Annotated in this window: 195 protein-coding genes, 4 tRNA genes, 2 rRNA genes and 6 pseudogenes (1 of these 207 cut by a window edge); 98 read left to right on the forward strand and 109 right to left on the reverse strand. The window is 51.6% G+C overall.

The window, feature by feature from the left end:
• Positions 1-704, forward strand: the 3' portion of a protein-coding gene (gene ulaG / locus J4617_RS12195; RefSeq protein ID WP_000049161.1) for an L-ascorbate 6-phosphate lactonase. The gene continues 361 nt to the left of window position 1, outside the view; 704 of the gene's 1065 nt are visible here — the last part of the coding sequence; its start codon lies beyond the left edge, outside the window; the stop codon is at positions 702-704.
• 104 nt (positions 705-808) lie between these two features.
• Positions 809-1564: an HTH-type transcriptional regulator UlaR gene (ulaR, locus tag J4617_RS12200; protein ID WP_000133618.1), complete on the forward strand. Its 756-nt coding sequence runs from the start codon at positions 809-811 to the stop codon at positions 1562-1564.
• On the opposite strand, the gene yjfP is transcribed toward ulaR, so the two are convergent.
• Positions 1561-2310 carry an esterase gene (gene yjfP, locus J4617_RS12205; protein ID WP_000560306.1) on the reverse strand — a complete coding sequence of 250 codons (750 nt, stop codon included), beginning with the start codon at positions 2308-2310 and terminating at the stop codon, positions 1561-1563. The two genes, ulaR and yjfP, sit on opposite strands and share 4 nt — an antisense overlap.
• Positions 2311-2493: 183 nt before the next feature.
• Here yjfP and bsmA point away from each other — a divergent pair, with 183 nt between their 5' ends.
• Both bsmA and yjfN read left to right on the forward strand, forming a co-directional pair.
• Positions 2494-2823 (forward strand): biofilm peroxide resistance protein BsmA, encoded by a 330-nt coding sequence (bsmA, locus tag J4617_RS12210; RefSeq protein ID WP_000586835.1) that lies wholly within the window; start codon positions 2494-2496, stop codon positions 2821-2823.
• Between the two features lie 130 nt (positions 2824-2953).
• Entirely contained in the window at positions 2954-3229 is a 276-nt protein-coding gene (gene yjfN, locus J4617_RS12215; protein ID WP_001518964.1) for a DUF1471 family protease activator YjfN, read from the forward strand.
• Positions 3230-3273: 44 nt separating this feature from the next.
• Here the strand turns inward: yjfN and J4617_RS12220 are convergent, their stop codons facing one another.
• The 22 genes from J4617_RS12220 to nnr form a co-directional block, all read right to left on the reverse strand.
• Positions 3274-4896 carry an isovaleryl-CoA dehydrogenase gene (locus tag J4617_RS12220; protein ID WP_000118972.1) on the reverse strand — a complete coding sequence of 541 codons (1623 nt, stop codon included), beginning with the start codon at positions 4894-4896 and terminating at the stop codon, positions 3274-3276.
• A gap of 84 nt (positions 4897-4980) precedes the next feature.
• Positions 4981-6144: a glutathionylspermidine synthase family protein gene (locus J4617_RS12225; protein ID WP_000943930.1), complete on the reverse strand. Its 1164-nt coding sequence runs from the start codon at positions 6142-6144 to the stop codon at positions 4981-4983.
• Between the two features lie 2 nt (positions 6145-6146).
• The gene (locus J4617_RS12230) at positions 6147-6785 is read right to left on the reverse strand and encodes a DUF1190 domain-containing protein (RefSeq protein ID WP_001085592.1); all 639 of its coding nucleotides are present in this window, start codon (positions 6783-6785) and stop codon (positions 6147-6149) included.
• Positions 6786-6794: 9 nt separating this feature from the next.
• Positions 6795-7193 (reverse strand): DUF350 domain-containing protein, encoded by a 399-nt coding sequence (locus J4617_RS12235; RefSeq protein WP_000547737.1) that lies wholly within the window; start codon positions 7191-7193, stop codon positions 6795-6797.
• Positions 7194-7210: 17 nt separating this feature from the next.
• Positions 7211-7894 carry a YjfK family protein gene (locus J4617_RS12240; protein ID WP_000090290.1) on the reverse strand — a complete coding sequence of 228 codons (684 nt, stop codon included), beginning with the start codon at positions 7892-7894 and terminating at the stop codon, positions 7211-7213.
• Entirely contained in the window at positions 7867-8937 is a 1071-nt protein-coding gene (locus J4617_RS12245) for an ion channel (RefSeq protein ID WP_000899675.1), read from the reverse strand. Before J4617_RS12245 ends, J4617_RS12240 begins: the two co-directional genes overlap by 28 nt.
• Positions 8937-9635: a PspA/IM30 family protein gene (locus J4617_RS12250; RefSeq protein ID WP_000511974.1), complete on the reverse strand. Its 699-nt coding sequence runs from the start codon at positions 9633-9635 to the stop codon at positions 8937-8939. Before J4617_RS12250 ends, J4617_RS12245 begins: the two co-directional genes overlap by 1 nt.
• 14 nt (positions 9636-9649) lie before the next feature.
• Positions 9650-10054, reverse strand: coding sequence for a DUF2170 family protein (locus tag J4617_RS12255; protein ID WP_000312605.1), 405 nt, complete (start codon positions 10052-10054; stop codon positions 9650-9652).
• Between the two features lie 132 nt (positions 10055-10186).
• Positions 10187-10918: a 23S rRNA (guanosine(2251)-2'-O)-methyltransferase RlmB gene (gene rlmB, locus J4617_RS12260; RefSeq protein ID WP_001293274.1), complete on the reverse strand. Its 732-nt coding sequence runs from the start codon at positions 10916-10918 to the stop codon at positions 10187-10189.
• A 90-nt stretch (positions 10919-11008) separates the two neighbouring features.
• Positions 11009-13447, reverse strand: a complete 2439-nt coding sequence (rnr, locus tag J4617_RS12265) for a ribonuclease R (protein ID WP_000076357.1) — start codon at positions 13445-13447, stop codon at positions 11009-11011.
• 37 nt (positions 13448-13484) lie between these two features.
• Complete coding sequence (gene nsrR, locus J4617_RS12270; protein ID WP_001177632.1) at positions 13485-13910, reverse strand: nitric oxide-sensing transcriptional repressor NsrR; 426 nt, start codon at positions 13908-13910, stop codon at positions 13485-13487.
• A 207-nt stretch (positions 13911-14117) separates the two neighbouring features.
• A complete protein-coding gene (purA, locus tag J4617_RS12275) occupies positions 14118-15416 on the reverse strand; it encodes an adenylosuccinate synthase (RefSeq protein WP_000527972.1) in 1299 nt (432 codons plus the stop codon).
• A gap of 102 nt (positions 15417-15518) precedes the next feature.
• A complete protein-coding gene (locus J4617_RS12280; RefSeq protein WP_001089290.1) occupies positions 15519-15716 on the reverse strand; it encodes a DUF2065 family protein in 198 nt (65 codons plus the stop codon).
• Positions 15717-15794: 78 nt separating this feature from the next.
• Complete coding sequence (hflC, locus tag J4617_RS12285) at positions 15795-16799, reverse strand: protease modulator HflC (RefSeq protein WP_001232417.1); 1005 nt, start codon at positions 16797-16799, stop codon at positions 15795-15797.
• 2 nt (positions 16800-16801) lie between these two features.
• Positions 16802-18061: an FtsH protease activity modulator HflK gene (gene hflK, locus J4617_RS12290; protein WP_000312505.1), complete on the reverse strand. Its 1260-nt coding sequence runs from the start codon at positions 18059-18061 to the stop codon at positions 16802-16804.
• A 214-nt stretch (positions 18062-18275) separates the two neighbouring features.
• On the reverse strand, positions 18276-19556 hold the full coding sequence (gene hflX / locus J4617_RS12295) for a ribosome rescue GTPase HflX (protein WP_000460338.1): 1281 nt from the start codon (positions 19554-19556) through the stop codon (positions 18276-18278).
• Between the two features lie 71 nt (positions 19557-19627).
• Entirely contained in the window at positions 19628-19936 is a 309-nt protein-coding gene (hfq, locus tag J4617_RS12300) for an RNA chaperone Hfq (RefSeq protein ID WP_001051875.1), read from the reverse strand.
• Positions 19937-20018: 82 nt separating this feature from the next.
• Positions 20019-20969 carry a tRNA (adenosine(37)-N6)-dimethylallyltransferase MiaA gene (gene miaA / locus J4617_RS12305; protein ID WP_001000736.1) on the reverse strand — a complete coding sequence of 317 codons (951 nt, stop codon included), beginning with the start codon at positions 20967-20969 and terminating at the stop codon, positions 20019-20021.
• A complete protein-coding gene (gene mutL, locus J4617_RS12310; RefSeq protein ID WP_001122540.1) occupies positions 20962-22818 on the reverse strand; it encodes a DNA mismatch repair endonuclease MutL in 1857 nt (618 codons plus the stop codon). Before mutL ends, miaA begins: the two co-directional genes overlap by 8 nt.
• A gap of 9 nt (positions 22819-22827) precedes the next feature.
• Positions 22828-24147: an N-acetylmuramoyl-L-alanine amidase AmiB gene (gene amiB / locus J4617_RS12315; protein ID WP_000640370.1), complete on the reverse strand. Its 1320-nt coding sequence runs from the start codon at positions 24145-24147 to the stop codon at positions 22828-22830.
• Between the two features lie 16 nt (positions 24148-24163).
• Entirely contained in the window at positions 24164-24625 is a 462-nt protein-coding gene (gene tsaE / locus J4617_RS12320) for a tRNA (adenosine(37)-N6)-threonylcarbamoyltransferase complex ATPase subunit type 1 TsaE (RefSeq protein WP_000981984.1), read from the reverse strand.
• Positions 24597-26144 carry a bifunctional ADP-dependent NAD(P)H-hydrate dehydratase/NAD(P)H-hydrate epimerase gene (gene nnr / locus J4617_RS12325; RefSeq protein ID WP_017465784.1) on the reverse strand — a complete coding sequence of 516 codons (1548 nt, stop codon included), beginning with the start codon at positions 26142-26144 and terminating at the stop codon, positions 24597-24599. Before nnr ends, tsaE begins: the two co-directional genes overlap by 29 nt.
• Here nnr and queG point away from each other — a divergent pair.
• Entirely contained in the window at positions 26143-27282 is a 1140-nt protein-coding gene (queG, locus tag J4617_RS12330; protein ID WP_001615111.1) for a tRNA epoxyqueuosine(34) reductase QueG, read from the forward strand. The two genes, nnr and queG, sit on opposite strands and share 2 nt — an antisense overlap.
• Positions 27283-27551: 269 nt before the next feature.
• Here queG and J4617_RS12335 read toward each other — a convergent pair.
• From J4617_RS12335 to J4617_RS12345, 3 genes are all read right to left on the reverse strand, one after another.
• Positions 27552-27627, reverse strand: a tRNA-Gly gene (locus J4617_RS12335).
• 156 nt (positions 27628-27783) lie between these two features.
• Positions 27784-27859 (reverse strand) — tRNA-Gly (locus J4617_RS12340).
• Between the two features lie 156 nt (positions 27860-28015).
• Positions 28016-28091 (reverse strand) — tRNA-Gly (locus J4617_RS12345).
• 275 nt (positions 28092-28366) lie between these two features.
• Between J4617_RS12345 and J4617_RS12350 the strand changes: the two genes are divergently transcribed.
• Positions 28367-29107 carry an arginine ABC transporter substrate-binding protein gene (locus tag J4617_RS12350; RefSeq protein WP_208290694.1) on the forward strand — a complete coding sequence of 247 codons (741 nt, stop codon included), beginning with the start codon at positions 28367-28369 and terminating at the stop codon, positions 29105-29107.
• A 61-nt stretch (positions 29108-29168) separates the two neighbouring features.
• Here the strand turns inward: J4617_RS12350 and orn are convergent, their stop codons facing one another.
• Entirely contained in the window at positions 29169-29714 is a 546-nt protein-coding gene (gene orn / locus J4617_RS12355; protein WP_001271546.1) for an oligoribonuclease, read from the reverse strand.
• Between the two features lie 106 nt (positions 29715-29820).
• Between orn and rsgA the strand changes: the two genes are divergently transcribed.
• The 3 genes from rsgA (at position 29821) to mscM (ending at position 35278) form a co-directional block, all read left to right on the forward strand.
• Positions 29821-30873, forward strand: coding sequence for a small ribosomal subunit biogenesis GTPase RsgA (gene rsgA / locus J4617_RS12360; RefSeq protein ID WP_000041945.1), 1053 nt, complete (start codon positions 29821-29823; stop codon positions 30871-30873).
• Between the two features lie 91 nt (positions 30874-30964).
• A complete protein-coding gene (gene asd, locus J4617_RS12365; RefSeq protein WP_000934949.1) occupies positions 30965-31933 on the forward strand; it encodes an archaetidylserine decarboxylase in 969 nt (322 codons plus the stop codon).
• A gap of 18 nt (positions 31934-31951) precedes the next feature.
• On the forward strand, positions 31952-35278 hold the full coding sequence (gene mscM, locus J4617_RS12370; RefSeq protein ID WP_001236755.1) for a miniconductance mechanosensitive channel MscM: 3327 nt from the start codon (positions 31952-31954) through the stop codon (positions 35276-35278).
• Positions 35279-35344: 66 nt separating this feature from the next.
• Here the strand turns inward: mscM and J4617_RS12375 are convergent, their stop codons facing one another.
• From J4617_RS12375 to epmA, 3 genes are all read right to left on the reverse strand, one after another.
• Positions 35345-35659 (reverse strand): YjeO family protein, encoded by a 315-nt coding sequence (locus J4617_RS12375; RefSeq protein ID WP_000074661.1) that lies wholly within the window; start codon positions 35657-35659, stop codon positions 35345-35347.
• A 51-nt stretch (positions 35660-35710) separates the two neighbouring features.
• Complete coding sequence (yjeM, locus tag J4617_RS12380; RefSeq protein ID WP_000149872.1) at positions 35711-37213, reverse strand: glutamate/gamma-aminobutyrate family transporter YjeM; 1503 nt, start codon at positions 37211-37213, stop codon at positions 35711-35713.
• A 225-nt stretch (positions 37214-37438) separates the two neighbouring features.
• Positions 37439-38416 carry an elongation factor P--(R)-beta-lysine ligase gene (gene epmA, locus J4617_RS12385; RefSeq protein WP_000004797.1) on the reverse strand — a complete coding sequence of 326 codons (978 nt, stop codon included), beginning with the start codon at positions 38414-38416 and terminating at the stop codon, positions 37439-37441.
• Between the two features lie 322 nt (positions 38417-38738).
• Here epmA and frdA point away from each other — a divergent pair, with 322 nt between their 5' ends.
• The 5 genes from frdA (at position 38739) to J4617_RS12410 (ending at position 42677) form a co-directional block, all read left to right on the forward strand.
• Positions 38739-40529: a fumarate reductase (quinol) flavoprotein subunit gene (gene frdA, locus J4617_RS12390; RefSeq protein WP_001192954.1), complete on the forward strand. Its 1791-nt coding sequence runs from the start codon at positions 38739-38741 to the stop codon at positions 40527-40529.
• Complete coding sequence (gene frdB / locus J4617_RS12395; protein WP_000829509.1) at positions 40522-41256, forward strand: fumarate reductase iron-sulfur protein; 735 nt, start codon at positions 40522-40524, stop codon at positions 41254-41256. The genes frdA and frdB overlap by 8 nt, the downstream gene beginning before the upstream one ends.
• A 10-nt stretch (positions 41257-41266) precedes the next feature.
• Positions 41267-41662: a fumarate reductase subunit FrdC gene (frdC, locus tag J4617_RS12400; RefSeq protein WP_000208749.1), complete on the forward strand. Its 396-nt coding sequence runs from the start codon at positions 41267-41269 to the stop codon at positions 41660-41662.
• A 10-nt stretch (positions 41663-41672) separates the two neighbouring features.
• The gene (gene frdD, locus J4617_RS12405) at positions 41673-42032 is read left to right on the forward strand and encodes a fumarate reductase subunit FrdD (protein WP_000609650.1); all 360 of its coding nucleotides are present in this window, start codon (positions 41673-41675) and stop codon (positions 42030-42032) included.
• A 111-nt stretch (positions 42033-42143) separates the two neighbouring features.
• Positions 42144-42677 (forward strand): lipocalin family protein, encoded by a 534-nt coding sequence (locus J4617_RS12410; protein WP_001238396.1) that lies wholly within the window; start codon positions 42144-42146, stop codon positions 42675-42677.
• A 16-nt stretch (positions 42678-42693) separates the two neighbouring features.
• On the opposite strand, the gene sugE is transcribed toward J4617_RS12410, so the two are convergent.
• Positions 42694-43011, reverse strand: a complete 318-nt coding sequence (gene sugE / locus J4617_RS12415) for a quaternary ammonium compound efflux SMR transporter SugE (protein ID WP_000118469.1) — start codon at positions 43009-43011, stop codon at positions 42694-42696.
• A gap of 256 nt (positions 43012-43267) precedes the next feature.
• Here sugE and J4617_RS12420 point away from each other — a divergent pair, with 256 nt between their 5' ends.
• Positions 43268-43855 carry a LuxR C-terminal-related transcriptional regulator gene (locus J4617_RS12420; protein WP_000912957.1) on the forward strand — a complete coding sequence of 196 codons (588 nt, stop codon included), beginning with the start codon at positions 43268-43270 and terminating at the stop codon, positions 43853-43855.
• Positions 43856-43885: 30 nt separating this feature from the next.
• Here J4617_RS12420 and ecnB read toward each other — a convergent pair whose 3' ends face one another.
• The 3 genes from ecnB to efp all read right to left on the reverse strand — a co-directional run bounded on the left by ecnB (position 43886) and on the right by efp (position 44901).
• The gene (ecnB, locus tag J4617_RS12425) at positions 43886-44032 is read right to left on the reverse strand and encodes a lipoprotein toxin entericidin B (protein ID WP_000239598.1); all 147 of its coding nucleotides are present in this window, start codon (positions 44030-44032) and stop codon (positions 43886-43888) included.
• Positions 44033-44139: 107 nt separating this feature from the next.
• Positions 44140-44274 carry an entericidin A/B family lipoprotein gene (locus tag J4617_RS12430; RefSeq protein WP_000977687.1) on the reverse strand — a complete coding sequence of 45 codons (135 nt, stop codon included), beginning with the start codon at positions 44272-44274 and terminating at the stop codon, positions 44140-44142.
• Positions 44275-44334: 60 nt separating this feature from the next.
• A complete protein-coding gene (gene efp, locus J4617_RS12435; RefSeq protein ID WP_000257282.1) occupies positions 44335-44901 on the reverse strand; it encodes an elongation factor P in 567 nt (188 codons plus the stop codon).
• Between the two features lie 40 nt (positions 44902-44941).
• Between efp and epmB the strand changes: the two genes are divergently transcribed.
• Positions 44942-45970 carry an EF-P beta-lysylation protein EpmB gene (gene epmB, locus J4617_RS12440; RefSeq protein WP_000940482.1) on the forward strand — a complete coding sequence of 343 codons (1029 nt, stop codon included), beginning with the start codon at positions 44942-44944 and terminating at the stop codon, positions 45968-45970.
• A 281-nt stretch (positions 45971-46251) separates the two neighbouring features.
• Positions 46252-47109 carry a YjeJ family protein gene (locus J4617_RS12445; RefSeq protein WP_001229227.1) on the forward strand — a complete coding sequence of 286 codons (858 nt, stop codon included), beginning with the start codon at positions 46252-46254 and terminating at the stop codon, positions 47107-47109.
• Positions 47110-47156: 47 nt separating this feature from the next.
• On the opposite strand, the gene J4617_RS12450 is transcribed toward J4617_RS12445, so the two are convergent.
• The 3 genes from J4617_RS12450 to J4617_RS12460 form a co-directional block, all read right to left on the reverse strand.
• On the reverse strand, positions 47157-47510 hold the full coding sequence (locus tag J4617_RS12450; protein ID WP_000558210.1) for a DUF4156 domain-containing protein: 354 nt from the start codon (positions 47508-47510) through the stop codon (positions 47157-47159).
• A 243-nt stretch (positions 47511-47753) separates the two neighbouring features.
• Complete coding sequence (gene groL, locus J4617_RS12455) at positions 47754-49400, reverse strand: chaperonin GroEL (protein ID WP_000729126.1); 1647 nt, start codon at positions 49398-49400, stop codon at positions 47754-47756.
• A 43-nt stretch (positions 49401-49443) separates the two neighbouring features.
• Positions 49444-49737 carry a co-chaperone GroES gene (locus tag J4617_RS12460; protein ID WP_000027827.1) on the reverse strand — a complete coding sequence of 98 codons (294 nt, stop codon included), beginning with the start codon at positions 49735-49737 and terminating at the stop codon, positions 49444-49446.
• 275 nt (positions 49738-50012) lie between these two features.
• Here J4617_RS12460 and yjeH point away from each other — a divergent pair, with 275 nt between their 5' ends.
• Complete coding sequence (gene yjeH / locus J4617_RS12465) at positions 50013-51254, forward strand: L-methionine/branched-chain amino acid transporter (protein WP_001670701.1); 1242 nt, start codon at positions 50013-50015, stop codon at positions 51252-51254.
• Between the two features lie 58 nt (positions 51255-51312).
• On the opposite strand, the gene J4617_RS12470 is transcribed toward yjeH, so the two are convergent.
• Positions 51313-51789 carry an FxsA family protein gene (locus J4617_RS12470; protein ID WP_001267291.1) on the reverse strand — a complete coding sequence of 159 codons (477 nt, stop codon included), beginning with the start codon at positions 51787-51789 and terminating at the stop codon, positions 51313-51315.
• A 340-nt stretch (positions 51790-52129) separates the two neighbouring features.
• Between J4617_RS12470 and aspA the strand changes: the two genes are divergently transcribed.
• The 6 genes from aspA to J4617_RS12500 all read left to right on the forward strand — a co-directional run bounded on the left by aspA (position 52130) and on the right by J4617_RS12500 (position 57932).
• Positions 52130-53566 carry an aspartate ammonia-lyase gene (gene aspA, locus J4617_RS12475; protein ID WP_000069440.1) on the forward strand — a complete coding sequence of 479 codons (1437 nt, stop codon included), beginning with the start codon at positions 52130-52132 and terminating at the stop codon, positions 53564-53566.
• Positions 53567-53680: 114 nt separating this feature from the next.
• Complete coding sequence (gene dcuA, locus J4617_RS12480) at positions 53681-54982, forward strand: anaerobic C4-dicarboxylate transporter DcuA (protein WP_000637595.1); 1302 nt, start codon at positions 53681-53683, stop codon at positions 54980-54982.
• Between the two features lie 120 nt (positions 54983-55102).
• A complete protein-coding gene (cutA, locus tag J4617_RS12485) occupies positions 55103-55450 on the forward strand; it encodes a divalent cation tolerance protein CutA (protein ID WP_000887832.1) in 348 nt (115 codons plus the stop codon).
• Complete coding sequence (locus J4617_RS12490; protein WP_017465786.1) at positions 55426-57129, forward strand: protein-disulfide reductase DsbD; 1704 nt, start codon at positions 55426-55428, stop codon at positions 57127-57129. The genes cutA and J4617_RS12490 overlap by 25 nt, the downstream gene beginning before the upstream one ends.
• Positions 57130-57165: 36 nt before the next feature.
• Positions 57166-57741 (forward strand): transcriptional regulator, encoded by a 576-nt coding sequence (locus J4617_RS12495; RefSeq protein WP_001188509.1) that lies wholly within the window; start codon positions 57166-57168, stop codon positions 57739-57741.
• A 115-nt stretch (positions 57742-57856) separates the two neighbouring features.
• Positions 57857-57932 (forward strand) — tRNA-Phe (locus J4617_RS12500).
• A gap of 79 nt (positions 57933-58011) precedes the next feature.
• Here the strand turns inward: J4617_RS12500 and J4617_RS12505 are convergent.
• The gene (locus tag J4617_RS12505; RefSeq protein ID WP_071527099.1) at positions 58012-58071 is read right to left on the reverse strand and encodes a helix-turn-helix domain-containing protein; all 60 of its coding nucleotides are present in this window, start codon (positions 58069-58071) and stop codon (positions 58012-58014) included.
• Between the two features lie 394 nt (positions 58072-58465).
• Between J4617_RS12505 and J4617_RS23010 the strand changes: the two are divergent.
• The 3 genes and pseudogenes from J4617_RS23010 to J4617_RS12515 all read left to right on the forward strand — a co-directional run.
• Positions 58466-58552 (forward strand): annotated as a pseudogene (locus J4617_RS23010) (porin family protein); the annotation flags it as partial.
• 90 nt (positions 58553-58642) lie between these two features.
• Positions 58643-59395 carry a non-specific acid phosphatase gene (locus J4617_RS12510; RefSeq protein ID WP_000842430.1) on the forward strand — a complete coding sequence of 251 codons (753 nt, stop codon included), beginning with the start codon at positions 58643-58645 and terminating at the stop codon, positions 59393-59395.
• Positions 59396-59537: 142 nt separating this feature from the next.
• Positions 59538-60583: pseudogene (locus J4617_RS12515) on the forward strand (IS256 family transposase).
• A gap of 88 nt (positions 60584-60671) precedes the next feature.
• Here J4617_RS12515 and J4617_RS12520 read toward each other — a convergent pair.
• Together J4617_RS12520 and J4617_RS12525 are read right to left on the reverse strand one after the other, a co-directional pair.
• A complete protein-coding gene (locus J4617_RS12520) occupies positions 60672-61673 on the reverse strand; it encodes a DUF1202 family protein (RefSeq protein ID WP_022544691.1) in 1002 nt (333 codons plus the stop codon).
• A gap of 337 nt (positions 61674-62010) precedes the next feature.
• Positions 62011-62892 (reverse strand): annotated as a pseudogene (locus tag J4617_RS12525) (IS3 family transposase).
• A 116-nt stretch (positions 62893-63008) separates the two neighbouring features.
• Between J4617_RS12525 and J4617_RS12530 the strand changes: the two are divergent.
• The 3 genes from J4617_RS12530 (at position 63009) to rtsB (ending at position 64655) form a co-directional block, all read left to right on the forward strand.
• Positions 63009-63230, forward strand: coding sequence for a hypothetical protein (locus J4617_RS12530; protein WP_001576552.1), 222 nt, complete (start codon positions 63009-63011; stop codon positions 63228-63230).
• A 265-nt stretch (positions 63231-63495) separates the two neighbouring features.
• Positions 63496-64371 carry an AraC family transcriptional regulator gene (locus tag J4617_RS12535; RefSeq protein ID WP_000921674.1) on the forward strand — a complete coding sequence of 292 codons (876 nt, stop codon included), beginning with the start codon at positions 63496-63498 and terminating at the stop codon, positions 64369-64371.
• The gene (rtsB, locus tag J4617_RS12540) at positions 64368-64655 is read left to right on the forward strand and encodes a transcriptional regulator RtsB (protein ID WP_001269916.1); all 288 of its coding nucleotides are present in this window, start codon (positions 64368-64370) and stop codon (positions 64653-64655) included. The genes J4617_RS12535 and rtsB overlap by 4 nt, the downstream gene beginning before the upstream one ends.
• Here rtsB and J4617_RS23020 read toward each other — a convergent pair.
• Positions 64648-64830, reverse strand: a complete 183-nt coding sequence (locus tag J4617_RS23020) for an ATP-binding cassette domain-containing protein (protein WP_024137289.1) — start codon at positions 64828-64830, stop codon at positions 64648-64650. The two genes, rtsB and J4617_RS23020, sit on opposite strands and share 8 nt — an antisense overlap.
• Before the next feature lie 19 nt (positions 64831-64849).
• On the opposite strand from J4617_RS23020, the pseudogene J4617_RS23025 reads away from it, so the two are divergent.
• Both J4617_RS23025 and J4617_RS23030 read left to right on the forward strand, forming a co-directional pair.
• A pseudogene (locus tag J4617_RS23025) lies at positions 64850-64948 on the forward strand (hypothetical protein); the annotation flags it as partial.
• Positions 64918-65148, forward strand: coding sequence for an Ig-like domain-containing protein (locus J4617_RS23030; RefSeq protein ID WP_071524070.1), 231 nt, complete (start codon positions 64918-64920; stop codon positions 65146-65148). The pseudogene J4617_RS23025 and the gene J4617_RS23030, both read left to right, overlap by 31 nt.
• Before the next feature lie 286 nt (positions 65149-65434).
• Here J4617_RS23030 and J4617_RS12550 read toward each other — a convergent pair whose 3' ends face one another.
• Positions 65435-66340, reverse strand: coding sequence for a YjiK family protein (locus tag J4617_RS12550; protein WP_208290695.1), 906 nt, complete (start codon positions 66338-66340; stop codon positions 65435-65437).
• A 303-nt stretch (positions 66341-66643) separates the two neighbouring features.
• Here J4617_RS12550 and J4617_RS12555 point away from each other — a divergent pair, with 303 nt between their 5' ends.
• A complete protein-coding gene (locus tag J4617_RS12555) occupies positions 66644-68044 on the forward strand; it encodes a DUF1996 domain-containing protein (protein ID WP_017466178.1) in 1401 nt (466 codons plus the stop codon).
• 83 nt (positions 68045-68127) lie between these two features.
• Here J4617_RS12555 and J4617_RS12560 read toward each other — a convergent pair whose 3' ends face one another.
• The 4 genes from J4617_RS12560 to J4617_RS12575 all read right to left on the reverse strand — a co-directional run bounded on the left by J4617_RS12560 (position 68128) and on the right by J4617_RS12575 (position 72631).
• Positions 68128-68721: a molecular chaperone gene (locus J4617_RS12560; protein WP_017466179.1), complete on the reverse strand. Its 594-nt coding sequence runs from the start codon at positions 68719-68721 to the stop codon at positions 68128-68130.
• A gap of 74 nt (positions 68722-68795) precedes the next feature.
• Positions 68796-69569, reverse strand: coding sequence for a DmsC/YnfH family molybdoenzyme membrane anchor subunit (locus J4617_RS12565; RefSeq protein WP_017466180.1), 774 nt, complete (start codon positions 69567-69569; stop codon positions 68796-68798).
• A complete protein-coding gene (locus tag J4617_RS12570) occupies positions 69562-70188 on the reverse strand; it encodes a DMSO/selenate family reductase complex B subunit (protein ID WP_000816143.1) in 627 nt (208 codons plus the stop codon). Before J4617_RS12570 ends, J4617_RS12565 begins: the two co-directional genes overlap by 8 nt.
• A 13-nt stretch (positions 70189-70201) precedes the next feature.
• Complete coding sequence (locus J4617_RS12575) at positions 70202-72631, reverse strand: DMSO/selenate family reductase complex A subunit (RefSeq protein WP_000403481.1); 2430 nt, start codon at positions 72629-72631, stop codon at positions 70202-70204.
• A 374-nt stretch (positions 72632-73005) separates the two neighbouring features.
• Between J4617_RS12575 and J4617_RS12580 the strand changes: the two genes are divergently transcribed.
• The 5 genes from J4617_RS12580 to fumA all read left to right on the forward strand — a co-directional run bounded on the left by J4617_RS12580 (position 73006) and on the right by fumA (position 79165).
• Positions 73006-74637 carry a sensor histidine kinase gene (locus J4617_RS12580; protein ID WP_017465945.1) on the forward strand — a complete coding sequence of 544 codons (1632 nt, stop codon included), beginning with the start codon at positions 73006-73008 and terminating at the stop codon, positions 74635-74637.
• Positions 74634-75353, forward strand: coding sequence for a two-component system response regulator DcuR (gene dcuR, locus J4617_RS12585; RefSeq protein WP_000611307.1), 720 nt, complete (start codon positions 74634-74636; stop codon positions 75351-75353). Before J4617_RS12580 ends, dcuR begins: the two co-directional genes overlap by 4 nt.
• 316 nt (positions 75354-75669) lie before the next feature.
• Positions 75670-75936: a hypothetical protein gene (locus tag J4617_RS12590; protein ID WP_001530565.1), complete on the forward strand. Its 267-nt coding sequence runs from the start codon at positions 75670-75672 to the stop codon at positions 75934-75936.
• Between the two features lie 146 nt (positions 75937-76082).
• A complete protein-coding gene (dcuB, locus tag J4617_RS12595) occupies positions 76083-77423 on the forward strand; it encodes an anaerobic C4-dicarboxylate transporter DcuB (RefSeq protein ID WP_000899149.1) in 1341 nt (446 codons plus the stop codon).
• Between the two features lie 95 nt (positions 77424-77518).
• Positions 77519-79165, forward strand: coding sequence for a class I fumarate hydratase FumA (gene fumA / locus J4617_RS12600; protein ID WP_000037190.1), 1647 nt, complete (start codon positions 77519-77521; stop codon positions 79163-79165).
• Positions 79166-79262: 97 nt separating this feature from the next.
• On the opposite strand, the gene melB is transcribed toward fumA, so the two are convergent.
• Entirely contained in the window at positions 79263-80693 is a 1431-nt protein-coding gene (melB, locus tag J4617_RS12605) for a melibiose:sodium transporter MelB (protein ID WP_017465944.1), read from the reverse strand.
• An 83-nt stretch (positions 80694-80776) separates the two neighbouring features.
• Complete coding sequence (gene melA / locus J4617_RS12610; RefSeq protein ID WP_001527488.1) at positions 80777-82132, reverse strand: alpha-galactosidase; 1356 nt, start codon at positions 82130-82132, stop codon at positions 80777-80779.
• A gap of 268 nt (positions 82133-82400) precedes the next feature.
• On the opposite strand from melA, the gene melR reads away from it, so the two are divergent.
• The 7 genes from melR (at position 82401) to pmrB (ending at position 91890) form a co-directional block, all read left to right on the forward strand.
• Positions 82401-83333: a transcriptional regulator MelR gene (gene melR / locus J4617_RS12615; RefSeq protein WP_000106992.1), complete on the forward strand. Its 933-nt coding sequence runs from the start codon at positions 82401-82403 to the stop codon at positions 83331-83333.
• A gap of 232 nt (positions 83334-83565) precedes the next feature.
• Positions 83566-85833, forward strand: coding sequence for an arginine decarboxylase (gene adiA, locus J4617_RS12620; RefSeq protein ID WP_001542850.1), 2268 nt, complete (start codon positions 83566-83568; stop codon positions 85831-85833).
• A 296-nt stretch (positions 85834-86129) separates the two neighbouring features.
• Entirely contained in the window at positions 86130-86891 is a 762-nt protein-coding gene (locus J4617_RS12625) for an AraC family transcriptional regulator (protein WP_001217075.1), read from the forward strand.
• A 139-nt stretch (positions 86892-87030) separates the two neighbouring features.
• On the forward strand, positions 87031-88368 hold the full coding sequence (adiC, locus tag J4617_RS12630) for an arginine/agmatine antiporter (protein ID WP_000093130.1): 1338 nt from the start codon (positions 87031-87033) through the stop codon (positions 88366-88368).
• Positions 88369-88501: 133 nt separating this feature from the next.
• Entirely contained in the window at positions 88502-90145 is a 1644-nt protein-coding gene (gene eptA, locus J4617_RS12635; RefSeq protein WP_000919290.1) for a phosphoethanolamine transferase EptA, read from the forward strand.
• Positions 90142-90810 carry a two-component system response regulator PmrA gene (gene pmrA / locus J4617_RS12640; protein WP_000697899.1) on the forward strand — a complete coding sequence of 223 codons (669 nt, stop codon included), beginning with the start codon at positions 90142-90144 and terminating at the stop codon, positions 90808-90810. Before eptA ends, pmrA begins: the two co-directional genes overlap by 4 nt.
• A gap of 9 nt (positions 90811-90819) precedes the next feature.
• Positions 90820-91890 carry a two-component system sensor histidine kinase PmrB gene (gene pmrB / locus J4617_RS12645; RefSeq protein WP_001212189.1) on the forward strand — a complete coding sequence of 357 codons (1071 nt, stop codon included), beginning with the start codon at positions 90820-90822 and terminating at the stop codon, positions 91888-91890.
• A 7-nt stretch (positions 91891-91897) separates the two neighbouring features.
• Here the strand turns inward: pmrB and pmrR are convergent, their stop codons facing one another.
• Complete coding sequence (pmrR, locus tag J4617_RS12650) at positions 91898-91987, reverse strand: LpxT activity modulator PmrR (protein ID WP_000844399.1); 90 nt, start codon at positions 91985-91987, stop codon at positions 91898-91900.
• 69 nt (positions 91988-92056) lie between these two features.
• A complete protein-coding gene (proP, locus tag J4617_RS12655) occupies positions 92057-93559 on the reverse strand; it encodes a glycine betaine/L-proline transporter ProP (RefSeq protein ID WP_000919711.1) in 1503 nt (500 codons plus the stop codon).
• Between the two features lie 467 nt (positions 93560-94026).
• On the opposite strand from proP, the gene J4617_RS12660 reads away from it, so the two are divergent.
• The 6 genes from J4617_RS12660 (at position 94027) to yjcO (ending at position 100045) form a co-directional block, all read left to right on the forward strand.
• Entirely contained in the window at positions 94027-94362 is a 336-nt protein-coding gene (locus J4617_RS12660; RefSeq protein ID WP_000056482.1) for a zinc ribbon domain-containing protein YjdM, read from the forward strand.
• Between the two features lie 119 nt (positions 94363-94481).
• On the forward strand, positions 94482-94925 hold the full coding sequence (gene yjdN, locus J4617_RS12665) for a VOC family metalloprotein YjdN (protein WP_017465942.1): 444 nt from the start codon (positions 94482-94484) through the stop codon (positions 94923-94925).
• A gap of 151 nt (positions 94926-95076) precedes the next feature.
• The gene (phnO, locus tag J4617_RS12670) at positions 95077-95511 is read left to right on the forward strand and encodes an aminoalkylphosphonate N-acetyltransferase (RefSeq protein ID WP_017465941.1); all 435 of its coding nucleotides are present in this window, start codon (positions 95077-95079) and stop codon (positions 95509-95511) included.
• Positions 95512-95768: 257 nt separating this feature from the next.
• Positions 95769-96677 carry a lipid A hydroxylase LpxO gene (gene lpxO / locus J4617_RS12675; protein WP_000457035.1) on the forward strand — a complete coding sequence of 303 codons (909 nt, stop codon included), beginning with the start codon at positions 95769-95771 and terminating at the stop codon, positions 96675-96677.
• Positions 96678-97031: 354 nt separating this feature from the next.
• Entirely contained in the window at positions 97032-99179 is a 2148-nt protein-coding gene (locus J4617_RS12680) for a formate dehydrogenase H subunit alpha, selenocysteine-containing (RefSeq protein WP_001575298.1), read from the forward strand.
• Between the two features lie 176 nt (positions 99180-99355).
• On the forward strand, positions 99356-100045 hold the full coding sequence (gene yjcO, locus J4617_RS12685) for a Sel1 family TPR-like repeat protein YjcO (RefSeq protein ID WP_000771454.1): 690 nt from the start codon (positions 99356-99358) through the stop codon (positions 100043-100045).
• A gap of 157 nt (positions 100046-100202) precedes the next feature.
• On the opposite strand, the gene gltP is transcribed toward yjcO, so the two are convergent.
• The 7 genes and pseudogenes from gltP to nrfA all read right to left on the reverse strand — a co-directional run bounded on the left by gltP (position 100203) and on the right by nrfA (position 108448).
• Positions 100203-101513 carry a glutamate/aspartate:proton symporter GltP gene (gene gltP, locus J4617_RS12690; RefSeq protein ID WP_000793278.1) on the reverse strand — a complete coding sequence of 437 codons (1311 nt, stop codon included), beginning with the start codon at positions 101511-101513 and terminating at the stop codon, positions 100203-100205.
• Between the two features lie 344 nt (positions 101514-101857).
• Positions 101858-102478 (reverse strand): heme lyase NrfEFG subunit NrfG, encoded by a 621-nt coding sequence (gene nrfG, locus J4617_RS12695; RefSeq protein WP_017465940.1) that lies wholly within the window; start codon positions 102476-102478, stop codon positions 101858-101860.
• Positions 102475-104704: pseudogene (nrfF, locus tag J4617_RS12705) on the reverse strand (heme lyase NrfEFG subunit NrfF). The gene nrfG and the pseudogene nrfF overlap by 4 nt, the downstream one beginning before the upstream one ends.
• Before the next feature lie 8 nt (positions 104705-104712).
• Complete coding sequence (gene nrfD, locus J4617_RS12710) at positions 104713-105669, reverse strand: cytochrome c nitrite reductase subunit NrfD (RefSeq protein WP_001661784.1); 957 nt, start codon at positions 105667-105669, stop codon at positions 104713-104715.
• Positions 105666-106337 carry a cytochrome c nitrite reductase Fe-S protein gene (nrfC, locus tag J4617_RS12715; protein ID WP_001278030.1) on the reverse strand — a complete coding sequence of 224 codons (672 nt, stop codon included), beginning with the start codon at positions 106335-106337 and terminating at the stop codon, positions 105666-105668. Before nrfC ends, nrfD begins: the two co-directional genes overlap by 4 nt.
• On the reverse strand, positions 106334-106900 hold the full coding sequence (gene nrfB, locus J4617_RS12720) for a cytochrome c nitrite reductase pentaheme subunit (RefSeq protein ID WP_000115065.1): 567 nt from the start codon (positions 106898-106900) through the stop codon (positions 106334-106336). The genes nrfC and nrfB overlap by 4 nt, the downstream gene beginning before the upstream one ends.
• A gap of 111 nt (positions 106901-107011) precedes the next feature.
• On the reverse strand, positions 107012-108448 hold the full coding sequence (nrfA, locus tag J4617_RS12725; protein WP_000101771.1) for an ammonia-forming nitrite reductase cytochrome c552 subunit: 1437 nt from the start codon (positions 108446-108448) through the stop codon (positions 107012-107014).
• Positions 108449-108879: 431 nt separating this feature from the next.
• On the opposite strand from nrfA, the gene acs reads away from it, so the two are divergent.
• The 3 genes from acs (at position 108880) to actP (ending at position 113038) form a co-directional block, all read left to right on the forward strand.
• Positions 108880-110838 carry an acetate--CoA ligase gene (gene acs, locus J4617_RS12730; protein ID WP_000083877.1) on the forward strand — a complete coding sequence of 653 codons (1959 nt, stop codon included), beginning with the start codon at positions 108880-108882 and terminating at the stop codon, positions 110836-110838.
• Positions 110839-111077: 239 nt separating this feature from the next.
• The gene (locus J4617_RS12735) at positions 111078-111392 is read left to right on the forward strand and encodes a DUF485 domain-containing protein (protein ID WP_000999620.1); all 315 of its coding nucleotides are present in this window, start codon (positions 111078-111080) and stop codon (positions 111390-111392) included.
• Positions 111389-113038 carry a cation/acetate symporter ActP gene (gene actP, locus J4617_RS12740; RefSeq protein ID WP_000832536.1) on the forward strand — a complete coding sequence of 550 codons (1650 nt, stop codon included), beginning with the start codon at positions 111389-111391 and terminating at the stop codon, positions 113036-113038. The genes J4617_RS12735 and actP overlap by 4 nt, the downstream gene beginning before the upstream one ends.
• A 38-nt stretch (positions 113039-113076) precedes the next feature.
• Here the strand turns inward: actP and J4617_RS12745 are convergent, their stop codons facing one another.
• The gene (locus J4617_RS12745; RefSeq protein WP_001067096.1) at positions 113077-113766 is read right to left on the reverse strand and encodes an LrgB family protein; all 690 of its coding nucleotides are present in this window, start codon (positions 113764-113766) and stop codon (positions 113077-113079) included.
• A complete protein-coding gene (locus J4617_RS12750; RefSeq protein ID WP_000257349.1) occupies positions 113759-114169 on the reverse strand; it encodes a CidA/LrgA family protein in 411 nt (136 codons plus the stop codon). The genes J4617_RS12745 and J4617_RS12750 overlap by 8 nt, the downstream gene beginning before the upstream one ends.
• A 103-nt stretch (positions 114170-114272) precedes the next feature.
• Between J4617_RS12750 and J4617_RS12755 the strand changes: the two genes are divergently transcribed.
• Positions 114273-115160 (forward strand): LysR family transcriptional regulator, encoded by an 888-nt coding sequence (locus J4617_RS12755; RefSeq protein WP_000354963.1) that lies wholly within the window; start codon positions 114273-114275, stop codon positions 115158-115160.
• Positions 115161-115254: 94 nt separating this feature from the next.
• On the opposite strand, the gene J4617_RS12760 is transcribed toward J4617_RS12755, so the two are convergent.
• From J4617_RS12760 to soxR, 4 genes are all read right to left on the reverse strand, one after another.
• Complete coding sequence (locus J4617_RS12760) at positions 115255-116901, reverse strand: Na+/H+ antiporter (RefSeq protein WP_001536604.1); 1647 nt, start codon at positions 116899-116901, stop codon at positions 115255-115257.
• A 149-nt stretch (positions 116902-117050) separates the two neighbouring features.
• Positions 117051-118400, reverse strand: a complete 1350-nt coding sequence (gene ghxP, locus J4617_RS12765; RefSeq protein WP_000106907.1) for a guanine/hypoxanthine transporter GhxP — start codon at positions 118398-118400, stop codon at positions 117051-117053.
• A gap of 346 nt (positions 118401-118746) precedes the next feature.
• Positions 118747-119415, reverse strand: a complete 669-nt coding sequence (locus tag J4617_RS12770) for a glutathione S-transferase (RefSeq protein WP_000958575.1) — start codon at positions 119413-119415, stop codon at positions 118747-118749.
• A gap of 292 nt (positions 119416-119707) precedes the next feature.
• A complete protein-coding gene (soxR, locus tag J4617_RS12775; protein WP_000412686.1) occupies positions 119708-120166 on the reverse strand; it encodes a redox-sensitive transcriptional activator SoxR in 459 nt (152 codons plus the stop codon).
• An 86-nt stretch (positions 120167-120252) separates the two neighbouring features.
• On the opposite strand from soxR, the gene soxS reads away from it, so the two are divergent.
• Entirely contained in the window at positions 120253-120576 is a 324-nt protein-coding gene (soxS, locus tag J4617_RS12780) for a superoxide response transcriptional regulator SoxS (protein ID WP_000019483.1), read from the forward strand.
• On the opposite strand, the gene J4617_RS12785 is transcribed toward soxS, so the two are convergent.
• Complete coding sequence (locus tag J4617_RS12785) at positions 120564-122165, reverse strand: EAL domain-containing protein (protein WP_017465937.1); 1602 nt, start codon at positions 122163-122165, stop codon at positions 120564-120566. The genes soxS and J4617_RS12785 overlap by 13 nt on opposite strands.
• Positions 122166-122727: 562 nt before the next feature.
• On the opposite strand from J4617_RS12785, the gene J4617_RS12790 reads away from it, so the two are divergent.
• Positions 122728-123009, forward strand: coding sequence for a YjcB family protein (locus J4617_RS12790; RefSeq protein ID WP_000719058.1), 282 nt, complete (start codon positions 122728-122730; stop codon positions 123007-123009).
• A 277-nt stretch (positions 123010-123286) separates the two neighbouring features.
• Here J4617_RS12790 and siiF read toward each other — a convergent pair whose 3' ends face one another.
• The 7 genes from siiF to ssb1 form a co-directional block, all read right to left on the reverse strand.
• Entirely contained in the window at positions 123287-125353 is a 2067-nt protein-coding gene (gene siiF, locus J4617_RS12795) for an SPI-4 type I secretion system protein SiiF (RefSeq protein WP_000358566.1), read from the reverse strand.
• Positions 125354-125392: 39 nt separating this feature from the next.
• On the reverse strand, positions 125393-142072 hold the full coding sequence (siiE, locus tag J4617_RS12800) for a non-fimbrial adhesin SiiE (protein WP_065680829.1): 16680 nt from the start codon (positions 142070-142072) through the stop codon (positions 125393-125395).
• Positions 142073-142088: 16 nt separating this feature from the next.
• Positions 142089-143366, reverse strand: coding sequence for an SPI-4 type I secretion system protein SiiD (gene siiD / locus J4617_RS12805; protein WP_001081935.1), 1278 nt, complete (start codon positions 143364-143366; stop codon positions 142089-142091).
• Positions 143363-144682 (reverse strand): SPI-4 type I secretion system protein SiiC, encoded by a 1320-nt coding sequence (gene siiC, locus J4617_RS12810; protein ID WP_001670706.1) that lies wholly within the window; start codon positions 144680-144682, stop codon positions 143363-143365. The genes siiD and siiC overlap by 4 nt, the downstream gene beginning before the upstream one ends.
• Positions 144672-146060: a MotA/TolQ/ExbB proton channel family protein gene (locus tag J4617_RS12815; RefSeq protein ID WP_000875192.1), complete on the reverse strand. Its 1389-nt coding sequence runs from the start codon at positions 146058-146060 to the stop codon at positions 144672-144674. The genes siiC and J4617_RS12815 overlap by 11 nt, the downstream gene beginning before the upstream one ends.
• Positions 146057-146689 (reverse strand): SPI-4 type I secretion system auxiliary protein SiiA, encoded by a 633-nt coding sequence (gene siiA, locus J4617_RS12820; protein ID WP_000389229.1) that lies wholly within the window; start codon positions 146687-146689, stop codon positions 146057-146059. The genes J4617_RS12815 and siiA overlap by 4 nt, the downstream gene beginning before the upstream one ends.
• Before the next feature lie 1040 nt (positions 146690-147729).
• The gene (gene ssb1 / locus J4617_RS12825) at positions 147730-148260 is read right to left on the reverse strand and encodes a single-stranded DNA-binding protein SSB1 (protein ID WP_000168322.1); all 531 of its coding nucleotides are present in this window, start codon (positions 148258-148260) and stop codon (positions 147730-147732) included.
• Between the two features lie 247 nt (positions 148261-148507).
• On the opposite strand from ssb1, the gene uvrA reads away from it, so the two are divergent.
• From uvrA to J4617_RS12840, 3 genes are all read left to right on the forward strand, one after another.
• Positions 148508-151333 (forward strand): excinuclease ABC subunit UvrA, encoded by a 2826-nt coding sequence (uvrA, locus tag J4617_RS12830; RefSeq protein WP_000357724.1) that lies wholly within the window; start codon positions 148508-148510, stop codon positions 151331-151333.
• 131 nt (positions 151334-151464) lie between these two features.
• Complete coding sequence (locus tag J4617_RS12835; protein WP_000432210.1) at positions 151465-151920, forward strand: hypothetical protein; 456 nt, start codon at positions 151465-151467, stop codon at positions 151918-151920.
• Positions 151907-152245, forward strand: coding sequence for a hypothetical protein (locus tag J4617_RS12840; protein ID WP_000146595.1), 339 nt, complete (start codon positions 151907-151909; stop codon positions 152243-152245). The genes J4617_RS12835 and J4617_RS12840 overlap by 14 nt, the downstream gene beginning before the upstream one ends.
• Here the strand turns inward: J4617_RS12840 and J4617_RS12845 are convergent, their stop codons facing one another.
• From J4617_RS12845 to dnaB, 6 genes are all read right to left on the reverse strand, one after another.
• Positions 152246-152602, reverse strand: coding sequence for an MmcQ/YjbR family DNA-binding protein (locus tag J4617_RS12845; RefSeq protein WP_000155665.1), 357 nt, complete (start codon positions 152600-152602; stop codon positions 152246-152248). It abuts the gene before it with no gap.
• A gap of 2 nt (positions 152603-152604) precedes the next feature.
• A complete protein-coding gene (locus tag J4617_RS12850) occupies positions 152605-153021 on the reverse strand; it encodes a secondary thiamine-phosphate synthase enzyme YjbQ (protein WP_000270393.1) in 417 nt (138 codons plus the stop codon).
• Positions 153022-153149: 128 nt separating this feature from the next.
• Positions 153150-153863: an acid phosphatase AphA gene (gene aphA, locus J4617_RS12855; protein ID WP_000724435.1), complete on the reverse strand. Its 714-nt coding sequence runs from the start codon at positions 153861-153863 to the stop codon at positions 153150-153152.
• A gap of 186 nt (positions 153864-154049) precedes the next feature.
• On the reverse strand, positions 154050-155243 hold the full coding sequence (gene tyrB, locus J4617_RS12860; protein WP_000486910.1) for an aromatic amino acid transaminase: 1194 nt from the start codon (positions 155241-155243) through the stop codon (positions 154050-154052).
• A 185-nt stretch (positions 155244-155428) separates the two neighbouring features.
• Complete coding sequence (alr, locus tag J4617_RS12865) at positions 155429-156508, reverse strand: alanine racemase (protein ID WP_001147297.1); 1080 nt, start codon at positions 156506-156508, stop codon at positions 155429-155431.
• 31 nt (positions 156509-156539) lie between these two features.
• On the reverse strand, positions 156540-157955 hold the full coding sequence (gene dnaB / locus J4617_RS12870; RefSeq protein WP_000918353.1) for a replicative DNA helicase: 1416 nt from the start codon (positions 157953-157955) through the stop codon (positions 156540-156542).
• Between the two features lie 64 nt (positions 157956-158019).
• Between dnaB and J4617_RS12875 the strand changes: the two genes are divergently transcribed.
• Entirely contained in the window at positions 158020-159003 is a 984-nt protein-coding gene (locus tag J4617_RS12875; RefSeq protein WP_000235550.1) for a quinone oxidoreductase, read from the forward strand.
• Between the two features lie 173 nt (positions 159004-159176).
• On the opposite strand, the gene pspG is transcribed toward J4617_RS12875, so the two are convergent.
• The 3 genes from pspG to J4617_RS12890 form a co-directional block, all read right to left on the reverse strand.
• Positions 159177-159419 carry an envelope stress response protein PspG gene (pspG, locus tag J4617_RS12880; RefSeq protein WP_000891414.1) on the reverse strand — a complete coding sequence of 81 codons (243 nt, stop codon included), beginning with the start codon at positions 159417-159419 and terminating at the stop codon, positions 159177-159179.
• Positions 159420-159586: 167 nt separating this feature from the next.
• Positions 159587-160585, reverse strand: a complete 999-nt coding sequence (gene dusA, locus J4617_RS12885) for a tRNA dihydrouridine(20/20a) synthase DusA (protein ID WP_017465897.1) — start codon at positions 160583-160585, stop codon at positions 159587-159589.
• Positions 160586-160672: 87 nt separating this feature from the next.
• Positions 160673-161983 (reverse strand): conjugal transfer protein TraF, encoded by a 1311-nt coding sequence (locus J4617_RS12890; RefSeq protein ID WP_001039337.1) that lies wholly within the window; start codon positions 161981-161983, stop codon positions 160673-160675.
• Positions 161984-162229: 246 nt separating this feature from the next.
• Between J4617_RS12890 and zur the strand changes: the two genes are divergently transcribed.
• A complete protein-coding gene (gene zur / locus J4617_RS12895) occupies positions 162230-162745 on the forward strand; it encodes a zinc uptake transcriptional repressor Zur (RefSeq protein ID WP_000416271.1) in 516 nt (171 codons plus the stop codon).
• Positions 162746-162844: 99 nt separating this feature from the next.
• Here zur and J4617_RS12900 read toward each other — a convergent pair whose 3' ends face one another.
• The 5 genes from J4617_RS12900 to J4617_RS12920 all read right to left on the reverse strand — a co-directional run bounded on the left by J4617_RS12900 (position 162845) and on the right by J4617_RS12920 (position 165775).
• On the reverse strand, positions 162845-163054 hold the full coding sequence (locus tag J4617_RS12900) for a CsbD family protein (protein WP_001030592.1): 210 nt from the start codon (positions 163052-163054) through the stop codon (positions 162845-162847).
• A gap of 21 nt (positions 163055-163075) precedes the next feature.
• A complete protein-coding gene (locus J4617_RS12905) occupies positions 163076-163189 on the reverse strand; it encodes a hypothetical protein (RefSeq protein ID WP_001575282.1) in 114 nt (37 codons plus the stop codon).
• Positions 163186-164511, reverse strand: coding sequence for an MATE family efflux transporter DinF (gene dinF, locus J4617_RS12910; protein ID WP_001128112.1), 1326 nt, complete (start codon positions 164509-164511; stop codon positions 163186-163188). Before dinF ends, J4617_RS12905 begins: the two co-directional genes overlap by 4 nt.
• 178 nt (positions 164512-164689) lie before the next feature.
• Positions 164690-165298, reverse strand: coding sequence for a transcriptional repressor LexA (gene lexA / locus J4617_RS12915; protein WP_000646079.1), 609 nt, complete (start codon positions 165296-165298; stop codon positions 164690-164692).
• Positions 165299-165406: 108 nt separating this feature from the next.
• Positions 165407-165775 carry a diacylglycerol kinase gene (locus J4617_RS12920; RefSeq protein ID WP_000002900.1) on the reverse strand — a complete coding sequence of 123 codons (369 nt, stop codon included), beginning with the start codon at positions 165773-165775 and terminating at the stop codon, positions 165407-165409.
• A 170-nt stretch (positions 165776-165945) separates the two neighbouring features.
• On the opposite strand from J4617_RS12920, the gene plsB reads away from it, so the two are divergent.
• Complete coding sequence (gene plsB / locus J4617_RS12925) at positions 165946-168366, forward strand: glycerol-3-phosphate 1-O-acyltransferase PlsB (protein WP_000017360.1); 2421 nt, start codon at positions 165946-165948, stop codon at positions 168364-168366.
• A gap of 98 nt (positions 168367-168464) precedes the next feature.
• Here plsB and ubiA read toward each other — a convergent pair whose 3' ends face one another.
• The 5 genes from ubiA to malK all read right to left on the reverse strand — a co-directional run bounded on the left by ubiA (position 168465) and on the right by malK (position 173667).
• Positions 168465-169337: a 4-hydroxybenzoate octaprenyltransferase gene (ubiA, locus tag J4617_RS12930; protein ID WP_000455249.1), complete on the reverse strand. Its 873-nt coding sequence runs from the start codon at positions 169335-169337 to the stop codon at positions 168465-168467.
• Between the two features lie 13 nt (positions 169338-169350).
• Positions 169351-169848 (reverse strand): chorismate lyase, encoded by a 498-nt coding sequence (gene ubiC, locus J4617_RS12935; RefSeq protein WP_000019230.1) that lies wholly within the window; start codon positions 169846-169848, stop codon positions 169351-169353.
• Between the two features lie 181 nt (positions 169849-170029).
• Positions 170030-170947 carry a maltose operon protein MalM gene (gene malM / locus J4617_RS12940; protein WP_000782497.1) on the reverse strand — a complete coding sequence of 306 codons (918 nt, stop codon included), beginning with the start codon at positions 170945-170947 and terminating at the stop codon, positions 170030-170032.
• Between the two features lie 163 nt (positions 170948-171110).
• Positions 171111-172469 carry a maltoporin LamB gene (locus J4617_RS12945; RefSeq protein WP_017465895.1) on the reverse strand — a complete coding sequence of 453 codons (1359 nt, stop codon included), beginning with the start codon at positions 172467-172469 and terminating at the stop codon, positions 171111-171113.
• A gap of 88 nt (positions 172470-172557) precedes the next feature.
• Positions 172558-173667 (reverse strand): maltose/maltodextrin ABC transporter ATP-binding protein MalK, encoded by a 1110-nt coding sequence (gene malK / locus J4617_RS12950; RefSeq protein ID WP_000179176.1) that lies wholly within the window; start codon positions 173665-173667, stop codon positions 172558-172560.
• Between the two features lie 361 nt (positions 173668-174028).
• On the opposite strand from malK, the gene malE reads away from it, so the two are divergent.
• From malE to malG, 3 genes are all read left to right on the forward strand, one after another.
• Positions 174029-175219, forward strand: coding sequence for a maltose/maltodextrin ABC transporter substrate-binding protein MalE (malE, locus tag J4617_RS12955; RefSeq protein WP_000695415.1), 1191 nt, complete (start codon positions 174029-174031; stop codon positions 175217-175219).
• 131 nt (positions 175220-175350) lie between these two features.
• Positions 175351-176895, forward strand: coding sequence for a maltose ABC transporter permease MalF (gene malF / locus J4617_RS12960; RefSeq protein ID WP_000382570.1), 1545 nt, complete (start codon positions 175351-175353; stop codon positions 176893-176895).
• A gap of 14 nt (positions 176896-176909) precedes the next feature.
• Positions 176910-177800: a maltose ABC transporter permease MalG gene (gene malG / locus J4617_RS12965; RefSeq protein ID WP_001252081.1), complete on the forward strand. Its 891-nt coding sequence runs from the start codon at positions 176910-176912 to the stop codon at positions 177798-177800.
• Between the two features lie 165 nt (positions 177801-177965).
• On the opposite strand, the gene psiE is transcribed toward malG, so the two are convergent.
• The 6 genes from psiE to pgi all read right to left on the reverse strand — a co-directional run bounded on the left by psiE (position 177966) and on the right by pgi (position 184386).
• Positions 177966-178376 (reverse strand): phosphate-starvation-inducible protein PsiE, encoded by a 411-nt coding sequence (gene psiE, locus J4617_RS12970; RefSeq protein WP_000982749.1) that lies wholly within the window; start codon positions 178374-178376, stop codon positions 177966-177968.
• Positions 178377-178518: 142 nt separating this feature from the next.
• Positions 178519-180615: a YjbH domain-containing protein gene (locus J4617_RS12975; RefSeq protein ID WP_000750810.1), complete on the reverse strand. Its 2097-nt coding sequence runs from the start codon at positions 180613-180615 to the stop codon at positions 178519-178521.
• The gene (locus J4617_RS12980; protein ID WP_000977968.1) at positions 180615-181352 is read right to left on the reverse strand and encodes a capsule biosynthesis GfcC family protein; all 738 of its coding nucleotides are present in this window, start codon (positions 181350-181352) and stop codon (positions 180615-180617) included. Before J4617_RS12980 ends, J4617_RS12975 begins: the two co-directional genes overlap by 1 nt.
• On the reverse strand, positions 181349-181987 hold the full coding sequence (locus tag J4617_RS12985) for a YjbF family lipoprotein (protein WP_017465894.1): 639 nt from the start codon (positions 181985-181987) through the stop codon (positions 181349-181351). Before J4617_RS12985 ends, J4617_RS12980 begins: the two co-directional genes overlap by 4 nt.
• 63 nt (positions 181988-182050) lie before the next feature.
• Positions 182051-182293, reverse strand: coding sequence for an exopolysaccharide production protein YjbE (gene yjbE, locus J4617_RS12990; RefSeq protein WP_001541297.1), 243 nt, complete (start codon positions 182291-182293; stop codon positions 182051-182053).
• A 443-nt stretch (positions 182294-182736) separates the two neighbouring features.
• Positions 182737-184386, reverse strand: a complete 1650-nt coding sequence (gene pgi, locus J4617_RS12995) for a glucose-6-phosphate isomerase (protein WP_000790028.1) — start codon at positions 184384-184386, stop codon at positions 182737-182739.
• Positions 184387-184730: 344 nt separating this feature from the next.
• Between pgi and lysC the strand changes: the two genes are divergently transcribed.
• Positions 184731-186080 carry a lysine-sensitive aspartokinase 3 gene (gene lysC, locus J4617_RS13000; protein ID WP_000136394.1) on the forward strand — a complete coding sequence of 450 codons (1350 nt, stop codon included), beginning with the start codon at positions 184731-184733 and terminating at the stop codon, positions 186078-186080.
• A 130-nt stretch (positions 186081-186210) separates the two neighbouring features.
• Here the strand turns inward: lysC and J4617_RS13005 are convergent, their stop codons facing one another.
• Positions 186211-186558 (reverse strand): Mor transcription activator family protein, encoded by a 348-nt coding sequence (locus J4617_RS13005; RefSeq protein ID WP_000615248.1) that lies wholly within the window; start codon positions 186556-186558, stop codon positions 186211-186213.
• A gap of 576 nt (positions 186559-187134) precedes the next feature.
• On the opposite strand from J4617_RS13005, the gene J4617_RS13010 reads away from it, so the two are divergent.
• From J4617_RS13010 to J4617_RS13140, 27 genes and pseudogenes are all read left to right on the forward strand, one after another.
• Entirely contained in the window at positions 187135-187422 is a 288-nt protein-coding gene (locus tag J4617_RS13010; protein ID WP_001226439.1) for a putative holin, read from the forward strand.
• A 2-nt stretch (positions 187423-187424) separates the two neighbouring features.
• A complete protein-coding gene (locus tag J4617_RS13015) occupies positions 187425-188030 on the forward strand; it encodes a lytic transglycosylase domain-containing protein (protein WP_017465893.1) in 606 nt (201 codons plus the stop codon).
• Between the two features lie 12 nt (positions 188031-188042).
• Positions 188043-188357 (forward strand): hypothetical protein, encoded by a 315-nt coding sequence (locus J4617_RS13020; protein ID WP_017465892.1) that lies wholly within the window; start codon positions 188043-188045, stop codon positions 188355-188357.
• A 160-nt stretch (positions 188358-188517) separates the two neighbouring features.
• Positions 188518-188973, forward strand: a complete 456-nt coding sequence (locus J4617_RS13025) for a Gp37 family protein (protein ID WP_000449433.1) — start codon at positions 188518-188520, stop codon at positions 188971-188973.
• Positions 188970-189167 carry a hypothetical protein gene (locus J4617_RS13030; protein ID WP_000875314.1) on the forward strand — a complete coding sequence of 66 codons (198 nt, stop codon included), beginning with the start codon at positions 188970-188972 and terminating at the stop codon, positions 189165-189167. The genes J4617_RS13025 and J4617_RS13030 overlap by 4 nt, the downstream gene beginning before the upstream one ends.
• On the forward strand, positions 189157-190584 hold the full coding sequence (locus J4617_RS13035) for a phage tail sheath family protein (protein WP_000729852.1): 1428 nt from the start codon (positions 189157-189159) through the stop codon (positions 190582-190584). Before J4617_RS13030 ends, J4617_RS13035 begins: the two co-directional genes overlap by 11 nt.
• Positions 190584-191108, forward strand: coding sequence for a phage major tail tube protein (locus J4617_RS13040; protein ID WP_000907494.1), 525 nt, complete (start codon positions 190584-190586; stop codon positions 191106-191108). The genes J4617_RS13035 and J4617_RS13040 overlap by 1 nt, the downstream gene beginning before the upstream one ends.
• Positions 191109-191159: 51 nt before the next feature.
• Positions 191160-191477, forward strand: coding sequence for a phage tail assembly protein (locus J4617_RS13045; RefSeq protein ID WP_001003639.1), 318 nt, complete (start codon positions 191160-191162; stop codon positions 191475-191477).
• Positions 191437-191565 carry a GpE family phage tail protein gene (locus J4617_RS13050; protein ID WP_001185654.1) on the forward strand — a complete coding sequence of 43 codons (129 nt, stop codon included), beginning with the start codon at positions 191437-191439 and terminating at the stop codon, positions 191563-191565. Before J4617_RS13045 ends, J4617_RS13050 begins: the two co-directional genes overlap by 41 nt.
• A gap of 96 nt (positions 191566-191661) precedes the next feature.
• Positions 191662-194016 (forward strand): phage tail tape measure protein, encoded by a 2355-nt coding sequence (locus J4617_RS13055; RefSeq protein WP_001262486.1) that lies wholly within the window; start codon positions 191662-191664, stop codon positions 194014-194016.
• Complete coding sequence (locus J4617_RS13060) at positions 194016-194969, forward strand: phage tail protein (protein ID WP_017465891.1); 954 nt, start codon at positions 194016-194018, stop codon at positions 194967-194969. The genes J4617_RS13055 and J4617_RS13060 overlap by 1 nt, the downstream gene beginning before the upstream one ends.
• On the forward strand, positions 194969-195178 hold the full coding sequence (locus J4617_RS13065; RefSeq protein WP_017465890.1) for a tail protein X: 210 nt from the start codon (positions 194969-194971) through the stop codon (positions 195176-195178). Before J4617_RS13060 ends, J4617_RS13065 begins: the two co-directional genes overlap by 1 nt.
• The gene (locus J4617_RS13070; protein ID WP_017465889.1) at positions 195166-196209 is read left to right on the forward strand and encodes a phage late control D family protein; all 1044 of its coding nucleotides are present in this window, start codon (positions 195166-195168) and stop codon (positions 196207-196209) included. Before J4617_RS13065 ends, J4617_RS13070 begins: the two co-directional genes overlap by 13 nt.
• Before the next feature lie 9 nt (positions 196210-196218).
• The gene (locus J4617_RS13075; RefSeq protein WP_017465888.1) at positions 196219-196941 is read left to right on the forward strand and encodes a phage baseplate assembly protein V; all 723 of its coding nucleotides are present in this window, start codon (positions 196219-196221) and stop codon (positions 196939-196941) included.
• Between the two features lie 327 nt (positions 196942-197268).
• A complete protein-coding gene (locus tag J4617_RS13080) occupies positions 197269-197631 on the forward strand; it encodes a GtrA family protein (protein ID WP_000593184.1) in 363 nt (120 codons plus the stop codon).
• Positions 197628-198557, forward strand: a complete 930-nt coding sequence (locus J4617_RS13085) for a glycosyltransferase family 2 protein (protein WP_000703628.1) — start codon at positions 197628-197630, stop codon at positions 198555-198557. Before J4617_RS13080 ends, J4617_RS13085 begins: the two co-directional genes overlap by 4 nt.
• The gene (locus tag J4617_RS13090; protein ID WP_001095011.1) at positions 198557-200104 is read left to right on the forward strand and encodes a DUF6056 family protein; all 1548 of its coding nucleotides are present in this window, start codon (positions 198557-198559) and stop codon (positions 200102-200104) included. Before J4617_RS13085 ends, J4617_RS13090 begins: the two co-directional genes overlap by 1 nt.
• 163 nt (positions 200105-200267) lie before the next feature.
• Positions 200268-200627, forward strand: a complete 360-nt coding sequence (locus J4617_RS13095; RefSeq protein WP_001093501.1) for a GPW/gp25 family protein — start codon at positions 200268-200270, stop codon at positions 200625-200627.
• Positions 200618-201733 (forward strand): baseplate J/gp47 family protein, encoded by a 1116-nt coding sequence (locus tag J4617_RS13100; RefSeq protein ID WP_208290696.1) that lies wholly within the window; start codon positions 200618-200620, stop codon positions 201731-201733. Before J4617_RS13095 ends, J4617_RS13100 begins: the two co-directional genes overlap by 10 nt.
• Positions 201726-202358, forward strand: a complete 633-nt coding sequence (locus tag J4617_RS13105; RefSeq protein ID WP_000359504.1) for a phage tail protein I — start codon at positions 201726-201728, stop codon at positions 202356-202358. The genes J4617_RS13100 and J4617_RS13105 overlap by 8 nt, the downstream gene beginning before the upstream one ends.
• A 2-nt stretch (positions 202359-202360) precedes the next feature.
• Positions 202361-204130 carry a tail fiber protein gene (locus tag J4617_RS13110; RefSeq protein ID WP_017465887.1) on the forward strand — a complete coding sequence of 590 codons (1770 nt, stop codon included), beginning with the start codon at positions 202361-202363 and terminating at the stop codon, positions 204128-204130.
• Between the two features lie 4 nt (positions 204131-204134).
• Complete coding sequence (locus tag J4617_RS13115; RefSeq protein ID WP_017465886.1) at positions 204135-204740, forward strand: DUF4376 domain-containing protein; 606 nt, start codon at positions 204135-204137, stop codon at positions 204738-204740.
• On the forward strand, positions 204737-205192 hold the full coding sequence (locus tag J4617_RS13120; protein WP_017465885.1) for a hypothetical protein: 456 nt from the start codon (positions 204737-204739) through the stop codon (positions 205190-205192). The genes J4617_RS13115 and J4617_RS13120 overlap by 4 nt, the downstream gene beginning before the upstream one ends.
• 252 nt (positions 205193-205444) lie before the next feature.
• Positions 205445-205734 (forward strand): annotated as a pseudogene (locus J4617_RS13125) (hypothetical protein).
• 196 nt (positions 205735-205930) lie between these two features.
• A complete protein-coding gene (locus tag J4617_RS13130; protein WP_022544687.1) occupies positions 205931-206659 on the forward strand; it encodes a hypothetical protein in 729 nt (242 codons plus the stop codon).
• A 261-nt stretch (positions 206660-206920) separates the two neighbouring features.
• Positions 206921-207862, forward strand: a complete 942-nt coding sequence (panS, locus tag J4617_RS13135) for a ketopantoate/pantoate/pantothenate transporter PanS (protein WP_000881647.1) — start codon at positions 206921-206923, stop codon at positions 207860-207862.
• Positions 207863-207959: 97 nt separating this feature from the next.
• On the forward strand, positions 207960-208232 hold the full coding sequence (locus tag J4617_RS13140; RefSeq protein ID WP_001207628.1) for a DUF3811 domain-containing protein: 273 nt from the start codon (positions 207960-207962) through the stop codon (positions 208230-208232).
• Here the strand turns inward: J4617_RS13140 and rluF are convergent.
• Genes rluF through J4617_RS13155 form a run of 3 tightly spaced genes read right to left on the reverse strand, consistent with a single transcriptional unit; the run spans position 208229 to position 209820 of the window.
• Positions 208229-209098, reverse strand: coding sequence for a 23S rRNA pseudouridine(2604) synthase RluF (gene rluF / locus J4617_RS13145; RefSeq protein WP_000954611.1), 870 nt, complete (start codon positions 209096-209098; stop codon positions 208229-208231). The genes J4617_RS13140 and rluF overlap by 4 nt on opposite strands.
• 46 nt (positions 209099-209144) lie before the next feature.
• Complete coding sequence (locus J4617_RS13150; protein WP_017466129.1) at positions 209145-209684, reverse strand: DUF2058 domain-containing protein; 540 nt, start codon at positions 209682-209684, stop codon at positions 209145-209147.
• A 34-nt stretch (positions 209685-209718) separates the two neighbouring features.
• On the reverse strand, positions 209719-209820 hold the full coding sequence (locus J4617_RS13155; RefSeq protein ID WP_031624748.1) for a hypothetical protein: 102 nt from the start codon (positions 209818-209820) through the stop codon (positions 209719-209721).
• Between the two features lie 71 nt (positions 209821-209891).
• On the opposite strand from J4617_RS13155, the gene pepE reads away from it, so the two are divergent.
• Positions 209892-210581: a dipeptidase PepE gene (gene pepE, locus J4617_RS13160; protein WP_000421783.1), complete on the forward strand. Its 690-nt coding sequence runs from the start codon at positions 209892-209894 to the stop codon at positions 210579-210581.
• 75 nt (positions 210582-210656) lie between these two features.
• On the opposite strand, the gene J4617_RS13165 is transcribed toward pepE, so the two are convergent.
• A complete protein-coding gene (locus tag J4617_RS13165) occupies positions 210657-212288 on the reverse strand; it encodes a Na/Pi cotransporter family protein (RefSeq protein WP_000956811.1) in 1632 nt (543 codons plus the stop codon).
• Between the two features lie 266 nt (positions 212289-212554).
• Positions 212555-216238, reverse strand: coding sequence for a methionine synthase (metH, locus tag J4617_RS13170; protein ID WP_017466128.1), 3684 nt, complete (start codon positions 216236-216238; stop codon positions 212555-212557).
• A 304-nt stretch (positions 216239-216542) separates the two neighbouring features.
• Here metH and iclR point away from each other — a divergent pair, with 304 nt between their 5' ends.
• Positions 216543-217367: a glyoxylate bypass operon transcriptional repressor IclR gene (gene iclR / locus J4617_RS13175; protein WP_001661721.1), complete on the forward strand. Its 825-nt coding sequence runs from the start codon at positions 216543-216545 to the stop codon at positions 217365-217367.
• A gap of 10 nt (positions 217368-217377) precedes the next feature.
• Positions 217378-217785, forward strand: a complete 408-nt coding sequence (locus J4617_RS13180; protein ID WP_010989091.1) for an ASCH domain-containing protein — start codon at positions 217378-217380, stop codon at positions 217783-217785.
• On the opposite strand, the gene aceK is transcribed toward J4617_RS13180, so the two are convergent.
• From aceK to metA, 4 genes are all read right to left on the reverse strand, one after another.
• On the reverse strand, positions 217749-219500 hold the full coding sequence (gene aceK / locus J4617_RS13185) for a bifunctional isocitrate dehydrogenase kinase/phosphatase (protein ID WP_001137268.1): 1752 nt from the start codon (positions 219498-219500) through the stop codon (positions 217749-217751). The genes J4617_RS13180 and aceK overlap by 37 nt on opposite strands.
• Positions 219501-219601: 101 nt before the next feature.
• Positions 219602-220906, reverse strand: a complete 1305-nt coding sequence (gene aceA / locus J4617_RS13190; RefSeq protein WP_000857884.1) for an isocitrate lyase — start codon at positions 220904-220906, stop codon at positions 219602-219604.
• Positions 220907-220937: 31 nt separating this feature from the next.
• On the reverse strand, positions 220938-222539 hold the full coding sequence (gene aceB, locus J4617_RS13195) for a malate synthase A (RefSeq protein ID WP_001069371.1): 1602 nt from the start codon (positions 222537-222539) through the stop codon (positions 220938-220940).
• A gap of 268 nt (positions 222540-222807) precedes the next feature.
• The gene (gene metA / locus J4617_RS13200; RefSeq protein ID WP_001122767.1) at positions 222808-223737 is read right to left on the reverse strand and encodes a homoserine O-succinyltransferase; all 930 of its coding nucleotides are present in this window, start codon (positions 223735-223737) and stop codon (positions 222808-222810) included.
• A gap of 156 nt (positions 223738-223893) precedes the next feature.
• Between metA and J4617_RS13205 the strand changes: the two genes are divergently transcribed.
• Positions 223894-224331, forward strand: a complete 438-nt coding sequence (locus J4617_RS13205; protein ID WP_017466127.1) for an acetyltransferase — start codon at positions 223894-223896, stop codon at positions 224329-224331.
• Between the two features lie 333 nt (positions 224332-224664).
• On the opposite strand, the gene rrf is transcribed toward J4617_RS13205, so the two are convergent.
• Together rrf and J4617_RS13215 are read right to left on the reverse strand one after the other, a co-directional pair.
• Positions 224665-224780: ribosomal RNA gene (gene rrf / locus J4617_RS13210) — 5S ribosomal RNA — on the reverse strand.
• A 196-nt stretch (positions 224781-224976) separates the two neighbouring features.
• A 23S ribosomal RNA gene (locus J4617_RS13215) occupies positions 224977-225079 on the reverse strand; the annotation flags it as partial.

Genomic DNA, 225079 nt, shown 5'->3' on the forward strand with positions numbered 1-225079 from the left:
ATCACATTGACGTCAATGTCGCGGCTGCCGTAATGCAGAATTGCGCCGATGATGTTCCGTTTATCGGCCCGCAGACCTGCGTGGATTTATGGGTTGGCTGGGGCGTGCCGAAAGAACGCTGCATCGTGGTAAAACCGGGCGATGTCGTGAAAGTGAAAGATATTGAAATTCACGCGCTTGATGCCTTTGACCGCACCGCATTAATCACCCTGCCCGCCGATCAGAAAGCCGCTGGCGTACTGCCGGACGGCATGGATGTACGCGCGGTTAACTATCTGTTTAAAACGCCGGGCGGCAATCTCTATCACAGCGGCGATTCTCACTATTCCAACTACTACGCGAAACACGGCAACGAACATCAAATTGATGTCGCGCTCGGTTCTTACGGTGAAAACCCGCGCGGTATTACGGACAAAATGACCAGCGCGGATATTTTACGCATGGCGGAATCGCTGAATACCAAAGTGGTGATCCCGTTCCATCACGATATCTGGTCGAACTTCCAGGCCGATCCGCAGGAGATCCGCGTGCTATGGGAAATGAAGAAAGATCGCCTGAAGTATGGTTTTAAACCGTTTATCTGGCAGGTTGGCGGCAAGTTTACCTGGCCGCTGGATAAAGACAATTTCGAATACCACTATCCGCGTGGGTTTGACGATTGCTTTACCATTGAACCCGATCTACCGTTCAAATCCTTCCTGTGAGTCGATATCATGCCGGGATTACCCGGCATTTTTTCCATTTACTTTAGTATTTCCAGGCTATTTCAAATATCATCTTTTCAAATCAATTTGTATCGGAATAGCTCATGACTGAAGCACAAAGACATCAAATACTGCTGGATATGCTGGCACAGTTGGGCTTTGTTACCGTCGAAAACGTGATTGAGCGTCTGGGGATCTCCCCGGCGACAGCGCGCCGTGACATCAACAAGCTCGACGAAAGCGGGAAACTTAAAAAAGTGCGCAACGGCGCAGAGGCCATTACCCAACAGCGGCCCCGCTGGACGCCGATGAATCTGCACCAGGCGCAAAACCACGATGAAAAAGTACGCATCGCGAAAGCGGCGTCGCAGCTGGTAAACCCGGGTGAAAGCGTAGTGATTAACTGCGGCTCCACCGCTTTCCTGCTGGGGCGCGAAATGTGCGGGAAGCCGGTACAGATCATTACCAACTATCTGCCGTTGGCGAATTATCTGATCGATCAAGAGCATGACAGCGTGATTATCATGGGTGGTCAGTATAATAAAAGCCAGTCGATTACCCTGAGCCCGCAAGGAAGTGAAAACAGTCTCTATGCGGGCCACTGGATGTTTACCAGCGGAAAGGGCTTAACCGCGGATGGCCTGTACAAAACCGATATGCTAACCGCCATGGCGGAACAAAAAATGCTCAGCGTCGTCGGGAAACTGGTCGCGCTGGTCGATAGCAGTAAAATTGGCGAGCGCGCGGGAATGCTGTTCAGCCGCGCCGATCAGATCGCTATGCTGATTACCGGCAAAAATGCCAATCCGCAGGTTTTGCAACAGCTTGAAGCCCAGGGTGTAAGCATACTCCGCGTTTAAAGATGCTGTCGGAAAAACGCTACCGTCGCCGACAACGCTTCTGGCGTAATGCGATGCCGCACGCCTGCGGCCCATAAACAGGTCACATGCTTATCCAGCTTCGCCCCGGCGAGTGCCTGCTGGAGCCGGAAGGTTTCGATAGCAGGCACCACGTCATCCTCCTGACCATGCCACAACAGAAGCGGCCTGTCGGCCAGTCGCTCCAACTGGTGTGTGACTTCCCATTCACGTAGCGGCGCGATGATATTGTCGAATTCCGCCTGCTGCGCCGGGTTCTGCGGGGATAACGGCGGGAAAAGCGTCCGGGCAAGCCCGGTAAAATAGCCCGACCCCATTAAACTGGCCCCGCATTTTACCTCACGGTGACGCGTCATAATGCCCAGCGCCGTCATACCGCCCATGGATGCGCCGCCCACCGCCAACCGCCCGTCAAGTAGCCAGTTTTCCTCCTGAATCGCCGCACGTAACGTCGTAAATTCCTGCATGTTTTGGTGCAGAATCTGCCAGAATCGGTGTATCCGTCCCTGTGAGTCGCCGCCGAAGCGAGCGCCATGCTCCGGCGCATCCGGCATGACTACCCGGAATCCTGCCTGTGCCAGGGCAACGGCAAAATAACTATAAACCAGGCTGGAGGAGGTGAAGCCGTGATAGAACACCACACAGGGAAGCGGCACGGCGCGTTTCCCTTCCGGGAAGGCATGTAGTACGACGCCTCCGGCTAATTGCCGTGTTTCAATCGCTATCATTATTCTCTCCTTTTTATCCGGTATGCCACGGAGAAATACTTAACGCAAGTTTATGGATAGCGCAATAATTCATAATGTTTGAGAACTGGGTTACGCTTTCGCAACGTTTTCATTCGAAAATCGCGTGACAGGTAACACTTCGGGAACATTCCCCCTAAAGGGAAATCAATAAGGCATTACACTATGATTATCAGGAAACGAGATAGAGTTATGCGTCGGTTTGCTTCATTGATAGCAGCGCTGTTATTAAGCGCGTGTAGCGTGCTGCAGGGTACGCCGCAACCTGCGCCGCCTGTCGCCGATCACCCGCAGGAAATCCGTCGCGATCAAACGCAAGGACTACAGCGGATGGGGACCGTAAGCGCGCTGGTTCGGGGTTCCCCGGATGATGCAATAGATGAAATCAGAGCGAAAGCCGCCGCTGCGAAAGCCGATTATTACGTTATCTTAATGGTTGATGAAACGGTTGTAACCGGCCAGTGGTATTCACAAGCCATTTTGTATCGTCAATAACAGTAGATTGATTTTTAGTCAGTTTTACATTGCTTTGCGCCCCTATGCGTTTACCTGTGCACAATAAACAAACAGGTTTACCGTGATGGAGCGTCCTGTTAAATGCGGGGTATGTAATAAGGAGCTGACGATGAAACAAGAACTTGCCTTATCCTCACTGCTGCTTTCTGCCGGACTGGTGAGTACGACGGCACAGTCTGCCGAATTCGCCAGTGCTGACTGCGTAACGGGTCTGAATGAAATCGGCCTGATCTCGGTCAGTAATGTTGCAGGAAACCCACAAGATGTAGAGCGGATTATCGCCCTCAAAGCCGATGAACAGGGTGCGTCCTGGTACAGAATTATTCAAATGTATGAAGAACAACAGTCGGATAACTGGCGCGTACAGGCGATACTCTATGCCTGATGCCGCGTGGCTCGCGCCGGATGGCATGTACTACAGGCCAAACGTTACCGCAGTCCCCCGGTCGCCCTTAACAGTAAATCATTTTGCACCTGGGCAAGCAGCGGCATTTCGCCGCGTGTATCCAGCATCATCTGACACCACGCTTGCGCCAGCGGCGGCGAGGCATGACGCAGCATTTCCGCTCCGCATCCCAGCAAGAAAAGCTGCTGCGTAATCTCTCTGCCCATTGCTTCGTCCGGTTTGCGTAAACGTTGCTGTAGCTGACGTACCGCGCGGTCGTAATGGCGATCCTGGCCTTTGACTTCCGCAAAAGCCTCACTCAATACGTCATAGACGCCGTGTTGTTTTGTCAGCACCCGAAGTACATCCAGACACATGATATTGCCGGAACCTTCCCAGATACTGTTCACCGGCATTTCACGGTACAGGCGCGGGAGTTCGCTCTCTTCGCAATACCCCATCCCGCCGAGAACCTCCATCGCCTCAGCCACAAAAGGGATTCCCTGCTTACAGATGGCGAATTTCGCCGCTGGCGTGAATAATCGCGCCCATAATGCCTCTTTCGCCTCGCGACGTTGCTCCCAGGCGCGCGCCAGCCGAAACAAAAGCGCCGTCTGCCCCTCCAGGCATAGCGCCATACGACTTAAGGTTTGTCGCATCAACGGTTGTTCGATCAGCGGCTTACCAAAAGCCTGACGCTGATGAGCATGGTAAATGGCGACTGAAAACGCACGCCGCATTAAGCCATGACTCCCGAGCGCGCAATCAAGACGCGTCATACCGCCCATCTTTAAGATATGCCGAATCCCTTCGCCCTCTTCTCCCAGCCGCCAGCCGACGGCATCCTGAAACTCGACTTCGGCGCTGGCATTAGATCGATTACCGAGTTTATCTTTCAGGCGTTCAAGACGAACAGAGTTCCGTTGCCCGTCTGGCAGGAAACGCGGCACAAAGAAACAGGATAGTCCTCCTTTTGCCTGCGCCAACACGAGGTGCGCATCGCTTTGCGGCACAGAGAAAAACCATTTATGTCCCACCAGCCGATATGAATCATCCGCCAGCCGCTCCGCGTGGGTCGTATTACTGAGTACGTCAGATCCGCCCTGCTTTTCCGTCATTCCCATGCCGATGAGCAGACCCCGCTTTTGCCCGCCCGGCAGCAAATGCGAATCGTAGCGATCGCTGCGCAGCGGCACCAGCCAGTCATGGAAAGTGGCGGGAAGCATCTGCAATAGCAACGGTGTCGCGGCAAAGGTCATCGTGACAGGACAGAGTGTTCCCGCTTCTACCTGAGCATGTAATACAAAACGCGCCGCCCGGGCGACAAAACTTCCCGCCCTTGCCTCCTCCTCCCAGGCCAGGTTATGTACCCGATTAGCGCAAAGCCCCTGCATCAACAGGTGCCAGGCGGGATGAAAGCGAACGTCATCCAGACGCTGTCCCTGGGGATCGTAACGTAGCAACTCAGGAGGATGCGCGTTCGCCAGACGCCCCAGTTCCAGTGATTCCGCCGTTCCCAGTTGTTGGCCAATGCTGGCGAGAAGATCGCTATCCCATCCCGCGCCTTCCCGGGAAACCGCTTCACACAGCGCGCCATCAGACAGGAATAAGTTACTGTTATTGAGCGGAGCTGGTTGATTAAAAACGGTATGTGTTTGCCAGGACATGGTGTCTCCCTCCTTCAATGGCGCTGAAGTCAAGTATGGTCATGACTGCGCCATTGACGCCGGAGCAAGATCACAAAAGTATGATTAACCGGCAATATAATGTGGGACGAAACGGGAAGTGTCTTTGGTAATTAGCGTATTGTCCTCGCGAATCCCCATCCCGGAGGCTTCATCGTCAATGATCCAACTGCCAATCAGCGTATAGCTATCGCCAAAGCGCGGCAAAGGCTGAAACGCCTGGTAAATCATCGGCTCGTCAGCGTAGTCGCCGTCGGCATGATCGATAACATTTTGCCGCTCGTCGAAAATCGTGACGTTGCCGCCTTCACGTGAATAAATCGGCTTCCGCACGCTGCTTTCACCTGGCGCTGCGAGCGATTTTTCGCCCTCAAACCAGGCCGGCAGCAGATTCGGATGGCCAGGGAAAAAGCGCCACAATAACGGCAACAGCCCTTTGTTACTCAGAATACTTTTCCACAATGGCTCAATCCATTGCTCACGACGTTTTCGCAACAGCGGGCCGTTGTCGTCGCGCATCATCCACTCCAGCGGGTAGAGCTTAAAGGCGCGGCGAATCACGTTATCGTCCAGATCGGTCAGCACGCCGCCTACGCCAAGTCCCAGTTCTTCAATATAGATAAATCGCGTTTCCTGGCCCGCCTGCTGCGCGCAATCCTGAAGGTACAGCACCGTCGTGCGATCTTCGTCGGTATCTTCACAACAGCAAAAGTAGAGCGGTTCCCGACTGTACAGCTCGCTGAAGCGGGCGATCAGCCGCTCCTGTATCGCGTTGTATTGATCGGCATCACGCGGGATGGCGCCGCTACGACGAGCATCCTCCAGCCATAGCCATTGAAAGTAGGAGGACTCATAGAGCGACGTCGGCGTATCCGCATTGTATTCCAGCAATTTAACCGGATCTTTGCCGCACCAGACGAAATCCATCCGCCCGTAAAGCGAAGGATCGCGGCTGCGCCAACTTTCGGCGATGACATCCCAGTACAATGGCGGGATCGCCAGCTGCTGCATGATCTGCTCATCCCGGACGGCCCGCTCGACAATCTCCAGACACATCTGATGAAGCTCTGCGGTCGGTTTTTCGATCTGTTCTTCAATTTGCCGTAATGTAAAACGGTAGGCCCGGCTTTCATCCCAGTAAATTTCGTTATCGATAACATGAAAGTCAAAACCGTGATCGCAGGCGATCTTATCCAGATCCCGGCGTATCGGTACGTTGTGTCGTAGCATGGTTAGCCTCCCCAGTGCCCGCGGGCGCTGGAAGAACGGCCATAGCCGCCGCGGGAGACGGTGGACGCTTTCCGTGTGATATAACCAGGGCTGGTCGCGGTATCGCTTTTCCCTGTGCCGCTGCGCCACGCATAGTCGCCGGATGTGGTGCGCCAGACGGGACGGGAGACATAAGATGAACCGCCGCTGCTATAGATGTATTGTTCATCACGGTTCTGACGAATCGCGCGGCTGAGTAAAAAGCCGCTTAATACCGGAACCCAGCTCCGCTCGGTAATATCAAAGTAGCAATCGCCAAACTGCGTCTGACAGCGCTCCTGCGTCAATTGCTTAGGCACATTAGCGTAAAATTCTGTTTTCGCATTATTCCAGCCGTCAGCGCAAACGCTGGCGCTATTGCCATCGTCAATACAGTCGTTCACCGTGGCGTAAAACGTCCCATCGCCGTCGTTGTCACTATTGCCGCCATCACCGCACCCTTTCAGGAGAAAAAAGGCCGCTCCACCCATAATCGCCAGCGTCAGGCATTTTGGCGTGTAGCGATTTCGTTGCCGCTCAAAGGGATTGACCGGTTCGGCTATTCGTCTTATTGCCGAATGGCCTACGCCGGATGTGCTTCTGGATTTTCGTTTTTTTGCCATGATCTTCCGTTACCATGTCATACAGGCAGCGTTAAAAATACCGCCAGCCAGCGCTGCGGTTCCCATAAATAGCCCCGCCGCCACGTTGTGATGAATAATTTTTTCGCTCAGCGTAGGCATGTATAACCTTACGCAACCATAAATCAGCAGTTGAATCACCAGCGCAATGCCGCCCCAGGCAAAATAGTCCGGGATACTGACCGAGTTTATCGCCGCACTGGATAAGGGGATGACATAGCCCAGCAACGTACCGCTAAAGGCCAGCGATGCCGCAGTATTGTTATTTTTTATCAGCTGCCATTCATTATGCGGCGTTATCTTTGAGTAAATAAAAAGAAATACAATGACCATTGCCGCGCCAATAAAAAAATAGGCGCAGAAAGCCAGTAATGCGTCCAGTATATGCATAATTTCCCTGTATGTGCTTAACCAATAACCGTCAGTGAAGTGAGCGGGATATCCACGCCGAGGGCGCGTGAAAACACCCATTCAGGCTCACCGCGCTCATTAAATGATTCTTCCCCGTTCAATAGAAGATACTCCCAGGCGTCATCCGTCACCTGGCGCTGGAAGCCCATCGTAAAATTGTGAACGTCCCATTTCTCTGCCTGCTGATTTTCAACCTTTTCCAGCATGTAGACAGGTTCAATATTGCCCGGCTCTTCATGGTTAAAAAAGCGCTGCCAGCGCCGTTCTTGCCAGTTGAGCGTCATCGGCCCTATTGCCGCTGGCGCAATGGCTGAACGCCAGTGACGTTCCTCGTTAATACCGAAACTTTCCTCATATACAAAGAGTTTGATGTCATCAATGTCGTCAACATCCGTGCCGCCAGTGGTGTTAATTTGTAGAAACTCATCGCCAGAGGTGTAGTAGCGAAAAATCTGACTGCCGCCGCCTAAATCTATACGACTCGCTGCCGCGACAGTGTATTTTTCACCCGGTAGCGCCACCAGCAACGACGACTCCAGTAGCCGAAATGCCAGCGTATCCAGCGTGAAACCGGCGTTAAGATGTAATCCTAATGGTCCGCGAATCGGCGCTGGCGCGCTTGTTTTACCGAGCAAACGCTGAAAAAATTGCATCATAGGGGAACCTCTATCTCTTGCCATGCGACCTCTTCAGCCAGAATGCGATTATTACCGACCAGATGTAGCCACATACCGCCTCTGACTTCAGTTGAAATCACCGGATTCAATTCCATACCACGACCATTCTTGCAGTGACTGATCCCCAGCACCGTCGCGTCATGATGAAGCTTCATATAACGCATTAGCGCGCCGTATCGCATAGGCGCGACAGAAGCCGGGACAGGCAGCGCGAATCCGGTATCGCCCAGCATCGGATTCATAATGGAAGCGACAGATTGCGATGATCCTGGGTCCTGAATGGAACGGGAAAGTTGTTCAGCGGAAAGGTTACGGACTATCTCCATGCGCGGGCAGTGGGTTTCCAGTAATCCGGCATAACGCTCGTCTTCCAGATAAACCACAATATGGCACTGCGCGGGTACATAGTCTGCCAGCGAGAGCGCCGCCGTGAAGGTCTGCTCATCGGTACGAGCGAAAATAATCACGCTCTGGCACTGCTCCAGCCCCATGCGCTGGTGTTCCTGCGGATCGTTAAAGTTGCTGATGCGGATAAAATCCACCCAGTTATTACCCGGCAGCGGATGCTGAATATCTTCCAGTTCGCACAGCAGAACCCGTTCAAAGGCACGCCGCTTGTCATATAGCAGCAATGAGATCATCTTTTCGGTTTGATGACCCCGCCAGCCAATCACCAGCATATGATGGTGTAAATGGCGATAATCGCCCATGCCCGTTATTCCTTTCGCTAACATTCCCTGTACCTGCGCAATCACTTTTCCCATTAACGCGCCGAACAACCCGACGCTAACCGGAATTTGCCACAGCGCGGTGAACAGACGTCCTGGCGCCGTCTGCGGGCTAAGATCGCCAAAACCTAATGTGGAACCCACCACCGAGCAGTAATAGATAAAATCGCTTAACTGGCTCACCAACGCGCTTTCGCGCAACAGGCGCAGCACCAGATAACAAAGCAGATACTGCCCGATAAACAGGCCCAGCAAAGCGGGCCAGGTCAGTCTGGACAAATGACGCTGGCAGGTTTTGACAATCCACGTAAAGAGCATTATTCGCCTTGTTGACGCTGTAAACGCGCCAACACATCCTGAGCATTGCTTTTATTGGTTGCGCCAATACCCGCCTGCGCCAGTTTTTCGTCCAGGTCGCGTCCATCGGCGACTTTTTCCAGCTGCGCGGCGGCATCCAGCCGGGCCTGGCGTTCAGCCTGACGCGTTTGTAAACGTTTAAGCGACTCCGCCGCCGTAGACACATTCGACGCGGCTCCGACGGTCGAGGTCGTCACCGCCTGCTGCGCGCGCTGCATGGCTTCTGTCGCCTTAACCACTTCAAGTTGCTGCTCAAACTGCGCAATCCGCTGGCCTGTCGCCGTTACGGCCTTCTCCACCGCATCGCGAGAGGCTTCCAGATTAGTCAGCACCTGTTCTTCGGCAAGAATGGCATTTTCCAGACGGGCTATTTCTTCCGCCACTTCGTTGAGTAAAGCGGCGTCGACATTCTTACTCATTGCCGCCAACGCCCGTGTTTCAAGGCTGGCTTTACGCTCACGTAAATCATTCAGCTTGTCATGGCTTAACTTCACCCGCGCCAATAAATCCACTCTGGATTTACCCGCTTTATCCAGCTCGGCTTTTGCGTCGCGAATATGCTGCTCCAGCATACGTACACCCTGCGCTTCATCAATGGCGTCTTCTGCCTGAGCAACGAATGATTTACCTAACGTGAACAAACTTTTTAAAATTCCCATGTAAGCCGCCTGTATTATTCCTGTGAATAGACTTGTGTTATTTCAGCGATATCCAACGCATTTTCTACAAGCGTGGTGATTTCCAGCGTCACGTCGGCAAGCGACGAATTTAACGACAGCGCGCCAAAAGCGACATAATATTCCTCCTGTTTTACCTGAGTAATACCGACCGAAGACAGCGGTAAAACCTTCTGATTTCTCAGTAAGAAAAGATTAAATTCCGCGGTATCTCTAATCGTATTTACCGGACAGATATAAGTCTCGATAACTATTTGTTGCGAGGTAAATAAAACCGCCAGTGGTAAATCGCCATAATCATTCATTTTTATTATTAATGAAGACTCATTATTTTCTATATCAATATCTAATTCGGCGATGTTGTTTAACGCATCCGCCAGCGTCCGTGGAGTCCATGCCATATTATTATCTCTATCTCTTTTTTATAAATAAAGGGAGTTACAGGGTAGGTTTTGCTTTTTATATTACCAGCCAAAGATAAAAAAAAACCATCCGATTATGGATGGTTATTTTCTTAAAAAATACTATTAGCGTCAGGTTCGCTGGCGAACGGCTTCAAACAGACAAATCCCGGTCGCCACAGAGACATTCAGCGACGACACGCTACCGGCCATAGGAATGCTGATCAGCTCATCGCAGTGCTCACGGGTCAGACGACGCATACCTTCACCTTCTGCGCCCATGACCAGCGCCATGCGGCCAGGCATTTTGCTCTGATACAGCGTATGGTCAGCCTCGCCCGCCGTTCCGACAATCCAGATATTCTCTTCCTGCAACATGCGCATCGTGCGCGCCAGGTTGGTGACGCGGATCAACGGCACGCTTTCCGCTGCGCCGCAGGCGACTTTCTTCGCCGTCGCGTTAAGTTGCGCGGAGCGGTCTTTCGGCACGATTACCGCATGTACGCCTGCAGCATCGGCGCTGCGCAGACAGGCGCCAAGATTATGCGGATCGGTGACGCCATCGAGGATCAACAAAAAAGGGCGATCGTGTAATGCGATCAGATCCGGCAGATCGTTTTCCTGATACTGCCGGCCTGGTTTCACGCGAGCGATAATACCCTGATGCACGGCACCGTCGCTTTTCTCGTCGAGATATTGGCGGTTTGCCAGCTGGATAACCACGCCCTGGGACTCAAGGGCGTGGATCAGCGGCAACAGACGTTTATCTTCACGGCCTTTTAAAATAAAGACTTCCTGAAAACGTTCAGGGGCGCGCTCCAGCAGGGCCTGCACTGCGTGGATGCCGTAAATCATTTCGCTCATTAATGTACTCATTGTTTACGTTTTGCCGGGGGCGCTACGCTTGCCCGGCCTACAGATAATTCACCCTCTTCTGTTTGAAGAGGGTATTGCTCACTCTGCCGCTTTTTTCTTCGCCGCACGCTTCGCTTTGGTCGCTGCGGCTATTTTCTGCGTTTTAGCCGATGGCTTTTTTGCTTTTCTCGCATCTTTCTTCGCTGCTTTCGGCTTCGCTTTTTTCTCGCCGCGGAAGGCGCTATCAGGCTCGAAGTTAACTTTTTTACCTACCTGACGACGTTTACCGGCGTTTTTACTTTCACCTTTTTTCGCTTTTTCACGCGCCGTTTTGCCGACGTTACGCGGTGCGCGCTCGCTGGAGATCAAGCTAAAGTCAATTTTCCGTTCGTCCATATTCACCGCTTCGACGCGTACCTCGACCCGGTCGCCCAGGCGATATGTCTGCCCGCCGGACTCGCCAATCAGACGTTGCCCTACCTGATCGAAGCGATAGTAATCGTTATCCAGTGAGGAAACGTGTACCAGCCCATCGATAAACAGTTCATCAAGACGGACAAAGAAGCCGAAACCGGTGACGCTGGCAATCACGCCCTTAAAGACGTTGCCTACCTGATCCAGCATAAAGTCACATTTCAGCCAGTCGGAGACATCACGCGTCGCTTCATCAGCGCGGCGTTCCGCCATCGAACAGTGCTGGCCGAGCTGCAACATCTCTTCCATCGAGTAGTGATAACCGCCCGTTTCTGTGGTGTTGCCCTTGTTCCCTTGCTCTTTCGCCAGCAGGTACTTAATGGCGCGGTGCAAAGAAAGATCCGGATAGCGGCGAATCGGCGAGGTAAAGTGCGCATAAGACTGCAACGCCAGGCCAAAGTGCCCGCGGTTTTCCGGATCGTAAATCGCCTGCTTCATTGAACGCAGCAGCATAGTTTGCAGCATTTCGGCGTCCGGCCGGTCGGCAATCGATTCAAGCAGTTCGGCATAATCGCGCGGTTCCGGTTTATTTCCGCCCGGCAGCTCCAATCCCAGCTCCGCCAGTACGGAACGGAATGAGGTGATCGCTTCGGTGGTGGGCTTATCATGAATACGGAATAGCGCCGGCTCTTTAGCTTTTTCGACAAAGCGCGCCGCCGAGATATTCGCCATGATCATGCACTCTTCGATAAGCTTATGCGCGTCATTACGCTGGGTCTGTTCGATACGCTCAATGCGACGTTCGGCGTTAAAGATAAACTTCGCCTCTTCGCTCTCAAACGAGATCCCCCCGCGCTCTTCACGCGCTTTATCCAGCACTTTGTAGAGGTTGTGCAGCTCTTCAATATGCTTCACCAGCGGCGCATATTGTTCACGCAGATCCTGATCGCCCTGCAGCATATGCCAGACTTTGGTATAGGTCAGACGCGCATGGGAGCTCATCACCGCTTCATAGAATTTGTAGCCGGTCAGCCGACCTTTTGCCGAGATGGTCATTTCACAGACCATACACAGCCTGTCAACCTGCGGGTTTAGCGAACACAGACCGTTGGAGAGCACCTCCGGCAACATTGGGACAACCTGTGACGGGAAGTAAACCGACGTGCCGCGATTGCGCGCCTCGCGATCCAGCGGCGTTGGCGGCCGTACATAATAGCTCACATCAGCAATAGCGACCCACAAACGCCAGCCGCCGCCGCGTTTTTTCTCACAGTAAACCGCGTCGTCAAAGTCACGGGCATCTTCGCCATCAATCGTGACCAGCGGCAAATCGCGCAGATCGACACGACCGACTTTCGCCTCTTCCGGCACCTCTTCTTTCAGCCCGGCGACCTGCTGCTCTACCGCCTGCGGCCAGATGTAAGGTATTTCATGGGTACGCAGCGCCATATCAACCGCCATACCGGTGCCCATATTGTCGCCCAGCACTTCGACGATTTTCCCTACCGCTTTAGTACGGCGAGTTGGACGTTGGGTCAGTTCAACCACGACCACGAACCCCATCCGCGCGCCCATGACGTCTTCTGGCGGGATAAGAATGTCGAAGCTGAGACGGCTGTCGTCCGGCACCACAAAGCCGACGCCCGCATCGGTGAAATAACGCCCGACTATCTGACTGGTTTTCGGTACCAGTACACGGACGATACGCGCTTCGCGGCGACCTTTACGATCGGCGCCCAGCGGCTGCGCCAGCACCTGATCGCCATGAATACAGGTTTTCATCTGCTCGCTGGAAAGATACAGATCGTCTTTGCGGCCTTCGACACGTAAGAAACCGTAACCGTCACGATGACCGATCACGGTGCCTTTCAGCAGGTCGAGGCGTTCCGGCAGCGCATAGCACTGGCGGCGGGTAAAGACCAGTTGTCCGTCGCGCTCCATCGCGCGCAGGCGGCGACGCAAGGCTTCAAGCTGCTCTTCGCCTTCAATATTCAGTTCTACGGCCAGTTCTTCGCGACTGGCCGGTTTTTCACGTTTCGTTAAATGTTCGAGGATAAATTCCCGGCTCGGGATAGGATTCGCGTATTTTTCTGCTTCGCGTTCCTGGAAAGGATCTTGTGACATTGAGGTTCCTCCATTGTCATCTCTAATGAAGTTTACTTCACTCCACCAGTAATAATTTATAAAGCGGTTGATTCTCTTCAACCAAATCGGCAAGCGTGTAGTTATCCAGCTCCTTGAGAAAACTCTGCACGGCCTTAGAAAGCGCCTGTTTCAGACGACAGGCAGGGGTGATGTGGCAAAATTCGCTGCTACAGTTGACCAGTGATAAGGGTTCCAGCTCACGCACCACATCGCCAATACAAATAGTATTAGCCGGTTTACCCAGGCGGATACCGCCATTTTTTCCCCGAACGGCGGTGACAAAGCCCGCCCGGCTAAGCTGATTGATAATTTTGACCATATGATTACGGGACACGCCGTAGACTTCTGTCACCTCAGAAATGCTGGTCATTCGTCCATCTGGTAACGACGCCATATAGATTAGCGCACGTAAGCCGTAATCGGTGAAACTCGTTAACTGCACATCAACCTCAGGAAAAGGGAAAACGGGATATAACTTATCTGTATTGATGATAAACCAGCCACAAGCTGTGTCGCTAATTTATTTCAGTTCGGGGAAGGAAAAAAGCGAGGATTTAGCACTGTGTCGGATAGCGTAATGGCTTACCCGACACAGCAATGTATCACACTGTTAGCCCGGCAAGCAAAATATCTGCCAGGCGTACCAGATTTACGCGTCGAACGGGTCGCGCAGAATCATCGTCTCAGTACGATCGGGGCCGGTAGAAATAATATCAATCGGCACGCCGGTCAGTTCTTCGATACGTTTGATGTAGTTCAGCGCCGCCTGCGGCAGGCCGCTACGATCTTTCACGCCGAAGGTGGATTCAGACCAGCCCGGCATGGTTTCGTAAATCGGCTCTACACCTTTCCAGTCGTCAGCTGCCAGCGGAGTGGTAGTCACTTCGCGACCATCCGGCATACGATAAGCCACGCAGAGTTTCACCTCTTTCAGGCCATCCAGCACGTCCAGTTTGGTCAGGCAGAAGCCAGACAGGGAGTTCAGCTGTACCGCACGACGAACGGCAACGGTGTCCAGCCAGCCGGTACGACGACGACGGCCGGTAGTAGCGCCATATTCGTTACCCTGCTTGCAGAGGAACTCGCCGGTTTCATCAAACAGTTCGGTCGGGAACGGACCCGCACCTACGCGAGTGGAGTAAGCTTTGAGGATACCCAGAACGTAATCAACATAACGCGGGCCCAGGCCGGAACCGGTCGCCACGCCACCTGCAGTGGTGTTAGAAGAAGTTACGTACGGATAAGTACCGTGGTCGATATCCAGCAGGGTACCCTGCGCACCTTCAAACATGACGAAATCGCCACGCTGACGCGCCTGGTCGAGCAGGTCCGAAACGTCAACAACCATAGAAGTCAGGATGTCGGCAACAGCCATCGTATCATCCAGAACTTTCTGGTAATCAACCGCTTCAGCTTTGTAGTAGTTAACCAACTGGAAGTTGTGATATTCCATCACTTCTTTCAGTTTTTCAGCGAAGGTTTCTTTGTCGAAAAGGTCACCAACACGCAGACCGCGACGTGCCACTTTATCTTCATAAGCAGGCCCGATTCCACGCCCGGTGGTGCCGATCGCTTTCGCGCCACGCGCTTTCTCACGCGCGTTATCCAGCGCAACGTGATAATCAAGGATCAGCGGACAGGCTTCAGACAGCAGCAGACGCTCACGAACGGGGATGCCACGGTCTTCCAGTTCTTTCATCTCTTTCATCAGCGCGCTCGGAGACAGCACAACACCGTTACCGATGATGCTGGTTACATTCTCGCGAAGAATACCTGATGGAATAAGATGGAGAACGGTTTTTTCACCGTTGATTACGAGAGTATGGCCTGCGTTGTGACCGCCCTGGTAGCGTACAACATATTTAGCCCGTTCAGTCAGAAGATCGACGATCTTTCCTTTACCTTCGTCACCCCATTGGGTGCCCAGTACGACGACGTTGTTACCCATTTTTCAAAATCACCGTTTGCTTAAAAATGGATTCTACCATCGCTTTTTCAGATATACAGCACTTTTTGCACTCAATCTGCGGCAAATCCGACCACTTTTTGCTCAGCCAATCGTTTTCCTCAACATGTAGTAGACCACAACTCCCGCGACCACAAGTCCGCCGCCAAAACGACGTAAAACATTTTCCGGCAGTTGCGCCAGTGCCGAAACCATTTTTTTCCATGCGCCGGGATACAGCATCGGTCCCAGCCCTTCGAGGACTAATACCAGAGCAAGCGCCAACCAGATTGTTGAATTCATTTATCGCCCTTATAAAAGAAAACCACCGGCATCCTTTGGATGCGGTGGTTTTGCTGGTCTAAAACCGCTGACGCTATTTTAGCGTGTCGTCGAACTCGGTGTCTTCATGTAGCGGAAGAAATCGCTGTCCGGGCTCAGTACCATCACGTCCTGATTACCTTCGAAGCTCTTCTCGTAAGCGCGCAGACTACGAATGAACGCGTAGAAATCAGGGTCCTGGCTGAACGCGTCGGCAAACAGCTTCGCGGCTTCAGCATCACCTTCACCACGCATGATACGCCCCTGACGCTCGGCTTCCGCCAGAGTTTTCGTCACCTCATAGTCAGCAGCCGCACGCAGTTTTTCCGCTTCTTCCTGACCTTGTGAGCGATGACGACGCGCGACCGCTTCACGCTCGGCGCGCATACGGTTGTAAATCGCCTCAGAAACCTCGGTCGGCAGGTTGATCTGCTTAATACGCACATCGACCACTTCGATACCCAACGCCGCCATACTGTTCGGGTTGATGACCGGTACTTTACCTTTGGTTTCCGCCGTAACGCGTTCCGCCGCTTCGGCAATCGCGTCATCCGCCGCCGGGGTCGCTACTTCATCATCGGTACCGGCTGAACCGGAGTTCAGCGCGTCGCGCACCTCCAGTGTCAGACGACCACGAGAATCGGTCACGATGTCTTTTACGTCCAGGCGACCAATCTCAGAACGCAAACGGTCCGAGAATTTACGTTTTAACAGCACTTCGGCTTGCGAAATATCGCCGCCGCCGGTCGCCAGATAGTAACGGCTAAAGTCGCTGATACGCCATTTGATGTAGGAGTCGACAATCAGGTCTTTCTTCTCTTTAGTCACAAAGCGATCGGCCTGGTTATCCATCGTCTGGATACGCGCATCAAGCATTTTCACTGATTCAATAAACGGGATCTTAAAGTGCAGACCCGGCGCGTAAACCAGCGGTTTGTTCTCATCGTCACGCAGAACTTTACCAAAACGCAGCGTAATGCCGCGCTCGCCCTCTTTGACCACAAAGACGGACATGTAGAGCACTACCAGCACGATGATGATAATCGCAATAACTGACTTACGCATCGTTATTCCCCCTGACGCTGGTAGTCGTTACGCTGCGCATTCGCGCGGCGTTGGTCCATAATATCGCCCTGATTTGAGGACGACGTGTTGCTTGCTCCGCTGGCGTTAGACTTTGTGGACGGCGGCAGGCGCAGCAGGTTGCTGGCGCTATTGTCGCTCTTTGCCGCCGGCGCATTCCCGCCTTTCAGCATCTGATCTAACGGCAGCACCATTAAATTACCGCTCTTGTCGTTAACCAGTACTTTACGGGTATGGCTCAGCACTTTTTCCATCGTTTCAATATACAGACGCTCGCGTGTAATCTGAGGCGCAGCTTTATATTCCGGCAAAATCTTCGCAAACCGGGCGACTTCACCCTGCGCTTCCAGGATAGTCTGGGTTTTATAGGCGCGTGCCTCTTCCAGAATACGCTGCGCCTGACCGTTGGCGCGCGGCTGAACTTCGTTGGTATACGCTTCCGCTTCACGAATGTACTGCTGCTCGTTTTCACGTGCGGCAATCGCGTCGTCAAAGGCGGCTTTCACCTCTTCCGGCGGACGCGCAGCCTGGAAGTTCACGTCCAGCAGGGTAATCCCCATGTTGTACGGTTTGATAGTCTCTTCCAGCTCGCGTTGGGTATCGCTACGAATAACGGTACGACCTTCGGTCAGGATGCGATCCATCGTGTATTTACCAATGACGCCACGCAGCGCGCTGTCGGTGGCCTGACGCAGGCTATCGTCCGGGCTGGTCACGCTAAACAGATATTTCTGCGGATCGGTGACGCGGTATTGCACGTTCATTTCAACGCGCACGACGTTTTCATCAGACGTCAGCATCACGCCTGACGCCGCCAGTTCGCGCACCGCTTCGACGTTCACCGGCGTAACGTCGTCAATAAATGTCGGCTTCCAGTTCAGACCTGGCTCTACCAGATGGCTGAATTTACCAAAACGCGTTACAACGCCGCGCTCGGCTTCTTTAATGGTATAAAAGCCGCTGGCCGCCCAGATAATGACTACTGCCGCCGCCGCGATGGCGACAATACGGCCTCCCAGTTGCGGACGCGGGCCTTGCGATGAGCTACCGCCGCCGGAACCGGTGCCTTTACCGCCCCCAAAACCACCGAGTTTTTTACTCAGCTTACGGAAGATATCATCCAGATCGGGAGGTCCCTGATCGCGGCCACCTTTGTTTCCATTTCCCCCAGAGTTGCTGCCAGGTTTGCTGCTTCCCCACGGGTCGCGGTCCTGTCCGTTATTACCGGGCTGATTCCACGCCATGTTTGTGCTCCATATTTGTTATGCGGTGATCCCCGTTGTCTTTCGACCTCAGAGGATAAGGCGAAATTACTCCATGCTTCAGACGAACCGCCGTTACAGACATCATCTTTCAGGCTACGCCTTGAGTGGCGGCTTTTTTACCCCAGGTCACTTCGTTGTGAGCCCCTGAGATTCTCTCAGCTACCGCCTCAATACGACCTGAATGACTTCGCGTCTAGATCACGTATTCGATCAACGCCGGTTCTTGTTTACAGAGGCGACGCCAGTCGACAATCGGCATTCGTACCTGCAGACTGACGCTACCGTCTTCCTCCATCCACTCTTTTTCTATTGCCTGAAGCTGATAAAACCGGCTTCTCAGACGCCCTTCCTGCGGCGGCAAACGCAGCGTATGCTGCGCCACCTCGCCGGAAAGACGCTCCGTCAAAGCCTGAAAAAGCTGTGGTATCCCCACGCCGCTTTGCGCTGAAAGCCAAACGCGGATGGGTTTATTCTCTTCATCTCTGTCGATACGCGGTTCAAAGTCGTCCAGCATATCGATTTTGTTCATCACCATTAAGGTGGGGATTTCGTGAGCGTCAATCTCTTCAAGAACGGTGTTTACCGCCTCGATGTTTTCCTGCACACGAACATCCGCCGCATCGACCACATGCAGCAGCAGCGTCGCCTGACGCGTCTCCTGCAGGGTAGCTTTAAAGGCAGCCACCAGATCGTGCGGTAAATGGCGGATAAAGCCTACCGTATCCGCCAGAACGGTTTCACCGACATCCGCTACATCAATACGACGTAATGTGGGGTCCAGCGTCGCAAATAGCTGATCTGCCGCATAGACCCGCGCTTCAGTGATCTGATTAAAAAGGGTGGATTTTCCGGCGTTGGTATAGCCCACCAGCGATACCGTCGGAACATCGGCCTTGATGCGCGACTGCCGCCCCTGCTCACGTTGCTTCTCAACTTTCTCCAGGCGCGACTGAATCTGCACAATGCGATTACGCAGTAAACGACGGTCGGTTTCGAGCTGGGTTTCACCCGGACCGCGCAAACCAATCCCGCCTTTCTGACGTTCAAGGTGGGTCCAGCCACGCACCAGACGCGTAGCCAGATGGCGTAGCTGTGCCAGCTCAACCTGCAACTTACCTTCATGGGTACGCGCACGTTGGGCAAAAATATCTAAGATAAGACCGGTGCGATCGATAACCCGGCACTCGCACAAACGCTCCAGGTTTCGCTCCTGGGCTGGACTCAATGCATGATCAAACAATACGACCGCTGCGCCAGTCGCTTTCACGGCTTCCGCAATTTCAACTGCCTTACCTTCACCTACAAAGTACTTCGGGTGCGGTGCTTTACGGCTACCGGTAATCACCTGCATTGCTTCGACACCGGCGGAAGAGACCAGAGATTCAAACTCCTGGAGGTCTTCCATATCTTTGTCTTGCGAAAAATAGATGTGTACCAGTACCGCCTGCTCACCGGCATCATAACGGTCAAACAAGCGTAAACCCTCTTAATAACCAGCGGGGGCGATTATCCGACGCCCCCGACATGGATAAACAGCGCGTGAACTTATTCAGTCTCTTCGCTGTCCTGTTGCGCAGTAGAACCCTGCGCGTTGCTACCGTGATGGTAGTTATTGCTGGCGCCGCCACCGGCATTGTTGCTGTGATGGGAAACCGGGCGAGACGGGACAACAGTAGAAATCGCGTGCTTATAAACCATCTGGCTGACCGTGTTTTTCAACAGGATCACGAACTGATCAAAGGACTCGATTTGACCTTGCAGCTTAATACCATTCACCAAATAAATAGAAACTGGAACACGTTCCCGACGCAATGCGTTCAGGAACGGGTCTTGTAAAGATTGCCCCTTAGCCATTCTCTTTTCCTTATATGCTTATTTGTACTTTGAACCTTTCGATTCTGAAAAATTGCGCACGATACGTCTCAATTGTACACATTCAGTCTGCGATAGCACCAACAACCTGTAATACTTCTTTTCGCGCCCGATCGGGATTCTCACTGTCAAGCCAGCGCACCCCTTCCCAACCGCGCAACCAGGTCATCTGGCGCTTCGCCAACTGTCTCGTGGCGCAAACACCTCTATAAACCATTTCATCATATGAGATTTCGCCCTCAATGTATGACCACATCTGGCGGTATCCCACACAACGGATGGAAGGCAAGTCCGTATGCAAATCTCCTCGGGCAAAAAGCGCCCGGACTTCTGCTTCAAAACCTGAAGCCAACATCTGATGAAAACGCAGTTCAATGCGCTGATGGAGCAGTTCACGGCTCGCCGGGGCGATAGCGAACTGATGCACCTGGTACGGTAGCGCGTCTCCTGACGTTTGCGTTAGCTCCGTTAAAGTTTTACCCGAAATGAAAAAAACTTCCAGTGCCCGGGAAAGTCTTTGCGGATCATTTGGATGAATTCGCGCGGCGGCAACCGGATCTATCTCCTGAAGTTGCTGATGCAACGCCTCCCATCCAAGCTCCGCTGCTTGCTGCTCTATCCGGGATCTGACTTCCGGATCTGCTGAAGGCAGCGGCGATAACCCTTCCAGCAATGCCTTAAAATACAGCATGGTACCGCCCACTAACAGCGGGATACGCCCCGCAGAGGTGATCTCCGCCATTTGCGCTAACGCGTCGCGGCGAAAATCCGCCGCCGAATACGCCTGCGACGGGTCGCGTATATCCAGCAGTCGATGCGGCGCCGCTTTCAGCTCATCGGCATTCGGCTTAGCCGTGCCAATATCCATTCCCCGATAAATGAGGGCGGAATCAACGCTTATCAACTCTACTGGCAAAACTTTACGCAGTTCTATCGCCAGCGCCGTTTTGCCGGAGGCCGTCGGCCCCATCAAAAATATCGCCTTAGGCAGGCTCGCCTTGCTTACATCATTCATGCTTCAGGGCATTCATCGCCGAATGTAAATCAACAGGTTGTAACAGGCCACCCGGCGGCGCTTTTACCAGCTGCGGACATAGCCGCTCAACATCCGCCAGCAGCGATATGGCCTGCGCCATCGACCACTGCGGATGTTCACTCTGCACATTACGCGCTATCCATTGTGCAATATTGACCGTTGCAAATGTGGTCTGTTGCGCCAGGTAGCCTATCAGTTCAGGAATCAAGATTTGTAAATTTTGTTGTCGTAAGGGTAAAGGCACCGCCCGAATGGTCACATGCTGCGCATCTGACTGAAATTCAATACCCAATTCTCCCAACAAAGATTGGGCTTTTTGCAGCGCGGCTTTTTCATCGGCGCTCACTTTTAAACGCAGTGGAATCAGCAACGGCTGCGCGCAAACCGGACTTTGACCCGGTGTAAGCTGCGCCTGACGCAGCCAACGCTCCGCAACCGGCAGCGACAAGAGCTGGATAGTCCCCGCGTGTTCCAGCAACGCGCAGTCACCGCAGACTATCGTCAGTACGCGACCGAAACTCTGGCTATGTCCGTCAAGCGCAGGCGCAACCGCCTCCGGCGCGGGGCTCGTCGTCGGCGTCTGTAAAAGCGCGCGATAAACCTCGCCCTGCTGCTTCTGATAACCTGGCTGCGCGTGCGGCCAACCACCTGCGGACTGACGCCCGCCGTTACCGCCCGATGCGCCGCCGGAATAACGCGGTGTCGCGGGCTCGCGCGCCGCAGTTGGCTCGGCGGGTACAGCAAAATGGTTGCGCCCGGCGGCGATACGGTTTTCCGGGACATGGCGCGGCGCTGGCGCAATGTCCTCCAGCGGCAGCGTCGTTTCCGTCTGCTGTTGCAGAACGCTCAGCACCCCTTGATAGATGAAGTCGTGCACCAGCCGGGATTGATGAAAACGCACTTCGTGCTTGGCGGGATGAACATTGACATCCACCTGATGCGGGTCAATCTCCAGATACAGCACAAACGCAGGCTGTTGGTCCGCGCCCAGTTTATCTTCACAGGCCTGGCGAATGGCATGGTTGATCAAGCGGTCGCGCATCATGCGGCCATTCACATAGCAGTACTGGATCTCCGTTAACGCCGTGGTGGTGTGATTCGGATCGGCGACCCAGCCGCGCAGGGTCAGATCGCCATGCTGCCACTCGATCGCCAGTGCCTGTTCGAGAAACGGCGTGCCGCAGATGGCGCCTAACCGGCGCTCTTTTTGCCCGTCCTTTGCGACAGCGCGATACTGCCGTACCAATTTGCCGTTGTGCGACAGGTTAAGCGTGACGTCAAAACGGGCCAATGCAATACGACGGATGATCTCATCGATGTGATTAAATTCCGTTTTTTCGGTACGCATGAATTTGCGCCGGGCGGGCGTATTGTAAAAGAGATCCAGAACTTCCAGGGTGGTGCCGACCGGGTGCGCGGCGGGTTTTACCGTCACGTCCATGTCACGCCCTTCCGCATACGCCTGCCAGGCTTCCGCCTGCTCCGCCGTGCGCGACGTTAGCGTCAAACGCGAGACCGAACTGATACTCGCCAGCGCTTCGCCGCGAAATCCCAGACTGATAATCGCTTCCAGATCGTCAAGCGAGGCGATTTTACTGGTGGCATGACGGGCCAGCGCCAGCGCCAGCTCCTCTTTTTTAATGCCGCAGCCATTGTCGCGAATACGAATAAGCTTCGCGCCGCCACGCTCAATGTCGATATCAACGCGGGTAGCGCCTGCATCCAGACTATTCTCTACCAGCTCTTTAACAACCGACGCAGGGCGTTCCACCACTTCGCCAGCGGCGATTTGGTTCGCAAGCTGCGGCGGCAGAACCTGAATCGGCATGAAATCTCCTTAATTCGCGGCGGTTATGGCGCCAGGCTGGTTGGTACTGGCCGTCTGGCCTGGGCTGCCCTGCGGCGCAGACTGGATCGGATGCGCTGCAAAGTACTTACGCAACCCCCGGTATATAGCGTCAGCAATCTGCTGCTGATAGCGGTCGCTCGCCAGCAATCGCTCTTCGCCGTGATTACTGATAAAACCCGTCTCCACCAAAATGGACGGGATATCCGGCGAACGCAGCACGCCCAGGCTCGCGTGTTCCGGGCGACGTTTATGCAGCGACCCCACGCCGTCGAGTTGGCTTAGTACGTTCGTCGCCACATCATACCCTACCCGCTGCGAATGACCGAATTGCAAATCCAGTACCGCCTGGCTCAGGTAAGGGTCTGACTGACTGTTCGCCAGCACATCGCCAGCGCCGCCTAACAGTTCGGATTGCTTCTCATGCTGCTCAAGCCAGTTTGCCATTTCGCTGTTCGCGCGACGATTGGACAATACCCAGACGGAGGCGCCGGTGGCGTCGCGATTTGGCGCGGCATCCGCATGAATAGAGACAAGAAAGTTGGCGTTTTGCTTACGCGCCACATCAGACCGCCCCATCACCGAAATAAAATAGTCGCCGTCACGCGTCAGCACGCCTTTAAACATCGGATCGTTATTCAGTAATGTGCGTAACTTACGCGCGATGGCGATGGTGACATTTTTCTCGCGCGTACCGCCCGGGCCTATCGCACCGGGATCCTGGCCTCCATGCCCGGCATCAATAGCAATCACCACTTTATCGCCAGCGCCTGCTGACGCGCGCGCCGCAGGCCGCGTAACGGTATTGCTGCTGGTTACGCCGGTCAGGCGATCATCAGAAGATTTAAACGGATTACGGGCAGGCTCCGTCGGGCGAGGCGCGCTTTCAACCCGTTTCGCGACGACAGGCGGCGGTGGCTGCGGAACATCGGCATTAATGGTGAAAATGACCGTATAGTTGCCGCCGTTTTGCCGCTTCACCGCCTCGGTTTTACCATTTTCCGTCAGATCGACAAGCAACCGTAAAGATTGCGCATCTTTCGGCGTTCCGGCACGGATCGTTTTTACCAGATTGTTACCGCTAAACTGAAGCGGCAGCCCCTGAATCACGCCGGTCTGCCTGATATCCAGCGCCACGGTACGTTTACCGTCCTGTGAGTAAGCATATTCCGGCTCGCCGATAAAACTCAGCGTAATGCGCGCCTGCTGCTCGCCGTTGGACACCTGAATATCAGAGAGACTGGCGGCGCCCGCCTGCGCGCACAGCAGGATTAAGGCTGCTATTACGGCATTTTTGATGCGATAAATCATCCCGCCACCTTTATAGCTAATCGGCTAAACGCGCCAGTAACGAATGACCCGATGAGGATACCGCGCTTACGCGAGCCTCACGCCCCTGCGCCTGGTAATCAATATGGATTTCGACGTCCGGGTCGGGGAGAACGCCTTTACCTTGTTGCGGCCACTCCACCAGACAAATGGCGTCGTTGGCGAAATAATCGCGAATGCCCATAAACTCCAGCTCCTCCGGGTCCGCAAGACGGTATAAGTCGAAGTGATATACCATCATGTTATCAAGCGCATAAGGCTCTACCAGCGTATAGGTGGGGCTTTTTACATTACCGTTATGGCCTAACGCCTGTAAAAATCCCCGGCTAAACGTCGTTTTACCGGCACCTAAATCGCCATACAGATAAATAACGGTCGCGCCATCACAGGCGTTGGCTACCCGTTGCCCCAGGTCTAGCGTCGCCTGTTCGTCAGGTAGCGGAATTACTCGATTCATCATGGTTTACGTCAATCACATCAGGGTTAACAATACGCCGCAGCGTAGTAAAAAGATCGGTCGCCAACATGCCGCGAGCGCCATAACGCGCTGCCAGTAAGTCCGCCGCCGCGCCGTGAGCCACACATCCCACACATGCCGCATCATACGGGGTAAACTTCTGTCCGAGCAATGCGCCGATGATGCCGGACAGGACATCGCCCATCCCGCCGCTCGCCATCCCTGCATTACCAGCGTCAATGATAGCCAGAGGGTGGTGTTCAGCGGCAATAATCGTTCCTGCGCCTTTTAACACGACCACGCCTCCGTACCGTTTTACCAGACGCTGTGTTGAAAGTAAGCGATCACTTTCAATTTCTGCCACAGAACATCCTAACAGGCGGGCTGCCTCTCCCGGATGCGGCGTAATCACGCGATTGTGACGTTTATCAGGATTGATTGCCAGTAGGTTCAACGCATCCGCATCCCACAGCATAGGTTTACGGACGTTTTCTACTTTCTGTAAGGCTTTTTTGCCCCATTCCTGCTGCCCAAGCCCCGGGCCGATCACCACAACGTCAGCCCAGGTCAGGCTCTCTTCTAGCGACTGAGGCGTGAGTTCATGTACCATCAGTTCCGGGCGGGCCGTCAGCAACGGCGCGATGTTTTCACCGCGAGTCAGTACTCTGACCAACCCAGCCCCCGTACGCAGCGCCGCCTCGCCAGCCATCCGAATTGCGCCCGCTGTTCCCTGGTCGCCGCCGATAATCGCCAGACGACCATGATCGCCCTTATGCGAGGTCGGTCGACGCGGCGTTAGCCATTGCCCCAACTGCGTCGCGTCAAAACGCCGGAGCGGCGGCGTCTGGCTTGCCAGCCAGCCTTCCAGTCCCAACGCGTCATAATGCAATATGCCGGTAACGTCACGCGCTTTGCCGGTCAGCAGGCCTGGTTTCAGGGCGATAAACGTGACCGTATGCGCGGCGCTTATCACCGCGCCAGGCGTGGCGCCCGTTTGCGCCAGCAGACCTGACGGGATATCGACGGCGACAACCGGCGCAGGATGAGCGTTCGCCTGTTCAATCAGACCGGCTACCGGGTCGCGCGGCGCCTGGGCTATGCCGGTGCCAAGCAGCGCGTCGATAATCAGATCCGTCGCTTCCGGCCAGATAATATCGGCAGCATGGATAATGCCGCCAGCATTCAGCCAGGCATCGCGCGCCTGCGCCGCTTCTTCAGGCAACGGTTTGTCGCTCTCCTGCGCCAGCAACGTTACGCTAATGCCCGCCGCTTGCGCTAGTCGCGCCACAACGTAACCATCGCCGCCGTTGTTGCCATGACCACACAACACCAGCCAGTGTCGGGTGTCAGGATAACTGTCACGGGCTACCCGAAATGCCGCGTCGCCAGCGCGCAGCATCAATTCATAGAGTGTGAGTCCGAAGGCATCCGCCGCATCGCGTTCCAGCCGTTTGATGTCATCGGCGGGCCAAATGGAGTGTGGTATACTTACAGGGTTTTTCTTCATGTTATGGTCCATCATGTCAAAGCCCCTCGATCTCAATCAGTTAGCGCAAAATATTAAGCAGTGGGGGCTGGAGCTGGGCTTTCAGCAGGTCGGTATTACTGATACCGATCTGCGCGCATCCGAACCTGCGCTGCAGGCGTGGCTGGACAAACAATACCACGGCGAGATGGCATGGATGGCGCGCCACGGTATGATGCGCGCCCGGCCTCATGAACTCTTACCCGGTACGCTACGTGTCATCAGCGTGCGCATGAACTATTTGCCCGCCAACGCCGCGTTTGCCAGTACGTTGAAGGATCCCACGCTGGGCTACGTTAGCCGATATGCGCTGGGGCGTGATTATCACAAGCTGTTACGCAGCCGCCTTAAAAAACTGGGCGAGCAGATCCAGCAGTACTGCGGTTCGCTGAATTTTAGACCGTTTGTCGACTCTGCGCCTATTCTTGAACGCCCATTAGCGGAAAAAGCCGGACTTGGCTGGACGGGTAAGCACTCACTTATCCTTAATCGGGAGGCGGGCTCATTCTTTTTCCTGGGGGAATTGCTGATTGATTTACCGCTGCCGGTCGACCAGCCGGTCGAGGAAGGTTGCGGCAAATGCGTCGCCTGTATGACCATTTGCCCGACCGGGGCGATTGTCGAACCGTATACGGTGGACGCGCGGCGCTGTATTTCTTATCTCACCATTGAGCTGGAAGGCGCTATTCCGGAAGCATTTCGCCCACTGATAGGCAACCGTATTTACGGCTGCGATGACTGCCAGCTTATCTGTCCGTGGAATCGTTACTCTCAGTTGACCGACGAAGCAGATTTTAGCCCACGCAAGGCGCTGCATAACCCAGATTTGGTTGAGTTGTTTAGCTGGAGCGAAGCGCAGTTTCTGAAAGTCACTGAAGGTTCTGCGATTCGGCGCATTGGTCATTTACGCTGGCTGCGCAATGTTGCCGTCGCGCTGGGGAATGCGCCGTGGAGTAATGCCGTCATTACGGCGCTGGAAAGCCGCAAGGGTGAGCATCCACTTCTCGATGAGCATATCGAATGGGCGATTGCGCAACAAATTGAAAAGCGCAACGCCTGCATCATTGAAGTGCAGCTACCGAAAAAACAGCGTCTGGTCAGGGTGATTGAAAAAGGGCTGGTGCGCGATGCCTGAATTATTCACAGGCTGTGTATAAAAATAAAAACACATTGCGATTCAAGAGGGAAAAAAGGAACAGACAATAACGCTAACGTTTTGAAATCTTATTTTTTCTATATTTTTCAGTAAATTATAGAAATTCTACGCGTCAGGTATAATTTTTTGCATTCCAGGAGCAATGGGCCGCCCTGTGGATAAGTCTGTTTACAAGGATCTGACGAAAGCGGAACAAAACGTGCCCCAACGCGATATTCGTTGTGGATAATTTTACTGTAGATAAGAATTGGAGCGGGAAACGAGACTCGAACTCGCGACCCCGACCTTGGCAAGGTCGTGCTCTACCAACTGAGCTATTCCCGCATAATCTTCGTCTTTCGAACCGCTACTGCGTTGGCTGCCTTCACTCGCCTGAGTCACTTACTTCAGTAACCTCCTGAGGACTCATTCAGTTGCCGCCTTGTCGCAATTCGAAATCCTGCGATTGGTGGTCTGTGCTTAACAAGCACTTTCAAATTTTGGAGCGGGAAACGAGACTCGAACTCGCGACCCCGACCTTGGCAAGGTCGTGCTCTACCAACTGAGCTATTCCCGCATAATCTTCGTCTTTCGAACCGCTACTGCGTTGGCTGCCTTCATTCGCCTGAGTCACTTACTTCAGTAAGCTCCTGAGGACTCATTCAGTTGCCGCCTTGTCGCAATTCGAAATCCTGCGATTGGTGGTATGTACTTAACAAGTACTTTCAAATTTTGGAGCGGGAAACGAGACTCGAACTCGCGACCCCGACCTTGGCAAGGTCGTGCTCTACCAACTGAGCTATTCCCGCAAATTTGTTGCTGTCGTAATTCGCATTTCTGCGTCGTTACGGGAGGCGCATTATACGAGAAATCCATTTAGCTGCAAGCCCCTGAACGCATTTTTTCGCGATTTTTGTTTGAATGCTGATTAAATCACCAAACAAGACAAAAAACGAGCAAAGCGTGCGCTATGCAACAAAAAACTTTTCACGCCACGCCTAAAGGCACAGAATCAGAATAGCACCCTGCGCCAAAAAAAGAATAGCACGGTGACCACAACATCCAATTGATATCAGGGATCAAGATGAAAAAAAAACTTATTGTCATGCTGTTAGCCAGCCTCTCCGTTCACGCCGCTTCCGTTTCCGCCAGAACATTACATTTTGGCACCTCCGCCACCTATGCGCCCTATGAGTTTGTCGATGCCGATAATAAAATTGTTGGTTTCGATATTGATGTCGCCAACGCGGTCTGCAAAGAGATGCAAGCGGAGTGCACATTCACTAACCAGAGCTTTGATAGTCTGATCCCCGGCCTACGCTTCAAAAAGTTTGATGCGGTGATCGCCGGTATGGATATGACGCCCAAACGTGAGCAGCAGGTCTCCTTTAGCCAACCCTATTACGAAGGTCTATCGGCGGTAATCGTCACGCGTAAAGGGGCTTATCACACTTTTGCCGATCTGAAAGGCAAAAAAGTCGGTCTGGAAAACGGTACAACGCATCAGCGCTATTTGCAGGATAAACAACAAGCTATCACACCTGTCGCCTATGACAGCTATCTAAACGCCTTTACCGATCTGAAAAACAACCGTCTTGAGGGCGTGTTTGGCGATGTCGCCGCGATTGGTAAGTGGCTAAAAAACAATCCGGATTACGCCATCATGGATGAACGCGCCAGCGATCCTGACTACTACGGAAAAGGGTTAGGCATTGCGGTACGCAAAGGCAACGACGCGCTATTGCAAGAAATTAATGCCGCGCTCGACAAGGTGAAAGCGTCGCCGGAATATGCGCAAATGCAAGAGAAATGGTTTACGCAGTAATTCAGTGGCGGGAGAGCTGCCGGATGAGACGCTCTGGCGTTGCCATCCGGCATGTTACGCCTCACAGCTTAATGAAATGCTCGCGGTAGTAAGCCAGCTCCGCCACCGACTCGCGAATATCATCCATCGCCTGGTGCGTGCCCTGCTTGGTAAAGCCGGCCAGAATCTCCGGCTTCCAGCGGCGCGCCAGTTCCTTGAGCGTACTGACATCCAGATAGCGATAGTGGAAGTAGGCCTCCAGTTCCGGCATATATTTAAACAGAAAACGACGATCCTGACCGATGCTGTTACCGCAAATCGGCGACTTACCCGCAGGCACCCACGTTTTCAGAAATTCAATCGTCGCCAGTTCAGCGTCTCGTTCGCCCATCGTACTTGCCTTAACGCGATCTACCAGGCCGCTACCGGTATGGGTGCGCACGTTCCAGTCATCCATTAACGCCAGTTGCGCATCGGATTGATGTACCGCAATCGTCGGCCCTTCCGCCAGAATGTTCAGGCTGGCATCCGTCACCAGCGTGGCTATCTCAATAATGCGATCGCGTTCGGGGTCCAGACCTGTCATCTCCAGATCGATCCAAATCAGGTTGTTTTCATCGGCACTCATGCTATTTTCCACCCTTCAGAGGTCACATTCACTGTGACTATATTCATCTACAATTGCGTGTATCATAGATGTTTTGCCCACTATGGGCGACCAGGAGCCAGTACGATTGAGCAAAAATAAACTCTCCAAAGGCCAGCAGCGCCGTGTGAACGCCAATCACCAGCGTCGTTTAAAAACGTCCGCGGAGAAAGCCGACTACGATGACAACCTGTTTGGCGAGCCTGCAGAAGGTATCGTCATTAGCCGTTTTGGTATGCATGCCGATGTGGAGTCTGCTGACGGCGAGGTTCACCGTTGCAATATCCGCCGCACTATCCGTTCGCTGGTGACGGGAGATCGCGTCGTCTGGCGTCCGGGCAAAGCCGCCGCAGAGGGCGTCAACGTAAAAGGCATCGTTGAAGCGGTGCATGAGCGCACCTCGGTATTGACGCGCCCGGACTTCTACGACGGCGTGAAGCCTATTGCCGCCAACATTGACCAAATCGTTATCGTCTCCGCGATTTTGCCGGAGCTGTCGCTGAATATCATCGATCGCTATCTGGTCGGCTGTGAAACCCTACAGGTTGAGCCGCTTATCGTACTCAATAAAATTGATCTGCTGGACGACGAAGGTATGGACTTCGTTAATGAGCAGATGGATATCTACCGCAATATCGGCTATCGCGTGCTGATGGTCTCCAGCCATACGCAGGATGGTCTGAAACCGCTGGAAGAGGCGTTAACCGGTCGCATCAGTATTTTTGCCGGGCAGTCCGGCGTCGGAAAATCCAGTCTGCTAAACGCTCTACTCGGCTTACAGAACGAGATTCTGACGAACGATGTGTCGAATGTCTCCGGTCTGGGTCAACATACCACTACCGCTGCTCGTCTGTATCATTTCCCGCATGGCGGCGATGTCATTGATTCCCCCGGCGTGCGCGAGTTCGGCTTATGGCATCTGGAGCCGGAACAAATCACCCAGGGCTTTGTCGAATTTCATGACTATTTGGGACATTGCAAATACCGGGACTGCAAGCATGATGCCGATCCAGGCTGCGCCATTCGCGAAGCGGTAGAGAACGGCGCTATTGCGGAAACCCGTTTCGAAAATTATCACCGAATTCTTGAAAGTATGGCGCAGGTAAAAACGCGTAAAAACTTTTCTGATACGGACGACTGACAGATACGCTAGGCGTCGTTAGAATCGTCCCCTTTTTTCAGGATACCGGTATAACTGCCGGTTCAGGAACAACAATGGCCTGGAGGCTACCTTGTTAAACTCATTTAAACTTTCGCTACAATACATTCTGCCGAAACTATGGCTCACTCGCCTGGCGGGCTGGGGCGCAAGCAAACGAGCAGGATGGCTGACAAAACTGGTTATCGATCTCTTCGTAAAGTATTACAAAGTCGATATGACCGAGGCGCAAAAACCGGATACCGCCAGCTATCGTACGTTCAATGATTTCTTTGTTCGTCCGCTGCGTGATGACGTGCGTCCGCTCAATACCGATCCTAACATCCTGGTGATGCCTGCCGACGGCGTGATAAGCCAGTTGGGTCGTATCGAAGAAGATAAAATTTTACAGGCCAAAGGCCATAATTACAGCCTTGAGGCGTTGCTGGCGGGTAACTACCTGATGGCGGATAAGTTCCGCAACGGCACGTTTGTGACCACTTACCTCTCCCCTCGCGACTACCATCGCGTGCATATGCCATGCAACGGCATCCTGCGCGAAATGATCTACGTACCGGGCGATCTGTTCTCCGTTAACCATCTGACCGCGCAAAACGTCCCCAACCTGTTTGCCCGCAACGAGCGCGTTATCTGTCTGTTTGATACCGAGTTCGGGCCTATGGCGCAGATTCTGGTCGGCGCAACTATTGTCGGCAGTATCGAAACCGTCTGGGCGGGGACCATTACCCCGCCGCGCGAAGGCATCATCAAGCGCTGGACCTGGCCAGAAGGCGAACATGAAGGGTCTGTCGCCTTGTTGAAAGGCCAGGAGATGGGACGCTTTAAACTGGGTTCCACGGTCATCAACTTATTTGCGCCGGGGAAAGTGAATCTGATCGCGTCGCTGGCAAGCCTGTCCGTTACCAAAATTGGCCAACCGCTGGCGACGTCGACCGAAACATTCGTCGCGCCGGAGGTAGAACCTGCTCCGCTGCCGGCTGAAGAAATTAAAGCCGAACACGACGCCAGCCCGCTGGTTGACAATAAAAAAGACGACACCTAATCAAGAGAGAATGCTGACGTGCGCCTGATTATCGCTTTTCTGATGGCCTGGTGCCTCAGCACGGGGGCCTTCGCCGCAACGGCCCCCGACGCCAAACAAATCACGCAGGAACTGGAGCAGGCAAAAGCGGCGAAGCCCGCTCAGCCGGAAGCCGTTGAGGCGCTCCAGACTGCGTTAAACGCGCTTGAAGAGCGAAAAGGCTCGCTTGAGCGCGCGAAACAATATCAACACGTTATTGATAATTTCCCTAAGCTATCCGCCACCTTGCGCGCCCAGTTGAATAATCTGCGCGATGAACCTCGCAGCGTACCGCCAGAGATGTCCACCGAAGCGTTAAATCAGGAGATCTTGCAGGTTAGCAGCCAGCTACTGGATAAAACCCGCGAGGCGCAACAGGAACAGGAGCGCGTCAGGGAGATCGCCGACTCGCTCAGCCAGCTTCCCCAACAGCAAAACGACGCCCGTCGCCAGCTTAATGAGATTGAGCGACGGCTCGGCGCCGCAGGCGGAAGTGCCGCGCTTAGCCAGGCGCAAAGTCTCAGTATGCAGGCGGAGTCCGCCAAACTAAAAGCGTTAGTCGACGAACTGGAGTTGGCGCAACTGTCCGCCAACAACCGTCAGGAACTGGCTCGTCTGCGTTCCGAGCTGGCGGAAAAACAGAGTCAGCAATTGGATGCGTATCTTCAGGCGCTGCGCAATCAGCTCAATAGCCTGCGCCAACGTGAAGCGGAACGCGCGCTGGAAAGCACTGAGCTGCTGGCGGAAAACAGCGCCGGTTTGCCGGAAGGCATCGTCGAACAATTTAAAGTCAACCGCGAGCTGTCACAGGCGCTCAATCAACAAGCGCAGCGGATGGATCTGGTCGCCTCGCAGCAGCGACAGGCCACCAGCCAAACGTTACAGGTGCGTCAGGCGCTCAATACGCTGCGGGAGCAGTCGCAATGGCTTGGCGTGTCCAACATGCTTGGCGAAGCGCTGCGTGCGCAGGTCGCCCGTCTGCCAGAGATGCCTAAGCCGCAGCAGCTTGATACGGAAATGGCGCAGCTACGCGTCCACCGTATGCGCTATGAAGAGTTACTCAATAAACAGCCGCAGCTACGGCAAATACGTCAGGCCAATGGACAGCCGCTGACCGCCGAGCAAAACCAGATTCTTGACGCCCAGCTTCGCACTCAGCGCGAGCTGCTCAACTCGTTGTTACAGGGCGGCGACACGCTGATCCTGGAGTTGACCAAACTGAAAGTCTCCAACAGCCAACTGGAGGATGCGCTTAAAGAGGTTAATGAAGCGACCCACCGTTATCTGTTCTGGACCGCTGACGTTAGCCCGCTATCGCTCTCCTGGCCTGTTGATTTGGTTCAGGATTTACGTCGGCTTATCTCATTAGATACGTTTAATCAGTTAGGTAAAGCCAGCATCATGATGCTGACCAGCAAAGAGACGCTACTGCCGTTATTCGGCGCGCTGGCGCTGGTCGGGTTTAGCCTCTATTCACGCCAACACTTCAACCGGTTCCTTGAGCGCTCGGCCTCGCGCGTCGGGAAAGTCACCCAGGATCACTTCTCGCTGACGCTGCGAACGGTGTTCTGGTCGATTCTGGTCGCCTCGCCGCTGCCGGTCTTGTGGGCGACGCTCGGCTATGGTCTACAGGAAGCCTGGCCGTATCCGCTGGCCGTCGCCATCGGTGATGGCGTGACGGCGACAGTACCGCTGTTGTGGGTAGTCATGATTTGCGCCGCTTTTGCCCGTCCTAATGGTCTGTTTGTGGCGCATTTCGGCTGGCCGCGAAACCGGGTAGCGAAAGCGATGCGCTACTACCTGATGAGCATTGGGCTGATCGTGCCGCTCATCATGGCAGTGATCATGTTTGATAATCTTAACGATCGGGAGTTTTCCGGCTCGTTGGGCCGCCTTTGCTTCATCCTGATATGCGGCGCGCTGGCGCTGGTCACGCTGAGTCTGAAAAAAGCGGGCATCCCGCTCTATCTTGATAAAGAAGGCAACGGCGACAACATGGTCAACAGCCTGCTGTGGAATATGCTGATGGGCGCGCCGCTTATCGCGATTCTGGCGGCGGCGGTGGGTTATCTGGCCACGGCGCAGGCGCTACTGGCGAGACTGGAAACCTCGGTCGCCATCTGGTTCCTGTTGCTGGTCATCTATCACGTCATTCGCCGCTGGATGCTGATCCAACGACGCCGACTGGCTTTTGACCGCGCCAAACATCGTCGGGCGGAAATGCTGGCGCAGCGCGCGCGCGGCGAAGAAGAACCGGCGCACTCCTCCAGCCTGGAAGGCGCGGTCGACATCGATGAAAGTGAAATCGATCTTGACGCTATTAGCGCTCAGTCGCTGCGTCTGGTCCGCTCAATTCTGATGCTTATCGCCCTGCTATCGGTAATTGTACTGTGGTCGGAAATCCACTCGGCATTCGGCTTCCTGGAGAATATTTCGCTGTGGGATGTCACCTCTACGGTGCAAGGCGTGGAAAGCCTGGAGCCGATTACTCTGGGGGCGGTGCTCATTGCGATTCTGGTCTTTATCATCACCACGCAGTTGGTGCGTAATCTGCCTGCGCTGCTGGAACTGGCGTTATTACAGCATCTCGATTTAACGCCTGGTACCGGTTACGCCATCACGACCATCACCAAATATCTGTTAATGCTGATTGGCGGGCTGGTCGGTTTCTCGATGATCGGCATTGAGTGGTCGAAGCTACAATGGCTGGTGGCCGCGCTCGGCGTTGGGCTTGGTTTTGGCCTGCAAGAAATTTTCGCTAACTTTATCTCCGGCCTGATTATTTTGTTTGAAAAGCCGATTCGTATCGGCGATACGGTGACCATTCGCGATCTCACCGGCAGCGTGACCAAAATCAATACCCGCGCCACCACTATCAGTGACTGGGATCGTAAAGAGATTATCGTGCCGAATAAAGCCTTTATCACCGAACAGTTTATCAACTGGTCGCTGTCTGACTCCGTTACGCGCGTGGTGTTAACCATCCCGGCGCCAGCGGATGCCAATAGCGAAGAGGTGACGCAAATTCTGCTGACGGCGGCGCAGCGCTGTTCTTTGGTGCTTGATAACCCGCCGCCTGAAATCTTTCTGGTGGATCTCCAGCAGGGTATTCAGATTTTCGAACTGCGTATCTATGCCGCGGAAATGGGACACCGTATGCCATTACGCCATGAGATCCACCAATTGATTCTGGCGGGCTTCCGCGAGCACGGTATTGATATGCCGTTCCCGCCGTTCCAGATGCGTCTGGAGAGCCTCGGCGGTAAACAAACGGGGAGAACGTTAACGTCAGCGGGTAAAACCAGCCGCCCGGCGGGGAGTTTGTAAACGCAATGGCGCCGGATGACGCTAAAAGACTCGATGACATAGGCTTATCAGGTCTTTTAGCATAGATCACACACAAAACTGATAGCGCAGGAAGAATTGCCAGGACCAGTAAGCAAATATCACCAACGCGACACAGTACAAAAACCAACTACGTATTTTCTTATACACAGTAACGTAAAAAAACGGGAAAAACAGGGGCAGCGTCATCATCGCGCCAAAACCTCTGGAATCATCATTTTCGACAGTTCTCATCACATCACAAATGTTGTTTATCCCACTCTCGCCAATCATCCACTCTTTATCCAGGACTGAAAATACAGCGATGAGTGGGATAGCCAGTAAAAGCCAGATAGCGCACAATGCAAACATTTTCGGACTCATTATAAATATCCTTTTCATAAAGCCGATGAGCTAACGCTATCCGGACAAAGATTACTCCGCCGCCCACTCCGGATCAGCGCTCATGCGGCTGCTGTAATTCTGATAAATCGCCATCGCCAGCAGCGAGAAGAAGATCGGCCCACCGATCATCCACAAGGCGCTGTCCCAATCCCCAGCTTCAATCACCGGCTGGATGATGGTAAAGACGTTGGCAAACGTCACCACCAGCACCACAACACCCGTCGCGACCAGGGTAGAGGCTTTGGTTTTAAAGAGAACAAATGGCCGCTCCAGATCCTGACGCGCTTTAAAGAAGGGAAATGCCAGCGCAAGGAACAGGTATGGCAAGGTCATTGAGACGTTCGCCATCAGCGTGAGTTTGTTATAAAACGCCGATGCGGTGTCACCGCCAAAAGAGACCAGCAAAATAAACAGACTCACCAGCACGCACTGTAGCCACATAGCGGTCGCCGGCATACCGTTAGCGTTCAGTGTCGTCATCGGCGCGGGCCATAACGCTTTTGGCGTCCCCTGAATAATGGCTTTCAGCGGTGAATAGCTCAACGTAAAAAACGCGCCGGTATAAGCCAGAAACATAGAAAGACCGGTGATACGCGCAAACCAGACGCCCACCGTCATCGCTGCGTCCGGAGAAAGGTTTAACGCGTTACCTAATGTCGTGCCTAAACTCGACATCAAAATGTAGGTGATATTCCCTAAGTTAACGGCGCTATTACTTAATATCTGTTGCCAGTTAGTGCTGACGCCCCATAAAAAGATCGCCAAAGAATAACCAATTGAAATCACAATGGCCGCGAAAACAATACCTTTCGCAAAATTCTTTTCCGGTTTCTCGGTTTTATCCACCAGTCCGCCGACAGCCTCAATACCGCCGTAAGCAAAAATAGCAAATACCACAAATGACAACATTGCCAGGCCGGAGTGATAACCCGGATTCGGTGACGAGGTAAAATTAATCTCTTGTGCAAAATGCCCACCATTTAATAACAAAATAGCGACACTCACTAACAATAAAACTAAATTAAGACACATTACGGCAATACCCCCGACCGCCGTAATTCGCGCAATTTTATTGATCCCTCTGGCGGCGACACACGTCACCAGAATCATCCAGCCGACGGCGAGCAGCCCGACAACCTGCGTAGGCTCAAGCCCTGCAATACGCCAGTGCTGCGTCATATCGGCGCCAAAAACAAAAGTAGAAAACGGTACCCAAATTTTTGCCGCCGTACTTACCATCCATATGACATACGATGAAAACCACATAAACGTGCCAATAAACGCGTAACGTGGCCCCACGCTATTATTCATCCACGAATAGATCCCGCCCTCTTCTTTGCGATAAGCGGAACCCATTTCAGCCATCATTAAGGCGAATGGAATAAAAAACAGCAAGGCAGAAAATATATACCACGGGATTGCGCTATACCCCATTAAATAAAATGCCGACGGGCTATTCGCAAAACCAAAAACAGAAGTAAAAATCATCAGGATAAGCCCAATAAGGCTCATCTTTTTTATCGTGTGGGTCATTCAACCATCCCTTACGCTCGAGCGCGTTTGCCAGACGCCGCTCACCGATTGACGCCGCCTTCTTTTTTACAAAGGTCAGCGATAAAAAAATCAACACAGGATTGATACCTAAATGGCATCAAAGTTCCAGCCTTATGTTGTGGCAAACAGAGGATAATTGAAAAAATATGCTACAAAATGGCGCTTATTGCGCCATTTTATCTCGCGAAAGAGTGAATTTCAGATTTACGCCCGATCGACCGTAAAAGCAATCACGTCCGCCAGGCTTTCTGCTCCCAGCGCCAGCATCACCAGACGATCAACACCCAGCGCCACGCCGGAACAATCCGGTAGACCGGCGGCCAGCGCATCCAGTAGATTTTGGTCAATCGGCTGCTGCGGCAGACCGCGCGCGGCGCGCTTACGATTGTCCTGTTCAAAGCGCTGTTGTTGCTCACGTGCGTCCGTCAGTTCGTGGAAACCATTCGCCAGCTCAATACCTTTGTAGTACACCTCAAAGCGCTCGGCGACGCGATGATCCTCGGTACTGATTTGTGCCAGCGATGCCTGACTTGCCGGAAAGTGATAAATAAAGGTCGGCTTTTCTTTACCTATATGCGGCTCAACCCCCATCGTGAACAGCAGTTGCAGCAACGTATCACGGTCTTCTTCCGTATCGGCGATATTGCTTAAATCAAGCTTTGCCGCCGCCTCACGCAGTTGCGTTTTATCTGCTGATAACGGGTCAATCTCCAGATGGCGCTGAAACGCCTGTTGATAGGAGAGACTTTCCGCAGGTTGACAATCCAGCACTTGCTGAAGCAAATCATCCACTTCATTCATCAGGCGGTACATATCGTAATGCGGGCGATACCACTCCAGCATGGTGAATTCCGGATTATGATGTCGTCCCATCTCTTCATTACGGAAACTGCGGCATAGCTGGAAAACCGGACCGCACCCTGCCGCCAGCAGGCGTTTCATATGGTATTCCGGACTGGTCATTAAATAGAGGTTCATCCCCTGGGAATGGCCAGGTCCGACGAAACGCGTTTCGAACGGGAACAGATGAATGTCTGTGACCGTCGCCTGACTCATGCAGGGCGTCTCAACCTCAAGCACTCCACGATCGGCAAAGAAACGACGGATTTCCGCCATAATCGCCGCACGTTTTAATAAATTGGGGATGGACGCGCTCGGCTGCCAGGTTGCCGTTTCGCTCATGATTCTTTCTCCAGTTTAAGACAAGGTCACGAAGTCTACTCGCAACGCGCGGGCGAAACAAATTTTGCGCAGGCGTATCGGGCGCCTTCTGGAGGGTAAAAAAAGTGATTTCAGATGGTTTAGTAATTAAATTAATCAAAATCAATGATAATTCATCCCTCTGATACGCTAAAAAAATCGAACACGTCAAATTTCCCTCACATCCCTGAGACTATACTGTTGTACCCATAAAGGAGCAGTGGAAACGCATTCATACTTCGCAGAACCCAGAGGCTTTATCTGGCTGCGCGAGGGTGAAATTACAATAATCTGGAGGAATGTCGTGCAAACCTTTCAAGCCGATCTTGCCATTATAGGCGCCGGTGGCGCGGGATTACGTGCTGCAATTGCTGCCGCACAGGCGAATCCCAATGCTAAAATCGCACTGATCTCAAAAGTGTACCCGATGCGCAGCCATACCGTCGCTGCCGAAGGGGGTTCAGCCGCTGTCGCCCAGGATCATGACAGCTTTGACTACCATTTTCACGATACGGTAGCAGGCGGAGACTGGCTGTGTGAGCAGGATGTCGTGGATTACTTTGTCCACCATTGTCCCACTGAGATGACGCAGCTGGAGCAATGGGGCTGCCCGTGGAGCCGCCGTCCGGACGGTAGCGTTAACGTGCGTCGCTTCGGTGGTATGAAAATCGAGCGTACCTGGTTCGCCGCGGATAAAACCGGCTTCCATATGCTGCATACCCTGTTCCAGACTTCCCTGCAGTTCCCACAAATCCAGCGCTTTGACGAACATTTTGTGCTGGATATTCTGGTTGATGACAACCATGCGCGCGGCCTGGTGGCAATGAACATGATGGAAGGCACGCTGGTGCAAATCCGCGCCAATGCCGTGGTCATGGCGACAGGCGGCGCAGGCCGCGTATACCGCTATAACACCAACGGCGGCATCGTCACCGGCGACGGGATGGGCATGGCGCTGAGCCACGGCGTTCCGCTGCGTGATATGGAATTCGTTCAGTATCACCCGACCGGCCTGCCAGGTTCCGGTATCCTGATGACTGAAGGTTGCCGCGGCGAAGGCGGTATTCTGGTCAATAAAAATGGCTATCGTTATCTGCAAGACTACGGCATGGGCCCCGAAACGCCGCTGGGCGAGCCGAAAAACAAATATATGGAACTGGGGCCACGTGACAAAGTATCCCAGGCTTTCTGGCACGAATGGCGTAAAGGCAACACCATCTCCACGCCGCGCGGCGATGTGGTTCACCTCGATCTGCGTCATCTCGGCGAGAAGAAACTGCATGAACGTCTGCCGTTCATTTGCGAACTGGCGAAAGCCTATGTCGGCGTCGATCCGGTTAAAGAACCGATTCCAGTACGTCCGACCGCGCACTACACCATGGGCGGCATTGAAACCGACCAGAACTGTGAAAGCCGTGTCAAAGGGCTGTTTGCCGTTGGCGAATGCTCCTCTGTTGGCCTGCATGGCGCGAACCGCCTCGGTTCCAACTCACTGGCGGAACTGGTGGTGTTTGGTCGTCTGGCTGGCGAACAAGCAATGGAACGCGCTGCTACGGCAGGCGCCGCAAATAGCGCCGCGCTCGACGCCCAGGTTGCCGATATTGAACAGCGTCTGAAAAATCTGGTGAACCAGGAAGGCAACGAAAACTGGTCGAAGATCCGCGATGAGATGGGTCTGTCTATGGAAGAAGGTTGCGGTATTTACCGTACCCCGGAACTGATGCAGAAAACCGTTGATAAACTGGCCGAGCTTCAGGAACGTTTCAAGCGCGTACGTATCTCCGATACCTCCAGCGTGTTCAACACTGACCTGCTGTATACCATCGAACTGGGTCATGGTCTGAACGTGGCGGAATGTATGGCGCACTCTGCGCTGGCGCGTAAAGAGTCCCGCGGCGCGCATCAGCGTCTGGATGAAGGCTGTACCGAGCGCGACGATGTGAACTTCCTCAAGCACACCCTCGCCTTCCGCGATGCTGATGGCACGACCCGTCTGGAATACAGCGACGTGAAAATCACCACCCTGCCGCCAGCCAAACGTGTTTACGGCGGTGAAGCGGAAGCAGCCGATAAGAAGGAGAAGGCGAATGGCTGAGATGAAAAACCTGAAAGTTGAGGTGGTGCGCTATAACCCGGAAACCGATACCGCGCCGCACAGTGCTTTCTATGAAGTTCCTTATGATGAAACAACATCGCTACTGGACGCGTTGGGCTACATCAAAGATAACCTGTCGCCAGACCTGAGCTACCGCTGGTCCTGCCGTATGGCGATCTGCGGCTCCTGCGGCATGATGGTCAACAACGTCCCTAAACTGGCGTGTAAAACCTTCCTGCGCGATTACACCAACGGTATGAAGGTGGAAGCGCTGGCGAACTTCCCGATTGAGCGCGATCTGGTTGTCGATATGACACACTTTATCGAAAGCCTGGAAGCGATCAAACCGTACATTATTGGCAACTCTCGCACGCCAGATCAGGGGCCGAATGTCCAGACCCCGGCGCAAATGGCGAAGTATCACCAGTTCTCCGGTTGCATCAACTGTGGTCTGTGCTACGCCGCGTGCCCGCAGTTCGGTCTGAATCCTGAATTTATCGGACCGGCTGCGATTACGCTGGCGCATCGCTATAACGAAGATAGCCGCGATCACGGTAAGAAGGAGCGTATGGCGCAGTTGAACAGTCCGAACGGCGTATGGACCTGTACTTTCGTGGGCTACTGCTCCGAAGTCTGTCCAAAACATGTCGATCCGGCTGCGGCCATTCAGCAGGGTAAAGTGGAAAGCTCGAAAGACTTTCTTATCGCCACCCTGAAACCACGCTAAGGAGTGCAACATGACGACTAAACGCAAACCCTATGTGCGGCCGATGACGTCCACCTGGTGGAAAAAACTGCCGTTTTATCGCTTTTATATGCTGCGCGAAGGCACAGCGGTGCCGGCAGTCTGGTTCAGTATTGAACTGATTTTCGGTCTGTTTGCGCTCAAACACGGCGCGGAATCCTGGATGGGATTCGTCGGCTTTTTACAAAACCCGGTGGTAGTGATCTTAAACCTGATCACCCTGGCGGCCGCGCTGCTGCACACCAAAACCTGGTTTGAACTGGCGCCGAAGGCGGCCAATATCATTGTAAAAGACGAAAAAATGGGGCCAGAGCCAATCATCAAAGGGCTTTGGGTGGTCACTGCGGTAGTCACCGTAGTCATTCTGTATGTTGCCCTGTTCTGGTAAGGAGTCCCGGATGATTAATCCAAACCCAAAACGTTCTGATGAACCCGTATTCTGGGGACTGTTTGGCGCAGGCGGTATGTGGGGCGCGATCATCGCGCCGGTGATCGTGCTACTGGTTGGCATCATGCTGCCGCTGGGGCTATTTCCGGGCGATGCCCTGAGTTTTGAGCGCGTACTGACGTTCGCCCAAAGCTTTATTGGTCGCGTTTTTCTGTTCCTGATGATCGTGCTGCCGCTATGGTGTGGCCTACACCGTATGCACCACGCGATGCATGACCTGAAAATCCACGTGCCTGCGGGCAAATGGGTCTTCTACGGTCTGGCGGCAATCCTGACCGTTGTGACGGCGATTGGCGTTATCACTCTCTAAGTTGCCACGACGCCCTCTTATCTACCCGATAAGAGGGCATTTTTTCTTTTCCTGCCTCTCATTTTCCCGCCAGGTTCTACACTTAGAAAAAACACTGGAAGGAAAAACGCTATGCGCTTGCTGCCCGTCGTTGCTGCGGTTACTGCGGCATTTTTGGTTGTCGCCTGTAGTTCGCCTACCCCGCCTAAAGGCGTTACCGTGGTAAATAACTTTGATGCCAAACGTTACCTCGGCACCTGGTATGAGATCGCACGCCTCGATCATCGATTTGAACGTGGACTGGAACAAGTCACGGCCACCTATAGTCTGCGTGACGATGGCGGGATTAATGTCATCAATAAAGGCTATAACCCGGATCGGGAAATGTGGCAAAAAACAGAAGGCAAAGCGTATTTTACCGGTAGTCCAAACCGCGCCGCGCTCAAGGTCTCTTTTTTCGGCCCGTTCTACGGCGGCTATAACGTGATTGCGCTTGACCGGGAATACCGTCATGCGCTGGTGTGCGGCCCGGATCGCGACTATCTGTGGATACTCTCTCGCACGCCAACGCTTTCTGAGGAAATAAAACAGCAAATGCTGGCCGTCGCGACCCGGGAGGGGTTTGACGTCAATAAATTAATTTGGGTAAAACAATCAGGTTCGTAGCAATGTCAGCGACGAATTAATGCGCACTGAGTTTTAGCCCAATGATACCCGCGACGATCAAGCCAAGACTGAGCAAACGCGCCGGTGAGGCAGACTCGCCCAGCAGAAGGATACCGGTGATTGCCGCCCCGACGGCGCCGATGCCGGTCCAGATGGCGTACGCCGTTCCAACGGGCAGCGTTTTCATTGCCCAGGAAAGTAACGCCATACTGATAACCATGGCCGTAATGGTGATGATACTGGGGGTCAGACGAGAAAAACCGTGGGTATACTTCAGGCCGACAGCCCATACCACTTCAAGTAAACCAGCGATTAATAGAATGATCCAGGACATAGCAGGCTCCAGATAATTAATGGGGCCGTCCCCGGTGAGAATAGCGTTTACAGGTCGTCCTGTAACGTATACGGATGAAAAGCCATTCTTGCCTGAGAGAAAATGAATTTCAACCTTTTTATTTTTTTCCGTCTAAAGGCGGGAATTGGCCCTTTTAAGCCGCGTAGTTTTCGCATTTAGCGCCCACAGGAGTTCTCTATGATGGAACGCCTTCTGGGAAAGAAAGTGCTTTATCTACTTCCGGGTGCAAAAAACTATGTTGAAAATTTTAGTGATAGACCGATGCCACTTTACCCGTACGGGCATGGAGGCCTGGCTTAATCACACTGATGTGCTCAGTTCTTCACTGCTGGTATCCGGGATGAATAACCTTATACTGGCGAAAGAACATATTCTGCAATGGAAGCCCCACCTGGTTATCGCTGATTTATATGGTTTTCTCAACGATGCCTTACCCGAACAGCCTATCAATGCATTTTTTGCCGCCTGCAGGATGACGCCGTTGGTATTATTACAGTCAGGGAATATGCCGTACAGACCGCAATATGCCAGTCATGCGGTGTTATCTAAACACACGCCTTTACATGAGCTTGCACAACGAATTAAAGGAGCGCTACATACTCATCCACTGCAGGAAGCGCCGGAAAGCGCCACGCCATTGCTCTCTCCGCAGGAGGAAAAAGTGCTCGCGATGTGGACGGAAGGCACCAGCAATAAAGAGATTGCGTATGCGCTTGGCATTCACGGGAAAACGGTTTACACCTATAAACGTAATATCCGTATGAAACTTCATATGGATAACCGGTATTCTCCCTTTCTTATGCTTCCGGAGAAAATCGATTAACGGTACGACGCCATGCCGTACCGTTGATGATTACTGCTGAGCTCTGGTTGCAGCGCCAGAGATCGCACTACCACCGTCCGAGATGTCCTCGCCCACGCCGCGCGTGGTATTACAAGCAGTTAATACAGTGGAAAGTACCAAAACAGAAAAGATCGCTGCAATTGTCTTTTTAACCATAATGTCTTCCTTTTCTAGCCAATGTTGTTTGTGTATAGCAACTTAATAATAGACAACATCCCAGAAAATGACGGGCGATCGACTAATTTTAGGAAGACGAGAAGCGATTAGCTGGCTGCGCGGGAGATGGCGTGGCCAAGATGCTGAATATCTTCGCCGAAGCCGCGGGCGGTATTACATGCCGTTAATAATGTGCTGGTAAGAAGAACCAGCGCGACAAGGCCGATAAAGCGTTTCATCATTGAGGTGCGAAAAATAGGATGGCGCAGCATACGCTGCACCATTTTTCCCGATAACGTAAATTATTTTACGCGGGATACGTATTCGCCGGAACGGGTATCGACTTTGATCACTTCGCCAATCTGCACGAACAGCGGAACTTTAACCACTGCGCCAGTAGACAGCGTGGCTGGTTTGCCGCCAGTACCTGCGGTATCGCCCTTCAGACCTGGGTCGGTATCAACAATTTCCAGTTCAACAAAGTTCGGCGGAGTGACAGAGATAGGCTGACCGTTCCACAGGGTTACGATGCATTCCGCCTGATCCAACAGCCATTTTGCGTTGTCGCCGATAGCCTTGGCATCTGCAGACAGCTGCTCGAAGGTTTCGTTGTTCATGAAATGCCAGAACTCACCGTCGTTGTACAGGTAAGTCAGGTTCATATCGACTACATCCGCGCCTTCAGCGGAATCGGTCGATTTGAAGGTTTTCTCAACGCGCGTGCCGGTCAGCAGACGGCGCAGCTTAACGCGGGCAAACGCCTGGCCTTTACCCGGTTTCACGAATTCACTGGATTCAACCGCATAAGGTTCGCCATCCAACATGATTTTAAGACCGGAACGAAAATCGTTGCTATAGTAAGTCGCCATAAGGCCCTCTGAAATTGTTAACTGGTAGCTAAGCCACAAAATGGCGCATATTGTAACCCTAAATACCCCATTGCGAGAAGATTGGTTAGCGCAACTTGCCGATGTTGTGACCAATCCCGACGAACTGCTGCATCTTTTACAGATTGAAGCTGATGAAAACCTCCGGGCAGGACAGGACGCCAGGCGCTTGTTTGCCCTCCGCGTGCCGCGCGCTTTTATTGCGCGCATGGAGAAGGGCAACCCTGACGATCCTCTTTTACGTCAAGTACTGACGTCCCGGGATGAATTTATTGTCGCCCCCGGTTTCTCCACCGACCCGCTGGAAGAGCAACACAGCGTGGTGCCAGGATTATTGCATAAATACCAAAACCGGGCGCTATTGCTGGTAAAAGGCGGATGTGCGGTAAATTGCCGCTACTGTTTCCGTCGTCACTTCCCGTATGCGGAGAATCAAGGCAATAAGCGCAACTGGACAGTCGCGCTGGAGTATATCGCCGCACACCCGGAACTGGATGAGATCATCTTTTCCGGCGGCGATCCGCTGATGGCGAAAGATCATGAGCTGGACTGGCTGCTCACGCAACTGGAAGCCATTAAGCACGTCAAGCGGCTACGCATCCACAGTCGGTTGCCTATCGTCATCCCGGCACGCATTACTGACGAACTGGTCGCCCGCTTTGACCAGTCACGTCTGCAAATTTTGTTGGTGAACCATATCAACCACGCTAATGAAGTGGACGAGGCATTCTGCCTGGCGATGAAGAAACTGCGCCACGTGGGCGTCACGCTTCTCAACCAGAGCGTCCTGCTGCGTGGCGTGAATGATAACGCGCGAACGCTGGCGAATCTGAGCAACGCGCTATTTGACGCCGGCGTGATGCCCTATTACCTGCATGTGCTGGATAAAGTGCAGGGCGCCGCGCATTTTATGGTCACCGATGACGAAGCCCGGCAAATCATGCGCGAACTGCTCACGCTGGTATCCGGCTATATGGTGCCAAGACTGGCGCGTGAAATCGGCGGCGAACCGAGCAAAACACCGCTGGATTTACAGCTTCGGCAGTGCTAATCCTCGCGGGCGCGTCAGGGACGACGAAAAATATTACCGCGCAATATTACGAGGAGACTCCCCCGCGATTCTCCTCACCCTTTGGCGAGGATAAACTAACCTTCGTTAAATACACCTTTCCGGTCCTCTCTTTTCAATAAAGTCCGTTTTAGGACTCGCTTAGCGTGTACTGCATTTTCGAATTATACTGGTTCTCCTTTTTATAGGACGGCATAAACAATTTATATATCAAATACATTGCAGTAAAACATTTAATTATTTTATATTTGTGGAGAATTGACATGGCCTTAACGATTAAGGGACTAAATACCGGCGTTATTCGTCACAATGATAAGTTTATCGCGCTGGCGCTTAAGGTGAAGTCACTGAGAAATAAAGAAACACTGCTTTTCTTTCCTGTGCTCGCGCTGCGAGACTTGTTGATCGGCCTTGAACACCGGCTTTATCTACAACACTCGCTTCCGGAACAAGAGCAGGAAAAACGCCAGAAAGCTAAAAGCAGTCATGTGCTTAAAATGCATGAGAATATTCCGGCAATACTCCGTGAAGAGCTGGAAAACGCCGATGTTAATCAGCGTGTTGAATCTTTAGCGTTGAGCGATAATACAGAAAAAGTATTAACCTTTACGTTAAAGCTGCACAATGGTAGCCATCTTGATTTACAGGTCGGTGAGTGGCAGGTTGAAGTTCTGGTGATGGCTATTATTCACGCCATTAATAATGCCGAAATGCGTGAGCTCGCATTGCGTATTTCTTCAATGCTGGACTTTTTACCATTATACGATGCTGACTGCCTGGAAAACGGTAATATCGAATTCGATACCTATAACCAGCCTGACTGGAAACATAATCTGTATAACCATTATTTAGCGCTCGTTTATCGTTATACGGATGAGGCAGGACAATCGCATGATTGCGGCACCATCATTAAGACCCGTAGTCAGTCAGGCTCTAAAGAAGCTGAAGCAATATCACGCCGCTTGCTGAATTTCAGCCCGCGTCTTAAAAAGCTGGAAGGAAAACCGTGTAAGGTTTTTGTCAGAACGCTTGGAACCGGTAAAGCAGCGCGTCTGACGCAAGATCAATGCATGCGCGCGTTGCATAATCTACGCATGGCATCATCGCAGGAAAAACGCTAACCATATCGCCCTCTGAATCTTTCAGAGGGCGTTACGATTCAGACATATCAATTCGGACATTTATAAACCTGGCCGTTCATCTCGCTGGCCGTCGGGACAAAACTGGACAACATGCCCTGTGACGGACTACTTACGCCATACAGCACGTTTCCACCCATCGCGGCCGCCTGATTACGCAGATCGTTCGCTGCGCCACGCATTGAGCCACCCTCTTCGCCGTGCTGGCCTGAAAACCAGTTACTCTGTTTACCGGTTGCCGTACCAATTAGCTGGCATTCCGCGCCTGGCTTATCTTCGACAAAGCGTACATTTTGGCCGGCAGCGGTGAGTTCGTTGCTGGAGCTACAACCCGCCATCAGCAGCGCGGCGCCAACGATCCCTGCTAAATATTTCACGTGCATGTTATTCCCCATAATCAATGAGCTGGACGTTTTGTCCGTATCTGAATCTTATACTAAAAAGATGACTAAAAGAAAAACCCCCGGTCATTTCTGCCCGGGGGTTTCTCAATTCTGGGAGATAAGCACCCAAATCATTCTGGTTGCAGGAAGGCGGCCAGTTTGTTAATCCCCAGTCACTTACTCAAGTAAGTGACTGGGGTTAGCCAACGCATCTGCAGCCTGAAGGATGCAGGGTGTGGGCAATTACATCATGCCGCCCATACCACCCATACCACCCATGCCGCCAGCAGCGCCTAAATCAGGAGCATCGCTTTTCGGCAGGTCGGTCACCATGCACTCGGTAGTGATCATCAGACCAGCCACAGAAGCCGCGTACTGCAGCGCAGAACGGGTAACTTTGGTTGGGTCCAGGATACCCATATCGATCATGTTGCCGTATTCTTCAGTTGCTGCGTTGTAACCGTAGTTACCGTCGCCGCCTTTAACGGTGTTAGCGACAACAGACGGCTCTTCGCCGCAGTTCAGCACGATCTGACGCAGCGGAGCTTCCATTGCGCGCAGCGCAACTTTGATACCCACGTTCTGGTCTTCGTTCTGGCCTTTCAGGTCAGCAATTTTAGAAGCAACGCGGATCAGCGCAACGCCACCACCAGCAACCACGCCTTCTTCTACCGCAGCACGGGTCGCGTGCAGGGCATCTTCAACGCGGGCTTTCTTCTCTTTCATTTCAACTTCGGTCGCAGCGCCAACTTTGATTACCGCAACGCCGCCTGCCAGTTTCGCTACGCGCTCCTGCAGTTTTTCACGATCGTAGTCGGAGGTCGCTTCTTCAATCTGCTGACGGATCTGAGCAACACGGCCCTGGATGGCAGCTTCTTCACCCACGCCATCGATGATGGTGGTGGTGTCTTTGTTGATCACAACGCGTTTCGCCTGCCCCAGGTCTTCCAGGGTTGCTTTTTCCAGCTCCATACCGATCTCTTCAGAGATTACGGTACCGCCGGTCAGAGTAGCGATATCCTGCAGCATCGCCTTACGACGATCGCCGAAGCCCGGTGCCTTAACAGCAGCCACTTTCACGATGCCACGCATGGTGTTAACAACCAGGGTAGCCAGCGCTTCGCCTTCAACATCTTCAGCGATGATCAGCAGCGGTTTGCCTGCTTTTGCAACGGCTTCCAGAACCGGCAGCATTTCGCGGATGTTGGAGATTTTCTTATCAGCCAGCAGGATGAACGGGCTTTCCAGCTCTACTGCGCCAGTTTCCGGCTTGTTGATGAAGTAAGGAGACAGGTAGCCGCGGTCAAACTGCATACCTTCAACCACGTCCAGTTCGTCCTGCAGACCGGTACCGTCTTCAACGGTGATGACGCCTTCTTTACCGACTTTATCCATCGCTTCCGCGATCAGTTTACCTACGGTTTCGTCGGAGTTAGCGGAGATAGTACCTACCTGAGCAATCGCTTTAGAGTCGGAGCACGGTACGGACAGGGCTTTCAGCTCTTCAACCGCCGCAGCAACCGCTTTGTCGATACCACGTTTCAGGTCCATCGGGTTCATGCCCGCAGCAACGGCTTTCAGGCCTTCGGTAATGATGGACTGCGCCAGTACGGTCGCGGTGGTGGTGCCGTCGCCTGCAGCGTCGTTCGCTTTAGAGGCAACTTCTTTCACCATCTGCGCGCCCATGTTTTCAAACTTGTCTTCCAGTTCGATTTCACGCGCTACGGAAACACCATCTTTAGTGATAGTCGGCGCACCGAAAGATTTATCCAGAACCACGTTACGGCCTTTCGGACCGAGGGTTACTTTCACTGCATCTGCCAGTACGTTTACGCCGCGCAGCATTTTCACACGAGCGTCGTTACCGAATTTTACGTCTTTAGCTGCCATTTTCTCTTTCCCTTAAATTCGTATGTTCAGTGTCGTTCGCGGATTACGCTTCAACAATTGCCAGAATGTCGCTTTCAGACATGATCAACACTTCTTCATTGTCGATCTTTTCAGATTTCACACCGTAGCCATCGTTAAAAATAACGATGTCGCCAACTTTCACGTCCAGCGGCTGTACAGTACCGTTGTCCAGGATGCGACCCTTACCGACAGCGATGATTTCGCCACGAGTTGATTTACCCGCTGCGGAACCGGTCAGTACGATGCCGCCAGCAGATTTAGACTCAACTTCTTTACGTTTGACGATCACACGATCATGTAACGGACGAATACTCATTGATAGCTCTCCTTTGAGAAAGTCATTATCAGTTATGGGTGACGCCGGCCCGTAAACGGTTTCCCGGCTGGTGACCAGAGAGATGGGGATGGGGTTTTGCCCCTTCAAGGGGGGAGATGAAAAAAAATTCTTCTGAGCGAAAAAAGCGGTAAAAACGCTACTTATCTCACGTTTACCCAAGGTTTAGAACATCCTGCTATAAGAAAAGGCGTGTGTGATACGCTTAAAAATGTCTGTCGTCACCTGACGTTACAATGCCGCCGGATAATGAGCTGATGAATGAACTAAAAAAAGAGCTTGGGTTGGTTCAGGGCGTTATCTTGTTAACCACATCATTATTAGGGACTGGCGTTTTTGCGCTTCCGGAGCTGGCTGCGCTGGCGGCAGGCGACATCAGCCTTTGGGCATGGCCGCTGCTCATTATTTTGATTTTCCCTATTGCGATTGTCTTTGCTGTGCTGGGGCGTCACTTTCCACACGCTGGCGGCGTAGCGCATTTTGTCGGGATGGCATTTGGCCCGCGTCTGCAACGAGTGATCAGTTGGCTGTTTTTATCAGTCATTCCTGTTAGTTTTCCCGCAGCCTTGCATATTGCGGTGGGTTTCGGCCAGGCGCTGTTTGGCTGGCAAAGCGAACAGCTCTTATTTGGGGAGCTGGGTACTCTAGGTTTACTATGGTTTATGGGATCGCGCGGCGCCAGCTCCAGCGCCAACCTGCAAGCCATTATCGCTGGATTAATTATCGCGCTTATTGCCGCCATTCTGTGGAAAGGCGCGATTAAACCTGCAGATATCACCTTCCCAGCCGCAAACGAAATCACCTTTTCCCGGCTGTGTACCGCCCTGGCGATCATGTTCTGGGGATTTGTGGGAATTGAGGCTTTTACGCATTTGTCGTCTGAATTTAAAAATCCTGAACGTGATTTTCCGCGCGCATTGATCATTGGCCTGATGCTGGCCGGCTCCATTTATTGGACCTGTACCGCCGTGGTGCTGCATTTTGGCGTCTATAGCGACAAGATAGCGGCAACAGCATCGCTACCGCTTATTATTGTTCATCTCTTCGGTATCCAGGCGTTGTGGATAGCCTGCATTATTGGTTATCTCACCTGCTTTGCCAGCCTGAATGTGTATGCTCAGAGTTTTGCGCGTCTGATATGGACGCAAATGCAATATCAGCCCGATCACTATCTGGCTCAACTCTCTCCCGGGCGCCTTCCCTTGCACGCGTTAAACGTTATTCTGGCCTGTTGTTGCGTGAGTTCCCTGGTCGTCTACGCCCTGAAGATTAACCTCAATGCGCTGATCGTCTATGCTAACGGTATTTTTATTATGCTCTATCTGCTTTGTATGCTGGCGGGCTGTCGACTATTGAAAGGGCGCTGCTATGCACTGGCGGTGACGGGTTGTCTACTGTGCCTGTTATTGCTGGTAATGCTGGGGTGGAAAAGCTTATATGCCATTATCATGCTGGCAGCATTATGGCTGTTTTTACCGAAGCGAAAACGCATGGCGTAAGACGTATCTGTTGGCCGGATAACGCCTCACGCGACTTATCCGGCCAGCATCTCTACCTTTAATCCCGACGATCGTCTTTATGTTCAATACGATCGCGATCGTCATCTTTACGCTGATACTCGCCGTCAAATGTTTCGCCACCGCCAGTACCCGCGCTAAACCCGCCGCCCGGCATCCGGGAAAAACGTAAATGCGGCAGCAACTTCAGCGTCAAATGTTTTTGCACTGGCGGTAACAAAAGGAGAAGGCCGAGAAAATCGGTGAAAAATCCCGGCAACAGGAGCAGTAAGCCAGCGATGATCAGCGATACACTCTTAATCATTTCTGCCGCCGGGCTCTCACCGGCCGCCATTTTTTGTTGCATCAGCAAAAAGTTTTTAAAACCCTGGTTACGTACCAGCGACATACCGATAACAGACGTAAAAATCACCAGGATTAACGTCATCAGGACGCCAAGCACATGGGCGACCTGGATAAAGATAGAAATCTCAATGTAAACATAGAGAAAGACAGCTAAAAAGGGTATCCAGCGCAAAGGACTCTCCTGTAAGTCATGGCCGTCTGCGACGACCATTTGAATGGGGTTGCGATTCGCATCGATTCGATATGGTGGTGCGTAGCAAAATTTCAAGTGGTTTGTACACCTATTTTAGGTAGTAATACTAAAGCGGTGACCTATTTCACAAAATAATAAATAAGGGGTAAATTCCCACACTTTAAGTGATCCAGATTACGGTAGGAATTCTGAACCAGCATATGATCTCGTTTATCAGGCCGATGGAGGGGATAATCGTCGGTCAGAAAACATTCGAAATCACATATATCCTGTGTGTTTTAAAGTAAAAATCATTGGCAGCTTGAAAAAGAAGGTTCACATGTCAAACAACATTCGTATCGAAGAAGATCTGTTGGGTACCAGGGAAGTTCCAGCTGAAGCCTACTATGGTGTTCACACTCTGAGAGCGATTGAAAACTTCTACATTAGCAATAACAAAATCAGCGACATCCCTGAATTTGTGCGTGGCATGGTTATGGTAAAAAAAGCGGCGGCGCTGGCCAACAAAGAGCTGCAAACCATTCCTAAGAGTGTGGCGAACGCCATCATTGCCGCATGTGATGAAGTCCTTAACAACGGTAAGTGCATGGACCAGTTCCCGGTAGATGTCTACCAGGGCGGCGCGGGCACTTCCGTCAACATGAATACCAACGAAGTGCTGGCCAACATCGGGCTGGAACTGATGGGTCATCAGAAAGGTGAATATCAGTACCTGAACCCGAACGACCACGTGAATAAATGTCAATCCACTAACGATGCCTATCCGACAGGCTTCCGTGTAGCGGTTTACGCCTCTATCGTCAAACTGATCGATGCCATCAACCAGTTGCGTGAAGGTTTCGAACGTAAAGCGGTTGAATTCCAGGACATCCTGAAAATGGGTCGTACCCAGTTGCAGGACGCCGTACCGATGACGCTTGGTCAAGAATTCCGTGCGTTCAGCATCCTGCTGAAAGAAGAAGTGAAAAGCATCGAGCGTACTGCTGAGCTGCTGCTGGAAGTCAACCTTGGCGCAACGGCAATCGGTACTGGTCTGAACACGCCGAAAGAATACTCTCCGCTGGCGGTGAAAAAACTGGCTGAAGTCACTGGTTTCGCCTGTGTTCCGGCTGAAGATCTGATTGAGGCGACATCTGACTGTGGCGCATATGTTATGGTTCACAGCGCGCTGAAACGTCTGGCAGTGAAGATGTCCAAAATCTGTAACGACCTGCGCTTGCTCTCTTCTGGTCCTCGTGCCGGCCTGAACGAGATCAACCTACCGGAACTGCAGGCGGGCTCTTCCATCATGCCAGCCAAAGTGAACCCGGTAGTACCGGAAGTCGTAAACCAGGTATGCTTTAAAGTCATCGGTAACGACACCACCGTTACGATGGCGGCGGAAGCCGGTCAGTTGCAGTTGAACGTTATGGAGCCGGTTATCGGTCAGGCGATGTTCGAATCCATCCACATTCTGAGCAACGCGTGCTACAACCTGCTGGAAAAATGCGTTAACGGCATTACCGCGAATAAAGAAGTGTGCGAAGGGTACGTTTATAACTCCATCGGTATCGTCACTTACCTCAACCCGTTCATCGGCCACCACAACGGCGACATCGTCGGTAAAATCTGTGCTGAAACCGGTAAGAGCGTACGTGAAGTTGTGCTGGAGCGCGGCCTGTTAACGGAAGCCGAGCTGGACGATATTTTCTCCGTACAGAACTTGATGCACCCGGCTTATAAAGCTAAACGTTATACTGATGAAAGCGAACAGTAATCGTACAGGGTAGTACCAAAGAGGCACGTCACGATGACGTGCCTTTTTTCTTACAAGAAGTTACCAAATAACAACAATTTAATATCAACTTGTTAAACAACAAGGAAGGCTAATATGATAGTTGTCGAACTTATCATTGTTTTGCTGGCAATCTTTTTGGGCGCCAGACTTGGGGGCATCGGTATTGGATTCGCAGGTGGGCTGGGTGTTCTGGTACTTGCCGCCATCGGCGTGAAGCCAGGGACAATTCCATTCGATGTCATTTCCATCATCATGGCGGTTATCGCCGCGATCTCTGCTATGCAGGTCGCGGGCGGTCTGGATTATTTGGTAAACCAGACGGAAAAACTGCTGCGTAAGAACCCGAAATACATCACTATCCTCGCACCGATTGTGACCTATTTCCTGACTATTTTTGCTGGTACCGGGAACATTTCCCTGGCAACGCTGCCGGTTATTGCTGAAGTCGCGAAGGAGCAGGGAATCAAACCTTGCCGTCCGCTTTCGACCGCCGTGGTATCCGCGCAGATTGCGATTACCGCCTCGCCGATTTCTGCGGCCGTGGTGTATATGTCTTCTGTTATGGAAGGTCATGGCATTAGCTACATTCACCTGCTGTCCGTGGTTATCCCCTCTACGCTGCTGGCGGTGCTGGTGATGTCCTTCCTGGTCACGATGCTGTTCAACTCCAAACTGTCGGACGACCCAATTTACCGCAAACGTCTGGAAGAAGGGCTGATTGAACTGCGTGGTGAAAAGCAGATTGAAATCAAACCGATGGCAAAAAATTCCGTCTGGCTGTTCCTGCTGGGCGTTATCTGCGTGGTTGTTTATGCGATTGTTAACAGTCCGAGCCTCGGCCTGGTTGAGAAACCGCTGATGAACACCACCAACGCTATTTTGATCATCATGTTGAGCGTCGCAACGCTGACCACCATCCTGTGTAAAGTGGAAACTGACGCCATCCTCAACTCCAGTACCTTTAAAGCAGGGATGAGCGCCTGTATCTGTATTCTGGGCGTGGCGTGGCTGGGCGATACTTTCGTATCCGCTAACATCGACTGGATCAAAGACACTGCGGGTAGCGTCATCCAGGGTCATCCGTGGCTGCTGGCCGTCATCTTCTTCTTTGCTTCCGCGCTGCTCTACTCTCAGGCGGCAACGGCGAAAGCGCTGATGCCGATGGCGCTGGCGCTGAACGTCTCTCCGCTGACGGCAGTCGCTTCCTTCGCCGCCGTTTCCGGCCTGTTCATTTTGCCGACCTACCCGACTCTGGTTGCGGCGGTACAGATGGATGACACCGGTACAACCCGTATCGGTAAATTCGTCTTTAACCACCCGTTCTTCATCCCAGGCACCCTGGGCGTCGTTCTGGCTGTCTGCTTCGGCTTCCTGCTGGGCAGCTTTATGCTGTAAGTGTTTCACCCGCGGGGCGTATCACGCCCCGCATTCTCCCGCCCTTTGACTAACATCCTGCCCTCGTCCGTTGTATAGTGACCGTTCACTTGCGGGTCTTTTTGTTCTTTCGAGGTGTTTATGCTTGATGTTAAGAGTCAGGATATTTCCATCCCCGAGGCCGTTGTGGTGCTTTGTACCGCCCCGGATGAAGCTACCGCCCAGGATCTGGCCGCCAAAGTGCTGGCGGAAAAACTGGCCGCCTGCGCCACCCTCCTCCCCGGCGCGACATCGCTGTACTACTGGGAAGGCAAACTGGAGCAGGAGTATGAAGTTCAAATGATCTTAAAAACCACCGTTTCACATCAGCAAGCGCTTATCGACTGCCTGAAGTCTCATCACCCGTATCAAACGCCTGAACTTCTGGTTTTACCTGTTACTCACGGAGATACTGATTACCTCTCATGGCTCAACGCATCTTTACGCTGATCCTGCTGCTGTGCAGCACATCCGCCTTCGCCGGATTATTCGACGCGCCGGGTCGCTCGCAGTTCGTCCCTGCCGACCGGGCGTTTGTTTTTGATTTTCAGCAAAATCAACACGATCTTACCCTCTCCTGGCAGGTAAAAGAGGGTTACTACCTTTACCGTAAACAAATCAGTATCACGCCGACGAAAGCGGATATCGCCGCAGTCCAACTCCCGACAGGCGTCTGGCATGAAGATGAGTTCTACGGAAAAAGCGAAATCTACCGTAAGCGGCTAAACGTTCCAGTAACGGTTAACCAGGCGGCGGCTGGCGCGACATTAACGGTAACGTACCAGGGGTGCGCCGATGCGGGATTCTGTTATCCGCCGGAAACGAAAACGGTGCCGCTAAGTGAAGTCGCCGCGGCAATAGACGCCACGCCGACGCCTGCTGTCACCCAGACGAGTGAGACGTCAAAACCCGCCGCCCAGCTACCTTTTTCCGCGCTCTGGGCGCTGCTGATCGGCATAGGCATCGCCTTTACGCCCTGCGTTTTACCCATGTATCCGCTGATTTCCGGTATTGTCCTGGGGGGAAGGCAACGTTTGTCGACGGGGCGCGCACTGCTGCTGGCCTTTATCTATGTACAAGGGATGGCGCTGACCTATACCGCACTGGGTCTGGTCGTCGCCGCGGCGGGATTACAGTTTCAGGCGGCGCTGCAGCACCCTTATGTGTTAATCGGCCTTGCCATCGTGTTCACCCTGCTTGCGTTGTCGATGTTTGGCCTGTTCACACTACAGCTCCCCTCCTCACTGCAAACCCGGCTGACATTAATGAGTAATCGTCAGCAAGGCGGCTCGCCCGGCGGTGTTTTTGTTATGGGAGCGATTGCCGGATTAATTTGCTCGCCCTGTACTACAGCGCCGTTAAGCGCGATCCTGCTTTATATCGCTCAGAGCGGCAACATGTGGCTGGGCGGCGGTACGCTGTATTTGTATGCATTAGGTATGGGTCTGCCGCTAATGCTGGTCACCGTGTTTGGCAACCGTCTGCTACCGAAAAGCGGCCCGTGGATGGCGCATGTTAAAACCGCTTTTGGTTTCGTGATCCTCGCGTTACCGGTCTTTTTACTGGAGCGGATTATTGGCGAGGCTTGGGGTTTACGTCTGTGGTCGCTGCTGGGCGTCGCTTTCTTTGGTTGGGCCTTTATCACCAGCCTTCAGGCCAGACGAGCGTGGATGCGTATCGTACAGATTATCCTGCTGGCGGCAGCGCTCATTAGCGTGCGGCCTCTACAGGATTGGGCGTTCGGATCGCCATCCGCGCAAGCTCCAGCGCACCTCAATTTCACGGCTATTTCTACCGTGGACGAACTCAATCAGGCGCTGGCGCAGGCCAAAGGCAAACCCGTTATGCTGGATTTCTACGCCGACTGGTGCGTGGCCTGTAAAGAGTTTGAAAAGTATACCTTCAGCGATCCGCGGGTCCAGCAGGCGCTCGGCGACACGGTGCTCTTGCAGGCTAACGTCACCGCTAACAATGCGCAGGACGCCGCGCTGTTAAAGCATCTGCAAGTCCTCGGGCTGCCCACCATTCTGTTCTTTAATGCCCAAGGCCAGGAACAGCCGCAATCGCGAGTCACCGGCTTTATGGACGCCGCCACCTTTAGCGCGCATTTGCACGATCGCCAACCGTGAGCGACACTTGCAAAAGCAAAGACGGAGGAGAATACCGTGCAACGTGAAGATATTCTGGGAGAAGCCCTGAAATTACTGGAGACGCAAGGGATAGCCGATACTACGCTGGAAATGGTGGCGGAGCGCGTAAATCGCCCACTCGACACATTACAGCGTTTCTGGCCAGATAAAGAAGCCATTTTATATGACGCGCTACGTTATCTGAGTCAGCAGGTAGATATCTGGCGACGCCAGCTTCTTCTTGATGAGACGCTTTCTGCTGAACAAAAGCTACTGGCACGCTACAGCGCGCTTTCGGAATGTGTCAGTAATAACCGTTATCCTGGTTGCTTGTTCATTGCCGCCTGTACGTTTTATCCCGACCCAACCCATCCTATTCACCAACTGGCCAATCAACAAAAACGCGCGGCACATGATTTTACCCATGAGCTACTGACCACGCTGGAAATTGACGATCCGGCGATGGTCGCAAGGCAGATGGAGCTGGTGCTGGAAGGTTGTCTCAGCCGAATGCTGGTCAACCGCAGTCAGGCTGATGTAGATACCGCTCAGCGGTTGGCGGAAGATATTCTGCGTTTTGCACAGTGCCGTCAGGGTGGCGCGCTCACCTGACGGGTACTGATTTTATGCATTTTGCCTGAAAAGCAGGCAGTCAGCGCGCTTTTATCACTTTTTTCGTGTAAAGCCGTTGACGACCGCGCCCCTTTACGGTTTAATGCGCCCCGTTGCCCGGATAGCTCAGTCGGTAGAGCAGGGGATTGAAAATCCCCGTGTCCTTGGTTCGATTCCGAGTCCGGGCACCACTTATTCAGAAAACCCAGCCTATGGCTGGGTTTTTGCTTTTCTGGGAATGGAAATCCGTAGCCCCCATCTCTGGCCTGACTAGCTATAACGAGAAGGCCAGATTTTCTCTGGCGCAACGCCCAGCGCTTCGTCGATCAGCCGCTCACCTTTGGGCCAGGGTCAAAAGCTTACTTAGCTACAGGGAGATTATTACCAGTAATAACGCCTATCACTTCATCTGACGGTTCGCTAACCCCGACAAGTGAGTCCAATATCTCCGCCATGAACTTTTTCATCACTGAAAACAATAATCCCTTCGCCAGTTTTGGCATTTTTTCTTTGTCGGCTTCTTTATTCTTAAATACTGTTTCCGACTCTTGTTCATAATCATAAATTAATACTCAGCACATCATGACTGATGGTAGTTACCGGGGTAACAGAGCACATAGTTTAAAATACTTATTCATAGTTTGTTATTACGGAAAGATTTTAACCTAATGCGTGTCAGTCAGGCACGCAGATAAAAAACAACCGGGGAGAAAATTTAAACAAAATGCTGTTAGCCGGAAGTACCGGTATTGTTCTGTTGTCCGCTGCAGTCAGTCCGGTATGGACAGACGATAATGCCAGTACAGCGTCCTGCTTTTTTACCTGTATGTTGAATAACCATTGCAATAAATCATTATAGGATTACATCTGTTTATTATTGCCTGATCCGGAGTGAGTCTTTATGAAAAGTCGTTATTTAGTATTTTTTCTACCACTGATCGTAGCTAAATATACATCAGCAGAAACAGTGCAACCCTTTCATTCTCCTGAAGAATCAGTGAACAGTCAGTTCTACTTACCACCACCGCCAGGTAATGATGATCCGGCTTTCCGCTATGATAAGGAGGCTTATTTCAAGGGCTATGCGATAAAGGGTTCCCCACGATGGAAACAAGCTGCTGAGGATGCAGATGTAAGCGTGGAAAATATAGCCAGAATATTCTCGCCAGTAGTGGGTGCTAAAATTAATCCCAAAGATACGCCTGAAACCTGGAATATGTTACAGAATCTTCTGAAAATGGGCGGCTACTACGCTACTGCTTCGGCAAAAAAATATTATATGCGTACCCGCCCCTTTGTCTTATTTAATCATTCCACCTGCCGTCCTGAAGATGAGAATACTTTGCGAAAAGATGGCTCTTACCCTTCCGGGCATACTGCTTATGGTACACTTCTGGCATTAGTATTATCCGAGGCCAGACCGGAACGCGCGCAGGAGCTCGCCAGACGAGGATGGGAGTTCGGGCAAAGCAGAGTGATATGCGGTGCTCACTGGCAAAGCGATGTTGATGCTGGTCGTTATGTGGGAGCAGTAGAGTTTGCAAGACTGCAAACAATCCCGGCATTTCAGAAGTCACTGGCAAAAGTCCGTGAGGAGCTGAACGACAAAAATAATTTATTGAGTAAAGAAGATCACCCCGAACTTAATTACTGAAGGTGAAAGTCTTCCCGCAAACTGACCACAGCAAATGAAAGGAAGTGCAACTGCGTAGGGGCGGCCGGGCGTGAGACTGTAATTAAAATTGTGTAAGTGCCTGTTTTTGATATGTTCACTCCAGTAACAGAGACAGGCAATTATGGACGAAAAGAAACTTAAAGCCCTTGCGGCTGAAGTGGCTGAAGGCCTTAAAACCGAAGCCGATCTCCATGCTTTTTCCCGCATGTTGACGAAGCTTACCGTCGAAAAAGCGCTCAATGCGGAGCTGGCTGACCACCCCGGGTATGAGAAAAATGCGCCCAAAACAGGCTCAAACACCCGCAATGGCTACTCGTCAAAAACGGTGTTATGCAATAACAGCGAGATCGAACTGAACACGCCGCGTGACCGTGAAAATACCTTCGAACCACAGCTGATTAAGAAGCACCAGACGCGCATTACGCAGATGGACAGCCAGATTTTATCCCTCTGCGCCAAAGGCATGACTACCCGCGAAATCGTTGCCACATTCAAAGAAATGTACGACTCCGATGTGTCGCCAACGCTGATATCTAAAGTCACCGACGCCGTAAAAGAGCAGGTCACTGAGTGGCAAAACCGACAAATGGATACGCTGTATCCCTTTGTTTATATGGACTGTATGTTGTCAAAGTTCATCAGAATGGCAGTGTGATAAACAAAGCAGTTTTCCCTGCGCTGGGGATCAATACCGAAGGCCAGAAAGCGTTGCCGGCATGTGGCTGTCCGGAAATGAAGGCACAAAGTTCTGGCTAAGCGTGCTGGCGGAGCTGAAAAAGCGGGGCCTTCAGGACATCCTGATTGCCTGTGTGGACGGTCTGAAGGCCTTCCCGGATGCGATAAACAGCGTCTTCCCGAAATATCCGCAAATCAGCAAAAGCTGGCGTGCGCACTGGGAAAACCTCAATACGCTCTTCAGTTATCCGCCGGATATCCGCAAGACCATCTACCATCTACACTACAAACGCAGTCGAATCCCTGAACAGCGTGATCCGCGCCGCGATTAAGAAACGCAAAGTGTTCCCGACGGATGACTCGGTACGAAAAGTTATTTATCTGGCAATCAAGGATGCATCAAAAAAATGGAGTATGCCGATCCAGAACTGGCGACTGGCGATGAGTCGCTTTATTATCGAGTTCGGTGACCGCCTGAGCAATCACCTTTAATATATTAGCAGTTACATAGAATTACTGACAGGCTCAAAAAAAGAGACCAGATTTCAGTCTCTTTTTTATCACTCATAATAATAGTCAGTTATTTTCTTTTATTTAGCTCTTCCATAAAATTTACCCAATTTTTATATTGATAATCAAGATTGCGAATCTCGTCTGAGATGGTTGATTGCTGCTGTATGAGACCACGTTTCTTTGCTATCAACTCTTGTAAACCATCATCGAGCGCCTTCATTTTCGCTTTTATCTTCTCATTAATTTCATTATATTTTACGGAGTATTCTTCTTTATGTTTTTCTAATACAGCACGTTTCTCCGCCCTTATGTCATCAAAATCACTCAACCTGTAATTCTTTAATTTTTCCCGGCGAGCCTTCATTGCTGGGTCGAAAACTTCAGCATTGTACTTCTTCTCAAAATAATAAGGAGCATTTTCTTTATTAAAGAGTTCCAGCTCTTTATTCAAATCACGCTGAACAAAATAACGGCTTTGTGTTTTTCCATCTTCCCCTTTCCCCCAATACTCATCGATTTCTTTATTAATAACTAATATATTAGTTTTAACTTTTGCGATATCATTATTTAATTCGTTTAGTTTTGATTTCTTCCTGGCATATTCATCTTTAATTGCATTTATTTTATCATCAAAACCTGCTCCATCCATGATGATATATTTACCGTCAGTTTCAACATTAGGAATTGGATTGCCTTTTGGTGTTTCTGACATTTGTAATGAAGAAAATATTGTTTTCCATCCAGTATCTTTATTACCAAGACTGTTCAAAGTTGCTGAGAATTTAATATCTTTGCCTTTATCCCACGATTTTTGAACAACAATATAATCAGTTAACGAGGCAACTGGCGTATACAGATCGTAGCCAGTAGAAAGTAAGCCATCAGCAGCATATGTTCTCTTATTTCCATCAACCGATGTTTCCTTGATATCAATTGAATCAAGGATAAGACGCCCATGAAATTGATTACTAAATTGTTCTTTCAAGACTTTCTCTGTAGGGGTGTTATCGTCACCGCATCCGCTAATTAATAGCGAAACCAATAAACCACACAAAAATTTTCCATTCATAACATTCATCCCAGAAATTAATAATATGCAATAAAATCATTTCAGCATCACACAACGAGTTAGCAAATTCAATATTTAATGATGTGTTATTTTTATTATAATACTGTGTCTTTATTTTTAAACCACCAGGACTCGCTATCTTAATGAAAGACAATACCTCTAATAAATCAGATAGTTGGAAAGTAATTTTTTAATGGGCTGGCTGAAGCCATTAAAATGATTTTTTCAATCATCCTTACTGTAGCCGGAGGTAAAGCTGTTACTTCAACTGACGATGAAGAACAACAGGCAGACTACAGAAATGGACTGATCCTACCCGCGTAATATGGACACAACCCTAAGCAAGGTTCTGGTTTTCAAATTGTTCCGGACTGAGACTGCCACAGGCACTGTGACGACGCCGTTGATTGTAATCACACTCGATATCATTAAACACTGCTGTCTGCATTATTTCCCGGCTGGCAAAGCCCTCTCCGTGGATACATTCCACCTTCAGCGTGTGAAAGAAGCTTTCTGCACAGGCATTGTCATAACAACAGCCTCTGGTGCTCATACTCCCCCGCAGATTATGTCGTTTCAGTAAGCTCTGCTAATCCGTTGAATAGTACTGACCACCTCTGTCTGTATGCACGCTGACTTTCCCAGTCGTTTACGCCGCCATTGCACCATCTGTAACGCATCGCAAGCTGGCCGCTACGGTTTTTATGTTATACATCCGTCAGGCGTGGCGCACCATAGCGCTGTTTGCGTCACTGAATGCCTCCCGGGCGACGTTATCACAGATAAGGCGGAACTGCTGACGCTGGTTTATCTGATGACGACGCTGATGCCAGACGTACCAGCCACTACGGGCAACCTGAAGTACACGGCACATGGCTTTGGTACTGAATTCAGCCTGATGTTTTTCGATGAAGACATACTTCATTTCAGGCGCCTCGCGAAGTATGCCGCGGCCTTCTGGAGAATGGCCAGTTCCTCATCCCCTTCTGCCAGCGGACGCTTCAGATGGGCGATCTCTGCGGGCATCGCCTGTTCGCGGTCAGAAGAAGAGAGCTGATTTTGCTGTTTGCTTCGCCAGTTGTAGAGCTGTGATTCATACAGGTTAAGCTCGCGGGCGGCAGCGGCCCCCCAATGCGTTCAGCCAGTTTCAGGGCTTCCTGCGAAATTCAGGCGTGTGCTGCTTGCGTGGCTTTTTGGTGGTTGATGCTGGTTTTTTCATATGAGTCACCTCTTGCTTGAGAGTTTACTCACTTAGTCACGTGACCACTATTGCTGGGTAAGATCAAAGAACCTCACTAACGTGTTACACCGTTTTTCATAAAGCCAACCATACGATTGAATGCTTCCCCTCCCCTCAAACTTCCGGATATCGCTACACCGTCTACCCGCCGCAGTATATATTTACCGCGTTGTATGCCTTTCCTGGCCGAGAGCGTTAATATTTACATCCAGGATAAACCTTATCACAAATTAACATCAGATCTTATACCTCATGCTAACTACCTCCATGAAATTAAAGAGCTATTCTCTAAAAGATTAAAGGCAATTATTACTTAATTCAAATTTTAAAGAGATAAATTGATAATAACATGAGCCAATTCTTGTAAATTTCCATCTTTTTTTTATACGCGACATAGTTTTTTAACGATACTATAATATGTAGAAATGCAATATAAAATAGCATTTCCCATAGAAAATGAAAAGATCGCCACCTGATACCTTAAGTTCGCAAATAATTATATAGCTATATATTAGTTTTCTTTTGAAATATTTTTCAGAATAATTTTTGATTTACACGCACATTTAATAAAAGGAAATTATCATGCTAAAAGTATTTAATCCCTCACCTGTCCAGGTGGGGAGCATTGAATGTTTACAATCAGCGCAAAACTGGCAGAGGAAATCCTTATCACTTCAGGGATTAAATTTACTGCAGTCCGTACTCATCAAGCTCACCACGGGTAAAATTTCAATTACGACATCGTCCGGGGAGTATATTACGGCATCAGGGCCAATGTTAATATTTTTAGCTAAAGATCAAACTATTCATATCACTATGGAAGAGACTCATGAACAGTTAAATTATAACTTAATTGAATTAGATTCAGCGTCAATAAAAAATGCTTATAATTTTTTTCTGTATGAACATGCAGACTTTTCGGCCCCATTAACAAAACCGACGACAAAACATCTGTTAGCGCCAATAGAAACAGGCGTAGCAAGAGTATTCAACCTTTTACACTCTTCAAATAAAAGCCAGAAATTATCCCAAGATAAAAAGGAATATTTAATAAGATTTCTACTTTCAGAGTTCATCTATGAACCTGAAGCATTTGCCCTCTTTAGAGAACTATCGCAAAATACATTAGCCGAAAATATCTATAATATTATTATAAGCGACATAAGTCGAAAATGGGCGCTCAAGGATATTTCTGACTCACTCTATATGAGTTGCTCCACATTAAAAAGGAAATTGAAACAAGAGCACACCTCATTCAGCGAAGTTTACCTTAATGCGCGAATGAATAAAGCGACAAAACTTCTACGCAATAGTGAATATAATATTACTCGAGTGGCTTATATGTGTGGTTATGATAGTGCTTCTTATTTTACATGCGTTTTTAAAAAACATTTCAAAACTACACCATCGGAATTTTTAGCGTTTTTATCTTCCTCTCGTCATCAATATGTTAATTGAGATATCTGACAATGCAGTATAAGAACAAAGCAAAACATATTAATATAAGAGACGGGATTCTGTTGCTCGCTAAAAAATTCGACCTAACATTGAGCGAGAAAAAAGTTATTTATTACGTGGCAGCAGGATTATCTGTTAAAAGTTGCTCAAATTTATTAGATCGAAATATAAAAACGATTTCAACACAAAAGAGATCAGCCTATAAAAAAATGGATATTACTACTGATGTTGAATTAATCCATTTGATGCTGAATGAGTTTTACATATCAGTCGATATTACGTAATTTTTTCTAAAATGTTGCCAGAGTGGTAGGCAAGGCAATTCTGGATATCATCTTCAGAGATCGGTGTGATATCTACGTTGTTTAATTTAACTGTTCCCGTATAGTAATGACTGGAATTTGATAGTGCTTTGATTAAAGAAGATTTACCTGAACCTGATGTACCGATAATACCCATAAAATCTCCGGGAACAACAATGAATGAAAGCTGTTCAATCAGTGTTCGTTCCGCAAACGCTATGGGTAATTCTTCGCTGTCTATCGGCTGGCTGACGATCAACTCTACACCGCCAGTGTCGATAACGATACCGGTAACTGGCATGTTTCTGTTCCGCAATCCGCTATTCTGTCGGGGGAGAATCAGTATACCATAACGGCCACCGATCCCGCCGGTAATAGCGCCACCGCCAGTGTAACATTTACAGGTACATCGCCCACGGAAAATCCGGTCAACAAGAGTTCCGGCGTAGATGAAATGATTATGCCTGATAACTAAACATCACCATGCGAGGTCTCTTCGGAGGCCTGCTGAAAAAACAGAATAATATTCATTGTCTGTTAATTATTACAGAGAGAGTTAATTTATAAAAAAAAGCGGCAGACTACGCTGCCGCAAATATGAGGAGGACAATTACCGTTACGCTACACCACAAAGTAATCCGTTACTGAGGTAAGTAAAACATAAATATCCCCAACAATGAATCAACGAATCAAACAATCGTCAAATCATGGTATTAATAACCTTGTTCTGTTTTAGCATACTGTGACAGTAAAAATAGATTTTAGTCATTCTGTATATCACACGAAAATTTATAAAACAGATTTGGTTCACTCACAATATACAAATTATTTTCATTATCCATGGCAATCCCTTCTGGCTGGGGGATATCGTCTCTGAGCCCTGACCACTCCGCCGTCAGGAACAATCGATCGCGCACCCGCCACTCGGAACTGACCTCAAGAATCATTTTTGACTCGTCCGACAACACCAGCAGCGAATCCGTTGGGGCATGGTATTCAAGTCCGGAGACATCGCTCACACTCGCAGTGATGGCAGAAGGCAACGCTCTGGTGATACCATTTTTTCTCATCTCTACTTCTTTGATCATAATGGGTTTTCTTTCTTTTGCGGCATATAATCTCTCATTTTTCGCATCCCATGCCGTACCTTCCAGCCCTTTATTTTTTGCTTTGTCATAGCCCTCAAGCTTCACCATGGAGATTATCTGCATGGCGCCGCGCTGAATATCCACCTGTGTTTTATAGACCGCGCCATCTTTCTCACTGCCTATCTGGAACTGGTTGCCCCCACTCCATGCAATAGACTCCGGGTCGTGGATACCCTGCAGCGGCATCCGCCCTACCAGCTGCCCTTCTGTCGTTAACCAGACCAGTTCAGGGGGATTATTAATAACGGCGAAAAGCATCCTGTCTTCGGCGGAGTAGGTCAAACCTGAAAGGTTACTCTTAACTCCTGCGACTGGTTTTTGCTGAATAACCGCTTTATAGCTACTCAGTGCTAGCGCCGAGGGTTTATCACCATATTTGAGGATCAGTTGATAAATATAGCGTATATCGTCCCTGACCATAAATAAAATCACGCCCAAGAGTACAACCACAATAACGCGTTTTAGTAATCTCATAAAAAATCCATAGCAGATCGCGTCACGACTGATGTCGTAACGCATTTCTTAAAAATAAAGCCGATGTCCGATAGAATCGTTATTCGGTTATGGCGAGCGCCATTAGCATAGGCAAAATGAAATAGTGAGGGTTATCACAAAAAGCCCGATTTTAATCACTAACGTACCCTTTTTGTAAATTGACATAATCAAGAGGAGGGTAGTTTCGGCTAATTATTTAAATAGTACGTCTGCAAATTCGCCCCTGTATGCAGGGCAAATGACAAAAAGTGATAATTAATGAGATGTAACACCGCAATTTGATCTGCTATTGCTGCTCCCACTTCTATTCAACCGGGCAGCAAAAAAATGAAACTCAACCTTATTACCGTCAGCCTGGCTACGCTCGTTGCCGCTGGCGCATTCCCGGCCCATGCCGGTCCTCAGGCGCATGTCGTGTGCGGCTATCACCACACGCTGGGCGATGACGCGATTATGATGTTTGGTAAAGCGAATCAGGCGATGTGGCATGACTTTTTTGGCAACACCCACACCGATGCGGTCTCTACCTACCAGACGTTGCGCGCGCAACCCGATACCACCTGTGATAATAAAGCCGACAGCTCCGCTTACTGGGCGCCGTCCATGAAATTACCTGATGGTGAAATCGTAAATCCGGCCTACCAAAAGACCTATTATCAATCCACAAATGTAGCGCAATATCCGCTCCATCCATTCCCGGCCGGGCTGGAGTTACTGGCAGGCGATCATCACGGTACTGGCCCCAGTTCCGCAATCACCTTTTTATGTGCCAACGGCAAAGGTTACACCAACAAGGTAGGCGAAATATGCGGCCTGCGTAAAGCGGGCGATGCCGTCCAGTTTAATATCGGGATCGCTTTCCCCAACTGTTGGGATGGCGTCAACCTGAAACCAACCCATAGCCACAATAACGCTATCTATGCCGACCACGGGAAATGTTCCGCAGACTATCCGGTCAAAATCCCGACGGTGAATATGAACATCGCCTGGGTACTCCCGCAGATCTCCTCGCTGGATACGTCCAAAGTGGAATTGTCGATGGACCCGGTAATGCATGGCGAAACCCGGGAAGAGCGCTGGGGAAGTCTTTATACCGCCCATGCCGATTTTATGAATGGCTGGACGGAAGATGGCGCGCAGTTTATGACGGATCTATGTATGAATCAGGGACTGGATTGCGGCACTACGGTTCCTTACGCCTACAGTAAAGCGGAAGAAAATACCTGGGTAAGCAGCGAAGACGACAAGCCTCATGCCAGCGTCGATACCTTGTACGTACAGGATGACTGGACAAATGGCGGACGCACGCAGCACCCGGAAACGCTCACGCTGGTGAAATTTAAGATCCCGCCCCTGCCTGGCAATATGGACGCTTCGCTATTCAAATACCGTATTCGCCTTTTTGGCGGCAAAACGGAAACGAACGGCGCCGATCAAATTTTCTTTTACCCGACCAGCAGTGACTGGCACGTCAGTACCGTGTCCTGGAACAATAAACCGGCGATCAACTACCGTTCCGATGCCGTGTTATATCTGGACCATTCACATGAGTATCGCATGGTTGATGTCGATAAAGCGGTGCGCAAAGCGCTGGCGGAAGGGAAAACGGAAATATCCTGGTATATCGGCGGCGACCGTCAGGGAAATCACTACGACTTCACGCCAGCGGACTCAAAACAGAGCCTGGTGCTGGTGCTGACCGGTTTCAAAAAGACGCCGGAGCTGTAATAGTAAACTGTGCCCGCTGACGCAACAGCGGGCACGATGGCGGCACAAGTATTACGGCACGTCATCAAAACCTGACCAATACCTCAGAAAAACAACCGTTTATTCTCAGGCTGTAGTCCCTGTTGCTGCTGAACATCCTGCAGATAACAGGTCGCTACGACGGCAAGCCGGGCATAGAAGGCGCTGACGGTATTGCGTTGCAGCAATTCCAGATAGCGGAATCCCCAGGGCAGCAGATGCGCCTCCAGTAACCGGTTGGCCGCCACGTTGTCGCCTTGCGCCAGCAGATCGCTACAGGCCAATAGCATCAGGCCAAACTGATCTTCCGGCTCGCGTTCACGGTCAGTGAATACCATGCCCTGCGCCTGTAAAAAAGCTCGATAATCGGCGGTGGTTTCCCCCATCAGCAAATTATCTTTTTCCAGATAGACCGATCCCCAGGGCGGGACGGGCATCTTTCCCTGGCCTTCAAACAATACGGAAAATTGCCATGTAAGCGCATCATCATCCGGTAGCGACCATGACGCACACAGTGATTCAATAGGTCCACGATCGCGCCAGGGGTAAAGCTCAGGCAACGTTGGCAAACAATCGAACAACGCTTTCACCTCCGGCCTCTCAGGGGAGTAGTAAAACAGTGCGCCGAGGATACGCGGCAAAACAGCACGGGAAGGCATAGCAATAGCTCCTGAAATATTTCGCCTGATGACGCTACGCTGATCAGGCTTACATGGCACAAGCCGGGCAAAAACTACATTGGCAGCGTCCACAGATTGTAAAACGCAATCCTACCCGCCAACTCCGCCGCGATAACCACCACAGCCGTCATGGCCAGCACCGCAGCGCTCGATTTCAGGCGCGCGCAGACCACCACCCCGACCACGCCCGCCGCCAGCAATATCGCCTGGGCGGTAAACCAGCTATGCTGCGCAGCGGTCAGAGCGCTATCGGCGCTCATCAGCGTCGCCATATAGCCCGGGCGCAGACAAAAGCTCACCAAAATCGCCAACACGCTGACCAGGAGTCCCAGACGGCGCACGCCAAACAATGCCGCCAACGCGCCGCCGCCAACCAACGGCGTCAATATCATCATTGCCGTGGTGTAAGATGAACGCCAGGTCGCCACCGTCGGCAGTTGGTAAATCTGCGGAACGGCGTATAAGAAGACTACTCCGACTATCGCCGCCAACCAGACCAACGCGTTACACAGCGGCGTCGCCCGGTTCAGCAACAAACCGAGCGCCCCCAGCCCGCCGAGCGCCGCAAAAGCCGCCGACAGGACAATCTCGTTACTCATCGGCGAATGTCCGACGCGCAGCAGCATATTCAGCGCACGCAGCGGTTGCCCGACGTGGAAGGTGCCGACAATGACGCCCAGCCCAAACAGGCACATCACCGAGAACAGACCGATAGCCTTACGCCGCGGCGCGACCAGCCCCATTGCGCCGCCAATCAGCAGCAGAATAAACGCGCCGACCGCGCTCTGGGTAAAGACCGTAAAAAAGACCAGCGGTAACTCATGCATGGCGCACCTCCCGAATGTTCATGATTGCGCCTTCCGTATCGCCCGTGGGTCTCGCTTTCGGATGCGGTTTAATAATGAGGTTAGGATGGGTGAACGACGCCGAAGGTAGCGGCGCGATTTGATTCTCCGTGCCATATTTTGCCCGTAATTCATCGACAGGGCCGAAATCCAGCGCTCGCTGCGGGCAAGAATCCACACAAATAGGGCGCAGATTGTTCTCCAGTCGGTCAAGACAACCGTCGCATTTACGCATCACGTTTGCTTGCGTATCAAACTGCGGCGCGCCGTAGGGGCAGCGCATTTCACAATAGCGACAGCCGACGCATACGCTGTCATCCACCACGACCAGACCATCTTCTTTGCGTTTATGCATCGCCCCGGTCGGACAGCCGGAGACACATACCGGCTCATCGCAATGGTTACAAGCAATAGAGAGGTAGTAGGTAAAGGTGTCGTGATGCCAGCTTTCCCCCTCTTTCACCCAGCTTCCGCCGCCATATTCATAGACGCGGCGCAGTTTCGGACCGACATCCAGATCTTTATTATCCTTGCAGCTTACCTGGCAGGTTTTACAGCCTGAACAGCGCGAGGAGTCAACATAAAAGCCATACTGTTTCATCGTACATCACTCCTTAAGCGCGTTTAATTTCAACCAGATTGGTATGCTGCGGATTGCCTTTCGCCAGCGGCGAAGGGTGGTGGCTGGTCAGCGTATTGATACAGCCGCCGACATCAACGCCGTTGCCGTCAAGCCGCGTCCACGCGCCCTGCGGCATCGCCGCCACGCCGGGTAAAATGCGCTGGGTCACTTTACAGGGAAGCTCCACCACGCCGCGGTCATTGAATACATGCACCCGATCGCCGGACTTCAATTGGCGAGCGCTGGCGTCAATCGGGTTAATCCAGACTTCATCCGGCACCGCCTCATGCAGCATCAGCACATTGCTGTAGGTCGAGTGGGTATGCCCTTTGGTATGGAAGCCGCTTAACTGCAACGGATACTTCGCCGTCAGCGCTTTGTTAAGATGCGACTCTTTCGCCGGACAAAATTCCGGCAATGCGGGAATTCGCTCGCCTTCTGGCAACGTCCACGCTTGCGCCAGATCCGCCAGCGCCTGGGAGTAAATTTCAATTTTGCCCGACGGTGTGGAGAGTGGATTAGCCTCGGCGTCGGCGCGGAAATCGGCAAACGCAAGGCTCTGCTGCTCGGTAGCGATACGCTGGTCAATCACGCCCATCTCTTTCGCCACGCTCCACTCCGGCAGGTATGGACGTTTTTCACGGATCTGCTGATAGTGCATCTCCGCCCACTGCGCCTGAGTTCGGCCCTCGGTATATTGCTCGCGCAGTCCAAGATGCCCGGCGATATCCGCGCAGATGTCATACGTGCTGCGCACTTCCCACATCGGTTTAACGGTTTTCTGAATCGCAATCATATAGTTATGCGATCCCGCCGCATAGGAGCTGTCCACCAGGTCTTCCGCCTCAAGATAGCTGGTCTCCGGCAACAGCAGATCCGCATACATCGCGCTGGGCGTCATATGGTTTTCAATCACGATAATGGTTTCACACAGCGATTCATCCGCGAGAATTTGTCGGGTGCGGTTCGTTTCGCCGTGCTGATTCAGCAAGGTATTACCGGCCTGGTTGAAAAACAGCTTAATTCCGGTTTTTAGCCTGTCCGCGCCTTTCACACCCATTGTCGTCGCGGTCATTTTCTCCGGATGCTGAATGGCGTCCGTCCACAGATAGCAAGGAATAGAGGTTGTGATCGGATTCTTACCGACAGGCAACAATGGCACGCCATACGGCGTACCGTAAGGCCAGTTGCCATTGTTGGTGCCGGGCCGCCCGAAGTGGCCGGTTAACGCTGGCAGCGTCTGAATAGCACGCACGGTTTGTTCGCCGTTGGCATGACGCTGCGGCCCCCAGCCCTGGCAAATATAGCAGGCGCGCGCCGAGGCGATTTCGCGCGCCAGTTGGCGAATACGCGTTGCCGGAATACCGGTGATATCCGCCGCCCATTCCGGGGTTTTCGCGATACCGTCGTCGCCCGTGCCAAGAACATAATCTTTATAGCTGGCGTTAGGCGCAGCCGTGTCCGGCAAGGTGCTACGGTCATAGCCGACGCAATAGCGGTTTACCAGCGCCTCGTCGAGAAGCTGTTCGGTAATCAGCGTATGCGCTATGCCGGCGACTAACGCAGCGTCCGTGGTTGGGCGAATCGGTAGCCATTCGGCGTGTTCGGTAATCACCGAATCGGTATAGCGCGGATCGATAATAATGACCCGGGCTTTCGAGGTCTCCAGCGCCCGGCGCAGCTCTTCAACCTGACCGCCGCCGGACATCCGCGTTTCTGAGAGATTCAGGCCAAATAGCACCACCAGATCGGAATGCGCGATCTGCGTAAAATGGCTACCGACATAATCACCGTGGGTATAAGGCGTGGCGGTGGCGATTTGCGCCGTGGAATAGGTGTTGTGATAATTTAAATAACCGCCGGTGAGATTTAGTAATCTTATCCAGGCGGGTCTGCCCTGCGTGTGATAATACGCGCCGGATTGATAATTATAATAAATAGCTTCCCGGCCATATTTTTCGCTAACGCGCGTTAATTCTGCCGCAATAAAGGCTGTGGCCTCATCCCATGAAATACGTTTAAATTTTCCTTCGCCGCGTTTTCCCACTCTTTTCATCGGATACTTAATGCGATCCGGGCTATAAACGCGCCAGCGACTGGAACGCCCGCGCAGGCAGGGACGAATCTGATGCTCGCCGAATACCGCGTCATCTTTCGCGTCTTCCGGTTCAATACGCACAATGCGATCATTTTTCACGATAACCTTAAGCGGGCATCGGCTGCCACAGTTGACCAGACAGGCGCTGTGCCTGACGGTTTCGCCGTTGGCATCCTTCGGTATCGGGGTATCCTGCGCCTGGGCAGTGGTAGCAAAAGGCAGCGTAATCGCCTGGCTTAGCGTCACCGCCGCCCCTACTTTTGCAGTAGCGACAATAGCATCACGTCGGGTTATGGTTGTGTTCAGCCATTTTTTTATTTCCATTTTTTATTTCTCACATTGCTTCCATAATTATTAATAATATGTAATGAAAACTAATCATAATAGATTAAATATTTGTGCTGATTGATTGTGATCAAACGCATTCTGAACGTCAGTAAAAATAAAATGTGATACCGCATACGTTATTATAAAAATTAATGAAAAATTATTTTATGTAATTCTGATGAAAATAAATTACCCATCACGGTATCCGGCGATATTAATTAACGACATGACGTTTGCCAGTCGACATGAGCAGGTAGCGCCCCCTGCAAGGCAAGACGGGCTTTTCAACACTGGAGCAACATCGCCTATGCCTTTGAATTAGACGCCTCATCAGGGATAATAACCTTACGATTCGTCCGCTCAGGTCCACTATGAAACACTCCCTGCCATGCCGGGCGTTACGCAAACGCCCCATGAAACTCGGCACTACCGTCATTCTGATGGTCAGCGCCGTTTTGTTTTCGGTGCTCGTTGTGGTCCATCTGATCTATTTTTCGCAAATCAGCAGCATGACGCGCGACGCGCTGGCAGATAAAGCGCTGGCGGTGGCTCGCTCGCTGGCGGACTCTCCGGCAGTTCGCGAGGGGCTGAAAAAACCGCCTGCGGAAAGCGGCATTCAGACGCTCGCCGAAGCGGTGAGCCAGCATAATGGCTTTTTGTTTATTGTGGTGACCAACATGCAGGGCATCCGTTATTCGCACCCAGAAACGCAGCGAATCGGCCAACCGTTCAAAGGCGATGATATTCTGCTCGCGCTGCAGGGAAAGGAAAACGTTGCCATTAATCGCGGCTTTCTTGCCAAAGCGCTGCGCGTTTTCACACCGGTTTATGATGAACGTCACCGGCAGATCGGCGTGGTAGCGATTGGCCTGGAACTCAGTCACGTTACGCAGCAGATCAACAATAGCCGCGGCAGTATTATCTGGTCCATTCTGTTCGGCGCTCTGGTGGGGTTATTAGGCACGTATGCGCTGGTCAAGGTGCTAAAACGTATCCTGTTTGGCCTCGAACCCTATGAGATCTCAACCCTGTTTGAACAACGCCAGGCAATGCTGCAGTCAATCAAAGAGGGCGTTATCGCCGTGGATGATAGCGGCGAAGTCACGTTGATTAACCATGCGGCGCAGGCGCTGCTCGATTATCGAAAAACGCAGGATGACGCCAGATTATCCACCCTGAGTCATGCCTGGTCGCAGGTGGTGGACATTAGCGAAGTGTTGCGTGACGGTACGCCGCGCCGCGATGAAGAGATCATCGTCAAAGGCCGCCTGCTGCTGGTGAATACCGTTCCGGTGCGCAGCAACGGCGAAATTATCGGCGCGATATCCACCTTCAGGGATAAAACAGAAGTTCGCCAACTGATGCAGCGGTTGGACGGGATGGTGAACTACGCGGATGCGCTCCGTGAACGATCCCACGAATTCATGAACAAATTACATGTGATTCTGGGATTATTGCACCTGAAGAGTTATAAGCAGCTTGAAGCGTATATTATCAAGACGGCCAATAACTATCAGGAAGAGATCGGTTTGCTGCTGGGTAAAATAAAGTCGCCGATTATCGCTGGCTTTTTGCTCAGTAAAATTACTCGCGCCTCTGATTTCGGGCACAGCCTGGTGATAAGCAGCGACAGCCAGTTACCGGATAATAACAATGAAGATCAGGTTACGGTGCTGATTACGGCGCTGGGTAATTTGATTGAAAACGCGCTGGAAGCATTGAGCCAGGAATCCGGCGGCGAAATCAGCGTCTCGTTACACTACCGTCATGGCTGGCTGCATTGCGAAGTGAGCGATGACGGTCCGGGTATCGAACCTGAGCGCATCGAGGCGATTTTTGAAAAAGGCGTCTCGTCGAAAGGCGCCGAACGCGGCGTCGGTTTAGCGCTGGTTAAACAGCAGGTTGAAGCGCTTGGCGGCGTAATTTCCGTGGAGTCCGAGCCTGGGATCTTCACACAATTTTTTGTACAGTTACCCTGGGATGGAAAAAGGACCAGCCTATGATCAATGTATTAATTGTCGATGACGATGCGATGGTCGCGGAGTTAAATCGCCGCTATGTCGCGCAAATCTCCGGTTTTCATTGTTGTGGAACCGCTTCGACGCTGGAAAAAGCGAAAGAGTTTATCTTCAACAGTGAAAATCACATTGACCTAATCCTGCTGGATATCTACATGCAGCAGGAAAACGGATTGGATCTGCTGCCTGTCCTGCACAGCGCAGGCTGCAAAAGCGACGTTATTGTCATTTCTTCTGCCGCTGACGCCGCCACCATTAAAGATTCGCTTCACTACGGCGTGGTGGATTATCTGATCAAGCCTTTTCAGGCCACGCGCTTTGAAGAAGCGCTGACCGGCTGGCTACGTAAGAAAACGGCGATGGAAAAACGCCAGTATTACGAACAGTCTGAGCTTGACCTGCTCATTCACGGTAATTCATCCAGCGAGCAGGAGCCTCGTCGGCTACCAAAAGGGCTGACGCAGCAAACGCTACGCACCTTATGCCAGTGGATTGATGCGCATCAGGAGCAGGAATTTTCTACCGACGAGTTGGCCAACGAAGTGAATATCTCGCGCGTCTCCTGCCGTAAATATCTCATCTGGCTGGTGAATTGCCATATCTTGTTTACCAGTATTCATTACGGCGTGACCGGCAGGCCGGTTTACCGCTACCGCGTTCAGCCGGAACATTACTCTTTACTGAAACAATATTGTCAGTAAGGATACCGCATAAAGCCGACGCGAAGCGTTATATCCTGGTAACATTTATTATAACAATGCCAATAAAAACGCTATCACATTAATAACAAACCTGGGAAATTGTGTCAGATCAAATATACTCAACCCAGGCCTGTTAACGTTATTTTCTATTATTACAGCGCTCTGCGCTGTTTTTAATTTCAAAACGCTAACAAAAGTTAATTAAGTATTATCCCATGCCGAGAGTGTGTATTTTTATTAAAAAAGGGATTTGTCCGGAATTTTCCTGACACTTAAATAAAATTATGTTTGTAGCAATGGAGCTTGTGCTACGCCTATGGACAATACGTATATTGGTGAGCAGATACGCGTCTCCACACGCCATACTAATAATTTAAAAAAATGGCGTGACAATGATCACATAAGTCACATTCTGTTCGCTTTATCTCGTGATTTACCTGATGGCGAGACACAAAAATTAAAGAATAAACGCCTGTTTTTAAAACAGACAAATCATAATTTACTGCTCTCGCTGACTCCACCTGCCCATCGCCAGAGGGTACTCCCCTCTGAACATCACCATCGCAAGAAAATAATTACTTAAAGCAACTCTGTAAAAAGCTTAATCGTTAATCGTCGCCACTGGCGCATTGAATATTCGCCATTTCCTGATGCTCATTCACACAAATCAGAAGATGGCTGTGATCCATTTATCAAAATTGACTGGGTTTATCGCGAGGATAAATAAAAATGTTATTTAGTATACAGCTTCTCATAATATTAATATGTCTGTTTTATGGTGCCCGAAAGGGCGGGATCGCGCTCGGGTTGTTGGGCGGTATTGGTCTGGTCATTCTGGTGTTTGTTTTCCATCTCCAGCCAGGCAAACCGCCCGTTGACGTAATGCTGGTCATTATCGCGGTAGTCGCCGCGTCGGCGACGTTGCAGGCGTCAGGCGGGCTGGATGTGATGCTGCAGATTGCCGAAAAGCTGCTGCGTCGCAACCCCAAATACGTCTCTATTGTGGCGCCGTTCGTCACCTGTACCCTGACGATTCTGTGTGGGACAGGCCACGTGGTCTACACCATTTTGCCGATTATCTATGACGTGGCGATCAAGAATAATATCCGTCCGGAACGTCCAATGGCGGCCAGTTCTATCGGCGCGCAAATGGGCATCATCGCCAGTCCGGTTTCCGTCGCCGTGGTTTCTCTGGTAGCGATGCTGGGCAACGTGACATTTGACGGAAAACATCTGGAGTTCCTCGATCTGCTGTCGATCACCATCCCGTCTACCCTGCTCGGTATCCTGGCAATCGGTATTTTTAGTTGGTTCCGCGGTAAAGATCTGGATAAAGACGAAGCGTTTCAGAAATTTATTTCCGTACCGGAAAACCGTCAGTACGTGTACGGCGATACCGCGACGCTGCTGGATAAAAAACTGCCGAAAAGCAACTGGCTGGCGATGTGGATCTTCCTGGCGGCGATTGCCGTGGTCGCTCTCCTGGGCGCGGACTCCGACTTACGTCCAACCTTCGGCGGCAAACCGTTGTCGATGGTGCTGGTCATTCAGATGTTCATGCTGCTGACCGGGGCGCTCATTATCATTCTGACCAAAACCAATCCTGCGTCTATCTCAAAAAACGAAGTTTTTCGTTCCGGTATGATTGCGATTGTCGCGGTATACGGGATCGCCTGGATGGCGGAAACCATGTTCGGCGCGCATATGTCGGAAATTCAGGGCGTGCTGGGCGAAATGGTCAAAGAGTATCCGTGGGCCTATGCCATCGTTCTGCTTCTGGTCTCCAAGTTTGTTAACTCCCAGGCAGCGGCGCTGGCGGCGATTGTTCCCGTCGCGCTGGCTATCGGTGTCGATCCGGCGTATATCGTGGCCTCTGCGCCGGCATGTTATGGCTACTATATCCTGCCGACCTACCCAAGCGATCTGGCGGCGATTCAGTTTGACCGTTCCGGCACAACCCGTATTGGTCGCTTCGTCATTAACCACAGCTTCATTCTGCCGGGTTTGATTGGCGTGAGCGTCTCCTGCGTCTTTGGCTGGATCTTTGCCGCAATGTACGGATTCCTGTAATGGCCGCGCGCGCCGCCCGGTTATGCGCGGCGCGCGACTTAGAGCCTGGCCCGTGAGGCTCTTAATACATTTTCTTACTATTAGGCTGGAAGCACATGTCGAAAAAAGAGTTTATCTATCAGGCGCCTTTCCCGATGGGAGAGGACAAAACAGAGTATTATCTGCTCACCTCCGATTATGTCAGCGTCAGTGAATTCAACGGAGAATCTATCCTCAACGTTGAGCCGCAGGCGTTAACGTTGCTGGCTCAGCAGGCCTTCCATGATGCGTCTTTTATGCTCCGTCCAGAACACCAGCAGCAAGTCGCCGCCATTCTCCATGACCCCGAAGCCAGCGAAAACGACAAATATGTGGCGTTGCAATTCCTGAGAAACTCCGAGATCGCCGCCAAAGGCATTCTGCCGACCTGCCAGGATACCGGCACGGCGATTATCATGGGTAAAAAAGGCCAACGCGTCTGGACGGGCGGCGGCGATGAAGCCGCGCTCTCCAAAGGCGTGTTTAATACCTATATAGAAGATAACCTGCGCTACTCGCAGAACGCGCCGCTGGATATGTACAAAGAGGTCAATACTGGCAGCAACCTGCCAGCGCAAATCGATCTCTATGCCGTCGATGGCGACGAGTACAAGTTCCTTTGCGTGGCGAAAGGCGGCGGTTCAGCAAACAAAACGTATCTCTATCAGGAGACCAAAGCGCTGCTCACCCCAGGCAAGCTGAAAAACTTCCTCGTTGAGAAAATGCGCACGCTGGGCACCGCGGCCTGTCCGCCATACCATATCGCCTTTGTCATTGGCGGCACCTCGGCGGAAAGCACGCTGAAAACCGTTAAACTCGCCAGCACCCACTATTACGACGCGCTGCCGACGGAAGGTAACGAGCACGGCCAGGCATTCCGCGATCTCCACCTGGAACAGGAACTGTTGGAAGAAGCGCAAAAACTTGGCCTCGGCGCCCAGTTCGGCGGGAAATATTTCGCCCACGATATTCGCGTAATTCGCCTGCCGCGTCACGGCGCTTCCTGTCCGGTGGGGATGGGCGTCTCCTGCTCGGCAGACCGTAACATCAAAGCGAAAATCAACCGCGAAGGCATCTGGATCGAAAAACTGGAACACAATCCGGGCCAGTATATTCCGCCAGCACTGCGTCAGGCGGGCGAAGGCGACGCGGTGAAAGTCGATCTCAACCGTCCGATGAAAGAGATCCTCGCCCAGCTATCGCAGTACCCGGTCTCGACTCGCCTGTCGCTGACGGGCACCATTATCGTAGGTCGCGATATCGCCCACGCGAAGCTAAAAGAGCGTATTGAATCCGGCGAAGACCTGCCGCAGTATATTAAAGACCACCCCATCTATTACGCAGGTCCGGCCAAAACCCCGGCAGGTTATCCATCTGGCTCATTAGGCCCCACCACCGCAGGCCGAATGGACTCTTATGTCGATCTACTGCAATCCCACGGCGGCAGTATGATCATGCTGGCGAAAGGCAACCGTAGTCAGCAGGTCACGGATGCCTGTAAAAAACATGGCGGCTTTTATTTGGGCAGTATCGGCGGCCCGGCGGCGGTACTGGCACAGCAGAGCATTAAGCATCTGGAGTGTGTCGAATATCCGGAACTCGGCATGGAAGCTATCTGGAAAATTGAAGTAGAAGATTTCCCGGCCTTTATCCTGGTGGATGACAAAGGCAACGATTTCTTCCAGCAGATTGTCAGCAAACAGTGCGCTAACTGCGCGAAATAACCTGGCAGGCCCGGCGTTCTCCCGGGCCGCGTTATCGGTTAATTGCCGGATGGCGCTACGCTTATCCGGCTTATCCGGCCTGCACGAGAGACCATGCTCACACTTTTACATCGCTGGTCGCTACCACAGAAATCGCCGGGCTATCCGGCTGTTCGACGAATGGCGGCGTTTTCCGGTATTTATCCAGCAGGTGGATCTGAATCTTGCGCAGCATATCGCCGTTCAAACGGTAGTAGCGGAAGTAGAGAACCAACGTCATCATGAAAAACAGTACCGGCAGGACAATCATAATAAACTGCATCCCCTGCAGGGTTTGCGCAGACTGCGCCACGTTCGGCGTGTAGCCAATCAGCCCCAGCACCAGAGCGATAAAGAACGCCGCAAACGCCGAGCCGCCCTTCACAACCATCGTCTGTACGGAATAAGCGATACTCTCGCAGCGAATATTGAGCTTAAATTCCCCATAATCGACCGTATCCGCCACCATGATCACCTGAAGCACCCAAAAGAGCGCGGTCCCGATATTCAGGAAAATACCCGCCGCCACGATTAAAGCGGCATTATGGATATCCGCCAACGCCATCGCGAAGAGCCCTGCGCAACTCAGAACGGGCATCACGGAGGCGCCCGCCCACAATATCCGCCGCGATAACATTTTCACCAGCCGGGGGAAGACAATCAGCGTCAGCAGATTCGCCGCGCCGGCGTAAGAAAGGTAATAGGGAAAAAGATCGGCATCGCCAATCACATAGGTGAAGTAGTAGATCGCAAAGCCATTGATAATATTGGAGGCAATGTTATACGCCAGCGCCATTCCCAACAGGCAAGAGAGCTGATCGTTTTTGTATATCAATCCAACGATCGTTTTTAACGTCAGATGTGGGCGGCCTGCCGTTACACCGTTGTCGGAGGAGTACACCTCATGTACGTTGCGTAATGTCACGATAGTCGAGGCGATAAAGAACGCAATCAGTACCAGCGTAAACATCTGAAAGCCGAACCCACGATCCGCCCCGCCAACATAGCTCACAAACGGCAGCGTTATACCGGCAGTGACGAAGCCAGCCAGACTGGCGAAGAAACGCGGAAACGGCACCAGTTGTTCGCGTTCTCGCTTATCAAGCGTAATGGTCGGCACCAGCGACCAAAATGGGATATCCATAATGGTATACGTCATGCCCCACAGGATGTAGGTTACGCAGACAAACACAACCTGCGCGGTTCCCTCAAAAAGATGGGCGCTGAACAGCAGGAAAAGCACCAGCGAATTGGTTAAGGTGCCGATCAATATCCACGGCTTAAATTTCCCCCACCGCGAACGCGTGGCGTTGACAATCCAGCCCATGATGGGATCGTTTATCGCATCCCAGATTCGCGCGACCAGAAAGAGGGTGCCGACGAGGCCGACCGAGAGTCCCACCACATCGGTGTAGTAATACATCAGGTACATATACACAATGCCGATGGCGAAATCCTTACCAAACGCACCGAACCCGTAACTCAGCTTTGTTGTCAGAGAGATGCTCATAGGGTACCGGGTCGCTGTTACCAGCGCCCGCCTTCTGTTAGTAGAGGTTAAACGCCGGATCTGCCGTCCAGCGCGGCTGGAGATTAACGGCGTAACCAGGCCGGAAGCCAGTCGCCATGCGCGGCGATCAGATCGTCAACCAACGCATAGATTTCTTCGATACCCAGCACCGCTGCGGTATGAGGGTCCATCATCGCCGCGTGATACACGCGATCGCGGTTTTCCGTGAGGATGGCTTCGGTCAACAGCGTTTGCACGTTGATGTTGGTCTGCATCATCGCCGCCAGATGGGAAGGGATCGTCCCCACCTTCGTCGGTTGAATGCCGTTGGCATCCACCAGACAAGCCACTTCCACGCAGCTTCCCTGCGGCAGGTTATCAATCAGCCCCTCATTACGCACATTGCCGTAAATCACGCTCGGCTCGCCGGTCCACAGAGCGTTCATAATGGTGCTGGCGTACTCGCGGGACGGTTTGATGTCGATACGCTCGGCGGTTTTATACTCCTCCAGCTCTTTATGCCAGTTCGCCAGTTGTTCTACGCAGCGTTTCGGATATTCATCCAGCGGCACCTTGTAGCGCGCAATCAGATCCTCGCGTCCCGGTTTAATAAACCACGGCGTGTACTCGGCAAAATGCTCTGATGACTCGGTGACGAAGTAGCCCAACTTTTTGAACATCTCATAGCGCACAATGTTCTGGCAGCGTTCATTGCCGTGAATATTGGGCTTCGGCGCCTGTCCGGCGTCATAGGCCGCCAGCAATTCAGGATAGAGATCGACATAAGTCCCGTCAGCCGTTTTGCGCTCCAGTTCCAGGTAAAACGCCATGTGGTTAATGCCGGCGCAGCGGTAGCGCAGCGAGGCGGGATCGATATTCAGGTCGCGCGCCAGTTCTTCCGCCGTTCCCTGTACCGAATGGCACAGGCCGACCTGTTTGATATGCGGATAACGGGCATACATCGCCCAGGTATTCATCGCCATCGGGTTGACGTAATTGAGCATGGTGGCCTTCGGACAGACTTCCGTCATGTCTTCGCAAATCCGCCACAGATGCGGGATGGTCCGCAGCGCGCGCATGATGCCGCCCGGCCCCAGCGTATCGGCGATCGTCTGTTCCAGGCCATGACGCTTACAAACCTCAAAATCGGTCACGGTGCAGGGTTCATAGCCGCCAATCTGAAAGGCGACCACCACGAAATCCGCATCCTGTAGCGCCGCTTTCTGGTTGGTATGGCAGGTAATCCGGCCAGAAGCGCCCGCTGAGTCCATCAGTTTCCGTACCACAATGTGCGACTCTTCCAGCCGGGTTTCGTCAATATCCATCAGGGCGACATGCGCTGACTTTAGCGCCTCGCGGTGAAACACATCGCCGAGGATATTTTTGACGAAAATCGTAGAACCTGCGCCGATAAAGGTAATTTTGGGTGCCGTCATCATGACTCTCCAGAACAGTAGTGAACACCTTCATGGTGGCACGCGTTCCCGGTGAAAACCTCCGTCTTCCCCGATGAGCATTCCCGAAAACTCAGATCGTATGCTGGCGCGCGGGAGATCTGAGTTTTTGGGACAAAATGGCGTAAAAAGCAGAGTATTCGGCCTGATAGTCAGGCTACGCTCTACAATATCGACGGATTCTGTGTCCGGATTCCCGGTTTCCTCCCGGCTAAAGGGGCATAATTCTGATAATTCAGGAAATGGAGTGACGATGAGTACGCAAGCAATATCCCTCCTCCCGCCCGACCCGCACATGTGCAACGGCGATGAAAAGCAAACCCGTAGCCCGCTGTCGCTCTATTCCGAATATCAACGACTGGACGTTGAACTGAGGCCGCCGCACAGAATGGCCAGCAGTCACTGGCATGGGCAAGTAGAAGTGAATGTTCCGTTTGACGGCGATGTGGAGTATTTAATCAACAATGAAGTCGTGCAGATAAAGCAGGGGCATATCACCCTGTTTTGGGCCTGTACGCCACACCAGCTTACCCGCCCCGGCAACTGCCGCCAGATGGCGATTTTCAGTTTGCCGATGCACCTGTTTCTCTCCTGGCCGCTGGATCGCGATCTTATCAACCATGTCACGCACGGGATGGTGGTTAAATCACTGGCGACCCAGCAGCTTAGCACCTTTGAAGTGTTGCGCTGGCAGCAGGAAACAAGCAGCCCGAATGAGCAAATTCGCCAGTTGGCGATCGATGAAATCGGCCTGATGCTTAAACGCTTTAGCCTTTCCGGCTGGCAGCCCATTTTGCTCAATAAAACATCACGCACCCACAAGAATAGCGTCTCACGCCATGCGCAGTTTTACGTAAGCCAGATGCTGGGATTTATTGCCGATAACTACGATCAGGCGCTCACCATTAACGACGTCGCGGAGCATGTCAAACTCAATGCTAATTACGCGATGGGAATATTCCAGCGGGTTATGCAATTGACGATGAAGCAGTACATCACGGCGATGCGCATCAATCACGTACGTGCCTTATTGAGCGATACTGACAAAACGATCCTCGATGTCGCTCTGACTGCCGGGTTCCGATCCAGCAGCCGTTTTTACAGTACTTTTAGCAAATTTGTCGGTATGTCGCCGCAACAATACCGCAAGCTAAGCCAGCAACGACGCCAGACGATGCCCGGCTAAAGCCGGATACCACTATCAGCCAAAAAAATAATTCACCTGTCGATAAACGGCGGGTGAAATCGCTCGACATCAATAATTAACCCATTGTTTATTAAAAAATAATATCAATAATTGACCATTATTCCATCACTTTACACCCCCTATTTGACGGGGTAATACTTGCCCACGTCACATTCATACGGCGGGTCGGCAAGGCGTAAATTGCACGGCCTCCACAACCGGGTAAAAGATGATGAAAGTATTAATTGTTGAAAGTGAGTTTCTGCATCAGGACACCTGGGTTGGCAACGCGGTTGAGCGTCTGGCGGATGCCTTGAGCCAACAAAATGTTACCGTCATTAAATCGACATCCTTCGATGACGGCTATGCCATCTTGTCCGCGAACGAAGCCATTGACTGTCTGATGTTTAGCTACCAAATGGAACAACCGGATGAGCACCTGAGCGTCAGGCAATTGATCGGTAAGCTTCACGAGCGTCAGCAAAACGTGCCCGTTTTCCTGTTAGGCGACAGGGAAAAAGCGACGGCATCGCTGGACCGCGACCTGCTGGAGCTTGTCGATGAATTCGCCTGGATTCTGGAAGACACCGCTGACTTTATCGCCGGACGCGCCGTTGCCGCCATGACCCGGTATCGCCAGCAACTGTTACCGCCGCTGTTTAACGCGTTGATGAAATACAGCGACATTCATGAATATTCATGGGCGGCGCCGGGACACCAGGGCGGCGTCGGTTTCACTAAAACGCCTGCCGGTCGCTTTTATCACGATTATTATGGCGAAAACCTGTTCCGCAGCGATATGGGGATTGAGCGTACCACGCTCGGTTCACTCCTCGACCATACCGGCGCGTTTGGCGAAAGCGAGAAAAACGCCGCCCGCGTATTCGGTGCTGACCGCTCCTGGTCCGTGGTTGTCGGAACTTCCGGTTCTAACCGTACTATTATGCAGGCCTGTATGACGGATAATGATGTCGTTGTACTGGATCGTAACTGCCATAAATCCATCGAGCAGGGGCTGATCCTCACCGGGGCCAAACCGGTATATATGGTGCCAAGCCGTAACCGTTACGGCATTATCGGGCCAATCTACCCGCAGGAAATGCAGCCTGAAACCTTGCAGAAAAAAATCAGCGCCAGCCCGCTGACCAAAACCAAAGCCGGACAGAAACCGTCTTACAGCGTGGTGACCAACTGTACCTATGACGGCGTATGCTATAACGCCAAAGAGGCGCAGGATCTGCTGGCAAAAACCAGCGATCGCATTCACTTCGACGAAGCATGGTACGGCTATGCGCGCTTCAACCCGATTTATTGCGATCACTACGCGATGCGCGGCGAGCCAGGCGACCATAACGGTCCGACCGTGTTTGCCACCCACTCCACGCACAAACTACTGAATGCGCTTTCACAAGCTTCCTACATTCACGTCCGTGAAGGCCGTGGCGCGGTGAATTTCTCCCGCTTCAACCAGGCCTATATGATGCATGCCACCACCTCTCCGTTATATGCCATCTGCGCATCCAACGATGTGGCGGTATCGATGATGGACGGTAACAGCGGCCTGTCCCTGACTCAAGAGGTGATTGACGAAGCGGTTGATTTCCGTCAGGCGATGGCGCGTCTTTATAAAGAGTTTACCGATGAAGGCGACTGGTTCTTTAAACCGTGGAATAAGGACGTCGTCACCGATCCACAAACCGGTAAAACATATGACTTCGCCGACGCGCCGGCAAAACTGCTGGCCACCGACCAGAACTGCTGGGTCATGCGCCCCGGAGAAACCTGGCACGGCTTTAAAGACCTGCCGGATAACTGGAGTATGCTGGACCCGATTAAAGTCAGTATCCTGGCGCCGGGTATGGGCGACGATGGCGAACTGGAAGCATCCGGCGTACCTGCTGCGCTGGTCACAGCATGGCTTGGCCGCCACGGTATCGTGCCGACCCGCACCACCGACTTTCAGATTATGTTCCTGTTCTCTATGGGGGTAACTCGCGGGAAATGGGGAACGCTGATCAACACGCTGTGCTCCTTCAAACATCATTACGACGCGAATACGCCGCTGGCGCAGGTGATGCCGGAACTGGTGCAGGATTATCCTGACACTTACGCGAACATGGGTATTCATGACCTGGGCGATAAAATGTTTGCCTGGCTACGTGAAAATAACCCGGGCGCCCGTCTCAACGCCGCCTATTCCACCCTGCCGGTTGCGGAGATTACCCCGCGCGACGCCTACAACGCGATTGTGAACAACAATATTGAAATGGTGGCGATTGAAAATCTACCGGGTCGCATTGCGGCGAACTCCGTTATTCCTTACCCGCCAGGCATCCCGATGCTGCTCTCCGGCGAAAACTTTGGCGATGAAAACAGTCCGCAGGTGGGTTACTTACGCTCACTGCAATCCTGGGATCATCACTTCCCTGGCTTTGAGCATGAAACCGAAGGCACGGAAATTATTGATGGCGTATATCACGTTATGTGCGTGAAAGCCTAATCACAAAGAGTCTTTTTTTGAGGATGGCATGTATTCCCTGAGTATTGCTGCAAAACAATAATACTGTCATACCTTTTTGCGCGGGCCCCATCCCGCGCTTTTTTTATACAAAAATGACAAGTTTCCACTCGCGTACAACTTTTTGTACACCCTAATTCATCGTACAAATATTGTAATATTATTCAGGAAAGTTATTTTAGTGCAGTTTCAATTCATCACACAATTGACTCAGTCCCCGTTATCTCTCCCGTTTGGCGAGATCCGGTATTTTATGTTCATATTCCAGGAGTTCGGGTATGAGGATTTGCAGCAACGAACCTTGCATAGTGTTATTAACCGAAAAAGATACATGGTTACGAGTAAATGGTAAGGAGCCAATCAGCTTAAAAGCGAATCATATGGCCATTCTGGCTTGTGAAAATAACGTTATTGACATTTCATCATTAAATAGCGTGCTAGTAATACAAGTGAGTCGCAATAATATTAAAGACTATTTACAATTCCTGAATAAAGATCTCTCACACCTTCCCGTCTGGCAACGCAACGCCGATCCCTTATTGACCGCCAACTGTCTGACGCCGGATATCTTCAGGGTCGCCGCCCGCTACAGCGCGATGGAAACACCGGATGAAATTGTTAGTGAACGTACCCGTGCGCTCCTTTTCACCGTTTTATCCCGCTTTCTTGACCACAAAAAATTTATTTCTTTGTTAATGCACATGCTACGCAGCCGCATCAGTGACAGCGTTTACCACATCATTCAGAGCGATATTCATAAAGACTGGAATCTGAGCGCCGTTGCCAGCTGCCTGTGCCTGAGTCCAAGCTTGTTAAAGAAAAAGCTCAAAAACGAGAATACCAGTTATAGCCAAATAATCACGACCTGCCGAATGCGTTATGCCGTAAACCAGTTATTAATGGACGGGAAGAATATCTCTCAAGTCTCACAGCTGTGTGGGTATAACAGCACATCATACTTTATTTCCGTGTTTAAAGAGTTTTATGGTATGACCCCCCTGCATTATGTTAGCCAACATCGGGAACGATCGGCTGCCTAATTTTTCTACACTCAACGATAAGACACGATAATAGCAGCATTGGCGATAACCCGTCTCCGACATAATTCAGCGGCATTCTGAGGGGGTATGATACGACGTAATTTATCGTAACGAAGTCACCTTTTCAGGAGTCCAAATTATGTCTTCGGATGCTGATGCTCACAAAGTGGGCCTAATCCCCGTCACCTTAATGGTATCGGGGAATATTATGGGTTCAGGGGTATTCTTACTCCCTGCCAACCTGGCGGCCACTGGCGGGATTGCAATCTACGGATGGCTGGTCACTATCATCGGCGCCCTGGCGCTGTCGATGGTTTATGCCAAAATGTCGTCCTTAGATCCCAGTCCCGGCGGTTCTTATGCCTACGCACGCCGCTGCTTCGGGCCGTTTTTGGGCTATCAAACGAACGTGCTGTACTGGCTGGCATGCTGGATCGGTAATATCGCGATGGTCGTTATCGGCGTCGGCTATCTGAGCTATTTCTTCCCAATTCTGAAAGATCCGCTGGTATTAACGCTTACCTGCGTCGCGGTGCTGTGGATTTTTGTTCTGCTGAACATCGTCGGGCCGAAAATGATTACCCGCGTACAGGCCGTCGCCACCGTACTGGCGCTGGTGCCTATCGTAGGGATTGCGGTCTTCGGCTGGTTCTGGTTTAAAGGCGAAACCTATATGGCGGCCTGGAACGTGAGCGGCATGAATACCTTCGGCGCGATTCAAAGCACGTTGAACGTTACGCTGTGGTCATTCATCGGGGTAGAAAGTGCCTCCGTTGCGGCCGGTGTGGTCAAAAACCCGAAACGCAATGTGCCTATCGCCACCATCGGCGGGGTACTGATCGCCGCCGTCTGCTATGTGCTCTCCACAACGGCGATTATGGGGATGATCCCCAACGCGGCGCTGCGCGTGTCGGCATCGCCTTTCGGTGACGCGGCGCGTATGGCGCTGGGCGATACCGCAGGGGCTATTGTTTCCTTCTGTGCGGCAGCGGGTTGCCTGGGCTCTCTCGGCGGCTGGACGCTGCTTGCCGGTCAAACCGCAAAAGCGGCGGCGGACGATGGTCTCTTCCCGCCAATCTTCGCACGGGTTAATAAAGCCGGTACGCCAGTGGCTGGGTTGCTTATCGTCGGCGTGCTGATGACTATCTTCCAGTTCAGCAGTATGTCGCCGAACGCCGCGAAAGAGTTTGGTCTGGTCTCCTCCGTGTCGGTTATCTTCACCCTGGTGCCTTATCTTTACACCTGTGCCGCGCTGTTGCTATTGGGCCACGGTCACTTTGGTAAAGCGCGCCCGCTGTATCTGCTGATCACCTTCGTCGCGTTTGTGTATTGCATCTGGGCGGTCATCGGTTCCGGCGCCAAAGAAGTGATGTGGTCGTTCGTCACGTTGATGGTGATCACCGCGCTGTATGCGTTGAATTACAACCGCATTCACAAAAACCCGTATCCGCTGGATGCGCCGGTTAAACAGGATTGACCACGTGTAGTTAATGTTATCGCAACAGGCCGGATAGCGCAGGTTATCCGGCCGCCACCAACATTAAGTTCTTAAGGTTCACTTAATTTTACTTTGTCACGATTAGCGTCACCGAATCGATGGACGCATCAACATGTTAAAGCGCTTTCTTAAAAGACCTGTTCTTGGGCAAATCGCCTGGCTTCTGCTTTTTTCCTTTTATATTGCCGTCTGCCTGAACATTGCGTTCTACAAGCAGGTACTACAAGACCTACCGTTAAACTCGCTGCGCAATGTGCTGGTGTTTATTTCCATGCCGGTCGTCGCGTTTAGCGTGGTCAATAGTGTGCTGACGCTGGCCTCATTTATTTGGCTAAACCGACTGCTGGCCTGCGTTTTTATTCTGGTCGGCGCTGCCGCGCAGTATTTTATTTTGACTTACGGCATCATCATCGATCGCTCCATGATCGCCAATATGATGGATACCACGCCCGCGGAAACCTTTGCGCTGATGACGCCGCAAATGGTGCTGACGCTGGGATTAAGCGGCGTTCTGGCAGCCGTGATTGCCTTCTGGGTCAAAATCCGTCCGGCGACGCCGCGCTTACGTAGCGGGCTTTACCGCCTGGCCAGCGTCCTGATCTCTATTTTATTAGTTATTCTGGTCGCCGCCTTTTTCTATAAAGATTACGCCTCGCTATTTCGAAATAATAAACAGTTGATCAAAGCGTTAAGCCCATCGAACAGTATTGTCGCCAGTTGGTCATGGTATTCGCATCAACGGCTGGCGAATTTGCCGCTGGTACGCATTGGCGAGGATGCCCATCGCAATCCATTAATGCTGAAAGGCGATCGCAAAAACCTGACGATTCTCATCGTTGGCGAAACCTCGCGCGGCGATGATTTCTCTCTTGGCGGCTATCCGCGCGACACCAATCCGCGGCTGGCGAAAGACGATGTGATCTATTTCCCGCATACCACCTCTTGCGGTACGGCGACCGCGATCTCCGTTCCCTGCATGTTTTCTGATATGCCGCGCAAACATTATGACGAAGAGCTGGCGCATCACCAGGAAGGGCTACTGGATATTATCCAGCGCGCGGGGATTAACGTACTGTGGAATGATAATGACGGCGGCTGTAAAGGCGCATGCGATCGCGTTCCGCATCAAAATGTCACCGAGCTAAACCTGCCCGGACAATGTATCGACGGCGAGTGCTACGATGAAGTGTTATTTCACGGTCTGGAAGACTATATCGACCATTTGAAAGGCGATGGCGTTATTGTATTACATACCATCGGCAGCCACGGCCCAACCTATTACAACCGTTATCCACCGCAGTTTAAAAAATTTACCCCAACCTGTGACACTAACGAAATTCAGAACTGTTCCCAACAGCAGTTGATCAACACCTATGATAATACCGTGCTGTACGTGGACTATATTGTAGATAAAGCCATTAACCTGCTGAAATCTCATCAGGATAAATTCACCACCAGCCTGGTCTATCTTTCCGATCACGGCGAATCATTGGGTGAAAATGGCGTTTATTTACACGGTTTGCCGTATTCCATTGCGCCGGATACGCAAAAACATGTCCCGATGCTCATTTGGCTTTCTAAAGATTATCAACAGCGTTATCAGGTGGATCAGGCCTGCCTGCAAAAACGGGCGAGCACGCTGGATTATTCACAGGACAATCTTTTCTCAACCATGCTGGGATTAACCGGCGTACAAACGACGTATTACCAGGCCGCAGATGATATTCTGCAACCGTGCAGGAGACTAAGCGAATGAAGATACTGATTGTTGAAGACGACACGCTATTATTACAGGGGTTAATACTCGCCGCGCAAACCGAAGGCTATGCGTGTGATGGCGTTTCGACAGCGCGTGCCGCCGAGCATAGTCTGGAGTCTGGTCATTACAGTCTGATGGTGCTGGATTTAGGGCTGCCCGATGAGGATGGCCTGCATTTCCTGACGCGAATCCGACAGAAAAAATATACCCTGCCGGTACTCATTCTGACCGCCCGCGATACGCTCAACGATCGCATTACCGGGCTGGATGTCGGCGCAGATGATTATCTGGTTAAACCCTTCGCCCTGGAGGAGTTGCACGCCCGCATCCGCGCGCTGCTGCGCCGCCATAATAATCAGGGTGAAAGTGAACTGACGGTTGGCAATCTGACGCTCAATATAGGCCGCCATCAGGCATGGAGGGATGGACAGGAACTGACCCTGACGCCTAAGGAGTACGCGCTGCTCTCACGGTTGATGCTCAAGGCAGGCAGTCCGGTGCACCGGGAAATTCTTTATAACGATATCTACAACTGGGATAACGAACCCTCGACCAACACTCTGGAAGTGCATATACATAATTTGCGCGACAAAGTCGGCAAGTCGCGCATTCGCACGGTTCGCGGGTTTGGCTACATGCTGGTTGCCACTGAGGAAAGCTAAGTGAGCCTGATGCGTTTTCAGCGAAGAGCGATGACCCTTCGCCAGCGTTTAATGCTGACAATTGGTCTTATTCTGCTGGTGTTCCAGTTAATCAGTACCTTCTGGTTATGGCATGAAAGCACTGAGCAAATCCAATTGTTCGAGCAGGCGCTACGGGATAATCGCAATAACGATCGCCATATCATGCACGAAATTCGCGAGGCGGTCGCCAGCCTGATCGTCCCCGGCGTATTTATGGTTAGCCTGACGCTGCTAATTTGTTACCAGGCAGTACGGCGTATTACCCGTCCGCTCGCCGAACTGCAAAAAGAGCTGGAAGCACGGACGGCGGATAATCTGGCGCCGATCGCCATTCACAGCTCCACGCTTGAGATTGAGTCCGTCGTCTCGGCGATCAATCAACTGGTTACGCGTTTGACCACCACGCTCGACAATGAACGCCTTTTTACCGCCGATGTGGCCCATGAGCTACGCACGCCGCTGTCGGGGGTGCGTTTGCACCTGGAATTATTGTCAAAAACCCACAATGTTGATGTCGCGCCGCTTATCGCCCGTCTTGACCAGATGATGGATAGCGTCTCCCAGCTTCTGCAACTGGCGCGCGTGGGCCAGTCATTCTCTTCCGGGAATTATCAGGAAGTAAAACTGCTGGAAGATGTGATCCTCCCCTCCTACGATGAGCTGAACACCATGCTGGAAACGCGCCAGCAAACTCTGTTGCTGCCGGAAAGCGCGGCGGACGTGGTAGTGCGCGGTGACGCGACGTTACTGCGTATGCTGCTGCGAAATCTGGTGGAAAACGCGCATCGCTATAGCCCTGAAGGAACCCATATCACTATCCACATTAGCGCCGACCCCGACGCTATTATGGCGGTCGAAGACGAGGGGCCGGGTATTGATGAAAGCAAATGCGGGAAGCTAAGCGAAGCGTTCGTGCGGATGGACAGCCGTTATGGCGGAATTGGCCTGGGGCTGAGTATCGTCAGCCGCATCACCCAGCTACATCAGGGACAGTTTTTCCTGCAAAACCGTACGGAAAGAACAGGCACCCGTGCCTGGGTGCTGTTGAAAAAGGCATAACAGGCGTTTAATACGTCGTGACCCACACATAGATAAAACTGCTGACAATCAGCACACTACACAGGGTCGTCAAACTTTTATAAATATAGCTTTTCATGACGCTCTCCTCCAAAGGTATGGAGGAGAGTATGCCCGCGAGAGATTAAGCGAACCTTAAGCGCGAAATTTATTCATCGATACGCGGATGTTGCTGTACCAGACGCGAACGTTTGACCTGCAGCTCCGCAATTTCCTGATCGATGTCGTCGATTTTCTGCTCAATATTATCGTAATGCTCGCCCAGAATTTCCTTCGCTTCCTGGATGTCCGACGCCGCTGGCGTTGCGCCTTTTAGCGGACGATTGGCCGTCTCTTTCATGGAAATACCGGTAACCAAGCCTATCACCGCGATGACCATCAAATAATACGCCGGCATCATCAGATCCTGCGAGCTTTCCACCAGCCAGGCCGCCAGCGTTGGCGTCAGACCGGCAATCAATACAGAGATATTAAAAGCCGCCGCCAACGCGCTGTAACGAATATGCGTCGGAAACATCGCCGGCAATGTCGAGGCCATCACCCCGGTAAAGCAGTTCAGAATCACCGCCAGCATCAACAAACCGGCAAAAATCAGGCCAATAACGTTACTGTTAATCAGGATGAAGGCCGGGATCGCCAGCGCAAACAGCGCAATGCTGCCCATAATCACAAACGGACGACGACCGAAACGATCGCTCAGCAGCCCCATCACCGGCTGCACAAACAGCATCCCGATCATAATGGCGATGATAATCAACACGCCGTGATCTTCAGAATAGTGCAGGTTATGCGACAGGTAGCTCGGCATGTAGGTGAGTAGCATGTAGTAGGTCACGTTGGTGGCAATCACCAGACCGATACATGACAACAGGCTACGCCAGTGTTTGGTGGCAATCTCTTTAAAGGAGACTTTCGGCCCATCCTGCAACCCTTCGCGGTCGCCCTGCTCCAGTTTATCCACGTGCTGCTGAAACGCTGGCGTCTCTTCCAGCGCATGGCGTAAGTAGAGACCAATAATTCCCAATGGCAGGGCGATAAAAAACGGAATACGCCAGCCCCACTCCAGGAAATTCTCCTCGCCGACAATCGTCGAGATTAAGACCACCACGCCCGCGCCCAGCACGAACCCGGCGATGGAACCAAAATCCAGCCAGCTTCCCATAAATCCGCGTTTACGATCCGGCGAATATTCCGCGACAAAGATCGACGCGCCGGTATATTCCCCGCCAACCGAGAAGCCCTGCGCCATTTTACACAGCAACAACAGTATTGGCGCCCAGATACCGATCGTCGCGTAAGAGGGGATTAACCCGATACAGAAGGTACTGATCGACATAATCACAATCGTGATCGCCAGGATCTTCTGGCGCCCGTATTTATCGCCGAGCATACCAAAGAATAACCCGCCGAGCGGACGAATCAGGAAGGGAACGGAAAACGTGGCCAGCGCGGCAATCATCTGGACGCTGGGATCGGCGCCGGGGAAAAAGACTTTACCCAACGCGTAGGCAACAAATCCATAAACACCAAAATCAAACCACTCCATCGCGTTGCCCAGCGAGGCGGCGGTAATCGCTTTGCGAAGTTTACCATCATCAATGATGGTCACATCGCCCAGTGTAATCGGTTTTATTTTTTTCCTTTTCAGCATAGCTGTCCTCATAGGCTAAGCCCTGTAGCGCTATATACGGCGGGCACTGGCATACCGCGCCAGCGTCGCCGTCGAGCGGAGGGAGGGGCGCGAACGCTATCCCTCATACAAGCGTAGCAGGTTTACTTACACTGTCCGGTTACGGACTGTACAACCGAACCTGTTGACGCCTGAATGGGCAGTTAATGACCTTTTTACCCTAACAGGGTTTAAATATGTGATCAACTTCACACATATATGTCAATTCGGTCAAAAGGTGTAAATAAGGACGCCCCAATGCGCTGTGGTGACAGTAAAAAAGCGGTTATTTGAGTGTAAACCATTGCTGACTGGCGTGGCGCAGACCCTTTTATAAAAGCGGCAATAGTCCCGACAACGCTAAGGATTTTGTGTATAATTGCGGCCTTTTTCGGCGATCTGCCATTTTTGGGCGCGTTTGCCCCCGCTGACTTTTTGAGGATACCAACATGTCATTACCCCACTGCCCGCAATGTAACTCCGAATATACCTACGAAGATAACGGCATGTTCATCTGCCCGGAATGCGCTCACGAATGGAACGATGCGGAACCCGCTCAGGAGAGCGATGAGCTGATTGTCAAAGACGCCAACGGCAACCTGCTGGCGGACGGCGATAGCGTCACCATCGTGAAAGATCTGAAAGTAAAAGGCAGCTCTTCCATGCTGAAAATCGGCACCAAAGTGAAGAATATTCGTCTGGTTGAAGGCGACCATAACATCGACTGCAAAATCGATGGTTTTGGCCCGATGAAACTGAAATCCGAGTTCGTGAAAAAGAACTGATTTACCGTGTCATTGCCCGGTAGCGCCTTGCTTACCGGGCCTGAGCGGCCCTGCCACCGACAATATTGTGCCAATTTCGAACTACACTTAACGAGCATCTCTTACCTGAGGTAACCATCATGCCGTTAAGTCCCTATCTCTCTTTTGCCGGCAACTGTGCCGACGCCATCGCGTATTATCAACAAACGTTAGGCGCAGAACTGCTTTATAAACTCAGCTTCGGTGAAATGCCCCCCTCGGCGGCGGATAACGAAGAGGGTTGCCCGTCAGGAATGCGCTTTCCCGATACTGCTATCGCCCACGCCAACATGCGCATTGCCGGCAGCGATATCATGATGAGTGATGCCAGCGCGTCGGGAACGGCGCATTATTCCGGCTTTACGCTGGTGCTTGATACCCAGGATGTAGCAGAAGGGAAGCGCTGGTTTGATAACCTTGCCGCACAAGGGAAAATCGAAATGGACTGGCAGGAGACCTTCTGGGCACAGGGTTTCGGCAAGGTCAGCGATCGTTTCGGTGTGCCGTGGATGATTAACGTGATTAAACATCAGCCTGCCACCTAACTCCCCGGGAGGCTCGCCCTCCCCCTTGCCATCAGAGTGATCTTTGGCTGCACGTTATCCGCCGTTTAACTGCCATAGAATAAATAATGACGGTAGTTTGCTACAGTCTGGCGAAAGATGGTTGATCCTGATGAAGCGTCGGGAGGACATTATGTCAGTCTGTGAATTACGCCACGCGACAACAGAGGATACCGATTCTGTTTACGCGCTTATCTGTGAGTTACTTAAAAATGAGCTTGATTATCAGGCTTTCAGAGATGGGTTCGCCGCTAATTTACTGGACCCCAACCTTCATTATCGTTTAGCGCTACGCAACGGAGAGGTAGTCGGCATGATCAGCCTGCATATGCAGTTTCATCTCCATCATGCCAACTGGATTGGCGAAATTCAGGAGCTGGTGGTATTACCGCCGATGCGGGGACAAAAAATTGGCAGTCAGCTTCTGGCCTGGGCAGAAGAAGAAGCACGTCAGGCGGGCGCCGAGCTAACGGAGCTTTCCACAAATATTAAACGCCGCGATGCACACCGTTTTTATCTTCGCGAAGGTTACAAGCAAAGTCATTTTCGGTTTACGAAAGCATTGTGATCTGGCAGCCGTCATCGGGAGATAAGACATAACGTAATCAACCGTCACCGGGTGAAGTAGCGGAGCCATCTTAATTCTACTGTCGGCAAGCCTGGATAAAGGTTAAACGAGCTGACTCGCTTCTTTAGCAAAAATGGCCCTTTTAAGTTGTAGAAATGTAAATTTATTGTCAACGAACTACACTTTTCTCTTTGGCATCACCGGGAGGGTTGCCTGAAAATCCCGGGATGAGGTTTTCTTAGAAGGACAGTGACGTTATGTTCGCAGCAATCATTATCGGTATTTTTATTATCAGCGTCATTTATGCGCATTCACGCGGTGTGGAAAAACAAAAACTTTCCCGTCAACTCTTTGACCACTCGACGTTTATGGCGCCGATCAATATGTTCATGACTCGCTTCTCAACGTTACCGGCAAAGCAGCCGTACTTTGATACCACGGCATTTCCAGAGCTGCAGAAGCTGACGGAAAACTGGCAGGTGATTCGTGAAGAGGCGCTACGGCTTCAGCATCACATAAAAGCCGCGCAGTCCAATAACGACGCCGGATTCAACACCTTTTTCAAGCGCGGCTGGAAACGGTTTTACCTTAAATGGTATTCCGATGCCCACCCGTCGGCGGAAACGTTATGCCCGATAACGACAAAGCTGGTCAACAGCATCCCCTCTATTAAAGCGGCGATGTTCGCCGAGTTGCCTCCCGGAGCCTATCTGGGAAAACATCGCGACCCCTATGCCGGTTCAGTACGTTACCATCTTGGATTAAGCACACCGAATGACGACCGCTGTTTTATTGAAGTTGATCGACAGCGCCATAGCTGGCGCGACGGCGAAGCCGTCATCTTCGACGAAACCTACGTTCATTGGGCGGAAAATAAAACTGAGCAGACGCGTATTATCCTCTTTTGCGATATTGAGCGCCCAATGAAATGGCGCTGGGCGCAGAGCGTAAACCACTGGGTCGGCGCATCGTTGATGTCCGCCGCCAGTTCGCCAAACGACGAGAACGATCGCACCGGTGCGATTAATCGCATCTTTAAATACGTTCACGCAGCACGCGATGCCGGGCAACGGCTGAAAAAGAAAAACCGCACTCTCTATTACGCACTGAAATATCTCGTTATTGCCGCTATTTTTGCCGCGATAATCCTTTTCAGCCTCCTCTGAAGCCGGGCCGCGGTATGGAACTGCCTGCCGCGGCCTGTTCTATCCTGGCGTTAGTCTCAAAGCGTTCCCTGGCCTTGAGTCTATCCATCCGGGTAATTTCCACTTCAGGCAGAGCAGATTGCCGGATGGCGGCTCCGCCCTATCTGGCCTGCGCTCCGCGTTTCTCCCCATAATAAATGTCATGCGGTATTTTCTTTCGACACGTCAAAACTGACGATAGCCTGTTTTTCGTCAGGGTTTTGAGCAAAATTCGCCCGTAATATCAGGGAAAGCCCATACTAAAAAAGTGGCATAAAACATGCATACTGAGGGCGACAGCGCGTATGCGCGATTTGATTAACTGGAGCGAAACCGATGAAAAAAGTCGTCACGGTTTGCCCGTATTGCGCATCAGGTTGCAAAATCAATCTGGTGGTCGATAACGGCAAAATCGTCCGGGCTGAGGCGGCGCAGGGGAAAACCAACCAGGGTACCCTGTGTCTGAAGGGCTACTACGGCTGGGATTTTATTAATGATACCCAGATCCTGACCCCGCGCCTGAAAACCCCAATGATCCGTCGCCAGCGTGGCGGCAAACTGGAATCTGTTTCCTGGGATGAAGCGCTCAATTACGTCGCTGAACGTTTGAGCGCCATCAAAGCGAAGTACGGTCCGGATGCAATCCAGACAACCGGCTCCTCTCGCGGTACCGGAAATGAAACCAACTATGTAATGCAAAAATTCGCACGCGCCGTTATTGGTACCAATAACGTTGACTGCTGCGCTCGCGTCTGACACGGCCCATCGGTTGCAGGTCTGCACCAATCGGTCGGTAACGGCGCAATGAGTAATGCGATTAACGAAATTGATAACACTGATTTAGTGTTCGTCTTCGGGTATAACCCGGCGGATTCCCACCCTATCGTGGCGAATCATGTGATTAACGCTAAACGCAACGGGGCGAAAATTATCGTCTGCGATCCGCGCAAAATTGAAACCGCGCGCATTGCCGACATGCATATCGCGTTGAAAAACGGCTCGAATATCGCGCTGCTCAACGCCATGGGGCATGTCATTATTGAAGAAAACCTGTACGACAAAGCGTTTGTCGCCAGCCGTACCGAAGGTTTTGAAGAGTACAGTAAGATTGTCGAAGGCTATACGCCAGAGTCCGTCGAAGAGATCACTGGCGTGAGCGCACAGGAAATTCGTCAGGCGGCGCGGATGTATGCCAGCGCGAAAAGCGCAGCGATCTTGTGGGGGATGGGCGTCACCCAGTTCTATCAGGGTGTGGAAACCGTGCGTTCACTGACCAGCCTCGCGATGCTGACCGGCAACCTCGGCAAGCCAAGCGCGGGCGTTAACCCGGTTCGCGGCCAGAACAACGTTCAGGGCGCGTGCGATATGGGCGCGCTGCCGGATACTTATCCGGGCTACCAGTACGTTAAGTTCCCGGAAAACCGCGAGAAGTTCGCTAAAGCCTGGGGCGTAGAAAGTCTGCCTGCGCATACCGGCTATCGCATCAGCGAGCTGCCGCACCGTGCGGCGCATGGCGAAGTGCGCGCGGCGTACATTATGGGTGAAGATCCGCTGCAAACCGATGCGGAACTCTCTGCAGTACGTAAAGCGTTTGAGGATCTGGAACTGGTCATCGTGCAGGATATCTTCATGACCAAAACCGCGTCAGCGGCGGATGTGATTTTACCCTCCACCTCCTGGGGCGAGCATGAAGGCGTCTTCTCTGCGGCTGACCGTGGCTTCCAGCGCTTCTTTAAAGCCGTTGAACCGAAGTGGGACCTGAAAACCGACTGGCAGATTATCAGTGAAATCGCCACCCGGATGGGCTATCCGATGCACTACAACAACACCCAGGAGATCTGGGATGAGTTGCGTCATCTGTGCCCGGATTTCTACGGCGCCACTTACGAGAAAATGGGCGAGCTGGGCTATATCCAGTGGCCGTGCCGCGACACGTCGGATGCCGATCAGGGAACCTCGTACCTCTTTAAAGAGAAGTTCGATACCCCCAACGGTCTGGCGCAGTTCTTCACCTGCGACTGGGTAGCGCCTATCGATAAGCTCACCGAAGAGTACCCGCTGGTACTGTCGACGGTGCGCGAAGTCGGCCACTACTCCTGCCGCTCAATGACCGGTAACTGTGCGGCGCTGGCCGCGCTGGCCGATGAACCGGGCTATGCGCAAATCAATACCGCCGACGCCGCGCGTCTGGGCATTGAAGATGAAGCGCTGGTGTGGGTTCATTCGCGCAAAGGTAAAATCATCACCCGCGCGCAGGTCAGCGATCGCCCGAACAAAGGGGCGATTTACATGACCTACCAGTGGTGGATTGGCGCCTGTAACGAGCTGGTGACTGAAAACCTCAGCCCGATTACCAAAACGCCGGAGTACAAATACTGCGCCGTACGCGTTGAGCCGATCGCCGATCAGCGAGCCGCCGAGCAGTATGTGATTGATGAGTACAACAAGCTGAAAACCCGCCTGCGCGAAAGCGCAATGGGTTGATCTGCCGGATGGCGGCATCAGAATGCTTTATTCGGCCTGCGTCTACTGTAGGCCTGATAAGATGCATTAGCATCGCCATCAGGCATTTTCCCTATAACAGCCTCCGTCCGGAGGCTGTTTTTTTATCCATACGATCTCTTTATACTGTCTTTTCCGTACCCTAAATAAAATTCAAAATGAAACTACTTCTTGCATTGATGTTGTTTATGACATTCTTTGCCCATGCCGCAGATCCTGAGCCGGGTAGCCAGTATTTGCAGGCAGCAGAGGCAGGTGACAGACGCGCACAATATTTTCTGGCCGACAGTTGGTTGAGCTATGGCGATTTGAACAAAGCTGAATACTGGGCGCAAAAAGCCGCCGACAGTGGCGACGCCGACGCCTGCGCGCTACTGGCGCAAATCAAAATCACTAATCCGGTAAGCCTGGATTATCCCGACGCGAAAAAGCTGGCTGAAAAGGCGGCTAACGCGGGCAGTAAAGCGGGAGAAATTACGCTGGCGCGGATCCTGGTCAACACCCAGGCCGGGCGCCCGGACTACCCAAAAGCCATCTCGCTGCTGCAAAAGGCCTCTGAAGATCTGGATAACGACTCCGCGGTGGATGCGCAAATGTTGCTTGGCCTGATTTACGCCAACGGCGTGGGCATTGCCGCCGATGATGAAAAAGCCGCCTGGTATTTCAAACGCAGTTCCGCCATTTCCCGTACCGGCTATTCAGAATACTGGGCGGGAATGATGTTTTTAAACGGTGAACCGGGCTTTATTGAAAAGAACAAGCAGAAGGCGTTGCACTGGTTGAATCTAAGCTGTCTGGAAGGGTTTGATACCGGTTGCGAAGAGTTCGAAACGCTAACAAATGGCTGATGTTTATTGTCGGATGAACGTAGTCGTTGTAGGCCTGATAAGCGTAGCGCCATCAGGCAACCCGGAGCAGGTTGTCGGATGGCAGCGTGAACGCCTTATCCGGCCTACATTCTCTTTCGCTGTAGGCCGGATAAGCAAAGCGCCATCCGGCAATCCGTTATTGGGCGGTCTTATCAAATTTGCCCAGCACGTCGCGCTCGTAGGCCAGCGCTTTTTTGCGGTCAAACTTGTGTTCCCACTTGGCGATCACCAGCACCGCCAGCGCATTCCCCACCACATTTAGCGCAGTACGCGCCATGTCGAGGATACGGTCGACACCGGCGATAAACGCCAGCCCTTCCAGCGGAATGCCCACGCTGCCCAGCGTCGCCAGTAACACCACGAAGGAAACGCCAGGCACGCCGGCAATCCCTTTCGACGTCACCATCAGCGTCAGCACCAGTACAATTTCCTGCCACAGCGACAGGTCGATACCGTATAGCTGCGCGATAAAAATGGCGGCGATGCTCTGGTATAACGTGGAGCCGTCGAGGTTAAATGAGTAACCGGTCGGTACCACGAAACTGGTGATAGAGGCTGGCGCGCCGTAAGCTTCCATCTTCTCGATAATGCGCGGCAGTACGCTCTCGGAGCTGGCAGTCGAGTACGCCAGAATCAATTCATCTTTCAGAATGCGAATCAGAATCCAGATACTTAACCCGCACAGGCGCGCCACGATGCCCAGCACTACAAGCGCAAAGAAGATAATGGCAAAGTGTACCAGCAGCACCAGTTTCGCCAGCGGCCACAGCGACGCGAAACCAAAATTCGCCACCGTGACGGCGATCAGCGCAAAAACGCCCACTGGCGCATAGCGCATCACCATATGGGTGACTTTAAACATGGTCTCAGAGATGGAACGAAATACCGTCACCAGCGGTTCGCGGTGCGTTGCCGGCAGGGATGACAACCCCAGCCCAAACAGGACCGAGAAAAAGATAATTGGCAGCATATCCCCTTTGGCCATCGATGCGATGATATTGGTCGGCACCAGCGACAGTATCGTCCCCATCAGCCCATGCGCATGACTTTGTACTTCCGCCGTGGTGTTCTGGTATTTCGAAATATCGACGGTCGCCAGTTGCGACATATCAATGCCTGAGCCTGGCTGAAAGACATTCGCCAGCGTAATGCCGAGGATAATCGCCACCGTAGTGATCAGTTCAAAATAGAGAATGGTTTTGGCGCCGATACGGCCTAGCTGTTTTGCATCGCCAACGCCGGCGATGCCGACAATCAGAGTCGAGATCACGATCGGCACGACGATCATTTTAATCAGATGGATAAAGATATCGCCAGCAGGCGACAGCAGGTTGGCAATCAGCCATTCACGACTGTCACTGTGATAATGCAGATAGCTGCCCAACAGAATGCCCAGCACCATAGCCAGCAAAATTTGCCAGGCCAGGCTGACTTTCAAATTTTTCATAACAACAGACTTCCTCGATGAAGCGTTGCTCTCCGCCGAAAGCATGAGAGCAATACATACTGAAAGGGTATGATTTGTGTTGCGTTGGTTTGTAGAGTTTTTTAACGCGCATAATCAGTATCATTTGCATAGCGTCTTGCGCAACCCTTTCATAACAGGGCTTTTGGCTGTTTTTATGCATAATAACGCGAGTTTATGGCGTTAATGATGAATAACTATTTGTTATGGAAAGTTTTTTACTTCGTCAAAAACGAATAATACACTGAGGTAATTAATTTTTACTTGTGTCTCATTCGCCGTTTTTTTAAACAGCACACATGACAAAAGTCACAAAAAAGAAAAAATTATTTCTGCCGATTTTGTAACAATTTAGCCAAATTAATGGCCTCTACCAGCTGCGCGCGGTTCACTCGCGGCGAGTTGGCATCCAGTAAGGTTTGCCACAGCGACACGGCTTGCGCATAATCCGCCTGCATAAACGCATCCGCCGCCAGCAGCATCTGCGCGGTCACTTCTGTCGCATCCAGCGCTAACGCTTTATTAATCATTTCACGCGTCGCAGGCGTCATATGTTGCCCGGCCTGGTAATACAGCACCGTTGCCAGCGCGGCGAAAAGCTGCGCGTTATCGCCTCGCAGACGCAACGCCTGACGATATGCCAGCAGCGCATTGTCATACACGTTGCGATAGAGATAATACTCGCCCAGCCGCGCCCATTGCTCGCTATCCTGCGGATTGGCGCGGATTTTTTCTTGCAGCCTGGAAAGCTGCGCCTCTGGCGTTTGTGGGTTCGAAAAGTCACGTAGCGGATCGGCCAGACGCTGTTGCTCGCTACGCACAGCCTGCCATTTCGGCGTCAACAGATAGCCGCCGACACAGGCAGCCACCATCAACACCGCCGCAGCCGCCAGACGCTTTACGGGCATGGGACGTAACGGCGCAGTGGAGTGTTCAGACTGGCTCATTGTTCCCCCTTTTCTGCGTGCTGACGCTTTCTCACCCGCCAGGCCACCACCCCCACCAGCAATAACAGCAGGTACGGCAGCGTCCACAACAGCAGCGTTTGCTCATTCAACGGCGGGTTGTAGCGTACGAAATCACCATAACGGTCGGTCATCCAGGCGGTGATTTCCGCTTCGCTTTTACCTTCGGCCACCATGCTGTAAACCTGATGGCGCATACTGACCGCCACGGGCGCATTGGATTCCAGCAAATTCTGGTTCTGACACTGCGGACAGCGCAGTTGACTGGCAATAGACAGCGCTTTTTCCTGCTGTTGCGGATTGTCAAAGCGCCAGGTATCCACCACCTGGGCGTGGGTGGCGAAGGTGATTAAAAACAGGACGATCGTTAAGAGTAAAAACTTTCTGCCGGATGGCGCTACGCTTATCCGGCCTACGGTTTGCGCATCCTGTAGGCCGGATAAGGCGTTTACGCCGCCATCCGGCAATGCTGTGAGTAATTTACGCATCACGCTTCCTCCCTCGCCATCCGCTCAGCAGCGCGCCACACACCATCAACAATCCCCCACCCCAGATCCAGCGCACGCCGGTCTGCACGTATAAGCGCATGGCGTAACGGTCAGGTCCGGTTTTTTCGCCCATCACCGCGTACCAGTCATGTAGCAGGTTCCAGTGAATCCCCGGCTCCATCATCTGTTGACGACGCGCGGCATAGAAGCGCCTTTCAGGCTGCAGGCTGCCAATGCGTTTTTCATTCCGCCACAACGTGATCCGCGCTTTTTCACTGGTGTAGTTGCCTTTGGCTTCCAGATCCAGACGCTCAAAGCGGAAAATGTAGCCCGCCAGTACCACCTGCTGCCCGGGGCTGAGGTTAAGACTGATTTCATGCCGACTGCCGCTGGAAACCATGATCCCGGCGGCGAAGATAAATACGCCCGTATGCGCCAGCAACGCCGGAAGCTGACGATGCACAGAGACTTTGCGGCTTCTGATTGTCGCCAGCACGATAACCACCAGCATCAGCAGGCCAAACGGCAGCGTGACGCGATTAAAATAGGGCGCGCCCACCGAAAGCCTTCCCCAGCCGAACAACCCGTAAATCATCGGATAGAGCGTGCCAATCAGCACAATCAGTAGCACCGCGCAAAAAAGTAATAGCGCGACCAGAATAAGCATCTCACGCGACCAGCCGCCAAAACGCGCATTCTGGCGAATTTGCTGGCCTCGCCAGGCGTACAACCCGAGCGACGCCAGGCTCAATACGCTAAACAGCGCAAACAGCGGCGCGGCGCGCACGTTATCCAGCGCAAAGGCATGTACCGAAACAAGAATGCCGGAACGCACAATCAGCGTTCCCAGCAACGAGAGGATCAGCGTCAGTATCGCCAGCAGCAGCGACCAGTGGCGGAAGATCCCACGCTGACGCGTGACAAACAGGCTATGCAGCAGCGCGCTGGCGGAGAGCCAGGGTAATAAGGAGGCATTTTCGACCGGGTCCCAGAACCACCAGCCGCCCCAGCCCAGCTCGCAGTAGGCCCACCAGGAACCGAGGATTATCCCCAGCGTCAGCGCACACCAGCCGGGCAGCGCCCAGCGCCAGCACACCCAGGCGCTCTGCGCGTTAAAGTCACCGCGCAGCAGTGAGGCCAGCGCCACGCCCGCGGCTACCATCAAACCACCGTAACCCAGGTACAGCAGCGGCGGGTGGAGGATTAACCCAAGATGTTGCAGCATCGGGTTAAGGTCTCGTCCTTCTATAGCAGGCGGAAAAATACGTGCGAATGGATCGGACCAGACCACCACAAACAGCAGCAACAGCGCCGTCACCATTGACAGGACGCTGAGCGTCAGCGGAAACAGTGGGTCAGAATCACGCCGATAGCAAAGAGCGAACAGCGCGCTCCAGCCGGAAAGAAACAGCACCCACAACAGCAGCGACCCTTCATGGCCGCCCCACACCGCCGCCAGTTTTAATCCCCACGGCAGCAGGCTGTAGCTGTGCTGAGCAACATAGACCACCGAAAAGTCGCTGGTCAGAAAGCAGAATACCAGAATAGCAAAAGCCAGCAGCAGCAGCGCAAACTGCGTCCATATGCCCACGCTTGCCAGGCGCATCACGCCCTGCCAGCGCTGACGGACACCCATCAACACGGCAAGCGGGGTCAACACGTTGACCCCGAGGCTTAATAACAGTGCCAGAAAACCGGCTTCAGGAAGGAGAACGTCCAGATATCACCTTACGCAACGGTTAGCTGACCCGCATAGAGAATGAAAAAGCGCAGCAGCAGTACGCCAGTCAGGCTGGCGCCGCATACTGCCAGCACGCCATGAAACGTCGAACTGCGGTTGGCCCAGGGTTTTAGCAACATCGGCAGTATCAGCCCAAGCCCAGCCACGCCAAGCCAGAACCACCAGCTCCAGAATCCGCCGCCCAGTGCCGCCACCAGCGCGCGCATTTTGCCGTCATCGCCCAACGCCAGACCGACGAAGAACGCCGCCAGCAGGAAAATTTCCAGCCATACCACCGGAACCTCCATGCGATGCACAAAGCGCGCTTCAGTGCTGTGCGGGTTGCTACGATGGCGTAACGCCATGGCGATCAGCGCCACCGCCGCGCCGGAGGAAATCCCGGAGAACAGAAACAGCGCCGGCAGGATCGGGTTATTCAGGAACGGATAGGATTTCAGCGCCGACAGCAGAAAGCCGGTGTACGCCCCGAGCAGAACCGCCAGTACCAGCATTAACGTCTCCAGCGCGCGATGAAACGGCGCGATCAGCGTCAGCACTTTCTGCACGATCCCTGACCGCGGCAGCCAACGCTGTTGCAGGGCAATCACCTCTTTTTCAAAGATTTTCGCCAGCCACAGCACCAGCACTACCATGTACAACTGGAACAGCATCACCCCCATCGACATCACCGAGGTAAAGCTGTAGTGGAACATCAGCTTCCAGAAGGTCCACGGGCGCGTCAGGTGAAAGACCAGAATCAGCAGACCAAGAATAATCGCCCCCGGCCCTAACACCAGCGTAGTGCGCAGCAGCGTACTGTCCGAACCGCCCGCCTCCGGATGGAAGCGGCGCAGCAGAATCGCCAACGTAACCAGTCCGGCGGAGATGCCAATCAGAAACAGATAGATGGCGATGGGCCAGTCCCACACCAGTGATGCAAAATGAAATGCAGAAGCGGATGTCATTGGCTCACCTCCCCATAGTTAAAGGGAACGCGGTAGACCTTCGGTTTTGTGCCCAGCGCCAGCTTGTAACGATAGGTGGTTTTCTGCCGCAACAAACGGGAAATATCGCTGTTGGGATCGTCCAGATTACCAAACGTCAGCGCCTTCGTCGGGCATGACTCAACGCAGGCGGGCTGTTTGCCCGCTTTCAGGTTGGTTTTCCGGCAGAAATCGCATTTATCCGCCGTCTTACTGACCGGATGGATAAAGCGCACGCGGTAGGGACACGCGGCAATGCAGTACTGGCAGCCGACGCAAAGGTCCGGATTCACGTCGACAATACCGCTGGCGGCATCGCGGAATGATGCCCCCGTCGGGCAGACGTCAACGCAGGGGGCATGGTCGCAATGCTGGCACGAGTGGCGGAAGAAGCGATACTTCACATCAGGAAACGTCCCCTGCGGCTCGCTGCGAATAATCGTCAGGCGCGATACGCCTTCCGGCACGGTGTTGACTTCCCGACAGGCATCCATGCAGGCCGTGCAGCCGATGCATAATGACTCATCGTGTACCATGCCATAACGCACGCCATTAATATTCAACGTGTTCGCTACAACGCGTCCTGCCATCCCACTGACCGCCGCCAGCGCGCCGACGCGGGTAATAAATTGACGTCGGGTGCAACTCATGGCTGCTCCTTAAGCAACGGAACGGACGCCGGATTAAAGTGCGGGTTAGTACGCTGATCGCTGTGGCAATCCACGCATATTTTGATCCGCCCTTTCTCGCTTAGCGTCTGCATCGTGTCTTGCTGCGGATGCAGGGAATGGCAACTGGCGCAGGTCACTTTAGTAACATGAACATCGTGCGGCCAGAACGCTTTTTGCAGTTGTTCAGGCAAGTGGCAGGACATACAGACGCTGTTCTGCTGCTCTACCGTATACATCGGGTCGTTAAAACGCATCACATCTTTCACCCCTTCACGGTGGTGAAGCGACGGTTGACCGTGGCAGTTGGTACAGGTTATCGGCAATTTATTGTTCGGGTTGATAGCGCCCGTATGTTTACCGTGCATACCTTCGGTGTCCGGCTTGTGACAGTCCAGACAGGCAGCATCCGGATTACGCTGCTGGGTGACCGTCCAGCGTTGATCCGACTCCTGCGGCGTTGGCGTGGCAGTAATTCCACTCAGGCTCCAGAACAGGCCTGACGCCAGCACCCCAGCAGTTAATAACGAACGTAATACGCTCATATTCACTCCATTACATAATGCCTGATGGCGCGCAGCTTTAAGGCCTACAAGACTTCTGTAGGCCGGATAAAGCGCTTGCGCTGTCATCCGGCAAATTTGTCACATGTGAGGTTATTGGCTTAACAGACCGTTTTTACGCGCCTGATCTTCCCACTGCGGTACGACCGTTTTCAGGAAGTCCTGCTTCTCCGCGTTGATTTGTTGCATATTCAAACCAATCGCTTTCTGCGCCTTCTCTTTCGTCGAAATATCCGGCAGCGGAATTTCATGGGTAATGCCTTTGGTCGCCAGCAGTCGCGCCAGTTTAGTACGGGCATCCGCGGCTTTATCCATCGCACTGCCTAACATCCGTAGACCTTCTTCCGGGGCATGCATATGAATACCGTGTGACGCAATCGCCAGATCCCAACGCCACTGCGCGTGGCGAATATCGTTCAGAATCGGTTTCATTTCCGCGTCTGTCGCCCCCGCATCCCATGCGGCTTTCGCTTCGAAGTGCGCATGTACCAGCTGATCTTCAACCTTGATTTTCAGGTCATGAATCGCCTGTTTACGCTCGGCGACCACTTTTTGCAGGGACGCTTTGTCCTGGGTGTGGCAGTTGGCGCAGGTTTGCGCGAAATTGTCGAACGGGTTGCCGATTTTATGGTCGGTGTAGAGCTTGCCTTCGGCGTTCTGTACTTTCGGCATGTGGCAGTCGATACAGGTCACGTTGTTCTTACCGTGAATGCCCGCGCTCCAGGTTTCATATTCCGGGTGCTGCGCTTTGAGCATCGGGGTTTTCGACAGAGAGTTAGTCCAGTCAGAGAAGGCGATAGTGTCGTAGTATTGCTCCATATTTTCGACCTTCATGCCTTCGTCCCACGGAAATTTAACGGCTTTGTTTTTACCGTCAAAGTAGTACTCCACGTGGCACTGACCGCAGACCATCGATTGCTGATCAAATCGTCCCGCTTTATCAAACGGTTTGCCGATAGCCTCCATCGCCCGTTCGGCATAGGGGCGCGACAACGTTAACGCTGGCTTCCCCTGGGCGAAATCGTCCGACGCGGTGTTATGACAGTCGGCACAGCCCAAATCGTTGACAATTTCCGGGCCGCCGCGCGCCCATTTGCCATGGAAGTAGCCGTCTTCGCCTTCTTGTTGGATAAGGCGCGCGACATCGGGGCTTTTACAACTCCAGCAGGCCATCGGCAGCGGGCCGTCTTCCGCCGTTTTTGGCGCGCCGGTACGCAGCGTTTCGCGCACGTCAGTTACCGCATACGCGTGGCCGCGTGGTTTGTTGTAATCACGGGAGAAGGGATAGCCCGCCCACAGGATCACCAGACGAGGGTCTTCCGCCAGCGCATCTTCACGGGCAGACTGTTCTGACGTCGCTTTCCATGACTGATATTGGTCGGGGTGTTGAGGCGCGAACATTTCATTTTTCGCTTCAACAGTAACGGTTTTTGCGGATTCAGGCGTTTGCTCAGCGTAAACAGAGGTAATGAAGAAAAAAGGAAATATAAGGCTGAAGAAACGGCGTGCGCGTAGTGTTTTCCTTGCCATAGAGGTCTCATCCAGATTGCGCCATTATCTTTAATGGCGATTTTTTATCGTTTTCCATAACAGCAACCGCACAAATACTGTTATTACATTGATCTCCTCTATGTGTAACAAATAACCACACTTAAAATGTTGTCTTTAATCAATTGTAAGTGTATGTAAAATACCACTTTAGAGTTAGTAACCTGGACAAAACTCCCTCTCTTTTCTGATTTCCGGACACGGATCACTTTTTTAAAAAATTTCATATAACGTCATGTTATCCCGAAAATTTATCTAATTTTGCGGGACACAATCAAAAAATAGATTGCTGCTTATTTGCACAGTTCCCTTTTTGCGTGATCTGTCGCCCAAATACTAAACAAAACTTATTAAGACCCTACATTTAACGTTTATGCGACATATTATTAACATCCTACAAGGAGAACAACAGCATGAGCCAAACACATAAACACGCCATTCCCGCCAACATTGCGGATCGTTGCCTGATAAATCCAGAGCAGTATGAGACTAAATATAAACAGTCTATTAACGACCCCGATACGTTTTGGGGCGAACAGGGAAAAATTCTCGATTGGATCACGCCGTACCAAAAAGTGAAAAACACCTCCTTTGCGCCAGGCAATGTGTCGATTAAATGGTACGAGGACGGCACGCTGAATCTGGCGGCGAACTGTCTTGACCGCCATTTGCAGGAAAATGGCGATCGCACCGCCATTATCTGGGAAGGCGATGACGCGTCGCAGAGTAAACATATCTCTTATCGCGAACTGCATCGCGATGTCTGCCGTTTCGCGAATACGCTGCTGGATCTGGGCATTAAAAAAGGCGATGTGGTAGCGATTTATATGCCGATGGTGCCGGAAGCGGCGGTGGCAATGTTGGCCTGCGCCCGCATCGGTGCGGTGCATTCGGTGATCTTCGGGGGCTTCTCGCCGGAAGCCGTCGCCGGACGCATTATCGACTCCAGCTCGCGGCTGGTGATCACCGCTGACGAAGGTGTACGTGCCGGACGCAGTATCCCGCTGAAAAAGAATGTCGATGACGCGCTGAAAAACCCGAATGTCACTAGCGTTGAGCATGTGATCGTCCTGAAGCGCACCGGCAGCGACATTGACTGGCAAGAAGGCCGCGACCTGTGGTGGCGCGATTTGATTGAAAAAGCCAGCCCTGAGCACCAGCCTGAAGCGATGAATGCCGAAGATCCGCTGTTTATCCTTTATACCTCCGGCTCCACCGGCAAGCCGAAAGGCGTGCTGCACACCACCGGCGGCTATCTGGTCTACGCCGCGACCACCTTTAAGTATGTCTTTGATTATCACCCTGGCGATATTTACTGGTGTACCGCCGATGTGGGTTGGGTGACGGGGCACAGCTATCTGTTGTATGGCCCGCTGGCCTGCGGCGCGACCACCTTAATGTTTGAAGGCGTGCCGAATTGGCCAACGCCCGCTCGCATGTGCCAGGTGGTCGACAAACACCAGGTCAACATTCTTTATACCGCCCCGACGGCTATCCGCGCGCTGATGGCGGAAGGCGATAAAGCCATTGAAGGCACCGACCGTTCTTCACTGCGCATTCTGGGTTCCGTCGGCGAGCCGATCAATCCCGAAGCGTGGGAATGGTACTGGAAGAAGATCGGCAAGGAAAAATGTCCGGTCGTCGACACCTGGTGGCAGACTGAAACAGGCGGTTTTATGATCACGCCGCTACCAGGCGCTATCGAACTGAAAGCCGGTTCCGCCACCCGTCCTTTCTTTGGCGTACAGCCTGCGCTGGTGGATAACGAAGGCCATCCGCAAGAAGGCGCGACGGAAGGCAATCTGGTCATCACCGATTCCTGGCCGGGCCAGGCGCGCACTCTGTTCGGCGATCATGAACGTTTTGAGCAGACCTATTTCTCTACCTTTAAGAATATGTATTTCAGCGGCGACGGCGCTCGTCGCGATGAAGACGGCTATTACTGGATCACCGGTCGCGTGGATGACGTGTTAAACGTCTCCGGCCACCGTCTGGGTACGGCGGAAATCGAATCGGCGCTGGTGGCGCATCCGAAGATCGCCGAAGCGGCGGTGGTGGGTATTCCACACGCTATCAAAGGCCAGGCGATTTACGCTTATGTGACGCTCAACCACGGCGAGGAGCCGTCGCCAGAACTGTACGCGGAGGTGCGCAACTGGGTACGTAAAGAGATTGGCCCACTGGCGACGCCGGACGTGCTGCACTGGACCGACTCACTGCCAAAAACCCGTTCCGGCAAAATTATGCGCCGCATTTTGCGCAAAATCGCGGCGGGCGATACCAGCAATCTGGGCGATACCTCGACTCTCGCCGATCCTGGCGTGGTGGAGAAACTGCTCGAAGAGAAGCAGGCCATCGCGATGCCGTCATAACCATAAATGCCGGATGGCAACGCGAACGCGTTTTATCCGGCCTACGACCCTACCCCTGCCCTCTCTCAAACCGGGAGAGGGAAATATAAAAAACCCTCCCCCAAAGGATTTCGTGTTACAGGAAGGCGGCAAGCGAGCACACCCTCAGCAGCATAGTTCACTATGTGGCTGGGGCGAGCGAGTGCGGCCAACGCGCCTGTAGCGCGAAAGACGCAGGGGGACCTCTGGAGAGCTCTGTGATGAATGACCAAATTTATCAGCGGATAGAAGACAGTGCGCGTTTCAGGGAATTAGTTGAAAAACGGCAACGGTTTGCCACGATTCTGTCGGTTATCATGCTGGCGGTTTATATCAGCTTTATTTTACTGATCGCCTTCGCGCCTGGCTGGCTGGGCACGCCTCTACATGCGGGAACCAGCGTCACCCGAGGAATTCCCATTGGCGTCGGGGTGATTGTGATTTCTTTTGTGTTGACCGGAATTTATATCTGGCGGGCGAACGGCGAATTCGATCGTCTTAATAACGCCGTACTGCATGAGGTGAAAGCATTATGAAGAGAGTTCTGACGGCGCTCGCCGCCGCACTCCCCTTCGCCGCTCATGCGGCGGATGCCATTAGCGGCGCGGTTGAACGCCAGCCCACCAACTGGCAGGCGATTATCATGTTTTTGATTTTCGTCGTGTTTACGCTCGGTATTACCTACTGGGCCTCTAAACGCGTACGTTCCCGTAGCGACTACTACACCGCTGGCGGCAATATCACCGGGTTCCAGAACGGCCTGGCGATTGCCGGCGACTATATGTCCGCCGCGTCATTTCTCGGCATTTCAGCTCTGGTGTTTACCTCCGGTTATGACGGGCTGATCTATTCGCTGGGCTTCCTTGTCGGCTGGCCAATCATCCTGTTTTTGATTGCCGAGCGCCTGCGTAATCTGGGACGTTATACTTTTGCTGACGTTGCCTCTTATCGCCTGAAACAGGGGCCAATCCGTATTCTTTCGGCCTGTGGCTCCCTGGTAGTGGTGGCGCTTTATCTCATCGCCCAAATGGTCGGCGCCGGTAAACTGATTGAACTGCTGTTCGGCCTCAACTATCACATCGCTGTGGTGCTGGTCGGCGTGCTGATGATGATGTACGTGCTGTTCGGCGGGATGCTGGCGACAACGTGGGTGCAAATTATCAAAGCCGTCCTGTTGCTGTTTGGCGCCAGTTTTATGGCCTTTATGGTGATGAAACACGTCGGCTTTAGCTTCAATAATCTGTTTACCGAAGCCATGGCGGTACACCCGAAAGGCACGGCGATTATGAGCCCAGGAGGATTGGTGCAAGATCCGATTTCGGCATTGTCGTTGGGTCTGGGACTGATGTTCGGCACCGCCGGCTTGCCGCATATTCTGATGCGTTTCTTTACGGTCAGCGATGCCCGCGAAGCGCGCAAGAGCGTGTTCTATGCCACCGGTTTTATGGGCTATTTCTACATTCTGACCTTTATTATCGGCTTCGGCGCTATCATGCTGGTGGGGGCAAATCCAGCCTATAAAGATGCCGCGGGCGCGCTGATTGGCGGCAATAACATGGCGGCGGTACATCTGGCCAACGCGGTAGGCGGCAACCTGTTCCTCGGCTTTATTTCGGCAGTGGCGTTTGCCACCATTCTGGCAGTGGTCGCCGGTCTGACGCTGGCGGGCGCATCGGCGGTGTCGCATGACTTGTACGCCAACGTGTTCCGCAAAGGCGCAACCGAACGTGAAGAGCTGAAGGTGTCGAAAATCACCGTCCTGGTGCTGGGCGTGATCGCCATTATCCTCGGCGTCCTGTTTGAAAATCAGAACATCGCCTTTATGGTGGGCCTGGCGTTTGCTATCGCCGCGAGCTGCAACTTCCCCATCATTCTGCTTTCCATGTACTGGTCAAAACTGACCACGCGCGGCGCTATGCTGGGCGGCTGGTTAGGTTTACTGACAGCGGTGGTGCTGATGATTCTTGGCCCTACCATTTGGGTGCAGATCCTCGGCCATGAAAAAGCGATCTTCCCGTATGAGTATCCGGCGCTGTTCTCTATCAGCGTGGCGTTCCTGGGGATCTGGTTTTTCTCGGCCACCGATAACTCGGCAGAAGGCAACCGTGAACGTGAGCAGTTCCGCGCTCAGTTTATCCGCTCCCAAACGGGATTCGGCGTACAACAAGGGCGTGCGCATTAATCTTACCGTTTCCTCCGGCCCCGTGGGTCGGAGGAAAATCAGAACATCACCCTCGCCACCAGCGGGGCTGCCAGCACCATCACCACGCCGGACAGCATCATTACCAGACTGGCGACGACGCCCTCCTGCTGACCAAGTTCATAGGAACGCGCCGTGCCCGCCCCATGTGACGCCGCGCCGAATCCTGCCCCTTTTGCCATGCCTTCCCGGATAGAGAGACGCAAAAATAGCGCGTCGCCGACCGCCATGCCAAACACGCCAGTGACGACCACGAACAGCGCCACCAGATCTGGCTGCCCGCCCAAGGGTTCTGCCGCCGCCAGCGCAAACGGCGTAGTAACGGAACGTACCGCCAGACTACGCTGAATCTCATCCGATAACGTGAACAGACGCGCCAGCCAAACGGAACTGGTGACTGCCACCACCGTCGCCGTCACTACGCCCGCGGTGAGCGACATCCAGTGACGTTTGATAATCGCGAGGTTATCGTACACCGGCACCGCAAAGGCAATAGTCGCCGGGCCGAGCAGCCACAATAGCCAGTGCGATTCACCAATATAGTTTTGCCAGGAGATATGACCGAACACCAGCATTAACACCAGCAGTGCCGGCGTCAACACTAATGGCATCAACGGCAGTTTGCGAAAACGGCGATACAGACGCTTATTGGCGAAGTAAATCCCCAGCGTAATCACCAGGCACAGTACGCTTAACTGAACGTTATTCACGGTTTAGCCTACTCATCTCATAGCGATACACTTTATCCACCACCCACGCCGTCGCGCCGAGTACCATTAAGGTACTGATCGCTATCACCGAGAAAATGCGCCAGCCGTCCACCAGTAACAGATGGGCATAGTTCACTACCGCCACGACGGCGGGAACAAAGAATAACAGCATCTCCGCCAGCAGCCAGCGTGCGCCTGCGCGTACCCAGCTAAGCGGAATAATCCGGCAAACGATCAGCGCCAACATAAGCACCATGCCGACCAGATTCGCGGGCAACGGCAGGTGCAGCCAGGAGACAAGATATTGGGAAAAAATGAATAAACCTGCATAGAGCAGTACCTGAACCGGTACCTGGAGTCGTTGCACAACGACAGGCGTAACGCGGCTTATCGCCACAGCCATGAGGGAATGTCCTGAAAAATAATACGGAGCGCCAGTATAGAGAACCTCCGTCACGGGCAGAAATGAATTAAAATCATTGCAGGCATAGTCGGAAGGAATAATCATGGATATCAGAACGCTGCGTTATTTTGTCGAGGTGGTGCGCCAGCAAAGTTTCACCCGCGCAGCGGAGAAGTTATTTGTCACCCAGCCCACCATTAGCAAGATGCTGAAAAATCTTGAAGATGAGCTTAACTGTACGCTACTGATCCGCGACGGACGTAAGTTATTGCTGACCGATACCGGACGCGTGGTGTTTGAACGCGGTCTGGCGATCCTCGCTGAGTTTCGCCAGTTAGAGGCTGAGTTGAGCGATATTAACCATCTCAATAAGGGCGTGCTGCGGCTGGGTATTCCCCCGATGGTCGGCATGTTGATGGCCGGGCCAATCAGTTTGTTTCGACAACGCTACCCTGGCGTTGAACTCAAAATTTCGGAGTTTGGCGGCCTGACGGTACAGCAGGCGGTAATGAATGGCGAGCTGGATGTTGCGATGACCGCGCTCCCGGTGGAAGAAGCGAGCGGGCTGACGACGTTATCGCTGTTCAGCCATCCGCTGTGCGTGCTGGTTCCCCGTTCCGGTCAGTGGACAACCGGCGACTCCATCGCGCCTGAAGCTCTGGCGGAGCATCCTCTTCTTATCTATAACGAAGACTTTGCCCTGAGCCGCCAGTTGATGACCTTATTTAGCCAGCATGACGTAAAACCACGGATTGCCGTGCGCAGCGGGCAATGGGATTTTCTCGCCGCCATGGTGCAAGCGGGCGTCGGCATCGCCATTTTGCCGGAGCCAATTTGTCAGCGTCTGGATAAGGCCACGCTGCGCTGGCTACCGCTGGAAAGCGATCTCCGCTGGCAGTTGGGCATGATTTGGCGAGAGGGCGTGTATCTGTCGCACAGCGCTCGGGCATGGTTAACCTGTTGCGAAGGGTTTTGGCTGAAACAACCGTAAGCCATGGGTTAAAACCCTTGCCGGATGGCGGCGCAAGCACCTTATCCGGCCTACTTGTAGGCCCGGTAAGCATGGCGCCACCGGGCCACAAGGACTACTGATTTTCTATCAGTAGCGCTTCCATCAAATCCAGGTCGTGCAGCAGCTTTTGCAATGTTTCATTGCTGATTTCTCGCGTGGCGCGCAGATGATACAACTCGGCGCGTTCGGAACGCAGCGCCGCCAGACGGAAACGTCGCTCCAGGTTTTCTTCCTGTATGGAGCTTTCGACATCATTTCGCCCATCGGCACGGCGACGCAAGTTACCAATGACACGCGAGCTTACTTCAGTAAGCAACTGATTATCGATGTTTTCTTCGGTATCCGCCGCCAAACGCTCTTCCATTTTCTGAATGGCAACAATCGCCACTTCCGCCGTCGCCGCACGGGCGATACGCTCCTCTTTCAACTGTTGCGCATGATCGGCGACTTCCAGATGTTGCAACAGCAGCGGCAGCATGATCACGCCGACAAATAACGAGAACAGAATGACGCCAGCCGCCAGGAATACCAGTTCATAACGCGCCGGAAATCCGCTGCCATCCGGCAAAAGTAACGGTATAGAGAGCACACCAGCCAGGGTGATCGCCCCACGAACGCCAGCGAAGGAAGCAATCAGAATTTCACGCGACGTCCAGCTGGCGAACTCCATCGGTTTCTTCTTCAAAAAGCGCAGGCTGAACTTTTTCATGGTCCACAGCCAGCCGAAGCGAACCAGCATCAATGCCGCATAAATCAGCACGATATCGGTAAAGAGCATCCAGGTTTCGACATTCGGGTCAGCTTCCGCCGCCGCCAGCGAAGATTCCAGAATCCCTGGCAATTGCAGTCCCAACAGCAGAAAGACCATACCGTTAAAGACAAATTCCAGCATCGCCCAGGTACTGTTCGCGCGCAAACGCATTGCCAGCGGCGCGCGGCGCATTACGCCAGAACGGGTGATGGTCATCCCGGCGGCAACCGCGGCCAGGATGCCTGAGACGCCAATATGTTCGGCAATCAGGTAAGACGCGAAGGGCAGCAGAAACAGCAGGACGATTTGAGTCGCGGGTTCATCGCCACCCCAGCGGCTCAAAAAACGCAGCGAGCGGCCATACAGCCAACTGACTACAAAACCCGCCAGAATACCGCCGATAGCGACCTTAAAAAATTCCAGCGTCGCGCCGCCGACGGTAAAGACCATCGTCCCCATCGCCACCGCGACGGCGAATTTCAGCGATACCAGACCGGAGGCGTCGTTCATTAACGCCTCTCCCTGCAGAATGCCCATGATTTTTTTCGGGATACGCCCCTCGCCCACAATTCCGGAGAGCGCTACCGCATCGGTCGGCGACAGCACGGCGGCCAGTGCAAAGGCGGGGATCAGCGGAATGCCGGGCACCAGCCAATAAATCAGGAAGCCGATTCCAACGACCGTTACCAGGACCAGCGCCAGCGCCAGCCCGAAAATCTCTCGTCCATGCTCAAGAAATTCACGGGTCGGCGTTTTCCAGCCATCCGCAAACAGCAGCGGCGGAATAAACAGCACCAGGAAGAGTTCCGGGTCGAATTCCACATGCAAACCAAACGTCGGCCACGCCAACAGCGCGCCAACGGCGATCTGCATAAGGGGTAAAGGAAGCTGGAAGGGTAATACACGCGTAAATACCCCCGACAGCGAGACCACAAGGGTCATGATGAGTATTGTGAAGAAAATTTCCATGCGTTCCCTGTTTGCGATGTTTTTTATGATGGAGAGAGGCATCATGCCTCGGTTTCACCTTCTTCAGATTAACGCAAAAGGTAACGTGATGTGTCCTGAAAATGAAAACGGGCGACCAACGCCGCCCGTTTTTCAGAATGAAGGCAGAACTAGATAGCCCAGCCGCCGGCATAAAAAGCGACCAGCGCGACCGCAATGACGACAGTTCCGATATTCAGCTTACGCCATTCACCGGAAACCAGACGCCCGACGACCAGCGTGGCAAAGCCGATCATAATCCCGGTGACGATGTTACAGGTCAGTACAATAAATACGGCCGTTACCAGCCCCGCCATCGCATCGACGAAATCAGCAAAATCGATTTTCGCCACGTTACTCAGCATCAGCAGACCGACATACATGAGCGCCGGGGCAGTTGCGTAGACGGGAACGAGATAAGAGAGCGGCGAAAGAAACAGGATCAGCAAAAACAGCACGCCCACGGTAATCGCCGTCAGGCCCGTTTTACCGCCCGCCGCCGTACCGGCCGCAGACTCGATATACACCGCGGCTGGCGCTGCCCCGACCAGGCCGGAGAAAACGCTACTCAGGGAGTCGGTGGTTAGCGCTTTGCCGCCATCGATAATTTGTCCGTCTTTGTCCAGCAGATTAGCCTGCCCTGCGACCGCACGGATCGTGCCGGTCGCATCAAACACCGCCGTCATCACCAGCGCCAGTACGCTTGGCAGAACGACAGGGTTTAACGCGCCCATAATATCCAGGCTGCCGATCAGTGAGTTGCCGTTTTCATCGCTCAACGAAGGCATGGCGAAAATGCCGGAAAAATGGACGTTAGGATCGAAGAGCAAACCCACAATAGAAATGCCAATAATGGTCAACAGAATGCCGCCGGGGACTTTCAGCTTTTCCAGACCGAGAATAACAGCCAGACCCACAAGCGACATAATCACCGGGAAGGTATCGAAATCGCCCAGCGCGACCGGCAGGCCATCCAGCGGGTTTTTAATGACCAGGCCGACGCCGTTGGCGGCAATCAGCAACAAAAACAGGCCAATACCGATACCGGTTCCGTGGGCCACGCCCTGTGGCAAGTTACGCAAAATCCAGCTACGAATGCCGGTGGCGGAGATAACGGTAAACAGTACGCCCATCAGGAATACGGCGCCAAGCGCGACCGGGACGCTAATATGCTGCCCCAGGACCAGGCTAAACGCGGTAAACGCCGTCAACGAGATAGCGCAACCGATAGCCAGCGGCAGATTCGCCCAAAGCCCCATAACGATAGAGCCGACGCCTGCGACCAGGCAGGTCGCTACAAAGACGGCAGCAGGCGGGAACCCGGCTTTACCCAGCATCCCTGGCACCACGATGACGGAGTAAACCATCGCAAGAAACGTGGTTAAGCCAGCAACGACTTCCTGGCGAACGGTGCTCCCGCGTTGTGAAATTTTAAACCAGGCGTCGAGTGAACCGCCGGTACGCGCTGAAGGCGTAGACATAGAAAACATCCCCTGAGAATTTATTATTCGTCGGTATACGTGGGAGGTAATCCACTAACAGCGCAACGTTATCTCCTTGTGCTACATTTACGACAACCGGGGCGCCGCAAAAAAGCAAACGTTTAGCTCCACGTATACAAAACGGGTGGCAAAAAAAAGCAAACGATTATCCAGCGATCATCAACGCTTTTTCAACTGAACTTTGCCGCTTTTTATGCTTTTCTGCTTAGTATGCTCAATAAATAGCCAGACGATGCGCAAACGTTATCGTCCCTGCGCAATCCAGCAACAATTTTTCGCATCGCTGTTAGCAAATACGTTGCGCAATCTGCTCACAAAAACGCCATTATCCGCCGGGAATGGTAAACGGACCGCCCTGCTGAATCGCTCGCTGCCAGGCTGGACGCATTTCTACCCGCGCTTTCCATGCGTTGATATGGTCGAGATGAGCGATTCCGCCTCGGGCAAGCAGCGCAAATAGCGGGAAGCTCATCTGGATATCCGCCATACTTAACTGCTCTCCGGCAAACCAGGGGTGATTTGCCAGATGCCCGTCAATAAAGCGCGCATGGGTTTCCAGTTGCGGATTGAGGTACGCTTTTTGCGCGCCCTTACCGATAACGCCGCCCAACGTTCGCAGGCCCAATGGGACCGGCGGTTTACCCAGAGAGGTAAAGAGCAGTCTCATCAATAGCAAGGGCATGAGCGAACCTTCAGCGTAATGTAGCCAGAATCGATAGTGTTGTTTCCCCTGCGCATCCGCAGGTTTAAAGCGTCCGATACTGTCGTAAGTGTCCTGCAAATATTCCAGGATGGCGCCCGATTCCGCAATAACCATACCATGATCTTCGATAACCGGAGACTTGCCCAGCGGATGCACTTTTTTCAATGCCGGCGGCGCCAGCATGGTCTTTTCACGCTGGTAACGCACAATCTGGTAAGGCAACGCCAGCTCTTCCAGCGCCCACAAGATGCGCTGCGAACGAGACTGATTTAAATGGTGCACCGTCAGCATGGCTGTCTCCTGTAAGGTATGCCAACTAACTATAGAAAATTATGGCAGTTGCCGTAAAAATTTCGGCTAAAAAATCAGCATTTCGCTGGCGAACAGGGCGTCGTCGCTTACACTTACAGTATCAACACAAACCGGAACCTCCACCACGTGCTCGATATGAGGGGTGTTGACGTCGGGGGAAACCCTCCTGTAATCAGCGGGATAGAGCGAAAGACAAAGACCGGAAACAAACTAAAGCGCCCTTAGCGGCGCTTTAGTTTTAGGTGAACTCAGCCCGATGGCCGAGTGCATGTTAATCATCTTCAAGCAGCCGGGCGCCCGTCCCGTGTTCGCCAAGCCTGTCGCCTGGATTTCGCAGCGGACAGTCGCTACGCGATAAACAGCCGCAGCCGATACAACCGTCCAGCTCATCGCGCAACGCCACCAGCGTATGAATACGTCGGTCTAACTCTTCGCGCCACTGCGATGAGAGCTGCTTCCACTCTTTCGCGCTTAACGTATGCCCTTCCGGCAAGATACCAAACGCGTCGCCGATAGTTGCCAGCGGGATGCCGATACGCTGGGCGATCTTGATAATCGCGACATAACGCAACACGTCACGCTTATATCGCCGTTGGTTACCGCTATTACGGATACTGGTAATTAGCCCTTTGCTTTCATAGAAGTGCAGGGCGGACACAGCAACACCGCTACGTTTCGCAACTTCCCCCGGCGTCAGTAAGGCTTTTAAACGGGGAGATTTTTTTTCCATAAATCGCTTTACCTCAAGTTAACTTGAGGAATTATACTCGCCCGCAGACAAAACGACGAATCGAATACTGTTTAAGAGGCAACAATATGTCGCATCAGCAGATAATTCAGACCCTTATCGAATGGATTGATGAACATATCGACCAACCGCTAAACATTGATGTGGTGGCAAAAAAATCGGGCTACTCCAAGTGGTATTTGCAGCGGATGTTTCGTACGGTAACGCATCAAACATTAGGCGAGTATATTCGCCAGCGCCGTCTCCTGTTGGCGGCCGTTGAGCTACGAACGACCGAGCGCCCGATTTTTGATATCGCGATGGACCTGGGCTATGTATCGCAGCAAACCTTCTCGCGTGTATTCCGCCGCGAGTTCGATCGCACTCCCAGCGATTACCGTCACCGCCTGTAGGGCCTCTGCCCGCGTATCGTCAGAGGCGCGGGCGTTTGTTGTAACCAGGCGATGAATTCCTGCGGCGGTAACGCCTTCGCAAAGTGCCATCCCTGACAATACTGAACGCCGCGTTTTAGCAACCAGCTAACCTGTTCAGCCGTTTCAACCCCCTCCGCAATGATTTTTAGCCGCAAACTTTGCGCCATTTCAATAATATGTTCCACAATCAAATGGCTGGCGCTATTAGTGGTTAGCGTGTCGACAAAAGATTTATCAATTTTTAAAAGGTCGACATTTAATGAGTACAGGTTATGCAAGTTCGAATAGCCGGTACCAAAGTCATCAATTGCCACCTCGTATCCCGCCTGGCGAAACGCCTGAATAATCGGCGTCATTTTAGGCACATCAATAAATCCGCGCTCGGTCACTTCAACTTTTATCTGTTGCGCAAGCACTGAATGCTGACGCGTTTTTTCATGAATCATCACAATTAGCCGGGAAGAGAGAAAATCAGCGGCAGAGAGATTGATAGAGACATAAAGATGCGGGTGCGCGGCCAGAAAACCACCTAAATCATTAAATACCTCTTCGACGACATAATCGGTGATCTGCTCAATCATCCCCTCTTTTTCCGCCAGCGGAATAAATTCGCACGGGCTCATCACCGGACCGTGATAGCCCGGCCAACGCAATAGCGCTTCGGCACCTACACATGTCCCGTTTCGGATATCAATGATCGGCTGATAATGAAGGCAAAGCTGGTGCCTGGTAATGGCCCGTTGCAGCAATCGACGCGGTGAGTAATATGCCTGCCGGGATCGTGACCACATAAATAAGATGATAATGCTACAGATGATCCCTAACGGTAGCGTTAACGTAAGCTGATGAAAGAGGTTCTGGTAAAAGCGTTGCTTTGAGGTTGAAACAATCGCGGCAACCGGTCGTTTTGCTGATTTAACCAGAGTATAAAAACGCTCACCCTGTTGGAACACAGGTTCACTCCGTCGTACCAAAGGTAATAGCTGATCAGCCTGCGCCTGTTCACTCAGGGAGAAAAAGGTGTTGGTCACCGTATCATACATTCCCCAGGCCAACGCCGGATCGTCTGACATCACCTCGCTATAAGATAAGGGATTGATAACCGCGACATAGTTTCCCCGCTGCATATATGTCATTTTATAACCGTTGAAAAAAGGCGTATCACGATAGTAATAAATAGCGATGTCAGGCTTTCGTTTATAGTCAGCGCGGGGAATAAAATAAGGACTTGTTGGCGTCATAACCGTAGAGCATAGAAAACGCTGGCCCTTAGCATAAATCAACTCATTAATGTACAAACGACCGCGGATAATATTCAGCATTCGCTGTTGATGGGCTGGCGTACAGGCTTGCCCCTGATATTGTTCAGCAGCATCGCGGGCTAAATCTGCTTGCAGGATAACCCGCTCCGTTTTATCTAATACCAACTGCGCAAATGAATGTAACTGATTTCTGGTTTCAGAGACTGCCCGGATATGAGCAAACCAGATCGCCAGCAATACAGGAAGTAACACCACAATGATCGTTCCGAGAAATCTCAACACCTTGCGTCGTGTGCTTTGACTCATTTTCAGCCTATTTCCCTGCATTATTTGTGACTATTATTGGCAAAATAAGACGTGAACCAAACGGAGGTTTACGGTGCATGAATTTATCAATATTAGCAACAGACTTTTACCGATCAACATTTACCATTAATAACTACGCGCAATCTCTCTCGCATACCTGGCAGGACGCTAAATATTTTTGACAATATCAGATTTATACTCAAGTAAACGATGGGGTATACATCTTTACTCCTTTCTTTTGATAAATAACTTGATATTTTTATCAGGTCTGAATTTCACGAAAAAAAATAAAAGAGTAGTAATAATACATCTTTGCTTTCCGGCAGTTTCTCTACGGACGCGTAGAAGTCACACAAAAAATACGGTTATAAAACGCACAAAAAATACATTGCCGATCTGGCGAACAAGCTGGTTTTTGTGATATAGTTCACAAAAACAATGAAATAGAAACAATGTTTCATTCGATGTTGATGTGACGTCCGTCGATAGCCAGAATATCCCATGCTTCCCGGGAGCAACGCCGCGCTGTCCTGGACAAAGGTCTATTCAGAGGAAATGTTTCATGGCTGCCATAACCACTGGTGTCGTTCTTCTCCGTTGGCAACTGCTGAGCGCCGTGCTCATGTTTTTAGCCAGCACGCTCAATATCCGTTTCCGTAAATCAGATTATATTGGTCTGGCGGTGATCAGTAGCGGTCTGGGCGTAGTATCCGCCTGCTGGTTTGCCACCGGTTTACTCGGTATTACCATGATGGATCTCGCTGCGATCTGGCATAACATTGAAGCCGTAATGGTCGAAACGATGAGCCAGACCCCACCAGAATGGCCGATGGTGCTGACCTGATAGGCTATCGCTGCCGCTGAAGTCGCCCACCGGTTATCTCAACGCGGAATCGCGCGCCAGGGGTAGCCTTGCGAACCATCACGTCCCTCGCATTGCCGTTGATGAGGGCCGCCAGGTGTGGTTATCCAAAAATGGCAAGTGGAATAGCCCTAACAGAATCGAGCTAAACTTATTGAAGACGTTGCCGACTCGTTAAATGACAAAAAAGACCCGTTTGTGCAACGGGTCTTTTTTATTAAGCAGTACCACCTGATAACAGCGACAAGCGCTGCTTATTTTACATTAATAATTTATCCGGAGAACAATCACGGATTATTTTTCCACCTTTCATTACCAGGACCCGGTCAAAATACTTTATCAGATATCGACGATGCGTCACCATGATCAACGTTTTCCCATGAATAAACTCATCTAAGTTATCAAAAATTTGCTTCTCGGTATTCTCATCCAGATTTGATGTTGGTTCATCCCATAAAAAGACGCTGGCGTCACTACTCAGACTACGTGCTAATAATAACTGCTGCTGCTGTCCGGATGACAGGTTTTTAGCCATAAAATTCACCGGAAACTTCAGCCCCATAGGATGTTGCAAGATAAAACCACAGTTCGCCAGCTGAAGCGCCTTGAGTACCCGGCCCCTGTCGTTTTGCGGTTTTAACGCGAAATTACTTTCAATGGTTCCGGTGAATAAAACATCATGTGTCGTCACCACGCTTAAATGCTGAGAAAAAAAGTTCTGCGATAAATGTCCTAAGTTATATCCATCATATAAAATGGCACCGTCTGTTGGCGAAAGGTAGCCAGATAGCATTCCCAGTAATGAGCTTTTTCCTGCTCCGCATTCGCCTACCACCGCGACACGTTGCCCCGCAGGTATGTCTATAGACAGTCGGTTAATAATCATCGGAGATTGAGCATCATACTGATAACTCACGCCCCGGATAGAGATATCGCCATTGCACTTTGATATTGACTGTAATGCCGGTGTTTTTTCTGCCTGATCTTCATCAAAAAAAGAAAGCAGATCCTTACCGGTTTTTTCTGCTGATAAAATAGAGATTAATGTAGAAGAAAAATTCGAAATGATCCCGGAAATACGGCCAGAGACAATGACAGATGAAACAATTGCGCCAGTAGTAACATCACCCTTGATTACCATAAAAAAGGCTATTACCATAATAGTTATTTGGGTAATAGATGACATACTCCCCAATATAGATTGATAGATAAGATTTAATTTCCTTATCTTCAGGTTAAGATACGACTGTTCATTTGATGTATTAACCCAATCAAAAAGTAAACCTTGATTATTTAAGGTATGGATCATTTTAATAGATAAGAAAACTTCTGAGATAAAAATATTCCTGTTCTTCTGTCCTTCTTTTTGTTTGTTCATTAACTCATTAGTATAATGGTGGTTAACGAGGGAAATAATAATAGAGACGATAAACATGGTAATAGGTACAATAACAACCAGACCTAAATTTACATATATAACAATGAGAAATATAATAAATATTGGAATATCGGCTATACGTTGAAAGATCGAGTTTAATAAAACGGGTTTAATTTTCTGAAACTCATTCCATAGCACAAATGCTGATGACATGGATCTGCCATTTTTCTTTTTACTATAAAGTACCGCTTCAAGAAATGCGATATCAATATCGACGTCATCCTGCCTTGCTGTGATAGACTGATAAATATCTTTCGAAGTACGAAGGATAAACTCAAAAACAATAAATACAGCAACAATTATAGCCACGCCAAATAAAGATGAAACCGAAGCGCTTGGAACAAGCTTATCATAGAACAGATTACTAAATACTGGGATAGTTAACGCAAAAATTGCCATAAAAAGAGATGAAAAGAAGTATTTAGTATAAAAAATCTTGTTCATCGATAAAGAGTTTTTTATGATATTTTTTACTCTTATACTATCAACAACTTTATTTAAAGGTAGTATACTAAATGCAGATAACTCTTTTAAATATTCATCTTCAATTTCAACATAACAGAGTTCACCGCGCGCGTTTACCAACTTTATTTTTTGCCCGCCGCTCACACACACCATCCACTTCATTTCTGGTGTTAATAGTAAAATCGGCATAGGCTCATTTAGTAAATCCTCACCATTATTAAATAATATATCCTGTAGAGAAAGCCCTAACGACAAAAAGAAATTCTTCATTTGTATAGAGTCATCAGTGTTATTTCTGTCGTACTTTTTAAATCTTAAATTTATATCATCCTCTTTGATATCAATTTTTATGTTGAATTTTTTAGACACTATAGATAATGCCGTTTCCGCACTTAAATAATAAGGTTCTAGTTTTTTATCCATAAGTAAACCCCCTCACCCAAAGGTGAGGGGCCTCCGTTATTATGCGTGTTCTTCTTGATTATCTACAGGTAGCGTAACTTCATTAACGGCGAAAACATCAATAGCGCCGTTATTGTTGTGCCCTACAGAACTCGTGGAAGGGGAATCATTAATATCATCCTCGGTCTTTCCTCTTGCATTCATTGCGTTCACAATATCCGCCGAGGAGTGATCGACTGAGAATGTTTTCTCCTTAATCAGGAAATCATTGTCTTTATCAATGAATTTCACGTCCATAGTATATTCACCATCTTCCAAAGATAGCGGAACTTCGAATATTGCTTTCTGGTTAGTTATCGGCAGAGTAAACTCTTCTCCTTCAAACATAATACTGACATTAACAATATTCTCAGGTACTGATATTTCAAAAGAAGGTGTCTGACTAATTGAACGATCTATTTCATCCCCAGAGTCAGCGTTTAACAATGTAATACTATAGGCTGTCTCCTTCACCACGCTTTCTTCCGCCGCAGACGGCACTGTACGAAGATGCGTAGCGCTTTCGGCATTCACTGTTTCAGACTCCGGTGGAGTAACCGCTGTTGCCGTGGCGTCATCGCTCGCATCGTCATGCTGGCTATCCGCTGTTACCGTCACCGTTGAGTCAACCGTCACCGCTAGCGAAGCAGATTGCTGTGAATTCCCCGCGCGATCCACCACCGTCACGCTCAGCGTGTAGGTACCATCATTCCAGGCGGCTGGCGGCGTGAAGGTCCAGCCATCCGCGCCTTGCGTCGCCTGATAGGTGTCTGTCACGCCGTTATGCGTCACGTTTACGGTCACCCCGGTCACATCAGCATCAATATGCTGCAGCGTGAACTTAGGCTGGGTGTGATTCGTCACGTTATCGCTGTCTGAAACGCCATTGTCTTCACCTGCTGCCAACGCAATCTCCGGCACCGTCAGCGTACTGTCGATCGTAACGGTAATGGGTAACGAGTTTTTCTGATTACCCGCGGCATCGCTTGCGATTACCGATATCGTATAGGAACCATCAGCTAACGGTGTACCTGGCGTAAAGAACCAAACGCCATCGGCATTTTTTTCAGCATTATATACGGTCCCATTGATATCGACCTGAACGACCACAACATCGCTTTCCAGATTCCCGATAATAAAGGTAGGTTGCTTATCTCGCGTAATATTATCGCCCACCGTACCACTGTCTGAGTCTGGAGATAATGAAATAACGGGAACCTCTTTCATGATATCGAGAGAGACATCATCACTCCGGTTACCAATCGCATCCACACTCGTAATGGTAAACTTCCCTTCCGATGGATACGGGATAGCCATACTCCATTTACCATTATCAGGAACGGTTAACGTATAAGTATTCCCATTACTATCGGTTATTATTAGCTGAGATTTGGCTTCCGCCGTCCCCTGCATAATAATTAGATCGTTGACAATATCTGAATAAGTTACGACCGGAGCGTTTGGTGGCGTTCGATCAATAAATATTTCATGTACCTCTTCCTTACGGTTGCCTGCGTTATCCTCAATACTCAACGTGATATCGTATTTACCTTCCGGAAGCTGATCGGTCGATAATTCCCACTGCCCATTAGCCGCAACGACAGCGGTTGCCAACGTGACCCCTGCCACGATTAATGATACCGTAGCGCCAATTTCCCCCATACCTCTCATGGTAATAGTGGAGCTATTACTCCACCAGTCCGTTTTCGATGATGATTTATTGTCATCAAGCTCGCTGGTAAATACCTGGATATGCGTATCGACCCAAATGGAATACTTTTCCTGATTTACGTTACCAGCACGGTCCGTAGATTTAACAGTGATATCCAGTTGGCCTTCTGTGAAATAAAGCGGGTTCACCGGCATCTGCCAGTGGCCTTTTTCATTAACCCAAACTTCCCCCACATTTAAGCCATTAATGATGATTTCTATTTTGCTATTGGGCTCGGCACTGCCACTAAACAATAAGTTACGCGTCGTGTCCGTTATATATATTTTGCCATCACTACCGGTCATCTCTGCTAACGTTTGTCCACCGATAGAATCAATGGCGACAGGCGTCGTATTAAAGGTATCGATAGTAAAGTTTAGCGTTTTCGAGGTAGCCGTGTTGCCTGCTTTATCGGTGATAACATAATAAATGCTATGGGAACCATCGCCCAACGGTGACTCAGGTCGATAAACTTGATTTCTGTCCGTCACCGTGATCGTATCGACTAACACCCCATCAATGAAAATCTGAACACTCTGGTTCATTTCTCCAGAAATACTAAACGTAGGCCGGGTCTGACTCGTTATACTATCATTACTGAAAATACCGTTATCAGAACCTGCCACCATAGCAGGATTATCGATAAACGTACTGGTATCTATCGTGACGAGTAAGCGAGGCGATTCTGCCGTATTACCTGCCGGGTCTTCGGCAACCACACGGATAGAATATTCACCATCTTTTAACGCATTATCAAACTGGTAGGACCAGGTTCCATCTTCAAGCACAAGCACATTTGCCACGATCTTTTCATCCACATAAATATGGATTGTGGCTCCCGCTTCTGCGGTGCCAACTAACACAGGCTTGTTGTGATTAGTAATCAGATCGTCAAGTGAACCAGAGTTGCTTGCATCTTCAAGGTTGAGCGTTGGGAAGTCGGTTGATGAATCGACATCCACGCTATAATCCTTGCTCACTTCAGTGTTGCCAGCAACGTCAGTAATGCTGAAATGAATATTAAACGTACCATCATCTTGCAGCAGTATCGGCGCGCGCCATGTGCCATCAGCCTCAACCATAACAACGTTGACTAATTTACCATCGACAAAGATGCTGACCTGAGAACCAGCCTCCCCGACACCTGAGACTGACAACGCCCGGTTATTAGAGAGGGCCGGTAATGAATCTTCATCAATGTCAAAGACAGCAATTTGAGAATCGATTGTCACGGTTGTAATCGCAGACTCAACCCGGTTACCAGCAGTATCCGTAGCAACAAATTGCACCTGATACTCGCCGTCGGCGCTATTTGCCGGCATGGTATAGCTAATATTACCTGACGAACTCGCCTCTACTGTGCCTTGTAACACACCATTAATATAAACCTGTACCGTCGCGCCGGGATCGGTCATGGCAACCAGTACCGGAGACTTATTATTGGTAATCAGATCATATTTATCACCGCTATTAGTATCCCGACTTAATGAAATATCGCTGATTTCAATCTGCGTATCATGTTCTATCAGGATATCTTTTTGTTGGCTGTTGCCCGCTTTATCTTCCGATACCACGACAAAGGCATTACTACCTTCACGCAGATCTAATTCTGCGCTCCATCGACCATCATTGCCTACCACCAGGGTAGCAATAACCACCCCCTGCGGACTCCTGATGGTTAAAGTACTTCCGGCTTCGGCAGTACCATCGATGGTGACATGAGATTTATTGGTGATCCAGTCGCCAACTTTGCCACTGTCATCAGCTTCGCGTAATACCACGGTTAACGGCGAAATTACCGTATCCAGTATCACATTCTGCGGACCAAACTCTCTGATATTGCCGGCAACATCTTCAACTTTAAACGTTAATACATAATTACCGTCATTACCCAAAGCAGGTAATACTACGCCCCAGTGTCCTGCGCCTGTCGTATAAGCAATCGCTTTTTCAACGCCATTCACAAAGATAGTGATTTTGCTGTTTGGCTCACTGGTGCCGCCAATCTCCGGCGTCACCGTATTGATATATCCGCCCTCATGCATTCCAGATATATTCCATACCAGTTCAGCAACCTCGGTATCGATAGTGACATCAACGGCGGTGGAACGCAGTTCGCTATTATCGCGAGGGTTGACGATACCCACCTGGACGACATAATGGCCATCTTTCATTTCCGATAACTGGAAAGTATATCGACCCGCTGTATCCGCTGTCGCCTCGCCGACCTTCACGCCATCCACATAAATACTCACAATCGCATTAGGTAACGTGTTCCCAACCAGGGTCGGCGTTTTATTATTCGTGGTAAAGTCTCCTAAGGCACCACTATCGCTCTCCTCGCTGAGCTTTATGGTTGGAGGCGTGACATCAATAACAGGTATTACGACAGGAAAGTCGACCTGCGACGATTCATTACCCGCTTTATCTTTGGCAACAATGCTCACAACATAGGAGCCTGGCGCTAATACTGATGGCGGCGTCCAACTCCATTCGCCATTCGCATTGGCGTTTGCGGAGCCGACCACTTTCCCATCCCACTGAATCATAATCGTCGAGAACGCTTCGGCAAACCCTTTGAACTCAGGACGCAGGCTGGTTGCTTCATGCTGATCATCAATAGATGGATCCGAAAGGCGAATGGTGGGATCGATCGTAACCGTATCGATAGTGAATCTTTCCTGCGTTTGCGCAGTATTTCCCGCGACATCTGTTGCGACGACGTTGATGGTATACATGCCATCCGGCAGTATATTCGGCGTCACACTCCAGTTGCCATCAGCGCCAACCGTAATCGTTTGTTTTAAAACCTCCCGACCTGACTTATCGTCAACAATGGTAATCACCAGTTTCGCATTGGGCTCTGCAGTACCTTCGAATTTGGGATTTTGCTTATTCGTAAGGTTATCGCTATTGGAATTTCCGGTATCAGACGCTGGCTCCATTCTGACACTGACGCTTGTCGTGGTATCAATGGTAAAGGGCAGCTTAGTTTCAGAAGTATTTCCGGCAATATCTCTGAAGACAACAACGGCTTCATATACGCCATCGTTTAACGCAACGGGAACCTGGAATTCCCAGAGGTTATTGCCATTTGCCGTAACCGGATAAGAAACGCCGTTAATTCTGATTACAACAGTATCAATATCGGCGGGTACATTGCCAATAACGAAACGTGGTTTAGTGACACTCGTAATATTATCAACAGCGCTTTCGCCAGTATCATCCGCATCCAGCAAATCAATACTGGGATCAGAAACAATAGTGTCTATTGTGAATGATACCTCTTTGCTAATTTTATTACCTGCGATATCTTCAGCCACTATTTCTATTTTGTAAGTTCCATCCACTAACGGTGTATCAGGGGTAAACAGCCATTTATTACCTGCCCCCTGAGTCAGTGTGCTGGATTTCCCGTTTAAAATTACCGTCACGCTCTGCAGCGGTTCTCTGGCTGAAATTTCAAAACGTGGAGAGGTAATATTCGTAATACCATCCGTAGAATCCTTTCCGGCGTCGTCCAGCATCACGACGCTCAGGCCGTCAATCTGCGTATCCACGGTGAAGCCCAGTGTGGAATTTGCCGTATTCCCTGCCCGATCCGTCGCCTGGACATGGAGAGTATAATGACCATCAGGCAATGCGCTACCTGCAGTAAATTCCCACTGCCCGGCCGCATTTTTACTGATGGGCGTCCAGTTTACGCCATCGAAAGAAACCAGCACCGATGTCACATCATCAGGCGTTGCAATTTCAAAAGAGGGACGGGTAGCATTGGTGACATTATCGTGATCGTTGACGCCGCTATCTGTTGTTAACGTAACACTGTCAATCTGAACCTGCGTGTCGATTTCAATCTTCAGTTCGGCCGATGTTTTGGTATTACCAGCAATATCCGTTACGGTAACAGAGATCGTATGCTGACCGTCAGACAGCGGTTGATCCGGCGTAAAGGTTAAATTCCCCCCTGTGTTTTCAATGGTGTAATCCCGACCATCAATATGAACCACAATGTGTGATACATCATTATCGACATTACCGATAATAAACACCGGTTTGTTAATCCTGGTAAGATTATCATTAGTATCATCACCAGTATCATGGGTGGGATCGAGTACAATTGTCGGCTCTCGCAGAGTCGTATCAATCGTAAACTGCAGCGTTTCTTGCGCAACGTTGCCGGCGATATCAGTCACATCAACCAAGAGAGTGTGTTGCCCATCAGGTAATGCCGAACCGACATTAAATATCCAGCGGCCATCCCCTCCTTTTGTGAGTTCAATCCAATTAGCGGCGTTATCGATTTTAACGCGCACATGGGTAATATCATCAGCGGTAACAATACTAAACTGCGGCTTGTCGACTTTGGTAATGTTATCTACATCGCTATCACCGCTATCTGTAACCAACGTGACGCTTTCAATTTCAGCCGTCGTATCTATCACAACAGGTAATGGTTTCGATGTCGCGGTATTTCCGGCCTTATCTTCAACCGTAACGGTAATATTATAAGAACCATCCGGAATGGCATTGCCTGGCGTAAATTGCCAACCAGCCCCAACCTTAGTCGCGTTATAATCATGACCATCAATCGTCACCACGACTTTGATAACATCGGGGTCAACATTACCAATCGTAAAGGTGGGTCGTGAAATATTAGTGATATTATCGGCTGTATTCGCTCCGGTATCTTGTCCTGCGTCTAAAGCAATAGTCGGAACCTGTATATTAGTATCGATATTAAATACTAAATCTTTATTCGCAATATTACCTGCCTCATCCGTGGCCTCTACGCGAAGGGTATATGTGCCGTCAACCAGAGTATTCGGGCTGTCAAAAATCCACTGTCCGTCGGCATTTTTGCGTATCACATTCCAGTTAGCGCCACCATCCAGGGTTACGCGTACCTGGACGACATCACCGGGAACGTCAATTCTGAATGACGGTTTGGCAACATTCGTTAATTGATCATTCTGCACGCCAGTATCATTAAGCAATACGATATTGTTAATGGTTGTCGTGGTGTCAATACGCACCTCAAACGGCGCAGACTCTTTTACATTCCCCGCCAGATCTTCCACCACAACGGCTAACTGATATGAGCCATCAGCCCAGCTCGCAGAAGGCGTAAAGCGCCATTGACCATTGGTGAATACCGCCGCTTCCTCGTGCGTTTTACCGTTGTAAGTTACTTTGACCATCACGCGCGTAACGTCAGAATCAACCTGGCGTATGTCGAACACAGGCCGATCGTGATTGGTGAGGCGATCGCCAACAGTACCGCTATCTTCGCCAGCTGCCAGTTCAATCACCGGCGTAGTCAACGTACCGTCTATCGTCACCTTTAAAGGCGCGGATGTTTGCTGGTTGCCTGCCACATCTGTTACCGTCACGGTGAATGTGTAGCTACCGTCCGCCAAAGCAGAATCCGGTCGATAGCGCCAGCCGTCGGCTGATTCGGTGAGTACCACCGTTTTAAACGTGCCGTTATGCTCAATACTCAATTCCACGTGTCGAACATCTTTATCGATACTCCCCAACACAAATACTGGCTGAGTGACGCTGGTCAGATTATCGTTCTTATTCTGTCCGGTATCCTGATCGGGCGCCAGCTCAATGGTTGGCGTCATCAACGTGATGTCGATAGTGAAATTGAGCGTCTCCGTCATCTTATTACCCGCACCGTCAGTCACTTCCACGGTCAGGGTATGCTGTCCCTCTGGCATATCCGTCGGCCAGGTGTAATCCCAAATGCCAGCCGTCGAACTCTTGATTGCGGTAACCCAGGTCGTGCCGCCGTCAATACTCAGAAGAACCTTTTCCACATCATCCGGTACCGAGATCTGGAACTGCGGACGCACATGTTTTGTCACATTATCGCCAGGGACGCCGCTATCGTTGACTAATTCAATATGATCAATGGCTATTTGCGTATCCACTGTCACCGTCAGCGGCGTAGACGGACGCGTATTTCCCGCCCGATCCTCCACTGTCACCGTCAGCGTATAATCACCGTCGCCCCACGGCGCTGGCGGTGTAAAGCTCCAGCCTCCAGCCCCCTGTGTCGCGGTAAACGAGGTTGTCGTTCCATTATGCGTGACGCTGACTGTAACGTTGATAACATCCGAATCGATATTCTGCAGAATAAAGGTCGGTCGGGTGCGATTGGTCATATCATCGCCAGGCGTACCGGTATCATCCGTGCTATCCAGCGCAATGGTCGGCGTCGACAATCGGGTGTCGATGAAAAATTCAAGCGTTTGCGTCGCCGTATTGCCCGCTCTGTCGGTGACCATGACGGTTAGGGTGTGTTTTCCATCGCCCATATCCGTTGGCCAGGTATAGCCCCAGACGCCTTCGATACCCTGCGTCGCGCTCACCCAGTTTGCGCCCCCATCAATGCTCAGTTGCACAGAATTCACATCCGCCGGCACCGTGATCTCAAACTGCGGACGGGTGCTATTAGTTAGATTGTCATCAGGCACGCCATGATCATTGACCAATGTAATATCAGTAATGCTGGTTTGCGTGTCCACCGTCACCACCAGCGGCGTGGACTGACGAACGTTTCCTGCGTTATCCTGGACTTCTACCGTTAGCGTATAGCTACCGTCCGCCCAGTCAGCATCTGGCGTAAAGCGCCACTGTCCTCCAACCTGGGTTAGTGTCACTTCCTGGCTATTGCCGCCCTGTGTGATCCGCAAAATGACCGAGTGCGCATCGGCGTCAATATTGCCAATGGTAAAGCCCGGTCTTTTGACGCTCGTAATATGATCGCCAATGGCACCTGTATCGTCCCTGCTATCCATAGCGATGGTAGGCGTTGACAGCCGGGTATCAATGGTAAAATCGAGCGTCTGCGTCGTCTTATTTCCCGCCTTATCGGTCGCTTCTACCGTCAGAGTATGTAGCCCGTCGGTCACATCTTTCGGCCAGGTGTAATCCCAGGTCCCTGCCGTGCCCTGTGTTGCACGAACCCACGTATTACCGCCGTCGATACTCAGACGTACCTCGTTGACATCCCCTGGCACCGTGACGCGGAAGTGTGGACGAACGTCATTGGTCAGGTTGTCGCCGGGAATACCGTTATCATTAACCAGTTCAATAACATCGATGGTGATTTGGGTATCAACCGTGACCGTCAGCGGCGCTGAGTATTTTACGTTCCCCGCATCATCCTCCACCCTCACCGTCAGCGTATAGTCGCCATCTGCCCATGTGCCGGTCGGTGTCACGCTCCAGATGCCGGTCGCGCCTTTGGTGGCCGTCAGCACTTCTTTCGTGCCGCCATGCTGCACCTCAACCGTGACATACCGCGCGTCTGCGTCAATATTACCCAGTAAAAACGTCGGCTTATTTACGTTGGTCAGGTTATCGCCTTTTGTTCCGCTGTCGTCCGTGTTGTCCAGCACGATAGTCGGTTCTGACAGTAGGGTATCGATGATGAAGTCCAGTTGCTGCGTCGTCTGGTTTCCCGCCTTGTCGGTCGCCTCCACTGTCAGGGTATGCTTCCCCTCTCCCACATCAGCCAGCCAGGTATAATCCCAGACGCCCGGCGTCGCGCTCTGGGTAGCGTTGAACCACGTCTTGCCGCCGTCAATGCTCAGGCGCACCACGTTGACATCCGTCGGTACCGTCACCTGGAAGTGCGGACGCACGTTATTAGTCAGATTATCGTCGGGAATACCGCTGTCATTGACCAGTTCAATGTTATTAATGGCGATTTGCGTGTCCACCGTCACCGTCAGCGATGCAGAATGGCTGGTGTTCCCCGCTTTATCTTCGACTGACACACTCAGGGTATAATCACCATCCGCCCACGCCCCTGTCGGCGTAAAGCTCCATCCGCCTGTGCCTTTCGTGGCGTCAAATGTGGTGGTGACGCCGCCATGCTCCACGCTGACCGTAACGCGAACGGCATCATCATCAATATGCTGCAGGGCAAATGTCGGCTGGGTGCTATTGGTCATGTTATCGCCCTGGACACCGGTATCGTCCGCGCTATTCAGTACGATGACCGGCACTGACAGCGTGGTATCAATAGTGAAGTGGAGTGTCTCCGTCACCGTATTACCCGCATTGTCAGTCGCTTTCACATTCAGCGTATAGTCGCCATCCGGCACGGTGCCCGGCCAGGTATAATTCCAGACGCCCGGCGTCGCGCTCTGTGTCGCCTTAACCCAGGTCACGCCACCGTCAATGCTCAGACTAACTTCGTTAACGTCCCCCGGTACCGTCACGCGGAACTGCGGATGGGCGTCGTTAGTCATATTGTCGCCGGGAATACCGTTATCATTAACCAGTTCAATAGCATCAATGGTGATTTGGGTATCAACAGTGACCGTCAGCGACGCTGAGTGTTTTTCGTTCCCCGCCTCATCTTCCACCCTCACTGTCAGCGTATAGTCGCCATCTGCCCATGTACCGGTCGGTGTTACGCTCCAGTTGCCGGTCGCGTCTTTGGTAGCCGTCAGCACTTCTTTCGTGCCGCCATGCTGCACCTCAACCGTGACATACCGCGCGTCTGCGTCAATATTGCCCAGTAAAAACGTCGGCTTATTTACGTTGGTCAGGTTATCGCCTTTTGTTCCGCTGTCGTCCGTGTTGTCCAGCACGATAGTCGGTTCTGACAGTAGGGTATCGATGATGAAGTCCAGTTGCTGCGTCGTTTTGTTTCCCGCCTTGTCGGTCGCCTCCACTGTCAGGGTATGCTTCCCCTCTCCCACATCAGCCAGCCAGGTATAATCCCAGACACCCGGCGTCGCGCTCTGGGTCGCGTTGAACCACGTCTTGCCGCCGTCAATGCTCAGGCGCACCACGTTGACATCAGTCGGTACCGTCACCTGGAAGTGCGGACGCACGTTATTAGTCAGATTATCGTCGGGAATACCGCTGTCATTGACCAGTTCAATATGGTCAATGGCGATTTGCGTATCGATGGTGACCGTCAACGGCGCTGAGTGGCGAATATTACCCGCCTCATCTTTCACCGTTACCGTCAGCGTATAGTCGCCATCAGTCCACGCGCTGCCGGGTACAAAACGCCACTGCCCGTTAGTCTGCGTCAGCTCCACCTCCTCGCTGTGACCATCGCGCATCACCTGCACGACGACCTGAGTCACGTCAGAATCAATACCGCCGATAATAAAACCCGGCGTTTTAACGTTAGTCTTATTATCGTTGGCGGTGCCGCTATCATCTGCGCTATCCAGCGTGATGGTCGGTGTCGACAATGTGGTATCAATGATAAAATTGAGCGTTTCCGTCGCCGTGTTGCCTGCAACATCGGTTGCTTTCACTGTCAGGGTATACGTATTTTCGACCAGATCTGTCGGCCATATATACTCCCAAACGCCGTCAGACGTCAGCGTTGCGTTAACCCAGTTGATGCCGCCATCAAGACTCAGTTGCACAGAGTTCACGTCCGTCGGTACCGTAATATGAAACTGTGGACGTGCTTCATTGGTCAGGTTATCCCCGACAATACCCGTGTCATTAAGAAGCTCAATGCGATCAATAGACGTTTGCGTATCGATAGTCACCGTCAGCGGCGCAGAATAATTTGTATTACCCGCCTTATCTTCTACCTTTACCGTCAGCGTATAGTCGCCATCGGTCCAGGCTGCGCCCGGCGTAAAGCGCCACACACCGCCGTTCTTAATCAACTCTATCTGTTGGTTCTTACCATCATGCGCCACCGTCACCACCACTTTGGTCACGTCGGCGTCGATATTACCGAGGGTAAAGCCTGGCATCTTAACGTTGGTGATGTTATCGCCAGCGGCGCTATCATCCGCGCTGTCCAGGGTAATCGTCGGTTCTGACAGAATGGTATCGATGGTGAAGTCCAGTTTCTGCGTCGTTTTGTTTCCCGCCTTGTCGGTCGCTTCCACCATCAGGGTGTGAGGGCCGTTAGCCACATTCGTCAGCCAGGTATAATCCCAGACGCCCGACGTCGCGCTCTGCGTGGCGTCAAACCACGTTTTGCCGCCATCAATGCTCAGTCTTACACCGTTAACATCCGCCGGTACTGTCACCTGAAAGTGCGGGCGCGCTTCATTGGTCAGATTATCGCCGGGGATACCGCTGTCGTTAACCAGTTCAATACGGTCAATGGCGATATGCGTGTCTACTGTCACCGTCAACGGCGCGGACTGCTTCACATTTCCGGCCCTATCTTCTACCTTCACCGTCAGGATATAGTCGCCGTCCGCCCAGTCGCTGGTCGGCGCAAAGCGCCACTGTCCGCCGGTCTGAACCAGTGGCACCTCCTGTTTAATGCCATTGTGCATTACCTCCACTATCACCCGGCTGACATCGGTATCAATATTGTTGAGGGTAAAGCCCGGCGTTTTAACATTGGTGATATTATCGCCCGCGATGCCGCTGTCATCTGCGCTGTCCAGCGAGAGGGTCGGCACAGACAGAGTGGTATCGATGGTGAAATCGAGCGTCTGTGTTGCCTTATTTCCCGCCTCATCGGTCGCTTCTACCGTCAGGGTATAGCCCCCGTCGGCCACATCATCCGGCCAGATATAATCCCAGACGCCCGTCGTCGCGCTCTGGGTCGCGTTGAACCACGTCTTGCCGCCGTCAATGCTCAGGCGCACCACGTTGACATCCGTCGGTACCGTCACCTGGAAGTGCGGACGCACATTATTAGTCAGATTATCGTTGGGAATACCGCTGTCATTGACCAGTTCAATGTTATTAATGGCGATTTGCGTGTCCACCGTCACCGTCAGCGATGCAGAATGGCTGGTGTTCCCCGCTTTATCTTCGACTGACACACTCAGGGTATAATCACCATCCGCCCATGATGTCGGCGGCGTAAAGGTCCATCCGCCTGTGCCTTTCGTGGCGTCAAATGTGGTGGTGACGCCGCCATGCTCTACGCTGACCGTAACGCGAACGGCATCATCATCAATATGCTGCAGGGCAAATGTCGGCTGAGTGCGATTCGTCATGTTATCGCCCTGGACACCGGTATCGTCCGCGCTATTCAGTACGATGACCGGCACTGACAGCGTGGTATCCACCGCGAAATCGATGGTCTTCGTCACGGTATTGCCTGCTTTATCAGTCGCCTCCACCGTTAGCGTGTATTGACCATCTGCCAGGTCTGTCGGCCAGATATACTCCCAGCTGCCTGCCACGCCCGGGGTTGCCTGAACCCACGAATTACCACCGTCAATGCTCAGACGGACTTCATTGACATCCGTAGGTACCGTCACACGAAAGTGGGGACGGTCGTCGTTGGTCATATTGTCGCCTTTCACACCGCTATCGTTGACCAGTTCCACCCCATCAATGGCGATTTGGGTATCGATAACGACCGTCAGCGGCGCTGAATAGCTGGTATTTCCTGCCTTATCTTCTACTTTCACCGTTAACGTGTAGCTGCCATCCGCCCACGTATTCCCTGGTGTAAATAACCAACTACCATTGAGGTGGGAAAGTTCGATCTCTTCGCTCACGCCATTGTGCATCACCTGTACGACGACCCGATGCGCATCGGCATCAACACCGGAAATAGCAAAACCTGGCTTATTGATATTGGTCAGGTTATCGCCTGTAACCCCCGTATCATCCTTAGAAAGCAGGGAAATCACCGGCGTTGATACTGTGGTATCGATAGTAAAATCGAATACCGCACTGTTCGCTTTATTACCCGCAATGTCCTCAACCTTGACATAAACCTGATGCAAGCCTTCCGTTAAATCTGAAGTAAAGGTATAGGCCCATGAACCATCAGGTTGTTGCGTGGCAACACCGATCTGCGTATCAGACGCGGCATCCCATACCTGAACACTGATAATGTCCGGATCAATATCTTTTAGGTGCAAGGTAGGTTTAACGATATTCGTTAAATTATCATCTGAAATTCCCGAATCTGAATCCGGGCTCAATGAAACTATCGGTATTGAAATAGCAGTATCGACGCTAATTAAGAAAGGATCCGAATGGGCAATGTTGCCAGCGATATCTTCAACTGAAGCGGTTATTCTATGATCGCCATCAACCAAACCTTGATCGGCTTTTAGAGTATACTCCCATCTGCCATCTTTATTTGTTCTGACCTCAGCGATCAGTGCACCATCAATATAGAGTTTAACCGTTGAATAGGGTGCAGCGGTTCCTGTCAGTGCAGGATTCTTTTCATTAATAATATGGTCTGTATTATCAACCCCCGTATCGTTGACCAACTCTATTGTTGGTTTTTGTGTTTGCGTTACGATTTGGAAATTATACGCTGATGAGGAGGCAGTATTACCGGCAATATCTTCTACCTTTACCGTTACGTCATGCGAGCCATCGGATAACGCTGTGGTAAATTGAAAATTCCATACACCATCATCGCCAGCAATAGCCTCGCCACTTAACACACCGTCAACATAGATGGAAACCTTAGCATTAGCTTCAGCCATCCCGGTAAACAACGGCGTATTAATTTTAGTAATCATATCGCCTTTAACGCCAGAATCAGCGCTATCATGCAACATAACAGTAGGGATCGGCGTAAAGCTATCAATGGTAAGCTGATAATCTACAGATGACGTTCTTCCTAAAGGATCGATGGATTCAACCGTAATCTTATAAACATTGTCAGACAGATTTCGGGAAATATCAAAATTCCAGTTACCGTCTGCATCCGCAGTCGTCACGCCTATCGTTTTACCATCAATAAGGATATTTACGGTAGCAAACCTATCCGCTGTTCCCAGTAACGTCAGAGCATTATGTTTATTGGTAATCCAGTCGCCTTTTGCACCGGAATCATCACTGGCATCGAGTTCCGCTTTTGGAGGTACAACTTCAGTTTGAATAGTAAAAGAATATTTAACAGTAGAGGATTTATTACCGGCGGCATCCTGAGAAATGATTTCAATATCATAGGCACCCTGAAGAAATTTATTACTAAACTGATAATTCCAGGTCCCGTTTGAGTCAACCTCAATGCTGTCATATAATTTACCATCTCGCATCAATAAGATGGTAGACTTTGGCTCTGCCGTACCGACTAAAGCCGGTAAATCATTCCCTGATAAAATTATACCATTCGGTAAAACAACAAAGTCCTCCAAAGAAACCGTCGGAGGTACAGGGGCAATAGTATCGATAACGTAACTAAAGGAAAAATCCTTTTTGTTGCCAGCGACATCTTCAACAGTGAACGTAAGATTGTTAATCCCTTCCACTGAGTCGGAAGTGAAATTGAACGTCCATTCGCCCTTGTCATTCGCTTTAAAAATAACCTCTTCGCCAGTCTCACTATTTATGACACTGATAATAGCATTTGGCTCAGTTTTACCTGTAAAGGTTGGGCGAGTATTGTTAGTAACGTTATCTCCAACAATACCGCTATCATCAGTAGTTTCAATCTCAGCGCTGAAATAGCTGATACGTGTATCAATAGTAAAAGGCAGATTTGCCGTCGCTGAGGTATGCCCGGCAATATCAGTAGCTGTTGCTGTTATATTGTATTCGCCATCCTTGAGCGGCGTAGTAAGCGTATAGCTCCATGTCCCATCTTTAGCAACAATGACCTCACCAAGATGTTTAAGTCCAAGATAAATAGAGACTGTAGAACCGGGTTCCGCCACACCAATAAATGTTGGCAGGGTGCTATTAGTAATGCTGTCATTTTTAATGCCGGAATCACTACTATCATCCAGCTCAATCGTCGGCTTTTCCGGAGCAATGGTGTCGGTTATGATACTATCCGTCGTTTCGTTTTTATTACCTGCTTTATCCACGGCAACGACTTTTATACTATTTTCGCCCTCAGATAGTTCATTATCTTTAAATTCATAACTCCAGTTTCCATCTTTATCGACATCAACGCTGGCAACCAGTTTATTATCTACATAAATGTCAACCTTGGCATTCTCTTCCGCCGTACCAACAATTGAAGGCGTCAAGGTCGGCGTTAAGCCCTTATGACCAGACACACTACTTTCAGGCGAAAGTTCAAATGTTGGCTTATCGGTAACGGAATCGATAGTAATGACAAGTTTGGCGCTACCGCTCCCATCAGCAGTCTTGGCCTCTGCCTCCAGATTGTATGTTCCATCAGTCAATGTTTCAGGCGCAGTGAAGGTGAAGTTACCCAAACTATCCGCTACAGCCTGACCGACAGCAATACCATTAATTTTAATAATGACCGTGGCATTGGGAGCAGTGCTACCTACAAACTGAGGTTTGGTAAAATTAGTTATACTATCATCTTTGCTACCACTGTTACTCTCGGCCGCAAGCGCTAATGTGACTTTAAGCGGCTCTTTAACAGACTCGGCATCGAGCTTATTTTCCTCATTTTTACTGCTATTACTTTTGCCAGTACTGGTATTTTTATTAATAGGTTGAGGAAGAACTTTTTCAGCATCGTTCTGTTTAGAAGCCTGCGTTGCTTTAGCCTGTGTATTTTGCTGGGAAGCATCGCTTTGCTGAGCCAAATTGTCTTTTGCTACATTGTCAGCCAAAAAGTTCTGCAGCATTTCTTCAATTTGCTTTGACGAGTTCTGTACTTCAAACGCTTCATTGAGCGCTTTTTCTGCTGCCTCCTTAGCTTTCTCTGCTTCTTCCTTCGCCTTATCAGCTTCTTTCTTTGCGTTTTCAGCATCGTCAAGCTGCTTTTTTAATTCCTCTTCTTCCTTCTTATTTCGTCGTTTGCCATTACCTTTCTTTTCTACCTGAGCAGAATCAACCAATGAGCTGTCAATTCTCTCCAGTTGAATATCTTTTAAATCTACGCTGCCCAGAATTTTAGCGCCGGTAATAGTCTTATCTTTAAATTTAACAGCGAGGTTATTGCCTTTGATACTTGAATAAAGAGCGCCATTGACAATGATCACTGAACCACGCGGCGTGGTAATGTTCATGTCTGGCCCGGAAAGAGAAACTTTTGCGCCTTTGGCATTACCCAAAGAAGATAAATCAATTACAGAATTTTGATCGGCAAAAAACTTTTGTATGCTTTTATTTCCCATAATATTATATTCACTCTCAAGGTGTATCTAATCGTTTAGTATTAACTGGTTCTGAAAAGGCTTTGTCCACGCCTTTCATCAAGGGAGATAACAGGTATTCCATAATACTGTGTTTTCCGGTAATTACACTGGCGTCAACAGTCATACCTGGTTTTAACCACCGTAAATCATCTTCATTAACATCGAATGCAATAATTACTTTATAATAACGCTGAATTGTTCCTCCGGTATTTTCCTCATAGGAATCAGGGCTAATATTATCGATAGTCGCATTATACGATTTTATCTTTGGTTGGATAATTGACTGCACATCCAGTTTAACGGCTTCATCTACATATATTTGGTCACGGTATTTGGGTAATATTTTCACATCGGCCAGCATAGTCCTTACTTTTGGTTTTATTTCAAAAAGTAAGTCCGCCGCCTGAATCACACCACCATGAGTAGTGGCACTTTTATTGATTTTATAAATTACACCGTCAACCGGTGAATAGATATCCTCCTCATTTATCTGCTTCTCTATTACTTTTAATGTAGAGTTAACAACCTCAAGCTCCTGAAGATTTTTAGATATTATTTTAGATAAAGATAAGCGCAATTCATTATTAAGCGCCTCAATATCATTAACAACCAACTCAATATCATCTTTTTTTAAAGTGATGCTACTTTCAATATCATTAATTTCAGACTTAACTTTTATATACGCCTGTTTCTTGTTAAGAAAATTGGTATATGGGCTAATTCCTTTTTTTACCAGTGGGGAAAGAATATTTATTTCTTCGGCAAGCAATGCGAGTTCTTTTTCTTTCGAACTCAGCTTCTCTTGTAATCCGCTAATCTCAGAATCAAGAGAGGTTTTTTTTAACTCTTTAGCTCTTATCTGACTATGCACTAATTCAATATTCGCTTTTACCTCTTTATTGCTTAAAGAACGGGTGCCATCCAGGGTAATCAACCCACTCTCATTTTCTTTATCAAGAATGAAAGATATTTCGTTAACATCTTTATCCAGATACCCTTTTTGAGTTCTATACCTTTGATATTCTTTTTGCAGATCAAGGTTAACGACCTTTGCAAGGAGTTCTCCTTTTTTTACAGTATCACCCTCGGCTACATAAATATCTTGTATCGTCCCTCCTTTAGAAAGAGATATTAACTGAGCATTATCTTTAGTAGTGATAACGCCCTGACCATGAACCACTGAATTAATTTCTATAAAGTAGGTAAGGATAATAATTAAGATCGTCAAAGAAATAATTATCATCATGAGATGATCGCTTTGTCTTCTATTCATTTCATTACATTTAACTCACTTTCAGTATTTCCTTTTAAATAATCCATTAAATGAAAAATCAATGAGAGTTGCTGTAGCTTTAAAATATACAGGCTATATTTGCTGTCGATCATGCTTACATATGCCTGAAATGCTTCATTACGGCTTGAAATTAAATCAAGCAAACTTTTTTGCCCTAACTGAAACTCCTGCTCATATAATTCAGTAAGCTGTAACGCGTTTGTATGTGAACGTTCCGCCACTGAGTAAGTCTCTTTTGCAGCGGCGTATCTTGAAAGTTGTGAATCAATGTTATAACGCGTTTTAATCAAAAAATCGTCAATTTGCAGCTTAGCCTGCGAGTAACTTGCCACCATTTTTCTTTCCTGGGCTGAATTTCTGAACCCATTAAAAATGTTGAAACTGACATTGATACCCGTTTTAAATTCATCTTCATAATCACTTTTTTTGGCACTACCGCTCGGGTTATTCTGTACATAGCTGGAAACAAGATCTACAGTCGGAAAATAGGATGATTTTGCGGCATTAATATCTTCGGTCGCGGCTTTTCGGGTATTGACAAGCATCTTATAGTCATCGTTGTATTTCATCACCATGTCCATAAGTTTTTCAGGGCTTTCGACAAAGATATATTTTTTGAAGAGGTTGAATTTTTCATCGCTTTGAATCTGATCTGGTGATAAATTCAGACCAGTCATATTCTGCATTTTATACATTTCATCATCCAACATCGACTGATACATAATGCTTCTGGTATTTAATGCATCGATAGATACTTGTACTTTACGCATATCAGATTGCATCGCTACACCGGAAGATACCAGCAACGAAAAAGTTTCCAGCATCTTTTTATAAAACTCTTTCTCCAGATTTACGCCATCAATCATTTCACGATATTTACTGATGTTGTAATAGGTTGTCACAACCTCCTGAGACACTATATTCTTTGTTTTTTCATAGTCAGTTTTACTATTATCTCTTTCATATTCAGATTTCCTGATATTAGCCCCCCTCACTCCAAAATCCGTTATTCGGTATGATAAAGACACCTTATTTTCAACGTTCCTCTCGGTACCTGATGACTCTTTCCTGTTATTATTAAGGCCAGATGTTAGATCCAGGGTAGGATAAAGTGCTGCCCGTGAAAGATCTAAGTCACTGTTTTTCTTTTCAGTCTCATAATATGAAACAGCAACAGAGGGCTGATGCGTTAATGCGGCATTAACTAAATCTCTTAGAGGAATGACCGGAAGCTCGCTGGCGTATGTGCTTTGTGTAATAAAAGCAGTCGTCAGAAAAAACATCTTAATCTTCATTTTTTTCCTCCTTGTTTAACAAACGTTGCTTTACTATTTCCTGATGCATAGATGTTATTTTTTCCATTAATGGCATATAGGTATCACGGTAGCTAACCATTTCAGCACTAATCTCTTTAGTATTGGCAATAATCTTTTTATCAGTAGCCGATAGATCGGATAGCGCTAAATGAACATTATTCATATCCTCATCCATTTCTTTTCTCAGCCCATCGAGAGTATGAGAAATATCGGCACTGCCAGCAGCAATATCGTTTATGGTCTTACCATGTGAAAGAGATTCCTGATAACATTTATCAACTGATGCCATTATTGAATCATTCTTTTTATCTATAATATTCTGTATTGTACTCATTGCCTCCAGTCGTGCATTATTATCAGCAAGCAGGATATTACCTTCAGATAAACGAGAGGTAATTGTTATTACACCGTCAGATAATTTTTTGAGATTTTCGTTACTGCTTACCAGATAACCATCAATCAGCGTAGAAAGTTGTTCCAGTTTTGCTGAGTTATCCAATAGTCGGTTTTGCAAAGTGACAAAGCTATCTGATAGCATCACTCGTTTCTTTTCTTCATCCTGCGTCCGTAAGTTTTCAACTGTCAGGTAGTTATCAAAAAACGCTTTAAACAACTCTTTAAATTCTACAAGCGTCTCTGATTCAACCCGCAGGCTTCGTTGTTTATTATTGGATCTGTTGCTTATGATTTTTAATTTTTTGATTTCCGTAGAAACAAGGGAATAGGAGCTGCGAACAAAAACACTTTGTGAGGTCAGGAGTATGGCGCAAACAACACCATAGATAGAAGATACAAATGCGGTATTCATCCCTTTCAATGGTTCAGAAAGCGACGCTACCATTGTCACGATCATATTGAGTGTATTACTTGCATTATCACCGCCAACATCTGATGGCGAGCTCAATAAGTTCCCGATTGAACCAATCGTAATAGACAGACCCGCAAACGTCCCCAACAGGCCAACAAGCGTCGACACATTGCTACAGCTCATAATAAATGACAATCGTTGGTTACGGGCGGTAGACACATTGTCATCTAATTCCATCAGCAAATTGAAATCACACTGTTTGGGTTCCCCGGCAAACAAAACCTGATTGAGGTTAGAAAGAATGCTATTTTTTCTACTGGCGTCCTGAGCTATTAATATGTCTTTTGCTGAAATATTTTTAAGAATAGTGAATAATGCACACAAAGAACCTGTAATATAAATGGCAATAATGACTCCATTGTAAATTGCAGAAACCATAAAGTTATCAAAAACATACTCTCTTATACCGGGAAAAGATAAAGCGAAAAAAGGGAGTATGGCAAGGAAAAAACAGACAAACAAATAGCGGTAATGATTTATATATTTCACTCTGACACCTTTTTATTAATAGTCGTGATAATAGCTTTACTCGTTGTACTTGATGCTGCGGAGTTAACACTCATGTCAATAACTACATCAGGATATATCTTCTTAATCTCTTTCATTAAAATAATTCCCCGTTCATATCCCAGTCGTAAAGAGTCAGAGAAAGAGATGTCTGCCTGAGGAATAACCATTTCTATCAATAAATTACTATTAGTTTTGTCTTCTAACCAAGCCTCTATTTTATGAGTATCCTCTTCTGAAAAGCTTCTCAGCCTGCCATGATACGTAATAACAAGCTCATTTTTTGTAGACGTTATATCAGTTTTCTGACCATCGGCGATATCGTATACTCCAACCTCCTTACCTGACATTGTAGTCATTCCGTCCGACACATCTTGGGTATTCACTTCCTTATTAACTATTTCATTAGCATTTGAATTGTCATTGGCTCCGTTATTTTGAGCAGTAGATTTAGTCTTATTCTCTATATTTGCTTTATAAACTTTAATTGAGTTGTCATACATAATAATCATATTATTAAGTGCAAACACCAACATAAGAAATATAAAAATGCACAATACCGTAGAGAATGTATCAACAAAACTAGGCCACGGATTACTTTCGTCTTCCATGTTGTCTCCTGATATTACATTGTGAATAAAATGTTTTTGTGGATTAGAAAGGATAAAGGATGCTCAACTTATTCAGAAAGTGAACGCTACCGCCCTTGGCTTCCTGCTACCAATACGCTTTATAGAGTTCAGTTTTCTTACATCTCGTAATCAGAAAAATAAAAACAACGACGCCATTTTTATGCGCCCACAACAAAGATGAGTGCTTTAATTAAAAACACTCTTCATTTTTTTAATTAGGTAGACATCAATTATTGCACTAACTATATCTTCCCCAATAATAGGTATCGCATAAGCTCTCAGCTCATAAATAAAAAATAGTCATCAGCAAATTAAAACCACCCGCCGATAAATAGATTTGTTAGCTAATCATTGAAACTCTAAATCATTTTAAGGACATATTTCTTTTTAATACGCGTTATAACCATACGTATTTAATAAATTTGCCTCCAGAGGATAAAATGAATTTTCACAATTAAAACATAGGGTCATAGGGACTTCAATATAACTTAAATCATTGAAAATATAATAAGTGGGGAGTAAAAAATCAGAATTGCGTAAAAAAACACACAAATAAAACCATTTTTTATATAAAGCCAGCTATAAGTAACAATTTTATCTTCAGCAATTAAAAATAAAGCAAGATACACATATCATATTTGAGCTCATCACAAGCTAAAGCAAACATTTAATTAACTATTGATAATACCGCCCCTTCTCTACCGTTATTTTATAATATCTTTTTGTTGTCAAAAAATGGCTATAAATTATATATTTTGCAGATGAGATTTCTCTTTCATATTTAAGACAATCCGGGTTATTGCAGTACATTTATGAACTTCGGCTGGATAATGATGTGCCGAGGCGAGTCGGCCAGAGGCGATAAGCGACATTTTTCCGTAAGATATGCGCTTCTCTTTTTTGAAAGGGATACAAAGACAATAATACCAGGTAAGAAAATGCCTGGTTTACACCAGGCATTTCAGCAGACGAGAACTATAGCGAAAATGCAAATAACGCTTTGAGTTTTTTACCAAAAATCAGAACGGAATGTCGTCGTCAAAATCCATTGGCGGTTCGTTAGACGGCGCTGGCGCGGATTGCTGTGGACGCGACTGCGCGCCGCCGCTGAACTGGTTGCCGCCCTGCGGCTGCTGAGGTTGTTGCGGTTGACCCCAACCCCCCTGCTGCTGACCGCCTGCCGGTGCGCCGCCGCCCTGGCGACCACCCAGCATCTGCATCACGCCGCCGATCTGCGGAACGTTAATTTCAGTCGTATAGCGTTCCTGGCCACTCTGATCGGTCCACTTGCGGGTACGCAATTGACCTTCGATATACACCTGAGAACCTTTACGCAGATATTCGCCGGCCACTTCCGCCAGTTTGCCGAACATCACCACCCGGTGCCATTCAGTCTGCTCTTTCATTTCGCCGGTCTGCTTATCGCGCCAGGATTCAGAAGTAGCCAGCGTTAAGTTGGCGACAGCGCCGCCACTCGGCATATAGCGTACTTCCGGGTCCTGGCCCAGATTACCAACGAGAATCACCTTGTTTACGCCTCTGCTGGCCATAATTGAGTCTCCTGAATACGTTTCATAAATAGTGTAAACGCGTGAGTGTACCATTTCCACGTAGCATTTTAATAGCTGCGATGCAGGTTCCAGGTCACTCGCGCGAACCTCATATTGTTGCATACTTTAGCTGAAGATGCATTCCAATACTGTATATTCAAACAGGTTAAATTGTGTCATAATTAGCCGTTTCTGCCGTTTGTCCTTCAAACAAACCAGGCATCCGAGTCTCTACCGGGAAAGGTGAATGGATAAGATCGAAGTTCGGGGCGCCCGCACCCATAATCTCAAAAATATTAACCTCGTCATCCCCCGCGACAAACTGATTGTCGTGACCGGGCTTTCGGGTTCAGGCAAATCCTCACTGGCTTTCGACACTCTGTATGCCGAAGGGCAGCGTCGTTACGTTGAATCGCTCTCCGCTTACGCGCGGCAGTTTTTGTCGCTCATGGAAAAACCGGATGTCGACCATATTGAGGGGCTATCGCCCGCGATCTCAATTGAACAGAAATCGACATCGCACAACCCGCGCTCTACGGTGGGTACTATTACCGAGATCCACGACTACCTGCGCCTGCTGTTTGCCCGCGTGGGCGAGCCGCGTTGTCCGGATCATGACGTGCCGCTGGCGGCGCAAACCGTTAGCCAGATGGTCGATAACGTGCTGTCACAGCCGGAAGGCAAACGTCTGATGCTGCTGGCGCCGATTATTAAAGAGCGTAAAGGCGAACACACCAAAACGCTGGAAAATCTGGCAAGCCAGGGTTACATTCGCGCCCGTATTGACGGCGAAGTTTGCGATCTCTCCGATCCGCCGAAGCTGGAGCTGCAAAAGAAACATACCATTGAGGTGGTGATCGATCGCTTCAAAGTTCGCAACGATCTTTCCCAACGCCTGGCGGAGTCGTTCGAAACGGCGCTGGAATTATCCGGCGGCACGGCGGTTGTTGCCGATATGGACGATGAGAAAGCGGAGGAGCTTCTGTTCTCCGCCAATTTTGCCTGTCCGATTTGCGGCTACAGTATGCGCGAGCTGGAACCGCGTCTGTTCTCGTTCAACAACCCGGCAGGCGCCTGCCCGACCTGTGACGGCCTCGGCGTTCAGCAATATTTCGATCCGGACCGCGTGATCCAGAATCCCGACCTGTCGCTGGCAGGCGGCGCGATTCGTGGTTGGGATCGTCGCAATTTTTACTACTTTCAAATGCTCAAGTCGCTGGCGGAACACTATAAGTTCGACGTGGATGCGCCGTGGGCAAGCCTCAGCGCCAACGTACACAAAGTCGTGCTGTACGGTTCCGGCAAAGAGAACATCGAATTTAAATATATGAACGATCGCGGCGATACCTCCGTGCGCCGCCATCCGTTCGAAGGCGTGCTGCATAATATGGAGCGCCGTTATAAAGAGACGGAATCCAGCGCGGTGCGCGAAGAGCTGGCGAAATTCATCAGTAATCGCCCCTGCGCCAGCTGTGAAGGAACGCGACTGAATCGCGAAGCGCGCCATGTATTTGTGGAAAATACGCCGCTGCCTGCTATTTCCGATATGAGCATTGGCCATGCGATGGATTTTTTCACTAATCTCAAGCTTTCCGGGCAACGGGCGAAAATCGCCGAAAAAGTGCTAAAAGAGATCGGCGATCGCCTCAAGTTTCTGGTGAACGTCGGCCTGAACTATCTCACGCTCTCCCGCTCGGCAGAGACGCTTTCCGGCGGCGAAGCCCAGCGTATTCGTCTGGCGAGCCAGATAGGCGCCGGGTTAGTCGGCGTGATGTATGTGCTGGATGAGCCGTCCATCGGTCTGCACCAGCGCGATAACGAACGGCTGCTGGGTACGCTGATTCATCTGCGCAATCTTGGCAATACCGTGATTGTGGTGGAACACGATGAAGACGCCATCCGCGCCGCCGACCATGTGATCGATATTGGCCCCGGCGCGGGCGTTCACGGCGGCGAGGTGGTGGCGGAAGGCCCGCTGGAAGCCATTATGGCGGTACCGGAATCGCTGACCGGCCAGTACATGAGCGGTAAACGCAAAATTGAAGTGCCGAAACAACGCGTGCCGGCAAATCCAGAAAAAGTGCTCAAACTCACCGGCGCGCGCGGCAACAACCTGAAAGATGTGACCCTTACGCTACCGGTAGGGCTGTTTACCTGTATCACCGGCGTCTCGGGTTCCGGTAAATCGACGCTGATTAACGACACGCTGTTCCCCATCGCCCAGCGTCAGTTAAACGGGGCGACTATCGCCGAACCGGCGCCGTATCGGGATATTCAGGGGCTGGAACATTTCGATAAAGTGATCGATATCGACCAGAGCCCAATCGGGCGCACCCCGCGTTCCAACCCGGCGACCTATACGGGCGTCTTTACCCCGGTTCGTGAGCTTTTTGCTGGCGTGCCGGAGTCTCGCTCGCGCGGCTACACGCCAGGGCGATTCAGCTTCAACGTGCGCGGCGGTCGCTGCGAAGCGTGCCAGGGCGATGGCGTCATTAAAGTCGAAATGCACTTTCTGCCGGATATTTACGTGCCGTGCGACCAGTGCAAAGGCAAGCGCTATAACCGGGAAACGCTGGAGATTAAGTACAAAGGCAAGACCATCCACGAAGTGCTGGATATGACCATTGAAGAAGCGCGTGAGTTCTTTGATGCGGTTCCGGCGCTGGCGCGTAAGCTGCAGACGCTGATGGACGTAGGGCTGACCTATATCCGTCTTGGTCAGTCGGCGACAACGCTTTCCGGCGGCGAGGCCCAGCGCGTGAAGCTGGCGCGCGAACTGTCGAAGCGCGGCACCGGGCAGACGCTGTATATTCTCGACGAGCCGACCACCGGCCTGCACTTTGCCGATATTCAGCAGTTGCTTGACGTTCTGCATCAGTTACGCGATCAGGGCAACACCATCGTGGTGATCGAACACAACCTGGACGTCATTAAAACGGCGGACTGGATTGTCGACCTCGGCCCGGAAGGCGGCAGCGGCGGCGGCGAAATTCTCGTCGCCGGTACGCCGGAAACCGTGGCGGAGTGCGAGGCGTCGCATACTGCCCGCTTCCTTAAACCTATGCTCAAATAACCTTCACGCCGCTTTCCGATTCGCCGGGAAGCGGCATCATTTTTCCTCATCCCACCTCATTGTATCCGTGTTGAGCATTTGTGATTTGCGTGCCGCCTCGCTCTGACATGTGATAGCGCAAACGGTCTGTTATGGAAAACACCATGAAGTTGCCCTACGCAATCACACTACTGCTGTGCCTGTTTTTATCCGCCTGTACGCTGCCTGACCGCTTTAGCGCCGTGGCTTTTCAACAACTGACGCTATTACAAGCGCGCTCAACCCGCTTCCTGCAGGACGCGGCGCGAATACCGTGGCAAAAAGAGACACTGCTCAAGGATGACCGCGATATCCGTCAGACATTTTTTCAGGCTGAGCGGGTCGCCTGTCAGGGTGGGGATAAACACCGACTCGATAATCTGGCGCTGCTGAAAAATCACTATTTGCGTCTTTATGCGCGGGTTATGCAACGTAAGCAACCACTTACTCACATCCAGGCAGAGAGATACCAACAGCAAAATAATCAGGTCTGGAAATTAGCCATACAGGGTGAGTGTCTGCATTGGGGCGCCCGCTGCACTCAGGGAGAAGAAAATGGCGTCTATTAACGAAATACATTACCTGATAACCACCGCCCAGGCCGAACACCCTGTAGCGTCCTCGGCGATTGCCGAGTTTATCCAGACGTATAAGCAGGCAAGAGAAGACAGCGACGACGGTATCCGCGAGTCCGCCGCGTTTATCGCCCGCGCGCTTCAGGAACATGCTCGCGGCTGGCTGGACGACGATGATATGATTATTCTGCTGGAAGGACAGCGGGACCTCGCCAGGCTACGCGCCAATAATGCGCAAATCGCCCTTGGCAGCCGTATCCGGTCTACGGTCATCCGCCTCATTGATATCGCCCTGGCGTTGTTGGTCGGCGCGCTATAATCAGGACTGCGGCAACTGCTTGCGTTTATCTTCCGGCAGCGCATTTACCGCCTGTTGATAAGAGGCATCGACCAGATAATAGAGTTGTGAATCCGGCAGCGAGCCGTCCAGATAGACCGTGCTCCAGTGCGCTTTATTAAGGTGCCGACTCGGTCGTACATCGCTGTGCTGCTGGCGTAACAACTCTGCCAGTTCCGGGCTGGTTTTGAGAGAGGCTGCCGGGCGTCCTTCAACTTCTTTTACCATCGCGAAAAGTACATCTTCCACTTTAATTTGCGTCGCTTTCCAGTCGCTGTGAACGCTCTGCTCTGCGCCAGGTTTTGCCATGCAGTATTGCAGTAATTCCGAAATGGTCATTATCATTCCCCTTGTAGTGTCGCGATGATTTTACGTGGACCGCCGTGAATACGGTGTTCTCCCAACCAGATACCTTGCCATGTTCCTAACTGTAAACGCCCCTGGCGTACAGGCAGCAGCAACGAGACGCCCAATACTGACGACTTAATATGCGAAGGCATGTCATCCGCGCCTTCGTAGTCATGTTCATACGCCGCATTATCGGGAACGGTTTTCAGGAAATGGCGCTCCATGTCAGCGCGCACGGTAGGATCGCAGTTTTCGTTTAACGTCAGCGAGGCCGAGGTATGTAGCAACAACAGATGCAGCAAACCCGTTTCGACAGGCGGTAAGCCAGACAATTTATCGGTAATTTCATCTGTTATCAGATGAAACCCGCGCGGCTTCTCGCTCAGTGTAATGGTGCGCTGATACCACATAGGCTGCTCCTTCCTAAAAACAAACGTCTCCTGAATAGTGTGCAGCAAGTCTGGAAAAGGTAAAAGCCAGCGGGGCAAGTTTGTGCAAAAATCATGCAAAAAAGGAGAGCCTGTCGCTCTCCTGATTTTTAGTACTCCGAGTTGACAATGACTTCCTCGCCAAACGCTCCTGCCTGCGGCAGCGGTTTGTAGGTGGAGTTAGCCGCGCGCAGGATGCGAATACCGCGGATACCACAATCACGAGCCGCGGTAATATCGTTATCCGAATCGCCGTAGAAGATACGCATGTTCTTCTCCTGCAGCCACTGTACTTTCGTATTTTGTTCCGGTTTATCGCCGGCGAAAATCACCGGATTCATATTCGCCGCCGGAATATGGAAGTTATCCGCCAGCGTTTTCGACACGGTTTCCGTTTTCGTCTGACTACGACCAGTGACAAAGTAAATACTGTCGCCACGGCGAACATGCATATCAATGAGCTGTCGGGCCACTTCTTTTGGAATACTGAACTCATCCCAGCCGTTGTTCATTTTTTCCCAAAAGGCCGGATTTTTCAGATAATCGTCGCTGTCCGGGGAGTAGGTTTTCTTTCCGCGCCAGAATCCGGGGCTGGAAAATAACACGGTGTCGTCAATATCAAAGCCGACCGCCATCGGCGGGCGTCCGGTGAGGCTGTTTTCAATCTGGGCGACAGAGACCCAATGGACAGGTGCTTGTTCCGCGAGTTTTGCAACATTAGTGCCCGGATTGAGTGTCGAAGGGGAAGATACTAACGCATTCGCGGAATGGTTTAGCGTAAACAACAAACAGACGGCACTCAGCGCCAGGGTTATTTTTTTCATAGTTTTCCCTTAAAATTCAAAATATTATAATTATTAAGATGAGTCTTTGCTCAAAAAACTATCTGACCATAACGCCAGTAACGGTCAAAAGGAAGGATTATCTGCGGTTTTGTTACGAAAAAAGAGGATGATCACAACAGCTATTGTCAGGCCGGAGGGCACTGTTATCGCCGTCCGGCCTGAATATTACATGACAGCGGCAAATGCCTTCGCCACGCGGTGTACATTTGAAGCATTAAGCCCGGCGACACACATGCGGCCACTGGCAATCAGGTAAACGCCAAACTCATCGCGCAACCGCTCGACCTGCTCCTCGCTTAACCCGGTATAGCTGAACATACCGCGCTGCTGTAACAAGTAATCAAAGTTGCGGTCAGGCATCTCCGCCTTCAGCTCCTTCACCAGCGTCTGGCGCATCGATATAATGCGGTTACGCATCGCGTCGACTTCCGCCAGCCAGCCCGCTTTTAACGCCTCATCGCCCAGGACCGTAGCGACCACCTGAGCGCCGAAACACGGCGGACTGGAGTAAATTCGGCGCACCGTCGCTTTTAGCTGTCCCAGAACCCGCGCGGCGATTTCAGCATCTTCACACACCACGGACAGGCCGCCGACGCGCTCGCCGTACAGCGAGAAAATCTTCGAAAAAGAATTACTGACTAACGCAGGTAACCCAGCGCTGGCAATGGCGCGAATAGCGTAAGCATCCTCGTCCATGCCTGCGCCAAACCCCTGATAGGCAATATCAAGGAACGGAATCAGATCGCGCGCTTTCACTATTTCAATCACCGCATCCCATTGCGAAGGCGTTAAATCCGCCCCGGTCGGGTTGTGACAACAGGGGTGCAGCAACACGATACTGCGCGCAGGTAACGTATTCAGCGTGGCCAGCAGATCGTTAAAACGGATGCCGTTAGTCGCGTCGTCATACCAGGGGTAAGTACTCACTTCGAATCCTGCCCCGGCAAATATCGCAATATGGTTTTCCCAGGTGGGGTCGCTCACCCATACGCCTGCGTCGGGGAAATAACGCTTAAGGAAATCCGCGCCCACTTTCAGCGCGCCGGAACCGCCTAATGTCTGGATAGTGGCCACGCGCTGTTGCTGAAGAACCGGGTGATCGGCGCCAAAGAGCAAAGGCGCGATAGTATGGCGATAAGTATTGAGTCCTTCCATCGGCAGGTACAGCGAAGCGCCATGCGGCTGCGCGTTAAGCCGGGCTTCGGCTTCGGCCACCGTTTTGAGCTGTGGGATAATCCCGTCTTCGTTGTAATACAGGCCAATGCTCAGATTTACTTTGTCGTGACGGGAGTCGTCTTTAAAACGCTCCATCAGTGAAAGAATCGGATCGCCGGCATAGGCGTCAACTTTTTGAAACACGCGATGGTTCTCCAGGTTTACAGAGGGCAGGAAATAACACAATAAACCGGAAGGACGAGAAGATCGAGAGGATGTTGTGGTGGATGCGCATATTACCGGATAGCGGCGTGAACGTCTTATCCGGCCTACAGCCAATGCGCGATACAAGCCGGATAAGCGCAGGCGCCACCCGGCCTGCCGCGTATTTAATCAATATACTTCATCGCCACCCTTGAGGTCAGGCGCGTGATAAGTTCGTAAGCACTTACTTTTGTCATTTCAGCGATACGTTCAACCGGCAGACCTTCACCCCATAAGACCACCGGATCGCCCGCGTTATCCTGCGCGTTTGGCCCCAAATCCACGCAAATCATATCCATCGCCACCCGCCCGACAATCGGAACTTCACGACCATTGACCAGTACTGGCGTACCGGAAGGCGCCGCTCGTGGGTAGCCATCGCCATAACCCATCGCCACCACGCCCAGGCGCGTGTCGCGCTCACTCACCCATGTCCCGCCGTAGCCCACCGGTTCGCCCGCTTTGTGGTCACGCACCGCGATCAAACTGGAGGTTAAGGACATCACCGGCTGAAAACCAAAATCCGGCCCCCAGGGTTTGTGCTCCAGCGGCGATACGCCATACAAAATAATGCCCGGACGCGCCCAGTCAAAGTGAGACTGCGGCCACAGCAGGATACCGCCAGACGCGGCAATAGAGCGCTGCCCGGGTTTACCCTGACAGAAGGCATTAAAAATGTCGAGCTGATGTTCGGTAGCGCCGCATTCCGGCTCATCCGCACGGGCAAAATGGCTGACGATATTCACCGGCTGGCGTACATTTTTACAGTGCGTCAGACGCTGGTAGAACGCTTCCGCCTCTTCGGGACGCACGCCGAGACGATGCATACCGGTATCCAGTTTCATCCAGACCGTTACCGGCTCCGCCAGCTCCACCGCCTCCAGGGCGGCAAGCTGCTCTTGATTATGTACGGCGGTATGCAGACATTGCGCGGAAATGGTCGGCAGATCGGCGGCGTCGAAAAAACCCTCCAGCAGCAGGATAGGCTGCGTGATCCCGCCCGCTCGCAGACGTAGAGCCTCTTCAAGACGCGCCACGCCAAAAGCGTCAGCATCAGGGAGCGTTCGCGCGGTCTCCAGAAGACCGTGTCCATAAGCGTTCGCTTTCACCACCGCAACCAGCTTACTGGCAGGCGCCAGTTCACGCAGACGTTGCAGGTTGTGTCGCAGAGCGCGGCGGTTAATGACGACTGTTGCCGCTTGCATTTGAATTCCTTGTTAACAGAATGACGGAGAGTTACTCATCATCGTATTGCGGTCCCGCATAGTTATCGAAGCGCGACCACTGACCATTGAACGTCAGACGAACCGTACCGATAGGACCGTTACGTTGCTTACCAATAATAATTTCAGCAATGCCTTTTAAGTCGCTGTTCTCGTGATAAACCTCATCACGGTAGATAAACATAATTAAGTCGGCATCCTGTTCAATAGAGCCGGATTCACGCAGGTCGGAGTTCACCGGACGTTTATCTGCGCGTTGTTCCAGAGAGCGGTTAAGCTGCGATAGCGCCACGACCGGCACCTGGAGTTCCTTCGCCAGCGCTTTCAACGAGCGAGAAATTTCGGCGATTTCCAGAGTACGGTTATCAGAAAGCGACGGCACGCGCATCAATTGCAGGTAGTCGATCATAATCAGACTTAACCCGCCATGTTCGCGGAAAATACGCCGCGCGCGCGAACGGACTTCTGTCGGCGTAAGACCTGAGGAGTCGTCAATATACATATTGCGTTTCTCCAGCAGAATGCCCATCGTGCCGGAGATTCGCGCCCAGTCTTCATCATCGAGTTGACCGGTACGAATACGTGTCTGATCGACGCGGGACAGCGAGGCCAGCATACGCATCATGATCTGTTCGCCGGGCATCTCCAGACTAAAGATCAGTACCGGTTTATCCTGCAACATCGCCGCATTTTCGCAGAGGTTCATCGCAAAAGTGGTTTTACCCATGGAGGGGCGCGCCGCGACGATAATCAAATCCGAACGCTGTAACCCTGCCGTCTTTTTATTGAGGTCCTGATAGCCGGTATCCACGCCTGTAACGCCATCGTGCGGTTGCTGGAACAACTGCTCAATACGCGCCACGGTGGCGTCGAGAATCTGGTCGATGCTTTTCGGACCTTCGTCTTTGTTGGCCCGGTTTTCCGCGATCTGGAAGACGCGCGACTCCGCCAGATCCAGCAGTTCGTCGCTATTGCGCCCCTGTGGATCGTAACCGGCGTCCGCAATTTCATGCGCCACCGCGATCATATCGCGGACCACGGCGCGTTCGCGCACAATGTCCGCATAAGCACTGATATTCGCCGCGCTTGGCGTGTTTTTAGACAGCTCCGCCAGATAGGCGAAACCGCCGACGCTGTCCAGTTGGCCCTGCCGCTCCAGCGATTCCGCGAGCGTAATCAGGTCGATAGGACTGCCGCTTTCCTGCAAGCGCCCCATCTCCGTAAAGATATGGCGATGCGGGCGGGTATAGAAATCTTCCGCCACCACGCGCTCGGCCACATCGTCCCAGCGCTCGTTATCCAGCATTAAACCGCCCAACACCGACTGTTCCGCTTCAATCGAGTGCGGCGGCACTTTTATCCCGGCAACCTGCGGATCGCGGTCGCGGGCATCAGTCTGTGGTTTGTTGAAGGGTTTATTTCCTGCCATAGTGAATGGAGTTACCGAGATAGTGATTGGGTCGAAAGATTACCACATTTCTTTTGGAGGAAGCATGGCAACGCGTATTGAATTTCACAAGCATGGTGGTCCGGAAGTGCTTCAGACCGTGGAGTTTACGCCAGCGGAACCGGCGGAACACGAAATCCAGGTTGAGAACAAAGCCATTGGTATCAACTTCATCGACACCTATATCCGTAGCGGACTCTATCCGCCCCCGTCGTTGCCTGCGGGCCTGGGAACCGAAGCTGCGGGTGTGGTCAGTAAAGTCGGCAACGGCGTGGAGCACATTCGCGTGGGCGATCGCGTCGTCTACGCGCAGTCAACGCTCGGCGCTTACAGTTCCGTCCATAACGTCCCCGCAGATAAAGCCGCGATTTTACCTGACGCCATTTCCTTCGAACAGGCGGCAGCCTCTTTTCTCAAGGGGTTGACCGTTTTTTACCTGTTGCGCAAAACCTATGAAGTGAAACCCGACGAACCCTTCCTGTTTCATGCCGCTGCGGGCGGCGTCGGTCTGATCGCCTGCCAATGGGCAAAAGCGCTGGGCGCGAAGCTTATCGGTACCGTCGGTAGCGCGCAAAAAGCGCAGCGGGCGCTGGACGCCGGTGCCTGGCAGGTAATTAATTACCGTGAGGAGAGCATTGTCGAACGGGTAAAAGAGATCACCGGCGGCAAAAAAGTCCGCGTGGTCTATGACTCCGTGGGGAAAGATACCTGGGAAGCCTCACTGGACTGCCTGCAACGTCGGGGACTGATGGTCAGTTTCGGCAATGCGTCCGGCCCCGTCACTGGCGTGAATTTAGGTATTCTGAATCAGAAAGGTTCCCTGTATGCCACGCGACCTTCACTACAGGGGTATATTACGACGCGTGAAGAACTGACCGAAGCCAGCAATGAATTGTTCTCATTGATCGCCAGCGGCGTGATTAAAGTTGATGTGGCTGAAAATCAACGCTATGCGTTAAAAGATGCCCGTCGCGCGCATGAAGTGCTGGAAAGCCGGGCCACACAGGGCTCAAGCCTGCTGATTCCGTAATAGCTCTGCAAAGAAATTGGGCTTCCACCCGGGAAGCCCTTTCTTTTTTGTTCGGCTGTATGTAGGGTACAGCGCGATGAATTCGTTACCTGCGCAATCATGACAGATTTAATAATCGATTCCTATTTGCTTGTGAGGGCAAAGTTCCAGGTTGTGACGAACCGCTCAATACCTTAGTAAAACCGACGGTTATTGCGCTGATACTGTGGGATTTTTGGCGTTTTTACTGCTTTGATCACCCACACCACAGCCACCGCCAGCAGTAGCCACGGTAACAGCTTGATCATCAGGGCGAACATTCCACCCAGGAACATGACGGCAGTCGCTACAACCAGCGCGGCCAGAATGCCCAGCAAGGAGACGCCCGTCACCATTAACATCAGAAAAAAGCCAAGCACAAAAAGTAGTTCCAGCATAGTCGCTCCCCATAAAGATGGCATTGCCCGGCGGCACGGCGCTTACCGGGTTTGGTCAGGTAAGCTATTACAAAAATCATGCCAATATTTATGTTTTTGATATATAAAGAAAACGCCCTGCAAGACTGCACAGAGCGTGGTGAGATTGACTAATTTTTGGCGAACTTTTAACGCTTGTCTGCTACCAGTTTTAGCGCCTGCTCCAGTACAGCAACATCCGCGCCAGCTTTATGGGCGTTTTCGCTCAGATAGCGACGCCACTGCCGCGCGCCGGGGATGCCCTGGAACAACCCCAGCATATGGCGAATGATATGCCCCAGATACGCTCCCTGGCTCAATTCACGCTCAATATAGGGATACATCGCGCGAACCACCGTAACCGGGTCGGCATCGGTGGTATCGGCGCCGAAAATCTCCCGATCTACCGCGGCCAGTATACCCGGATTCTGATAAGCTTCGCGGCCAACCATGACGCCATCCATATGGCGCAGGTGTTCCTTCGCCTCTTCCAGCGATTTGATGCCGCCGTTAATGGACATGGTCAGGTGCGGAAAATCCCGCTTTAGCTGGTATACGCGCGGGTAATCCAGCGGCGGGATCTCACGATTTTCTTTCGGGCTTAAGCCAGAAAGCCAGGCTTTGCGCGCATGGATAATAAACATCTCGCATTCGCCCCGACCGGAAACCGTATCGATGAAATCACACAGAAACGCATAACTGTCCTGATCGTCAATACCAATGCGGGTTTTTACCGTTACCGGAATCGAGACGACATCACGCATGGCTTTAACACAATCGGCGACCAGTTGCGCATTGCCCATCAAACAGGCGCCAAACATACCATTTTGCACACGATCGGAGGGGCACCCCACGTTGAGGTTAATTTCATCGTAGCCACGCGCTTCCGCCAGCTTTGCACAATGCGCAAGCTGAGCCGGATCGCTTCCACCAAGCTGTAGAGCGACCGGATGCTCTTCTTCGCTGTAAGCCAGATAGTCACCCTTACCGTGAATAATCGCGCCCGTGGTCACCATTTCGGTGTAGAGCAGCGTCTGGCGAGACAGCAAACGCAGGAAATAGCGGCAATGTCTGTCCGTCCAGTCGAGCATAGGCGCGATGGAGAAGCGATAAGCAGGAAAAGCGGAGGACTGGGTTTCAGGCTGCATGGCGAATAAATAAGCATCCGGTTAAAAAAGGGGCGTCACTATAGCATAACGCTAAACCGGAGGCGTAGCGCCTCCGGTGAAAACGCCTCAGAATGTCATCGTAAGCTGCGCGCCAGCCCCCCAGGTTTCATCTTCGCCGTACAGTCCCATTAAGTCGAGATGCACACGGTTAAAGGGCGCAAAGCCAAGACCGCCGGTAACCACATTGCTATCGTTATTTTTCACATCCGCACGATACCCTGCGCGCACCGCCAGCCATGACAACGGTCGAACTTCAGCGCCGACGCCAACGTACTGTGAATTGTCTTCGCTCTTAAAGCCTTTCGTTTCCGTCAGATCACCATCGGCGCTTACGGTCAGCAAATCGTTATGCCATGCGACGCCCGCGGTAACCAGAGGGCGGATTTGGTATGTATCTTTGTAGTTGGTGGTTTCTCCCGTCATACCATTAGTGATGTAAATATCTTTCGTATCGATATCGCGAGATACCAGATTTTGCCCGCTCAGCCCCAACGTCCAGTTTTCACCGATATCGGCAGCAAGCCCCGCATCAATGTTAAAACCCGTATCGTCATTGCGATAACGGCTGCTATTCCAGTCGCTACTGTCGTAGTTATAAATTGAGGTGGTGTAGTTATAGAGCCAGGTTTTTTGCAGTTTTGGCGTAACGCCAATGGAAACAGGCACCTCGCCCACCACAAACTGCTTCGCCAGCGCAATACCGTAGTCAGATACAATCGCTACCCGCCCCGACGCGGTAGAGTTTAAATGCTTTGTAATTTCGTCAGACCCCAGCAAAGCAGCGCGTCCTGCTTCACGAAGCGCGACACGTTCATCATGCTGGATATCGCGCAAATACTGAATATCGTTCTGATCAATGGACGAACTCACGCGCCCATGCGCATAACCTTTGGCGATAAACGCCACGGAAAGCGTTTGCCCTGGAATACTTACCGCCAACCCGGCGCCGGCATTGGCGCGGGCAGTTTTTCCGTTGAGATATTCCAGCTCATCGGCCAGGTCGCGCGCGGCGCCCTGAAATTGATTCAGCACGCCTCGCGGATTGAGCAGAATTTGCCCCAGCGTAAGGTTATCGACGACCTCATCGTAGTAATCCACTTTATCGCTGATATCGTCAATTTCATCCTGGAGATTGTCTTTATCCGTAATCTGGACGCCGACCGCAGGAAGGACAACAGTGATATTGTCTTCCGGTTTGGCTTTTGCCAGTAACGCCGGATTTAACAGTACTCCGCTGCCATAATTCGCGGACGCGACGCCCGTCCCGCCCATTGCGTCATTACGCGCTTCCGTCCAGGTATTGGCGGCGCTCGCCTGCTTTGCCATAAAAAGCGAGACCGCGATAGCAATCAGTGAAAGTTTGACGTTTTTGTTCACAGTTAGCCCATCTTATTATCAGGTGAAGTAATCCCTCCGCCACGCCTTACCGGACAGAGGCGAACTATTGCTGTGAAATAGTGATGTTAAATCCTGTTGTTATAATATCGACCCTCATTATGTATAGATGAGAATACTGGCGCGGAAAAGCTTAGCAGGCGATATATTGTCGCGGGGTAATTTCAGAGTTTTAAGCAGCTCGTGGTAAAGTAGCGGATTAGACTTTCATGCCATTCGAGGTGCTACATGGAAAAGACCACAACGCAAGAGTTACTGGCGCAAGCTGAAAAACTCTGCGCGCAGCGCAACGTGCGCCTGACGCCTCAGCGCCTCGAAGTGCTGCGCCTGATGAGTCTGCAACAGGGTGCCATCAGCGCATACGATTTGCTCGATTTGCTGCGCGAAACGGAACCACAGGCCAAACCGCCCACCATTTACCGCGCGCTGGATTTTTTGCTCGAACAGGGTTTTGTCCATAAAGTGGAATCCACCAATAGTTATGTGGTTTGCCACCTGTTCGACCAGCCGACGCACAGCTCGGCCATGTTTATCTGCGATCGTTGTGGCGTGGTGAAGGAAGAGTGTGCCGAGGGCGTGGAAGACATCATGCATACTCTGGCGGCTAAAATGGGCTTTGCGCTACGACATAACGTTATTGAGGCGCACGGTCTGTGCCCTGCGTGCGTAGAAGTGGAAGCGTGTCGCCATCCGGGCGACTGTGGTCACGATCACTCGGTGCTGGTGAAGAAAAAACCGCGTTAGCCTGAACGGAAAAACGGGCGGCAGTAGAGAGGGGCACGCCCGCATTCATAAGCAAACAGTGGGAAGCACATCCATGTACTCCTGGTAGGGGAAAACATATTACCAGCGATAGTTGTTACGGGTTTCCCAGTCAACAACCTCTTTTTCCGCCTGATCTTTCTGGTAACCGTAACGCTCCTGGATTTTACCTACCAGTTGGTCGCGTTTACCTTCGATAACGGTCATATCGTCATCGGTCAGTTTGCCCCATTGTTCTTTCATTTTACCTTTAAACTGTTTCCAGTTACCGCCGGCTTCGTCTTTATTCATCATCTTGTCCTCATCATTCGGTTAGGAATAGCAGGTGTTATTCGCCCAAATGCACTGCAATTTCTGCTGGACGTGATAATAATTGTAGGCAGGAATTCGGCCTTCGGTTTTATATTCAGAATTTTTAACCGTCACGATCTGGCAAACCATGTACCCTCGCGCCAGTGACGACGCCAGATAAGGCTCAACGACAGACCGCGAAGCGCCAGGAACACGGTTAATGCCAGCCATAAACCATGATTTCCTAATACCGGCAGGGCGAAGAGCGTCAGCGCGAATCCTCCCGCGGCGACAGCCATGCTATTGCGCATTTCGGCAGCGCGCGTCGCGCCAATAAACATACCATCGAGCAGATAGCACCATACGCCCACCAGCGGTAATACCACCTGCCAGATAAGATACCGATCCGCCAGTAGCTGTATTTGCGGCAATGAGGTCAGTAACGCGACAATATGTTCGCCTGCCAGGGCATAGACTGTAGAAAACAACAAGGCCACAATTCCTGACTGACGACACGCCGCTCGCCAGACGTCCAGTAGCTTGCTACCGTCACGCGCGCCGTAAGCCTGACCGGAGTGCGCCTCCACCGCATAAGCAAAACCGTCCAGCGCATAGGCCGTAAAGGTGAGTAAGGTCATCAGGACTGCATTTACCGCGATAATATCGCTGCCCAGCCGCGCGCCTGACACCGTGATTGCGCCAAAACAAAGCTGAAGGAGCAATGAGCGCAGCATGATATCGCGATTGAGCGCCAAAAGGCGGCGCACATTGCCGCGCCAGGCCTGTTTTAGCATATCCAGCGACACACCGCGGAGATGGAGAACTTTACGTACCATCATAAAGCCGATCAGTAACGTGGCATATTCTGCGATGACCGTCGCCAGGGCGGCGCCCTGCACGTTCATATGAAGCCCCATCACCAGCCACAGGTCGAGCGCGATGTTGAGGATATTGCCCACGACCAACAAGATAACCGGCGCCCGCGCATACTGAACGCCTAACAGCCAACCGAGCAGCACCAGATTCGCCAGTGACGCGGGAGCGCTTAGCCAACGAATTTCAAGGAAGCGTCTCGCCTGCACCAGGACAGCGTCGTTCCCGCCGACAATATGTAAAGCCAGCTCGATAAGCGGCGTGCGAAATAGCACAATCATCACGCCTGCGCCCAGCGCCAGCAATAACGGTTGAATGAGCGCCCGGGCTAACGCCTGCGGATTTTTGGCGCCAAATGCCTGCGCCGTTAGGCCGGTGGTGCTCATACGTAGAAATAGCAGCAGCATGAAAAGAAAGCTGGTGGCAGTCGCGCCCACCGCCACGCCGCCCAGGAAAACCGGGCTGTCCAGATGACCAATCACCGCCGTATCGACCAGCCCCAGTAAGGGGACGGTGATGTTAGAAAAAATCATCGGCAGCGCGAGACGCCAGAGAGCTTTATCAGAGGAGGTAAAAAGCGGCATGGAGAAAAGCCTGACAAGGAGTTAAACGAAACGAGCGCATTGCCGGATGGCGACGTAACGCCTTATCCGGCCTACAAATTAATCATCTCAGGAACTGCATTCCCGTAGGCCTGATAAGCGCAGCGCCATCAGGCTGCACGATTGCCGGATGACGGCTTACAAGGAGATTAAAAAGAGATTACAACCATTCCCCGTTGCGAATGACGCCTACCGCCAACCCTTCAATCGTAAAGCTTTGTTCGCGCAGATCCACCACTATCGGTGTAAACTCGCTGTTTTCCGGCAGCAGCTCCACTTTATTGCCCTGCTTTTTCAGGCGTTTTACTGTCACTTCATCGTCAATGCGAGCGACAACCACCTGGCCATTACGGACGTCCTGCGTTTTATGTACCGCCAGCAAATCCCCATCCATAATACCGATGTCTTTCATCGACATACCGCTCACGCGCAGCAGGAAATCGGCGCTGGGTTTGAACAGTGAAGGATCGACCTGGTAATGGCCTTCAATATGCTGCTGCGCCAGAAGCGGTTCACCCGCCGCGACACGCCCAACAAGCGGTAATCCGTCCTCTTCTTCCTGTAACAGACGGATACCTCGCGATGCGCCGGAAACGATTTCAAGCACCCCTTTGCGCGCCAGCGCTTTAAGGTGTTCTTCCGCCGCGTTTGGGGAACGGAACCCCAAACGCTGCGCGATTTCCGCACGCGTCGGTGGCATACCTGTCTGGCTGATGTGATCCCGGATGAGATCAAACACCTCTTGTTGCCTGGCCGTTAACGCTTTCATTCCGCCCCCTGGGTGTATATACAGTCATGCTGTGAGTATATACAGTTAAAGGTGATTTTGGAACCACAAACGGCGCAAAAAACAAGAGATTTATAAAATTTGGAACCTTTATCGAAAATGTGACCATAACAGGATGCCCCAGGTCATCAGGGCAACGAAAATAGACAGTAGCACCGCAGCCGATCCCATATCTTTCGCACGGCCGGAAAGCTCATGGTATTCAGAACCGATGCGGTCCACGACCGCTTCAATAGCGCTGTTGAGGATTTCAACAATCATGATAAGTAAAACGGAACCTATCAATAACACACGGGTAATCGCATCCACATCCAGCCAGCAGGCGATGATGACGCCCAGCAATACCGCGATACTTTCCTGGCGAAACGCCGCTTCGTGAGTCCATGCGGCGCGAAATCCTTTCCAGGAATATCCTGCCGCTTTGATAATTCTGGTGAATCCAGTGGTATTATTGGCCATCAAAAGAACCTTTTTACATTATTAACGTCAATGACATTATACGGTTGCCCTGCACGATTCGGACTGCCGTAACGCAGCGCGAAGTATGACGGGATACAACAGAAATTCGCTAAACTTTCTGATATCCTTGCACCGCATTTGCATTATTAACCAGAGGCTTTACATCGTTTATGTCCGGCTGGCCACGAATTTACTACAAATTACTGAATTTACCATTAAGCATACTGGTAAAAAGCAAGTCTATTCCGGCGGAACCCGCCCAGGAATTGGGGCTCGATACTTCTCGCCCCATTATGTATGTCTTGCCATACAACTCAAAAGCGGACTTACTGACGCTGCGGGCGCAATGTCTGGCGCACGATCTCCCGGATCCGCTGGAGCCGCTGGAGATCGACGGCGCGCTGCTGCCACGCTATGTATTTATTCACGGCGGACCGCGTGTCTTTACCTATTACACGCCAAAAGAAGAGTCGGTGAAACTTTTTCACGATTATCTCGATCTGCATCGGAGTAATCCGGCTTTGGACGTGCAGATGGTGCCCGTTTCCGTGATGTTTGGCCGCGCGCCGGGTCGTGAAAAGGGAGAAGATAACCCGCCTTTACGTATGCTGAACGGCGTACAGAAATTCTTTGCCATCTCCTGGCTGGGTCGCGATAGCTTTGTCCGATTCTCGCCGTCCGTCTCATTGCGTCGCATGGCTGATGAACACGGCACCGATAAAATCATCGCGCAGAAGCTGGCTCGCGTGGCGCGTATGCACTTTGCTCGCCAGCGCCTGGCGGCGGTTGGCCCACGCCTGCCCGCCCGTCAGGATCTGTTTAACAAACTGCTGGCCTCGAAAGCGATCGCCCGCGCAGTAGAAGACGAAGCGCGCAGTAAGAAAATCTCTCATGAAAAAGCGCAGCAAAACGCCATTGCGCTGATGGAAGAGATCGCGGCGAACTTCTCTTACGAGATGATTCGTTTGACCGACAGGATTTTGGGGTTTACCTGGAACCGTCTTTACCAGGGAATTAACGTGCATAACGCCGAGCGCGTACGCCAACTGGCGCACGACGGGCATGAAATCGTCTATGTACCCTGTCACCGCAGCCATATGGACTACTTGCTCCTTTCTTATGTGCTGTACCATCAGGGACTGGTTCCGCCGCACATTGCCGCCGGTATTAACCTTAATTTCTGGCCCGCTGGCCCGATTTTCCGTCGTCTGGGCGCGTTCTTTATTCGTCGCACCTTTAAGGGGAATAAACTCTATTCCACCGTCTTTCGCGAATACCTGGGCGAGCTGTTCAGCCGCGGTTACTCGGTTGAGTATTTTGTCGAAGGAGGACGTTCGCGTACCGGACGTTTGTTAGACCCGAAAACCGGCACCCTGTCGATGACTATCCAGGCGATGCTGCGCGGCGGTACCCGTCCAATTACGTTAGTGCCTATTTACATCGGCTATGAGCACGTCATGGAAGTGGGCACCTATGCGAAAGAACTGCGCGGCGCGACAAAAGAGAAAGAGAGCCTGCCGCAGATGCTGAAAGGCTTGAGCAAGCTGCGCAATCTGGGTCAGGGCTACGTTAACTTTGGCGAACCGATGCCGCTCATGACGTACCTGAACCAGCATGTGCCGGAGTGGCGCGAATCTATCGACCCTATAGAGGCCATACGCCCAGCCTGGCTGACGCCGACGGTAAATAGTATCGCCGCCGATCTGATGGTGCGTATTAACAACGCTGGCGCGGCAAACGCGATGAACCTGTGTTGTACCGCGCTGTTAGCGTCGCGTCAGCGCTCGCTCACCCGCGAGCAACTCACCGAGCAGCTTGATTGCTATCTCGATCTGATGCGCAATGTCCCTTATTCCACAGACTCAACCGTTCCTGCCGCCAGCGCTGGCGAGCTTATCGCTCACGCGCTGCAGATGAATAAGTTTGAGGTCGAGAAAGACACCATTGGCGATATCATCATTCTGCCGCGCGAGCAGGCGGTGTTGATGACCTACTATCGTAACAATATCGCGCATATGTTGATTATGCCTTCGCTGATGGCGGCGATTATCACCCAGCATCGTCGCATTTCGCGTGATGCGTTGCAGCAGCATGTTGAAGCGCTCTATCCGATGTTAAAAGCGGAGCTGTTCCTGCGCTGGGAGCGCGAGGAGTTAGCCTCGGTCATTGACGCGCTGGCCAGTGAAATGCAGCGTCAGGGGCTAATTACCCTGCAGGATGATGAACTGCATATCAACCCGACGCATTCCCGTACGCTGCAGCTGCTGGCGGCAGGCGCGCGCGAAACGCTACAGCGTTATGCCATTACGTTCTGGCTGTTGAGCGCCAATCCGTCCATCAACCGCAGTACGCTGGAGAAAGAAAGCCGTACCGTGGCGCAACGTCTGTCTGTCCTGCACGGTATTAACGCGCCGGAGTTTTTCGACAAAGCGGTGTTCAGTTCACTCGTGTTGACGCTACGGGATGAGGGTTATATCAGTGATACGGGCGATGCCGAACCGGCAGAAACGATGAAGATATATCAGATGCTTGCCGATCTAATTACCTCTGATGTCCGTCTGACGATTGAAAGCGCGACGCAGGGCGAGTAAGCCAGTGCCTGAAATGCCCGATAGTGCAAGCTCATCGGGCAACTGATATGACGTATTGAAAATTTTGGTTTTGTAGGCCGGGTTCGCCCGGCATGACATCAGAAGTGCCAGTAACTCATCGCCAGCCCTAAAAATAGCACCAGGCCAACGTAGTTATTGTTCATAAAGGCTTTAAAGCAGGCTTCACGCTCACGGTTCGCAATCAGTTTTTGCTGGTAGACAAACAGCGCGCCCGCCACCAGCACAGCCCAGTAATATCCCCATCCCAGACCATTCAACCAGCCGATCAGCGCCATTAACGCCATGACGCCAAGCTGCAGAATCCCGATAATCAATGTGTCATAACGACCAAACAGGATCGCCGTCGATTTAATGCCTATCTTGATATCATCATCTCTGTCGACCATCGCATATTGCGTATCGTAAGCCACCGCCCAGAGAATATTGGCGAGGAACATCAGCCAGCAGCTCAACGGCAGGGATTCGCTCACCGCGGCGAACGCCATGGGGATTGACCAGCCGAAAGCGGCCCCCAGCACGACCTGCGGCAGGTGGGTGTAGCGTTTCATAAAGGGATAAACCCAGGCCAACGCCAGCGCCGCCACGGAAAGCAGAATCGTCATGGCGTTCAGCGTCAGCACCAACAGAAACGCCAGCAGCACCAGCACCACAAACAGGTTGCGCGCTTCTTTCTCTGTCACGGCGCCGCTGGGTAAAGGTCGGTTGACCGTACGTTTTACATGTCCGTCAAATTTACGATCGGCATAATCATTCACCACGCAGCCCGCCGCGCGCATTAACCACACGCCAGCGACAAAAACTGCCAAAATCCACAGCTGAGGCATACCCGGCGTCGCCACCCATAGCGCCCAAAGCGTCGGCCAGAGCAGCAGCAACGCGCCAATAGGCTTATCTGTACGCATCAAACGGTGAAACGCCAGCAGCTTACTCTGCGTCAGACTCCACTCCATCTTTATCTTCCTCTCAGTACAGCGGCGATGCAGGTAAAAAAAGCTCGGTAAGCAACAGCGGTTTTCCGCTCAACCGCAGTCGAGAGCGGCGCCCCCACAGCGTTGCATCGCGTCCAATTTCAATAAAATCGCGGGTCAGTGTCGATGATGTAAATAGATAACGTCCAAGCGGGGTTTTACCCAGATGTTGTAAGACCTGTTCAGGTCCGCACAGCGTGGATTCCGGTACCACGGTACGTCCGGCAAGCCAGGGCTCGCCGTCAGCGCAAAGCAGTATCTCACGTAACCAGTAGCGGGATTCGGATGGCAGTAAACCTGATGCCTCCTCGACCTCACTTTGGCCGACAAACGCTTCCCGAATCAGCGTCACGCTTACCCGCTTTCCCTGCTGCTCAAAACGTTTAGTCATAGAATCTTCCAGCAACAGCCAGTCCAGCAAATGGGGTTCAAGCGCAGGAATCGCATCAAAATAGCGCAGCGCACGCAGTCGCGTTAACGCAGGGTGTGACATGCCTTACTCTCCGATTCATAACCTAAAGTCATTGTATCTCAGAAAAGACATTACGGGGGGCGCAATCACAATTAAGTGATCTGTTGCGCAACAAAAAAATAACAATTCGCATGAAATGACAAAAAAAAGGTGCGCCAGGAGACGCACCAGTTGCTGCAAAATCAGCACTGTGGGGAAACAATTACCCCTTGCCTTTTACACTGCTGATAAAGGTGGAACGGGCAGATGTCGATCCCAGACGTTCGGCCTCATCAAGCAGTTTCAGCGCTTTATCGACGTCGCCTTTCGCTACGGCATCCTTAATCGCTTTATTAAAGTAGCTTTCCGTATCGTTCAACATCGGTTCGCTTTTCTTCGGCGCGACTGGCGCTGGCGCAGCGACCGGCGCTGCGGTATTGCCTACCGTTACCGGCCCGGTACCGGACGAGCCAAACAACGGCCCGACCAATACGCTGGAGCTGCTGTTGGTTTTCACCTTCAGTTTCACCACGCCATCAGTGGTATGGCGAGCAACTGGATCGGGAATATCCGGGATAGAGTTACCGACGCCTTTGGCATAGGCTTTTGCCGGATCGAGCAGCGTAGTGGTTTGCTGAAGATCTTTTTCGGTCGTAAACACCAGAACATAGAGTTTCTGCTGCCCCAACGCAGGCGTCAGGCGCATCACGCCTTCCAGCCGGTCTGCGCTCATGACGCCCGGCTGCTGATAAGTAAAGTAACTGCTGGGGAAGAACGCCGAAGGCGTCATATTTTGGTCAAGAATCAACACGTTTGGCGCAAAAACGCTGGCTTGCTTATTGACCTCGCTGGTCAGAGTTAATGTCAGCTCGCCGATATTCGCCGGAACGCTATAAGCGGCGACCGGGCCGGTAATGCCGGCGACGTCAAGGCGCTGGCCGCCCGTCGCCAGTTGGGTAGACTGCGTTTTTGACTGATCTACAGGCGTCCAGGTTAATTGCTGTAGCGCAGCAGCAGGAATAGCGGGCGCGGCGCTGGTATTTTGCGGTACATAGTTCACTTCCGCCAGGCTGATACCCGGCACGCTGGCGAACAGCCCTGCGGTTAAACAGAGGGCGACGAGACTTTTCTTCATTTTCATTATTCTCACCTCAATAAGGCGGGTTCAGCGGTAGCCAGGCAATAGCGCGCCAACCCAAACATATCGCCGAATGGCGGCTGACGCCTTATTCGGCTTACAAGCATCATCAGACCTGATGTTTCAGAGGGGCTTGCGCCCCTCGTTACGTCAGATGACCATCGTATTACCACCAGATTTCCATCTGGGCGCCGAAGGTCCACTCATCGCTATCGCCACGGCTGTTGGTGGAAATGCCGGAGTTAGTCGCTGCGGCATAACGGGAAATGTTATCGCCGTCTTTGATATAGCCCCATTTCTCATCCCATTTCGCGTAGGTGGCGAAAATACGGATAGCCGGACGCGACCAGATGCTGTCGCCCGCCTGCCACTGTTGCGCCAGGGTGATTTTATATTGATTGTTACGATCGCCGGTCTGCTGAGATTTCACGTTGTCGTAGCCGACTTCCAGCAGGGTGCTCATGATTGGCGTCCACTTGTACATTGGACGTACACCCACGGTCCACCACTCAGTACCCAGGTTATTATCCCAATCGATATTCTGGTACATACCGACGTACATCAAATCCCATTTATCACCAAGCGAGATGGCGCCATGATCCAAAATACGCCACATATCGCCATTATTATTGATGACCTTATTGGCATAATTAATTTTGGTTCCATCAGACAATTCTTCAGTGAAAGATGAAGAACCGTCGGAACCGCGCGCCTGGCCTTTACCCTGCGTGGTCATGGCATCGGTGGCATATTGCACGACAAACTTGTTATAGCCTTTCAACATGCTTTGCGTGTGTTCGGCGGTGAACATCCAGCCGTCTTTCGATGCCCCATCAGCCAGCTTATAACCATCGGTCGTATTGGCGCGACCGTAATCAACGCCTAGCTCCAGTACGCCGTCCGGGTTCGTTTGCAGACCAGCCAGACGTACGTCAAAGACGTCGTTAGCGGTATCTTTCACTTCATCATAAATATTCTGGCTGCTGAAGGTGTAAGAGCCGCCCGCTTCAGTAGACCGGGTCGCCGCCAGTGAAAGCTTACCGAAGCCCAGATCGATATTTTCGATACCTGCGCCAGGACCTGAAATATCCCAGTAGTAGAAGTCGATCATGTGTACGTCATGACGCTGATAGAAGCGCTTACCGGCCCAGATGGTAGAGCCCGGCAGCCATTCAATCAGGTTTTTACCCTGCACGTTCGCTTCGCGGAAGGCGGGATCGGTCGATTCCCAGTCGTTCTGCTGGTTAACCGAATAGGCGACGTTGGTGTCGAAATAGAAGCTCTTATCGCCCTCTTTCCACACTTCCTGGCCCAGTTTCAGTTCCGCATAGGTTTCACATTCGTTACCGAGACGGTATTTACTTTGTGCACCGGTCACCTGGAAACACTGTTGTTCGCCGCCGCTTCCCGTCCAGCCAATACCGGAACGGGCGTAACCGTGGAAATCGACAGCCATTGCCTGAGCGGACATTACGCCCGCTGCGACAGCAACCGCCAGTGGGAGTTTGCGCAGAGTAATCATCATTCTATCTCCTGAGATCATTGCTTTTCTTTAAACGCTGCCACCTTCTAAAACTGCGAATGGTTTTGCGTTTCGTTTTTTTATGGAGGCCTTAAACACCCGGCTCTTGATGCAGACGACGACATGCGCTGCCATCCTCGCGGAACAGATGACAGCGCTCTGGCGGCAGGCCGATAGCGAATGTGGCGCCCTCTTCTACCAACACCACGTCATTCTGGCGATAAACCAGGTTTTGACGGATGGCGGGGATCTGGATATGAATTTGTGTTTCGTGCCCTAACTGCTCGACCACCTGGACTTCGCCTTCCAGGGTGACATCGGCGATATCGCTCGGCAGCAGGTGTTCCGGCCGAATGCCTAAAGACATATTGGCGCCGACCTGCACGCCGCGACTTTCGACCGGCAGCCAGATTTGCTGGCGATTCGGCAGTTCGACCTGGACTTGTTCAATCGCGGTGGCGGTCACTTTCACCGGCAGGAAGTTCATCTTCGGCGAGCCGATGAAGCCCGCGACAAAGCGGTCCGCCGGATAGTGGTACAGCTCCAGCGGCTTACCGACCTGAGCGACGCGACCGGCGTCCAGCACCACGATTTTGTCGGCCAGCGTCATCGCCTCGACCTGATCGTGGGTGACGTAAATCATCGTGCGGCCCAGACGTTTATGCAGGCGAGAAATTTCAATACGCATCTGCACGCGCAGCGCGGCGTCCAGGTTAGAGAGCGGTTCATCCAGCAAAAACACACGCGGCTCCGCCACCAGCGTGCGGCCAATCGCTACGCGCTGACGCTGCCCGCCGGAAAGCGCTTTTGGCTTACGTTCCAGCAGATGCGCCAGTTGCAGCACTTCCGCCACCTGGTTGACGCGTTGATTCATTACCTCTTTTTTGGCGCCCGCCAGCTTGAGGCCGAAAGACATGTTTTCTGCAACGGAGAGATGGGGATAGAGCGCATAAGACTGGAATACCATGCCCACGCCGCGCTCGGCAGGCGGAATATCATTCATACGGGTTTCCCCGATAAACAGGTCGCCACTGGTGATGGTTTCAAGCCCGGCGATCATACGCAGCAAGGTCGATTTACCACAGCCTGACGGTCCCACAAACACCACGAACTCCCCGTCATGGATATCGAGGTTAATATCTTTCGATACCACCACGTCACCCCAGGCTTTCGTTACATTTCGTAGCTGTACGCTCGCCATGCCCTTCTCCCTTCGTTACAACCTGTCATTGACAGCAACATTCATGATGGCCTGACTATGCGCGATCCCTGACTGGGGTAAATCCTCCACCCCCCGGCTTTTTTATGGGGGAGGAGGCGGGAGGATGAGGACACAACACCTGAGACCACGGGCGCGGACAGAAAAGGAATTTCGTGATGCCGCCCGCAAAAATCGGCGTGTTTTTGTGTGCGCCAGCACGCATTACTCACATTTATGCAACACAGATCACATAAAGCCGGGGTGGGGCGTAGGGGCGGGGAGGATGGAAAGAGGTTGTCGTATAAAGAAACTAGAGACCGTTAAACCACCTCTGTGTACATCACCAAAAAGGATGGGAGATATGAAGATTAAAACTGGCGTAGGCATCCTCGCATTATCCGCACTTACGACGATGATGATTTCCGCCCCGGCTCTCGCCAAAATTGAAGAAGGTAAACTGGTTATCTGGATCAACGGCGACAAGGGTTATAACGGTCTGGCCGAGGTCGGTAAAAAATTTGAGCAAGACACCGGCATTAAAGTGACCGTTGAGCACCCGGATAAGCTGGAAGAGAAATTCCCGCAGGTGGCAGCCACCGGCGACGGTCCTGACATTATCTTCTGGGCGCACGACCGTTTTGGCGGCTACGCGCAGTCTGGTCTGCTGGCGGAGGTCACTCCGGATAAAGCGTTTCAGGACAAACTCTATCCGTTCACCTGGGATGCGGTACGTTATAACGGCAAGCTGATCGCCTACCCCATCGCCGTTGAAGCCCTCTCCCTGATTTATAACAAAGACCTCGTCCCGAACCCGCCGAAAACCTGGGAAGAGATCCCGGCGCTGGATAAAGAGCTAAAAGCGAAAGGGAAGTCGGCGATAATGTTCAACCTGCAAGAGCCGTATTTCACCTGGCCTTTGATCGCCGCTGACGGCGGTTACGCGTTCAAATTTGAAAACGGCAAGTATGACGTGAAAGACGTTGGCGTCGACAACGCCGGCGCGAAAGCGGGCCTGACTTTCCTGATCGATATGATCAAGAACAAAAATATGAGCGCCGATACCGATTACTCCATCGCCGAAGCAGCCTTCAATAAAGGCGAAACGGCAATGACCATCAACGGTCCGTGGGCATGGTCGAACATCGACAAGAGCAAAGTCAACTACGGTGTCACCCTGCTGCCGACCTTCAAAGGTAAACCCTCGAAACCGTTCGTCGGCGTGCTGAGCGCGGGAATTAACGCTGCCAGCCCGAATAAAGAGCTGGCGAAAGAGTTCCTCGAAAACTACCTGCTGACCGATCAGGGTCTGGAAGCGGTGAACAAAGATAAACCGCTGGGCGCCGTGGCGCTGAAATCTTTCCAGGAGCAGTTAGCGAAAGACCCCCGTATCGCCGCCACCATGGATAACGCCCAGAAAGGCGAGATCATGCCGAATATTCCGCAGATGTCCGCCTTCTGGTATGCGGTACGTACGGCTGTGATCAACGCCGCCAGCGGCCGTCAAACCGTGGATGCCGCGCTGAAAGATGCACAAAGCCGTATCACTAAGTAATGCCGCGAGCCTGTGCCGGATGGCGGCATAAATGCCTTATCAGGCCTACAACACACCGTAGGCCTGATAAGCGCAGCGCCATCAGGCACATCTCCGGCCAGGAAGTTTCAACGCTGTAGAGGAAAACCCCCATGGATGTCATTAAAAAGAAACACTGGTGGCAAAGCGACCAGCTTAAATGGTCAGTAATTGGTCTGCTGGGCCTGCTGGTGGGTTACCTTGTAGTTTTAATGTACGTACAAGGGGAGTATCTGTTCGCCATCATGACGCTGATTTTAAGCTCTGCTGGCCTGTATATTTTCGCAAATCGTAAAACCTATGCCTGGCGCTACGTTTACCCTGGCCTCGCCGGCATGGGGCTATTTGTGCTATTCCCGCTGGTGTGCACCATCGCTATCGCCTTTACTAACTACAGCAGCACCAACCAGCTCACCTTTGAACGCGCCCAGCAAGTGCTGATGGACCGTTCTTATCAGGCAGGAAAAACCTATAACTTCGGTCTTTACCCGAGCGGCGACGAGTGGCAACTGGCCCTTACCGACGGAGAAACGGGCAAACATTACCTGTCTGACGCATTTTCCTTCGGCGGCGAACAAAAATTACAGCTGAAAGAGACCGATGCCCTGCCGGGCGGCGAACGCGCCAATCTGCGGATAATCACCCAGAACCGTCTGGCGCTGAACCAGATAACCGCCGTCCTGCCGGATGAAAGTAAAGTAATTATGAGCTCGCTACGTCAGTTTTCCGGTACTCGTCCGCTGTACACACTGGCTGATGACGGCCTGCTGACCAATAACCAGAGCGGCGTAAAATACCGGCCAAACAACGATAGCGGTTATTATCAGTCGATCAACGCCGACGGAAGCTGGGGTGATGAAAAACTCAGTCCTGGTTATACCGTTACTATCGGCGCGAAAAACTTTACGCGCGTCTTTACCGACGAAGGGATCCAGAAGCCTTTTTTCGCTATCTTCGTCTGGACCGTGGTCTTTTCGGTCCTCACTGTGGTGTTAACCGTGGCGGTTGGGATGGTATTGGCCTGCCTCGTACAGTGGGAAGCGCTGAAAGGTAAAGCTATCTACCGCGTCCTGCTGATTCTGCCCTACGCCGTACCGTCGTTTATTTCAATTTTGATTTTCAAAGGGTTATTCAACCAAAGCTTTGGCGAAATCAATATGATGCTGAGCGCGCTGTTTGGCATTAAACCTGCCTGGTTCAGCGACCCCAACACCGCGCGGGCAATGGTGATTATCGTGAATACCTGGCTGGGCTATCCCTACATGATGATCCTGTGCATGGGACTGCTGAAAGCGATTCCGGATGACCTGTACGAAGCCTCCGCAATGGACGGCGCCGGTCCATTTCAGAATTTCTTTAAAATCACCTTACCGCTGCTTATTAAGCCGCTAACGCCGCTGATGATCGCCAGCTTCGCCTTTAACTTTAATAACTTCGTGCTGATTCAACTGTTGACCAACGGCGGGCCAGACCGTCTCGGCACCACCACGCCTGCCGGTTATACCGATCTGCTCGTCAGCTACACCTACCGTATCGCCTTTGAAGGCGGCGGCGGTCAGGACTTCGGTCTGGCGGCGGCCATTGCCACGCTGATCTTCCTGCTGGTAGGCGCGCTGGCAATAGTGAACCTGAAAGCCACGCGTATGAAGTTTGATTAAGGGAGATAATAACAATGGCTATGGTCCAACCCAAATCTCAGAAACTGCGTCTCTTCATCACGCACCTGGGGCTGCTGATTTTCATCGCGGCGATCATGTTCCCACTGCTGATGGTCATCGCTATCTCGCTACGTGAAGGGAACTTCGCCACCGGAAGCCTGATCCCGGATAAAATCTCCTGGGAACACTGGCGGCTGGCGCTGGGTTTCAGCGTGGAACATGCGGATGGTCGGGTAACGCCGCCTCCCTTCCCGGTACTGCTGTGGCTGTGGAACTCAGTGAAAATCGCCGGTATTACCGCCATCGGCATCGTGGCGCTCTCCACCACCTGCGCCTACGCTTTCGCACGAATGCGTTTTCCAGGTAAAGCAACACTGCTCAAAGGGATGCTGATTTTCCAGATGTTTCCGGCGGTTTTGTCTCTGGTGGCGCTGTATGCGTTATTTGACCGCCTGGGACAATACATTCCATTTATCGGTCTGAATACGCATGGCGGCGTGATCTTCGCCTATCTTGGCGGCATCGCGCTGCACGTCTGGACGATTAAAGGCTACTTCGAAACTATCGACAGCTCGCTGGAAGAGGCCGCCGCGCTGGATGGCGCAACCCCGTGGCAGGCATTTCGCCTGGTGCTGCTGCCGCTTTCCGTACCGATTCTGGCGGTGGTGTTTATTCTGTCGTTCATCGCGGCGATTACCGAAGTTCCGGTCGCCTCGTTGTTACTGCGCGATGTGGACAGCTATACGCTGGCCGTGGGTATGCAGCAATATCTCAACCCGCAAAACTACCTGTGGGGCGACTTTGCCGCCGCCGCCGTCCTTTCTGCTATTCCTATCACCCTGGTGTTCCTGTTGGCGCAACGTTGGCTGGTCAACGGCCTGACGGCTGGGGGTGTGAAAGGTTAAGTTTTATCGAAGTACCTGCCCGGCAACGGGCAATGCCACTGCCCTCAACTTATGTTATCCCCACTTATGGTCGTATTTTGGCGCTCTTCGGAGCGCTTTTTTTATGCGTTATAGACAGCGGCTAATTTATTGCCACGCCATACGTCCGTTACGGTGTGGCGACGCCTATTCTCGCCGTAGTCGGTTCGAATTACATAACCACAACGTGATAACCAACAGGAGGATCGCCGCCGAATAGAGTAATACATCCATTGGCGTTTTATGATCGACAATGATCAGACGCACAATCGCCGTGATCCCAATGTACACGAAATAGCGCAGCGGAAAGTGAAGGCCAGACTTAAAGTACTTCACAATCAGCGCAATAAATTCGAAATAAAGAAAGTAGATCACCAACCCTTCCACCAGTTCATATTTGCTGGCTTGCTCAGGCGCGAATAATGCATCCGCCAGGTGCACCGTCTCTTTACCGAGAAAAACGACCAGGATCAGACCGAGGGTAAGCAGCCCCAAATTTAGTACGTTTTGTAAAATCGTGGCGATAAACTCAAGACGTGAGCGCGATAATGGCATCATAACAGCCCCCTCTTTCTCTGCGGCGAGGTTTCTGTATAACGCACAAATGTGACGGGCATCTATATTTTTTATTTATGTTTATATTTTGTTCAATAAGATAATTTGCCGGATAGCGCCGTGAACGCCTTATCCGGCCTGAGTATTAACGGAAATTTACGCTCCTGTCACTGGTCATATCATACAGGCCAAACTTACGGCCAAGCTGTTGACCACCGTCACGCGTCAGCGGCGTCCAGCCAATTGCCGCACGACTTCGGGTTGGGCCGGACGAGAAGATATCCAGCGGCACGGAAACATATACGCCTTTGGTAAAATCCCCTTCCCCATATTCATCCGGCGACGCATCGGTAATCGTCGCGTAACCGCCGACAACGACGCCGCTATCGAAGCGTTTGGCGATCTCCAGCGTACCGCCTTTATCGCCCGCCAGATACTGACCAACGCTGGCTTTCACCAGCACATCCTGGGCGAACGACGGCGTCCAGTATGCGGTCAAATGTCCGGTCTTCACGCTGTAATCGGTAAACTTCATCATATCCTGCGCGCTACGCCAGTCACGCTGTTTCACGTAGTTGGCATCCAGACCAAACGCCCAATTGCTGTCTACCGGGCGATACAGGACTTCCGCCCCGGCACCGCCAAACATGGTCTCCAGATAACCGCCGTAGACCTGCCCATAGAAACCATTGCCAAAATACTGGAAGTAGTTGGCCTGTAGGTTATTCACATAAACATCGTTCTGCACATACTCACGGACATGCGTACGCACCCGCGGCAGATGCGAGTCCTTCGGCGGATTGGTGTAGTTAAATTTGTCGTAGTTGTTGGCGATATTGGCAAACACGCTGCCCGTGGTGAGCAGATGATCTGTGACCCACAGATCCGCGGTTCCCATTACGCCCAACTGATACATATAGAAGTTTTCCGGGCCGCCTACCGACTGATTCAGCACGGGATCAAGATGAAAATCAACGCGCGACTTGTCGATATACCAACCCTGTTCAGTACTCTCTGGCACGATCGGCTCCACGCGTTTTTGCGCCAGCGGAGTTTCATGTCCCAGCGGTTCGCCTTCCAGATGGCGTTTCAGGCTGGCGACATCGGTTTCAGTGGTGACCTGCGGCAGATTAAGGCGGTTTTCCGTCACGCGGATCGTGCGGATCCCCTCCGGCAGATCGTTCATGACGATCCGGTTAGCGCGCACGATCCCTTCACGGGAGTCGCGGTACTTCACCTGTTCACCGGTAACGTATAGCGTATCGCCTTTGACCTGGATTTTCGGGTCCGCCAGACCGGCATTATATTTCAATAACGTTAATTGATTAGCCACTACCGAATGTTGCAGGATGGCATCCTGCGGCTGTGGTCGGTATTGCGGGCGTGAATTGTCATGATACGCGGGACGTAAATCGTTGAAATTGGTGCGCAGCGTAACGCCAAACATAAAGGTGTTGCCGCGCTCGTAGCTGAGGTTAACGTCGGCCCAATCGGTGACGCGGTAAATGGCGCCGACGTTAAACTTGCTCTTCTGCTCCAGTTTACCCGCAAAATCCTGCTGATAATTATTGCCTTCATACTCCAGCTTCAGGCGTAGCGGTTGCCACGGGGTCTGATATTCCACGCCGCCAAACAGTGAGGCCGGGCCGTGAAACATATCGCTACCGTCGACGGAACCTGCCTCTTTATAGCTGTTATCACGCGAACAGAATTTATCACTATACGAACAGAAAGGATTAGACACATTGCCGCTGGTGCCAAGATAGCCCCAGCCGAGACCTAATGAAAAATCAAATGGCCCCCAGGCCTTACTCGCTACAATATATTCCGCATCAAACAGCCCCGTCCCGCCGATATCGCGCGCGCCAACCGCCACCTGCGGCATCCAGTAACTCTCTTCCCACAACCGCAGTTTCACATCAAACGCTTTATCTTTGTAAGTCTGGTCGCCGGAGAATGATTCCACGCTGCTGTACTTTTTCGTACGGACATCGGTATAGCGCAACGTGGTTTCCAGCCACGGGAAAAGCTGAACCGAAGCCGAGTAGTAGCGGTACTGATCGTTATCGCGATAGTTCAGGCTCATCTCCCCTTCACGCGTCATACGCGCTGTCGGCGTTTGCAGCAGGCCCACGCCGCCAAAGTCAGATTGTGAAGGCCCAACAGGGGCTGGATATGTTTCGGCATGGCAGGCCGCGCTAATACCCAGCGCCAGCACGCTGAGCAGATGTGTTTTTTTCATTATTCCGGTATCCGCTGCGTCAGGGTATGAAGAATGTCGGCATTTATCGCCTCCGGCGTGCCGCGCCAAAGGGAATCGGCAAAACCGACAAAAATAATGCTGCCGGGCATCGGCTCGATATGACGCTTATTCCAGTAAGCCACCGGCGCTTTTTGGCTGCGTCCATCAGGGTAAACCACCCAGGCATAGCTACGATCCGCGCCGCTGAGTAAGCGCTGATCCTCAAGATAACTGGCGACGTCCCGCCCAGGGACGAACGGCTGGCTGCCCGGCTGGCTAATCAAGCCAAAGAGCGTCACCTGCGTGGGTTGCGGCCCGACCCAGAGCGTGTAGTGACCTTGCAGCGGCGGGTTACCACGTTCGCTCACCCGCACCACGTCAGGATCAAGATTCACGAATTGTCTGCCCGTCACCTTCACCGCCTGAATCTGTCGGCGCAGTGTGTTTATCGCCGCCGCCGCATCGCCGTCTTCCTCAGCGCCGAGCGCCGCCAGTCGCCCGAGAAGTTCCTGCTGCTGCTGACGCGCCGTCACGGTCGCCTGTTCTTCGCCTATCACCGCCGCAGGCCACCAGCTCGTTGCCAGGCGCGGCTGTCCGACTAAATCGAGCAGACGCTCAGCGTCTGTCAGCGTTTTAGGCTCGCTATTACCCTGGGTAAAAACGGTAACAGTGCCGCTGGCAAAGGCGGATGACGCGACAAAGGCCAGCGCCAGCGCGCTTATCGTCCTTTTCATCATGATTTTGCCGCCTTAATCAGCGTGGTTTTCACCGGAAAGTAATTCGCGCCCAGATACTGTTCCGTCTGGCGAATTTGGCCTTCGCTATCAACCCAGTAGCGATTACGCCAGCGCGTTTGATCGGTCGTCACTTCTTCATCCAGCACCCGCACGGCGGTCTCTTCACTGCCGACGTTCACGCTATCGGTCCCTCGCCATGTAAAAACGGAACGGGCGGTGGCGTAACGCACCTGGCGATGTTCGGTCCAGCCCAGGGTGCGAGTCCAGGTCGCGCCATCGATAATCTGTCCTGGTTTCGCCAGCGGGTCGGTCGCCAGATTATTCACATCGATCAGGTTGTCGCCGCCGAGCAGAGTTTTGACCAGACGGCCATGCTGCGTCACGATCGTCGCGCCATCCTGCGTCACCCATTTCTGCTGCCCGTTTTCCGAGAAAGCGAGCACCACAAACAGTTGAGGACCGCCGTTAAGCTGCATGTACTGGCTGGCATAAGGCATGTTTTGAATATCGTCATCCGTTAGCTGTACGCCTGGCGTACCGAACAAACTGTCCCACAGTGAATCGCCCAGGCCTTTGGTGGTGGCCGAACACGCCTGTAATAGCAGGCAAATCAGGATAAGTGCGAGTCGCTTCACGACGCTTCTCCAGAGGGGCAAAATAACCACACCGGAGTGTGGTTATGGTTAAACGTACCGATACTACTGGGTACTGGTGGTCGTGGTGGTCGTGGTTCCGGTATTGGAACCATCGCCGCCGCCGGTTGCCGCTAACGCGACGCCCACCGCCGAACTTACGGTGCTAACGCTGGTAGCGGAGGAGCTTCCCGCCGATACCGACGTCGCTGCCGACCCTGCCGCTTCACCCACCTGAACGGGGGCTGCCGAGACAGATGTCGCCGCAAGCGCGGTTATGGCAAAAATGCCATACAGTACTTTTTTCATCATAATTTCCCTTCATTGAATGAATGGAGATTTACCCAAAAGAATTTCGGGCGCTACCGAGTATACACAACCAAAGCAGGCGGATTATGCCCGGGAGAAATAACATCGAAGTTTTAGGATAATTAAACTTTAAAGAAGTAACGCCTACATTATTTAATTAACAAACAAATAAAATCAATAAGTTAAAATTAAACTAAAAGACATCAGCATCCGTATAATCTGAAAATAACGCAGAGTGATTTTCTGGTTATTGCTTATTTTAGGATTAAGCTCAATATAAAATTTTGGGGATAAAGACGGACAAGCGGAATTATCTTATAAAAAAAGCCGATGTGAATATCGGCCTTTTTATTATCTTATTCTCTTTTTGCCGGATGGCGGCGAAACGCCTTACCCGGCCTACAGACGCTATGCATTACGTAGACCGGATAAGCGCAGTGCCATCAGGCGCGCCAGGCTTTATAACGGTTAATCAGACCGTTAGTAGAGCTATCATGGGACGAAATAGCTTTATCATCGCCCAACTCCGGCAGAATACGGTTAGCCAACTGTTTACCCAACTCAACGCCCCACTGGTCGAAAGTAAAGATGTTCAGGATGACGCCCTGCGTAAAGATTTTATGCTCATACAACGCAATCAGTGCGCCCAGGCTGAACGGCGTAATTTCGCGCAGCAGGATAGAGTTGGTCGGGCGGTTGCCTTCAAACACTTTGAATGGCACAACGTGTTCAAGCTGCGCCGGATCTTTCCCCTGATCGCGATATTCCTGCTCAACCACCTCGCGGGATTTACCAAACGCCAGCGCTTCGGTCTGCGCGAAGAAGTTAGACAGCAGCTTCTGATGATGATCGGATAGCGGGTTATGGGTGATAGCCGGGGCGATAAAATCACACGGCACCATTTTAGTACCCTGGTGAATCAATTGATAAAACGCGTGCTGACCGTTGGTGCCTGGTTCGCCCCAGATAATTGGGCCTGTCTGGTAATCCACGGCGTTGCCGTTACGGTCAACGTATTTACCGTTGGATTCCATGTTACCCTGCTGGAAGTAGGCGGCGAAACGGTGCATATACTGGTCGTACGGCAGAATGGCTTCGGTTTCCGCGCCGAAGAAATTGTTGTACCAGATGCCAATCAACGCCAGCAGAATGGGTAGGTTTTTCTCCGCCGGAGTGGTGGAGAAATGCTTGTCCATCGCGTGCGCGCCGGAAAGCAGCTCGACAAAGTTGTCGAAACCGACGGACAGAATAATGGACAGCCCGATGGCAGACCACAGCGAGTAACGACCACCGACCCAGTCCCAGAACTCGAACATATTGGCCGTGTCGATACCAAATTCGCCGACCGCTTTGGCGTTGGTGGAGAGCGCAGCAAAGTGTTTCGCCACGTGTTTTTCATCGCCTGCAGTTTTCAGGAACCAGTCGCGCGCGCTGTGGGCGTTGGTCATGGTTTCCTGGGTGGTGAAAGTTTTAGAAGCGACCAGAAACAGCGTGGTTTCAGGGTTCACTTTCTTCAGCACTTCAGCGATGTGGGTGCCATCGACGTTAGAGACGAAGTGCATGTTCAGATGGTTTTTATACGGACGCAGCGCTTCGGTCACCATGAACGGGCCGAGGTCGGAACCGCCGATACCGATGTTCACCACGTCGGTGATGGCCTTACCGGTGTAGCCTTTCCACTGACCGGAGATAATCGCTTGCGAGAAAGTTTTCATCTTCTCAAGCACGGCGTTCACTTCCGGCATCACATCTTTGCCGTCCACGATGATCGGCGTATTGCTACGGTTACGCAGCGCCACGTGCAGCACGGCGCGGTCTTCGGTGCGGTTGATCTTCTCGCCGGAGAACATGGATTTAATCGCGCCGGCCAGATCGGTCTCTTTCGCCAGATCCTGTAATTTTGCCAGCGTCTCTTCGGTGATGCGGTTTTTGGAGAAATCCACCAGCATCAGATCGTCAAACGTCGCGGAAAATTTAGCGAAACGGTCGCTATCGTTCGCGAAAAGCTCAGCGATCGTAACGTCTTTCATTTCATCGTAGTGTTTCTGGAGCGCCTGCCAGGCAGAAGTCTGCGTTGGATTGATGTTTTTCATTAGCAATACTCTTCTGATTTGAGAATTGTGACTGGGATCGATTGTAACGCCAGTCACAGAAAAGTGTGATTGTTTTAGTGCCGTTGCCCCAGGCACTGTCGAATGAGGATAAAAAGTATATACCCTAAATAATTCGAGGTGCAGAAAGGCGGCAAATGGGTATCGGGGTTATAAGCGCTGTTACTGAGCCTAAACTCAGCATAAAAAATCCGCATAATCCCAACGTTGACAGTCCAGGCCACAACTTTTATTTATAAATACGTTACTTGCATTTGCGCCTGCACCGGTTTCTGTTCTGCCCTTGTGCCATGGTCGCGTTTTTCATTTCCTGACACGAGGTTGATATGACAGAGATCGTTGTTTCCAAATTTGGCGGTACCAGCGTCGCTGATTTTGACGCCATGAACCGTAGCGCGGATATCGTACTTTCCGACGCCAATGTTCGTTTAGTCGTGCTTTCCGCGTCTGCCGGCATCACTAATCTGCTGGTGGCGCTGGCCGAAGGGATGGAGCCTGGCGAACGTTTCGCTACGCTCGACGCCATCCGTAAAATCCAGTTCGATATCCTTGATCGTCTGCGTCATCCGAATGTCATTCGCGAAGAGATTGAACGCCTGCTGGAAAACATCACTATTCTGGCGGAGGCGGCATCGCTGGCGACATCGGCAGCCCTGACCGATGAACTGGTCAGCCACGGCGAGCTGATGTCTACCCTGCTATTTGTTGAGATCCTGCGTGAACGCGACGTACAGGCCCACTGGTTCGACGTGCGCAAAGTGATGCGTACCAGCGATCGCTTTGGCCGTGCGGAACCGGACGTCGCAGCGCTTGCGGAACTGGCCGCGCAGCAGTTGCTCCCGCGCCTGAGCGAAACGTTGGTCATTACTCAGGGTTTTATCGGCAGTGAAAGCAAAGGCCGCACCACGACATTAGGCCGCGGCGGCAGCGACTATACGGCAGCGTTGCTGGCTGAAGCGCTCCATGCCGCGCGGGTTGATATCTGGACAGATGTGCCCGGTATTTACACCACCGACCCGCGCGTGGTGCCCGTCGCGCAGCGAATTGATGAAATCGACTTTGAAGAAGCGGCGGAGATGGCAACCTTCGGCGCAAAAGTACTGCATCCAGCCACCTTACTCCCGGCCGTGCGCAGCGATATCCCGGTCTTCGTTGGCTCCAGTAAAGATCCGCAAGCGGGCGGTACGCTGGTGTGCAATAAAACCCAAAACCCGCCGCTGTTCCGCGCGCTGGCGCTGCGCCGCAATCAAACGCTATTGACGCTGCACAGCCTGAATATGCTGCACTCACGAGGTTTCCTGGCAGAGGTGTTCGGCATTCTGGCGCGGCATAATATTTCGGTAGATCTGATTACCACTTCGGAGGTGAGCGTCGCGCTGACGCTGGATACTACCGGCTCCACCTCCACGGGCGATACGTTACTGACCCAATCCTTATTGATGGAGCTTTCCGCGCTGTGTCGGGTAGAAGTCGAAGAAGGACTGGCGCTGGTCGCGCTGATTGGCAACAACCTGTCAAAAGCCTGCGGTGTTGGTAAAGAAGTGTTTGGCGTCCTGGAACCGTTCAACATTCGCATGATTTGTTACGGCGCCTCCAGCCACAATCTGTGCTTCCTCGTGCCGGGAGACGATGCCGAGAAAGTGGTGCAAAAGCTACATCAGAACTTATTTGAATAATCGCCCTGACACGACAGCGGGTGAGCGCTATCAGGCAATACGCTGCCGGATGGCGACGCAAACGCCTTATCCGGCCTGTCGCTGCTCCCGGCGTATAGCGCTTGTCGCTATACGCCATACCCGATATCGCTTACAGCATACGCCGCTGGTGCTGTTTTTCCGTGTGGACCCGCTTAACGATTTTATAGATCCACTGCAGTGTTAAATTGTACTTTTTGGCCAGCTCCGCATAATTACGCCCATCGCACTCGCTGTAAATCTGATAATCCCGTTCCGAAGCCCGACCAGAGATACCTTTGGGAAAATAAATGCTTTGCCCGCCCCAGTTGCGCATCATTCTGTCAGCAATTGCCTGACCGGCATTTTCGGCTGACGCGCTATCAATATTCATGCTTTCAATAAGTACCTGCGACGCATGAAACGCCAGATCGTTAATAATCTCCGGAAGCCGAACCATTTCTTTTGATTTCTGAATCATATTTTATCTCCATATCCAGCACCATGCTCCCCGTGACGGCACCAAAAAGGGAAGCGTAAAAAACGGTGCAATAACTACCTATCAATATATTCAAAATATATATAAATATTTACTATCAACGACATTTAATTATAAATTAAAAGAATGTATATATCGCTTTCAATTTATAATATGTATTTATTTTATAGGTGAAGTAAGCCTTCACTGATGTCATCATTTTACACAATACTGTATGTATATACAGTTAATTTTTTGCATTTTTTTCTGCGTTCGATCAAAAAGATCGCTTTCCTCACGATCGCGTGAATTTTTAAACTGACTTTAAAAATCAATAAGATAATTTTAATCAAAGATTATTATGACGCAGCAATACCGCCATCGTAGCCTGTCACAGACACATACTGACTCTCCGCAGGCAACCTCTACCCACTGCCTCGAAGGCTTTATTTATTCGTTTATTTGTTGGCATTTGACACCATGCGCTAAACATTTTTTAAAGTTATTTATTAAAGCCCTTTTCGTTCTTCCACTATGGGGAAAAGCGATACTTCTCTCTCAATTATCAGGAGATAGAGTATGCGAAAAATTATTGTTCCCCGACTTTCCGGCTGGCTGATTGCCTCTGTCGTACTGTTTGCGCTTATCGGCTGGACATCATCAGCGCAAATTCCGGTCGTCATCTATAAACTCAGCCTGGTTTCGTTATCAGCGGTGCTGGGTTACTGGCTCGACCGTAGTCTTTTCCCCTGGGCACGTCCCGACTCCTTTTGCCCCTGGGAAGAATCGCTGTGCTGCGCCGCGGCGATGATTCGTCGCGCGATCATCGTTGCGGCAATTTGCCTTGCCGTCGCGCTGGGGCTGTAACGATGCGTTATCAATACGTATGCCTGGTCTGCGCTATGACTTTCTTGTCTGCCGACGCTGCCGAACCGCCGCGCGCTTCTCTGCCGTGGCGCAACGAGTTAATTCGCACCGCGCGCGAAATCTGGGGGCTTAACGCCCCTGTCGCGGATTTCGCCGGGCAATTGCACCAGGAATCTGGCTGGGCTCCTGACGCCCGGTCCCCGGCGGGCGCGCAGGGCATGGCGCAATTTATGCCTGCAACGGCAAAATGGGTAAGCCAGTTGTACCCGGAACTCCGTGAAAACAAGCCGTTTAATCCCTCCTGGGCGATCCGCGCGCTGGTGCAGTATGACCATCAGCTCTGGAAAAGCCTGCCTGCAAAAGATAACTGCCAGCGAATGGCGTTTACCCTGAGCGCCTATAACGGCGGGCAAGGCTGGGTTAACAGAGATAAAAAGCTGGCCGCCGCAAAGGGGTTGGATGCGTCCATCTGGTTTGAACATGTAGAACGCGTTAACGCCGGGCGCAGCGCCGCAAACTGGCGCGAAAATCGTCATTATCCTGAAGCGATTTTATATCAACACGCTTCCCGTTATTTGCAATGGGGGCAGGCCAGTTGTCTTTATTAATCAGAGGGGTCAATGAAGCTCAGCATCGACTTTTGGGAAGTTATCTCCCTGTTGCTTTCTTTTGTTGGATTAATGTTTGCCGCCGGTAAATTACTGTTGGCGCAAATTGAAAAACGGCTAAATGAACGTTTTGAAGCGCTGGAGGTAGCGCGACGAGAATCAGAAGCGGGCTGGTCCAGGCTGGAGAGGGAATTTCTTGAATTTCGCGCCGATCTGCCGCTGCATTATGTCCGCAGAGACGACTATCTGCGCGGCCAGGCCGTCCTGGAGGCAAAACTGGATGCGCTATATAGCAAAATAGAACTGATCCAACGAGGTAATCTTTAAATAAATCCCCGCCGTTTATACGCCGGGGATCTTTTATTTTCTTTTAACTTTTTTCTCTAAAGCAGATTAAAAGACGCCTGATGCCTGATACATCAAAATACGTCTGAACGATAACGAAGAGAGAATATTATCTCTCCCGGTAAATCAAGGAAAACCGTATATGGAAACATTATCTGTTATACATACCGTGGCGAATAGACTACGTGAATTAAACCCTGATATGGATATACATATTTCATCAACCGATGCGAAAGTATATATCCCAACAGGACAGCAGGTAACGGTATTAATTCACTACTGCGGTTCGGTTTTTGCCGAACCAGAAAATACGGATGCCACGGTACAAAAACAACTAATCCGGATTTCCGCCACCGTTATTGTTCCGCAAATAAGTGACGCGATAAACGCGCTGGATCGTCTACGTCGCTCGTTGGGGGGCATTGAACTTCCCGACTGTGATCGTCCGCTCTGGCTGGAAAGCGAAAAATATATCGGCGACGCCGCAAACTTCTGCCGTTACGCCCTGGATATGACCGCCAGCACCCTGTTTATCGCGGAACAGGAAAGCAAGGACTCCCCCCTGCTGACAATCGTTAATTATGAGGAAATTCAATGAAATATATCTACAGTGGCCCGGCAAGCGGCGTCACGCTCGCCGACGGTCAGGAAGTCTTACTGTGGCCCAATAGCGAAATCTCGCTGCCGGAAGATAACGAGTGGGTAATCACCATGATTGCCCGCCGTCACCTGGTGCCAGTGGTTACGCAAGAAGTAGAAACTAATGAAGAGGAAATTGTCCATGGCAGCTAATTACCTGCACGGTGTAGAGACCATTGAGATCGAAACCGGCCCACGTCCGGTTAAGGCGGTTAAATCTGCGGTTATTGGTCTGATCGGCACCGCGCCATGCGGCCCGGTTAACCAGCCGACGCTGTGCCTTTCTGAAAGCGACGCGGCACAGTTTGGCCCAGGTCTGGCAAATTTCACCATCCCGCAGGCGCTGAAGGCGATCTACGATCACGGCGCAGGGACGGTCGTGGTGATTAACGTGCTGAATCCGGCGGTACACAAAAGTACCATTCCCAGTGAAACCGTGAAGGTTGATGACAACGGTCAGATTCAACTCAAGCACGGGGCCGTGCAAACGATGAACATTGGCCGCAGCACGAACGCCGGAAACGCTTATATCAAAGGCACCGATTACACCATTGATATGCTGACCGGTAAAATCACCTGCATGGGGACCAACCTGAAACCCGGCGTTCAGGCCTATGTAAATTATACTTACGCGGACCCCACCAAAGTGACTGCCGCCGATATTGTTGGCGCGGTAAACACGGCGGGTGACCGTACCGGCATGAAGCTGTTACAGGACACCTGGAACCAGTTTGGTTTTTACGCGAAGATCCTGATTGCGCCGGTCTTTTGTACGCAAAACTCGGTCGCCGTTAAGCTTATCGCTCAGGCAGAAGCGCTGGGAGCCATTACCTACATTGATGCGCCCATCGGCACGACTTTCCAGCAGGTTCTGGCAGGGCGCGGTCCGCAGGGGGCGATTAACTTCAATACCAGTTCCGATCGCGCGCGTCTGTGCTATCCGCACGTTAAAGTGTACGACAGCGCGACGAACAGCGAAGTCCTGGAGCCGCTCTCCTCTCGCGCCGCTGGCCTGCGTGCCAAAGTGGATCTGGAAAAAGGCTTCTGGTGGAGCAACTCCAATCAGGAAATTCAGGGCATTACCGGCGTAGAGCGCTCGCTGTCAGCGATGATCGACGATCCGCAAACCGAAGTGAATCAACTGAATGAAAACGGCATCACCACCATCTTCAACAGCTATGGCTCCGGTTTGCGCCTGTGGGGCAACCGTACCGCCGCCTGGCCGACGGTTACTCATATGCGTAACTTTGAGAACGTGCGCCGTACTGGTGATGTGATTAACGAATCGATTCGCTATTTTAGCCAGCAATACATGGATATGCCGATTAATCAGGCGCTGATCGACGCGCTAACCGAATCGGTGAACACCTGGGGCCGCAAGCTGATTGCCGACGGCGCGTTGTTGGGCTTTGAATGCTGGTACGACCCGGCGCGTAACGAACAGACTGAACTGGCAGCCGGGCATCTGTTGCTGAGCTACAAATTCACCCCGCCGCCGCCGCTGGAACGTCTGACGTTTGAAACCGAAATTACCTCTGAATATTTAGTTTCTCTGGAGAGCAATCGCTAATGGCTGGAAAAATTCAAATTAACCGTATTACCAACGCCAATATTTATCTTGATGGTAATAATCTTTTAGGTCGCGCGAGTGAAATTAAACTGCCTGATATCAGCATGATTATGCAGGAGCATAAAGCGCTGGGGATGGTCGGTAAAATTGAACTGCCTGCCGGTTTTGACAAACTGGAAGGTGAAATTAAATGGAACTCGTTTTACCACGACGTCATGCGTAAAACGGCAAATCCGTGGCAGGCGGTGGCATTGCAGTGCCGCTCCAGCATCGATTGTTATAACTCGCAGGGTAAAGCGGATCAGTTAGCGCTGGTGACGCATATGACCGTAATGTTTAAAAAGAACCCGCTGGGAACGTTTAAACAGAATGAAAACCCGGAATTTAGCAGCGCCTTCGGCTGCACTTATATTAAACAGGTGGTTGACGGTGAAACGCTTCTTGAACTGGATTATCTGGCGAATATTTTCCGCGTAAATGGCGCGGATCAATTAAATGCCTACCGCAATAATATTGGCGGTTAATTACTTCGGGGCTACGGCCCCGAATTTAACACGACGAATAAGGACTACACCATGAACGAAAAATATACCCTGCAATTTCCGTTTACCTCCGCCGCCGGGGAACGTATCGACGTTCTGCAATTACGTCGCCTGAAGGTAAAAGATATGCGCGCCGCGCGACGCGCCAGCGATAAACCGGAAGAGTGGGATGAGCCGCTGATGGCGGCTATGACCGGGCTGGTAACCGAAGATCTGGCGGAAATGGATCTGCTGGACTATCAGGCATTGCAGAAACGATTTCAGGCCATGCTTAGCATGGCTACAGAACCCACAGCAACTGTGGCAGGCAATGGCGCTGCTGGCGAGGTGGTTTCGTTTTCCGCCCAGTGAAATTGACGCGCTGTCGGTTGACGATTTTACCTGCTGGCTGGACGAAGCCAGCGCGCAAATTAAACACGAATACGACTCGCAGGCTTAATGCCTGCGGGTTTCCTGACCCAAGCCCGGTTCACTCCTTCCCTGTCCTTTTTCCGGCAAGCAGCCTGTTACCGGGCAACTTATACGAGACACTATTTTGGCCAACGACATTATTACTCAGCTTCAAGCGCGTAATGAGACGTTGACGCAGGCAATAGCCCGTTACGGCTCACTCAACGCCAGCACGCTGCACACGCTCAGCTTTGAGCAAACAAAAATCACCCGGCTTACGCAACAGCTCGCTAACTCTGCCCTTCGCCGGGAAGAGAACGATAAACAGCGCGCCGGGTTGCTGGAAAAAACACAAACGTTCGCCGGACAGCTCGGCAAGCTCCTGAACGTTGAGACTCCCGACTGGAAGCTGCCTTACGAATTTCAGGGCAACATGGTCGATATGGCGGCGAAAGGCGGCATGGATAACACCGCGCGGGACGCCCTGAGCCTGAATATCCGCGACTGGAGCCTTGATTTCAATCAGGATCAAAAAGATCTGCAAAGCGCCGCCGCCACGATGATTGAAGGCGGCGTCAGCGCATTGCAGGATCTTAGCCGCTACATGCCCGATATCGCCAAAGCCGCAACCGCCTCCCGTGACAGCGCGCAAAGCTGGGCGCAGGCGGCTCTGGCCACTCGCGACAAACTGAACATCGCCCCTGACGACTTCCGTTTTGCGCAAAATATGCTGTACAGCGTGGCAAAAAGCGGCGGCGGCTCCGTTGCAGAACAAACCCAGTGGATTAACGCCTTTGCCGGAAAAACCGGCGCTCAGGGGAAAGAAGGCATTGCGGAACTGACCGCAACGATGCAAGTCGCCATGAAAAACGCCCCTGACGCAGGCGCGGCGGCAGCAAATTTCGACCATTTCCTGAAATCTACCTTCTCAAAAGAGACGGACAGTTGGTTTGCCCGCCAGGGCGTGGATCTTCAGGGATCGCTGCTGGAACATCAGCAAAATGGGATCGGCGTGACGGAAGCGATGGCCCACATCGTGCAGATGCAACTGGAGAAAATGAACCCGCAGATCCTCGACACCTTCAGGCAAACCATGAAGATTGAGGATCTTTCCGCGCGCGGCGACGCGCTACAGGCCATGACGGAGAAATTTAACCTCGGCGCGATGTTCGGCGATGCGCAAACGCGGGATTTTCTCGCCCCGATGCTGGCGAATATGGTCGAATATCGCCAGCTAAAAGCCTCCGCAATGCAGGCGGCGGGGCAACATTTTATCGATGATGACTTCGCCGTGAAAATGACATCGCCCGGAGAACAGACCAAAGCGTTACAACTTTCACTTAACGATCTGTGGCTGACCGTCGGTATGGAGCTGATGCCCGCCATTGGCGAACTGGCGCAAAGCATCACGCCGCTGGTACGGCAGTTCAGCGCCTGGCTGCGGGAAAATCCGGCGCTGGTGCAAGGGGTCGCTAAAGTCGTTGGCGTTATCTGGCTGTTCAACGGGGCGCTGAATATTCTCAGGCTGGGAGCAAACCTCATTGCGTCACCGTTTATTCGCCTGATCGATATCTTCCTGAAGGTCAAAGCCGGTCTGGCGCTGGGCGGCGGCAGTCGCGCGCTGTCGGTTCTGAAATCGTTTGGCAACGGTGCGAAAGGCCTGACGGTGCTGCTGGGAAACGGCCTGATAAAAGGGCTACGGCTGGTCGGCCAGGCGTTTATCTGGCTGGGTCGGGCGCTGCTGATGAACCCTGTCGGCCTGACTATCACCGCTATCGCAGGCGCCGCCTATTTACTTTATCGCTACTGGGAACCGATTTCCGGTTTCTTTGCCGGAGTCTGGGAGCGTATCAAAACCGCCTTTGACGGAGGCATTGCAGGCGTCACGCGTCTGATTCTCGACTGGTCGCCGCTGGGGCTGTTTTACCGCGCCTTCGCCAGCGTACTGGACTGGTTTGGCATTGAACTCCCCGCCAGCTTTAGCGAATTTGGCGGCAATATTCTGGATAGCCTGATCAACGGCATTCTGAATGCGCTTCCTTTCCTGAACGGGGCGATTGAGAAGATAAAAGCGCTGATCCCCGACTGGGCGAAAAGCGCGCTGGGCATCAGCACTGAAATGCCGTCTGTCGCCGCCGCCGTCCCCGGTATTGCCGGAACAATGGTCGCGCAACAGGCCAGCGCGCCGCTGGCATCGGGAGCGAAAGCGGTGACAACCTCGGCCAAAACGATGGCCTCGCCGCAGCCTATGAAGACGAAAAGCGCCGCCACGCCGCCGACGCCAGCCGCGCTTCCCGGCAAATCCGGCGGGAAACCTTATACGCTGCCCTCCCGCGCGCAAAGCAACGTGCAGGTACACTTTTCCCCGCAGGTTACCGTGCAGGGAAGCGGCGCGAATGCCGCCAAAGATATCAACAACGTGCTGTCGCTGAGTAAACGCGAGCTGGAGAGAATGATTAACGATGTCATGGCGCAACAACGGCGCCGGGAGTACGCATAATGTATGCCGTATTAGGCGAAATAGAATTTGACGTCGTCGCTTACTGGGACGAATTTGAAAGCACGATGGGCGTGGATTATACCAGCCATGCCCGTATTGAAGGGAAACCGGGCGTGCAATTTATCGGCGATAAGCTGGACAAAATCACCCTGAAATTCAACTTTCATAGTCAGTATTGCCAGCCGACCACCGAGCTGAACCGTCTGCGAGAAGCGATGACCGCGCACCAGGCGATGGCGCTGGTGTTCGGCAACGGCGATTATCGCGGCTGGTTCGTGATTACCGATCTGACCGCTACCCACCAACACACCGATCCTTACGGTAACGTCATTGCCCAGGGCGGCAGTTTGTCGCTACAGGAGTACACCGGCGATCCGAAGAGCCCGCTGCTGCCTCCGGCCATCACCACCCAGGAACCGAACATTGACGAGATGTTGGATGAGCTTCCCGACGTTAGCGATTCCTGGTTCGATGAACTGATGAGCGCCGTTGAAGAGGGTATGCGTGAAGCCAAAGAGATGATGGATGAGGTGGCCGACGCCATTGATGACATCAAAAAAACGATCGCCCAGGCGAAAGAACTGGTGAAGGAAGCCAAAGCGCTGAAAGAAAAATGCGGCGATATCGTCGATTCGCTGAAAAAAACCATTAGCGCGATAGACGCGCTGTTCCAGCAGCCGCTGGATTTGCAAACGCTGGCCGGGCTGCCGAAAGCGCTGGCGGCGAAAATGCAGGAACTGATCGACAGCCTGCCGGGGATCCGCGAATGCGCGGGCGATGCCGGCACGCTTATCGAACACGCCGAATCGCTGTTTGACGCTATCACCAGCAGCGTCGCGGAAGCGACTTACGACAGCGCCGCGACGCTGGTCAATCAGGCGCGCGGCACGCTGCAAACAAGCGCCCCTGACGTGAGCCAGCTTGCCGCCGCCGATATTACGAGGAGTCTGTAATGCGCTACCTTGAACATGTCACCACCGACGGCGAACGCTGGGATAATCTCGCCTGGCGCTATTACGGCGATGCGCTGGCCTACGAACGCATCATCGCGGCCAATCCGCACGTCGCTATTATGCCGGTTTTGCCGTCAGGCGTGCGGCTGATCATCCCGGTTATCAGCGTCACGCAAACGACCCCGAAGCTACCGCCATGGCTGAGATAACGGTATCCGGCGGGGTGTTCGCCACCCTGACGCCCATTTTTACCCTTTGGTACGGACATAAAGAGATCACTTACGACATTGCGCCTTATGTCACCAGCATCAGTTACAGCGACAGCATTAAAAACGAGTCGGATGTTATTGCCATTGCGCTGGAAGATAGCGCCGGGCGCTGGGTAAACGAATGGTATCCGGGAAAAGGCGACACGCTGGCGCTGCGCCTGGGCTACCAGGGCGAAGATCTGCTCGATTGCGGAATCTATATCATTGATAAAATTGATATCAGCGCACCGCCTTCGACGGTCAATATCGACGGTATCGCCACCTCGGTCAGCAAAGCGCTACGCACCAAAAACAGCCAGGGCTTTGAGGAGACGACGCTTTCCGCCATCGCCAGTCGCATCGCGCAAAAACACGGTTTAACGCTGGCGGGCAAGATTGCGCCGCTGACGATTGATCGGGTTACGCAATATGCCGAAACCGATGTGGCGTTTCTCAAACGGCTGGCGAGTGAATATGGCTATACCGTGAAAGTGACGGCGACGGAGCTGATCTTTTCGCATCTGCCGACGCTGCGCTGTCTGGCGCCGGTGAAGACGCTCAGGCGGACGGATATTTCGCACTACACGTTCAAAGATACCATCAACCGGATCTACAAAAACGCCACCGTGCAGCATCAAAATAGCAAGCAAAAAGAACTGGTTATCTACACTCATGACAGCCAGGAAAAAGCCCCGGCGCGCGGTTCGGCGACCAGCGCCGATACCCTGAAGATTAACAGTCGCGCTCCGGATACCGGCGCGGCGCAGGCTAAAGCCAATGCCGCGCTGGACAGCCACAACGAATACCAGCAAACCGGCACGCTCAGCATGATGGGCTGCCCGCAGCTGACGGCGGGCAACAAAATTGAACTGAGCGATTTTGGCGTGCTTTCCGGGCAGTGGCTGATTGATAAATCCATGCACAAACTCACGCGCAGCGGCGGCTACACTACCGAAATCGACATTTCACGCGGACCGGCAACCAGCCAGTAAGGAGACAATATGAAAGGCGTTACCCGCCAGACGGGCATTATCAGCGATATTGATGAGGCGGTCGTGCGCGTCAGAGTCACTCTGCCGGAGTGCGATAACCTGCGCAGTAACTGGCTTGCGGTGCTGCAACGCAACACGCAGGACAACAAAGATTACTGGTTGCCGGATATTGGCGAACAGGTGGAGGTTTTGCTCGACGACAACGGCGAGGATGGGGTGGTGCTGGGCGCGGTCTACTCCAGCGTGGATACCGCGCCGCTGGCCTCGCGCGACAAGCGCTACGTGCAGTTTTCCGACGGCGCGGCCTTTGAATATGACCGTGCGTTACACCAGCTCACCGTCAACGGCGGCATAGAAAAAATCGTCATTGAAGTGAAGGAACGTACGCAGCTTACTTCACCGCAAGTAGAGGTCAGGGCGCAGCACGTCACGGTGATATCAGAAACCGTAGACGTGGCGGCCACCTCCGTGGGCGTCAAGGCGGTAGATGTCAACGTGGAAGCGTCCCATACGGGCATTAAAGCGCTGAATGTCACCGTCGATGCGCCGCTCAGCACCTTTACCGGCGACGTTACCGTGATGAAAAAACTCACCTGGCTTGGCGGTATGGCAGGCAGCGGCGGTATTGGAAACAGCGCGGTGATTACCGGCAACGTGAATGTCCTCGGCAACGTTAACGCCAGCGGCACGCTGATGGACAACGGCGGCAACTCTAACCACCACTCCCACTAACCTGCAAATTGCTGCTGGATGGTGGCTTCGCCTTATCCAGCCTGCAAAAGGTGCATAAACACAGGCCCGGTAAGCGCAAAAGCGCCACCGGGCAAATTGCTGGAGGATATTTATTTTCAGCGCAACGTGATTAGTCCCTTTTCGCGCGCTATTTCCGATGAAAATGTAATCACTTTGCGCTGCAAATATTGCATATATGTATATTGGAAAACTAACGCTATTTTTTACTTTAACTTCGCCCTGTTTACATAAAATCTGCTGTTCAGGAATGATCCTCTCAGTTTTGTCTGGTAGACTTCGCTGAATTACAACTTCTTGATTGCTATAATGATAAAATTATTTATAAAGTACGTTTCGATAGGCGTACTTAATACTGCTTTGCACTGGGCTATCTTTGCCCTTTGCGTCTATGGATTTCAAACAAGTCAGGCTTTGGCAAACGTAACGGGCTTTGCTGTCGCTGTCAGTTTTAGTTTTTTCGCTAACGCCCGGTTTACCTTTGGAGCCAGCGTATCAACCGGACGTTATTTGCTGTACGTCGGTTTTATGGGCGTGCTGAGCGCCGTCGTGGGATGGACAGGCGACAAGTGTGCTATGCCTCCCATTTTTACGCTCATTGTATTTTCCGCAATTAGCCTTATTTGCGGATTTTTATATTCCAGATTCATTGTTTTCAGGAATGAGAAATGAAAATTTCATTAGTGGTTCCCGTCTTTAATGAAGAGGACGCGATCCCTATTTTCTATAAAACGGTCAGAGAATACAGTTCACTTAAACCTTATGACGTTGAGATTATCTTCGTTAATGATGGGAGTCACGATGCGACTGAATCAATCATCAGCGCATTAGCTGTTGCCGATCCTCTTGTTGTTCCGATCTCATTTACCCGCAATTTTGGTAAAGAACCTGCACTTTTTGCCGGATTAGATCACGCGACCGGAGATGTGGTGATCCCTATCGATGTTGATTTACAAGATCCCATCGAAGTAATCCCACATTTGATCAATAAATGGCAGGCTGGTGCAGAAATGGTGCTGGCTAAGCGTATCGATCGTTCAACGGATGGCCACCTGAAGCGTAAAAGCGCTGAGTGGTTCTACAGGCTGCATAACAAAATCAGTACGCCAAAGATTGAAGAGAATGTCGGTGATTTTCGATTGATGTCGCGCGAGATTGTAGAAAATATCAAGCTATTACCAGAACGTAACCTTTTCATGAAAGGTATACTTTCATGGGTTGGAGGTCAAACAGATGTTGTCGAATATGCCCGTGCTGAACGTGTCGCAGGTAACTCAAAATTTAATGGCTGGAAACTCTGGAACCTGGCGCTGGAGGGGATTACAAGTTTTTCTACTTTCCCTTTGCGTATCTGGACGTATATAGGAGTGAGCGTTTCTGCCCTCTCCCTGATATATGCCATGTGGATGATCATTGATAAATTGATGTGGGGAAACCCTGTTCCCGGTTATCCTTCGCTTATGACCGCGATTCTCTTCTTAGGCGGCATCCAGCTTATCGGCATAGGCATCATGGGTGAATATATCGGACGCGTTTACACGGAGGTGAAGCAAAGACCCCGCTATATCGTGAAAAACAAAAAAACAATGATGGAATAATGAACACTATGCTCAAGATATTACCGAAAACGGCGATGATACTACTGGCTTTTTTGGCCATTTTTCTTATTGAATGGTATACCCCCATTCACTCTGATGATTACCGCTATTACCTTTTAGGAATTTCGCCGGAATCACATTTTCATCATTATATGACATGGAGTGGCAGGATTATAGCTGATTACACCAGCGCACTCATCCTGTATACACGTTCTCAACTCGTGTATTCCATCAGCGCTGCCGTTTCGACACTGGTATTTTGTTATTTCATTGTGAAGACACCCTCAGGTACATTACGCTGGAATAAATCCGACTACTTATTATTCCCACTAATATTCTTCACTTACTGGATTTCGAACCCGAATTTGGGTCAAACCACTTTCTGGATCGTTGGTGCTGCGAATTATTTGTGGACGAATCTGTTCGTTGTTGCATGGCTGTTCTTCTTTTACACCATAACAATAAAAAACAGTAAAGCGATCAGCCCGTGGGTTGCATTACTAAGCTTTATGGCAGGCTGTTCCAATGAAAGCGTCTCACCTTTCGTCTCGCTTATTTCTGTTCTGGCCATTGCATACGAGTTATGGCAAAACAAATCTGTTTCGCGCAATAAGATAGTTTATAGTCTCTGTGCAATCGCAGGTTCATGCGTATTGATACTTTCTCCGGGCAATTTCATCCGCGCCAGCGGCAAAGAATTCTGGTATGGAAGGCCGATTTTTGAACGTATTTTCATTCACTTAACAGAACGCGTTCATAACCATCTGGCGCTGATCTGGATAGCTTATGTTGTTTTGTTATTGCTGGTCTTACTGGTCATATTCAATAAGCAGATTCGCGCCAAAATTGATAAAACGTCCCTTATCTGCGCTGCGTTAGTCGTATGTATAGGTATTGGCACTTCCTTAATCATGTTCGCGTCGCCGTCCTACCCCGATCGGGTTATGAACGGTACGTTTATGTTTTTCCTTTTAGCTATCTCCTTCATCGCTTACGCCCTGTTGAAAAGCGGCGTTAAGGCTGGAGTCGTCGGCGTAACTGCCGTGACTGTTCTCTGTGGTATCGTATTCCTTTGGTCCTATTCATTGATGCTTAACGGTTATAAAAAAACGGCCGGACAGGAAATCGTAAGACAAAAAATCATTACTAAAGAAATAGCGGCAGGTAAACAGAAGTTTATCATCCCTGACTATTATTTCGTCAAGTTGCAAAATAGCGGTGGTCATTTTGGTTTATTCCATGATCCTGCTGTTTACGGCGAGTATTATCATGTACAAGCTATTTTCAAAAAGAAAGTCAATTTTGATTATTCTGTAATCGCTAATGGAGCGAAGCACAGCCTTTCCAATGAAACGACGGCTTATAGCAACACCCGCGGGGATTTCGCTATTATCAGCCGGGAGCAGCTAACGGGTTCGATCACACTCTCGGTTAATGGACGGCAGAAAACGATTCCAGTTGAGAAAATGAAGCACGCAGAAATCAATGATGAATTCTGGTACTACGCTTCTGTAGACAAAGGTGAAATTACAGCAATTTCATTTTAACTTTACGTAAAACGCGATCTTCGCCATTTAACAAAATGTGCATCAACACAGGCCCGGTAAGCGCAGAAGCGCCACCGGGCAAAACACATTCTGACCCCGCCATCAATTATTTCCTTAAAGCGCTTTAATATCTCTCCCCCCGCCGGAAGGCGAAAATAGCCTCATGAACACGAAAACACGACCCTCGACCCTGCACTGGCAACCTGCCTTGCAACGTCCTGAAGAATACGTCTGCGGGCTGGATGATATTCATCAGGCAATACACATCATTCTGCGCACGCCGCGCGGCAGCGATCCCCACAGGCCGCTTTTTGGCAGCAATCTGTGGCGCTACATCGATTACCCGATCGAGCGGGCCATTCCGCACGTTGTTCGCGAATCGGTGGAAGCGATTCGCATGTGGGAACCCCGCTGCCGGTTGCTGAAGGTGACGCCGACGATTGATGGCGAACACCTGACGTTACGCGTGCAATGGCGCGCCGCAGACGGCGTAATCAACTCAACGGAGGTGTTATGGCGATAGCCGAACCCGACTTTATTGACCGCGATCCCGCGCAAATCACCAGCGAGATGATTGCGCAATATGAAGAAGCCAGCGGTAAAAAACTCTATCCGGCGCAGGCTGAGCGGCTGCTCATTGACCTGTTTGCTTATCGTGAAAACCTTGTCCGCATCGCCATCCAGGAGGCAGCGAAGCAAAACCTGGTCGCGTATTCCCGTGCGCCGATGCTGGATTATTTAGGCGAGCTGGTTGGCGTTCACCGTCTGCCCGCTCAGGCGGCAAAAACCACGCTGCAGTTTTCTGTTACTCAAGCGGCTAAAAGTAACCTGGTGATTCCACAGGGTACCCGCGCCAGCGCGTCGGATAGCGTGATGTTCGCCACCGACGAAGATGTTCTGTTGCCTGCGGGCAGCCTGAGCGTTGCGGTAACTGCAACCTGTGTAGCAACCGGTGAATCCGGCAATAACTGGCAACCTGCGCAAATCAGCGCGCTGGTGGATCGGGTGGGCAATTACGATCTCAGCGTCACCAATCTGACGGCCTCAAGTGGCGGCTGCGGCGAAGAGAACGACGACGCGCTACGTAAACGCATCCAGCTAGCGCCGGAAAGTTTCAGCAACGCGGGCAGCTATGGCGCCTATCGCTTCCATACGCTCTCGGTCAGCCAGTCGATTATCGACGTGGCGGTGCTGGGGCCGGATGAAGGGCTGGCGGAAGGCTGCGTGGAACTCTATCCGCTGACCCTGAACGGTCTGCCGGGGCCAGAGCTTCTTGCCCAGATCGAACGGGAGGTGAGCAAAGAGAAAAAGCGCCCGCTAACCGATAAGGTGAGCGCTAAATGTTCTCCGCGCGTACCTTATCAGATCCGCGCCCGGTTGACGCTGTTTACCACCGCCGATCAGGAGACGACGCTTGCCGCCGCGCGTGAAGCGATTAATACATGGACGCGCTCGCGCCAGACCCGGCTGGGTCAGGACATTGTGCCAAACCAGATAATTAAAGTATTACAGGTTGACGACGTTTACGACGTGGCGCTGGATATGCCTGCGAAAAAGGTACTACAGGCGCACGAATGGGCGGAATGCACGGCCATTGACGTGACGATTGCCGGAGTCAGCGATGGATAAACTGCTTCTGCCGCCGCCGCTGGCCAGCGACGAACGTTTCTCAATTCTGGCGAATATTGCCGCCGAACGCTTTGCGCAAATCGACCTGACGGCGTTGCTGGTCTATCTGGTGGATATCGTTGATGCCTCGGCACTGCCCTCGTTGGCCGGACAGTTTCATGTTCAGGGGCTGGAGGGCTGGCTATTTGCCGCCAATGAACAGGAGAAACGAGAGTTAATTAAACAGGCGATTGAACTGCATAAATATAAAGGAACTCCCTGGGCCGTTCGCCGTGTACTGGAAATATTATCCTTACCCGGCACGATTTCCGAATGGTTTGAGTATGGCGGTAAAGCTTATTTCTTCAAGGTTGAAATTAAGCTAATCAATCAGGGCATGGATGAAAATCTGTTTAATAACCTGGTCGATCTTATTCATGAGTATAAGAACGTGCGCTCAAAGCTGGAAGCGTTAATTGTCTGGATAATTAACCAAAGCGCTATTCCTGTTATCGGCAGCGCGCTTTACGGTGGAGAAATAACGACCGTCTTACCCTTCCAGGTTCTGGAAGTTCAACAAACTAAACCGATCTATTTCGGTACAGGGCAATGGAGCCTTGAAATTACATCTATTTACCCGGAGTAATTATGTATAATGAGTTTTATACCCTCCTGACCGACTGGGGAATGGCGAAAATCGCCAGTGCCCTTGCGGATAAGAAACAGATACATCTGCAAAAGATGGCGGTTGGCGACGGCGGCGGACAATATTATGAACCGACCGCCAGCCAGACCAATTTACGTCACGAAGTCTGGCGCGGCGAGATGAATACGCTGACCGTTGCGCCGAATAACCCTAACTGGCTGATTGCCGAGTTGGTGCTGCCGGAGGATGTTGGCGGCTGGTACGTACGTGAAGTGGGCGTATTCGACGACGAGGGCGAGCTGATCGCCATCGGCAAATTCCCTGAGTCGTACAAACCGCTGCTGCCGGGCGGCTGTGGCAAGCAGGTTTGTATCCGCCTGATTATGGAAGTCTCCAACACCACGGCGGTGACGCTGACGGTCGATCCGAGCATCGTGCTGGCGACGCGCGACTATGTGGATACCCGGCTGGACGAGCATGAACATTCGACAAATCACCCGGATGCGACATTAACGCAGAAAGGCTTTACACAGCTCAGTAACGCCACTGACAGCGATGACGAAACCAAAGCGGCTACGCCAAAGGCGGTGAAAGCGGCGATGGCAGAAGCGCGTAATCACACGCATACCTGGAACCAGATCACTGGCGTTCCGGACGGTACGCTGACGCAAAAAGGAATTGTTCAGCTTAGTAGTGCGACGGACAGCACCAGCACAACGGAAGCGGCAACGCCGAGTGCAGTCAAGGCGGCGATGGATAAGGCGAATGCGGCAGCTCCGGCGAACCATACTCACGTCTGGAACCAGATTACCGGCGTCCCGGACGGCACGCTGACGCAAAAAGGGATCGTGAAACTTAACAGCGCGACGGACAGCACCAGCACCACAGAAGCGGCAACGCCCAGTGCGGTAAAGGCGGCGATGGATAAGGCGAGTGCGGCGGCCCCGGCCAGCCATACTCACGCCTGGGGGCAGATCACCGGCACCCCGGACGGTACGCTAACGCAAAAAGGGATCGTGAAGCTTAATAACGCCACCGACAGCACCAGTACGACGGAGGCGGCGACGCCGAGCGCGGTGAAAGCGGCGATGGATAAGGCGAATGCGGCACTGAATCTGGCAAATACGGCAGCTTCAAACGGGCCTCGATACCAGTTTTTTACAGCTAATGGGACTTTTACTGTGCCTGATGGGGTAACACAGGTTTTTGTTGAAATGCTGGGAGGAGGAGGTGGTGGTGGTGGTGGCGGATGCTCCCCTGCTCCCGATAAGACTAATACCTTTTCAGCTGGTAGGGGAGGTGATCATGGAGAGTTAAAAATTGCCATTATAGGTGTGACATCTAAAAAAACTTATACGGTTTCTGTTGGGGCTGGAGGTTCAGGTGGAGGCGGCGGTTTTGTACCTTCATATGAAGATAGAACATCTATTGGTCCTAATGGACAAGGCCATACGCTATTTAAAGGAGATGCAGGTGAACCAGGGCTTGATGGAGGCGACTCATCTTTTATTAATATCTCTGCTAAAGGCGGATTAGGTAGCAGCGGCAAAATAGCGGAATTTACATCTACCGAATCATATCCAGGAGGGGTTGGTGTGGGTTCGGCCTTTGGCACAGGCGGCAGTGCGGCTGCATTTGCAAACGGAGGAAATGCCGATGGCTATGGAGCTGGTGGTGGTGGTGGTGCGTCATTGAACCAAAATACGCGCTCCGCGATATCTGGATATTCTGGTGGGCGCGGCTCTGATGGTTTTGTAAAAATTTCATGGTGAAAATATGACTAAATATGTGTACTACCATCCTTCGACTTTTGAAGTTATCGACTGGATTGACGATACCTCGCTAAATGTTGTATTACCAGAATCCATAAAACCAGTAAATGATGAACAATGGAAATTAAGAGGAAAACCATGCTGGATTTGTTTAGCACCATTTTCATTTATCACTACACCACCGCCAGGTGAATTTTATCAACTGGTAGGTGATAAATGGATATACAACCCGACAGCTTTCAATGATGCGCTGGTAAATAAAAAAGAAAATGTAGTTCTAAGTATAAAAGCTCACCGCGACACCGTTACCGCCGATTATATCGTTATCGACGGCAACCATTTCCACAGCGATGCTAACAGCCGTATTCAGCAAATGTCACTCACCAGAATGGGTCAGGCAAAGCAGATTCCGGCAGGGTTAATGTGGCAGACCAAAAATAACGGTTTGATTGAACTGACCAACGACATCGCCGCGCAGTTTGAAACCGTCACTATGGATCACGACATGCGCCTGTTTGCCAACGCGCAGCGGCATATTGCGGCGGTAGAAGCGCTGGGGGATATCGAGGCTGTGCTCGACTACGACTATTCATCAGGCTGGCAGCCATGAGTCAAACCACCGTCTGGCTCGCTTGCTATAAGGGGCGATCGGAGTATCGCGGCATCGCCAGGTTTGTCGACTGGCTCACGCGCAAAGTCACGCGCGGTATCTACTCTCACTGTGAACTGGCGGTGGCGCACGGCGGTAATGAATACCTCTGCTACTCCGCATCGTTTCGCGATCGCGGCGTGCGGGGAAAGATAATACCGTTACCGGACGATAAGTGGGATAAGCTACCGTTAAAGGCCACGTTGCCGGAAGTGGAGGCCTTTTTCCGCAAACACAACGGCAAACGCTATGACTGGCAGGGCGCGCTCGGTATCGCGCTGTATAACCGGGAGCGCAAAGATAAACTGTTTTGCAGCGAGTTTTGCGCTGAATTTCTCGGACTAAACGATAGCTGGCGCTACTCCCCCAGCCACCTTTATGCCTTAGTTAGTAGCTGGCAATACGATTGTTGAATCTCTCGCCGGGTATAAAGCCCGGCGGTGTTGAATTAAATTAATACCCTTTATTATTTATTTTTTAGCATCAAATGTTCAGTTTGTATAGCAAATGAAGTATTATAAAAAGCCATCTTATAGTATTTTTACCAATTGATACGTGAACCTCCTACGATAATAACATTTATTTAACAAGCTAGATTTCTTCATTGGAGGAAGAAAAAATCAAACTCTTACATTACTTATTATTTTCCATATCTAAAAAAGGAAATGGATTACGGGAATACTGGCGACATGAGATTATTCGCAGTAATGAATTTTTATTATATCGATTACTTATGCAGGCCAATAACAATCGCCGTCGTAATTTTTTATTTTGGTGGCGTCTGGCAAATGAGATGTATATCTATGGTTCAAAAAAACAGAAAAAAACTGGATTATAGATTAATCGCAAGCTAAATTCCAAATTTGGAATTGATATAGAGCCGGGAGCAGTAAAAAGGGGAAATAAGATCACTCCCATCCCAACTCTTATTTTATATCTCCCCATGGAAATATAAAAGACAAAACAATCACTAAACCATTTATCAACTTACATTACATATATTAATAACATTATAAACAAATTAATTACATTCACATCTTGAATGTAATTAAACTTCAATAACCATATGAACACTAATTTTGTTGCAATATAAAGCACATTAAATATAGTGGAACACGGCTAAAAACACCTAATATTCACAGGGGAATATAATGATTATTGTTTCTGTGCTCAGACAAAGCAAAGACTTCACCACAAAACATGCTCAATGGTTACATAAGCAGCTCAAAGGTTATGATTCTGTTTGTTTAACAGATGCGCTAAAGATAAAAGGAGTAAATACAGCGCCTCTTTTGTATGATTGGCCAGGATGGTGGGCAAAACTAGAACTTTTCAATCCACTGCATCCTGTTCTTGGTAATGAGGATATTCTCTATATTGATATAGATAGCGTTATTGTGGGAGATATTACTCCTCTGACAACTGTGAAAAAAATAACATTACTTAATGACTTTTCTCAGCATGGTGCTTCAGTTGCGCCAGCAACAGGTATTATGTTTATTCCTGCACCCGCAAAAAAAAATGTGTGGGATGAATTTATGAAAAATCCTGAAAAGGAAATCAATGCCATAAGAACCCCACCCTATCATGGCGATCAAGGATTTATCGGCAGAATATGTCAAGATGCTGAAAGATGGCAAAACATCTTACCCGGAAGAATTATTAGTTACAAAGCTAATATAGCAACACCAAAAATGATTGGTTTTAACCCTGAACTATACGATGGGACAGGTAATGGAAAATTACCTGACGGAGCAAGCATAGTCTGTTTTCATGGTTCCCCTCGCCCCTGGAACACAGCATTGCCCTGGGTGCCTTATTTTAGTTTAAAAAACACAATCCAAAGCAAAGTGAAACAATATAAGTTATCACTGCGTTAAAGCTTCCTTCTCTTCAATGCCGGCGCTTTTCTTTACGCCACCAGAACCTCTATATATTTCTAATACGGTAGCGTAAGCGCCATCGGGCGATGCGTTGCCGGATGGCGACGCAGGCGCGTCATCCGGCCTGCCACGTGCCCACACTGGATCATGAGCGTAATTTGTTTGAATAATCTTCCTTCACGCGATAAACAATAACTATGGTCTGGCTCGATCCTGACCCGTTGATAACAAACACAACATACTTGCAAGGAAAACAACATGCTCGCCGTCATTACCCGGCTGTTCCCGTTATGGGCGCTGCTGCTCTCTCTCATTGCGTATTACACACCATCCACCTTTACTCCTGTTGGGCCGTGGGTCGCGACACTACTGATGTTGATTATGTTCGGTATGGGGGTCCATCTTAACGTTGACGACTTTAAACGCGTGCTCTCCCGACCAGCCCCTGTCGCCGCAGGGATATTCCTGCACTATCTGGTAATGCCGCTCGCGGCATGGCTGCTGGCGTTGCTGTTTAAGATGCCGCCAGATCTGTCCGCCGGGATGGTACTGGTCGGCAGCGTAGCCAGCGGCACCGCCTCTAACGTAATGATCTATCTGGCGAAGGGAGACGTCGCGCTCTCAGTCACCATTTCATCGGTCTCCACGCTGGTCGGCGTGGTCGCCACACCACTACTCACGCGCCTGTACGTCGATGCCCATATTCAAGTCGACGTGATGGGTATGCTGCTGAGCATTCTACAGATTGTGGTCATTCCAATCACGCTGGGGCTGGTGATTCACCATCTGTTTCCGCGCGTAGTGAAAGTGGTAAAACCTTATCTGCCAGCATTCTCGATGGTGTGCATTTTGGCAATCATCAGCGCGGTGGTCGCGGGTTCAGCTTCACATATCGCCTCCGTCGGCTTTATGGTGATCATCGCGGTGATCCTGCATAACACCCTTGGCCTGCTTGGCGGCTACTGGGGTGGACGTCTGTTCGGTTTTGATGAGTCAACCTGTCGAACGCTGGCGATCGAAGTCGGGATGCAGAACTCTGGTCTTGCTGCTGCATTGGGTAAAATCTACTTTGGCCCGCTCGCAGCGCTGCCTGGCGCGCTGTTCTCAGTGTGGCACAACCTTTCAGGGTCACTACTGGCTGGTTACTGGTCCGGGAAACCGATTGTTGAAAAATCGGGCGAAACGGCAAAGGTAAATTAAAATATTGCCGGGTGGCGCAAGCTTACCCGGCTTACACGCTATCCGCCCGTTGCGTATTGCCGTAGACTAAATGCATCGGCTAACTGAGGGCACCCGTATGGCACTCCCCCGCATTACCCAAAAAGAGATGACCGAGCGCGAACAGCGCGAACTGAAAACGTTGCTGGACCGCGCCCGTATTGCACACGGTCGTCCGCTGACCAATTCTGAGACCAACAGCGTAAAAAAGGAGTACATCGATAAGCTGATGGCGCTGCGTGAGGCTGAAGCGAAAAAAGCCCGCCAGTTGAAGAAGAAGCAGGCGTATAAACCCGATACGGAAGCGTCATTCTCCTGGTCGGCGAATACGCCGACGCGCGGCAGACGTTAACGTCCTTTCTTCTTTCGTCCCGGCGAGGTAAAGCGCTTACCGCTTGATGTCGGGCGCGCTTTCTCATTGCTTTTTTCGATCGCAACGACCGGTCGCTTAATACCCGTGGTCTTCGGCTTCGCTTTGGCCTTTGGTTTGGCTTCGGAAGAGGAACGCTCAATCAACTTAAACAGATCGATCAGCTCATCGTCCGTCAGGTCGCGCCACTCGCCCAGCGGAATCCCGCTCAGGCTGACGTTCATAATGCGCGTACGCTCCAGTTTCGTCACTTCATAACCAAAGTATTCACACATACGACGGATCTGACGGTTTAATCCCTGCACCAGGGTGATGCGAAAGACAAACGGCGCCTCTTTTTTCACCTTACATTTTTTGGTGACGGTACCCAGAATCGGCACGCCAGCGCCCATACCACGAATAAACTCGTCGGTAATCGGTTTATCCACCGTCACCAGATACTCTTTTTCGTGATCGTTACCGGCACGCAGAATCTTATTGACCAGATCGCCGTGGTTAGTCAGAAATATCAGCCCCTGCGAGTCTTTATCCAGACGGCCAATCGGGAAGATACGTTTGCTGTGGTTCACAAAATCGACAATATTGTCGCGTTCGCCGTCTTCAGTGGTACTGACAATGCCAACCGGTTTATTCAGCGCAATCAGCACTAAATCATCCGCTTCTCGCGGCTCAATCAACCGACCATTTACTTTAACAATATCCCCTGCGACTACCTGATCGCCAATGGCGGCGCGTTTGCCGTTGATAAAAACATTGCCCTGTTCGATAAAACGGTCCGCCTCGCGACGCGAACAGATGCCGCTTTCACTGATATATTTATTAAGCCGGGTAGATGTGTCGGTCAGCATATTTACTCTCTGAGAAATTTTTCTACATAAACGTCGGGAATGTGACTTACCACATCAAATCGTCAGGAACTTTAAAATCGGCATACGGATCATCTTCGTCCTGCTCTTCCTGACTCAGCGCACTGTTTACGACAATACTGTCCGCATCTCGTTGTGCGATTTTATCGGCGACGCTCGCGGGAATAATCGCATATTCACATTCACCGCTGTTATTGATAACCAGACGCGCAATCGCGAGACGCCCATTAATCAGTTGCGTCTGAGTGAGCTTATCCACGTCTATTTTTTTGATGACGTTATTATCGGTGAAGTTAAAACCAATATTGCCTTTAGATACATTGATTCTATTCATTTCAATAAGTTGCTTAACCTGAGCTTTAAACTCTTTCGCTAAAACCGCTTGTTTTTGCTGTTCACTGAGTTGTTTATCACGCTCAAGTTGCGCCTTTTTATTTTCTTCCACCGCTTCTCTGGCCTCACGAGCCTGAACGCGTGATTTTTTAGCCGTGCGTTGGACTTTGGCCATTTTTTTGCTGGTCACTAATCCCGCTTGTAGCAGTTGCTCTTGTAAGGTCAGTTTTGCCATTTTCGTCTCTAAACGTGTTAAATAATTTTGCGGATTATACCTGTAATTTTTCAGGCGATACCAGATGGCAGATCTGGCCTGTCGTCACTTTTAGCGACCGCGCGTTGCCTGTAACACGCGTAACATCATGAGCCATATCAGTAAGACATTAAATGGATAATGGTAGCATTATTACGTTTTGACATTTCCTGATGAGGTGGAGAAGTAATGGAACTGCTTTTATTAAGTAACTCGACGCTGCCGGGTAAAGCCTGGCTGGAACACGCTCTGCCGCTGATAGCGAATCAATTGAACGGTCGACGTTCAGCCGTGTTTATTCCGTTTGCCGGCGTCACGCAAACATGGGACGAGTACACGGATAAAACCGCAGAGGTACTTGCGCCATTAGGGATAAACGTCACAGGGATTCATCGTGTCGCCGATCCGCTTGCGGCGATTGAGAAAGCGGAAATCATTATTGTCGGCGGCGGAAATACCTTCCAGCTACTGAAAGAATCGCGTGAACGCGGGCTGCTGGCGCCGGTGGCGGACAGGGTAAAACGCGGCGCGCTGTATATCGGCTGGAGCGCGGGCGCCAACCTTGCCTGCCCGACTATCCGCACGACCAACGATATGCCGATCGTCGATCCAAACGGTTTCGACGCGCTGGATCTGTTCCCGCTGCAAATTAATCCTCACTTCACTAACGCCTTGCCGGAAGGTCATAAGGGCGAGACCCGCGAGCAGCGTATTCGCGAACTGCTGGTGGTCGCGCCGGAACTGACAGTGATTGGTTTGCCGGAAGGTAACTGGATTCAGGTGAGCAACGGCCAGGCGGTTCTCGGCGGCCCGAATACCACCTGGGTGTTTAAAGCGGGCGAAGAGGCCGTGGCGCTGGAAGCGGGTCATCGCTTTTAATCCCAGGCCACATTGAATGCCGAATGGCGGGCCTACGCGCATGTTCTCCGTAGGCCCCGCCATCCGGCATTTCACTTAATACTCGCCCCGTTCCTCATCCTGATCCGGCTGTTCCAGTACGCTATAGGCGACCGAACAGAACAGTGAGTTAAGACGCTTCATATCGCCCAGCAGCCCTAAATGGAGCGAGCTGGTTTCAATGCTTTGCACGTTCTGCTGGTGCAGGCGGTCGACATGCGCATGTGAGTATCGGCGATTAAGTATACGGAAGCGATGTTTACTGCGGCGCAACCGACGGGCGCTGGTGACATCGCCGGAGAAAAAGACCGACATCGCCAGTTGCAGATTACTGAGCAGTTGATCGTAAAGCGCATCCAGCTCTTTCAATCCTTCTTCTGAAAATGCCCGACGCGCCGCCAGCGACTTGTCGGCAATCTCACTGCCCATTCGCTCGATAATATCCGACGCCTGTTCGAGGTTCAGGGCCATCTCAATAATCTCCGCCCACCGGCGGGACTCCTCCGCCGCCAGCTCGTCTTTTGGCATTCGCGCCAGATAAAGCTTAATCGCGGTGTAGAGCACGTTAACGTCATCCGCCAGCTTGCGCAGCGCTTTCTCTTCACGCGGCTCGCCGTGCATGACCTTTTTTAGCCCTTCCATCATCTGTTCCATCGCATCGCCAATGCGCAGCACCTCACGGGCAGCATTAGCCAGCGCCAGCGTTGGCGTATCCAGCGCGCTGACATCCAGATGTTTCGGCTTCAGATGGGTATCCAGTTCAGGCTCATCACGAATAATTCGTTTACAAAAACGCGCCATCAGCTCGGCAAATGGCACCATCGCCAGGCAGCGCACCAGGTTATAGAAAACGTGGAAATAGATCACCAGCTCTGATTTCGGTAGCGATAGCTCATCCATCAGATTCGCCAGCGGATGGACAAACGGCAGGATGACCAGGCTGCCGATCAATTTGAACAATAGGCTGCCGAGCGCTACGCGACGCGCGGCAGCATTGGCGGCGCTGTTATTGAGCATCGCCAACAGCCCCGATCCCAGATTAGCGCCGATAACCAGGCACAACGCCACCGGGAACGATATAATCCCCGCCGCCGTCAGGGTCGCCGTCAGCAACACCGCCGCCAGGCTGGAATAACTGATAATAGCGAACATCGCGCCAATCAGCGCATCCAGCATAATGTCGCCCGTCAGCGACGCGAAAATGACCTGCACGCCATTAGCCTGAGTGATCGGCGTCACTGCCTGCACAATCAGCTCCAGCGCCAGTAGAATCAGGCCAAGCCCGATACCGACGCGACCCAGCTGCCCGGCGCGGGACTGCTTACGTCCCAAAAAGAAAATCACGCCGATAAAAATCAGCAGCGGCGACAGCCACGAGAGATCGAAGGTCAGGATACGCGCCATTAGCGCAGTACCCACATCAGCGCCCAGCACAATCACCAGAGCTGGCGTCAGGGCGACAAGATCCTGGGCGACAAACGACGTTACCAATAAAGTGGTGGCGTTACTGCTTTGTACCAGCGCGGTAACACCGATACCCGCACAAAAGGCGAGCGGTTTCTTTTCCACGCTGCGGCTGAGGACAGTGCGTAGACGCGCGCCAAACACGCGCATTACGCCAGTACGAACGATATGTGTTCCCCATACCAACAGCGCAACGGCAGAAAGTAGATGGAGCAAAGTTAACACGGCGTCAGGTTCTCCTTATCGTTATACGTTTTCCTGAAGCTCACTTGCGGTAAATTGCCTGATGGCGCACAGCGTTAAGGCCTGCTGGCGTTGCACGCCACCGGGCTTACCATACGTAATACGGTATGCTGGATAAGGCGTTTACGCCGCCATCCGGCAAATTCAGCGTAGAGCCTTCCTTCAGTATAAGGGTTTAATTGTAAGAAAGAGACAAGGCACCCAATGAGTGCCTTGTATGTTGTAAGGAAAAGTGACGATTTTATGAATCAGTCCGCATCGTAACCCAGGTTCGGCGCCAGCCATCGCTCAACGTCCTCAACGCTCATTCCTTTACGAAAAGCATAATCTGTCACCTGATCGCGTTGGATCTGCGCTACCGCGAAGTATTTGCTCTCAGGATGGCTGAAGTACCAGCCGGAGACCGACGCGCCAGGCCACATGGCGAAAGATTCGGTGAGCTTCATCCCGGTGTGTTTTTCGACATCCAGTAGCTGCCAGATAGTGCCTTTTTCGGTATGTTCCGGGCAGGCAGGATAACCCGGCGCCGGGCGAATCCCCTGGTAGTTTTCGCGGATTAATTCGTCGTTACTCAGGCTCTCGTTCGGCGCATATCCCCAGTAAACCTTACGTACACGCTCATGCAGATATTCCGCGAACGCTTCCGCCAGACGGTCGGCAATCGCTTTCACCATGATCTTGTTATAGTCGTCGTGTTGCGCTTCGTAAGCATCAGCCAGGGCGTCTTCTTCAAGACCGCCGGTGACGGCAAACGCGCCGATGTAGTCCGCTTTTCCGGACAATCTCGGCGCGACAAAATCCGCCAGACAGTAGTTGGCAAAACCGACTTTCTCAGTCTGCTGGCGCAGGTGGTGGCTGACCGTCAGAACATGAGTACGGGTTTCGTCGCGATAGATTTCGATGTCGTCACCCACACGGTTCGCCGGGAACAGGCCCACCACGCCACGCGGATTCAACAGTTTCTCGGCGCTCAGTTTATCCAGCATATCATTGGCGTCTTTAAACAGACGCTGCGCCTCAACGCCCACCACCTCATCTTCCAGAATGCGCGGGTATTTGCCGGCCAGCGACCAGGTCATAAAGAACGGCGTCCAGTCGATGTAGTTGCGCAGAGTTTCGATGCTGGCTTCCACCTCCTGCACGCCCAGACGGTGGGCTACCGGCGGGGTGTAGCGTTCCCAATCGAATGCCAGATCGTTATCGCGCGCCGCTTCCAGCGTGACCGGCGGCGTGCGCGGTTTTTTGCGGGCGTGCTGAATACGCACGGTTTCGTACTCTTTGCGGGTACGGGCGACAAAGTCATCGCGCTGGGTGTCGGAGAGTAGCGCCGCCACCACGCCCACGGTACGCGAAGCATTCTGCACGTAGACCGTCGGACCGCTGTAGTTCTGCTCGATTTTCACCGCCGTATGCGCTTTCGAAGTGGTTGCGCCGCCGATCAGTAGCGGGATAGTAAAGCCCTGACGCTCCATCTCTTTCGCCACGTTGACCATTTCGTCCAGCGACGGGGTAATCAGCCCGGAAAGACCGATCAGATCGGCATTCACTTCACGCGCCGTTCTGAGGATTTTCTCCGCTGGCACCATCACGCCAAGATCGACGATTTCGTAGTTGTTGCATTGCAGCACCACGCCAACAATGTTCTTGCCAATGTCGTGCACATCGCCCTTCACGGTGGCGATGACCATCTTGCCGTTGCTGGAGCCTTTTTCTTTGCTGGCTTCAATAAACGGCTCCAGGTAGGCCACCGCTTGTTTCATCACGCGAGCGGATTTCACCACCTGTGGCAGGAACATTTTCCCTTCGCCAAACAGGTCGCCGACCACATTCATGCCGTCCATCAGCGGCCCTTCGATCACCTCAATCGGGCGGGCGGCCTGCTGGCGGGCTTCTTCGGTATCCTGTTCGATAAATTCGGTAATGCCTTTCACCAGCGAGTATTCGAGACGCTTTTTCACGTCCCAGCTACGCCATTCCGCCTGCTGGGCGTTGGCAGCCTCGTCGGTTTTACTGCCGCGATATTTCTCCGCCAAATCCAGCAAACGCTCGGTGCCGTCATCGCGACGGTTAAGAATGACATCTTCAACCGCATCGCGCAGTTCGGCAGGCAGGTCGTCATAAATCGCCAGCTGTCCGGCGTTGACGATACCCATGTCCATGCCGTTGCGGATGGCGTAGTAGAGGAATACCGCGTGGATAGCCTCACGTACCGGGTCGTTGCCGCGGAACGAGAAGGAAACGTTAGACACGCCGCCGGAAATCAGCGCGTGCGGCAGCTCGCGTTTGATGTCTTCGCAAGCGCCGATAAAGTCCTGCGCGTAGTTGTTGTGCTCTTCAATACCGGTCGCCACGGCGAAGATATTCGGGTCGAAGATGATGTCTTCCGGCGGGAAACCCACCTCTTCGGTGAGAATTTTGTAGGCTCGGCGGCAAATTTCGATTTTACGCGCGCGGGTATCGGCCTGCCCCTGCTCATCAAAGGCCATCACCACCACTGCCGCGCCGTAGCGACGCAGAAGCTTCGCATGATGAATAAAGGCTTCCACGCCCTCTTTCATCGAAATAGAGTTGACGATGCCTTTACCCTGAATGCACTTCAGCCCTTTTTCGATAACCTCCCATTTGGAGGAGTCGATCATGATTGGTACACGGGCAATATCCGGCTCACCGGCAATCAGGCTGAGGAAACGCACCATCGCCGCTTCGGCGTCGAGCATCCCCTCATCCATATTGATATCAATAATCTGCGCGCCGCTTTCTACCTGCTGACGGGCGACATCCAACGCTTCGCTGTATTTCTCTTCTTTGATCAGGCGCTTAAATTTGGCCGAGCCGGTGACGTTAGTACGTTCGCCGACGTTGACAAACAGGCTATCGTCGCCAATGTTCAGCGGCTCCAGGCCGGAAAGGCGGCAGGCGACCGGGATATCCGGCAGCTGGCGCGGCGGCAAACCGGCAACGGCGCGGCTCATGGCGGCGATATGCTCCGGCGTAGTGCCACAGCAGCCGCCAACGATATTCAGGAAGCCCGCTTCCGCCCATTCGCGAATCTGTTTCGCCATGGTGTCGGCGTCGAGGTCGTACTCGCCGAAAGCGTTCGGCAGGCCGGCGTTCGGGTGCGCGGTGACGTAGCATTCGGCAATCCGCGACAGTTCCTGGACGTACTGGCGCAGTTCATCTGGCCCCAGTGCGCAGTTAAGGCCAAAAGTGAGCGCCTCGGCGTGGCGCAGCGAGTTATAAAAGGCTTCGGTAGTCTGGCCGGAAAGCGTACGGCCAGAGGCGTCGGTGATGGTGCCGGAAATCATGATCGGCAGGTCAACGCCCAGCGCTTCAAACTCTTCTTTCACCGCAAACACCGCCGCTTTCGCATTCAGGGTGTCAAAGACGGTCTCAATCAGAATCAGATCTACGCCACCTTCCACCAGCGCTTTAGTGGATTCACGGTAGGCCGCCACCAGCTGATCGAAGGTGATATTACGAAACGCCGGGTCGTTGACGTCCGGCGAAATGGAGGCCGTGCGGTTAGTTGGACCAAGCACGCCCGCAACAAAGCGTGGTTTTTCTGGTGTTCGCGCCGTCCATTCATCAGCGCAGGCACGCGCCAGTTTGGCCGCCGCATAGTTAATTTCCGCCGACAGGGATTCCATCCGGTAATCCGCCATCGCAATGGTTGTCGAGTTAAAGGTGTTGGTTTCGATGATATCCGCGCCAGCCTCAAAGTAGGCGTTGTGGATAGCGGCGATCACCTCCGGCTTGCTGAGGACCAGCAGGTCATTGTTGCCTTTCAGGTCGCAGGGCCAGTCGGCAAAGCGCTCCCCGCGGAAATCTTCTTCATGTAGACGATAGCTCTGGATCATAGTGCCCATACCGCCGTCCAGCACCAGAATACGTTCATTTAACTGCGCACGCAGTTGTTCAACTTTGCTGCTCACACTCGCTCCCGACAACGCTCCACGTAACGAGCCATACTGGCACAAAGCGTGCTGGCGGAAAAGAGAACAACGGGCAACATGAGACATGTTCAGCTTGCCACCCACTTCTGTCGCTTTGCCGGATGGCGGCGCAAGCGCCTTATCCAGCCTACAAATTACTTTGGCAGCTCCCAAAGCGTAGGCCTGATAAGCGAAGCGCCATCGGGCATCCTGTGATGTCACTCATCCGATCAGTTCAGGAACTCTTGCATTATAATTGAATAAAACGAAAATGATTTCCACGATACAGAAAAAGGAGTCTGCCATGGTTGCCCCTGTTCCCGCGAAACGCGGGAGAAAACCTGCCGCTACCACTGCACCCGTAACCGGGCAGGTTCAGTCTTTAACTCGCGGTCTGAAGCTACTGGAGTGGATTGCCGAGTCCAACGGCAGCGTCGCGCTGACCGAACTGGCGCAACAGGCGGGTTTGCCTAATTCCACGACTCACCGTCTACTCACCACCATGCAGCAACAGGGTTTTGTCCGCCAGGTTGGTGAGCTGGGCCACTGGGCCGTAGGCGCACACGCGTTTATCGTCGGTAGCAGCTTCTTACAGAGCCGTAATCTGCTGGCGATTGTCCATCCGATTTTGCGCAAGCTGATGGAGGACTCCGGCGAAACGGTAAACCTTGCCGTACTCGACCAGAGCGACCATCAGGCTATTATTATCGACCAGGTGCAGTGCACACAATTGATGCGCATGTCCGCCCCTATTGGCGGCAAGCTGCCCATGCACGCCTCTGGCGCGGGCAAGGCGTTTTTATCACAGCTCAGTGAGGAACAGGTTACCAGTCTGCTGTACCGCAAGGGGTTGCACGCTTATACCCATGCGACGCTGGTGTCGCCGATCCATCTGAAAGATGACCTCGCCCAGACGCGCAAGCGCGGCTATTCCTTTGACGACGAAGAACATGCGCTCGGTCTGCGCTGCGTGGCCTCGTGTATTTATGACGAACACCGCGAACCGTTTGCGGCCCTCTCTATTTCCGGCCCCTGCTCACGCATTACCGACGATCGCGTCACCGAACTTGGCGCCATGGTGATTAAAGCGGCGAAAGAGGTGACGCTGGCCTATGGTGGAACTCGCTGAAATGAGCAGCCTGAAATTATACTGGCAGGAGAAGTACCCACAGGCCTTCTGTTGGTCTTTCGGTGATTCGCCGGCGCTGGCCGACGAGCTGGCGGCGCTAGTGGTCGCCGGTAAAAAGCGTGGCACCTGTAGCTCGCTGGTTAGCTATCAGAAAGAGCAGCCCCCTGTCACGCCCGGGTCATATCACATTGTGCTCAACGGCACAGGCGACGCCGTGTGCGTCATACGCACGCTGGCGCTCAGGCTGATCCGTTTTAACGAGATGAGCGCCGATCTCGCCGCACTGGAAGGCGAAGGCGATCTTAGCCTGGCGTACTGGCAAGCGGCACACCGGGCCTTTTTTGAGCGCGAGGGTAATTGGTCGCCGGAGATGGAACTGGTTTACGAAGAGTTCGCCGTACTTGAGATCGCGCCGTAACGCACGCTAAAGCGCTGGCGACGTCGATAGGCATACACATCTTCTACATGCCCTTCTTTAATACGCGTCTGTAGCGCGCGCCAGTAATCGGCGCGAAACAGGTCGGCATGCATCTCTTCAAACAATGGCCCGATACGCGGATCGGCACACAGCCAGTGGCGAAACTCCTCCGGGAAAACATCACCCGGCGAGACGCTATACCAGGGTTCGCTGGCCAGTTCGTCTTCCGGATAACGCGCTGGCGGAATATCGCGGAAATTCACTTCCGTCATGTAGCAAATTTCATCGTAGTCGTAGAACACCACGCGGCCATGACGGGTAACGCCAAAGTTTTTAAACAACATATCGCCGGGGAAAATATTAGCGGCGGCAAGCTGGCGAATCGCATTACCATATTCTTCTATCGCATCGCGCAACTGCTGGCCTTCTACCTGTTCTAGCCAGATATTGAGTGGCACCATGCGACGTTCAATATAGAGATGGCGAATGACGATATGTTCCCCAAGATCGGTAATCTTCTCTGGCACTTCTTGCCGTAACAGCGCCATCAGCGCCGGATCGATTTGCCGTTTATCCAGTACGAAATTCTCAAACTCCTGGGTATCCGCCATACGACCGACGCGATCATGCTCTTTTACCAGTTGATAACAGGCACGCACATGGGCGGCAGACATCTCTTTCTGCGGGGCGAATTTGTCTTTAATGATTTTAAATACCCGGTCGAAACCTGGCAGGGTAAACACCAGCATCACCATGCCGCGGATACCAGGCGCCTCAATGAATTTCTCATCGCTTTCAGCCAGATAACACAAATATTCGCGGTAGCTTTCGGTTTTCGCATGTTTCTGGCAGCCAATCGCCATATACAGTTCGGCAGTGGTTTTACCCGGCAGGATTTCACGCAACCACTCAACCAGCGCGGCAGGCAGCGGCGCATACACCATAAAATAAGAGCGGGCAAAACCAAACACAATGCTCGCTTCTGCCGTGGTGGTCAGGCAGGTATCGACAAACAGTTCCCCCTCATCAGTGCGATGAATCGGCAATAAAAACGGCAGCGTACCGTCAGGTGTGGTTAATTTACCTACCAGCCAGGCCGCTTTATTACGGTAAAACAACTCGTTCGCCACCTGGACATGGCAGCGAGGTAGCGCGTCCTCGCCCAGTGTTTCAGTCAGGTGCGCGATAATATAGCGGATATCCCGGCTTTTATTCTGCCAGGGCAGACGCAGCGGTAAGTCACTGAGTATGCGCATCAACAGCGGCTCCCAACCGTGATCGGGAAAGAAGTCTTTGGCCAGCGGGCGCGGGATAGTACGAAAGCGACGCTCCGGTTGCGAACTGAAAATAAACAACCGCTCGGGTGTTAACGAGCGGTGGTCAAATAACCGGCAATAAACGGAGTTGAAAAAACTCTCCGCAATCTCGAAGCGCGGGTAATCCGGCAACAGCCGGGTGTAATGCTCTTTAACGCGTAAAAGGAAATCCGCGTCGGTACTTTTGCCATCGGTAATACAGCGCAGTTGCTCCACCACCAGACCCACATGATGATCATAGAGGTGGATACGGCTTTTCATCGCCTGCTGGACGGCGTGCCAGTCGGCCTGTTCAAAACGCTGCTGCGCGCCGGAAGTCACTTCCAGAAATCGACCATACTGCGCGTCAAAGCCTTGCAGGATGGTTTGAGCAATCAGTAATTCCAGGCCACGCGGCATTTTTTTCCCTCATCCGGCACCACATCATGCCGGATGGCGCGTTCGCTTATCCGGCCTACGCTATCTGTAGGCCCGGTAAGCGCAGCGCCACCGGGCATCAATCAAAACTGCGATTCTTCGGTGGAACCCGTTAATGCGGTAACGGATGACGCGCCGCCCTGAATAATGGTGGTGACTTTGTCGAAGTAACCAGTACCCACTTCCTGCTGGTGGGAAACAAAGGTGTAGCCATCTTTCGCCGCGGCGAACTCGGGTTGTTGAACCTTCTCAACATAGTGCTTCATGCCCTCGCCCTGCGCGTATGCATGCGCCAGGTCGAACATGTTGAACCACATGCTGTGGATGCCCGCCAGGGTAATAAACTGGTATTTGTAACCCATGTCCGACAACTGCTGCTGGAAGCTGGCAATGGTCTTGTCGTCCAGATTCTTCTGCCAGTTGAAGGATGGTGAACAGTTATAGGCCAGCAGTTTGCCCGGATACTTCGCGTGGATAGCATCGGCAAAACGACGCGCCAGTTCGAGATCCGGCGTAGAGGTTTCGCACCATACCAGATCGGCATACGGGGCATACGCCAGACCGCGGCTGATCGCCTGCTCAATGCCCGCATGGGTGCGGTAGAAACCTTCGCTGGTGCGTTCGCCGGTAATAAAACTGCTGTCATAGGGATCGCAGTCGGAGGTGATCAGATCTGCCGCATCCGCATCGGTACGCGCAATCACCAGCGTCGGGACGCCCATCACATCAGCGGCCAGACGCGCAGCAACCAGTTTCTGAATCGCCTCCTGCGTGGGAACCAGCACCTTGCCGCCCATATGGCCGCATTTCTTCACCGACGCCAGCTGATCTTCGAAGTGAACGGCCGCTGCACCGGCTTCAATCATCGATTTCATCAGTTCGAAGGCATTCAGAACGCCGCCAAAACCGGCTTCCGCATCAGCAACGATCGGCAGGAAGTAATCCACATAGCGCGGATCGTTGGGTTCAATACCGGATGCCCACTGGATCTGATCCGCACGACGGAAAGTGTTGTTGATCCGATCCACTACCGCCGGAACAGAGTTTGCCGGGTACAACGATTGATCCGGATACATGCTGGATGCCAGGTTGGCATCTGCCGCCACCTGCCAGCCTGAAAGATAAATCGCCTCAATACCGGCTTTCGCCTGCTGCAACGCCTGACCGCCGGTCAGCGCGCCAAGGCTGTTGATATAGCCTTTTTTCGCTTCACCGTGCAACAGCCGCCACATTTTCGCGGCGCCGAGCTGCGCCAGCGTGCACTCCGGGTTAACCGAGCCGCGTAATTTCACCACCTCCTCCGCGCTGTACGGGCGGGTGATGCCTTCCCAGCGCGGTTGTGTCCACTCTTTCTGTAATTCTTCGATTTGTTGAGTACGGGTTTTCATGTGCAGATGCTCCATATTGTTATGTGGTGAATTAAGCCAGTAAGCGATAGCCCGGCAGGGTGAGGAAGTCGATTAAGTCATCTGAGGTGGTGATTTGCTCCATCAGACGTGCGGCATCGTCGAAGCGCCCGCTGCTGTAGCGGTGCTCGCCCAGTTCGTCCTGGATTACCCGCATCTCTTCCGCCAACATTTCGCGGAAAAGCGCTTTCGTTACGGGTTTTCCATTGCTCAGTGTTTTCTCATGGTGAATCCACTGCCAGATAGAGGTTCGTGAGATTTCCGCCGTCGCGGCATCCTCCATCAGACCGTAAATCGGTACACAGCCATTGCCGGAGATCCACGCTTCAATGTACTGCACTGCCACGCGAATATTGGCGCGCATTCCCGCTTCTGTGCGTTCGCCTTCACATGGCTCCAGTAACTGTTCAGCGGTAATCGGCGCATCTTCATCACGGGTAATGAACAGCTGATTTTTGTGCTCGCCCAGTACCTCGTTAAAGACGGCCATTGCGGTATCCGCCAACCCGGGATGCGCAATCCACGTGCCGTCGTGGCCGTTGTTCGCTTCCAGCGCTTTATCCGCTTTCACTTTGGCAAGGACCTGATTGTTGCGTTCAACGTCTTTGCTCGGGATAAACGCCGCCATACCGCCCATCGCGAACGCGCCGCGCTTGTGACAGGTTTTGATCAGCAGGCGCGAGTAGGCGCTCAGAAACGGTTTGTCCATCGTTACCACCTGCCTGTCCGGCAGGACGCGATCCGGGTGATTTTTCAACGTTTTGATATAGCTGAAAATATAATCCCAGCGACCACAGTTGAGACCGACAATATGATCACGCAACGCATGAAGAATCTCATCCATCTGGAAAACAGCAGGAAGCGTTTCAATCAACAGGGTCGCTTTGATCGTACCGCGCGGCAGGTTAAAGCGGTCTTCGGCGTAGCTGAAGACTTCGCTCCACCAGGCTGCCTCCTGCCAGGCTTGCGTTTTCGGCAGGTAAAAATACGGGCCGCTACCTTTAGCGAGCAGCGCTTTATAGTTGTGGAAAAAGTACAGAGCAAAATCAAACAGGCTGCCGGGAATGGCTTCCCCCCGCCAGGTAACATGTTTTTCTGGCAGATGTAGACCACGTACACGACAAATCAATACGGCCGGATCGGGCTTGAGCTGATAGATTTTTCCGGCTTCGTTGGTATAGCTAATGGTGCCGTTCACCGCATCACGCAGGTTGATTTGACCATCAATAACTTTATTCCAGTCCGGCGCCAGCGAGTCTTCAAAATCCGCCATAAACACTTTCACATTTGCGTTCAGGGCATTAATCACCATTTTACGTTCAACCGGCCCGGTAATTTCTACTCGGCGATCCTGTAAATCCGCCGGAATACCACGAATCTGCCAATTACTTTCTCTAATGGAAGTGGTTTCCGAAATAAAATCAGGCAACTTACCGTTATCAATATCCTGCTGTTGCTGGATACGTGCAGCCAGGAGTTTATTGCGTTTTGGCGTAAAACGGGTGACTAACTCCGTCAAAAACTCGACTGCTTCAGCGGTCAGGACTTGCTTTTCCAGCTCGCCTTGCGGCCTGGTAAAGGTTAATTCATCAGTTGTGGTTGCCTGTGGATTCATCATGCAGCTCCTCGTTGTTGATCCAGATACATCCCCAATGCGAACGAAGGATCACTGTGCGCTTTTCGTTCAACACAACTAAGACTACTCAATTAAATTTCAAAATCAAAAACAATTTCCATTTTTAATTTAATTATGCATTAACCTATTGATAACAATATAAATTAAATTTAATTACATGATGAGGTGCGTTTCGGAAATAAAAAAGGCACCCGAAGGTGCCTGATTCAACATGCTGAAACGCTTTAGGATCGTCAGAAGCAGAAGATTAATCCAGGGTTGGATTCATGTGACGCAGATCATATGGCGTAATCTGGTAGACATAATAGTTGAGCCAGTTAGTAAACAGTAAATTACCGTGGCTGCGCCAGGTTGCGCGCGGTATGTTTTGCGGATCGTTTTTTGGGAAATAGTTGTACGGAACCTCCGGATTTAACCCGGCCTCAACGTCACGAAAATATTCACCCGCTAACGTATGAGCGTCATATTCAGGATGACCGGTGACAAACGCAATACGTTTATCTTTGCTGGCAAACAGGTACGCATCCCCTTCTTCTGTTTCGGCCAGAATTTCAAGATCCGTATAATCCCGTATCAGCGCCGCCGGGAAATCGGCATAGCGTGAGTGTGGCGCCAGAAACGAATCATCAAAACCACGCGTTAACAGAGCATGTGGATGAAGGATGTGATGTTCATAGACGCCGGAAAGTTTATCTGTACGGGTCTGCTTAGGGATACCATACAGAATATTGAGTGCGGCCTGAACGGCCCAACAGACAAATAGCGTCGAAGTAACGTGATCTTTCGCCCATTCCAGCACCTGCCTAATCTGCGGCCAGTAAGCCACGTCATTAAACTCCACCAGACCCAGCGGCGCTCCGGTCACGATAAGCCCATCAAAGTTCTGATCGCAGATATCGTCGAAGTTACAGTAAAAGTTGTTCAGATGCTCGGCTGGCGTGTTCCTCGACTCGCGGGCATCTATCCGCAGTAGTTGAATATCGACCTGCAATGGCGAGTTCGATAGCAAACGCAGAAACTGATTTTCCGTTTCAATCTTCTTCGGCATCAGGTTAAGGATAAGTACCTTTAGCGGGCGAATTTCCTGACCTGATGCGCGAGAAGTCGTCATGACGAAGACATTCTCCTCACGTAAAAAATTGACGGCGGGTAGCTCGTCCAGCACGCGAATCGGCATAACCTGATAACCTCACGACATACGTTTAAACGTTTAGACATCCAGATAGCTGAAGATACTCAGAAATCAGGCGAATGTCGAGTCTGCAAGTTCAAGGTGAGAAAGTTTCACGACAGCATTTGCATTAGAATAGAAGTAAGCAAAAAAGGAGTGAAGATGATGATTAACATTCGCCGTTCAAGGCATGAGGAAGGGGAAAAACTGATTGCGATCTGGCGTCGCTCAGTCGATGCCACGCACGATTTTCTGTCAAACGCTTATCGGGCCGAACTGGAAGAGCTGGTGAGCGATTTTCTGCCAGAAGCGCCACTATGGGTTGCCGTGACCGATCAGGATGAGCCGGTAGGATTTATGCTGCTTACCGGCGAACATATGGATGCGCTGTTTGTCGATCCGGACGTGCGTGGTCAGGGTATCGGTAAGATGCTGGTTGAACATGCGTTAACACTGGCACCAGGGTTGACAACCAATGTTAACGAGCAGAATACACAAGCTCTTGGATTTTATAAGAAAATGGGATTTAAGGTGACGGGACGTTCGGAGGTCGACGATCTTGGGAAACCGTATCCATTGTTGAATTTAATTTATCCGTGAGTAGCGGCGCTGTCTGATAAGTGCATGTAGGCCGGATAAGGCGAAGCGGCCATCCGGCGGTGCAGGTTGCCTGATGGCGCTGCGCTTATCAGGCCTACATTTTTAAATGTTACCACACACGCAAAGAAGCCCGTCCTGACGGACGGGCTTCTTCACTAAACTGATGCCTGGCAGTTTATGGCGGGCGTCCTGCCCGCCACCCTCCGGGCCGTTGCTGCGCAACGTTCAAATCCGCTCCCGGCGGATTTCTCCTCCTCAGGAGAGTGCTCACCGACAGACCACAGATAAAACAAAAGGCCCTGTCTTCCGACAGGGCCCTTCGTTTTATTTGATGCCTGGCAGTTCCCTACTCTCGCATGGGGAGACCCCACACTACCATCGGCGCTACGGCGTTTCACTTCTGAGTTCGGCATGGGGTCAGGTGGGACCACCGCGCTAGTGCCGCCAGGCAAATTCTGTTACCGGAAACGAATCTTTTACACCGATGCTGCGTTGGCTGCATTCGCAAAGTCAGTCACATACTTCTGTATGCTCCTTCCTTTCCTTCATTTGCCGCCTTGCCTCAGCGTAAAATCTTTCGTTCCCGAAAATCCGGAATCAGTGCTGAAAATCTTCTCTCAACCGCCAAAACATCTTCGGCGTTGTAAGGTTAAGCCTCACGGTTCATTAGTACCGGTTAGCTCAACGCATCGCTGCGCTTACACACCCGGCCTATCAACGTCGTCGTCTTCAACGTTCCTTCAGGAGA

It is taken from the genome of Salmonella sp. 32010601201800023SM (genome assembly GCF_017572235.1).
Lineage (GTDB): Bacteria > Pseudomonadota > Gammaproteobacteria > Enterobacterales > Enterobacteriaceae > Salmonella > Salmonella enterica.

Excerpts from the sequence above, each read along its gene's own strand:
- nnr (WP_017465784.1), bottom strand. The coding sequence starts at position 26,144 with ATGATGGACCATAACATGAAGAAAAACCCTGTAAGTATACCACACTCC.
- J4617_RS13030 (WP_000875314.1), top strand. The coding sequence starts at position 188,970 with ATGAAATATATCTACAGTGGCCCGGCAAGCGGCGTCACGCTCGCCGAC.
- malM (WP_000782497.1), bottom strand. The coding sequence starts at position 170,947 with ATGAAAATGAAGAAAAGTCTCGTCGCCCTCTGTTTAACCGCAGGGCTG.
- J4617_RS12770 (WP_000958575.1), bottom strand. The coding sequence starts at position 119,415 with ATGCTGACGGTGCACCATTTAAATCAGTCTCGTTCGCAGCGCATCTTG.
- malG (WP_001252081.1), top strand. The coding sequence starts at position 176,910 with ATGGCTATGGTCCAACCCAAATCTCAGAAACTGCGTCTCTTCATCACG.
- soxS (WP_000019483.1), top strand. The coding sequence starts at position 120,253 with ATGTCGCATCAGCAGATAATTCAGACCCTTATCGAATGGATTGATGAA.
- queG (WP_001615111.1), top strand. The coding sequence starts at position 26,143 with ATGTCAAAGCCCCTCGATCTCAATCAGTTAGCGCAAAATATTAAGCAG.
- yjcO (WP_000771454.1), top strand. The coding sequence starts at position 99,356 with ATGAAACTACTTCTTGCATTGATGTTGTTTATGACATTCTTTGCCCAT.
- J4617_RS13155 (WP_031624748.1), bottom strand. The coding sequence starts at position 209,820 with ATGGCTCATGATGTTACGCGTGTTACAGGCAACGCGCGGTCGCTAAAA.
- soxR (WP_000412686.1), bottom strand. The coding sequence starts at position 120,166 with ATGGAAAAAAAATCTCCCCGTTTAAAAGCCTTACTGACGCCGGGGGAA.
- epmA (WP_000004797.1), bottom strand. The coding sequence starts at position 38,416 with ATGAGCGAAACGGCAACCTGGCAGCCGAGCGCGTCCATCCCCAATTTA.
- yjeM (WP_000149872.1), bottom strand. The coding sequence starts at position 37,213 with ATGACCCACACGATAAAAAAGATGAGCCTTATTGGGCTTATCCTGATG.
- tsaE (WP_000981984.1), bottom strand. The coding sequence starts at position 24,625 with ATGATGAATCGAGTAATTCCGCTACCTGACGAACAGGCGACGCTAGAC.
- J4617_RS12790 (WP_000719058.1), top strand. The coding sequence starts at position 122,728 with ATGGCTGCCATAACCACTGGTGTCGTTCTTCTCCGTTGGCAACTGCTG.
- J4617_RS13095 (WP_001093501.1), top strand. The coding sequence starts at position 200,268 with ATGAACACGAAAACACGACCCTCGACCCTGCACTGGCAACCTGCCTTG.
- J4617_RS12230 (WP_001085592.1), bottom strand. The coding sequence starts at position 6,785 with ATGGCAAAAAAACGAAAATCCAGAAGCACATCCGGCGTAGGCCATTCG.
- J4617_RS12245 (WP_000899675.1), bottom strand. The coding sequence starts at position 8,937 with ATGCTCTTTACGTGGATTGTCAAAACCTGCCAGCGTCATTTGTCCAGA.
- J4617_RS12555 (WP_017466178.1), top strand. The coding sequence starts at position 66,644 with ATGAAACTCAACCTTATTACCGTCAGCCTGGCTACGCTCGTTGCCGCT.
- dcuB (WP_000899149.1), top strand. The coding sequence starts at position 76,083 with ATGTTATTTAGTATACAGCTTCTCATAATATTAATATGTCTGTTTTAT.
- J4617_RS12980 (WP_000977968.1), bottom strand. The coding sequence starts at position 181,352 with ATGATGAAAAGGACGATAAGCGCGCTGGCGCTGGCCTTTGTCGCGTCA.
- phnO (WP_017465941.1), top strand. The coding sequence starts at position 95,077 with ATGTCAGTCTGTGAATTACGCCACGCGACAACAGAGGATACCGATTCT.
- pmrR (WP_000844399.1), bottom strand. The coding sequence starts at position 91,987 with ATGAAAAGCTATATTTATAAAAGTTTGACGACCCTGTGTAGTGTGCTG.
- J4617_RS12660 (WP_000056482.1), top strand. The coding sequence starts at position 94,027 with ATGTCATTACCCCACTGCCCGCAATGTAACTCCGAATATACCTACGAA.
- adiA (WP_001542850.1), top strand. The coding sequence starts at position 83,566 with ATGAAAGTATTAATTGTTGAAAGTGAGTTTCTGCATCAGGACACCTGG.
- melR (WP_000106992.1), top strand. The coding sequence starts at position 82,401 with ATGAGTACGCAAGCAATATCCCTCCTCCCGCCCGACCCGCACATGTGC.
- malF (WP_000382570.1), top strand. The coding sequence starts at position 175,351 with ATGGATGTCATTAAAAAGAAACACTGGTGGCAAAGCGACCAGCTTAAA.
- pepE (WP_000421783.1), top strand. The coding sequence starts at position 209,892 with ATGGAACTGCTTTTATTAAGTAACTCGACGCTGCCGGGTAAAGCCTGG.
- orn (WP_001271546.1), bottom strand. The coding sequence starts at position 29,714 with ATGAGTGCCGATGAAAACAACCTGATTTGGATCGATCTGGAGATGACA.
- dinF (WP_001128112.1), bottom strand. The coding sequence starts at position 164,511 with ATGCCGCTTTTTACCTCCTCTGATAAAGCTCTCTGGCGTCTCGCGCTG.
- J4617_RS12430 (WP_000977687.1), bottom strand. The coding sequence starts at position 44,274 with ATGATGAAACGCTTTATCGGCCTTGTCGCGCTGGTTCTTCTTACCAGC.
- J4617_RS12535 (WP_000921674.1), top strand. The coding sequence starts at position 63,496 with ATGCTAAAAGTATTTAATCCCTCACCTGTCCAGGTGGGGAGCATTGAA.
- J4617_RS12410 (WP_001238396.1), top strand. The coding sequence starts at position 42,144 with ATGCGCTTGCTGCCCGTCGTTGCTGCGGTTACTGCGGCATTTTTGGTT.
- J4617_RS13040 (WP_000907494.1), top strand. The coding sequence starts at position 190,584 with ATGGCTGGAAAAATTCAAATTAACCGTATTACCAACGCCAATATTTAT.
- ulaR (WP_000133618.1), top strand. The coding sequence starts at position 809 with ATGACTGAAGCACAAAGACATCAAATACTGCTGGATATGCTGGCACAG.
- yjbE (WP_001541297.1), bottom strand. The coding sequence starts at position 182,293 with ATGAAAAAAGTACTGTATGGCATTTTTGCCATAACCGCGCTTGCGGCG.
- psiE (WP_000982749.1), bottom strand. The coding sequence starts at position 178,376 with ATGATGCCATTATCGCGCTCACGTCTTGAGTTTATCGCCACGATTTTA.
- J4617_RS12280 (WP_001089290.1), bottom strand. The coding sequence starts at position 15,716 with ATGAATTCAACAATCTGGTTGGCGCTTGCTCTGGTATTAGTCCTCGAA.
- nrfA (WP_000101771.1), bottom strand. The coding sequence starts at position 108,448 with ATGGCAAGGAAAACACTACGCGCACGCCGTTTCTTCAGCCTTATATTT.
- J4617_RS12375 (WP_000074661.1), bottom strand. The coding sequence starts at position 35,659 with ATGAGTCCGAAAATGTTTGCATTGTGCGCTATCTGGCTTTTACTGGCT.
- sugE (WP_000118469.1), bottom strand. The coding sequence starts at position 43,011 with ATGTCCTGGATCATTCTATTAATCGCTGGTTTACTTGAAGTGGTATGG.
- dusA (WP_017465897.1), bottom strand. The coding sequence starts at position 160,585 with ATGCAGCCTGAAACCCAGTCCTCCGCTTTTCCTGCTTATCGCTTCTCC.
- J4617_RS13090 (WP_001095011.1), top strand. The coding sequence starts at position 198,557 with ATGAACACTATGCTCAAGATATTACCGAAAACGGCGATGATACTACTG.
- ubiC (WP_000019230.1), bottom strand. The coding sequence starts at position 169,848 with ATGTCACACCCTGCGTTAACGCGACTGCGTGCGCTGCGCTATTTTGAT.
- J4617_RS12845 (WP_000155665.1), bottom strand. The coding sequence starts at position 152,602 with ATGACCATTTCGGAATTACTGCAATACTGCATGGCAAAACCTGGCGCA.
- pmrA (WP_000697899.1), top strand. The coding sequence starts at position 90,142 with ATGAAGATACTGATTGTTGAAGACGACACGCTATTATTACAGGGGTTA.
- J4617_RS12755 (WP_000354963.1), top strand. The coding sequence starts at position 114,273 with ATGGATATCAGAACGCTGCGTTATTTTGTCGAGGTGGTGCGCCAGCAA.
- J4617_RS13015 (WP_017465893.1), top strand. The coding sequence starts at position 187,425 with ATGCGTTATCAATACGTATGCCTGGTCTGCGCTATGACTTTCTTGTCT.
- siiA (WP_000389229.1), bottom strand. The coding sequence starts at position 146,689 with ATGGAAGACGAAAGTAATCCGTGGCCTAGTTTTGTTGATACATTCTCT.
- J4617_RS23020 (WP_024137289.1), bottom strand. The coding sequence starts at position 64,830 with ATGGGTATTATCGGTACATCAGGTTCAGGTAAATCTTCTTTAATCAAA.
- melA (WP_001527488.1), bottom strand. The coding sequence starts at position 82,132 with ATGATGACGGCACCCAAAATTACCTTTATCGGCGCAGGTTCTACGATT.
- J4617_RS13120 (WP_017465885.1), top strand. The coding sequence starts at position 204,737 with ATGAGTCAAACCACCGTCTGGCTCGCTTGCTATAAGGGGCGATCGGAG.
- J4617_RS13075 (WP_017465888.1), top strand. The coding sequence starts at position 196,219 with ATGAAAGGCGTTACCCGCCAGACGGGCATTATCAGCGATATTGATGAG.
- lexA (WP_000646079.1), bottom strand. The coding sequence starts at position 165,298 with ATGAAAGCGTTAACGGCCAGGCAACAAGAGGTGTTTGATCTCATCCGG.
- hflC (WP_001232417.1), bottom strand. The coding sequence starts at position 16,799 with ATGCGTAAGTCAGTTATTGCGATTATCATCATCGTGCTGGTAGTGCTC.
- zur (WP_000416271.1), top strand. The coding sequence starts at position 162,230 with ATGGAAAAGACCACAACGCAAGAGTTACTGGCGCAAGCTGAAAAACTC.
- ghxP (WP_000106907.1), bottom strand. The coding sequence starts at position 118,400 with ATGTCTACGCCTTCAGCGCGTACCGGCGGTTCACTCGACGCCTGGTTT.
- dnaB (WP_000918353.1), bottom strand. The coding sequence starts at position 157,955 with ATGGCAGGAAATAAACCCTTCAACAAACCACAGACTGATGCCCGCGAC.
- ssb1 (WP_000168322.1), bottom strand. The coding sequence starts at position 148,260 with ATGGCCAGCAGAGGCGTAAACAAGGTGATTCTCGTTGGTAATCTGGGC.
- pgi (WP_000790028.1), bottom strand. The coding sequence starts at position 184,386 with ATGAAAAACATCAATCCAACGCAGACTTCTGCCTGGCAGGCGCTCCAG.
- fumA (WP_000037190.1), top strand. The coding sequence starts at position 77,519 with ATGTCGAAAAAAGAGTTTATCTATCAGGCGCCTTTCCCGATGGGAGAG.
- J4617_RS12560 (WP_017466179.1), bottom strand. The coding sequence starts at position 68,721 with ATGCCTTCCCGTGCTGTTTTGCCGCGTATCCTCGGCGCACTGTTTTAC.
- yjfP (WP_000560306.1), bottom strand. The coding sequence starts at position 2,310 with ATGATAGCGATTGAAACACGGCAATTAGCCGGAGGCGTCGTACTACAT.
- J4617_RS12225 (WP_000943930.1), bottom strand. The coding sequence starts at position 6,144 with ATGCTACGACACAACGTACCGATACGCCGGGATCTGGATAAGATCGCC.
- J4617_RS12250 (WP_000511974.1), bottom strand. The coding sequence starts at position 9,635 with ATGGGAATTTTAAAAAGTTTGTTCACGTTAGGTAAATCATTCGTTGCT.
- yjdN (WP_017465942.1), top strand. The coding sequence starts at position 94,482 with ATGCCGTTAAGTCCCTATCTCTCTTTTGCCGGCAACTGTGCCGACGCC.
- J4617_RS12575 (WP_000403481.1), bottom strand. The coding sequence starts at position 72,631 with ATGGAAATAAAAAAATGGCTGAACACAACCATAACCCGACGTGATGCT.
- nrfC (WP_001278030.1), bottom strand. The coding sequence starts at position 106,337 with ATGAGTTGCACCCGACGTCAATTTATTACCCGCGTCGGCGCGCTGGCG.
- J4617_RS12520 (WP_022544691.1), bottom strand. The coding sequence starts at position 61,673 with ATGAATGGAAAATTTTTGTGTGGTTTATTGGTTTCGCTATTAATTAGC.
- J4617_RS12945 (WP_017465895.1), bottom strand. The coding sequence starts at position 172,469 with ATGATGATTACTCTGCGCAAACTCCCACTGGCGGTTGCTGTCGCAGCG.
- J4617_RS13100 (WP_208290696.1), top strand. The coding sequence starts at position 200,618 with ATGGCGATAGCCGAACCCGACTTTATTGACCGCGATCCCGCGCAAATC.
- J4617_RS12460 (WP_000027827.1), bottom strand. The coding sequence starts at position 49,737 with ATGAGTATTCGTCCGTTACATGATCGTGTGATCGTCAAACGTAAAGAA.
- metA (WP_001122767.1), bottom strand. The coding sequence starts at position 223,737 with ATGCCGATTCGCGTGCTGGACGAGCTACCCGCCGTCAATTTTTTACGT.
- J4617_RS12840 (WP_000146595.1), top strand. The coding sequence starts at position 151,907 with ATGGCGTCTATTAACGAAATACATTACCTGATAACCACCGCCCAGGCC.
- J4617_RS13025 (WP_000449433.1), top strand. The coding sequence starts at position 188,518 with ATGGAAACATTATCTGTTATACATACCGTGGCGAATAGACTACGTGAA.
- J4617_RS13080 (WP_000593184.1), top strand. The coding sequence starts at position 197,269 with ATGATAAAATTATTTATAAAGTACGTTTCGATAGGCGTACTTAATACT.
- uvrA (WP_000357724.1), top strand. The coding sequence starts at position 148,508 with ATGGATAAGATCGAAGTTCGGGGCGCCCGCACCCATAATCTCAAAAAT.
- mutL (WP_001122540.1), bottom strand. The coding sequence starts at position 22,818 with ATGCCGATTCAGGTTCTGCCGCCGCAGCTTGCGAACCAAATCGCCGCT.
- J4617_RS12875 (WP_000235550.1), top strand. The coding sequence starts at position 158,020 with ATGGCAACGCGTATTGAATTTCACAAGCATGGTGGTCCGGAAGTGCTT.
- rnr (WP_000076357.1), bottom strand. The coding sequence starts at position 13,447 with ATGTCACAAGATCCTTTCCAGGAACGCGAAGCAGAAAAATACGCGAAT.
- panS (WP_000881647.1), top strand. The coding sequence starts at position 206,921 with ATGCTCGCCGTCATTACCCGGCTGTTCCCGTTATGGGCGCTGCTGCTC.
- J4617_RS13050 (WP_001185654.1), top strand. The coding sequence starts at position 191,437 with ATGGCGCTGCTGGCGAGGTGGTTTCGTTTTCCGCCCAGTGAAATTGAC.
- frdD (WP_000609650.1), top strand. The coding sequence starts at position 41,673 with ATGATTAATCCAAACCCAAAACGTTCTGATGAACCCGTATTCTGGGGA.
- epmB (WP_000940482.1), top strand. The coding sequence starts at position 44,942 with ATGGCGCATATTGTAACCCTAAATACCCCATTGCGAGAAGATTGGTTA.
- J4617_RS12975 (WP_000750810.1), bottom strand. The coding sequence starts at position 180,615 with ATGAAAAAAACACATCTGCTCAGCGTGCTGGCGCTGGGTATTAGCGCG.
- J4617_RS12510 (WP_000842430.1), top strand. The coding sequence starts at position 58,643 with ATGAAAAGTCGTTATTTAGTATTTTTTCTACCACTGATCGTAGCTAAA.
- dcuR (WP_000611307.1), top strand. The coding sequence starts at position 74,634 with ATGATCAATGTATTAATTGTCGATGACGATGCGATGGTCGCGGAGTTA.
- J4617_RS12550 (WP_208290695.1), bottom strand. The coding sequence starts at position 66,340 with ATGCGTTACGACATCAGTCGTGACGCGATCTGCTATGGATTTTTTATG.
- J4617_RS12760 (WP_001536604.1), bottom strand. The coding sequence starts at position 116,901 with ATGGAAATTTTCTTCACAATACTCATCATGACCCTTGTGGTCTCGCTG.
- dcuA (WP_000637595.1), top strand. The coding sequence starts at position 53,681 with ATGATAGTTGTCGAACTTATCATTGTTTTGCTGGCAATCTTTTTGGGC.
- J4617_RS13085 (WP_000703628.1), top strand. The coding sequence starts at position 197,628 with ATGAAAATTTCATTAGTGGTTCCCGTCTTTAATGAAGAGGACGCGATC.
- malE (WP_000695415.1), top strand. The coding sequence starts at position 174,029 with ATGAAGATTAAAACTGGCGTAGGCATCCTCGCATTATCCGCACTTACG.
- J4617_RS12420 (WP_000912957.1), top strand. The coding sequence starts at position 43,268 with ATGTTGAAAATTTTAGTGATAGACCGATGCCACTTTACCCGTACGGGC.
- pmrB (WP_001212189.1), top strand. The coding sequence starts at position 90,820 with ATGCGTTTTCAGCGAAGAGCGATGACCCTTCGCCAGCGTTTAATGCTG.
- proP (WP_000919711.1), bottom strand. The coding sequence starts at position 93,559 with ATGCTGAAAAGGAAAAAAATAAAACCGATTACACTGGGCGATGTGACC.
- J4617_RS13070 (WP_017465889.1), top strand. The coding sequence starts at position 195,166 with ATGGCTGAGATAACGGTATCCGGCGGGGTGTTCGCCACCCTGACGCCC.
- J4617_RS13205 (WP_017466127.1), top strand. The coding sequence starts at position 223,894 with ATGATGATTAACATTCGCCGTTCAAGGCATGAGGAAGGGGAAAAACTG.
- siiD (WP_001081935.1), bottom strand. The coding sequence starts at position 143,366 with ATGAATAGAAGACAAAGCGATCATCTCATGATGATAATTATTTCTTTG.
- hflK (WP_000312505.1), bottom strand. The coding sequence starts at position 18,061 with ATGGCGTGGAATCAGCCCGGTAATAACGGACAGGACCGCGACCCGTGG.
- J4617_RS13110 (WP_017465887.1), top strand. The coding sequence starts at position 202,361 with ATGTATAATGAGTTTTATACCCTCCTGACCGACTGGGGAATGGCGAAA.
- J4617_RS12220 (WP_000118972.1), bottom strand. The coding sequence starts at position 4,896 with ATGTCCTGGCAAACACATACCGTTTTTAATCAACCAGCTCCGCTCAAT.
- miaA (WP_001000736.1), bottom strand. The coding sequence starts at position 20,969 with ATGAATGATGTAAGCAAGGCGAGCCTGCCTAAGGCGATATTTTTGATG.
- cutA (WP_000887832.1), top strand. The coding sequence starts at position 55,103 with ATGCTTGATGTTAAGAGTCAGGATATTTCCATCCCCGAGGCCGTTGTG.
- J4617_RS13035 (WP_000729852.1), top strand. The coding sequence starts at position 189,157 with ATGGCAGCTAATTACCTGCACGGTGTAGAGACCATTGAGATCGAAACC.
- J4617_RS13045 (WP_001003639.1), top strand. The coding sequence starts at position 191,160 with ATGAACGAAAAATATACCCTGCAATTTCCGTTTACCTCCGCCGCCGGG.
- yjfN (WP_001518964.1), top strand. The coding sequence starts at position 2,954 with ATGAAACAAGAACTTGCCTTATCCTCACTGCTGCTTTCTGCCGGACTG.
- aceB (WP_001069371.1), bottom strand. The coding sequence starts at position 222,539 with ATGAATCCACAGGCAACCACAACTGATGAATTAACCTTTACCAGGCCG.
- J4617_RS13150 (WP_017466129.1), bottom strand. The coding sequence starts at position 209,684 with ATGGCAAAACTGACCTTACAAGAGCAACTGCTACAAGCGGGATTAGTG.
- eptA (WP_000919290.1), top strand. The coding sequence starts at position 88,502 with ATGTTAAAGCGCTTTCTTAAAAGACCTGTTCTTGGGCAAATCGCCTGG.
- J4617_RS12850 (WP_000270393.1), bottom strand. The coding sequence starts at position 153,021 with ATGTGGTATCAGCGCACCATTACACTGAGCGAGAAGCCGCGCGGGTTT.
- siiF (WP_000358566.1), bottom strand. The coding sequence starts at position 125,353 with ATGGATAAAAAACTAGAACCTTATTATTTAAGTGCGGAAACGGCATTA.
- lysC (WP_000136394.1), top strand. The coding sequence starts at position 184,731 with ATGACAGAGATCGTTGTTTCCAAATTTGGCGGTACCAGCGTCGCTGAT.
- adiC (WP_000093130.1), top strand. The coding sequence starts at position 87,031 with ATGTCTTCGGATGCTGATGCTCACAAAGTGGGCCTAATCCCCGTCACC.
- melB (WP_017465944.1), bottom strand. The coding sequence starts at position 80,693 with ATGAGCATCTCTCTGACAACAAAGCTGAGTTACGGGTTCGGTGCGTTT.
- J4617_RS12920 (WP_000002900.1), bottom strand. The coding sequence starts at position 165,775 with ATGGCCAATAATACCACTGGATTCACCAGAATTATCAAAGCGGCAGGA.
- J4617_RS12735 (WP_000999620.1), top strand. The coding sequence starts at position 111,078 with ATGAATGACCAAATTTATCAGCGGATAGAAGACAGTGCGCGTTTCAGG.
- J4617_RS12350 (WP_208290694.1), top strand. The coding sequence starts at position 28,367 with ATGAAAAAAAAACTTATTGTCATGCTGTTAGCCAGCCTCTCCGTTCAC.
- J4617_RS12565 (WP_017466180.1), bottom strand. The coding sequence starts at position 69,569 with ATGCATGAGTTACCGCTGGTCTTTTTTACGGTCTTTACCCAGAGCGCG.
- J4617_RS12590 (WP_001530565.1), top strand. The coding sequence starts at position 75,670 with ATGGACAATACGTATATTGGTGAGCAGATACGCGTCTCCACACGCCAT.
- gltP (WP_000793278.1), bottom strand. The coding sequence starts at position 101,513 with ATGAAAAATTTGAAAGTCAGCCTGGCCTGGCAAATTTTGCTGGCTATG.
- J4617_RS12255 (WP_000312605.1), bottom strand. The coding sequence starts at position 10,054 with ATGGCATGGACTCCACGGACGCTGGCGGATGCGTTAAACAACATCGCC.
- J4617_RS13010 (WP_001226439.1), top strand. The coding sequence starts at position 187,135 with ATGCGAAAAATTATTGTTCCCCGACTTTCCGGCTGGCTGATTGCCTCT.
- alr (WP_001147297.1), bottom strand. The coding sequence starts at position 156,508 with ATGCAAGCGGCAACAGTCGTCATTAACCGCCGCGCTCTGCGACACAAC.
- hfq (WP_001051875.1), bottom strand. The coding sequence starts at position 19,936 with ATGGCTAAGGGGCAATCTTTACAAGACCCGTTCCTGAACGCATTGCGT.
- pspG (WP_000891414.1), bottom strand. The coding sequence starts at position 159,419 with ATGCTGGAACTACTTTTTGTGCTTGGCTTTTTTCTGATGTTAATGGTG.
- J4617_RS12235 (WP_000547737.1), bottom strand. The coding sequence starts at position 7,193 with ATGCATATACTGGACGCATTACTGGCTTTCTGCGCCTATTTTTTTATT.
- J4617_RS13065 (WP_017465890.1), top strand. The coding sequence starts at position 194,969 with ATGCGCTACCTTGAACATGTCACCACCGACGGCGAACGCTGGGATAAT.
- siiC (WP_001670706.1), bottom strand. The coding sequence starts at position 144,682 with ATGAAGATTAAGATGTTTTTTCTGACGACTGCTTTTATTACACAAAGC.
- frdC (WP_000208749.1), top strand. The coding sequence starts at position 41,267 with ATGACGACTAAACGCAAACCCTATGTGCGGCCGATGACGTCCACCTGG.
- rluF (WP_000954611.1), bottom strand. The coding sequence starts at position 209,098 with ATGCTGACCGACACATCTACCCGGCTTAATAAATATATCAGTGAAAGC.
- J4617_RS12445 (WP_001229227.1), top strand. The coding sequence starts at position 46,252 with ATGGCCTTAACGATTAAGGGACTAAATACCGGCGTTATTCGTCACAAT.
- J4617_RS13115 (WP_017465886.1), top strand. The coding sequence starts at position 204,135 with ATGACTAAATATGTGTACTACCATCCTTCGACTTTTGAAGTTATCGAC.
- J4617_RS13005 (WP_000615248.1), bottom strand. The coding sequence starts at position 186,558 with ATGATTCAGAAATCAAAAGAAATGGTTCGGCTTCCGGAGATTATTAAC.
- J4617_RS13020 (WP_017465892.1), top strand. The coding sequence starts at position 188,043 with ATGAAGCTCAGCATCGACTTTTGGGAAGTTATCTCCCTGTTGCTTTCT.
- ubiA (WP_000455249.1), bottom strand. The coding sequence starts at position 169,337 with ATGGAGTGGAGTCTGACGCAGAGTAAGCTGCTGGCGTTTCACCGTTTG.
- bsmA (WP_000586835.1), top strand. The coding sequence starts at position 2,494 with ATGATTATCAGGAAACGAGATAGAGTTATGCGTCGGTTTGCTTCATTG.
- nrfG (WP_017465940.1), bottom strand. The coding sequence starts at position 102,478 with ATGAGCCAGTCTGAACACTCCACTGCGCCGTTACGTCCCATGCCCGTA.
- J4617_RS12625 (WP_001217075.1), top strand. The coding sequence starts at position 86,130 with ATGAGGATTTGCAGCAACGAACCTTGCATAGTGTTATTAACCGAAAAA.
- J4617_RS12490 (WP_017465786.1), top strand. The coding sequence starts at position 55,426 with ATGGCTCAACGCATCTTTACGCTGATCCTGCTGCTGTGCAGCACATCC.
- aceK (WP_001137268.1), bottom strand. The coding sequence starts at position 219,500 with ATGCCGCGTGGCCTGGAATTACTGATTGCTCAAACCATCCTGCAAGGC.
- J4617_RS12835 (WP_000432210.1), top strand. The coding sequence starts at position 151,465 with ATGGAAAACACCATGAAGTTGCCCTACGCAATCACACTACTGCTGTGC.
- yjeH (WP_001670701.1), top strand. The coding sequence starts at position 50,013 with ATGAATGAACTAAAAAAAGAGCTTGGGTTGGTTCAGGGCGTTATCTTG.
- amiB (WP_000640370.1), bottom strand. The coding sequence starts at position 24,147 with ATGATTTATCGCATCAAAAATGCCGTAATAGCAGCCTTAATCCTGCTG.
- actP (WP_000832536.1), top strand. The coding sequence starts at position 111,389 with ATGAAGAGAGTTCTGACGGCGCTCGCCGCCGCACTCCCCTTCGCCGCT.
- J4617_RS13140 (WP_001207628.1), top strand. The coding sequence starts at position 207,960 with ATGGCACTCCCCCGCATTACCCAAAAAGAGATGACCGAGCGCGAACAG.
- rlmB (WP_001293274.1), bottom strand. The coding sequence starts at position 10,918 with ATGAGCGAAATGATTTACGGCATCCACGCAGTGCAGGCCCTGCTGGAG.
- J4617_RS13105 (WP_000359504.1), top strand. The coding sequence starts at position 201,726 with ATGGATAAACTGCTTCTGCCGCCGCCGCTGGCCAGCGACGAACGTTTC.
- plsB (WP_000017360.1), top strand. The coding sequence starts at position 165,946 with ATGTCCGGCTGGCCACGAATTTACTACAAATTACTGAATTTACCATTA.
- nrfB (WP_000115065.1), bottom strand. The coding sequence starts at position 106,900 with ATGAGCGTATTACGTTCGTTATTAACTGCTGGGGTGCTGGCGTCAGGC.
- aspA (WP_000069440.1), top strand. The coding sequence starts at position 52,130 with ATGTCAAACAACATTCGTATCGAAGAAGATCTGTTGGGTACCAGGGAA.
- nrfD (WP_001661784.1), bottom strand. The coding sequence starts at position 105,669 with ATGACATCCGCTTCTGCATTTCATTTTGCATCACTGGTGTGGGACTGG.
- J4617_RS13130 (WP_022544687.1), top strand. The coding sequence starts at position 205,931 with ATGATTATTGTTTCTGTGCTCAGACAAAGCAAAGACTTCACCACAAAA.
- J4617_RS12450 (WP_000558210.1), bottom strand. The coding sequence starts at position 47,510 with ATGCACGTGAAATATTTAGCAGGGATCGTTGGCGCCGCGCTGCTGATG.
- malK (WP_000179176.1), bottom strand. The coding sequence starts at position 173,667 with ATGGCGAGCGTACAGCTACGAAATGTAACGAAAGCCTGGGGTGACGTG.
- frdB (WP_000829509.1), top strand. The coding sequence starts at position 40,522 with ATGGCTGAGATGAAAAACCTGAAAGTTGAGGTGGTGCGCTATAACCCG.
- J4617_RS12580 (WP_017465945.1), top strand. The coding sequence starts at position 73,006 with ATGAAACACTCCCTGCCATGCCGGGCGTTACGCAAACGCCCCATGAAA.
- acs (WP_000083877.1), top strand. The coding sequence starts at position 108,880 with ATGAGCCAAACACATAAACACGCCATTCCCGCCAACATTGCGGATCGT.
- J4617_RS12570 (WP_000816143.1), bottom strand. The coding sequence starts at position 70,188 with ATGAAACAGTATGGCTTTTATGTTGACTCCTCGCGCTGTTCAGGCTGT.
- J4617_RS12750 (WP_000257349.1), bottom strand. The coding sequence starts at position 114,169 with ATGGCTGTGGCGATAAGCCGCGTTACGCCTGTCGTTGTGCAACGACTC.
- aphA (WP_000724435.1), bottom strand. The coding sequence starts at position 153,863 with ATGAAAAAAATAACCCTGGCGCTGAGTGCCGTCTGTTTGTTGTTTACG.
- siiE (WP_065680829.1), bottom strand. The coding sequence starts at position 142,072 with ATGGGAAATAAAAGCATACAAAAGTTTTTTGCCGATCAAAATTCTGTA.
- efp (WP_000257282.1), bottom strand. The coding sequence starts at position 44,901 with ATGGCGACTTACTATAGCAACGATTTTCGTTCCGGTCTTAAAATCATG.
- purA (WP_000527972.1), bottom strand. The coding sequence starts at position 15,416 with ATGGGTAACAACGTCGTCGTACTGGGCACCCAATGGGGTGACGAAGGT.
- iclR (WP_001661721.1), top strand. The coding sequence starts at position 216,543 with ATGGTTGCCCCTGTTCCCGCGAAACGCGGGAGAAAACCTGCCGCTACC.
- lpxO (WP_000457035.1), top strand. The coding sequence starts at position 95,769 with ATGTTCGCAGCAATCATTATCGGTATTTTTATTATCAGCGTCATTTAT.
- groL (WP_000729126.1), bottom strand. The coding sequence starts at position 49,400 with ATGGCAGCTAAAGACGTAAAATTCGGTAACGACGCTCGTGTGAAAATG.
- J4617_RS13060 (WP_017465891.1), top strand. The coding sequence starts at position 194,016 with ATGTATGCCGTATTAGGCGAAATAGAATTTGACGTCGTCGCTTACTGG.
- aceA (WP_000857884.1), bottom strand. The coding sequence starts at position 220,906 with ATGAAAACCCGTACTCAACAAATCGAAGAATTACAGAAAGAGTGGACA.
- ecnB (WP_000239598.1), bottom strand. The coding sequence starts at position 44,032 with ATGGTTAAAAAGACAATTGCAGCGATCTTTTCTGTTTTGGTACTTTCC.
- J4617_RS12240 (WP_000090290.1), bottom strand. The coding sequence starts at position 7,894 with ATGGCAAGAGATAGAGGTTCCCCTATGATGCAATTTTTTCAGCGTTTG.
- J4617_RS12785 (WP_017465937.1), bottom strand. The coding sequence starts at position 122,165 with ATGAGTCAAAGCACACGACGCAAGGTGTTGAGATTTCTCGGAACGATC.
- J4617_RS12900 (WP_001030592.1), bottom strand. The coding sequence starts at position 163,054 with ATGAATAAAGACGAAGCCGGCGGTAACTGGAAACAGTTTAAAGGTAAA.